The following is a 226,399-nucleotide window of genomic DNA, read 5'->3' as shown; positions in this document are numbered from 1 at the left end:
CGAGGATCGGCGGGGTAGGCCAACGCGTCGCGGCACTCGACGATCGTGCCGGTGGTCACCCAGCGGCTGCGCCAGATCAGCGTGCCGGGTTCGTACGCGCCGCCCCAGACACAGGGGACCGCCGGACGGACCGAATAGACACCGCGGCCGCCGATCAGTGCGGACAGCACAGCATCGTCCGCCCAGGTCGGTGCGCACAGCCAGGCGATGTCGCCGAGCGGTCCGCACAAGGCGCCGCGCTCGCCGTCGGCCAGAAGAGCGTATTCGCGCAGGACGTGCGGGGGGAACTGCCGCCATTCCTGGTCTTCGTCGTTCACGGTGGCCGGGTACCCCGCGACGAACCGGATCACCGCGCATTTTGCGCTTATCGGCAATCGTAAGGTGATCGTGAGGTGCACCTGCTCCACGATGGACAACGACTGAGCAGTCACCGTTTGCCGAAATGCGTATTCTCGCGTCACGTTCGCCGTCACGGAGCTCGTGACCGCGCGGACGGCCGACGACCTCGTCGTGAACCCCGGCCGGGACGGCGAACTGTCGGTCGGTTCGGTGCTGTACTACGTCGGCAACGGGCGAAATCGCAGGTAGCAGGCCCCGGCGAGTGATCACGTGCTGAGCGTTGCATAATGCAATAGTGTCTTCAGGTAACAGCGTGGCGGTCAGGCGGGTCCCGGTCCCGGTTCGGCAGCCGATCGGCCGGTGGTTGCGGGAGAGCCGGTCCGGTCTGGTCGGGTTGGCCGTGCTCATCGGTGCGGGCGCCGGGCTCGGGGCGATCGTCTTCCGCTGGCTGATCACGACGTTCACGCACCTGTTCTCCGGGCAGGCGGATTACGCCGATGCCGGGCGAGCGGCGCACCCCTGGTTCCCGGAGCTGGGGCCGTGGTTCCTGCTGCTCGCGCCGGTGGTGGCCGGGCTGGTCTACGGGCCGTTGGTGTACAAGTTCGCTCCGGAGGCTCGCGGCCACGGCGTGCCCGAGGTGATGTACGCAGTCGCTGAGCGCGGTGGCCGGATTCCGGTGCAGGTGAGCGCGGTGAAAGCGCTGGCCTCGGCGCTGACGATCGGCTCCGGCGGATCGGTCGGGCGGGAGGGCCCGATCGTGCAGATCGGGTCCGCGCTGGGCTCGACGCTGGGCCGGATCGCCCGGCTACCGGAGTCGCGGCTTCGGGTGCTGGTCGCCTGTGGTGCGGCGGGCGGGATCGCGGCGACGTTCAACGCTCCACTGGCCGGCCCGTTCTTCGCGATGGAGCTGATCCTGCGCGACTTCGCCGCGGAGTCGTTCGGCGCGGTCGTCCTGGCCAGCGTGACCGCGAGCGTGGTGGGCCGGGCGGCGTTCGGCAACACCGCTTTCCTCGAGCTGCCGCCGTTCACCCTGCGCAACCCGCTCGAGTACTTGCTGTTCGTCGTGCTCGGAGTCGTCGTGGGCGCGTGCGGGGTGCTGTTCACCCGGGTGCTGTACTGGATCGAGGACTTCTGCGACTGGGTGTGGCGCGGTCCCGAATGGCTGCGCCCGGCCGTCGGCGGGGTGTTCCTCGGCGGGCTGCTGCTGGTGCTGCCGCAGATGTACGGGGTCGGCTATCCGGTGCTGCAGAACGCCGTCGAAGGCAAGTACGTCATCGGGTTCCTGGTGCTGTTGCTGGTCGGCAAGATCGTCGCGACGAGCTTGACGATCGGGATCGGCGGTTCGGGTGGGGTGTTCGCGCCGTCGCTGTTCATCGGCGCGATGGGCGGGACGGCGTTCGGGATCGTGGTGCACGCGTGGCTGCCGTCGCTGACCGCGTCGCCCGGGGTGTACGGGCTGATCGGGATGGGTGCGGCGTTCGCGGGGGCGGCGCGGGCGCCGATCACGGCGGTGATCGTGCTGTTCGAGCTGACCGGCCAGTACACGATCATCCTGCCGATGCTCACGGCGATCGTGATCGCCACGGCCACGAGCCGGGCGTTGTCGAGGGACACGATCTACACGCTCAAGCTGCGCCGCCGTGGCGTCGACCTCGACCGGCACCCGCAGGAACGCCGGCTGGCCGCGACCACGGTCGAAGCGGTCACCGAGCCGCTACCGGAACCCCTTGCCGGGGAGACGGCGCTGGACCGCGCGGCGCACGCGCTGGCGGTGTCCGGGCACGGCATCCTGCCGGTCGTCGACGGCGAAGGCCGCTACCAGGGCTGCGTGACAGCTCGGGCGGTCGCCGAGGCACTGGGCAGCGACCACGACGGCACGGTGGGGGAACTGGCGGAGCTGCCGTCCCTGATCACCTGCGAGACGTCGCTCGCCGACGCACTGACGGCCCTGGCGAACGCACCGGGCACGGGCCTGCCCGTGCTCGACGACGACCACCGGCTGGCCGGGTGGCTCACACACCAGTCGGTGCTCTCCGCGCTTGCCTCAGTCGGGAGGAGCGGACCGGCGTGATCCGGACCGGTCGCGCGCCGCGGTCGACGGAGGCGAGGCGCTGCTGGCCGGCTCCGGCTCCGGCTACGCCGTCTGCCGGTTGCTGTGATGACAGCCCGGCGTCAGGTCCACACGGCTTCGGGCGCGACAGCGGACGCAGGTGGCTCGCCGCCGGCCTCGGCGAAGGCGGTGAGGACGTCGACCAGGCCGCTGCGGGCGTCGTCGGGCATCCGGGCGACGATCTTGGCGATCTCCTTGCGCCGCCGGGCGGTGACCTGGCGAACCACCTTCGCGCCCTCCTTCGTCAGGGCGAGCACGATCTCGCGGCGGGAGACCGCACTGTGCTGCCGGTCGACCACGCCGACCGCGACCAGCCGGTCGACCATCCGGCTCGCGGTCGATGGCGTGACCTGCAGGTACTCCGCCAGATCGGCGTGCTTGAGCGGTCCTCGGGTCTGCAGCACCACCAGCAGCCGGAACTGCGGCAGCGTGATCATGTCTCCGGCGGCCGCGATCGACCGGGCCGAGACGGCGACCAGCAGGCGGGAAGCGGTCAGCACGGCGTCGGTCACGGCGTCGACGTCCGTCGTGTCGAGGGCGGAAGTGCTCCGAGGCATTCTCCCAGTGTGCCGCACCGGCAGCCCGGCGTGCCGGTCAGGCGCGCCGGAGAAGGCCTCGATGCCAACGATGTTGGCAAGCAATGAGAGAAAGTGTCCGGCTGGGGTCGGTGCGGCAGCAGCACTGTCGCCGCTGATCTTGTTACCGGGCGTCACAGGTTCGGTACAGGCAGCTGGGCGTAGTCGACGTCACCGGTTTTCTCCAGCAGGTTGATGTGGGTCTTGATGTAGTCGCCCGCCAAATCCGCGAACGGGCGGACCAGCGAGTTGCGCGTATCGGCGCGGACCGTCGAGACGAGGATCAGCGCCTCGGCGTGTGCCTTGCGAAGGGTGTTGACGTAGTCGCGGTCGAAGGTCTCGCCGAATTCGGTGCGCATGCGGTCGATGCCGACCTGCATGTCCGGGGCGGGTTCAGCGGGAACGGGCAGGTCCATCCGGGTGCTGATGTCGGTGTCGCGGTTTTCGAGGTCCTTGTGCTGAGTGATGATCACCCGTGCCACCTCCTGGACCGCCGGGTTGCTCGAGCGTTGCTGCGCCCACGTCGAGGTCGTGATCTCGCGGAGGCTCGTCTGTTCCACGATCGTGAGCAGCTTCCGTCCCGCGGAGCTGATCGGTCCGAACGCCGTCGCGGTGAGGTCGCTTTCGGTCTGTGTCGCCGGGGTGGAGGTCGCCGGCCGGACGGAGGGGACCGGGACTTGGGGGGCGGTCACCACTTGGGGGGAGGGCGGGGCACATGCGGCGAGGGCGAGGGCGAGCGCGCCGCACAGCGTGATCCACAGGTTCCGGGATTTCATCGTCGGCCTCCAGGTGGGGAGTTCGGTGTCCACTCCGAACACGGACCCCGGTGCCGCCTGGTTCAGTCAAACTGTTGCTTCATCATTCAATTCGTCTAGGAAAGAGTTAGGCTGATCGGCGAACCGGTTGCGGCCGAGCCACCCGATCGTGTTCCGGACGGCCTCGCGAGTGCCGTCGAACCTGATGGCGCGCTCGGCCAGCGCTTCCCGCCACATCCGGTGCCCGAGCCACACACCGGCGAGGGCGGAGACCGTGCAGTCGATGCGGGCCGCGGTCGGCAGCCGGGGGTCGCTCTCGGTCGAAGACGCTCCTTCGGGAGAGAGGACCAGCCACCACCAGCGCGGCGGCGGGACCTCACTGAACCGCAGGTGCAGCGCGACGCGTTCGCGGGGGAGCCGGGCCGGGTCGATGCCCCGGCAGATGTCGAGGAGCAGCAGGCGCGGCTTCAGGTCCCCGCTGCGCGGCGGTGGCAACCAGCGGCGGCCCCAGTACCCGAGGTGCTCGACCACCGGGGCCAGGTCGCGGCCGGCCGGGGTCAGTGCGTAGCGAACTTCACCAGTGGACGGGAGCCGGGTCACCACGCCGGCGTCGGCGAGTTGCTTGAGCCGCCGGGCGAGCAGTGCGGTGGACATGCCGGGTACGCCTTCGGCGAGTTCGCCGGTGCGGCTGCTGCCGTGCAGGAGTTCCCGGACGATGAGGAGAGTCCACGACTGGCCGAGCACCTCGGCCGCGGTGGCCACCGGGCAGTGCTGCCGGTAGGCGGTCACGAGCGCTCGAGGGTGCGCAGGACGCGGAACCGGGCCAGCCGGTGCAGCATCTCGCCCATGGCCTCGGGCACGATCTGGCCTTCGAGATCGCTGCGGGCCGACCGGACGATCGCGGTGATGTCGGCCGCGGGCAGCAGGGAAGCGAACTCACTGGTCAGCCAGCTGTCGACCTCGGCGGTGATGTCGTCGGCCTGGTGGGTTTCGACGGTCATGTCCTCATTGTGTGGGCGTGGGCGTGGGCTGCACCTGACGACTGGCTGACGATTCGGGCGGGCACGGCGTCGGTGACGCGGGCCTGCTCGTCACCGTCGGGGTCGCCGTGGGTACCGGGGTGGTGATCGGTTCCGGCTCGTCCTCCGCGGTGACCCCGCAGCCGGTGGCGCACAGCAGGATCAGCAGCGCGATGGCGGTCTTCATCCCGTGGCCTCCGGCAGTTCGACGACGAAGCGGGCGCCCCCGCCGGGGCGATCCTCGACCCAGACGTGGCCGTCGTGGCGGTGAACGTGGTCGGCGACGATGGCCAGGCCGAGTCCGCTGCCGGTGTACTGGTCGCGGCGGGCGGCGTGCAGGCCGCGGGCGAACCGTTCGAAGATGCGTTCGCGCAGAGCCGGCGGGACGCCGCTGCCGGTGTCGTCGACGACGATCCGGGCCCGGTCACCGCGGCGCTCGACGGTGACCGCGACCGCGCCGCCGCCGTAGTGGTCGGCGTTGTCGAGCAAGTTGGCGACGACGCGGTCGATCCGGCGGCGATCGGCGGAGACGAGAAGCGGGTCCGTGTCGATCTCGAGCCGGACGTCGGACGGTGGACGGCTGTCGATGACGTTGCGGACGAGCTCACCGAGGTCGACCAGCTCGACCGAGCCGGTGCCCTCGTCCTGGTCGGCTCTCGAGATCTCCAGCAGGTCGACGACCATCCGCTGGAACCGCCGCAGTTCCGACCGCAGCAGCCGCAGGGCCCGTTGTGCGGTTTCCGGCATGGCGTCCTGGCGGCGTTCCAGTACCTCGCTGACGTTGACCATGGTCGTCAAGGGAGAGCGCAGCTCGTGACTGACGTCGGAGGCGAACCGGGCGTCCCGGCGGACCCGCTGCTCGAGCTGCCCGGCGGTCGTGTTGAAGCTGGTGGCCAGCGGGGCGAGGTCCGGGTCGGCCTGATCGGGCAGGCGGGCCGAGAGGTCGCCCCGCGCGACGCGGGACGCGGCCGCCGTGAGCGCGGTCAGCGGGCGGAGCGCCCGGCGGGCGGTCCAGGCGCCGAGGCCGACGCCGAAGAGTGCTGCCATGACAGTGCCGGTGATGAGGAGGGTGCTGAGATAGCGGAACGCGCGGTCCAGCTCGACGAGGGGGTAGAGCTCGACATAGACGCTGCCGTCACCGCCGACCGGAGTGGCCACCCCGAGCACCGGGATCCCGCTCGCGAAGAACCGCTGGCGGGCCGCTACCCCGGTCCTGGCCTGGCCGAGCAGCCCGGTGGGCACGATCGCGGGATCGATCTGCCGGCCGCTGGTGAGCCAGCCGGCGGGCCGGGACAGCAGGATGGACGAGTCGGGCCCGGTGGCCAGGCCGGTGAGCAGCTCTTCGAGTCCTTCCGAGTCGTCGGCCAGTGCGGCGTCGACGAGCCGGACGTTGACCTCGGACTGACGGGTGACGCTCTGCTCGCGCTGGTCGAGCATGTAGCCGGTCGTGAGGTTCCAGGTCGCCACCGCCAGCACGGTCATCACCAGCGCCAGGCCGACACCGAACGCGGCCGCGACCCGCCAGCGCAGCGAAAGCCGCCGGATCATGGCTCGGGAGCGATGCGGTAGCCGCTGCCGCGCACGGTCAACACGAGGCTGGGTGCGTCGGGATCGGGTTCGACCTTGCGGCGCAGCCGTCTGATGTGGACGTCGAGCAGCCGCGTGTCCCCGAAGTAGTCGTGTCCCCACACGCGCTGCAGCAACTGCTCGCGGGTGACGACCTTGCCTTCGGCCGCGGCGAGTTCGGTCAGCAGGCGGAATTCGGTGCGCGTGAGGTGCACGGGGACGCCGTCGCGGTGGACGGCTTCCTCGTCGGGCCGGATCTCGAGCCTGCCGACGCTGAACCGGGCCGGACGTGCCGACGCCGTCCGGCGGAGCAGGGCGCGGATCCGGGCCGCGAGCTCGCCCGCCACCAGTGGTTTGGTGACGTAGTCGTCGGCGCCGGCTTCGAGGCCGGCGATGACGTCGTGGGTGTCGGTGCGGGCGGTGATGACGATGATGGGCAGGTCGCCGTGCTCGCGCACTCTCCGGCAGACGGTGAGCCCGTCGATGCCCGGCAGCATGAGGTCGAGCAGCACCACGTCGACGGAGGTGGATTCCAGCAGGTCCAGGCCGTCCTCGCCGGTGGCGGCGGCGAGGACGTCGAAGTCCTCGTCGGTCAGCGCGAGGCTCAACGCCTCGCTGATCATGGCGTCGTCCTCGACGAGCAGAACACGCGTCGGCACCTTCAAAACTCTAGCAGGAGACGATTGTTGCACTGGCGAACAGTTGTGCTAGCCTGAGTTGCCGACAGGGCGACTGTCCAGGGCAATCGCCCTGATTGGAGGAGCGATGACGTCTCCGGCTGCTGCTCGCGGTGAAGCCGTTCGGCGCCGCCTGGTCGCGGCGGCGGTCGAGCTGATCCCGGAGCGGGGATGGACCGCCGTGAGCACCCGCGTGCTGGCCGAGCGGGCCGGTGTCACGCCCAGCGTCGTCCACTACCACTTCCCGTCAGTGCAGGCCGTTCTGGTGGAAGCCGTGCTGAGCGCGATGCGGGCGGTGGCGGGGGAGTTCGAGCCGCTGGTCGCCGCGGTCGGCAGCGCCGGGGAACTGGTCGACGCGATGGTCGCGGCGGTGGAGCAGTACACCGGCGCCGACCCGACGTCACTGCTGTTCGTCGAGGCTTACCTGGCGGCGACGCGGGACGCCGGGCTGCAGGCCGGGATGGCCCAGGTGCTCGCCGACCTTCGCGCGGTGATCAGCGACCGCTTGCGGCAACTGGGCGTTGCCCGACCCGAAGACACGGCGGCGGTGCTCGCCGCCGCAGTCGACGGACTGCTTCTGCATCGCGCGATCGGCCCCCAGGTGGCACCGAACGTGGCCGGGGTGCTGCGGCGGCTCGTCTGAACGCGAAGGAGACGAAACGGTGAAGGTCGTGGTGTGCGGAGCCGGGATCACCGGCTTGGCGCTGGCGAACAAGCTGGCCCGCGAAGACATCGAGGTCGTCGTGCTGGAACGGGCGCCGGCTCCCCGGGAACAGGGCTACATGATCGACTTCTTCGGGCCGGGGTTCGACGCCGCCGAGGCGATGGGCTTGTTGCCGCGGATCCGGGAACTGGGCTACCAGGTCGAGGAGGCGAGCTTGCTCGACGAGCGCGGCCGCCGCCGCGCGGCGATCCGGTACGCGACCTTCGCCCGCACGATGCGGGACCGGCTCTGCGGCATCATGCGGCCGGACCTCGAACGGGCACTGCGGGAGCAGCTTCCGTCCGACGTGGACCTGCGGTTCGGCGCAGGCGTCACGGCGGTCGACGACCTCGGCGACCGGGTCCGGGTGACCGCGGGCGAGCACGTGGTCGAGGCGGACGTCGCCGTGGGCGCCGACGGAGTCCATTCGGCCGTCCGGCGGCTGGTGTTCGGCGAAGACGAGAACTACCTGCGATACATGGGCTTCCACACCGCCGCCTTCGTGCTGACCGATCCGGAGATCGCGGCGGCGGTGGGGGACCGGTTCTGCCTGACCGACAGCATCGCCCGACAGATGGGCTTCTACGGGCTCCGCGACGGTCGGGTGGCCGCGTTCGCCGTGCACCGGACCGGCGACCGGCGGCTGCCCGAGGATCCCCGGTCCGCGCTCCGGGAAGAGTACGGCTCGCTGGGGTGGCTGGTGCCCCGTGCGCTGCGGCACTGCCCGCCCGCGGAGGCCGTGTACTACGACCAGGTGGCCCAGGTCGACATGGCGAGGTGGAGCAGCGGGCGGGTCGTGCTCGTGGGCGACGCGTGCTACGCGGTTTCCCTGCTGGCCGGTCAAGGTGCTTCGCTCGGTGTCGCCGGCGCCTACGTGCTCGGTGAGCGGCTGGCCCGAGCAGTCTCGATCAGTGACGCTTTCAGCGACTACGAACTCCTCCTGCGACCAGTCGTCACGGAAAAGCAGGACGTCGCCCGCCGGAGCGCCCGGTGGTTCCTCCCGGCGACCCCCTTTCAGCTCGTGGTCCGCAGGACTGTGCTCCGGCTGGCACGCCTTCCCCTGCTGGACCGGTACGTGGCGACCGTGCTCGCCGGGAAGCCCACTGCGCTGGTCGCCGACCTTCGCCGCGCGGCCGCCGGAGCAGCACGGTGAACCGGGTCCTGCGTGGGGTTTTTCGCGCGCCGGTGCGGCTTTACGACCGCGGGCTCGGCTGGGTACTCGGCCGCCGGTTCCTCTGCCTGACCCATCTCGGACGACGCTCCGGGCGGATGTACCGGACTGTCCTCGAAGTCGTCGGCACGAACGACGACGAGTACGTCGTGGTCGCCGGCCTCGGTGCGGGAGCGGACTGGTTCCGGAACATCCAGGCCCGGCCCCCGGTCGAGGTGATCGTCGGACGGTGCCGGTTCCCGGCCGAACACCGCGTCCTGGGCGAAGACGAGGCCGTCGCGGTCATCGCCGGTTACGAACACCGCAACCGCCTGGCCGGGCCGCTGGTGCGGTTCGCGCTGGGAAAGCTGCTGGGGTGGCGCTACGACGGCAGCGATCTCGCCCGCCGCCGGATGGCGATCCAGCTGCCGCTGGTCGGGCTGCGGCCGCGATCGTAAGGCAGTCGTCAGTTGAAAACTCCTTTTCCCGTGTCAGGGTGGAACCCGAGCGAGAAAGAAGGAAGGTGACCACGACATGACGACCGACGTAGCGGTGAAGGTGACCTCCGGAACCTGGGAGCTTCCCGAGGTCCACCGGCTGCGGCTGGAGGCGGAACGGGTCTGGGAAGCGGCGGGAGCGCACCGCAGGCTGGCGGTCGAGCTGGAAACCGGCACCGAACCCGACGGCCTGTACCGGGGCAAGACGCAACGTGTGCTCGCGGAAGTCGCTTCGTGCCACGCGATGGCGTATCAGGAACTCGCCGCGGCCGCCGAAGCTCGTGGCGAAGCTCGGCGGTATCCGCGTCACACTCCACAGTGGGCACGGTTGGTGGAGGAATCGTTCGTGGCGATCCGCCGGGCGGAGGCCCACCACGAACGTGCCGCGGCCCAGTCGGCGAGTGCGGCCGGTGATGAGCCGGCGGCTCGCCGCCACTGGGCGGCTGCGGAAGAGGCGGACCGGCGGGCTTCGGCGAAGATGAGGCTCAGCGCCTGATCCGCAGGATGCGGGGTTCCCGTCCCGCGCGATGCGTGCTGGGCCGGGTTTCGCACCCCCACCCGCGCGTGTGGCGGAAACCGTTGCAGAGACGGACGTTTGGCGCTCCCGGTGAGCGGTGATCCGGAAGACATGGTACCGACCTGGCTGCTTTTCCTGTCCTGGATCGCGATCGCCGCGGCTGTCCTTTGTGCCGCGTGGCTGGTCTTCGACATCTACGGGCGTGACTACCGGCCGCCCATGGCGATCATGGGCGTCGTCTGGCCGGTCACCGCGCTGTACTTCGGGCCGATCGCGATCTGGGCCTACCTTCGCTGGGGACGGCCGAAATCCGATCGATGGCAGCGTGAACACGGGCGCGAACCGGCCGATCCGCCTTGCTGGGTCCCGGCCGCCCTGGGTACCTCACACTGTGGTGCCGGGTGCACGCTGGGCGACATCATCGCCGAGTTCGGCGTGTTCCTGCTGGGAGTGAAGCTGGCCGGGAGTACCCTCCTGGCCGAATACGTCGGCGACTTCGTGCTCGCTTTGCTTCTCGGCGTCGTCTTCCAGTACCTGGCCATCGCGCCGATGCGCGGTCTCGGCTTTCGAGAAGGTATCGTCCAGGCGGCCAAGGCGGACGTGCTCTCCTTGACCAGCTTCGAGATCGGGCTCTTCGGCTGGATGGCGTTGATGTCGTTCGTCTTCTTTCCCGAGCCGCACCTCCACCCCGATCACGTCACGTACTGGTTCCTCATGCAGATCGGCATGGTGATCGGGTTCCTGACCTCCTACCCGGTCAACGTGTGGCTGATCCGCAAGGGCATCAAGGAACGGATGTGACCCCCTGGTCATCGGGTGAGGTTGGTCCCCGGCCACGTCTTGCGCCGGCGTCGGCGGCGAACCAGGACGGCGACCACGCTGAACGCCAGCACGAACGCTCCGGCGAAGACCGCCACCGGCCCGCTCCCGTGACTGCGCAGCAGAGCCGTCGTGCCCATACCGGCCAGGGCGACGACGCTGACCATCGCGCCCGCGACCAAGAAGCGGAACAGCCGGTTTTCGGGGGAATCACCGGTGCGCATCGGAACTCCTTCAGCTCTCCGAACCCGCCGACCGGGCGCGGTCGAGCGCTTCAGTCTCTTCGAGCGGGTCCGGCGTGATCAGGCCGCCGGGCAGCGCACTGCCCGCCAGCCCGAGGTCGTTCATGCGTTTGGGCACCGGAGCGCCCGCGTAGCCGGGCTTGTCGCGCTCGCCGTCCTCGCGAACCGAGCCCAGCGGCTGGTGGATCTCGACGAACTGGCCGTCGGGGCGCCGGACGACGATTCCCGTCTCGATGCCTTCCCGCAGGATCTTGCGGTCTCGCGTCTGCAGGCCGCGGCACGCGCGGTAGGTGATGGCGTAGGCCAGCGGCGGCAGGAGCAGGATGGCGAACCGGCCGACCCAGACGACGACGTCGAGGTTGAAGTCGAATTCGAGCGCGATGATGTCGTTGAACCCCGACGCCAGCAGGACGGTCACGAAGGTCAGGGCCATCGCGCCCAGCCCGCTGCGCACCGGGGCGTCCCGGGGACGGTCGAGCAGGTTGTGGTGCGCGCGGTCCCCGGTGAGCCGCTTTTCGATCCACGGGTAGGCCATCGCGAGGAGGATGACGGTGACGGGCATGGCGACGGTGGGCCAGAACGGTGCGGGGATGCGGTAGCCACCGAGGGTGATCTCCCAGGCGGGCCAGATGCGGGCGGCGCCGTCGACCCAGGCGATGTACCAGTCCGGCTGTGACCCGGCGGAGCCCTGCAGCGGGTTGTACGGGCCGTAGTTCCAGATCGGGTTGATCTGGAACAGGCCCCCATGAGCGTCATGACACCCGCGACGGCGACGAACAGAGCGGAGCTCTTCGCGGCGAACGAGGGGACGATGCGAGTGCCGACGACGTTGCGTTCGGTGTGCTGCGGCCCGGGTCGTTGGGTGTGTTTCTGCCGCCAGACCAGGCCCAGGTGCGCCGACACCAGGGCGACGAGCAAGCCGGGGAGGAGGAAGACGTGGGCGGTGAACAGGCGGGGGATGATCTGGTCACCCGGGAACTCGCCGCCGAAGACCAGCCAGTGGATCCAGCTGCCCAGCACCGGGATGGCCAGCATGATCCCGGACGCGATGCGCAGGCCGGTGCCCGACAGCAGGTCGTCGGGCATGGAGTAGCCGGCGAAGCCCTCGACGATGGCGATGACCAGCATCAGCAGCCCCACGACCCAGTTCGCCTCCCGGGGCCGCCGGAAGGCGCCGCTGAAGAAGATCCGCATCATGTGGACGAGGATCGCGGCGACGAAGACGAGCGCGGCCCAGTGGTGGATCTGGCGCATGAGCAGGCCGCCGCGGACGTCGAAAGACAGATCCAGGGTGCTGGCGAACGCGCGGGACATCTGCAGGCCGTCGGCCGGCGTGTAGTCGCCGTGGTAGGTGACCTCGGTCGTCGAGGGGTCGAAGAACAGGGCGAGGTAGGTGCCCGAGATCAGCAGCACGACGAAGCTGTACAGCGCGATTTCGCCCAGCATGAACGACCACCGGCCGGGGAAGACCTTGTTCAGCTGGGTGTGCAGCCCGCCGGAGAAGTGGATGCGGTCCTCGGCCCAGCGCAGCGGCGCGGCGAGGACCGGGGCCGGTGACTTGCGTGGTTGTTCGGCCATCAGCCCAGCTCCCAGAACGAGGGCCCGATCGGTTCGGTGAAGTCGCCGCGTGCCCGGAAATTGCCGGTTTCGTCGACGGTGATCGGCAGTTGCGGCAGCGGCCGGACGGCGGGCCCGAATATCGGGCGGGCGCCGGCGTGCAGGTCGAACTGCGAGCTGTGGCAGGGGCACATCAGGCGGTCCTCTTCGGCCAGGTCCATGCCGACCGGGCAGCCGAGGTGGGTGCAGATTCGTGAGTAGGCGTAGAAGTCCTGCCAGTTGAAGCTCTCCTGACCGGACCGTGGGGTCACCGGGGTGCCGGGGACGAGCCGGACGAGGTTGACGGGGCTGTCGGCACGCCGCAGTGCGTCGTGCAGTTTGTCGGGGTCGTCGCGTTCGGACTCGCGGAAGGGCACGCAGACCATGACGGCTCCGGGCGCGAGCTCTTCCGGGCGGACGAGCTGGACTTCGTCGGGCTTGCCGGTGACCCGCCGCAGGTACACAGCCTCGCCGGTCGGGGACGCCCACGCGGTGTGCCACAGCGACTGCGGGCTCGACGGCTGGTCCCAGGGGTCCTTGACGAAGGAACCGACCGCCCCGATGCCCGCGCCGAGGCCGACCGCTCCGGCACCGGCGCCGAGGGCCCGGGCCATCCAGGAGCGCCGGGTCAGCCCGGCGCTGTCGCGGGCGTCGTGCAGGATGGCCGCGGTCGCGTCCTGGTCGGCTTGTGACGACGGCTCGTCGTGCCGTTCCTGGATCGCGTGCTCCTTCGGCAGGAACTTGTGGGCGTAGGTGCCGATGCCGAAGCTGAGTCCGAGCAGCGCCAGGCCGAAGGTGGCACCCAGCAGCGGCGTGTAGAGGTGGTAACCCGTCGCGTCGTGCCCGAGCGGCGGTACGTAGCGCCACGGCCAGAAAAGGTAGACCGCGACGAAGCACAGCGCGCCGAGGACGGCCAACCCGAACCAGGCAAGGGTCCGGTTCCGGGCCCGCCGCTCCGCGCGGGTGCCCGGGACCGGCCAGCGATCGGCGTAAGTATCCAGCCGGACGCCGTCCATCTCGGCCGCGTCGCGGAGGATCGCCCGGCGGCGGCCCCAGCCCTCTTCGTCACTCACTTGCCCGATCCCTTCGAGAACCAGTGGACGTACCTGTCGGTCTTCATCCGCTCGACTTCGTCCGGGTAGTGCAGCTCGAAGGCCGGACGCTCGTTGCGGATGCGCGGCAGCTCGTGGAAGTTGTGCCGCGGCGGGGGACACGTGGTCGCCCATTCGAGTGAGTTGCCGTAGCCCCATGGGTCATCGACGCGGACGGGGTCGCCGTAGCGATAGCTGCGCACCACGTTCCACAGGAACGGCAGCATCGACACTCCGAGGGTGAACGCTCCGACCGACGAAACGACGTTCAACGTCGTGAATCCGTCGGTCGGGTGGTAATCCGCGATGCGGCGCGGCATGCCCATCGCACCGAGCCAGTGCTGGACGAGGAAGGTCAGGTTGAACCCGATGAACGTCAGCCAGAAGTGCCAGCGGCCGAGGCGCTCGTCCAGCATCCGGCCGAAGGCCTTGGGGAACCAGAAGTAGATGCCGGCGAAGGTGCTGAACACGATCGTGCCGAACAGGACGTAGTGCAGGTGGGCGACGACGAAGTAGCTGTCGTGGGTTTGGAAGTCCAGTGGCGGTGACGCGAGGATCACCCCGGTCAGCCCGCCGAGCAGGAAGGTCACCAGGAACCCGAACGAGAAGATCATGGGGGTCCGCATGGTGATCTTCCCGTGCCACATGGTGCCGATCCAGTTGAAGAACTTGATGCCGGTCGGGACCGCGATGAGGAAGGAGGTGAGGGAGAAGAACGGCAGCAGCACGGCGCCGGTGGCGAACATGTGGTGGGCCCAGACGGAGAACGAGAGACCCATGATCGAGATTGTCGCCCAGACGAGTGCTTTGTACCCGAAGAGCGGTTTGCGGCTGAACACCGGGAAGATCTCGCTCACGATGCCGAAGTAGGGCAGGGCGACGATGTAGACCTCGGGGTGGCCGAAGAACCAGAACAGGTGCTGCCACAGGACTGCGCCGCCGTTGGCCGGGTCGAACACGTGTGCACCGAGGTGGCGGTCGGCCAGCATGCCGAACAGTGCCGCGGTGAGGATCGGGAACGCCCCCAGGATCAGGAAGCTGGTGAACAGGATGTTCCAGGTGAACAGCGGCATCCGCCACATGACCATGCCGGGTGCCCGCAGGCAGACGATCGTCGTGACGATGTTGACCGTGGCGAGGATGGTCCCGATTCCGGAGAGGATGAGCCCCGTCGCCCAAAGGTCGGCGCCGACACCCGGGCTGTTCACGGCGTTGTGCAGGGGTGCGTAGGCGGTCCAGCCGAAGTCCGCGGCGCCGCCCGGGGTCAGGAATCCGCCGATCACCATGAGGCCGCCGAAGAGGAACAGCCAGTACGAGAGAGCGTTGAGCCGGGGAAACGCCACGTCAGGCGCGCCGATCTGCAGCGGGACGAGGTAGTTGGCGAACCCGAGCGCGTTCGGCGTCGCGTACAGCAGCAGCATGATCGTCCCGTGGACGGTGACGAGCTGGTTGTACTGCTCGGCCGACACCACCTGCATGCCCGGCTGAGCGAGCTCAGCCCGCATCAGCATGGCCAGGACGCCGCCGATCAGGAAGAAGGCGAACGTGGTGGACACGTACATGATGCCGATGTCTTTGTGGTCGGTCGTGCTGATCAGGCGCAGCAGCGACGACCCGAGTGACGCACGTGGCCGGCGGACCGGTTCCGGCGCGAGCCTGGTCTCGAGGGGGCGGGTACGGGTCATCGGGTACCTCGCAGTGCTGACTCGTCTGGGACGGTCGCGTTCACCCGTTCCGCCGGGACTTCAACCGTCGATTTCAGCGGCTGACAACAAATATATTTGTTTCTCAGGCTAACTGTTGCTCTGGTATCCGGCGGCAACCTGACGAAACTGTCAGATTGCCGGTGTTTGTCACGAGGCGCGACCGGCACCCCGAAAGAGGAGGCCATCCGACAACGACGGAAGAGGTGAACACCTTGACTACCTCCACTCCCATCCAAGGGCACCCGGATCTCCTGGCCATGCGCGCCGGTTACGAACAGGCCGCGGAGACACCGCAGGCGAGGCTGGTCGACGGACTGGTGCTGATCAGCGGTCTCTACATCGCGATGTCACCGTGGGTGGTGGGCTTCAGCCACTACGGCGACATGGCCGTCGTCACCCTCATTTCGGGCTTGGCGCTGGTCCTGCTCGGAGCCGGTTTTTCGGCTGCCTACAGTCGTTCTTCGGGCGACGGAAGCTCAGGCTTGCTGATCAGCGGCATGACAGTCACCATGGGCCCGTCAGCCGGCGAGCTGCTGCTGGATCTCTTCGAGGCTGCGTCCCTTGGTTTCGGGGAGATGAATCCCGTCATCGGTGCCTCCTGTGACAGCGCCTACCCCGTCGCGCGCGCAACAATCGTTGCTCCGGGAAACTGTTGTCCGTTCATGTCATGGCCGACCGGCGTCGTGCCGGAGGGCGGCTTGCCCGTGTCTAGGCCGCGCACCGAAGTCGGCCGGCAGCCGGCGGCGTCGTGGTTGTGCACGTTCACGAACTGGATGTCGGCGGCGGCGGTCTGTCCCGGCGCGAGCTTCACGGGAGCGCCCTCGGTCCCTTGGCGGTACGCTGCCTCGCCGACCTGGTGCCGGCGTTGGTGATCAAGGAGCGGCCGGTACACCGAGCCCGCGGCCGCGCCGCTCTTGCCGAGGGCGAGGGTGACGTCACCGGCCTTGCACGGGCCGTCGTTCGTTGGCGCGGTGGAAACCGATGCCGATGAGGCTGCCGGACCGGTCGAGCCCGAGGTGGCGGTGGTGGCCGTCGAGGACAGTGCCGCAGGCGCGGGTGACGGCAAGCTCGAAGTGCTCGCCGCGGGCGCGGCGTCATCCCCGCAAGCCGCCAGCAGGACCGCGCCCGCCGAGGCAGGGAACAACGCCGAAAGGCGAAAAATCTTCGCGTGTGGCACTGGTAGCTTCTCTCTCGACCGCGGCGGATCCGGCGCGGGTGGGTATTTTCGTGACGGCTGTACACCGTGCCGACTACCCGCTCAGGTGGCGCCAAGCGCGCTCACGACGAAATGCAAGACGATCGTCAGGTGGCGGCCGACGAGGGGACCGGCGATCAAGGCCACCCGGTGTCGAACGCCGGGGTGTGGCGCCCGGGGTTGCGGGAACACCGAAGGCGTGAAGACCTGTGTGGGGAAGGAGGCGATGTGGACCGCATCGAGTCGTTCGGATTGACGCTCGTGGTCGTGGCCGTGGTCGTCACGCTGGCGTTGCTGTCCAACCGGGTCAGCGCCCGGCTGCGGGTTCCGGCGCCGGCGTTCTTCCTGGTCGCCGCTGCGGTGGCGTCGGATCTGGTGCCCTCGCTGCGGCAGGTGTCGCTCGGCGCGGTGGAGGACGTCGTCACCGTCGCGCTGGTGGTGATCCTGTTCGACGGCGGGATGGCGATCGGGGCCCGCCGGTTGCGCGACGTGCTCGGGACCGTGCTGTCGGTCGGTGTGCTCGGAACCTTCCTCACCGCGGGGCTGCTGGCGTGTGCGGCGCACCTGCTGTTCGGTCTGCCGTGGCTGGTGGCGCTGCTGCTGGGTGCCGCGCTGGCGCCCACCGATCCGGCGGTGGTGTTCTCCGTGCTCGGCAACCGGGAGGTCACCGGCCGGGCGGGCACGATCATCCAGGGTGAATCCGGCGCGAACGACCCGGTCGGGATCGCGTTGCTCCTGAGCCTGCTGACCATCGCGCCGGGTGACGGGTTCGGCGGGGCGTCGGCTGACGTGCTGGGGCAGTTCGCCGGGGAAATGGGCATCGGCGCGGCGGTCGGGCTGGCCGGCGGATGGGGGTTGCGATGGCTGCTTCGCCGGGTCGGGATGCCGTCCGAAGGGCTTTACCCGCTGCGGACGCTGGCGCTTTCGTTCCTGCTCTACGGCGCCGCGACGGTCGCACATGGGTCGGGTTTCCTGGCGGTCTTCGTGGCGGGGGTGCTCGTCGGTGATGTGGCGGCGCCGTTCAAGCGGGAGATCGAGCGGTTTCACTCCTCGCTGGCCAGCCTGGCCGAGATCGTGGCGTTCGTGGTGCTGGGTCTGACCGTGTCGGTGTCGGCGCTGGTGACCACCGACGCCTGGTGGATCGGGCTGGTACTGGCCGTGGTCCTCACCTTCGTCGTGCGGCCGCTCGTCGTCGGGCCGTTGCTGCTGCGCACCCGGATGCCGCGGGGCGAGAAGGTGTTCGTGCTCTGGTCCGGGCTCAAGGGAGCCGTGCCGATCCTGCTCGGCACGTACATCCTGGCCGCCGACCAGGCGCAGGATGTGCTCGTCTACGAGGTCATTTTCGTGGTCGTGCTGTTCTCGGTCCTGGTGCAGGGCGGCCTGATGCCGCTGGTGGCGTCCCGCTGCGCGGTGCGGATGCGGGAGGTCGAGCCGCAGCCGTGGGCCGTGGGAGTGCGGGTGCGCGAAGAGCCCGGGGGAGCACGGCGGCTGCGGGTCGGACCTGAGGCGCCGGCGGTGGGCAAGTCCGTGAAAGACCTGCACCTCGGCGACGAAATGTGGATCAGTCTGGTAGTCCGTGACGGCCGGCCCCTGCGGGTGCGCGCGGATCTGGAACTCGAATCCGGGGACGAGGTCCTGGTGCTCACCGACCCGGACTGCGAGCGGGATCCGACGACCATCTTCACGAACGGGGCCTGAGGCCGGTTCGCTCCGTCGCTCGGCGCTGCCTGCCGTAGTCGCGGCGTCGGCACGCTCACAGGGCTGTGCGCTGAGGGGTGCCGGAGTGCTCGTCCTGCGCCGGATAGTTGCCGAGCCAGCTGATCAGGGCAAGCCCGGCGAACCGGATCAGGACTCACCAGCCGTGCCGGAAGTCCAGCCGCGGGGTATGAGCCTCAGCCGGTGCCGGGCCCGCATCAGGCCCTGGTGCTGGTCGGACTTGGCAACCTGGTCGGCGGCGGCGTGCTCGTCGGTGCGGGATGCCGGGCGCGGTCCTGAGAACCGCTTGTGGAAGGCGAGGCCTCGTGCGGCGGTCAGCTGCCTGTGACACGTTTGTTGTTGCCAATTGTTGCTTAGAGTAAGGATCTGCGCAGTTCGCGGCAACGCCGGGGCAGAGCTGGCCCGCCGCCGGCATGACGACCGGATTGCTCTCCGCGCCGGGCCGCTGCCAGCGGCCCGGCGCGCGTTGCACCGCGCTCTACGGCGAGGTTGCCGTGGGGCGGCGGGTGAGTGTCATGGCCTGGTCTCGCCTGGTGAGGGGGCGTAGCCGGTAGGTGTAGCTGTAGTCGCGGTTGGCGAACAGTTTATATTCGTCGTGGGTGTGCGCGCCCCAGCTGTTGTCGCCGCCGACGCCCATCTGCTTGTGGTTGAGGCGCAGTACCACGTCCCGGCGGGGGGTGAGCTGGTAGTCGTGCCGCGCGCCGACCGACAGGTCCTCCGGCGTGAAGTGTGACGCGTTGGCCTCCAGCAGCGGCTCGCCGCTCGCGAGGAGCCCGATACCACGCTTGTTGGTCAGCGCGACCCAGCGTACGTCGGTCTTGTTGCCGTTTTCCTGGGGACGGATGTAATCGGTCCACTGCGCGGCCACCGTCGAGGAGTACCAGCCCACGTCGGAGCCCGTGTTGCGGTCCCAGTGGTTCTCGTCGGGTCCCCGGCCGTAGTAGTCGATGGTGTCGAACTCCCCGGGAAGGAGCAGGATCGTTCCGATCTCGGGAATGTAGGGCAGGGTCGATGCACCGGGGTGGAGCGTGTTGTCCACTTTGATCTCGGCGTTGCCGAAGACCGTGTACGTGGTGGTGTATGCCGAGGGGACCGACGTCGGCAGGGTGCCGCTGACGGTCACGACGGCGGCCTTGCCGGCGAGGGTTTTCACGGTGACGCCGGTGACTCGGCGGTTGGTGCCCGCGTGGCGCCAGGTCGCGTTGCGGCTCGGCTGTCCGTTCCCGATGTCGTTGTCGGTGGGTGCACGCCAGAAGTTCGGGGTCGGCCCCGCCGTCACGAGCCGCACGCCGTGGGCCTCGTAGGAGGTGATCAGACCGGTGTCCTTGGCGATGGTCACCGTGAACCCGTCGCCGGTGACCGTGATGGCCTTGTCGGCGTCTGTGACGACCACGGCCGGCACCTGCGCGAGTGGCACCGGCTGCACCGCGGGGCTGCCGAAGTCGACCGGCACCTGCTGTTTGGCCACTTCGAAGCCGCGGTCGGCCCAGGCCGTGCGCGTCCGGGTGGTGAAGGACAGGCGAAGGAAGTACTCGGCTCCCGGCTCGAGGCGGACCGGCCGGCGGAGCGGCACCGTGATCGTCCTGCTCGACCGGGGTGGCACGTCGAGCTGGGCGCGGGTGAGCTGCCCGCGCTGGACGACTTTGCCGTCGGCCATGAGTTCCCAGCTGCCGTCGTAGGAGTTGACGTTGGTGAAGAGGTTCTCGTTCGTGATCGTCACCCGGCCCGAGACGACGTCGGCGCCTGCGGAGACGTTGATCGACTGGTAGACGTGCTTGACCTCGGTGGCCTTCCCGCCCGGCCGGCGTTCGGCGGTGACGATGCCGTTGGCGCAGAAGTTCCCGTCGTTGGGGTTGTCGCCCCAGTCGCCGCCGTAGGCGAGAAAGGTCCGGTCGGCGGGTTGCTGTTCGGTGTAGGTCGCGGTGGCCGCGTCGAACCAGAACCGGACGGCAGGATCACTCGGGTCGCGGGTCGTCTCCGCGAGTTCGGTGGCGCTGAGCCCTCGCGCGTACACGTGGGCGACGCGGATGTGCCCGCCGAACACGCGCGCGGGATTCTCGGCATCGGTGCCGAGCGCGAGCTGCGCCGCGGTGCTGTCCGGCGTGCGGTCGGTGCTGGTGGTGGTCAGGGCCTTGCCGTCGAGGTAGAGCGTGAGCGTGTTCGCCGCGTCGTCGAAGACACCGGCCACGTGGTGCTCCTTCCCCGTCCAGTCCGCGGGCACCGGTGCGGTGGCCGCGATCCAGCCGCCGGCGTAGATGAAGAACTCGAGGTTGCCGTCGGACAGTTTGAGCGAGTACTGGTGGTCGCCTCTGGTGACGATCGGCTGGTGCCCGCCGACCGCGGCCGGGGTGACCCAGGCCTCCAGCGTCAGCGAACCGGTCAGGTTCAGGCTTTCCGCGGAGGCGAAGACCGCACCGCCCGAGACGCCGTGCGCCCGGTCGAACTTCGCGGCGGGCGCGAGCTCGGCGGCCAGGGCTTCGGGCCCGGTCTCGGCGAGCTGCTTGCGCGGTGGGGTGGGCCAGTGCAGCCCCTGGTCGACGAAGTCCCAGATGAACCCGCCCTGCAGGATCGGGTACGTGCGGATGAGGTCCCAGTACTCCTTGAGGTTGCCGTTGGAGTTTCCCATCGCGTGGGCGTACTCGATCATGATGTACGGCCGGGTGTCGGACGTATCGAGCGCGCGTTTCTTGATTCCCGAGGGGCTTTCGTACATCTGCGAGCGGATGTCGCTGACCTCGGGCCGGTTGTCGCCCTCGTACTGGATCACCCGTGTCGTGTCGTAGGAGCGGATCCAGTCGCGCATGGCGACGAAGTTGCTGCCCGCGCCGGCTTCGTTGCCCAGCGACCAGATGACCACGGACGGGTGGTTCTTGTCGCGGTGCACCATCCGCTGGGCACGGGCGACGACCGCGGCGGTCCAGTCCGGGTTCGAACCGGGGTAGCGGTCCCGGACACCGTGCGTCTCCAGGTTGGTTTCGTCCAGGACGTACAGGCCGTACTCGTCGGCCAGCTCGTACCAGTTGGGGTTGTTGGGGTAGTGGGAGGTGCGGACGGCGTTGATGTTGAGGCGCTTCATCAGCCCGATGTCCTCGACGAGGTCGGCGCGGGTGAGGGCGGCGCCGTGCTCGGGGTGCATCTCGTGGCGGTTGGTGCCGCGCAGCGTCACCGGCTGCCCGTTGATGCGCATCAGCCCGTCGACAAGCCCGAATTCGCGGAAGCCGACGCGTGCCGAGAGGGTCTCGGCGACCTTCCCGGCCGGGTCGCGCAGCACGAGCACCGCCGTGTAGAGGTCGGGCCGCTCCGCCGACCAGAGTTTCGGCGCGCGTACGCCTTGGGCCGCGCTCACCGTGACGTCCTGCCCGGCGGCGGCCGAGCCGAGGTTCACCTGCTGGCTCAGAGGCCGCGGCCAGACCGGGCGCCGGTCCGCGTCGTAGAGCTGGGTCTCCACGGTGTAGGTGCGCTTGTCCGTCCCGCCGTAGTCGCGGACGTGGGCGGTGACGGCGAGGTCGGCGTTCGTGTAGCCGTCGCGCAGCCGCGTGTCGAGGCGGAAGTCGCGCAGGTGCACCGTCGGTGTCGAGAACAGGTAGACGGACCGGAAGATGCCGGCGAGGCGGATCATGTCCTGGTCTTCCATCCAGTCGCCGTCGGGGAAGCGGTAGACCTCGACGGCGATCTGGTTGGTTCCGGGCCGGAGATGTTCGGTGATGTCGAACTCGCTCGGGGTGTAGGAGTCTTCGCGGTAGCCGATCAGCTTGCCGTTGATCCACACGTAGAACGCCGACTTGACGCCCTCGAAGTGCAGGAACGTGCGCCTGCCCTGCCAGCCTTGCGGGACGCGGAAGGTCCGCCGGTACTGGCCGACCGGGTTGAACCGCGTCGGGGCGAAGGGCGGCTGGGCGTTCTCGTTCTGTCCGTTGGCGCCCCACCAGGGGTAGGTGATGTTGACGTAGATCGGGAAGTCGTAGCCGTGCAGCTGCCAGTTCGACGGCACGGGCATCCTGGCCCAGGAGCGGTCGTCGACGTCGTCGCGGTAGAAGCCGGGATCACGCGCGTCGGGCCGGTCGGCGTGCCGGAACTTCCATTCGCCGTCGAGGTCGAAGCGGTAGGGCGAACGGGTGCGGTCGCCGGCCAGCGCTTCGCCCAGGTCGGCGTAGGGCATGAGTGTGGCGTGCGGTGGTTCGGTGCCGAGCTCGAAGATCCCGATGTTGTTGTTCCACTCGGGGAAGCCGTTGGGCGGCGCGGCGAGGCCGTCGAGCGTGGCCGCCGTGGCCGGGCATGGGAGCGTGGCGGGCAGGGCGAGCGTTCCCAGGAGTGCGGCACTTCCCTCCAGGAATCTGCGACGGCTGACCCCCGCCCGGCGTGCGGCCGGGTCCGGCGAGACCTGAGACATCGTGAACCACCCCGTTCCTCGACGACCTACAGCGTTGCGGTCTCACCCCCGTGAAGTCAACACTGTTGCTCAGAAACCAACGGACGTATGTTGAGTTCTGTTCGAAGCTCGAACGCGGGACGATGTCGTCGTGGTTGTGGTGGGAAGGACGACGATGGCCTACGACGAGGAACTCGCGGACCGGGTCCGTGCACTGTTGGAGGACGAGCCGGGATGGGCCGAGAAGAAGATGTTCGGCAGGCTGGTGTTCCTGCTCGACGGCAACATGGCCGTCGGGGTGTCCGGCGAGGCTCTGATGGTCCGGCTGCCCGCCGACGAAGGCGAGGACGCGTTGGCCGAGCCCGGCGCGCGGCCGGCCGACATGGCGGGGCGCCCGATGAAGGGCTGGCTGCTGGTCGACCCGCCCGGTCTCGAGAAGGCGGAGGATCTCCGCCGCTGGGTCGGCCGGGGCGCCGCGTTCGCCCGCACCTTCCCGCCCAAGTAGCCGGTCAGCCGCTCGGGCCGAGTCGGGCGTGGCGGGAGCAGCAGTCGGGCGTGGTGGTCATGGTCTGGCTGATTTGTCGATTCGGGCAACACTCGTTCGTATGAGGGGCGAGCGGCGGCACCCGTCCGTCGGGAGGAGTGGAGTCATGGCTCAGTTTTTGTTGTCCGTGCACAGCGTCGAGGGTGAAGTTCGTGTAGAGCCCACCGAGGAGCAGATGCATCGATCGCATCAACTGCTCGGCGAAGTCGAGAAGGATCTGAAAGCGACCGGGGCGTGGCTTTTCAGCGCCCGGCTGAGCGAACCGGGTGCCGCGCGAGTGGTGCGGGAGTCCGGCGGCGACGTGCTGAACACCGACGGACCGTTCGCGGAAGGCAAGGAGCACCTCGGCGGCTTCTACCTGATCGAGGCTGAGGACCTCGACGCCGCGGTGGCGTGGGCCGCCCGGGTGACCGCCGCGATCGGGGTGCCGATCGAGGTTCGCCCACTTGCCGGGTTCGAGGCGTAGCGGCGTCCTGCGTGAGAGAAGACTCGTGAATACCGCCGGATGATCGGCACAATCGGGCTCGCCGGGTGCCGGTCGCCGCGCAGCCGACTACCGGGTACCGCCATCGCGACGGCCGGCCGAAATCGCAAGGAATTCGTCAGGTTCGGTTCCTCGGCGATCGGGCATGCTGAGCCGAGCCGCTGAACCCGGAGTGGCGGACGCGTGACGACCGGGTGCGGGCGGGAGGCTGCGGTCCCGGAGACATGAGGCCGGGCGGCGATGGTGCCCAGTGCTGTGCACGCCGTCGTCCGTCCGTTTCGGCCGCGACCCGAAGGAGAGGGAGCAGGTGCTGCAACGCGGACCTCGGTCTTGGGAGGTCGGCTTGGCCGGTTACCTCCGGGCGGTCTCCGCGGCGGTCGGCGTGCTCCCTGGCGGTCTCGGCCGGGAATTCGACCCGCCTGCCGCGTACCTGGCGTTGAGCCGGCGGTGCGCCCGGCACCCCGAGCGCGATCTCCTGCTCATCTGGTCGGCCGAGTCCGGCTGGGAACTGGTTCTCGAACACACCGAACTGCACCCCGCGGAGACACTGGCCCGGTTCGGCGAACCGCTCGTGCCCGAGCCCGCCGAGGTGGCGCACTTCGTCGACGAAGTCGTGGCGGGACGGCGTGGAGGCGGCCGATCGGCACACGGTGCAGCGTCCGACCTCTACGAGAATCTGAGGGATTACGCGGTGCTCGTCCTGCCACCGGGAAGGATCCGGGTCTCAGGTCCCGATCAATTCGAGTGAGGTGCCGGACGGAGGTCGTCTCTTCCGCGGCCATGTGCCACCGAAGTCTGTCCTGTGTGGACGTCAGTGGTGTGGTGGGTTTGCGGTGTCGGTTTGGCGCGTGGCCAGGTTGTCGGCGGCGCGGCCGAGCATGCGGCCGTTCATCTTGATGGACAGCCGGCGTGGGGTGAGTCGGGTGAGCGTGCGTAGACGCCGGTCGGGCACGATCGTGGTGTGCCCGGCGAGCAGGGCGCGGACGGTCTGGCGGATGGCGGTGGTCACCGGCAGTGGACGGATCGGGAGCCGGGTCCGGTCCAGGCCGAACCTGTCGATGATCGGGGTGTCGACGTTGCCGGGGAGCATGACGGTGACTTGCACGCCGGCGGGGCCGAGTTCGTGGTGCAGGGCTTCACCGAGGTTGAGGACATAGGATTTCGCGGCGCTGTCGTGGGCCATGTTCGGCAGTCCGTGGACCGCGCCGAGGGCCGAGACCAGCACCATGGCGCCGCGGCCGCGCTCGACGAACCGGCCGCCGAAGGCGTGGGCCAGTTCGAGGTGGGTGGTGGTGTTGAGGGTGAGTCGTCGGTGGAGGTCGGGCAGGTCCTGGTCGAGGAACCGGCCGGGACGTCCGCTGCCGGCGTTGGAGATCAGGAGGCCCACATCCACGTCTGCGGCTGCGGCGACGAGATCCGCTGCGCCGTCCGCGCGGCTGAGGTCGACGGTGACGACGCGGTGTTCGATCCGGTGGGCGAGGGTGAGCGCCCGGCCCAGGTCTTCGAGCCGGTCGGTGGAACGCGCGGCCAGGACGAGGTTCAATCCGCCGGCGGCGCAGCGTTCGGCGAAGGCCCGGCCGATGCCGGACGATGCTCCGGTGATGACGGCCCAGGGCCCGTAGGCGGAGAGGCCGGTCACCGGTCTCACGCCTCGGGCCCGGATTGGGGACCGGTCATGCCCTCGCCGGTCTCCAGGACGGTTTTCAGGCCGCTGAGGACTCGCATCCAGCCGATCCCGCTGACGTGGGCGGCGGTCTTCGGGGCGGCGTCGAGCCGGTCGTGGCGAACGGTGAGCAGGGTGACACCGTCCTCGCCGGGCTCGATCAGCCAGGTGACCCGGCTGGGTGGCTCGGCGGCCAGGTCGGGGTGGTAGAGGCCGCGGTAGGTGATAACGAGGCGGTGAGGCGGATCGGCGTCCAGGACAGTGTCGTCGCCCCACAGCTGCGAACGGTCCGGCGAGTGATAGCGGAAGGGGGATCCGGGCCGGCCGGTGGTCTCGACCAGAGCTCCGAACAGGTATCGGGCGCTGTGCTCGGGGCGGGTGATGGCCTCCCAGACGGCCTGCGCGTCGGCGTGGATGAACAGGTGGTAGGTCTGCGCCACACCGGTCTCGCCGGTTGAGCTGGAGCGGGTAGTCGGACTTGCTGTGTCGGTGGTGGTCACGATGCTCCTTGGGCCTGCGAATTAGTTAGTTGACTGACTAAGGCAGACGCTAGCAGCTCGGGACGCCGGAGGGCTAGGGTCTGAGTGAGATGACTGACTCAACGGCGCCGCGCGGCGGCAAACGCGAACGGCTCGTCACCAGCGCGGGCGAACGGCTGCACCGCAAAGGCGTCGCGGCCACTACTCTCGCCGACATCGCGCAGGCCGCGGACGTCCCGGTCGGGAACGTCTACTACTACTTCAAGACGAAGGATGACCTGGTCAGGGCCGTGCTCGAGGCGCAGGTCGACCAGGTCGAGGCGATGCTCGCCTCGTTCGAGACCCTTCCCCAACCGGTGGACCGGCTCAAGGCCTTGGTGCGGCGGTGGGACGAGATGCGCGACGTCATCGCCCGATACGGCTGCCCGTTCGGCACCCTCGCGTCCGAACTGGACCGGCGCGATGACGGCCTCGACCTCGAGGCGGCCGGACCGATCCGCCGCATCCTGGAGTGGGCGGAGATCCAGATCCGGCAACTGGGGCAGCCCGACGCGCGGGAACTCGCGATCACTCTGTTCGCCGGCGTTCAGGGCGGCGCGCTGCTGGCCGGCGCCCTGCGCGACCCGAATCTCATGTCCGGCCAGGTGCGGCACCTCGAACGGTGGATCGACACCGTCGCCGCGTCATCGACACAGTCGTGATCCGTTCTCGTCGACGCTGCGCCATCTTCCGCATGGAACTCGATGACGCACGGACAAACTTCAGTAGCAACGGCCGGCACAGGACCACGAGGATGGTTCGGCAGCAGATGACCAATGCCTCAGGCCCGGAATACGTTGAGTACGACTGCGTCGCGGACGTGGCGGCTGGACACGCAGTGTCGTGCGGGCCGACGGAACACCGATGGCCGCCCGCTGGGCATCGAACCGCGCCTCGACCTCACCGGTCACCGGCGACGGCACCGGCGGATGCTCGCGCCGTTTGCGCTCGATCGTGGCCCAGATGTCACCGCCGGTCTCGGCGAAGCGCTTGGCGACCAGCCGCAGCGTCTCACCCGAGACCTCGACCCGGGCCGGGATTACCTCTTTCGTGTCCACCTCGCCCACCGAGGTGTCCGGCGCGAGCAGCACCCGCGCCCGCAGATCGCTGTGGCCGGCTCGCGGCCGGTCGGCGAGGCACCCGACCCCGTCTCCGCGTAGGTGGTCGTCTTTAGACCTGGTCTCAAAACTCGGCGGGTCGCTAGGTGAACCAACGGGCCGCCCGTGGCTCCGCACCGCCCGCCTGTGGACCCGGCCCGACGGACCGGAGGTCTGTCAGAGAGACTGGGGGCCATTGCCCGCCCTCTCGACCTGGAGCCGTTGATGCCGCAAGGGACCGTCCGTTGGTTCGACGCCGAACGGGGTTTCGGCTTCCTCGCGCCCGAGGACGACTCGCCGGACGTGTTCGTGCACGCCTCCGAGATCGTCGGGGACGGCGGCGCGAAAGTGCTCCGCGAGGGTCAGGCCGTCGTGTTCGAGGTCGGCGAGAACGACCGCGGGCCCCAGGCGCTGCGCGTTCGCGTCACCGCCGATGCGGCCACCGGCAGCGCCGTGGGCCTGCTCGGCACCATCAACTGGTACGAGCCGGGCAAGGGGTACGGCTTCGCGTCGCCAGACGGCGGCGGCGCCGACATCTTCGTGCACAGCTCCGCCATCGTGACCGGCGGCGTGGTCACCGAGGGGCAGCGGGTGGCCTTCCTGATCGTCGAAGGCGAGCGCGGCCCGCAGGCCGGGCACGTGATCCCGCTGGGAGCAGGGGCCGGCTCACCCGCTGCGGCCGGTATCGCGGACGGTGCCGACGGCACGGTGGCCTGGTACGACGAGGACAAGGGCTTCGGCTTCATCAACCCCGACTCCGGCGCCGGGGACGTCTTCGTTCACGCCCGGGCCCTGGCCGAGGGGCTGACGTGGCTCGCGGAGGGCGACCGCGTCGCCTACGAGGTGGCTAGTGGAGACAAGGGCCCGCAGGCCCGCGACGTGCACCTGGTCCGGGGCGCCGAGCCCCAGACGGCGCCGCAGCGGCCGGCACCTGCCGCGGCCGCAGGGCCGGCGGCGCGGGACGTGCCCGTACGAGGCGGCGAGGGCGTCGTCGCGCGCTACGACGGCGACCGCGGCTTCGGCTTCATCACCCCGGACGCAGGCGGCGACGATCTCTTCGCCCACGCGTCCGTGATCATGGGGTCGGAGCCGCTGCAGAAGGGTGACCGGGTCCGGTACGCGGTGCGTCAGAGCGACCGGGGCCCGCAGGCCGACCGCATCGAACGCCTCTGACGAGGCGGCCCCACCGATGGCTGATCACTTCCCGACGAGAGTGCTCGTTCATCCCCGTCGATGGTGCCGTCAGCAACGCGGCTGCAGGCTCCTCCAGGAGATCGATCTCGCTCGTGGTGACGGGGGCCCCGTGCCGACCCGAGGTCTCGCCAGCGGCAGCCGGTGTCGAGCACGAACAAGATCCCCTCTAGCGCGGCACGGTCGTCGATCCGGGGCCGCCCACCCGGACCGCGCGGCGCTGGTCGGGACGGGATCAGGAGTTCGATCAGCTCCCAGAGCCGGTCTTCGACCCACCGCTGCTGCGTCGTCTTCGCCACGACTGCCCACGATCGACGACCAGGACCGGCAGGTTACGCAGTGACACACCCTCAAGTTTTCAGACCAGGTCTTACTGCGTCGAGCTCGGTCGGGCCGGCACAGTTCTGGGACTCCCCCCGTCCGGGCACTTCGAACGGCAGAAAGCCCTGCGGTAAGACGTCTCGACGAGACTGGGGCGGTGAGTACGCGCTCGCTGGGAATATTCGTGCGGCAAAGCTGCCCTGAATACTCTCGTCCGCGCCGCCGCCCAAGACCGCGGCCCGTCAGCTGTGGAAGGTGGTGGGCGGCGACCGCGGGTAGGCAGTCGACGGGGGACGGGGCATGGTGGAGCGGACGACGTGTTGCGTCGTGGGAGGTGGCCCGGCGGGCATGGTGCTGGGGCTGTTGCTCGCGAGGGCCGGAGTGGAGGTCACGGTGCCGGAGAAGCGCGTCACCGGGTACTCAGCCCACGGGGAACGTGGTGCCGATGCCCATGCCGGTGATCCACTCGGGAACCGGTTCGTAGCTGGTCCACGCGAGCGGCACTCCGGCGGCGACCTGGCCGATCAGCCAGCAACGAACCTCGTGGCCGCCGCGGCCGGCGAGGGCTTCGAGCTTGTCGTGCCCGAGGTCGGCCACCGCTTCGGCGTCGTCCGCGGACAGGCGGTCGAGGAACCAGTTGTCCCACTCGGTGTTCACGCGGGCGGCGGGGTCGCCGCCCATCGCGCGGACCCGGGGTTCGCGGGCCGCCGCGAAGGCGCGGACGTCCGCGCGGCCGTGGATCAGGGCCTCCCGGCGCTTGCCCGCGACCTCGCGGGGGTCGTTGGAGGGCAGCCAGTGCGACAGGCCGCCGCTCGCCGCCACCAGGACGCGGCCGGGTGAGTCGGCCGTGCGCAGGGCCGTGCCCAGCGCGTGTCCCAGTGCGACACACCGACGTAGCGAGGGCAACGGCGGCGCCGCGGTGTTCACGACCAGGGGCACCATCGGTAGCGTGGTGCCGCCGGTGAGCATCTCGTAGGTCTGCACGATGCCGTGGTCGACGGTGAGCGAGTACGACAGCGAAACGTCGAAACCGGCACTGGTCAGTCCGTTGTGGACGGACCAGGCGAGCGGGCCCGCGACCGGCAACGAGCCTTCGGTGCTGCCGAAGTCGCCGAACCCCACCGCGTGTTCGATCCCGAGGACGAACGGGGGCATCACGTCGTAGAAGTTGCCGTGGAAGTGGTCGGGCCCGATTACGACGATCGCGTCCGGGGCGAGGGTCTCCACCGTTCGGCGGGCCCGCGAAGCGTCGGTGAGGAACTTCGCGCCCGGGCCGCCCTGGGCGGGTGGCGGCAGCAGGGTCGCGAAGGGGCTGTGGGACATCCCGGCGAACCCGGCGATCTCGGCCATCAGGACGGATCCTTCCCGGTCAGCAACCAGGTCCGGTGGACCTCGAGGAACTCGCCGACCTTCTCCCACTGCGGCCAGTGGCCGGCGTCGTCGATGACGTGCAGGCGCACGTCGGGCAGCCAGTCGAGCAGCAGCTCGGCTTCGTCGAGACCGCCGGTGGGATCGTGACTGGTCCACAGAAGCAACGTCGGCGCAGTCACGCGCGACACCCACGACGGATCCCACGCGAAGTCTTTGCGCACCTTGGGGTCCTGCAGCACCAGCGTATTGGTGATCGCCTTGACGAACTCGGGCCGGGAGTAGACCCGGCGGCGCAGGTTCACCAGCTCGTCAGTGACCATTTCCTTGTGGTGAAAGAGGAACTCGACACGGCGGCGGACGGTCTCGTCGCTGGGGTCGAGCACCGCGGCCATGGTGCTTTCGCGCATCCGGGCCATCACCTCGGGCTTGTCGGCGATGTTACCGGGCGTGTTGAGCACGAGCCGCTGGACGCGGTCAGGTTGGTGCGCGGCGGTCCAGGCGACCACCCAGCCGCCGAGCGACTCGCCGGACAGGTGCGCGCGCTCGATGCCGAGAGTGTCCAAAAGGGACACCAGGTGGGCCGAAAGGACGTCGACCGTGTACGGCCGGTCCGGCAGGTCCGACCAGCCGTGCCCGACCATGTCGTAGGCCGTGACGCGGAAGTCGCGGGCGAGGCCGGCCAGGTCGCGGGCGTAGGCCTCGAGGTGCCCACCGGTGCCGTGCAGCAGGACCAGGTCCGGTCCGGTGCCCGCCTGCAGGATGCGGGTTCGCACCGGTTGGCCGTCCAGAGACACGTCGACGTAGCGCAGGGTGTGTTCGAGCTCGCCCAGCTCGCCCCAGATGCCGATGTGGTCGGTACGTCCGGTGGTCGTCACTGGTCCTCCCGGTGGCCGGCGCGGGCTTCGGCGATGCTCGTCAGGCCCGCGCTCTGGCGGCGGCCGAGCCCGAACAGGCCCAGCAGCCGCGAGTTCTCGATGGTCAGGAACTCGACCGGGTGCTCGGCCGAGTCGTTGTAGTGGCGATGCCACGTCCAAGGCGGGGTGTAGACGAACGAACCGGTCGTCCACTCGACGGTTTCGTCTTCGATCTCGCTGTGGCCGTCGCCGGTCAGGACGAAGTGGACGGTTTCGTGGTGGTGTCGCTGCATGTCCGAGCTCTGCCCGGCCGGGATGACCTGGCGGAAGAGCTCGAACGTCGTGGTCGGCAGCTTCCCGGCGATCCGCAGCGACGTCGGGTTGGGGACGGCGCCGGGCGGGATCTCCTCGAGTTCGCCGTCGTGGACGACGAGCGGCCGCTGTCCGCCCGGGCGGACGGCGTGGCCGATGCTCGCGAGGAAGCCGGTCATGGTGAAGCCGGGTCCGGACGTGGTCATCGAACACCTCTCGCTCATGCCGGGCATTCCGTGCGGCCGCCGTCGACCGTCAGCACGGTCCCGTTGACGTACCCCGCTTCCGGGGACGCGAGGAACGCCACCGCGGCCGCCACCTCGCGGGGCGCCGCGGCCCGCCCGGCGGGGATGGCGGCGAGGTCCTCGGCCAGCGCCGTCGCGACGTCGACGCCGGCCGCGCCGGCCCGGCTGCGCACCACTTCGAGGCGCCGCTCGGTGAGCGTGGCACCGACAGCGACGCAGTTGACGGTGACACCCCGGTCGGCGTAGGTCAGGGCGGCCAGCTTCGCCGCCGACGTCGTCGCCGAGCGCAGCACGGTCGATGCGGCGAGGTCCGGCTGCGGCTGGCGCACCGCGGTCGAGCTGATCACGACGACGCGGCCGAAGCCGTGCTCGGCCATCGCCGGAAGTGCGGCGCGCATCAGCGCGAGCGGGCCGAGGACCAGCAGGTCGAGGTCGTGGTGCCACTGCTCGGCCGGAACGTCGAAAACGGTGCCCGGCGCGGGACCGCCGGCGTTGGCCACGACGACGTCCAGGGAACCGTGCCGCTCGCGCACGCGGCCCACGGCATCGGCCGCCGCGGCCGGGTCGGCGAGGTCGCAGGCGACGTAGTCGGCACCGGGGCCGAGCGCGAGCGCCGTGTCGGAGAGGGTGGTCTCTGTTCGGCCGGCGAGGACCACCCGGTGGCCGCTGCCGTGCAGCGCGGCCGCGCAGGCCGAGCCGATGCCGCCGGCACCGCCGCCGACGAGGGCGACGCGGCGGCGGTTCGCGAAGGACTGGTTGGTCTCCATGATGTGTCCTACATTCGGCCCATGACCTCCGGCGACCAAGGATGAGTCCCACTGCCCGGGACCGGAACGACGCATCCGGCGCGCTCGAACGGGCCGCCGCGCTGCTGGACGCGTTCGACGTGACGCACCGCGAGCTCACCCTCGCCCGGCTCGTCGAACGCTCGGGCCTGCCGCGCTCGACCGTGCACCGCACCGCGGCCCGGATGATCGAGCTGGGCTGGCTGGACAAGCCGGGGGAGAAGTACCGGATCGGCACGCGCCTGTTCGAGCTGTCCGGCCTGGTACCGGTCCGCCACGAGCTGCGCGAAGCCGTGCTGCCGTACCTGCAGGACCTGTACGCCGCGGCCAAGACCACCGTGCAGCTCGGCGTGCTCGAAGGCACGCGCGTGCTGGTCGTCGAGAAGATCAGCGGGCACCGCCAGCTGCCGATGCTGGACCAGGTGGGCGGCTTCATCCCGGCGCACTGCTCCGGGCTGGGGCGCGCGATCCTCGCCTGGTCGAACGCGGAAACGGTCGGCGCCGTGGTGGCGGCCGGGCTCGCTCGGCGGACCCCCCGCACGATCACCACCGCCGACGCGCTGGACCGCGAGCTCGCCGTCGTCCACGAGCGCGGCTGGGCCTACGACCGCGAAGAGGGCAACCCCGGCATCAGCTGCGTCGCGGCACCGATCTTCGACTTCACTGGCAACGTCACGGCCGCCCTGTCGGTCACCGGGCCCACCGCCGCCGTGCAGCCCGACCGGATCGGGCCGGCGGTGCGGATGGCGGCCGCGGCGGCGAGCCGCGCCTACTCCGCCCGGCGCTGGGCGATGCCTCGCCCGGAGCTGCCGTCCCACTGACCAGGACTCGCGGTTGGCCGCCGCCTGCCACTGTTCCACGCTGTGGCGCACGCCGCCCGGGCACCCGGCACGGCTGCCTCGACGAGGAGGACCAGGCATGCGCGTCGCGATCATCGGGGCCGGGCTCGCCGGGCTGACCACGGCCAAGGTGCTGTTGCAGGCCGGCCACGACGTCGAGGTCTTCGACAGGGCGCCAGAGGTCGGCGGGGTGTGGAGCCGGACCCGGCGCTACCCCGGGCTGACCACCCAGAGCCCGAAGGCGCAGTACTCCTTTTCGGACTTCCCGATGCCGCGTGAGTTCCCGGAGTGGCCGACGGGTGCGCAGATCCAGGAGTACCTGGCGGCTTACGCCGACGAGTTCGGCGTCACGCCGCACCTGCGCCTCGGCACCGAAGTGACGTCGGTGGTGCCGGACGGCGGCCGGTGGGTGGTGACCACCACGGCGCAGGGGGCCGCGGGGTTCGACCGGGTCGTCCTCGCGAACGGTGTGTTCTGCGAACCGGCACTCCCGGACTACCCCGGTCGCGCGGAGTTCGAGGCGGCCGGCGGGCGGCTGCTGGCCGGCTCGGACTTCCACGACGTCGAAGACGCGCGCGGCGAGCACGTGCTCGTGGTCGGCTACGGCAAGTCCGCCTGTGACGTGACCGTGGCGATCAGCGGTGTCGCGGCGAGCACCGACGTCATCGCCCGGCAGCTGCTGTGGAAGGTGCCGCGCAAGATCGCCGGCTTCCTCAACTTCAAGATGCTGCTGCTGACCCGGCTGGGCGAGGCGCTGTTCCGCTACCGATGGCTCCGCGGCTTCGAGAAGTTCCTGCACGGCCCGGGAAACCGGCTGCGGCGGGCGATGCTCAACTCCGTCGGGTCGGTGTCGGTCCGGCAGTTCGGCCTCGCCCGGCATGACCTGGTGCCGCGCGGGCGGATGGAGGACATCGTCAAGAACGCGATCGGCCTGGCCACCGAGGGGTTCTTCGAAGGCGTGGCCGACGGCTCGATCCGCGTTCACCGCGACCAGGTGATCACCCGGCTGTTCGCCGACGGCGACCGCCCGCACGCCGAACTGGCCGACGGCAGTGTGCTGCCCGCGGGCCTCGTCGTCTGCGCGACCGGCTTCACCCAAGGCGTGCCGTTCCTGCCCGTGCCGATCCAGGAGCGGCTGTTCGACGAACGCGGGAACTTCCTGCTGTACCGGCAGATCCAGCCGATCGGCGTGCCGGGGCTGTACTTCAACGGTTACAACTCGTCGTTCTTCAGCCCGCTGAACGCGGAGATGGCGGCGCTGTGGATCGCGGCTGACCTCGGCGGCGCGCTGACCCTGCCGGACGAGACGGCCCGCCGCGAGGACGTCGTCGCCCAGCTCGCCTTCCTGGACGTCGCGACGGGCGCGCACCACTGTCGTGGCACGAAGATCATCCCGTTCTCCATCCACAACGTCGACGAAGTGCTCGGCGACCTCGGCGTCCAGCTCGGGCGGTTCACCCGCTTCACGCACTGGCTGAACCCGGTCGCGCCGGCGGCGTACCGCTCGTTGACGCCGCAGGTGCTTGCCCGCCTGGAGAACATCCCCGAGTCCGCGAAAGCCCCGCTGTAGAAAGGAGTCCACCATGGACAACGCGACCGGCGTGCTCCACCCCGGCGACGGAACGGACCTCGGCGCGATCGGGCTGGGCATCCACGCCCGGCTCACCGGCGCCGACACCCACGGCGCGTATTCCCTGTTCGAATACGTTGTCCCGCCTGGCCTCGGCGGCCCGCCGACCCACATCCACAGCCGCGAGGACGAGCTGTTCACCTGCGTCCAGGGCCGCGTCGAGGTCGAGCTCGCCGGCGTACGCCACATCCTCGGCCAGGGCGACTCGCTGCTGATGCCGCGCGGGGTGCCGCACGTGTTCCGCAACCCGTTCGGCGAGGAAACCCGCATCATCGCGGTGGTTTCCCCGCCGGGACTGGAGAACTACTACCAGGAGCTGTCACAGCTGCCGCCCGGGCGCGACCTGAAGCTGGTGACGGCCGTGATGACCCGGTACGGCTTGGCGCTGCAGAAGTGAACCACGAGCGGATGGTGCGCGAGATGTGCGCGGCGGTCGACGCGGGTGAGGCCGAAGCGTTCGCCGCGTGGTTCGCCGACGACGCCACTTACGTGTTCGCCAACAACGAGCCGCTGATCGGCCGCGCCGCGATCACCGCGGCGACCGCCGGCGCGACCGCGGCCCTGCCGTGGGTCCGCCACACCGTCGACCAGATCGCGCCGGTGGGGGAGGACCAGCTGTTCTGCCGCTTCACGATCGAAACGGAGTCCCCGGCGGGCAAGCCGCTGGTCCTGCCGTGCGTGACCGTCATCCGGCTCGCGGACGAGAAGGTCGTCGACTACCGCGTCCACACGGACCTCACGCCGGCGCTGGATCGGTCAGGTAGTGCCGGATGACCGGCGTGATCCAGGCTTCCAGTTCCGCGCGTGACATGTCCGCCAAGGGCGGCACCTTCAGCACGTAGCGCGAGAGGGCCAGGCCGAGGATCTGTGAGCCGAGAAGCGCGGCGCGCTCGGCGGCGTGGTCGGCCACGACGGCGGCCACGGCCGGGGCGACCTGGCCGGTGAACAGCTCCAGCATCTTCTCCGCCGCCGCCTCGCTCGTCGTCGCCGCCCGCAGCAGTGAGAGGAACCCGGCGTCGCCCTCCCAGACGCCGAAGAACCGCGGCATCAGGACGTGCCCGAGTTCCCCGGCGCTCACCCCGACGAGGTCGGGCAGGTCCAGGTCGAACTCCGCGGCCGCCGCGAAGAGGCCTTCCTTGGTGCCGAAATAACGGATGACCATCGCCGGATCGACGCCGACGTCCGCCGCGACGTCGCGCAGCCGCACCCGGTCGAAACCGTGGGTACCGAAGCGGTTTCGGGCCGCCTCGAGGATCGCGGCGCGGGTGGCGGGGGCGGAGCGGCGGCGAGTCCCGGGCATGGCCCCAGCATAAGTCACCGGCGATTGACTTGTAGTCCCGACCCGCTTATCGTCTAAGTCATCAGCCGTTGACTTAGGAGGTTCGGCGTGGACACCGTGGATGTCGTCGTGGTCGGGGGCGGCCCCACCGGCTGCATGCTCGCCGGGGAAGTGGCCCGGGCCGGTCGCTCCGTCTTGGTCGTCGAGAAGCACGCCGAGGCGTCACCGCTCAGCCGGGCGTTCGGCACGCATGCCCGGACCCTCGAGGTCCTGGATTCGCGTGGGCTCGCCGACGAGCTGGTCGCCACCGGCACCCGGGCGGGCAGCCTGAGCCTGTGGAAGAGCGCGGGGCTCGACCTCACCCGGCTGCCGTCGAAGTTCCCGTTCCTCCTGGTCACGCCGCAGCGCAAGGTCGACGCGCTGCTGGAGAAGTACGCCCGGAACCAGGGCGCGCAGATCGTCCGCGGGACCGCGGTCACGGACCTGGAGCCGCAGGACGAGGGTGTCGTCGTCCGCGCCGGTGCGCTGGCGTGGAAAGCGTCCTATGTGGTCGCCGCCGACGGCGCGCACAGCACCGTGCGGCGGCTGACCGGCACGGAGTTCCCGGGGCGGGTGCTGCTGAAGTCGATCGTGCTCGCCGACGCGTACCTCGCCGAACCGCCGGACACCGTGATCACCGTGGACGCCATCAAGGACAGCTTCGCGTTCCTCGCGCCCTTCGGCGACGGCTGGTTCCGCGTCATCGCCTGGGACCGGCGGCACGAGAACGATCCAGCGTTCCGCGCCGAGCCGGAGCTGGTCCGTGACGTCCTGAAGCGGACCATGGGCACCGACTACGGCATGGGCGAGACCCGGTGGATTTCCCGGTTCCGCAGTGACGAACGCCAGATCGGGACGTACCGCTCGGGGCGCGTGTTCTTCGCCGGCGACGCCGCGCACGTCCATTCGCCCGCGGGCGGGCAGGGCATGAACACGGGCATCCAGGACGCGGCCAACCTGGGCTGGAAGCTGGCCGCCGTCCTCGATGGCGCGGACCCCGCGATCCTCGACACCTACCAGGCGGAACGGCACCCGGTCGGCAAGCTGGTGCTCCGCTCGAGCGGAGCCACGATCCGCATGATGACGCTGCGGTCGTGGCCGATGCGGCTGCTTCGCAACCACGCGATCGGTGCGCTGCTGCGCAGTGGCCGGTTTTCCCGCAAAGCCGCCGGCATGTTCACCGGCACCGGGATCCGCTACCGTCGCACGTCGTCCGAGCACCCGCTGGTCGGCACCCGCGCGGGCGAGATCCCGCTGCGGGAGGGACGGTTGCCCGAAGCGCTGCTCCGCGGCGGGTTCGTGCTCGTCGCGGACCAGGACACCGTGACCGCGCCGGTGCCGGTGGTGCGCCGCACCGACGACGGGCCGGGGCTGCTGGTGCGTCCTGACGGCTACGTCGCTTGGGCCGGTGCTGTCGAGTCCGGTGACTGGGCCGCGGTCCTCGGCCGCTGGACCGCGCCCGCCCGCGAACGGAGGGCTCGCTGATGCAGGTCGTCGTCATCCGCTTCACCGTGCGCGAGGAGTGGGCCGGCCGGTGGCTCGACCTGGTCGGCGAGTTCACCCGCGCGACGCGGGCCGAGGACGGCAATCTCTGGTTCTGGTGGGCGCGCAGCGTCGACGAACCGAACGTCTTCTTCCTCTTGGAGGGCCACCACGAGGACAGCGTCGAGGAACACCTGAAGTCGCCGCTGATCCCGAAGATCCAACGCGAGTGGCCGGTCGCCCTCGTCGAGACACCGCAGGTGCTCATGACGAGAATGCCCGGGAACCACTGGCAGGAACTCGCTTTCCTGCCGGTGCCCGTCCGATGAGCGCGCGAAGCGGAGTGCGGAAGAGGCAGCGGGAAATGGGACAGGCCTGGGGTTTCGGTGGGTACGGCCGACCGGGGTGCAGGAGTTCTTCGGGCGTCTCGACCCGCGGCAGGTGGCCGGACCGGGGGAGCACGGTGAACTTCGCCGTCGGGATGGCCGCGGCAGAGGCCTGCCCGTACTCGGTGCTGACGATCCCGTCGCTCTCGCCCAGATGACGTGGACGGGCAGGTGGCCGAGCGTGCGGAGCCGGTCCGGCAGGGTCGGGTCGGACATGGCCGGGCCGGTGTAGGACAGCAGCGCCCGGATGTCCGGGCCCGGCCCGGTCGCCGGCGCCTTGCTGGGGTTGTGGAAGGAAAAGCTTGCGCAAGCCGACGGGCGCGAGACCGGCGACGCTGGTCACCGGGCGGCCCTCGACCTCGATCCCGATGCCGTCGACGATCACCACGCCGCTGACGCGCGGGCTGCCCGGCAGTGCGATCTCGGCCGGCCGGCCGCCGAGCGAGTTGCCGATCACGGTGACGTCGCCGAGGCCGAGTTCGTCGAGCAGGCCGACGTAGGCCGCCGCGAGCGCGCGTGTCGAGTCCACGCCCGGCAGCCGCGGGGTGCCTGCGAAGACTGTCGCCGGGACACCGCCGCCGTGCCGGAGGAGGAAAGCACGGGCGCGGTCGCGGCCTTCGACGGTGGACCTACTCCGAAATGATTCGGAGCCCGCCCCTGCTGCGACCCGATCGTTGCGCGGATGGCCTCCCCGCGGGTGTCCACCTTCCGATTCCGCCAGCGCTCCTCCGGACCTCTCTACCGTTCTTGCGGGGCTGGCCGGGAATTGACCCGTTCGGCGCCGAGGAACGGCCGCCTGGGAGGTCGCCGAACCGGCAAAAGTGCCTGTGACAAAGCCCTACTTTGGTGTCTCGCGACCTCGAAACTACCTGGTCAACGCCTCTGGTTCACGGGTTTCTGGTCCCGGCCGCGTGGCAGTCTCGTGGTGCCGCCCCCCGTTACTGTCGGTTTCGCGGGGCCCCATTCAGGGGGCGAGCCCCGTTCACAGTGGGAGGGACCACCGATGCGAAACCGATGGAAGACTCTTGTGCCAGGCGCACTCGTGCTCGCCGGAGCGGCGAGCGGGATCTGCTGGACCGTGGCCCCGGCGAGCGCCGGTGCAGCGACGAACTCGGTCCCGGCCGGCTGCACCACGAGCCGCACCAGCGACGGCAAATGGATCGGCGTTTCGTGCGACGTCGGCCGCTACTACGTCTACGGATCTGCCTGCAACGAGCGCGCCTGCACCTCGGTCGGCGGCCCGGTCGTCAGCGCGCCGGCCACGTCGTGGGCCTACGCGGGCAGCGGCTACTTCAACGGGCCGATCAGGGCCATATTCGTTTGAGCCAGGGGGTAGCTGTGAAGATCGTCCGGAAAATCGCCGCTCCGTTCGTCGCCGCCGCGTTCGCCACTGGGAGGTGCTCGACACGTCCCGGGCACCCGAGTTCATCCCGGTGGTGAACTTCCCGATTCGGACCACTGACGGCATCCACGTCTGCTGACGGGCCTGTGGTGGGTGCGGTTCCCGCACCCACCACAGGCACCGGCTGTGACCCCGCACGGGACGCGTCGGGCTGGCCGCCAATCCGGCGGTTGGCGGAGACCGTCGCGGTCTGTGCTGACCTGCCGGCAGCTGCCCGGGACCAAAGGCTGCCGGTCATCTGCTCCCGATCGACCGGCATCGGCGGGATGGTTCGTCGGTGTGGATGGCGAGGATGTCGCCGTTGCCGGAGGCGGCGACGCCCAGGTGATGCTCGGCCAGGCAGAGCCCGAATCGGTCTTCGACGAAGACGCGGGCAGGCTCGGCCTTGGTCTTCGGTGCGGTAGTGCCAGGCGTGGCCGCGTTCGACGGTGAATCCGATGCGGACGTTGGTGTTGAGCCACGTGCAGGTTTTCCTTCGACACGCCGATCGCCCTTTCGCTGTAGCGCGAGCCGCTGCCGGGGGCGACGGGCTCGCGGATGGACGGCCAGGGCGCACCAGGCCAAGCGCCGGCGGTGCACACGCCCGGAGCTGCAGAACGAGCCCACGGCGCGGAGTGGCGGCCGCACACCGCCGGCGTTGGCCTGGTTCCCTCGGCCCGGTCACACCGGCCGCCGGCCGGGCGAGGTTGTCCATCCAGCTGGCTACCCAAGACTTGGGCAGCCAGCTGGGTCGGTCCCGGCCGCCGCCGTTTCTAGGGTTTCGGTATGAGATCACATACCCCTTCTCCTTCGCGCCGCGTCATGGCAGTGGCTGCGGTCGCCGTCGGGCTGGCGGTCACCTCGTTCGGTTCGGCGCAGGCCTCGGCCTCCGGCGCGGCCGGCTCCGGCCTCCAGTGGGGCCCCTGCCCGACCGGTGCGCCGGCTCCTCAGGAATGCACAACACTGCGGGTGCCGCTCGACTACCGCTCGCCGCACGGGCGCACCATCTCGGTCGAGGTGTCGCGGATTCGCGCGACCGACCCGGCGAAGCGCAAAGGCGTCCTGATGGTCAACGGTGGCGGGCCCAGCGCCAGCCTGGACGTCCCGACCGCGTTCGGCAGCCTGCTGCCCGCCGATGTGCGCGCCGCCTACGACCTGGTCTCTTTCGACCCGCGCGGCGCCGGCTACAGCACCCCGGTGAACTGTGGCCGCGGCGCCGTCGAGCTGGTCCGCGACCTGCAGTACACGATCCTTTCCTTCCCGGCCGGGAACGGCTCGATCGCCCCCGACGTGGCGTTCGGCAAGCGGATGGCCCGGCAGTGTGCGGCGAACTCGGGTGATCTGCTGCCGTACATCTCCACCGCGAACGTCGCCCGCGACATGGACGGCATCCGACGGGCGCTCGGTGAGCGCACGGTCTCCTACTACGGCATCTCCTGGGGTACGCACCTGGGCTCGACCTACCGGGCGCTGTTCCCGCAGACCGTCGACCGGATGGTGATCGACAGCTCGGTGGACCCGGACAAGCAGGGCTACGACGACTTCCGGGCGTTCAGCTTCGCGATGGAGGACCGCTGGCCCGACCTGGCCGAGTTCGGCGTCGACAACGCCGGCACCGTGCATCTCGGCACGACCGCGCGGCAGGTCCGGGAGAACTACCTGGCGCTGGCCGGCGAGCTCGACCGTCATCCGGTCCGGCTGGCCGAGACGAAGGCCCCGATCAACGGCAACTTCCTGCGGTTGTTCACCTGGCAGCTGTCCTACAACGACGCCGCCCTGCTCCCGGCCGCCGGCGCGCCGGTGCCGCCGATGGCGCAGCTGTGGCAGTCGGCCGGTGACGCCGCCGCGGGTCGCGCCACCTCGGCCGACCGGGCGTTCCTGGCCGGGATGGCCAACGACCTGGTCGCACACGGCACGCTCGCGAACGTCCCGCAGGACAACCTGTTCTCGATCGGCTGGGCGTTCAGCTGCGGCGACCAGGCGTGGCCGCGGGACGTCGAGACGTACGCCCGCAATGTCGCGGCCGACCGGGTCGCGTACCCGTTGACCGCCGGCGCTCCGGCCAACTTCGCGCCGTGCTCGGCATGGGCGGTGCAGCCGGTCGAGCGGGCACCGCAAGTGAAGCCGATCGGCCGGCGCAACGTGCTGATCCTGCAGAACGACCGCGACCCGTCCACTCCGCTGCGCGGCGCCCAGGGCATGCGCCGAGCGATGGGCTCGGACGCGGTGCTGGTCACCGTCGACGCGGGCGGCCACGGTGTGCTGATCCACCCGAAGCCGAACGCGTGCGCGATCGGCGCCCTGGACGCGTACTTCGGTGCCGGCAAGCTGCCGGCCGCCGATGTGGCCTGCTCCTGACAACATCAGCCGGCCCGGCCTGGGTTTCCGGGCCGAGCCGGATCTTTCCACCCGATTGGATGGCCCGTACCTCGTCGAGGTCGGCTTGGTAGGCGGATGTCTCGGCGAACCACCGGAACATTGCTCGCGCGTCCTCGCTGCCGCCGAGCACGGCCAGTGGCAGAGCTTCGTACCGCGCCGGCAGGCCGGCGTGCTCGCCGAACGCGGCCGCCATCTGGCTGCCGGTCCGTGCGTCGCCTGCGACCTCGATCGCGCCGTGGGGCGTCTTGGCGTGCTCCAGCAGCAGCGCGGCGGCGATCTCGCCGATGTCGCGGACGGCGATGAGCTGCAGTGGGACGTGGTCAGGGAGCGGAAGCCGTCGCCGCGTCGACGAGAGCAACGCCCTGACTCGTCTCGCCCTCGATGTCGGCCGGAGCGCGGCCAGCCGGCGTGGTCATGAAGAACAATGCGTCGACCTCGCGCAGCGCGGCAACCAGCGACGCGGCATCGTCGATGTCGATTCGTGCGAGCTCGACACCTCGGCCGGCCAGCGCACGCGCCCGATCGGACCCGGGGTTCCGAACCAGAGCCCGTACCGATGCCCCTCGTGACAGCAGCGCGTCGACGACCGCCCCGCCTTGTTGCCCGGTCGAGCCGAAGACGGCGATCGTGCCGGTTGGCTGTGCGCTCACAGCGCCTTCTTTCTCAAGCAAAGATTCCCGGTGAAACTCGTGGTTGGGCTGCACCTCTGATCAGTGGGGCAGCAGTTCGCCGAGGATTGGAAGGAGTTTCTGCCCGGCGTCCGACGCCCGGTTGCGGGCGAGCTCAGTCAGGGTCATGGTCGTGGATGTGATGAGGGCGCCGGCCTTTTCCATGCGGCGCAAGGCGGCATCGTCGGCGAGTTCGGTGATGGAGCCCCCGGCGTCGGCAACGGCCTGGACCTGGTAGCCCTCGTCGAGAGCGGAGAGGGTCGGGTAGACCGTGCAGACGTCGTTGGTGACACCTGCGATGATGAGATTGCGGCGGCCAGTGTCCTTGACCGCAGCAGCGAATGCCGGGTCCTCCCAGGCGTTGACCACGCCCATACGCCGGATCCGGTTTTGGTGCTGCTTGGCGGCGATCGTCTCGAATTCAGGCTGCAGCAGGCCTTGGAAGTGATCTTCCCGGGATGACGTGAGGATCAGTGGCAGGTCCAGGGCGACCGCCGCCTTGGCCGGGGCGAAGGCGGCGGCCTTGACATTGTCGATCGCGTCCGAGCGGATCCACGACATGGTACCGACCTGGTGGTCGATCAGCAGGATCGCGGAGTCCTGCGGAGAGAACAGCTGTAGGGGCATGACGGCTCCAAGGTGATCACCGACGCCGTCCGCGATGAGCAGGTCGCGATCAACCTGACCGGTGTCGGCGCGAGGGCGGCCGGATCGTCAACCTGTCGTCCGGCCTTGCCAGCAAGACCTTCGCAGCCGGCATGTCCGGCTACGCGGCGACCAAGGCTGCGGTCACGGCATACCTACCCCCGCCGCGGCAGCCCCTTGACATGAAGGGGAGCCATGAGAGCTCGTATCAGTCCCACCAACCGCAGGTCAGGCGTATCCGCGCTTGAGCATCATGCCGGCGGCTTTGTCGAATTCGGCGTCGGTCGGGATGGCGAAGCCCAGCGCGTTGGCGTAGCGGGTCACGATGTTGAACACGGCGGCGACCGCGGCCGCGTCATCGAGCTGTCGCCGGGTGACCCCCGCCCCCAGTGCCGCTCGGACTTGCTCGCCATCCAGTTCATCGGGGCGCAAAGTCATGGTCTCCAGAACAGCCAGTGTGGCGCGCAGGGTCTCCGGAATCGGCGCGGTGCGGTAGTCGGCGAGGGCCGCGTCGGCCACGACCTTGTCCATGCCGTGTACGGCGATGGCCCGGTGCGCCCCGACGCAGAAGGGGCACGAGTTCCACTTCGCGACCATCGCGGCCATCAGTTCCCGCTCCGCGACGGACCATTCGCTCGGCCCTCGCATCGCACCTTGCGTCCACGCGCCGAGCGCTGTGCCGACGAAGCCCTTGTGGTAGAAGGCAACCCGGGCCGCGTCCGGGAGGCGCGCGCCCAGCGCCAAGGAGATGACGCGGATCAGCATTTTGGTGCGTAGTCCGTCACCGCGTTCGACTTCAGGCAGGCGCATCGGTCGCCTCCGCGATCACTCGGGCGGCGGCGTCCCACCGGGCCAGGCCCGCGCCGATGCAGGCGGACATGACGATCTCGAAGGCGGCCTTGTCGCTGCCTGCCGTCTGTCGGACGGCGTCGACCTCGGCATCGGTCACCTGGTAGGAGGCGTCACCGATCTGCCGGGCCAGATCGTCGTACGGCTCGGCAAGAGGCGACCCGCCCGCCGCACGGGCCGCCACCGCGGTCCGCAACGCCGCCTCGGTGATTCCGGTGGCGCCGGCCATCGCCGCGCGCAACGTTTCCGCGCGACGGCGGTGCGCGTCGTCGGTTCCTGTGCTCATGCGTCCTCTCCGCTGCGGTCGGGATCGGGTCCGGTGTGGACGGTATCCGCTTCAGGCGCGTGCGGCATCCCGTTGCGTCGCGTCGCGGAACCGGTCGAGGTAGAGCGGCCATCCTGAGCCCTCGCCGAGGCTGGTGAAGCTCTCCCAGCCTGCGCCGTGCCGGTCGAGATACCGGTGTTCCAGCGCAACCCGGGCGCGCTCGGGCACGGTCCGCTCGATCGGAACCGCGAGGAGGTTGTGCTCGCGGGGCTTGACCTCGTCGAACCGCTCGGTGAACATGCGGAAGGCGTTCTCCTGGGGAACATCGACGACGATGTCGGCCTGAACTGAGGTCGCGGCTTGTGAAGTGCTGCTCATGGGTGTGGTGTCCTTTCGGTGAGTCGTCGGTTGACTCACCAGAGGACGAACGGCCGCCCGGCTTCTCGACAACTCATCACCTCAGGTTTTCGGTTTTTCGAGGGCGCGGAGGCGAGCGGCGAGGTAGCGCTGGTCGGCGGGGTTGGTGGCGAGGTCGTGAGCGCGCCGGTACGCCGCGACCGCGTCGTCAGTGCGGCCGAGGCGGCGCAGGAGGTCGGCGCGGGCGGCGTGCAGCAGGTGGTAGCCGTCGAGGCCCTCGATCCGGTCGATCAAGGCCAGCCCCTCGGCCGGGGTGGTCGCCATGGCGACCGCCACGGCGTGGTTGAGCGCGACCACCGGCGACGGCGTCACCGCGAGCAGCTGCTCGTACAGCGCGGCGATCCCGGGCCAGTTCGTCTCGTCGGCCGTCGGTGCCTGGGCGTGCAGGACCGCGATGGTCGCCTGCAGCACGTAGGGCCCGGGCGTCCCGAATCGCAGGGCCCGGTCCAGTAGCCCGACGGCTTCGGTGATCTCGGCGTGGTCCCAGCGTGACCGGTCTTGGTCTTCGAGCAGGACCAGGTCTCCGGCCGTGGTGTGGCGGGCGGCTGAGCGCGAGTGGTGGACCAGCAGCAGCGCGACCAGGGCGAGGGCTTCCGGTTCGTCGGGCATGAGGGTGGCGACGAGCTGGGCGAGGCGGATCGCCTCCTGCTGCAGCTCGCGGTACTCGGGCTGGCCGCCGCCGGCGGTGTAGCCGCGGGTGAAGATCAGGTAGATCACGGCGAGGACGGCGGAGAGTCGCTCGGGCAGGAGGTGGTCGGCGGGGACGTCGAGGCTGATTCCCGCGTCGCGGATCTTGCGTTTGGCGCGCACGAGCCGCTGGGCCAGGGCCGGCTCGGCGATCAGGAACGTTCGGGCGATCTGTCCGGCGGTCAGCCCGGCCACGGCCTGCAGGGTGAGGGCGATACGAGCTTCCTCGGCCAAGGCGGGATGGCAGCAGGTGAAGATCAGGCTGAGCCGCTCGTCACCGACGCTGAGCAGGCGCTCTTCGTCGAACGTCATGGTCGCCGCCTCCGGCTGTTGGGCGAGCTGGGCGAGCTTGTCCCGGCCGGTGCGGGCGCGTCGGAGCCGGTCGATCGCGGTGTTGCGGGCCGCGGTCAGCAGCCAGGCCACCGGGTCGTCCGGTGGCCGGTCGTCCCATTTGCGCAGGGCGAGCGCGCACGCGTCCTGCAGCGCGTCCTCGGCGAGTTCGAAGTCGCCCAGCAGGCGGACCAGGGCGGCGAGCATCTTCGTGCGGTGCTCGCGGTAGACCTCCGACAGGACGGGCGCGGCCGTCATGTGCCCGTCGACGGGCGGTGGTCGAGGTTCGGGACTCCGGCGATCGGACGGACTTCGATCGTGCCGTCGGCGGCCATCGGGCAGAGCGCGGCCAGCTCGAGGGCTTCGTCGAGGTTGCGGCAGTCGAGGACGTAGGTGCCGCCGAGGTGCTCGTGGGTCTCGGGGAACGGGCCGTCGGTGATCAGCGTCATGCCGTCGCGGACGCTGACGGTCGTGGCGGTGTGCTCGCCTTGGAGTGGGTGGCCGGAGACGAAGGCGCCGCGTCGGCGGCATTCCTCGGCGAACGCGTTGACCCGGGCCAACGCATCGGGAAAGGCCGGGTCGCCCGGTTCGGGACGATCGCAGTTGTAGATCAGCAGCATGTACTGCACGTGTCCTCCAGCTCAGTGGCTCGGGGTGCGTCGAAGAGGATGACGAACGGATCGGCCGCAACTCGACAGTACTTTCGGGAGACTTTTGCCCAGCGGTGGCGACCAGGGGGGCGGCTCTCCGCCAGCGGCGGCGATGATGCGCGTCGGTGGACCGCGGACGGCAGACGGGCCGGCATGTGTCGGGCCAGCTTGGGTTTGGTCGCGACCTCGACCTCCTCGCCGATTCCAGCCTCCGCGCAGCGCTCGCGATCGCCGGTCCAGGGCGTGGGGAAGGTAGAGCTCGCGGTCGATCAACGCCCGCCCCCGGGCTGAGACGTAGGCCAGGAACACGCCGAGTTGGCAGTTCTCGATCCGACCGGCGGTGCAGGAGTACTGCCGTTAAACGCCGGCGGATTTGGTGCCCTTCTTGAGGAATCCGGTCTCGTCGGTGACCATGACCCCGGCGGGATGGGTGATGTGGTCCAGGACGTAGCCGCGCAGGTCGTCCCGGACCCCCGTCGGCGTCACAGCGGTAAAAGTTCAGCAGGCGCTGCATGCCGTCCGAGGTCAGGTCACCGGCCCGTTCGGCGATCGTCCGCGATGGCCTCTGGTAGGGCCGTGAGGTCCTGCTCCATGTCGGGCACACCCAAGTCGATCACGCGTCGGTTGTCTCCGTGAACACGACTCGCCGATGACCATCACACTGTGCGGCTGCAATATTAAGCGGTTCGAGGGCGTCTCTTGGCAGTACGTAGTGACAGGCGCCGGTAGGGTCCGACACCCTCTTGACCGGCGGAGATTCACAAACCGCAACGACAGCTTCGGTGGCAACTGGCAACATTGGTGCGGCATTCAGCTTAAAATGCGGCTGACATCCCGATCGGCACACGTTTGCGAGTACCGTGCGCTCATGGATCCGAGACACGCGTTACAACCGCTGTTGATGGAAGCGAAACCACTGGCAAATCTTCCCATAGACCAGAGTAAATGGGTAGACATCGCGACGAGACTCAAGGTCGTGTTGCCGGCGGCGGAGTACAATCCCGGCTATCTGTGCATCGCCTATTACGGCTACCAACAGAAGCCACATATCTTCAGCTATGCCGGAGACTACCGGCTACCCGCGGAGAAGCGGCCGGAATTCGACCGACTAGGCGTCGACACTGTCGCCTTCCTCAAGAAGTTCATGGACGCGCGGGGGCAGTGGAGTTACATCGAGAGCCAGGACTGGTACAAGAACCATGAATACGTGATCGCGATCGAGGTGAACTACTACGGCAATCGATCTGGCAAGGCGTACACAATGTCCCCGATGTTCCACAAGGACACCGGCGGCAACAATCTCTTCGTCAACCTGATCTTCGACAACAAAAAGGCCATCGAGGCGACCGAGTGGTTCGTCGACGTCCAGGAGCCGAGCGGCAAGAGGGCGGAATGGCAGAAGACGCTCCTGCCCGAGGCGCACCTGAAAGACCTCGCCGCCCTGCGCCGGCAACTGCTAGAGAGTGGTGAATACGCGATACCCAAGGTGAACGGTGGCGTACTCGAAGGCGAAAACATCTACGTGTCCTGGGTGGACGACCTCGTGTGGCACGCGACGCCATCGTTGAACGAGCGCATCGCCTACACCGCGGACGCCGCTATCGAGGCATACCCATTGATCTCCATTGGCCTCAAGGAGGGCAAGACTTTCCCTCAAGGCCCGGTCCACATCCATCCGGTCGAACTCTTGGCAACAATAGCCGACGAGCCGAATAGCCAACTGGCCAAGTGGTTGACAACGAAGCACAAACGCATCCAAGACCTCGACTTCGAGTTGGCCAGAACCGCCTGGTTTGCGTTGTACGAGACAAATGAGCCCAATTTCTCCGGGGACGTGAAGCTGCGCGGCGAAAAGCCATGGCACATGGTCGGCGACGTCGCCCAGTCGATCTCCTACGACGCACGCCTGGACAAGCCCGACGCCAAAGCCCCGACCATCGAGGAAACTCCCGCCGGCCTGTCGATGGTCAGAAGAGCCAACAGCCTGGACAAGGCCAGGCTGAAGGAGGTGGTCGAGGCCAACAAGGAGATTCCCCGCTCGTTCATCCGCACCTGGGTCCGAGTGATCCCGAGGACCGCCGAGGAGCTGAAGACCAACAACGTCGTCCTCAAGTAGCCCTGCCTACCGGCGGACCCGGGCGTCGACGATGACCGGGTTCTCGACCTCGAACTCGCCGCCGAGCTGACTGGACAGGCGACCGCCGCGTTCGACAGGTGCCAGGCCGAGCAGGCGATCCGCATCTGCGGGCTAAGAGCGTGTCCCACTTGGGGAGTTTCTTGTGGCAGGTGGTGGTGGCGGGGGTGAGGAAGGCGGGGTAGTGGCTGGGTTTGCGTTCGTAGCGGATGGTCAGTCGCCGGTAGCCGGTCAGCCAGGCCATGGTTCGTTCGATCACTCACCGGTGTTCGCCGAGCTTCTCGGCGGATTCGATGCCTTTGCGCGTGATGCGGGGAATGATCCCGCGCCGGCGGAGCCAGTGGCGCAACGCGGGGATGTCGTAGGCCTTGTCCGCGTGCAGCTTGACCGGTTTCCGGCGCCGGGGCCCGCGGCGGGACCGGATCGCCGGCAGCGCGTTGACCAAGGGCTTGAGCGCGTGGCTGGCGTGGGTGTTGGCCGCGGAGATACCGACGGTCAGGGGCAGGCCGGTGCGGTCGGACAGGACGTGGATCTTCGAGCCGGGTTTGCCGCGATCGACCGGGCTCGGACCGGTCAGTCCGCCCCCCTTTTGGCCCGGACGGATGCTCCGTCCAGGACCGCCCGCGACCGGTGGCATGCCGCGAGTGGATGATCGGGTGGTGTTCACCGCGATCGTGTTCGTGCTGACCAGCGGCTGTGCCTGGCGGCATCTGCCGCCTGGCTTCGGGGTCGCCGTGCCGACAGCACATCGCCGGTTCACCGAATGGACCGAGGCGGGGCTGTGGCGACAGTTGCACGATGAGGTCCTCGACGAACTGGGTGGCCAAGGCATGATCGACGGCCCGCCGCTCGGCGCGGGGCAGCGCGGCGACCGCGTCCAGAACCGCACGTAACCTGCGGTCCGCGTCGACCTGGCCGGCCACGTCCTCGGCGTGGTCACGCACGACGCCACCCCGTGGCAGGCACGACAAGGCACTCGCGAACCGGCCCAGCCTGCGCTGTTCACGGCGGGCCAGGTTGCTGGTCACGGTGTACAGCCACGGCCGCGCACTGTCATTCACCAACGTCACGTCACCGAGACGCCGCCACGCCGTCAGGAACACCGAGGAGGTCAGGTCTTCGGCCACCGACCACGACCCGGTCAGCCGGTAGGCGTAGTTCCACACTGCACCGGCATGTCGGCCGAACAACTCCCCGAACGCTGCGGTGCTGCCCTGGGCAGCCTGTTCCCACAACGCCCGGTCACTGCCGGCGGGAGAGGGCTCTGCGTCCGTGCTGCAGCCGGGCCGCGTCCATCGCCCCCGCTCCTGATCTGCAATTGTCGTCACACCACCATGTCCCCGCCGGCCTCCACAGCGTTGCGTCATGGGTTCCGTGTCCGGCGTGATGGCCCTGCCGCCCACTCCACCAGTGTCGCGCTTCCGCAGGTCAAGCCGGCAATCTCGGCTGGGAAGCGCTGCAAGATGCGACTGGCGGTGACTGATCCTCAGCCGTAAGGTCTGAGGTCGCCGCTGGTGAGGAGTGGGTGAAGCAGCCCGATGAGCCGTCATCAGCGAACCGACGGGATGTCGGCTCGTAGATAATCAGCGCGCGGTGGTTTGTGGGTCGAAGGGCCCGCGGTCAGCGGCGCAGACTGTGCGCTCCGGAGGCAGGGTCAGGCTGACCAGGTAGCCGTCGAGCCAAGTGTCCACGCAGTGGCTTCGGCCGTCGTAGGCGACACCGTGCCCGGCGGTGTCCACAGTGAGCAGACGAGCCCGGCCGAGCAGATGGCTGGTGGAGACGGCGTCCTCGTACGGTGTCGCGGGGTCGCCGAGCCGGTTTCCCACGAGCAGCACCGGGTTGGCGGTCGGCCGGTTCCACGGGCCGGTGTACCGGTCGGGGTCGGTCACCGGCCAGCTCGCGCACGGCAACGAGCGGTAGACCCAAGCCGAGGCGAAGCCTGGCGCGGCCGGCTCGGCCAGTCGGGCGTAGCGGCCGACCGCCTGCGGATCGCGAGGGTTGTCGGAGTCCGTGCAGGCGACGGCGTTGAACCAGGTATTGAACGCATTTTGCGGCTCGTCCTGCTGCGCGGTCGTGGCGCTGGTCTCGTCGGCGTGGGAGAACCGTGGCGGAGCCGGCACCGGGACGTGCGCGGGTGTGGGCGTGGCCGGGTGCTGGGCGGCGAGGTACACCATCTGCAGGTAAGGGGTCAGATCTGCGGCGGCGTCCGGGTTGTAGAGCCCGGACAGCATCCGGTTGACCAGGTCTTGGTAGGTGATCTGGTCTGTCTCGCCGCCGGGATCAGTGAGGGTGACCGGTCCTCGATGCACGGTGGCCAGCAGATCGTCGTACTTGCGGTGCAAGCTCTGCTCTGTGGCGCCGGGCTCGCCGAACTTGCATTGCGGGTGGGCCGCGCATTCGCGTAGCACGGTGTTCAGCGCAGTCTGGGCACCGAGGTACGAGCCGATCCGGTAGGTGTAGGGCTCGCTGCGCTGCCCCGGCAGCCGGCCGGTGGTCCACTCCTCGGGTTGCAGCACGCCGTCGAGCACCACGGCCCGCACCCGCTGGGGGAACAGGTTGGCGTACACCTCACCCAGGTGTGTTCCATAGGACGTGCCGACGTAGTTCAGCTGCTGGTCGCCGACGGCGCGGCGCAGCAGGTCCAGGTCCCTGGCCACGTTCGCGGTGGACATGTGCCCCAGCAGCGGCCCGGCGTGCTGCGCGCAGCGCGCGGTGACGTCGCCGACCCGCCGGATCGCCGTGGCCTCGTCGGCTTCGGTGACCGGGAAGACCGGGCTCAGCGTCGCGTCGTCGGCCGGGTCATCGGAACAGGTGACCGGGGTGGAGTCATGGGTGCCGCGCGGGTCGAACCCGATGATGTCGAAGCGGGCGCTCACCACCGGCTGCAGCCGCGGCGGGATCCGGCCGCCGCTGCCGGGACCGCCGGGGTTGGTGAACACGGTGCCGATCTTGTGCTGCGGGTCCGTAGCGGGCCGTTTGGCCAGCGCCAGGGAGATCTGCGGACCGGCCGGGTCCTGGTAGGACAGTGGCACCCGGGCGGTGGCGCAGTCGTAGTTCAGTGGCCCGTTTTCGCCCTGGCAAGGAGCCCAGTCGAGTACGGGTGTGGCGGCGCTGTCGGAGTCCGGGCCGGCCGGTGGCGTCACAGCGCCCGCCCCTGTGGCCAGGGCCGCCGAGATTGCCAAGGTCACGGTGCCCAGCGTGAGGCCACGCCGGAGGGTGCGGTGTCGTGCTCTCATCCGGGTTTTCTCCTGGTGGCGCGGTGTCGTGGCGGTTTGACCGGCACCCGGACGAAGCCGGGAGCCACGCGAGCACACTAGAGCGGGAATTCAGAAATCCGGAACGGCCGGAAAGCCGATAAGGAGTGACTGTTCGGCCGATGTCCGCCGGCCGGCTCTGCCTTGTCAGGCACCGTCCGCGATCGGCGCGAGACGCCGTTCGAACCAGAGGTGGGCGAGCACCACCGAGGCCATGCAGATCACCAACGTCCGGCCGCCGGCACCGGTGGCGAACAAGCCGAGCAGAAGCGGGACCACGATGCCGGTGACGATCCGCGAAATCGTCCTCTGCAGATCAGAGCTGTGGCTGACGACACCGGTGACCACACCGAGGGCGAAGTACGTCGCGACGGCGCCGCACAGCAGCCAACGGCCCTGCTCGGGCAGCGGATCGGACCCGTGCTTCATCACCGCCGAGAGCGACACCGCCACCGTGGCCACGACGCCGCTGACCATGCAGTGCAAGCCGAGGGCGGCACGAGCGGGGATCCGCCCGGCCCGCAGGTGTGGCAAGCCGGCGTATCCGAAGACGACGGACAAGCCGAACATGCCGGCCAGCAACACGAACGATGCGAGTCCGGTGGCCAGTACGCCGACGTCGTAGTGCGCGTCGGCCGCGGCGCCGATGACCTGCACCACCGATTCGCCGAGCACGATGATCACGAAGAGCCCGAGTCGCTCGGAGAAGTGCGCCGGATGGACCGACACCCCGTGGATCGCAGGTAGGGTTCCCTCGCGGCGCACGCCGTGCACTGGCTGGTGCCGGATACCGGCTCGCGCGGTGAATGCCGCCTGGGCCTGCTTGAGGAGCTTGTTCCCGGACACGGCCAGGATCAGCAGCAGATCGAGGCCGATCCCGACCGCCCAGAGCGCCAGCATCCAGCGGCCGGGAACCCAGATCGACGCGATCCAGGGCAGAAGTCCCGTCGAGTACTGCACGACCGGGAAGTCCAGTAGTACTTCGCCTTTGCGCCACGACCGGGAGCCGTAGATGCGTGTGGCGATGTAGGCGATCGCGAAGACGGTCGGTGGGTGGGTGTCGCCGTCGTGGCCGAGCACCGAATGCGCCACGCCCGGCACGGACGCGACCATCACCCCGAGACCGAACATCCCGATCATCAGCCGGATCACGCGGGTCTTCCCGGCCGTGACGTTGCTGTACAGCATGAAGGTCGTCCACGACAGCCAGAAGGCCAGGAACAGCAGCGTGTAGAGACCGAGCGCCGCGGCGTCCGGTTCGGACCCGAGTACGTGTGCCAGGGCTGCCACGCCGGCCACGGCCACCAGGTCGAAGAACAGTTCCGTCCAGCTTGCGTGCCGCTCGGTCCTTGCGTCCTCGGGTTCGCCGGCGATGTTCGGGGCGTTCACGGATTTGGCAACTCCTCATGAAGGATCGTGGAATCCGCGGGGGAGCGGGGTGAGTCGTCCAGGGACTGCAGGCCGTGGTCGATGAAGTCGATCATCCAGGTGAAGCTGTCCTCGACACCCACGTCGATCTGGAATCCGCTGGCCACTTCCAGTGTCGCGAACCCGTGCAGCATGGTGCGCACCATCCGCAGAACGTGGATCTTCTGACCGGGATCGATCCCGTAGCCGTGCACCATCGCCGCCCAGGAGGCGAGCACCCGGTCGAGCGCCGCGATGAGCGGGTCGTCGGGTCCGGTCGGGCGGGCGGCGTTGCCCGCGGCGTACCGGCCGGGGTGGTGCTTCACATACGCCCGCATCGCTCGCGCGCCGGCGGCGAAGGCGTCACTGCCCGCCCGCCCCTGGGTCGCGTCGCGGATGGTGTCGGCGAGCTCGTTCGCGGCCTGGACCGCGATGCGGTGGACGAGGTCGGCCTGGCTGGCGACGTGCTTGTAGAGCGAGGGAGTCTTGACGCCGAGCCGCTCGGCGAGCAGGCCCATGCTGAGCTGGGCGAACCCGATTTCGTCGGCCAGTGCGGCAGCGGCCTCGGTGACCGTGGCCGGGGTGAGCCCGGCCCTAGGCACGAGTCAACGTCCTGTCCAGGAAAGGCCGGGCCAGTGCGACGACCTGATCGGGTGTCTGGACGTGCGGGTAGTGCCCGGCCCCTTCGATGACCGCCAGTTCACCGAGGCCTTGCGGCAGGTCGGCGATGATCTTCTCGCCCTCGGCGCGGGGGTCGGCCCAGTCGGGGTCGGCGCTGCCCTCGATGATCAGGACGGGGCAGCTGACGTGGGGCAGCTGCGCCCCGGCGTCGGCGGGGCTGGTTTTGCACATCGCCTGCAGGACCTTCATCCGGCCCGGCTCGCGCAGCTTCGTCTCGATGCGGGCCAGCTCGCCGTCCCAGTCGGCGGGCTTGACCGGCAACGCCACATCGAGGTACTTCAGCCAGTTCTCGACTCTGCCTCGCATGATGACCTGGGCCATCTGGGTGTAGCCGGCCCGGAAGCGCTTGACCCGCAGCAGCCCGCCGAGGTCGAAGGGCTGCGCGCGGGTGAACGGCGCCAGTTCGATGATGCCGGCGATCACCTCGGGCGCGGTGGCGGCCGCGATGGTCGCGGCGCCCCCACTGATCGACTGGCCGATGATCACGGCCGGGCCCCCGAGGTGGCGGATGAGGGCGACCAGGTCGCCGGCGATGTCGGTGCGGCTGTACCCGTCCCAGCCGAGGCTGGAGTCACCACAACCGCGGATGTCGACGTTGGCGACCCGGTAACCCTGCGCGGCCAGGGCCGGGGCGAGGAAGCGGTAGGAGTGGCGGCTGTCGCCGAGGCCGTGCGCCAGCACGACGAGGGGCCCCTCTCCCGTCACCTCGTAGGCGAGGGTGTTGCCGGCGATGTCCAGGTTCTCGGTCATGATGTTCTCCGTGACGTTGGCTAATTCAGTTCGCCGTAAAGCTAGCGTCATTAGCCAAGGGGGTCAACACCTTCCCCTCTTCGTCCCGGGCCTCCGTGCCGGCCCGGTGCAACGACCGGCTATCGGTCTGAACGGTGGACGTCCCGGCCGGGTCCCATGCCCGGGCGTGGGCCGGACCGTAGAGCCGGGTCTTGGTTCGGCCGGCGACCTCCGGTTCAGCCCAGGTGCTCGGGTCACCGAAGGCGAACTCGCCGCCGTGGCGGCGAGGCCGGCCCATGGTGCCGGGCGGATGTGGTGGCGCGGGACGGCGCAGCACCCGGTCCGAGCGCATCCGCACCAGCACAACGATCGGCAGATCGGCCAGGACATGGGACGCGCGAGGTCCGACGTAGCCGGCGCCGGCGACCAGCAGGATGTCCGGATCCCCGGACTGCCGATGTCCCCCGACGATCAGGCGATTCACCACACCACGCACCTGGGCCGCGGTCACGGTTGCGACATCGTCACCGGGCGCGAGCCTCACCACGTCCAGCGGCGCGGTGCAGGAACTGCGCTCGGCCGCCCGACTCCGGTGCCTTACCCGATCCCGCACGATGGTCCGGTCGGCGCCCTCCTCGACGCGGCCGGCCGGTCCCCCATGCGTGCCGCGCACCTGCACTTCAAGGTCAGCGCGCCCGGAAACGCACCCTTGTCACCTATATCTTCGTGCTTGGTGGCGAGTACTTGACGGGCGACGCGGTGTTTGGCGTCCAGTACCCGCTTCGACATCGTGCTTCCTCGCAGGCCGCTGCCGGCACCTGACCGCCACTGGGGTGGCCGCATTCGTCGATCGGCGTCCGGATCAGCGCGGAGCGGCCTGGGTGGCTGAAACACCAGTCCAGCCACAATGCCGATTACGGGACGTCCCTTAGCATGGTGGCTGGCTCCGTTCCGGCAGAGGCGAGGAAGCACCCATGACAGCACTGGCCGAACACGACTCCGGTACCGCGGCCCGGATTCTGGCCGCGGCGCGGGAGCTGGTGCTCAAACGCGGTGTCAAAGGCCTGACCGTGGCCGAGATCGCGCAGCGAGCACACGTCGGCAAGGGCACCGCCTACCTGTACTGGGACACCAAGGAGGACCTGGTGTTCGGCCTGATCGCCCGGGAATTCGTGGCCCTCGCCGACGAGGAGATCGACCTCCTGACCCAGGACCCGGACAGCAGCCGTCCCCACCGGCTGTGCCCGCGGTTGGTCCGGGCTGCCCTCGATCACCCGTTCGTGCGCGCGCTGCAGACCGGCGACGCCGACCTGCTCGGCGTCCTCGCCGGGCATCCACGCAGCGTGGAGCTGCTCGACGTGCTGGGCCCGGCCGCGTTCATGTACACGGTCCTGCCGGTGTGGCGCGAACACCGGCTGGCCCGCACCGACTGGCCCCTCGACGAGCAGGCCTTCGCGTTGCAGGCGCTCATGACCGGTTTCCTCGACACGGCCACCCGCCCACCGGGTTCTCCCGGCGTCGCCGTCGACGATCCTGACCAGGTCATCGCCGCGGCGGTGACAGCGTTGCTGGGGCCCGGGAAAGCCAGGTCTGCCGACGTGCGCGCGGTGGCCGGCGAAGGTCTGCGGCTGCTGCGTGAGGGACGCGAGACCGTGCTCGCCATGATCACGGCCAAACAGGAGAAGAAAGCGGACTGAACCCGCTGATGACGCCGCGAACGAGACGCGGCGGGTTGAGGCTCAACCGTACTTGAGGTCCTCACCGGTGACCGGCCGTCCGGGCAGCCGGCTACCGGGCTGTGCTCGCAGGCCGTCCACCATGAGCGTCGCGGTACGTTCGAACGCGAGCGCGGCGAGCTCGGGTACGGCCGCGGGGTGGCGCAGGATCAGCGAATAGCAATACACGATGTCGCCGGCGGTGACGTCGGTGCGGAGGGTGCCCTCGAACTGCGCCGCCTGGACGAGAGCGTCGAGCTGGGTGATCAGTTCCTGCTGGATTCCGGCAGTTTCGGGGTCGTCTTGCAGGATCTCCCGCGCTCGAGGCGAGAACAGCAGCAGCTGGGCCCCTGCTTGCCGGGGGAGTGACCGGCTGAGCAGGCGCACTATCGCGTCCCATGCCGCGGGCTCTTCGGCGGCGGCCGCGCGGAGGTCGGTGAGGACGGCGGCGAGAGTCTCTCTCGCCACGGCGCGGACCAGGGTTTCCCGGTCCGGAAATCGACGGTAGAGGGTGCCGATCCCGACGCCGGCGGTGCGCGCGATCGTCTCCAGCGGCGCGTCCGGACCGTCGAGGGCAAACACCTTACGGGCAGCAGCGAGGATCTGATCCCGATTGCGTTCGGCGTCCGCTCGCAACTTGGGCCGCCCAGCCGAGGTCATCGCTTCTCCCGACGGTGAGTCGGACCTCGTGCTGACCATATGGTCGACTTGGTCAGAAAGTCCAGTCGGCGGTCAGGGCCGGCGAGTGGATGGCGCGGCCGTCGACTGCCGGACGACGAGCTGGGCCGAGAGCGAGGTGGCGAACCGGCGTGGCCGGGGTTCGCCGCGGAGTTGCCGGTGCAGTTGCCGGAACGCCTCAGTGCCCATCGCCTGCAGCGGTGCGGTGGTGGTGGTGAGCGGTGGGACGCAGAAATCCGCGTAGTAGACGTCGCCGAAGCCGATTACGCTGAGCGCGTCCGGCACGGGCACGCCGGCTTCGGCCAGCCCGCTTCCAGGCCCGTCACCGGCCGGCCCGTTCGTCAAGCTGCACACTCGCTCCCGGTGCATACACCGACCGGAACTCCTCCACCGCTCCGGCATCGTGCACCGCGCGGTCGAAGATCTTGATGTAGCGGTCGAGCACCGTTTCGGTGGTAGTCGCTGTCCCAGCCATCATTGTTCCTCCATTTGGTTCACTCGAACCGGTTCTATTTCTTGGTTTCTTGCGTGGTTTCCTGGCTGGTGGTGATCAGGGTGAGCGCGGCTTCGCCTCGGCCTCGCAGCAAGCGCAGGCCCAGCATGGCTGCTGCGCGGACCTCGGCGGTGCCGGCTTTTTCGGGGCCGAGCAGTTCCATCAGTGCGGCCGGGCCGAACATGTCGGCGTCGCCGGTCTGCAGGGCGCGCATGAACGGGTGGTCGAGGCGAGCCGGACCAGGGCAGAGCCGGTGTGGGCGGCTGAGGTCCGGGTCGGCGGTCAGGGCGGCGATCTCGTTGTCCGTGGCGGCCAGGAAGTCGCGGGCGAAGAGCTCGAGCACGAGGTCTCCCTTGGTGTCCCAGTACAGGTAGGCCGGGCCCTTGCCGACGTGTGCTCGGTGCGCGATCTCGGCGACGGTGAGGCCCTTGACGCCGCGCTTGAGCACCAGCGCTGAGGATCCGGGCGGCCGTTCCGGAGTCGTGTTCGGTCGATGCCGTCATGAGGTTTTCCTTGCTGTACCGACCTGGGCCGTCCGAGAGGCCCTCAGGCTAGGGCGATGTCGGTGTCCTTCAGTTGTCCCGACTTGTCGCGGGTCCGCAGCTGCCGGAGCAGGGACGAGGCCACCGGAAGCCGCATCGCCGTGGTCATGGCCTTGCGGAGCGCGAGCTCGAGCGTCGAGCCCGGGACGAAGAACTGCCGTTGCTGGATCCCGTTGCGCTGGAAGGCTTCGATGTGGGGCTGCAGGGTACGGTCCCATTCGGCCAGGGCGCGTGGCACGTCGCCGGGGTGGCGTTCGAGGATGGTGCCGAGCAGGTCGGCCCCCGACATCCCCATCGAGACGCCCATTCCGGCGTAGAGGGTCACGCACCACGCCGAGTCGCCGACGAGGACGACCCGGCCCCGGTGCCGGCTGTCCATGTGGACCTGCTCGACCGAGTCGAACAGCACGTCCTCGGCGGTTTCCAAGGCGTCGAGGACTTCGCCGAGCGTGCGGCCGGTCGGTTCGGGGCCGAACGCGGCTCGCACTCGCTGGACAGGCGGTTGCCGGAACTCGGCGTCCACGTCGTCGGTGTGGTAGTTCAGCAGCACCGTCTGCGGGCTGCCGTCGAAGGGGAAGAGCCACATCGACCGGTTGTTCTCGATCAGCGTGGCGCCGTCGGCGGGGTGAAGGTCACTGAGCGGCACGGGTAGTTGGAAGGCGACCGCCATGTAGTTCAGCCGGCGCAGGTACTTTTGGTGCGGCCCGAACACCAGCGACCGCACGGTGGAGCGTAGCCCGTCCGCGCCCACCACGAGATCGAACCGCTCGGTGACCTCGGTGTCGTCCGTGGTGTCGACCAGTGTGACGTCCACGCCGTCGGCGTCCTGTTCGATGCGGGCCGGGACGGTCGAGTAGCGGATTTCGACGTCGCCGGGCAGCGCGGCGAACGCGGCCTGTTCGATGTCGCCGCGCCGCATCATCCAGGGGCTTCCCGGCAGGTCGCCGTAGGCGGCGCCGGGCCGCCGGTTGCCTGCGCGGTCGATCTCGTAGTTGCTGCCGTTGGGGACGCGGTCGTGCAGGTTCTCGAGGATGCCCAGGCGTTGTGCGGCGGGACGGCCCCCGCCGAACAGTGCGATGAAGTACCCGCCGGTGCGCCGGGCCGGAGCCCGCTCGACGACGATCGGGGTCCAGCCGATCTGCCGTAGCCGAAGAGCAGTCGCGATCCCGCTGATGCCCAGCCCGACCACCAATGCTCGATGCTTCTCGCTGTGGGGGATTTCCATACCCCCACCCTAGTAAAACTGACTAAATTCGTCATGTGGTCATTCTGTGGCCTGCGTCACTGCAGAAGGCTCGTTGGTGTCGGAGAGCTTCTTCTCCGGCAGGAAGAAGGCCAGGATGATGCCGATGGCGAACACCGGTGCCAGGTAAGCGAACACCGGAACGAGCGCGTGCTGGTAGGCCGCCACGACCGTGTGCTGCAGGTCCGGCGGCAGGGAGCGGACCAGTGCGGGGGTCAACGACTGGACGTTCCCGGCCGCACCGGATCCCCGGGGCGGCAGCGTTTCCGTGAGCCGGGTGGTGAGGCGGTTGCTGAAGATCGCGCCGACCGCTGCGGTGCCGAGAGTGGCGCCGATTTCGCGGAAGAAGTTGTTGGCCGAGGTCGCGGTGCCGACGTCGGAGACCGGGAAGTCGTTCTGCACGGCCAGCACCAGTGTCTGCATGAGCAACCCGACTCCGGCGCCCAGCAGGAAGATGTATCCGCACAGCACCACGACGGGCGTACTTGTATCCAATGTGGACAGAAGTAGTGCGGTGCCGGTGACGATGGCGGTGCCCACGATCGGAAAGATCTTGTACCGGCCGGTCTTGCTGATCACCTGCCCTGACGAGACGGCGGTGGCCATCAGGCCCACCACCATCGGGATGAGCAGCAGGCCCGACTCGGTCGCGGTGTAGCCGTAGACCATCTGCAGGTAGGTCGGCAGGTAGCCGATGACCGCGAACATCCCGATGCCGACCACGATCAGGGCGATGAGCGTGGCGAAGTTGAAGATGCGGCTGCGGAACAGGCGCAGCGGGATGATCGGCTCGGTGGCCCGGCGCTGGGACAGGAAGAACACCACCCAGGCGAGCAGTCCTGCCGCGGCCAAGACCAGGATGACCGGGTCCGACCACTCGTAGGTGGTACCGCCCCACGTCGCGACCAGGACGGTGCACGAAACGGCCGCCGCCATCAGCGTGATTCCGACGTAGTCCAGCGGGATCTTGATCGCCTTGCGCGGCAGTTGCAGCGCGAAGCTGCACACGGCGAGCGCGATCAGGCCCAGCGGCAGGTTGATCCAGAACGCCCAGCGCCAGCCGACCGAGTCGGTGAACCAGCCGCCCAGCAGCGGTCCGGCCACGGACGACAGGCCGAAGATCGCGCCCATCGGCGCCATGTACTTCGCCCGCTGCCGCGGCGGGACGAGGTCGGCGATGATGGTCTGGGAAAGGATCATCAGGCCACCGCCGCCGAGCCCTTGGACCCCGCGGCCGATGATCAGCATCGTCATGTTCTGGGCCGCGCCCGCCACCGCCGAGCCCAGGACGAACAGGCTGATCGCGGTCAGGAACAGGGTTTTCCGGCCGATCAGGTCGCCCACCCGGCCGTAGACGGGCATGGTGATGGTCGCAGCGAGGATGTAGGCAGTGGTCACCCACGCCAGGTGGGACACGCCGTTCAGCTCGCCGACGATCGTGGGCAACGCCGTGGCCACGATGGTCTGGTCAAGGGAGGCCAGCAGCATCACGGTCATCAGGCCGAGGAAGATCAGCCCGAACCGGCGGGGCAGGGTACTGCCCGGAGCCTCGCCGGTCGAAATGGTGTCAGTCATGGGAAAACTCCCGGGTTCAGGGGGCCAGCAGGGTCCGGAGCAAGTCCATCGAGCGCTCGACGTAGGGGACCGGTGAGCCGTCGTCGGACGCCCGTGCCCACCGATCGAGGCCCTGTCGTACCGCCGCCAGTGCGATCGCGGCCATGAGCGCAGGCACCTCGTCACCGGCCTCCTCGCCCAGGCGCCGGCCCACGAGGTCCGCGATGTGCACCGCGAATGCGTCGAACCGAGCCAGCAGCACCGCCAGCACCTGCGGATGCTCGCGGGCCAGTTCGAACGCGGCGTGTACTTCCTCTCGCTGCGGCGGGTGCTCGGAAAAGTCACGCGTCAGTAGCCGGGTCAGCTCGGTGAGAACCTGCTTGGCCGGCGCCGGCCCGGCCGACACGAACTCCGCGGCGAGTTCTTCGGACAGCTCTGCGGGCCCTTGCACGATCGCCGCGTCCTTGTTCGGGAAGTAGTTGAAGAAGGTGCGCGGCGACACCCCGGCCTCGGCGCTGATCATTTCCACGGTGACCTTGTCGAAGCCGTGCGCGCGCGCCAAGTGCAGCGCGGCGAGGTGAATCTCGCGCTCGGTCTCGCGGCGGCGCCTGCTGCGCAGGCTCTCCCGGTTCGGTGCGTTCACGGAGACCATCATTGCACACTCTGCAAGACTTGCGGAACACGCATGTAGTGCAGTTCATGCACGATGTCGGGCGCGGAGCGTCTCCGCGCCCGACACGGGTGCTTCAGGCGTGGCACTGGTAGAGGGTCTGGCCACCGCCCACCATCGACAGGGGGAACGGAAGGGGCGTGGCCGGCCGGGGCGAGCCACCGTAGGCGGCCGGATCGACCGGCGTGCAGTGCTGTTCGACCCACTGCTGCCGCTGCCCCATCAGAGCACCCATGTCGCCGGACATCCCGCCGCCGAATCCGCGACCCGGGGGCGCCGCGGAGGCCCCGCTCGCGCTGCTCAGGACGAACTTCAGCCGGCCGTCGGCAACCCAGCCGGTGAGCTGGTCGAGGGAGGGCGAGGGGTCGGTGCCCATGAAGCCGCCCATGCCGATCACCGTCTCATCGGTGCCGATGATGTAGTTCGCCGACATCATCGCCGGGCTGTTGACGGCCAGTGTGATCGCCGCACCGTCGCTGTGCCGCTTCGCGTAGTCCACGATTCGCCGCTGCTCGTCGGTGAGCCCGCCGCCGGAGAACGGATTACCCATGCCCGCCAGTCCGTTCGCCGCGGCGGGGCTCGTCCCGGGCATACCCGGAGGCATCCCGGGCATCCCGGGCATTCCGGCGGGCATGCCGCCACCGAACCCGGCGGCCGCCGGACCGGCGGCGGCCAGCCCCATTCCCCCGCTCGACGTCGCCTGGAACGCGGTCCCGGCCGACCAGACTCCCGGTACGAGCAGAAGCGCGACCAGGCCCGCCACCAAGGCCGGTCGGCCAAGGGAACTGGTCCACGACGGGGAAAGCCGGCCGATCACCAGCCCGGCAACGGCCACCGCCGCCACGACCAGCAGCGCCCAGCGTGCCCATCCGTGCCAGGACGGAGCCCGGGAAGCCAGCACGAAGGCCCAGGCCGCGGTCAGCGCGATCGCGAGCGGCAGCAGCAGCCAGCCCATTCCTTCGGAGTCGCGGTAGGCGCGCCCGAACCGGACGAGCCCGGCCGCCGAGATCGCGGCGATCGCGGGCGCGAGCATGGTCGTGTAGTAGGGGTGCCAGATGCCCTGCGCGTAGCTGAACACCACCGCGGTGACGAGCAGCCAGCTGCCCCACAGGAGCCAGCCCCCACGCTGCGCCGGCTCTGCCGGGAGCTTGGCCCGCATCCGGCGGACACCGGCGACGGCGACGACCACCAGCACGAGCAGGGACAGCGGGAGGAGCCACGAGATCTGATCGCCGACACCGTCACCGAACATCCGGCCCAACCCGGTCCCGCCGCCGCCGAAGGCGGCCATGAGGCCCGAGGGCAGGCTCAAGCCCGGGGGGAGATCACCGGGCAGACCACCGGGGAAGCCGCCGCCGAAGGACATGTTGTTGTCGCCGCCGAAAACCCGGCCGAAGCCGTTGTAGCCGAAGATCAGGTTCCATGCGGTCCCGTCGGTGCTGCCGCCCATGTACGGCTTGTCGCCCGGCCACCAGTCGTGCAGCGCCACCCACCAGAACGACGAGACGATCAACGCCGCGCCGGCGGCGAGCAGGTCCATGATCTTCCGCTTGACCGGGGCGTCGGTGCCCGCGAAGCAGGCCAGCGCGATCCCCGGCACCACGATCCACGCCTGCAGCATCTTGGTGAGGAACCCGCAGCCGACGAAGAACGCGCACCAGACCAGCCAGGTGGTCCGGCCCCGGCCGGACTGGGCCTGGAGCGAGCGCGTGACCGCATAGGCCGCGGCGACGAGCAGCAGAACGAGCAGGGTGTCCGGGTTGGTGTCGCGGTTGATCGCCACCGTGATCGGGGTGAGCGCGAGAATGAGCGCGGCGAGCAGCGCCGCGTCCTCCCCGGCCCAGCGCCGGACGGTCCGGTGCAGCAGGAAGACCGCGGCGACGCCTTCGAGCACCTGGGGCAGCAGCAGCGCCCAGCCGTGATAGCCGAACACCAGCACCGAAATCGCCTGTGGCCACAGCGCCATCGGCGGCTTGTCCACAGTGAACACGCCATAGGAGTCGAAGGAGCCGAACAGGAAGTTCGTGACGCTGTGCGTCATCGACTTCACCGCGGCCGAGTAATAGGTGTTGCCGAGCCGGCCATCGCCGATCTTCCACGCGTACAGCAGCGCGGCGACGGCGCAGATCGCCCCGAGTGCCCACAGGCGCCAGCGGGTGCCGGCACGGGAACCCGGCACGGCAGGTGGTGCGGTGGCTGGTGCCCCGACGACGCTCACTTGCTCTTGTCCTTTCCGTTGTCGGTGTGGAAAACCCAGGCGCGCAGCAGCAGGAAGCGCCCGGCCGTGCCCAGGACCGAGGCCACGAGCAGCACCACCAGTTCCAGCCACCGGGCGGGGTTCGGCTCGATCCGGTCCAGGGCGAGCAAAGCCGCGGAAGTGAACGCGTAGTAGAGCCCGAAGACGGCGAGCCCCTGCAGGTGGATCCGGCCCCTCGACTTCGCGGCCGAGGTGAAGGTGAACCTGCGGTTGGCCTCGGTGTTGAACAGGGTGGTGAGGACCAGCGCGGCGAGGTTGGCCAGCAGGGCCGGCCACCACGTGCGGAACACCCCGTAGAGGGCGAGGTTCGCCGCGGTCGAGAGCACCCCGATCACGGCGAATGACAGCACTTGCCACGACAGGGCTCCGCCGGACCGGCCCAGCACCGCGTCCGGGTGTGCGGCCCTCGGCTCGGGCCTGCGCGGCAGGTCCGGCACTCGCGCGGCGCCGGAGGCCTTCGCGCGAGCCACCCTGATCAGGCCGCGGATGTCGTCGAGCGCGGTGCCCGCCACGTCGACCCTGGTGTCGGTGTCCTCCACCCAGTCGACCGGGACCTCGTGCACCCGGAGCCCGTTGTGCTCGGCGACCAGCAGCAGTTCGGTGTCGAAGAACCAGGAGTCGTCGGCCACCCGGTCCAGCAGAGGGCGGATCACGTCGGTGCGGGCCGCCTTGAACCCGCACTGCGCGTCGGAGAAGCGGGCGCCGTGCGTGAGCCGGATGATCCCGTTGTAGGAACGCGAGATGAACTCCCGTTTCGCGCCGCGCACGGTCCGGGCTCCCGGCGCGAGCCGTGAGCCGACGGCGAGGTCGGAATGCCCGTTGACCAGCGGTGCCACCAGGGGGAGCAGGGCGTTCAGGCCGGTGGAGAGGTCGACATCCATGTATCCGACGATGTCGGCGGTGCTGGTCCGCCAGCTTTCCCGGAGCGCCCGTCCGCGGCCCTTCCGGTCGAGGTGGCGGACCTCGACCCGGTCGAACTCCTCCGCCAGGGCCCGGGCCACACCGAGGGTGCCGTCGGTGCTGGCGTTGTCGACGACGACGATCTTCCAGGAAAACGGGAACTGTGCGATCAGGAACTCGTGCAGTACGCGGACACATCCGGGCAACGCCCGCTGCTCGTTGTACACCGGGATCACGATGTCCACGGTCGCGGTCCGCAGCGGTTCGGTGGGGTGTTCGGTGGCGGGTCCTCGAGTCGTGCTCCCCGGCAAGTCTTTCTCCGTTCGTGATGGCTCGGTGCCGGGAGCACGACGTTGTGTCCGGTCACCCATAAGGTGGACTCCGGCTCGTGAGAACCGCCTGGAATTCACCTGAGAAGATCGTGAGAGGGAGGTTTTTCACCGCCGGGCACCAGGGGCACGGCGTAACCTGCCGCCGGCGTGCCGAACAAGATCCCGGAGGTGATGGTCCATGCGCCTGCTCGTCGTGGACGACGACCCGGATGTCCGGGACAGCCTGCAGCGCAGCCTCGAGTTCGAAGGGTACGAAGTGGACACTGCGGGGGACGGGGCCCAGGCGCTGCGTCTGGTGCTGGCCGCCTCCGGCGGGGCACGGCCCGACCTCACGATCCTCGACCTGATGATGCCCGACGTGGACGGGATGGAGACCTGCCGCAGGCTGCGCGAGGCGGGCGACCGGATGCCGGTGCTGATGCTGACCGCCCGCGACGGCCTCGGCGACAAGGTGATGGGCCTGGACGCGGGCGCCGACGACTACCTGGTCAAGCCGTTCGCGCTGGAGGAGCTGCTGGCCAGGGTGCGGGCCCTGCTCAAGCTGAACCGCCGTCCTCCGGACGACCGGCCGGGTATGGCGCCGCGCGAGTTCGAGGACCTCCGGCTCGATCCCTCGAGCCGCGAGGTGACGAGGGCCGGGCGCCCGATCACGCTGACCCCCACCGAGTTCGACCTGCTGGCCGTCTTCCTCGACGCTCCGGGCCAGGTGCTGTCCCGAGCGCGCCTGCAGCAGGCGGTGTGGGGCCACGACCCCGGCACGAACAACCTGGACGTCTACATCGGGTACCTCCGGCGCAAGACCGAAGCGGGCGGGCGGCCCCGGTTGCTGCACACGGTTCGCGGCGTCGGATTCACCCTCCGCGTGACACCATGAGCAGGCCGCGCCGGCTGTCGCTGCGGGCCAGGGTCGCCCTGAGCACGGCGTGCATCGCGGCGGTGGCGATCGCCGGGATCAGCACCATCGCGTGGGTGACGACCCGGGACAGGTTGCACACCCAGCTCGACCAGGCCCTCCTCGAACTCGTACCGCCCGCCAACGTCTCGCCGCCCCCGGATGTGCCGGTGCCCAACGCCGAGTGGCTGTGCCGGGCGGCGCCGCCGGACCCAGGGATACAGCGATTCCTCGAAGGCATCCAGCTGCTGCGGGCCGGCGGCGGCTCGTGCGCGCCGTCCGGTGTCGACCCCGTCGAAACCTCCGCGCAGGACCGGACCGTGCGCGCCACGACGTTGCGCGACGGGCGGACCCGGTCGGGAAAGTCCGTGCGTGTCCTGCTCCAGCCGGTCGGCGAGGGGAACGTGCTGGTGGCGAGCCGGAACCTGGCCGAGATCGAGAACACCCTTGCCGGGTTGCGCGAGGTTCTGGTCGTGGTGTCGCTGCTCGGTGGCGCGCTGGCCGCCGCGGCGAGCCTGCTCGCGACCCGTCGCGCGGTCGCGCCGATGACGCGGTTGACCGCGACCGCCGAGGAGATCGCCCGCACCGAGGATCTCCAGCTCCCGGACGCCGTTTCCGGCCGTGACGAGGTCGGCCGGCTGGGCCGCGCGTTCGCCTCGATGATCGCCGCGCTCCAGGAATCCCGGCGCCGGCAGCACGAACTGGTCACCGACGCCGCTCACGAGCTGCGGACCCCGCTGACCAGCCTGCGCACCAACATCGATCTGCTGGCCCGCAGCGAGCAGACCGGGCGTCCGATTCCGGCCGAGCAGCGCGCGAAGATCATCGACCGGCTCCAGGCGCAAGCCGGCGAGTTCACCGACCTCGTCACCGAACTGGTCGTGCTCGCCCGTGACGAACGCGAACTGGCGCGAGAACAGGTCGCCGTGGACACGGTGATCGACCGGGCCGCCCGACGGGCGAGGAGCCGTGCCCCGGACCACCACTTCGACATCCACTGCCCGCCCTGGACGGTCGTCGGCGACGCGGCGGCCCTGGAGCGAACCGTGCTCAACCTGCTCGACAACGCCATCAAGTTCTCGCCCGCCGGTTCGACGGTGCGGGTGCGCTCGGAACCGGGCTGGATCACCGTCGTCGACGAGGGGCCGGGCCTGCCCGACGAGCATCGGACGCCGGCGTTCCAACGGTTCTGGCGTGCCCCCGGCGCCCGCGCCCTGCCCGGCTCGGGGCTCGGCCTCGCCATGGTGGCCGACACCGTCACCGCGCACGGGGGAGCCGTGCGTTTCGAGGACCCGCCGGGCGGCGGAGGAGCCTGCGTGCGGATCGAACTGCCGCACACGTGAAGCGTGTCCACCCTCGGCGGACCGCTCAGGCGGATGCCGACATCACCGAGCGGTCAGACCGTCTACGCGTCGCGGCGGGTGATGGCCAGAATGGCAGCGCCGAGGGCGGCCGCGACCCAGGCGGCGAGGACGGCGACTCCGGCGGCCGCGCCGAGTTTGCTCGGCGGTGACCGAGGTCGACGAGGTGGTCGACGGCCTGCCGGATGCCCTTCGTGTCGGCGGTGTGGATGCTGTCGACCCGCACGCCCGGCAGCCGGCGGCCCACCACGGCCACGACCGCGCGGCGGCCGAACTCGTCGAGTGCTGAGCGCTCGGCGTTCGGGCCGAGCAGGATGAGCGCTTCGCACCGCTGGCTCAGCATGGCCTCGACGGCCTTGGCCTCGTCCCGCGTCGGTGCCGTGGCCGACAGCAGGACGTCGTAGCCGAGCCGTTCGGCCTCCGGGTAGCTGCCTTCGACCAGGTCGGCCTGGAAGGACTGGTGCACTGTCACCATCACGCCCAGCGTCCGGCTGCGCCCGCGCGCCAGCAGCCGGGCGGCGTTGTCCGGGTGGTAGCCCAGTTCTTCGGCAGAACCGCTGACCTCGATGCCGACAGTTTCCGTTCGAACGTGCGGTTGGTCCGGTACTTGCGGACCTGTGCGCTTCATCCCTTGTGAACGGCGGCACCATCGGTGCGCCGTCCGTCGTTTCGCTGCTGTATACCGGGATGACTGAGCCTGAGCGCGCATCGCTGGGGGATCGCGCGTAAGGACGACGATGGCCGAGCCTCGGTTCGAACTGGTCCACATTTCCCCGGAGCAACTGCGGGGACGAGGGTACACCGGCTTGGCGGGCAAAGTCGTGTGGCGGTTTCTTTCCGCCAACAACCGCAGCCTGGCGCAGTCGGCAACGTCCTTTCCGGACGCTGTCTCCTGTGCCGACGCCGTGGGAGTGCTTCGCGACCGGCTCGCGCTGGCCGAGGTGATCACTGTGCGGGACACCCACGGGAAGTGGTTGTGGCAGCTGAGGATCGCGGGGGTCGCGGCCGGTGTGTCGGCGCGCAGTTACCAGCGGCGGCTGCACGCGGTCAATTCCGGTAATTCTTTTCGGGAACTCGCGGAACACAGTCCCGCGGTTTCCGGTGCACGTGTTCGTCCGTAGTTCACGCTCCGGCCCGGAGCAGTCCAGATCGCCGGGAAAGGCTCGCGTCCGGATGAGACAGGGGAGTGCGATGACCAGTGTGCTGACCGAGCCGCCGCGGACGGAGGTGCGGCGAAGAACCGGGGCCCCGGGCGGGGCCGACCGGGCGTTCCTCGCCGTGCTCCTGGGAGCCGGCGTGGTCGTGCTCGCGATCATGGTCACCGTCGGCGGGTTCCTGGTGAAGAACGGCGCCCAAGCACTCGACCTCGCCGGATTTTCCTTTCTCACCACCCAGACCTGGCAGCCGGACTCCGGGAACTTCGGCATCGCCGCCGTGCTGGTCGGCACCCTGCTGATCGCCGGCACTGCCCTCTGCGTCGCCTTCCCGCTGGCCTTCGGCGTGGCGTTGTACATCGCCGAATACGCCCCGGCCCGGCTGAAACGGGTGCTGGTCAGCCTGGTCGACCTGATGGCCGCCGTCCCGAGTGTCGTGTACGGCCTGTTCGGCGCCGTCTTCCTGCAGTGGAACGCCCTCGACGTGCCTCGCTGGCTCGCCGTCCACCTCGGCTGGTTCCCGCTGTTCACAGTGGACGGTTACGACGCCAACGACCCGCTGAGCAGTCAGACAGTGTTCGCCAGCTCGACCTTCTTCGCCGGGGTGATCGTCGGGATGATGGTCATGCCGATCACCTGCTCGGTGATGCGCGAGTCGTTTTCCCAGGCGCCGCCCGGAGAACGCGAAGGCGCCTACGCGCTCGGCGCGACGCGGTGGGGGATGATCCGCAGCGTCGTGCTGCCCTACGGCCGGGGCGGGATGATCGGCGGCACCATGCTCGGCCTCGGCCGGGCTCTCGGCGAGACGATCGCCGTCTACATGATCATCGCGCCGGTCTTCACCATCCAGCCACACGTCCTGCAGAGCGGCGCCAACTCGGTGTCCGCGCTGATCGCGCAGCAGTGGGCCGCGGCCAGCCCGTTCGGCCTCTCCGCGCTGATGGCCGCCGGGCTCGCGCTCTTCGCGCTGACCCTGCTGGTCAACTTCGGCGCGTCCGCGATCATCGCGCGCAGCCGGTCCGGCCAGGGCAGCGAAGCATGACCGACGCTCAGGAACGCCGGCGGGTCACGAGGCCCGGCCGGCTCCTCGACCGGGTCACCGTGCTGGGCGCGCTCGTCGCGGCCGTCGCGTTCACCGCGCTGGTCTTCGATCAGCTGGCGCCGTTCGGCGGGGTGATCGGGTTCGCCGTCCTCGCCTGGATCGTGTTCCTCGGCCTGTACGCACTGCTCGTGTCGCTGACCGAGAACGCACTCACCGTGCGAGATCGGCTCGTCTCCGCCGTGGTGTACAGCCTCGCGGCCTTCGCCTTGCTGGCCCTGGTGACGATCGTCGCCTACCCGGTGATCCGCGGCGTCGACGCGTTGAGCCACCTCAACTTCTTCACCCAGGACATGGCCACCGCGGGGCCGCTCGACCCGCTGTCCCAGGGCGGCGTCCTCCACGCCGTCGTGGGAACGCTGGAGCAGATCGCCATCGCGCTGGCGGTCACCGTCCCCTTGGGACTGACCTGCGCGGTGTACCTCAACGAGGTCCGGGGCACGTTTGCGCGGCTGGTCCGGACGATCGTCGACGCGATGACGGCGTTGCCGTCCATCGTGGCCGGGCTGTTCGTCTACGCCGCGCTGATCGTCGCGCTGGGGCTGGAGAAGTCCGGCCTTGCGGCGGGCTGCGCGATCAGCGTGATGATGCTGCCGATCGTCATCCGCGCGGCCGACGTCGTGATCCGGCTGGTGCCGGGCAACCTGCGGGAGGCGTCGCTGGCGCTGGGGGCGGGCCGGCTGCGGACGGCCTGGCATGTTGTCCTGCCAACCGCGCGGTCTGGTCTCACCACGGCGATCCTGCTCGGCACCGCGCGCGGCATCGGCGAGACGTCGCCGGTGCTGATCACCGCCGGGTTCACCGCCTACCTCAACGCGGACCCGCTGACCGGGCCGCAGATCTCGCTGCCGCTGGCGACCTTTTCGCTCGTCACCTCGCCGGAGGAGGCGATGAAGGCCCGCGGGTTCGGGGCCGCAGCGGTGCTCATGCTGCTCGTGCTGGTGGTGTTCGTGATCGCCCGGATCGCGGGCGGCCGTCCGGCCGGCGAGCTCTCGCGAGGCGCGCTCCGCCGCCGCGCGCGGGCTTCGGCCGCCGACCGCGAGCGGTTCGACGGCCGGATGGGGAGTGGGTCATGAGGAAACTCCGGGCGGTCGCCGCGGTGCTGGTGCTGGTCCTGCTCGGCCAGTCGACGGCCTTCGCGCAGAGCTACGTGCCGATCAGCGGCGCCGGCTCGACGTGGAGCTCCAACGCGCTGGACCAGTGGCGCAAGAACGTCGGCCAGTACGGGATGCGGATCAGTTTCGCCGCGACGGGGTCCACCGATGGCCGCAACCAGTTCAAGGCCGGCCAGGTCGACTTCGCCGTATCGGAGATCCCGTACGGGCTGACCGACGCCGGCGTCACCGACAACCCGCCGGCCGACCGCGGCTACGCGTACATGCCGATCGTCGCCGGCGGGACGTCGTTCATGTACAACCTGCACATCGGCGCCACGCGCGTGACGAACCTGCGGCTGTCCGGGCAGACGCTCACCGGCATCTTCACCGGGACCATCACGAACTGGGCCGATCCGGCCATCAAGACCGACAACCCGGGCCTGACCCTGCCCGCCCGCAAGATCATCCCGGTCGTGCGGTCGGACGGCTCGGGCACCAGCGCGCAGTTCACCACCTACATGGCGAGCCAGTTCGGCGGGGCGTGGGACGCGTTCTGCCGCAAGGCCGGCCGGGCGACGCCGTGCGGGTTCACCTCCAACTATCCGCTGGTGCCGCCGGTGGTCGGGCAGTCCGGTTCCCTCGGCGTGACCAACTACGTGCGCCAGGACCAGAGCGAAGGCGCGATCACCTACGTCGAGTACTCCTACGCGCGCAACGCGGGCTTCCCGATCGCCAAGGTGCTCAACAAGGCCGGGTACTACATCGAGCCGAAGGCCACCAGCGTGGCCGTGGCGCTGCTCGCCGCGGCGATCAAACCGGACCTCACCCAGGACCTCGGCGGCGTCTACGCCAACCTGGACGCGCGCACCTATCCGCTCTCGAGCTACAGCTACATGATCCTGCCGACGACCCCGACGTCGCCGTTCAACACCGACAAGGGCAAGACGCTGTCGGACTTCGCCTACTACTTCCTGTGCGAAGGCCAGCAGCAGGCCGACCAGCTCGGCTATTCGCCGCTGCCGAAGAACCTCGTGCAGGCCGGGCTCGACCAGGTCGCGCGAATCCCGGGCTCGACGAAAAAACCCACCGACATCTCGAAGTGCAACAACCCGACGTTCTCCCCGGACGGCACCAACCTGCTCGCCAAGAACGCGCCGCAGCCGTCGCCGTGCGACAAGATCGGCGTGTCGCAGTGCGGGGAGGGCACCGGGGGCGCCCGCGCGCCGACCCCGGTCACCGGCGGCGCCGGCCCGGGACCCGGCGCGCAGTCCGCGGCCGGCCCGAACGGCACCGTGGGCCCCGGCGGCACGAGCGTGACCCCGGGGGCGGACGGCACCACCGGCCCGGCGACCGGCGCGATCGACCCGGACACCGGGCTGGCGGTCAACGGCCAGAACGTCGCCGCGGGCGGCTCGTCGGTGCCGGTGTCGCTCGACCAACGCGACAACGCGACCGCCGCACTGCTCACCGCCCTCGCCGTCGCCCTCCTGCTCGGGCTGGTCATCGGCCCGCCGATCCTGGCCCGGCGCCTGGGCAAGGAGGAAGAGCGATGAAACTCGCCCGCCTGCTGCTCGCCGCGCTGCTGGCGACGGCCGCGCTCGCCGGCACCGGCCACGCCGAAGACGCCACCGGTTCGGCCGTCACGGTGTCCGGGACCGGCTCGTTCTCCGGGCTGAAGGTCACGGTCGGCCAGACCACCGACCTGATCAACCAGACCGTCCACCTCAGCTGGACCGGCGGCGCGCCGACGGGCCCCTCGGGCAACTTCGCCACCAACTACCTGCAGCTGATGCAGTGCTGGGGCGACGACCCGGCCGGCCCGGCGCGGGAGCAGTGCCAGTACGGCGGCCTCGCGGCGCAGGGTTCGCCGGTCGCGGGCGCCTGGGCGCGGCGGCGGCAGGTCAGCTACGGGTCCACCCTGGTCGATCCGCTGGAGACGCTGAAGCCCGAAGCGGGCCAGCAGGCGGTGGTGCCGTTCCGCTCGGTCACCGGCGTGACGACCACGTCGACCGGCGACTTCTTCACCGCCGGCACCACCAACGAGCTCCCGCTGGCGAAGACCCGGCTCGACGGCGGCGGCGAAGTCGACTTCGAGGTGCAGACCGCGCTCGAGTCCTACGGGCTCGGGTGCGGCACGGTGGTGAACGGCAGCCCGCGCTCGTGCTGGCTGGTCGTCGTCCCGCGCGGGACCACGGAGGTCGACGGCTCGACCGTCGGGGGCGACAACCGCCCGCAGCTGGACTCCTCCCCGCTGAGCGCGTCCAACTGGGCCAGCCACATCTCGATCCCGCTGAAGTTCCAGCCGGTCGGCGCGGCCTGCCCGATCGGTGCGGCGGAGCGGCCGACGTCGGGTGACGAGTTCCTGTCCGACGCCGTCCTGCGCTGGCAGCCGAAGCTCTGCTCCGGCGGCGGGACCGTCTTCGGCTTCACCCAGGTGCCCGACGGCGTCGCCCGCCAGACGGTCGTCTCGGACAACCCCGGGCTCGCGTTCCTGCGGGATCCGGTGCCGGCGGACCAGGTCACCCGGCCGCTGGTGTACGCGCCGGTCGCGCTGTCGGGACTGAGCGTCGCGTTCATCACCGAGCGGCAGTCGGCCGGCGAGGGGGTGGTGCCGCCGGCGATCTGGCAGCGCGACGGCGAGCAGATCGCCGACCTGAACCTCACCCCCCGGCTGCTCGCGAAGCTGCTCACCCAGTCCTACGTGCTGTCGCTGCCGGTGCGGCAGGACTACCTCAAGGGCAACCCGGACTCGCTGACCGCGGACCCCGAGTTCGTGGCGCTCAACCCGGAATTCACGGACTCCGGCCGCCTGATGTCCATTGTGGACGCACTAGTGCCCACGGTGGACATGGACGCGACCACGGCGCTGTGGCGCTGGATCGCCGCGGACAAGGACGCCACGGACTTCCTCAACGGTGTCCCGGACGCGAACGGCATGAAGGTCAACCCGAACTTCAAAGGCTTGAAGCTGCCGGTGTCGAACTTTCCGAAGGCCGACCTGACCTGCACCGGCACCGGCCTGCTCACCAGCTGCGCGCTCGACCTGCGGCCGCTGGCCGGGGACATGCACGAGGCCGGCCGCGCGATCAGCCGCGGCGACACGCTGGGCAAGGCGCCGACCGGCTTCGCGACGCCGGACGGAAAGCCGCAGCTCAAGGCGGTCGACCGGGAGCCGCAGGGCCAGCGGAGCCTGCTGGCGATCGTCGACACCCCGACCGCGGCGCGCTACGGCCTGCCGACCGCGAAGCTGCGCAACGCCTCGGGCGCGTTCGTCGCCCCGACGGACGCTTCGATGCTCGCCGCCGTCGCGGCCGCCAAGCCCGGCGCCGTCGGCGACGTCCTGCAGCTCGACCCGCTGACGACGGCGAAGGACGCCTACCCGCTGACGAATCTGGCCTACGCGGCCACCGCACCGTCCGCTTTGGACACCAGGGCGGGCGCCGACTACGCCACGTTCCTCAAGTACGCGGTGGGCGACGGCCAGCAGCCCGGAATCGCCTTCGGGCAGCTGCCCGCGGGGTACGTCCCGCTCCCGCCGGCGCTGCGGGCCCAGGCCGGCACGGCCGCGGACAGGATCGCCGCGGACGCCGGCAAGGCGCTCACCCCGCCGTCGGCGCCGGCTCCGGACGAGCCCGGCGGGGTGCCCGCCGGCGCCCTGGCGGCCGACCGGCCGCTTTCGGGCGGGCAACAGCCGCCCGCGACGTCGGCGCCGGCCTCCGCGCCCTTGCCGGCGAAGGCGGTGGCCACGCCGCCGCCCGCGTCGGCCGTCCAGCAGCCCGTGGCGCAGACGCGCCGGACGCCGGCCACGCCGGTGGGGTTCGTGCGGTACGTGCTGCTCATCCTGCTCGTGGCGGGCGCCGTGGCCGCCGCGTCCGGTCCGGCGCTGACGCGCTGGGGCAGCCGGGTGAGGAGGTGAGGGCCACGGCCCGCCGCGCGGGGAGCTGTCACTCCACCGCCCGACGAGCCGGGTGAACCCAGCAAGCCCGGTGTCGTAGCCGCGAAGACGGCGACACCGGCACGTCCGGGCACGAGCCCGGGCATTCCTGCTGCGAAAAGGATACCTGAAGTGCGTAAGAGACACGCTCTCGTCACGGTCGCTTCGGCGGCCATGCTGCTCGTGCTGGGTGGCGCCGCCCAGGCCGACCCGGCCGGCGCCCCCACCTTCCGCGACCTCGCCGGCGTCGGCTCGGACACCACCCAGGGCGTGGTGAACGGCCTCGCCGACGCGATCACCGTCGGTGGCGTCAAGGTCCTCGGTTCCTACGACGCGACCGGGTCCGCGACCATCACCACCAAGGACCCCGCCGTCAACGCCAACTGCACCATCCCGCGGCCGGCCGGCTCGGGCAACGGCGTGAACGCCCTCGTCGCCTCGCTCGACGGCAACACCGGCTGCGTGCAGTTCGCGCGGTCGTCGTCGAACAACTCGGCGAGCTACGCGGGCAAGAACCTCACCTACATCCCGTTCGCGGTGGACGCGGTCACCTACGCGGTCCGCGCCGACAGCTCGATCTCCAAGAAGCTCACGACCGCGCAGCTGAAGAGCATCTTCAACTGCACCGCGCCCGGCGTCGGCACGACGTACAAGCCGCTGCTGCCGCACTTCGGCTCGGGCACCCGGTCGTTCTTCCTGTCCCAGCTGGGCCTGACCGACGCGTTGAACTTCACGACGACCTTCTCGTGCGTGAAGGACGCCGACGCGGCGAACACCCCGATCGAAGAGAACACCGGCACGTTCCTCATCGAGCCGGCCAACGTCGCGCCGTACTCCATCGCCTCCTACCAGGCGCAGGTCAACGGCGTGATCCCGGCAGTGCAGGGCAAGGCCGTGCTGGCCACGCTCAACGGCATCTCGCCGACCGCGCTGAACACCAGCTCCTCCTTCAAGCGGGACGTCTACAACGTCATCCCGAGCGCCCAGAAGGGGAACGCGCCGTACAGCACCGTGTTCGTCGGCAGCAGCTCGGCGATCTGCCAGAACGCCGACCTGATCAAGAAGTACGGCTTCGGCCAGGCCGCCAACTGCGGCGACACCGCCATCGTCACGCCGTGAACGCCCGGAAAGGCAACGCACCCATGAGTTCCAGATCCGTCATGCGCCGGTTCGCCGTCGGCGCGGCCGTGCTCGGCACCGCCCTCGCGGCGATGTTCGGCTCGATCGCTCCGGCCTCGGCCGCCGTACCGCCGGGCACCCTCGGCACCCTCACCCTGAGCCCGGCCACGGGCCTCGACACGACGGCGGGCGTCGCCACGACGTCGGCAGGCTGCCCGGACACCTCGGACGCGTACTACATGTACGTCTACGGCCCCGGTGGCTTCACGAACGGTCTCATCGCGACGACCACCAGCAGCGTCAACTTCTCCACCACGGCGGGCTTCCCGATCCAGCAGGGCCTGTCGTTCAAGGACATCGCGCTGGACAACAGCACCACCGTCCAGCCGGGGCAGTACACCCTGGTGGCCAGCTGCGTCGACTCGTTCTCGCAGCAGGTCATGGGCACGTTCACCAAGGACATCTGGTTCACCGACGCCACGCACTTCCAGAGCACCGACCCGAACGCGCCGGTCACCACGACGACGTCGCTCGCGGTCTCCCCGGCGTCCCCGGCCACCCAGGGCAGCCCGGTCACGCTCACCGCGACGGTCACGCCGGCCTCGGCGGGCGGCACCGTGCAGTTCAAGGACGGCGCGGCGAACCTCGGCAGCCCGGTCGCCGTCTCCGGCGGCACCGCGGCGCTCACCACCTCGGCGCTGGGCACCGGCAGCCACTCGCTGACCGCGGTCTTCACCGGCGGTGCGGCGAATGTCGCCGGTTCGACGTCGCAGGCGGTGACGTTCCAGGTCAACGCGCCGGTCGCGACGCCGACCACGACCGCGCTCTCGGTCACCCCGAGCGGCACGGCCGCGCAGTACAGCTCGGTGATGCTGAACGCGTCGGTCACGCCCGCGGGTGCGGCCGGGTCGATCCAGTTCACCGACGGCGGTGCGAACCTGGGCAGCCCGGTCGCGCTGGCCGGCGGGACGGCTTCGCTGTCGTCGTCGACGCTGGCGGTGGGGGCGCACACGTTCACCGCGAAGTTCGTGCCCGCCAACGCGGCGGCGTACGTGGCGTCGGAGTCCGCTGGTGTGCCGCTGTCCGTGACGGCGTTCGCCGGAGTGGCCACTTCGGAGAACATCACCACCACCGTCACCGCCGGTGAGCTGCTGATCAGCGTGGCCAACCAGAACGTCACGCTGCCGTCGCCGGTCATGCTGCCCGACGCCTCGATGCTGCAGACTTCGGGCAACCTGAACCCGGTCACCGTCACCGACACCCGGGCGGGCAACCCGGGCTGGAACGTCTCCGGCCAGGCGACCGACTTCGGTGACGGCGCTTCGCACGCGATCAACGCCGGCAACCTCGGCTGGACTCCGTCGATCGTGGACAAGGTCGCGGCGCAGAACGTCACCGCGGGTCCGGCCGTCAACCCGGCCGCGGCGATCGCCCCCGGCACGGCCGCTCCGGCGGGCGCGGGCCTCGCCGGGTCCCGCACCCTGGCCACCGCCGCCGCGAACGGCGGCAACGGCACGGCGCACCTGACCGCCGGGCTTTCGCTCAACGTGCCGACGTCGACCGTCGCCGGCACCTACACCTCGGTCCTGACCCTCACCGCCATCTGATCACCCGGGTCTCCGGCGGGGTTCCCTTCCGCCGGAGACCCGGTTCCACCTTCCCGAAAGGATCCCGATGCGCCTAGCCGTCCTGGCCGCCGCGTTCCTGTTCGCGTTCGCGCCGTCGGCCGCCGCCCAGACCCCCGCTCCGCCGCCGGCGGCGGGCGACCAGCGGGTGACCTTCGGGGTCCGCCCGGCCACCGCGACCGCCCCGGACAACCGCGCGAGCCTCGGGTACAGCGCTACTCCGGGCGCCGTGGTGAAGGATTTCGTCGCGGTGTCCAACGTCGGAACCAACCCGGTGACGTTGAAGATCTACGCCAGCGACGCCTTCAACACCCCCGAGGGCGGCTTCGACCTGCTCGCCGCGGGCAAGCCGTCGGTCGACGCCGGCGCCTGGACCAAGCCGGACAAGGCGAGTGTTTCCCTGGCTCCGCGGTCGGTTTCGATCGTGCCGTTCACGCTGACCATCCCCGCGAACGCGACCCCGGGTGACCACGCGGCGGGCATCGTCGCCGCGCTGACGACCGAACAGACGGGCGCGAACGGGCAGAAGGTCGCGGTCGAACAGCGCGTCGGCGCCCGCGTCTACCTGCGCGTCACCGGCGACCTGGCGCCACGGCTGGCGATCACCGGGCTCACCGGATCGTATGCCGCGACGCCGTTCGGCCGCGGTGACGCCACGGTCAGCTACACCGTCCGCAACACCGGCAACACCCGGCTTTCCGGCAACCAACGCGTGCGCGTGAGTACGCCGTGGGGGTCCACCGTGGACGGCGAGGCGCTGCCGCCGATCCCCGAACTGCTGCCGGGCGGGCTGATCAAGGTGACCACGACCGTGCGCGGCCTGCTGCCCGCGGGCTGGCTGGACGCCGCGGTGCACGTCGATCCCGTGCCCGCGCCCGGGTTCACCGACATCGTCCAGCCCGCCGAAGAGTCCGTGACGCTGAGCGCGGTCCCGTGGGCGGCCCTCGGCGTGCTCGCCGTGCTGCTGCTGGGGGTCTTCGCGCTGCTGTTCGCGCGGAGCCGTCGCCGCCGCGCCGCCGAGCCGCTGGAGGAGGTGGCCGAGCATGCGACGGTGGGTTGAGGTCCTGCTCGCGGTCTGCGCGCTCGGCCTGGTCGCGACGCCCGCGGAAGCCGCGCCGCTCGGCGGCCTGGTCGTCACCCCGGGCGAGGGGCCGGACGCCGCGACGATCCGGATGCACACCAGCGGCGGCTGCCCCGCCGACGCCGACGCGTACTTCGCCACCCTGCGCGGCAAGGGCATGCCGGCCGACGGCCAGATCGTTGTCGCCACCACCGACGTCGGGCTGTCGCACACGAGCGGATTCGACGTGTTCCTCGCCCAGACGCTGCGGGACTTCGCCGCGGACAACAAGACCGCGCTGTCCGGGCAGTACGACATCGCCGTGCGGTGCATCGACTCGTTCAGCCAGGAGAGCAAGGGCGAGTTCACCGCGGCGCTGAGGTTCGACACGCCGGTGCGGTACGCGGCCCTCGGCGCCGCGAAGGGCCCGTCACGAGTGCCCGAAACGTCCGCCACCCCGCAGCCGCCGGGTGCGGGCGCCGCGCCGGTGCCAGGGGTGGCCGCGCCGGAGCCGCCGGCCGCGACCACCCCGGCACCGGAACCCGGCCGGACCGACGTGGCGGCAGGCGACCCGGCACCGGCCGGGGCCGGGTCGCCTGCCGCGGTGTTCGGCCTGGTCGCCGCCGTGGGCCTGGTCATCGCCGTGGTGGCGCTCGCGGCCTGGGTGGTGCGCAGGCGTCGTGTCCAGTAACGGAAGGAAGGCTTTCCATGCGTAAGCGCCAACTGGCCGCGGCCGTGGGCTCGGTGGCCGCGGCGGCGAGTGTCGTGGTCGCCCTGGTGACCTCGTCGTCGGCCTCGGCCGCGCTGCCGCCACCGGGCAGCCTCGGCACGCTGACGATCGAACCGGCGACCGGCACCGCGGCGACCGCGCCGGTCGTGCGGACCTCACAGGGCTGCACGCCGGACTCCGACTCCTACATCGCGCATGTCTTCGGCCCCGGCGGGTTCGCGGACGGCCTCGTCGCGACGTTCGGGCTGCAGGACGTCAACTTCTCGACCACACAGGCCTTTCCGGTGCAGTTCACCAAGAGCATGACCGACATCGCGACCGACAACAACACGACCGTCGCCGCCGGCACGTACGTGGTTCGGGTGTCTTGTGTGGACTCCTTCTCGCAGACGACCACCGGCACGTTCACGACGAACATGTACTTCACCGACCCGGGCCACTACCAGGCGAACGACCCCTCGGGCGTACCGCCGACCACGACGTCCACCACCAAGACGTCGGTCAGCACATCCCAGCCGCCGACGACGACCGGCACCAGCTTTCCGGCCACGACCACCAGCACGAGCGACACGGCCACCAGCGCCAGCTCGCTGACAAGCACCACGATGTCCACCAGCGACAGCACGGCGGAGACCGTCCCGGCCGGCGACGGCTCCGGGGGAACCGGCGCGGGCGCGGCGCAGTCGGTCGGGACCAGCGTCCCGCAGCGCACGCTGGCCAACACCGGCGTCAACGCGGGCTACCTGCTGCTCCTCGCCGTCGTCCTGCTCGGCACGGGCGGCGTGGCGCTGATCATCACCCGGCGACGCAGGGCGGCCCGGTGGCCGTCGAAGTGACCCCGGCGGCCGCACCGCCCGCGACCGCACCGCCCGCGGCGGCGCGGCTCGCCGGACAGTCGCTGTCGATCGCAGCGGCGTTGATGCTGTGCCTGGTGGCCCAGTTCGGGCTGATCGGCGCTCTGGCCCACAACCGCGACCAGGACCGCGCCTACGACACCTTTCGCGACCAGCTCGCCAACGCCACGGCGCCGGCGGGTGGCCTTGACCGCGACGGGCATCCGCTCGAGCCCGGAACGCCGGTGGCCGTGGTGGCGATCCCGCGGATCGGCCTGCGCGAGGTCGTCGGCGAAGGCACGTCGGCCACGGTGCTGAAGTCCGGGCCGGGTCACCGGCGCGACACCGTCCTGCCCGGGCAGCCGGGGGTGAGCGTGGTCATGGGCCGCCGGGCCGCCTACGGAGGCCCGTTCTCCGGCATCGGCTCGCTCGCCCACGGCGACCTGATCACCGTGACCACCGGGCAGGGCAAGCACCAGTTCGAGGTGATGGGCGTCCGCCGCGCGAACGACCCGCAACCCGTCCCGCCCGCGAAGGGCCAGGGCAGGCTGACGCTGATCACCGCGGACGGCCCGCCCTACCTGCCCAGCGACGTCCTGCGCGTGGACGCCCGGCTGCTCACCCCGGCCGTGCCGGCCGCGGGCACGGTCCCCGGGTTCGCCCTGCCCGGCCGGGAGCAGGCGCTGGAAGGTGACGCGTCGGCGCTCGTTCCGCTCGTGGTCTGGGGGCTGCTGCTCGCGTTCGCCGCGGCCGCCATCGTGTTCGTGCACCAGCGGGTGGGCCGGTGGCACGCGTGGGTGATCGGGGTGCCCGTGCTCGGCGCCCTCGGGGTGACCGTGGCCGACCAGACGGCGTCCCTGCTGCCGAACCTGCTGTGAGGAGACTGCCGTGACGATGCTGCTGCCTTCGGTCGACGAGGCCACCGCGATCGAGGCGCGGGAGGTGTCCGCGTGGTTCGGCGAGCGGAAGGTCCTCGACCGCGTCTCCCTGCACATGCCGCCGTCGTCGGTCACCGCGCTGATCGGCCCGTCCGGCTGCGGCAAGTCGACGTTCCTGCGCATCCTGAACCGGATGCACGAGCTCGTGCCCGGCGCGACCCTGGCCGGCGAGGTACTGCTCGCCGGCGACGACATCTACGCCCCGTCGTGGAAGCTGACCGACGCCCGCCGCCGCATCGGCATGGTGTTCCAGAAGCCGAACCCGTTCCCCGCCATGTCCATTTACGACAACGTGACGGCCGGGCTGAAGCTCACCGGCACCAAGGTGAAAGCGGCCGACCGCGACGACCTCGTCGCCGGCTGCCTGACCAAAGCGGGCTTGTGGAAGGAGGTCCGCGACCGGCTCCGGCAGCCCGGCGGCGCCCTGTCCGGTGGGCAGCAGCAACGGCTGTGCATTGCGCGCGCGCTCGCCGTCCGTCCCCAGGTGCTGCTGATGGACGAGCCGTGTTCCGCCCTCGACCCGACGTCCACCCGCCGGATCGAGGAGACGATCGAGGAGCTGAGTGGCGAGGTCACGATCGTCATCGTCACGCACAACATGCAACAGGCGGCGCGGGTTTCGGCCCGATGCGCATTCTTCCTCGCCGAGGAAGGGGCCCCGGGTGTGATCGTCGAAGCAGGGCCGACCCGGGTGGTGTTCGACCAGCCGGAGGATTCAAGGACGGCGGACTACGTCCACGGCCGGTTCGGCTGAGCCCGTCGCCCCGAGATTCAGTGGGGCGAGATCAGGTCCGCCGCGCGCAGGGTCAGCGCGTAGGGCTCGGTGAGGGTGACGGGCTCGTCGTCGCGGCCTTCGGCGGCCAGCACGTAGGTGTCGCCCTCGAGGCGGAAGCAGCTCAAGCTCGGCACGCGGGGGTCGACCACCCAGTAGAACGGGCAGCCGGCCGCGGCGAGCCGGGCGGGCTTGAGATAGAGGTCGATGTGCCGGCTGGACGGCGAGACGACCTCGACGGCCAGCACCGGCACCCCGACGAGCGCCCGCTCGGTGAAGGTGTCGCGGCGTCCGACCACGACGTCCGGGATGAGCACCGTGTGGTCGTCGAGCACGACGTCCAAGGGAGCGGGCAGGACTTCGCAGTCCGCGGGGCAGAGCGGGGTGAGCGCGGTGAGCAGGCGCGCGACCACCCTCTGGTGCAGTGGACGCGGGGACGGGCTCACTAGGAGGGTCCCGTCCACCAGTTCGTAACGGCGGCGTTCATCGGTGATCAGCTCCAGGTCCCGACGGGTGAGACGGTCTCCGTGTGCGAACATCGGGACTGTCTCCATGCTGCCCCCAGCGTCGGGCCGGACGGGAATCGACCAACTCAGGGTAGTGGGGTACCCCGCGCAGCGCGAACCGCCGCCCGGTGACCGATCCGGCCCGACCGGACCAGTCCTCGCCGGGGCGCCGCGGTGATGATCGTCACGATGTGTGCGGCTATTGTTCCGGCGCTGCTCGAACAGAGCAGAATGACTCCTTGGTGCAGCCGTTCGAGTGTATTCAAACAATTCTTGCCGACGCAATTCTGTGGCCTTCTCTGGGACACTCGTCGATCACCTCCTGGACTTCTGACCAGCGTCGATGTCACGATAAAAGCACAAGCCAGTGTACCCGGTCGGCTCCGTGATTGCTGTTCAGGCTGATTTAACCGGCGCGGCACCGGTGCACATTATCCTGAACGGAGACTGTTTCACCGAAGGGCCGGTGACCGCATGGTTCCGACGTCCACCCCGAGCCAACCGGTGTCGCTGTTCCGGCTCGACGGCACCGCGCCCGAGCGCGAGCTGCTCGTGCCGCTGAAAGACGACCAGATCGTCACCGACACCGACGTCGACCTGTCCGGCACGCGCGCGCGGCTGATCGCGGGCCGGTTCCGCACCGAGGCGCCGCAATGGTTGCCCCACGCGGCGTCGCTCACCGGCGCCGAGCTGGCGCTGTCGTCGGAGCTGCCGTTCGCGGTCCTGCTCGTCCCCCGTCCACCGTGGACCTACGCGGTCACCTGGGGTGCCGGGCATCTCACCTTGAACGACGAACACGTCGAACAGGGCTTCGGCCTGCTGTTCGGGATCCGGCGACTCGACCCGTTCGACCTCGGCCTGGTCGCCAGCGCCGCACTGGACACCTCGGCCCGCGCCACGCAGACGTCCATCCCCGGCGGCGGGGACCTGTCGGCGTTCCGGCTGGAGCCCTACGGTGAGCTGGTCAACCGGCTGGCCGGCACGGCGGACCTGGCGGACCTCACCTACGGGCGGGTCACCGGCCGCCGCCACCGCATCCGTGCCGGCAACGCCGTGTGGCTGCCGCTGGCCAAAGACCCCGCCGCGTTCCTGGCCGACCTCGACGCCGTCGGCGCGGTGGTCGACGAGCCCGACGCGCACTCGGCACTGCGGTTCGTCGCCCAGACCCGGCCGATGGACCGCCACGACCGGCTCGTGCCGGTGCTGGAAGGACGGCTGGCGGGAAGCCTCGGAGGTGCCGAGGACGGTGCGCTGGGACTCGCCTGGCCGGCGACCGCGATGCGCGACGCCGAGCAGGCAGCCTCGTTCCGGATCACCGGCTTGGGCCCCGGCGGCCCGTTCACCGTCCCCGGACGGCTGGAACTGGGGCACCTGACCGACCGGCTGGCCCGGATCGACGTCGGTGACCGGCTGAAGGCCGTGCGTGCTGGGCGGATCGTGCCCTGCGCGGACGACGCGGGCGAGGAGGACGCGGGCGCCTCGATCCCGGTGGCGCGCTGGCTGGTGTTCGAGGCGACGATCGACCACGTCCGCTACGTCTTCCACCAGGGACGCTGGTACCGGATCGGGGAAACCTACGTCCGGCAGCTGCGCGAGCAGGTCGCGGCGATGCTCGCCCGCCGGTTCGCCTGGCCGCCGATTCCGTGGGTCCCGACGGGCACCCCCGACGACGAGCACGCGTACTGCCGGCAGGTCGCCGAGGAGTCCGGTTTTCTGTGCCTGGACCGGGATTTCGCGAGCACGCCGCTGCATCCCCGGTTCGAGCTGTGCGACCTGCTCGGCCCCGGCGACGAGCTGGTCCACGTCAAGTGGCTGGGCCGCGCCACGGCCGCCAGCCACCTGTGCACGCAGGCGCTCGTCTCGGCCGAGGCGCTCGCGCACGAGCCGGAGGCGCTGGCGCAGCTCGCCGCGAAAGCCGCGCCCGGCCGGGTCATCGACCGGATCCCGCGCACGGTCGTGCTCGCGGCGGCCGGCCGCTCCTGGAACATCGACGAGCTGTTCACCCTGACCCAGGTTTCGCTGCTGCGCCTGGACCGGGCGGTGCGCGCGCTGCAGGCCACGCTGCGGTTCGCGGACATCCCGTACGTCCCGAAGCCCCGCCGGCCGACCAAGCCCGCTCGCCGACGACGAAGCTGATGGGGCTTCACCTGCTGCTTCGTGCGAGTGGGGCGACACGAACGACCGGACGCAATGCAGCACAGGGCGGCCGGCTCGCGCGCGAAGGACTGTCCAACCCCGAGCTCGGCACGCGGCTCTTCCTCAGCCCGGGCACCGTGGAATGGCACCTGCGCAAGGCGTTCGGCAAGCTCGCGATCAGTTCGCGGCGTCACCTGCGCGACGCTGTTTTCGACGGGCAGCGGCGCCGCTCGACCCGGCCGAGCGATGAGCCATTCGCGTCGGAAAGACCCGGCGACCGGGTGACATCGCTCGCCACGTGAAGCCCTACGGTGACCTGGCGCGGCCTCGGCGTGGTCAGGTCCCGGACCGGGCGGGATGCGGCGGCCGCATCGCCGAGGACGAAGTTGTGGAAGACCGTGCGGACCACCTCGGCTTGCACCGCACGGCCGAACGGTGCGGCGCCATCTGATCTCCTCGACGGAGTAGGACACCCAGACCGGTGGGCTCGACCAAGTTGTACCTGCGGCAGGTGACGGGCTCCGGCGGTGCCCTCGTGGCGCCCGCTCGGCGTTCCACGACCGGCTGACACGGACCGAAGGTCGCGTCAAGGGCGATCCGGAGCGGGTCCCGGCCGAACGGGAAGTGCCGCGTCGACCAGTTCGGTGGCCAGCGCCAGAGCCACTTCGTGGGGGTGGTCGCTGTTGAGGACCGTGGAGCGAGCCGAGGCTCCGTCGTAGAGCAGCGCTAGCCGCTGCCCCAGGGATTCCGGATCGGCCGCGCCTGCCTCACGGGCGATCTCCGTCAGCCGTTCGGCGAAGCGTGCCTTCCGTTCTGCGGCGTAGCGGTGCGCGGGATGGTCCGGGTCGGCGAGCTCCACGCCGGCGTTGATCAGCGGGCAGCCGCGAACGGGATCTCCGGCCTTCGGGGCGGGTGGGGTGAAGATGCCGAGCAATCGCTCGCGAGGCGGGAGGTCCGCGCGGCCGAGCGAGGAGCCTGCTGCGTCCGCCATCTGCTCCAGATAGGCGACGACCACGTCGTCCTTGCCGGCGAAGTGGTTGTAGAGGGTGCGGACCGAGACGTCGGCTTCCCGGCGGAGCTCCTCGACGCCGGTGGCGTTGATACCGCGCACGTAGAACAGGTGCGCCGCGGCGCGCAGGATGCGCTCGCGGGCTCCACGGCCTGTGTTAACCATGTCACCAAGTATAGCGACCACTGTACTTCGACGCGCATCGTACTAAGTACAGCGATCGCTCTACCTGGTGGAGGAAATCATGGATCTCAGACGCGTCCTGATCGGCTTGATGTCAGCGATGTTCACCGTGCTGATCAGTGCGAACATCGTCGCCAACGCGCTGCCGGCGATCTCGACGAGCTTGCGGGGAACACCGACCGAGTACACCTGGGTGGTGGTCGCGGCCCTGCTCACCAACGCGGTCTCCACACCCATCTGGGGCAAACTGTCCGACCTCTACAGCAAGAAGCTCCTCGTCCAGGTCACCATCCTGCTGTTCGTCATCGGGACCGTCGCCGGGGCGCTGGCCCCCGCGATGGGCGTGCTGATCGCGGGCCGCGCGGTGCAGGGCCTGGCGATCGGCGGGGTGTTCGCGCTGGTCCAGAGCATCCTCGCGTCGATCATTCCCGCCCGCCAGCGCGGGCGCTACGCCGGCTACGTGGGCGGGGTCATGGCGCTGGCCACGTCGATCGGGCCCCTCGCCGGCGGATTCATCGTGGACAGCCCGCTCGGCTGGCGCTGGTGTTTCTGGGCGTGCCTGCCGCTGGCGGCGCTGGCCCTCGTGCTGCTGCGCTCCGCGCCGCCGCTGCGGACGGAGCAGCGCCACGTGACCATCGACTGGGTGGGCATCGGGCTGCTCACGTCCGGGATGAGCGTGCTGCTGATCTGGGTGTCCTTCGCGGGCAAGGCCGGGTTCTACGGGTGGGTCTCGCCGGTCACCGCGCTGCTGGTGGGTATCGGGCTGCTGTGCCTGACCGCGTTCGTGGTGGTGGAGAACCGTGCGGAACAGCCGATCATCCCGTTGGCGATCCTGCGGCAACGGACGACCGTGCTGGCCGTGCTCGGGTCCGTGGCGGTCGGCTTCTCGCTGTTCGGCGCGATCCCGCTGCTGTCCCAGTACCTCCAGGTCGCCAGGAACATCCCGGCGACGGCCGCCGGACTGCTCCTGCTGCCCCTGGTCGTCGGATCGTTCGTCTCGTCGTTGGTCTCCGGACGGCTGATCAGCCGGGACGGCCGGTGGAAGCGCTATCTCGTCGCCGGCGCCATAGCGCTCACAGCGGGTCTCGCGGCGGCCGGGTTCGTCGACCACACCAGCAGCCTGTGGTTCTTCGGGGCGATGGCCGCGATGGTCGGCATCGGCACCGGCATGCTCACCCAGAACATCCCCCTCGTCGTCGCGAACACCGTGGACGTGCGGGACGTCGGCGCCGCCACCTCGACCGTCCAGTTCTTCCGCGCACTGGCCGGGGCCGTGACACTCGCGGTGTTCGGCTCGATCCTGAATTCACTGACCGCACAGCGGATCCACGACGGCGCCGCGGTGAGCGTGGCCTACGGCGACAGCGTCGGGCCGATCTTCCTCATCGCCGCCGCACTCGGGGTGCTTGCCCTCTCGTTCCTCAGACACCAGGAGCTCCGGCAGACCATCCACGCGGACGGCACGCGACCGGCCGAGGCGTTGGCACGACGGTAATCGGCCGTGCCCGGTGCTATCGCGGTGACCAGCCGGGCCACGCAGTGGGGCTGGGCCATCCGGGCCTGGCCGCACCGTCGCGCCGACCGAGGCCGCAGCCGCCTTGCGGCTGCGGCCATGGCGGCCGGACGACCTGCCGGCGCCGGTCGCAGCACACCGTGATCCGGTGCTGGGTCGTGGGAAGGTGGTGACCGCCGGTGTGGCCGAGGTGTGAAGACCCGGCGATCGGGCGACGCCACCGGCCACCGCCGAGCGCTACGGTGGTCTCGCGGCGGACAGGGTGGCCGTGATGGGCGATCCGGGTGGGGCCGAAGACACCCGGCGTCAAGCTCGAGGTGGCCCGGCACGGCCCGCCGTGCTCGGTTCGCCGGGCGCGCGGGAACGGAGAGGCCGAAATGAAGGATCTGGACGGGCAGACGGTGGTGCTGATCGGTGGCAGCGCCGGCATCGGGTTCGAGACCGCGCGGCTGGCGCGGGCCGAGGGGGCCGAGGTCGTCCTCACCGGCCGCGACCCCGCCAAGCTCGACCGCGCCGCGGAAACGCTCGGCGCCCGCAGCACGGCCGCGTTCGACGCCTCGGACGCGGCCGCGGTGGCGGGCTTCTTCGGCACCCTGCCCGGCGCGATCGACCACGTGTTGATCACCGCGGGCGGCCCGCACTACGGGCCGCTGCTGGAGATGAGCGCCGAGGACGTGCGGACGGCGGTCAGCGACCACATCGTGGTCTCGCTCGAGGTCGCCCGCCACGCCGCCCCGAAGATGCGGCCGGGCGGGACGATCCTGCTCATGGGCGGCACGGGCGGCCGGCGCGTCGGGCACGGCTTGGGCATCGTCTCGGCCGCGACCGCCGCGCTGCCGCCGTTCACCGCGGCCCTGGCCCTCGAGCTCGCGCCGGTGCGGGTCAACCTGATCGCCGCCGGGTTCGTCGACACGCCGCTGTCGGCGACGTTGCTGGGCGACAAGCTCGAGGACCGCCGGGCCGAACTGCGGGCCAAGCTGCCGATCGGCCGGGTGGTCGGTCCGGCCGATGTCGCCGCGCTGGCCGTCCACTTGATGACCAACACGGCGCTGACCGGCGGGACGTACGACATCGACGGCGGGCAGCAGTTCGTTTTCTGAGAGCAGGCAAGCGTGGCCGGTCGTTCGGTGCTGTGGTTCGGACCCTCTTCAGGGGCGTGATGAGGGCCCGGACAGCACCTCGTCCACGCTGGTCGGTTCGCGCTGCGGCTGGTGGTTGAGCGCCCGGCGGACGTTCGCCGATGCGGTGTAGACCCGCCGGACGTCCATGATCTCGCCCAGCGGCCGGTGGGCGGCCGTGACGCGCCACTGGTTGAACGCCAGCGCGTCGCCCTGCTCCGCGTTTCCCGCGATGTCCTGGCGGGGAAGACGCACCCGGCCGACCGTGACGAACGGGGACAGCTTCTCCGGCCACTCCACCGTCACGTCGTTCACCGGCATCGCCGCGAGGTCCGTGCACAGCTGGACCTGGAGGTCGAAGGCGAACGCGTGTTCCCGCAGTTCTTCCGCCAGCACCGGGCCGAACACGTCCGGACCGCTGGTCAGGTCCAGTTCGCGGTGGCGCGCGTGACCCGCGTTCTCGGCGGCCGCCGCGACGCGGACCTTCGCGACGTAGTCGCCGTGGCGGACCGCCGCCATCGTCCAATAGGTGCTGAGCAGGGGGTTGCGCACCGGGGTCTGCGTCGCCGCCTTGACGAACGCGAACAGCTCCTCCCACGCCCAGTCCTTCTGTTCGAGCGTGCCGTTGCCGGTGAGGAAGTCCGTCAGCAGTTCGCGGAAGCCCTCCTTGCCGTGCGCCAGGTAGTCGCCGACCCGGTCGCCGATGTCCTGGATGAACAGGTAGTGCGCCGCCGTGTTCGCGATGAACGCCGGATTGTTCTTCAGCACCAGGTCGAACGTCGTCGAGTCCGGTTCCTCGTCGACGAGCTTGGTGCCGGGGACGTCGAACAGCTTGATCGCGAAACCCAGCACCGGGCCGAGGAGCGCGTCCGGCCCCAGGTGGTTGGAGGCGCTGGAGAACCGGATCAGCGCGTCGTGGCGGCCGGCCTGCGTGTAGATGCCTTGGGCGTAGGGCTGCGGCGCGTTGCCGGAGATCTCGACCTCCGCCCGCACGATGCCGATCGTCTTCGCGTGGGCGCCGCGTACCGCCCGGCCGGTGCCTTCCTGCTGCGGCGACTCACGGACCTTGTTCTCCCAGAACGCGATGATCCGCTTCAGGTGGTCGGGGAGCTCCGGGTCGAACGTCTCGGTCTCCGGCGAGTAGCGGACGAAGCCGGACATCAGTGCTCCTCTCCGAGCCACCTCAGCGCCGAAAGGGACGGCAGGAAGAAGTACTCGCCACCGCGCAGGACGTTGAAGGTCTCGATTTCGTGGATCCGGCGCCGCACCGGCGCCCGCGGGATGGTGAAGGTCGCCGCGGCCTTCTGCAGCCCGACGTTCGGGTCGCGTTCCTCGCCGAGGCTCATGAAGTTGCCGTTGTTGATCCACTCCTGCTGCAGGAACTCCATCGTCGCCATCGCCTTCGCGCTCAAGAAGATGAAGTAAAGGCCGCGGGGCGTCTCGTCGTCGGCCGGCGAGAGCGCGTCCGGGTCGTACGGCGCGCCGAAGGCGGTGCTGCGGCGGATGATGCGGTGGATGTTCACGTCGGCCAGCACGGCCATCTCGGTGTCACGCGGATTCATCCGCCGCATGTGCGAACCGAGCGGCACTTGCCGGCCTTCCGGGTCGGTGGCGTAGGTGAAGTCGTTGTTCCGCACCGGGTCCGCGCCGAGCTCCGGGTCGTCCTTGTCCGGCGCCAGCGTCAACGGCGCACCGCTGCGCCACCGACCGACCAGCTTCGCCGCGAGCAGCTCCCGCTCGTCCTCGGTCTCGGCATGCGCGCGCAGGAAGCGGTTGAACGCCCCGACGCGGGACTGGTACTTGCGCAGGCCGACGTAGGTACCGTTGCGGCCGAGGACGTCGGGGACGGGAGCGGGCAGCGGCACGCCCGCTTCCCCGGGGTAGCCCAGGATGAACTCGCCGGACTTGATCGCCGGCGCCTGGCCGGGCAGTGGCTCGACACCGCTGCCCTCGATGGCGGGCTGACCGATGGAGTCCCGGTAGCCGAGCGGGTTCAGGTCGCCCGGCTGGGCGCCGAAGTCCTGGGTCACCACCACCTTCAGGCCCGGGCGCCCCTCGTAGTGCCGCCGCGCCGTGTCCATCGTCCGGCGCCACTTCTCCTCCGCATCGCTGAAGACGCTGACGGCGAGGTGGATGGCCCCGCTCCCGAACTCCGGTTCCCAGTGATCGGGGTCGTTGACGCCGGAGTCGCGGAGCTCGGGGGCGCGCGCGGCCATCCCCGCCCGGAACGCGTCCGGGAAGCTCCGCAACGACTCCTCCGGCACGCCGAGTGCGGCGAGCCCGGTGTAGGTGAGGGCGACCGCCATCCAGGGTTCGCGGGCCTGCCACCAGTCGGCGGCGGAGTCGACGTGCGGAGCCAGATCGCGCAGGAACTCCCGGCCGGTCCGCGCGTTCTCGACGTGGAGCATGACGTGCGTTCCGTAGTAGGGCTCCGGCCGATAGCGCAGCACCGTCGCCTGGATGTCGTCGAGTTCGACGGTGACACGTCCGCGGGGAACGCGATCGGTTGCGGTCATCGCGGTACCTAGCCGCCGACCTGGTCGAGGAACTCGTCGACGGCCGCGCCGACTCGCTTCAGCCGGGTCGTGTCCGCCACCGTCAGGTCCGGGTGGGCGACGTACCAGCCTTCCGCGGCGATCTGGTAGCGCAGGAAGTAGTCCTTCGCGTCCGGGCTGTGGATTCCCGGCCACCCCTCGAAGGACGAGGAGAGGATGTCCAGGTAGTCGGGGATCTTCGCGATGAAGTCGTCGATGTAGGCGTCCCAGTCGCCGTCGAACGCGGTGGCGAAGATCAGCTTCGTGTCGTTCTCCACGAACACGAACCGCATGTCGTGCACCGTGCCGACCTTGGTCGCGCCGTCGAGGTTGCCGTTCAGCAGCTTCAGGAACGCCCGCAGCCGTTCGGCTCCGCCCGGGGCGAGCGGGACGAGCATCGTCAACTCGGAGACCGTGCCCAGCCGGATCCCGACGCGGCCGGCGCTCACCACCGGCTGCGGCCGCTCGTGCGTCGCCTGGTCGGCGATCTCCTTGACGACGTTCTCGAAGGCCTTTTTGCCCACCTCCGGCGCCTCGGCGAACAGGTCGCGCAGATGCCGGAGTTGCTCCTCGACGCTCGGCTCCTGGCCGGCGCGTGCCTTCACGTGGGTTGCCATTTCTCGTGCCCCTTCCGGTTACTCGCCGATCTTGTCGAGGAATTCGTCGACGGCCGCGCCGAGCCGCCTCAGCCGCCGCGTCTCCGCCACGGTCAGGTCGTTGGCGACGTACCAGCCCTCCGCCGTGACCTGGTGCCGGGCGAGGTAGTCCTTCGCCTGCGGACTGCGGATCCCGGGCCAGCCCTCCCACGCGGAGTCGATGATGTCGAGGAAGTCGGGGATCTTCGTGGCGAAGTCGTCGATGTAGGCGTCCCAGTCGCCGTCGTAGGCGGTGGCGAACAGCATCCTGGTGTCGTCGTCCAGGAACACGAAACGCATGTCGTGGACCGTGCCGACGCCGTCCGCGCCGGCCAGGTTCCCGCCGAACAGCCGCAGGAACGCGCGCAGCCGCTCCGCTCCGCCGGGCGCGAAGGGGACGATGATCGTCAGCTCGGACACCTTGCCGAGCCGGCTCCCGGCCCGGCCCGCGCTCCGCACCGGTGGCGGCGGCTCACGAGACGCATCCGAGGTCAGCCTGGCGAGAACGTTCTCCAGTGCCGTCCGGCCCACCTCGGGCGCGTCGGCGAACAGCTTGCGCAGCAGTTCGATCTTCTCCTCGACACCGCTCATGGCCGTCCTTTCACTCGTGCTTGCCGGCGGCGAACTCCGCGGCGCGGCCGGCGCGCATCGACGCGGGCACCTTCCTTCGCGAACCGGGTGCACAGCGCGAGCCCGATGCCGCTCGCGCCGCCGGTCACCACGGCGACCTTGTCGTTGACGTTCATCGCTGTCCTGCCCGTGGATGCGCAACGGGGCAAGGCTCGCGCACCCCACTGCCGCGTTGCGCCCGTGAGCACACCGGGGTGGTCCCTGGCGACCGGGGAAATCCACTCGTGTCGCACTGGGGTCGGCGCGGGCGCAGTCCACGGCCGGTGTGCGCGACGGTGGAGCGGCGAGCAGCGGAAGCAGAAAGGCACCGCCATGGGTTTCTCCCCGCACGCCGACCGGGTCGTGGCCATCGTCACCGGCGGCTCCTTGCCGGCCGGCCGGGACGTCGCCCGCGGGCTGGCCCGCCGGGCGTGGCCGGTCGTCCTCGTCTACCTCGACCACCAGACGCGGGTGGAGGCGACGCTCGCGGAGATCATCGCCGAGGGCGGGACCGCGATCGGCGTGCGTGCCGACCTGGCCGACGACCTCGACGTGCAGCGGTTGTTCACCGAGTCGGTGGCGGAGTTCGGCGGGGTCGACGTCGTTGTCCACACCACACCGGACAGCGGCGCCCTGCTCCTCCGGCACGCGGTGCGGCACCTTCGCCCTCGCAGCACGATCCTCGTCACCGCGGCGTCCGGGCCGATCACGCCGGCCGTCGCGGCGCAGTTGCGAGAGCGCGGCATCACGGTGGAACGGACTGCGCCGCGCGGCGCGCTGGATCGTCTCGATGGATGGGCACAGCCGAACGGCGGTTGAAGCCCCGGGGGGTGTTCCTAGAGTGAAAGGATGCCTCCTACCCCCGGAGTGGGGTTTCTCGGCCGGACGAGCGAGTGCCGGCGTCTCGACGAGATGCTCGCTCAGGCTCGTGACGGCCGGAGCGCGGTCCTGGTGATCCGCGGGGAAGCGGGCATCGGGAAGACCTCGCTGCTGCGGTACGCCGCCCGGCAGGCCGCGGGCCTGCGGGTGGTCGACGTCGCGGGCGTCCAAGCGGAGATGGAGCTCCCGGATTCGGGGATCCAGCGCCTGGTCGCGCCGTTGCTCGGCGCGCTCGGCGAGATCCCGGCGCCGCAGCGGAACGCGCTGCGGGTCGCCTCCGGGCTCGCCGCGGGTGACGCACCCGACCGGTTCCTGGTCGCCGTCGCGGTCCTCACCCTGCTCGCCGTGACGGCCGCGAGCCGTCCGGTGCTGTGCCTGGTGGACGACGTCCAGTGGCTCGACCCGCCGTCCCTGGGGGCGCTGGGCTTCGTCGCGCGCCGCCTCGGGGCGGACGCCGCGGCGATGATCTTCGCCTTGCGCGAGCCGTCGGCAACCCACGTGCTCGACGACCTCCCGCAGCTGCCGCTCGAAGGTCTGGAGGAGCCCGATGCGCGCGCCTTGCTCGCGCGGGTGGTGCCCGGTCGGCTCGACGACCGGGTCCGGGACCGGATCGTCGGCGAGACCCGCGGGAATCCGCTGGGCCTGCTGGAGCTTTCCCGGGGGATGAGCCGGTCGGAACGGGCCGGTGGGTTCCCGCCGCCCGGTACGGGCCACCTCACCGGTCGGGTGGAAGCGCGGTACCTGAAACGGGTGAACCGGTTGCCCAAGCCGACCCGGCACCTGGTCCTGGTGGCCGCGGCGGAGCCCCTCGGGGACGCCGCGTTGCTGTGGCGGGCGGCCGACCGGCTGTCGATCGAGCCGGGTGCGCTGGCACCCGCGACCGAAGCCGGGCTGCTGGAGATCGACGACCACGTCCGTTTCCGCCACCCGCTCGTGCGCTCGGCGGTGTACGGGGCCGCGTCCCCGGCCGAACGCCGGCACGTCCACGACGCGCTGGCGGAGGCCAGCGACCCCGAGCTGGCCGCCGACAGCCGCGCGTGGCACCGCGCGCTCGCGGCCGCCGAACCGGCCGAGTCCGTGGCGGCCGACCTGACCCGCTGCGCCGGACGCGCGCGGGACCGTGGCGGGCTCGCGGCCGCCGCGGCCTTCCTCGAGCGAGCGGCGGCCCTGACCCCCGACCCCGCCCGGCAGGCCGGACGGGCGCTGGCCGCCGCCGAAGCGAGCTTCCAGGCCGGGGAGTTCGAGGCGATGCAGCGGCTCCTGGCCACGGCACAAAGCGGAGTGCTGGACGGCTTCCAGCAGGCCCGGGCCGTGCTCCTGCGCGGCCACGCGGCCGCGGTGTCCCGCTACGGCAGAGAAGGGGCGACATTGCTGCTGGAGGCCGCACGCCGGTTGGAGCCGTTCGATCTCGGCCTCGCGCGCCGGGCGTACCTGACCGCGTGGAGCGCCGCCGTCACCGCGCACCACCTCGGCGGGGCGGGCGTTCTGGTCGAGCTTTCCCAGGCGATCCGGGCCCTCCCGCCGCTGCCGCCGGACCCGCATCCCCTCGATCTCGTGCTCGACGCCTACGCCGTGCTGATCACCGACGGACACGCGGACGCGATGCCCGTCCTGCGGCGTGCGGCCGAGGAAGTCATGCACCTGGCGACCGAAGACGTCGTGCGGTGGGGCTGGCAGGTCGGCGGAGTGCGGACCGCCATGTGGCATGACGACGCGATCGCGGTCTACGAACGGCAGGCCCGGCTCGTGCGCGAAGCGGGCGCACTCGCGGAGCTGCCGATTCACCTCCAGGCGCTGGCGCTGGAACGCGCGTGGCGGGGAGATCTGCCGGGTGCCGAGCGGCTCGTCGCCGAGGCGGAGAGCATCTCGAGGTCGACCGGCAACGAGGTGCCGCCGTTCGCCCTGCTCCGCATCCGGGCGCTCCAGGGCCGGGAAGCCGAGGCCGGCCCGTTGATCGACACAGTCGTCCGGGACGGGACCCGGCAGGGGCAGGGCATCGCCGTGATGACGGCCCAGTGGGCGGCCGCGGTGCTGAACAACGGTCTCGGGCGCTACGCGCAGGCCGCGGCGGCCGCCGGCGAGATCGTCCGCCACGGCATCCTGCCCTGGCTGTCGATGTGGGCGCGGTGCGAGCTGGTCGAGGCGGCCGCCGGCATGGGCGACTTCGACCTCGCGCGGGACGCGCTGGACGGCCTCGTCGCGACCACGAGCCCGGCCGGGACGCACTTGGCGCTCGGCATCGAGGCACGGTGCCGGGCACTTCTCGAAGGCGATGACGCCGAAGCGTCCTACACCATGGCGATCGACCAGCTCGCGCACAGCGGCAACCACACCGAGCTGGCCCGGGCACACCTGCTCTACGGAGCATGGTTGCGTGGCCGGGACCGGCTCCCGGCGGCACGCGAACGGTTGCGGGCGGCCGAAGAGATGTTCGCCGGGATCGGCATGGAGGCGTTCGCCGAACGCACTCGTGCCGAGCTGGCCGCCGCGGGGGCCCGGCCACGACTGCACCGGGCCGAGCCCCGCGCGGAGCTGACGTCGCAGGAGGAGCAGATCGCGCGGCTGGCCCGCGACGGGCTCACCAACGCCCAGATCGGCGCCGATTTCTTCCTGAGCCCCCGCACGGTCGAGTGGCACCTGAACCGGGTCTACGGGAAGCTCGGGATCGTCTCGCGCGACGGCCTCGATGTCGCCTTGCTGACGGAAGAACGGAAGATCCGCGTGCGGCCGGTCGGAGACTTTTCGCGAGGAGCCACGCCCGGTTAGGGTTTCCCCATGGTGGCCACGCGCGGGCCGGGGCTCGTGGGCCGCAGTGGCGAGCGCGAGTCGCTCGACGGGCTGCTGGCGAGGGTTCGCGCGGGGGAGAGCGCGGCGCTGGTCGTCCGCGGCGAGGCGGGCATCGGCAAGACCGCGCTCCTGCGCCACACCGCGCGTCAGGCGGCCGGGTTCCGGGTGGTGCAGCTCACCGGCTTCGAGGCCGAAATGGAACTGCCCTACGCGGGTGTGCACCAGCTCTGCACGGCGCTCCCGGACCGGATCGACACGCTCCCCGAACCGCAGCGGGAGGCCCTGACCACCGCGCTCGGGCTCGCCGACGGGCATCCGCCGGAACGCTTCCTGGTCGGGCTGGCCGTGCTCAGCCTGTTGTCCGCGGTCGCGGAAGAACGTCCGCTGCTGTGCCTCGTCGAGGACGCGCAATGGCTCGATGCCGCCTCGGCCCAGGTCCTCGGCCTCGTCGCGCGCCGCGTGCACGCCGAGTCGGTGGCGATCGTGGTGGCCCTGCGCGAGCCGGCTCGCGGGCTGGACTTCGGAGGACTGCCGGAACTGTTCTTGGACGGCCTGCCCGAACAAGACGCCGGCCGGCTGCTGGCGTCCGCCGTGACCGGCCGGCTCGACGACCGCGTCGCCGACCGGATCGTGGCCGAGACCCGCGGCAACCCGCTTGCGCTGCTCGAGCTCCCGGCGCGGATGAGCGCCGCCGAACTGGCCGGTTTCGAGCTGCCCGGTGCCGTCGAGCTCCCGGCACACCTCGAAGACCACTACGTCCGTCGGATCCGCGAGCTGCCCGCGGCGACGCAGCAGCTGATGCTGGTGGCAGCGGCCGAACCGCTCGGCGACCCACAGGTGGTGCTCCAGGCCGCCCGGAGCCTCGCGATCGACGCCGCCGCCGTCGAACCCGCCGAGTCCGCGGAGCTGCTCGCGATCGGCAAGCGTGTCCGGTTCCGCCATCCACTCGTCCGCTCGGCGGTGTACCGGGCCGCGCCGGAGGCCAGCCGGCAGCGGGTGCACGAAGTGCTCGCCGAAGTGAGCCGATCGGCCGCCGACGCCGACCGGCGCGCCTGGCACCGCGCGCTGGCGGCCGCCGGGCAGGACGAAGACGTCGCCGCCGAGCTCGAGCAGTCGGCCGGGCGCGCGCAGGCCCGTGGCGGGATCGCCGCCGCCGCTGCGTTCCTCCAGCGCGCTGTCACCCTGACCCCGGACCCCGCACGACGAGGTGAGCGCGCACTCGCGGCGGCGCACGCGAACATCGAAGCCGGCGCGTTCGGCGCGGCCCGCGGGCTGCTCGCCACCGCCGAGGCCGGACCGCTCGACGAGCTGCAGCTGGCGCGGGCCGACCTGCTCCGTGCGCAGCTGGCCTTCCTCTCCAGCCGCGGGACCGACGCGATCCCGCTCTTGCTGAAGGCGGCAGGCCGCCTCGAACGGCTGGACCTCCGGCTCGCGCTCGAGACCTACATCGACGCGTTTTCCGCGGCGCTGTTCGGCGCCCGGCTCGCCGGCTCGGACAGGCTGCGCGAGGTAGCCCGGGCCGCGCGGGCGGCACAGCAGTCAGGAGACGCTCCCACGACGGCGGACGTGCTGCTCGACGCGCTGACGGCACTCGCCGGCGACTACGCCGCGGCCGTCCCGCTCTGCCGGAAAGCGGTGGGGCGGCTGGCGAGCGACGAAGCATCGGCGAAGGAACGCATGCGCTGGCTGTGGCAGGGCAGCGTCATCGCCTTCGAGATCTGGGACGACGAACACGCGTCCTCCCTGTCCCGCTCCAGCGTCGAGACCGCCCGCGCGACGGGAACGCTCGGCGAGCTCGCGCTGGCGCTGAGCGCGCGCACGCCGGTGCTCGTGTTCTGCGGCGACCTCGGTGGCGCCGCGGCGACCGTCTCGGAAACGGCGTCGGTCGAGCAGGCGACCGGGATCCGCGCCGCGCCCTACGGAGCATTGATCCTCGCGGCGTGGCGGGGCCGGCACCAGGAAACCACGGATCTCGTCGAGCGGACGGACCGCGAAGCGGGCGCCCGTGGAGAAGGCATCGGACTGGCGATCAGCGCATACGCGCGGGCGGTGCTGTGCAACGGTCTCGCCCGGTACGAAGACGCGCTGGCCGCCGCCGTGGCCACCGTCGAACACCAAGAGGTGGTGGCCGAGAACTGGGGGCTGAGCGAGCTGGTCGAGGCCGCGGTGCGCTGCGGGGAGGCCGGACTGGCCACGAATGCGCTGAACCGGCTGGCCGGCAAGGCGGCGGCGACCGGAACCGACTGGGCACGCGGCATCGAGGCGCGCTCCCGAGCGCTGCTCACCGTGGGCGACGACGCCGAGAGCTGGTTCCGCACAGCGATCGAGCACCTGCGCCGGACGCGGGTCCGGGCCGAGCTGGCCCGGACCCGGCTGCTGTACGGCGAATGGCTGAGACGCGACGGCCGCCGCCTCGAAGCGCGCGTCGAGCTGGACCTCGCGCACGAGATGTTCGTGGGAATGGGCATGGAGGCGTTCGCGCGGCGCGCCACCGGCGAGCTCGCGGCGACCGGCCGGAACCGCCGGAGTGAGTCCGACCGGCCCGACGACCTGACCGCGCAGGAACGCCAGATCGCCGAACTCGCCCGCGACGGCCTTTCCAATCCCCAGATCGGTGCCCGGCTGTTCCTCAGCCCACGGACGATCGAATGGCACCTGCGTCACGTGTATTCGAAGCTGGGCATCCGGACCCGGCGAGAACTCCGAGATGCCCTCTAGCCGCGCGCTGCCTCGGTTGTACCGTCTCGAGCTCGCGCGTTGGGGGAGACCGCGTTGATGCTGTGGCGCGGCGTCGGTGATCAAGCGCTCCGTCAGCAGGCCGGCTGCACCGCCGAACGGGCTGGGCCCGGATTTTCCGGGCCCAGTAACCGAATCAGCGCATTTCCTTCGCCGCCTGTTCGATCAGTCGGGTGGTGATGACGGGCTGGGACAGGAGCACCGCGTGGGAGGCGCCCCGGGCGATCACCACGGTCCCGTGCGCGCGCCCGGCCATGAATTCCTGCGCCGCGGGCGGGATGTTGACGTCCGCGGTCGGGATCAGGAAGTACGACCGGATCGAGCGCCAGGCCGGTGCACCGGACGGTTCACCGAACACCACCGCGTTGACCGGGCGCTGGGCGACGGCGGCGAGCTGCGCGTCACGCAGCGGTGCGTCGGCCGCGAACTGCCGGGGGAACAGGTCCTGGCGCACGCTCAGGTCCACGGTGCCGTCGGCGAGGGGAATCTGTTCCAGCGCCGCGCCCAGGGTGCTGCCGGGGAACTTCGCCTGGATGTCGTTGGCGGATTCGCCCTGGTCGGGAGCAAAGGCGGCGACGTAGACCAGCGCCTTGACGTTCGGGTTGCCCTGCACGGCGTTGGTGATGACCGAGCCGCCGTAGGAGTGGCCGACCAGCACGATCGGCCCGGGGACGGACTTCAGCACTGCGCTGACATAGGCGGCGTCGGTGTTCAAGTCCCGCAACGGGTTGGCTGCGGAAGTCACCGGGTAGCCGTCGTGCTGGAGCTTGGCGACCACGCCGTTCCAGCTGGACGAGTCGGCGAAAGCGCCGTGCACCAGCACGACAGTCGGTCTTGCTTTGTCATCGCCGTTCGCGGTGGTATTCGACGCGGTGGCGGCAGGGACGCCACCGAGCGCCAAGGCCAGGCTGGCGGCGGCGACGAGCGCGCGACGTGAAATGGACATTTCAGGCATCTCCTTGGGGTTCAAGCGGTCAAGGCGTGTTGGGTCGCGGTGCGGACGAGAGACCAGCGCGGGTCGTCGTCGCTCCAGTGGTTGACCAGGGCGTCGACGGCAAGCTGGTGCACGACGGGGTCGAGCACGCCGTGTTCGGTCGCCGTCTCGAGCAGCTGTAGGTAGGTGGTGATCGACGCGATCGGGAGCGCCGCGGCCGTGGGCGTCACCGAGGCGGCGACGTCCCGCATGTCGACCAGGACGAAGACACCGGCGACGATCGCCCCCTCGCCGCGCAACTCGGTGGCGAAAGCCTCGATCGCGGTGCCCTGCGACACGGCGTCGTCGACGAGCAGCACCCTCCGGCCTTTCACCGCCGCGCCGCGGACGCGCGGTTCGTGGTCTTCATGTCCCACGTAACCGGGCTTGCGCACGAACGCGAACGGCAGTCCACCGGCCAGTGAGACCGCACTGGCCAGCGGGATGCCGCCGGTCTCGGCGCCGACGATGACATCCGCGCCCAGCCGGTGGGCGAACCTCGCGCCCGGTTTGGCGAGGGAGTGGAGCAGCCGGGGATCCGCGTAGGCGTTCTCCACCGACAGCGGGTGCAGGGGCAGCCGGGTGGTCATGTCCCAGGACGAGATCCCGGGGCGGACCAGGCCCGGCACAGTGGCGAGCCGGGTGGCGAGGTCGTGGGTGCGCATCGGACGTCTCCCACATAGGTCAGTGCACGTGCTTCGGGTGACTGCGGGCTTCGACGGCCTTCACGGTCTTGCTCAGCGCACCGCCCAGGACGCGCCTGCCGGCGACCGCGAGCAGTGCGCCGAGCACGTACCCCTTGAAATTCTTGCCGTCGCGGACGACGACGGCGTCGATCTCGGTGGTGCCGTCGGGGCGCTGCGTGATGGTGTAGGTGTGGCCGGAGGCGCCGCCCCAGAGGTTCGAGTCGGTGGTCTTCATCTCGACCCGACGGGGATCGGACCAGTCGTAGTGGAGGCGTTCCCAGACCCCGCCCGAGCCCTCGGTGACGTCGGCGTAGGTGTCGCCGCGGTGGTGGACCTGCAGGTACTCGTCGGCGCTGTTGCCGAAGAGCTCCGCCCGGCCCGGGCCGAAGTCGGTCAGCGCGGCGAGGAACTGCTCGGGGGTCGCGGTGGTGGTGACGGTGAAGTGGATGGTGGACACGGTGTCCTCCTTCGAGGGGGTTTCTGTAGTGCCCCTTCACCGTCGCTCCGAAGGACACCTGTTCGCCCCAGGGGAAGTCCCTGGGTGCTCCCTGGCGTGCTCCCCGGGCCTGCTCTTGAGTGCCGCGCGGGGCCGGCGGCTCGAGCTCGTTGACGAAGTCCGACCTGCCGTGACGCCGTAGCGTCAGCAGGCTGCGCCGGATTCGCCCTGTTCCTCGACGGCATGAGTGCCGGCTTGACGTCGCCGCCCGCTCGTTCGAGCCTGTGAACACCCTGGCCGGTCCCTGGTGATGTATCGACCAGGGGGTCTCACGGGCGCGATCCGCGTGTGGACATCGCCACGCTGACGGGCGTACCGGATTCCCTCGTGAAAGGCAGGGTGCGACATGACCGCGCTCGAGCAGCAAGCCGACCATGCGATCCGACCGTTCGCCGTACGCTTCCGCCGGGAGGCGCTCGACCAGCTGCGCCGTCGCCTGGAAGCGACGCGCTGGCCGACCCGGGAACTGGTCGGCGACCGCTCGCAAGGGGTGCAGCTGGCCACGATGCGAGCTCTGCACCGTTACTGGGAGGACGAGTACGACCTGCGGCGAGTCGAATCCCGGCTCAACGCGCTGCCACAGTTCACGACCGAGATCGACGGCGTGAAGATCCACTTCGTGCACGTCAAGTCCCAGCACCGGGACGCGCTGCCGCTGATCATGACCCATGGCTGGCCGGGGTCGGTCATCGAGATGCTCGACTCCGTCGGCCCGCTGACCGACCCGACCGCGCACGGCGGCGCCGCAACGGATGCGTTCCACCTCGTGCTGCCGTCCCTGCCCGGGTACGGCTTCTCGGCGGAGCCGGCCGAGGTCGGCTGGGACCTCGTACGCACCGCTCGAGCGTGGGCCGAGCTGATGCGCCGGCTCGGCTACGACCGCTACGTCGCCCAGGGCGGCGACGTCGGGGCCGGCATCACCGATGCGATCGGACGACTGGGCCCGCAGGGGCTGGCCGGCATCCACACCAACCTGCTCGTGCCCGCGCTCAACGACCCTTCGTCGCTGCCGAACGGCACCGAGGAGGAACGCGCAGCGCTCGCCGCGATCAAGGAATTCCAGACCACCGGCAACGGCTACTTCGTGGAGATGGCCACCCGGCCGCAGACCATCGGGTACGCGCTGCTTGACTCACCGTCCGCGCTCGCCGCCTGGATGATCGACCACGACACCGACGCCTACTACAAGATCGCCGGCGCGTTCGTCGACGGCAAGCCGTCCGGCAACCTCACCCGCGACCACGTCCTCGACAACGTCACCGCCTACTGGCTGACCGGCACCGGCGCATCCACCGCCCGAAGCTATTGGGAGGCATACGGAGCCGATGCTCCCACCGCGGGCCGCCCACCACTTCCGGCGCCGCGGGTTCCGGTCGGCTTCAGCACGTTCCCCGGCGAGATCTGGCGGACTCCGCGCAGCTGGGCCGAAGCGTCGTACCCCACGCTCAGCTATTTCGGGGTCGCCGCACGGGGCGGTCACTTCGCCGCCTGGGAAGAGCCGGAGCTGTTCGCAGCCGAGGTTCGAGCCGCGTTCCGAGCACTGCGCTAGGAGGGGAAATCCATGTTCGAACCCACAAGACGGCAACTGCTGCAGGGCGGAATCGCCGCCGGCCTCACCGTCGCGGTGACGAGTGCGCTCGGCGACCCCCCGGCGTACGCGTCGGGAACCGGGATCCATCCGTTCCGGGTCGCGGTCCCGCGCCGGCAGTTGGCCGATCTGCGCGACCGGGTCGCCGCGACGCGCTGGCCGTCACGAGAACTCGTCGCCGACCGCACGCAGGGCGTGCAACTGGCGGCCGCGCAAGCACTCGCCCACTTCTGGACCACCCGATACGACTGGCGGCGCTTCGAGGCGAAGATCAACGCGCTCCCGCAGTTCATGACCGAGATCGACGGCGTCGACATCCACTTCGTCCATGTGCGCTCACGGCACACCGGTGCGTTGCCGCTCATCATGACCCACGGCTGGCCAGGCTCCGTCGTGGAGCTGCTCGAGACCGTCGGGCCGCTCACGAATCCGACCGCGTACGGCGGCACCGCTGCCGACGCGTTCGACCTCGTGCTGCCGTCGATTCCCGGCTACGGCTTCTCCGGCCAGCCGACCGGGCTCGGCTGGGACACGAGCCGGACCGCGCGCGCCTGGGCCGAGCTGATGCGCCGCCTCGGCTACCCCCGTTACGTCGCCCAGGGCGGCGACGTCGGTGCCGCCGTCACCGACGCTCTGGGGCGGCTGGCACCCGCCGGGCTCCTCGGCATCCACCTGAACTTGCTGGTCACAGCGTTGCGCAGCACCGCTGGCCTGCCAAAGAACACCGAGGAGGAGAAGGCCGCGGACGCCGCGCTCGAAGTGTTCGGCGCCACCGGTGGCGGCTACCTGGTCGAGCAGTCCACCCGGCCCGAAACGATCGGCTACGCGCTGCTGGATTCTCCCGTCGCCCTGGCGGCGTGGATGCTCGACCACGACACCGACAGCTATCGCAAGATCGCCCGCGTCTTCCTGGGCGAGGCGTCGTCGGGCAACCTCACCCGGGAGCACATCCTCGACAACATCACGTTGTACTGGCTCACCGGCACCGGTGTCTCGGCCGCCCGCGGGTATTGGGAAGGCATGCACGCCGGAGGCGGAGGCCGGATCCCGCCGCCGGTGACCGTGCCGGTCGCGTTCAGCGCCTTCCCGGGCGAGATCTTCCAGGCTCCGCGCAGCTGGGCGCAGTCCTCGTACCCGACGCTCTCCTATTACCACCCGCCGGACCGGGGCGGGCACTTCGCCGCTTGGGAGGAGCCCGGGCTGTTCAGCGCCGAGCTCCGCGCCGCCTTCCGCTCTCTGCGCTGAGGAGAACCAGCCCGGCGCGGCCGCGTGCGCGTCAGTCCTTGATCGTGTCGCGGCCGCGCCGGACCGGCACGGGGGTCAGCCCGGTAAGCCACCCTCGCGCCCCGATACCCGGACATCGCCACGCTGACCGCGATGATCGCCACCCCGTGCTGGAAGACCGCAGCCGGCCACCGTCGCAGGTGGCCGACTGACACCCGCCCCGACATCACCGACTTCCTCATCGAACTCGCCGGCCGCATCCACCACTCCGCCCCGGAGAACTTCGCGGCCACCCCGGCGCGATCGGTTTATGGAGTCTCACGCTTCGCAACTTCCATCCCGACCGCGACCGCCTCGATCTGGAGGGGCCCATCGACATCAACCTGCACCTCCGCCGACGAGCTCTGAAACGCCTCGATGTGTCCAACGGGCTGGTAGCTGACAACAGCGCGGACTACGTGTGCCACCGCACCGACAAGGAGGCGGCGGGCACTTGCCGTGAGCCGGTGTACGGCGTCGCCGAGCAGCACCTCAAGAAGCCGACAAAGAGTGACCGTTCGGCCGATGTCCGCCGGCCCGGAAAGGGGAATGGGCCCGGCTGATCACATGGTCGCACTTCCGGTGAGAACAGTGGATCCGCCGGGAAGAATTGGCCGTCTGCTGGTGACTTCCCGCACGCGGCGACCGAAAGGGCGTGGCCGTCGGCGGGCGAGCGGCGCCACGGGTACGACCGAGGAACAGGCGTGCTGGACGCCTCCGGGTCCGCGGGAAGGGCTGCGCCCCCCTGATCGCACATCCATGATTGGATCGGCCACTTCCCTTTCGGGCCTGAGCGGCGGACCGCAGGCCCGACCAGCCCAGCCTGGAGTACCTTCGCAAGCAGGCCATAGACTTGCTTCGCGACGTGCGTGCCGCGGAAGCCCGGGCCGCGGCGCTGGTGACCGAACACCCGGACAAAGCAGCCGCCATCAGCACGTTCACCCTGGACGCCGCCCGGCTGTCGCGGGCCTGGCCTCAACCGCCAGCCGCGTCGCCTGCTCCCGCAACTCCTCCGGTACTTCCGTGGTGCCGCCATGACTACGAATCCTCCGGGTGTTCGATGTCTCCATCAAACCCGGGGCGGGACACCCTGCCGCCGATCTCGGCTTCCACTGCCCGCACGACCGCGCCTTCCCGCCCGCGTACCGCTGCTCGGAAGGTCTCGATCCCGGCCCGCTTGCGGGCCGAATGCCATGCATTCGCCTCGGCCCACCGTGTGCTCACCACCTGCCGCAGCACGGATAGCCGACAAGACCCTCGAAGTCCGGTGGGCTGAATCTGCTCAGCTCAGTCATGCCCGGCGGTTCGGAGGGCGCGGTGAGCGAAGGCCGGGCCGGCAATGTCCGCCACCACCACAGCCATCCTGCGGCCAACACGCCGCCCGAGGCCAGGGACCGCTCGGGCAACGGGACCACGTCCGCCGGGCCGGTCACGAGCTCGTCCGCAGGCACCTCGATCCGCTCCGCAGCGCGGATCCATAGTGCCCCACTCCAACTGTTGATCCCACTGGTCGATGCCGATCGACCACGATGCCCCTCCGGCAGAACGCATGGCAACCCCCGGTCGAACCGCAGCTACAACGAACGTGCGCTTCTGCCGCGGGTAGCGGTCCCGGCTGGGCGTGGCGGGCACACTGGAGACGTGCTGGGCCGTGGTGGGATTACCGACGTGGGCATTGCGGATCACACTTGATCCGGCGCGTCGGGAATGGCATCACGCGCGTCCTGGCTGATGGCCTGAGAGGCCCACATCAGGGGGTACATGACCATGTCGTACGACTCCACGCCAGACACTCTTCGGCATAGCCTGCGAGTCGCCGAGCTGATGGGCGAGCTGATCAAGGAGCTGCTTGACCGGTCGGTCCGGCACGACCTGAGCAAGACCCGCGAGCCGGAGCGGGCCGTCTACGACGAGGTCGTGCCGCGACTGCGGGCGGCGACCTACGGCAGCGCGGAGTACCGGGCCGTGGTCGAGGCGATGGGGGAGGGGCTGCGACACCATTACGCGCACAACCGTCATCACCCGGAGCACTTTGCCGACGGGATCAACGGCATGACCCTGGTCGACCTGCTCGAGATGCTGGCGGACTGGAAGGCGGCCACCGAACGCACCACTTTGCGTGGTGACCTCGCGGACAGCCTGACGATCAACCGCGAACGGTTCGGCATCGCACCACAGCTGATGGACATCCTGGCGAACACCGCTCGCCACTTCGGGTGGCTGGCCGCGGAGCCGGACCGAAACGCAGCGCCCTGACACGGGCGTGGCCACCGAGATCGACAGTAGCCACATCATCGACGAGGCGTCCGACGAAGCGTTCCTTGCTGACTGTGACGTCGATCGTGAGCGTGTGGCCGGCCCGTCGAACCGGCTGAACGAACGGCGACCGAGCGCTTCGGGCAGGCACCGTAGCCCGATGAGCAACTCCCCGGACACGGTCGCTGTCGCCCTGGCGAAGTCGCCGCTCACCTGCCGGAGTTCGTCCGCCAGTTCCCGGACCGCGTCGCTGGGCCCGGTGTCGGTGACAACCTCGAAGTCACCGTCCGCACTCCCTCGGTACTGACCGCAGGCGGCTGGCCTGCGCGGCAGCCTTGCCCGGCTGCTCGACAAGGTGGTCCAGCTGGTGACGACCCTCCTGCTCCTACCCGGTAGGTGGGCTTGCACGAAAGCGGCGGGCTGGTGGATCTGTTCGGCGCGGGAAATGATCAGTCACCGGAACGCGGAGCGACCGCTTCGTCGGTGATCGCGCCTTTCGCCCGGTCGAGATTGTTGCCGAGCCGAGTCAGCAGGTCCTTCAGGGTTGCGACCTCGGCGGGGGTGAATCCCGCGACGGCCCGCTTGTCGAGGGCGGCGAGCCGGTCGTGCGCGTTGGCCACCCGCGCGTCGGTTCCGGGCGCCAGGGTGATCGTCTGGCTGCGCGCATCGCGGGGGTGGGGTGCACGGTGGATGAGCCCGTCGCGGTCCATCCGGCTGAGCAACTGGGCCATGGAGGGCTGCTCGATGCCGGTGGCTTCGGCCAGGTCCTTCTGGGTCGGCTCCGCACCCTCTCGCAGCAGCGCGAGCACGGGCACCTGGGCGTAGCGCAGGCCGAGAGGTTTGAGTGCGATGTCTCCGACGCGTGCGAGTGCGCGGGACGCGCGGTTGATCAACTGGGCCAGACTGGGTGCGGTGATCGCGTCCATATCATCCTTTACATAGGATCCTATGAAGTGTTACATAGGAGCCTATGAACTCTAACTCCGCGGTAGCGGAAGCCCAAGTCGTCATTTCCGGCGCCGGTCCGACCGGCCTCATGCTGGCCGCCGAGTTGCGGCTCGGAGGCGTCGACGTCGTCGTGGTGGAGCGGCGCGCGGCCGGCACCGTCGGCGAGTCACGCGCACCCGGCATCAACGCCCGCAGCATGGAGGTGTTCACCCAGCGCGGTCTGGGCGAGGAGTTCCTCAATCGCGGCAAGGTCCTGCCGGGAGTGCTGTTCTCCGGAATCCCGATGGCCCCCCACGCTCTCGATCCCGGCTGGCCGTCCGCGCTGATCCTGCCGCAGCACGAGACCGAGCGGATCCTGGCGGCCCGGGCTGTCGAACTCGGTGTCCGGTTCCTGTGGTCCACCGCCGTGGTGGACCTGAACCAGGACGACGACGGGGTGGAGGTGTTTGTCGAGGGGCCCTCGGGCCCGGCCGGGATCCGTGCCGGCTATCTCGTCGGCTGCGACGGCGGCCACAGCACGGTGCGGCGGATCTGCGAAGTTCCGTTCCCGGGGGACGAGCCCGAGTCATTCTGGGTGGTCGGCGATGTGCGGCTGGATTCCCCGCCCGACGGCAACGGAGTCTTCGGCCGCAACGAGCGGATCGGCACCTACCAGATATCGCGGGCCGAGCCGGGGTGGTTCCGCCTGAGCCTGATGCGGACCACCCCGCCGGCCGATCGCACCGCGCCGGTCACCCTGGACGAACTGCGCGAGGTCATGCGCGACGGCCTGGGCACCGATTACGGCCTGGGCGAGGCACGGTGGATGTCCCGATTCTCCGACGGATTCCGCCAGATCACCGACTACCGTCAGGGCCGGGTCTTCCTGGCCGGCGATGCCGGGCACATCCATTCGCCGATCGGCGGGCAGGGCTTGAACCTCGGGATCCAGGACGCGGTGAACCTGGGCTGGAAGCTGGCCGCCGTGCTGAACGGCGCGGCACCCGACTCACTGCTCGACACCTATCACCAGGAGCGTCACCCGATCGCGGCCACCGTGCTGCAACTGACCAAGGCGCAGACGGCGTTGATCAAACCGGGAGCTCAGACGGACGCGCTGCGCGGTGTCGTGGCGGACATGCTCGCGGTGCCCGAGACTTGCCTGCGGCTCAGCGGGATTCTCAGCGGACTGAATCTGCGCTACCCGCTCGGCGACACGCACCCCCTGCTCGGCCGTCGCATGCCCGATCTGGCTCTGTCCACCGGTCAAGGCAGGACCGGGGTATTCGGCCTGCTGCGCCAGGCACGTCCGGTACTGATCAACCTCGGCGCCGACGGGTTGACCGGCATCCCAGCCCCGTGGGCGGACCGCGTGGACTACGTCGAGGCCCGACTCGAACCCTTCTCGAGCAGTTGGGATCTGCCCGTCTTCGGCGAGGTCCCCGCCTGCAACGCGGTGTTCGTCAGGCCTGACGGCTATGTCGCATGGGTCAACCCCGCCGGCGCACCCGTGGCCCACGACACCTTGACCACCACCCTCGGCCGATGGCTGGGCGCGGCCGGCACCGCCGTGCTCGGCCGTACCTGAGCAGCACCGGACCGACACGAGGCCCGGGGCACCCGACCCCGAGCCGCACCGGACCCGGAGGGTTGGTCAAGACGTTGCCGGAAGCGTTGGCGCCATGGCGCAAACCCCTCGCGACACACAATCCGGGCCAGATCGTGCTGGACCTGGCGATCGGATCGCGGCCGGGGGACTTTGCCGTGGATGTGTCGGTGCTGCGTGTCCAGCTGGTGGGCCAGGCCATGGCCGGTGGGCTGCAGCGGGGGCCTCCGCCGGTCAGCGGTGTTCTCGTCGCGATTGTCTGTGTACACACGAGGGGTGAGCGGTATGACGCCCCTTGAGCCCGTCACCTATCCGTTCGGCTCGGCAGTGGGACTTGAGCTCGATCCGGCTTACGCGAAGGCGCGTGAAGCGCCGGGTATGGTTCGGATTCAGCTGCCTTACGGTGAACCGGCGTGGCTTGCTCTCCGCTACGACGATGTGCGGATGGTGCTGGGGGACAGGCGGTTCAGCCGGGCCATGGCCGTGGCGGCCGATGTGCCGAGGATGACGCCGGGCAAGCTGGACAGCGGGATCATCGTGCGGGATCCGCCGGAGCACACCCGGCTGCGCAAACTGGTGGCCAAGGCGTTCACCCACCGCCGGGTGGAGCAGTTGCGAGTGCGGATCCGGTTGCAGGCCGAGCAGCTCGTGGACGCGATGGTGGCCCGCGGCATGCCGGTGGACCTGGTGGAGCATTTCGCGTTGTCACTGCCGGTCGCGGTGATCTGCGAGCTGATCGGCGTGCCGCCGGCCGACCGGCCGCAGTTCCGGTCGTGGAGTGACGCCTTTCTGTCCACGAACTCCACTACCGCCCGGCAGTTCGAGACCAACCGGGCCGGGTTCCGGGAGTACATGAGCGGGCTCATCGCCGCGCGGCGGGCGGTGCCCGCCGAGGATCTGATGACCGCGTTGATCGAGGCTCGTGACGAGCACGACCGGCTTTCCGAGCTGGAGCTGATCGACATGTGCAACGGGCTGCTGGTCGCCGGGCACGAGACCACCGCGTCGCAGATCCCCAACTTCGTCCACGTCCTGCTGGCGCATCCCGAACGGTTGGCCGAGTTGCGCGCCGACCTCGAGCTGGTGCCCGTGGCTGTCGAGGAGCTGATGCGGCTCGTGCCGTTGAGCTACGGGCCTGGTTTCCCCCGCTACGCCACGCAGGACGTCGAGGTGGGTGGGGTGCTGGTGCGTGCGGGGGAGCCCGTTGTGGTCGATTTCGCTTCGGCCAACCGGGATCCTCGGCGGTTCGCGGATCCCGACGTGCTGCGTTTCGACCGGCGAGACAACCCGCATCTGGGCTTCGGGCACGGCGTGCACCACTGCCTGGGTGCGCAGCTGGCCCGGGTCGAGTTGCAGGAGGGCCTGCGTGCGCTGATCGGCAAGCTGCCCGGTCTGCGCGTCGCGGGGAAGGTCGTGTGGAAGGTCGAGATGCCGGTCCGGGGTGCGCGCGTGCTGCCGATCGGGTGGTGACCGGTCACGCTGGGCATGCGGTCGCCGGGGATCTCGCTGGTTGTCAGGCGTGCCGGGTGGCTGTCATAATCGTGTCGTCCGCCGTCATGAAACCGTGAAGGGAATGATGACGGGTGGGCCTGGTGCGTCGCTTTCTCGTTGGGCTGTTGGCTGTTGTGCTGGTGATGCTGTTTCCGGCGTCCGCTCAGGCCGCGACGATCTGGAACGGTGACGCGGGGAGCGGGCTGGGTGTGTTCGGCAGCTTGAACTGTGATTCGCCGGGCAGCGTCACCGCGGTCGACGACGCCACTCATGGCAAGGTCTGGCGGTACAGCAAACCCAGTGGCAGCAAGCGGTGTGAGAACCACGGCATCGCCGTCGGCGGCAAACGGTACCAGTTCCAGAACGGCTCGACCTATTATTTCGGCTGGCAGAGCAAGCTGTCCAGCACGGTGGACAACAACGCCAACTTCCAGTGGAAGTCCTACGGCAACCACATCCAGAACTTCCCGGTGGTGTTGAAGATGATCGGCGGGAAGATGTCCATCCTGCAGCGCCAGCCAGGCGGTGTGGAGCACATCATCTGGTCCCGGGCGATCACGGCGAACTCCTGGCACAGCTATGTGCTCGGCCTGCACCTGTCCAGCGCCACCACCGGCGGCTGGGTCGAGTTCTGGTTCGATGGTCAGCAACAGGCTTTCACCGACGGCACTCAGCGGTGGGCGTGCCGGACCTGGGACAGCAGCAACGAACCCAAGTGGGGTGTGTACGGCGCGAGCGGCAGTTCGGTGACCAACTACGTCGGCGCGCTCAAGGTCGGCTCCAGCTACGCCGACGTAGCACCCTGACCGACAGCTCACCCGGGGGGCCTGGAAGGGCTACGGCCCGCGTGCGGTGAGGGGTGAATCGTTATCGATCCCGGTCGTTTCGGCCGATACGTTGAGGTTTGGGCCGAACGGCAGTCGAGGAGGGCTCATGGTGTCGGTGGATTATCCGTTCGACACCCGTGCCGGTGCCGACGTCGACCTGGAGGGACTGCGTCTGCTGGAGAAGGCTCCGCTGGCTCGTGCGCGGCTGGACGGCGGGCAGGATGTGTGGCTTGCGCTGGGGTATCAGGTGGTGCGCCAGGTGCTGTCGGATCCGGGGTTCGGCCGGGAGGCCGCGACCCGGCCGGGTGGCCCGGTGACCAATCCGGCGGGGGCCAATCCCGAACTGCTGGTGAGCATGGATCCGCCGCGGCACACCAGGGTCCGGGCGCTGGTTGCGAAGGCGTTCAGCCCGCGCACGGTGGAGCGGCTCGGGCCGCGGGTCGGGGAGATGGTGGACGGGTTGCTCGATGAGCTGGCCGTACAGCCCAGGCCGGCGGACCTGGTGCGGCTTTTGGCCGAGCCGCTGCCGATCTTGGTGATCTGCGAGTTGCTCGGTGTCCCGGACGCCGACCGCGCCCGGATCCGGGAGTGGGCGGGCGTGCTGATCGCCGAGACCGCGCATACGGGCGAGGAGATCGCCGCGGCGATCGGGCAGGTTGACGGTTACCTCGGCGAGTTGATCGCGCAACGGCGGGAGAACCCGGACGCTGCGCTGATCTCGGCGTTGATCGCGGTCAACGACGAGGCCGGGCACCTGTCGCCGTCGGAGCTGGTGTCCAACGTGCAGCTGTTGCTGATCGCGGGGCACGAGACCACGGTCAGCCAGATCGGCAACTCGCTCGTCACCTTGTTCGGCCACCCCGATCAGCTGAAGCTGCTGCGCGAGCGGCCCGAGCTCCTTCCCGGTGCGGTGGAGGAGCTGTTGCGGCATTCGAAGCTGACCACCTCGACCTTGCCCCGGGTCGCCGTGCGGGACGTCATGGTGGGTGACACGCTCGTCCGCGCCGGTGAGGCGGTGATCCCGGTGATCGCGGTGGCCAACCGGGATCCCGCGGCGTTTCCCGAGCCGCACCGCTTTGACATCAGCAGAACCGGCCCGGCACCCCACGTCGGTCTCGGGCACGGACCGCACTATTGCCTCGGCGCCCAGCTGGCGAAGCTCGAGCTCCACGTCGCGATCGGCGGGTTGCTGTCCCGGTTCCCGGCGGTGTGGCCCGCGGTCGACCTCGACGAGCTGGATTGGAAGCCGGGCTTGTCGACGCGATCAGTGCGGGCCTTGCCGGTCACCTGGTGAGGGGCGGCGATGAGCGAGCGGCTGCATGGCGTGGGCAGGACCGCGGTGTGGGTGGCGAGCCTGCGGGCCGCCGCGGCGTTCGTCAGCGCGGCCGGCCTGCCGGACATCGGCTCAGGGCCGGCTGGGTCGCACGAGTTCCTGGCGATCCGCACTCGGTTCTACGACGACCAGGTGCGCGCGGCGGTGCGGCGGGTGTGCGGCAGATAGTGCTGCTGGGGGCGGGTTTGGATACCCGGGCATTCCGGCTGGGCCGGCCGGCGGCGGCGCGGGTGTTCGAAGTGGACCTGCCGGAGGTGTTCGAGTTCAAGGAGGCGGTGCTGGCCGAGCAGGGTGCCACGGCGGCCGCCGAACGGATCGTGGTCGGGTTCGATCTGCGCGACGCCTGGGCGGGCCCGCTGACCGCCGTGGGATTCGACGCGGCGCAACCGACGGCGTGGCTGGGCCGAAGGCCTGTTGCCGTACCTGACCATGCCGGAGACCGATCGGCTGCTGGTGACCATCGGCCGGTTGTCGGCGCCCGGCAGCCGGTTCGCGTTCGACCACATGGATCGCTCGGCGATCGACCGGGCGGTCATGCGCGAGACCGCGGACACGATCAAGGGGTTGGGCGCGGCGTTCAAGTCGACCCTCGACAATCCGGTGGAATGGCCGGCCGGCCACGGGTGGCGGGCCGGTATCGCCAGGATGCCCGAACTCGGCATCCGGTACGGCCGGCCGCTTCCCGACGTCGTGGACCCGACCTCCGCCAACGCCACGCTGCTCTGCGCCGCCACCGTGGCCACCGGCTGACGGCGGGTCCCGTAACTGTTGGTGTGGTTGGGGTTGCGTCACCTTCGCGAAGGATGTTGTGCTGCCGGGATTCCTGACGACCTCGCGGACGTCTGGCGGCAGTACGTCGCCGCCGACGAGGCCCAAGCTGCACGGGCCTACCTGCTCCGCGCGGGCACCCACCACTGCCTCTTGCTCCAGGACGGCCGGATCGTCGCCGAAGGCTCGCCGCCCGCGGTGCTGACCCGGGAACGCGGCTTGGGGCGTGCCGCCGATGCGGTGACGAACGAGGACAATGGCCCCGGTCGTGGGTGCGGTCACCGTGGAGGGGATCGGCGAACTACGCGTCGCGGCACGTCGCATTCTCGATTGGACGAACAAACGGCGGTGCTGCCCTCGTACTGACCGGGACTGCGAAACGATCACGAGTGTCGATCGGCGGCTTCCGGTACGTGCCGCCGGCACGACATAATCGCAGTGTGGCCGTAATCGTGGAGTTCGAGACGCAACGACAGCAGCTTTTCGGACTGGCCTACAGGCTGCTGGGAGCCGCGGGTGAGGCAGAGGAAATCGTTCAGGAAGCGTTCTTGCGGTGGAAGCAGGCAGATCGTGCGGAGATCGCGCACCCGGATGTCTGGCAGATGAAGATCGTCGCGGGCCTTTGCGTCTCCCGGCTCGGTGCCGCGCGCTCCATCCGTGACCGTCATCGCGGCCCTTGGCTGCCGGAGCCTGTTCCGACCGATGCTCTGGGCCGGCTGGACACAGCCGAACAGCGGATCTCGGCGTCTCTGGCCCTGCTGGCCTTGCTCGAGCGTCGAACGCCGCGGGAGCGCGCGGTGGTCGTACTGCGCGAAGCCTTCGGATACCGGTACCGCGAGATCGCGGAGGTCATGGAGCTTTCCTCGGGGAATTGCCGTCAGTTGTACCATCGCGCGGCGCGGCAGCTCACCGGCCGGAGACCTGTTGTCCAGCCGTGCCGTGACCAGCGAGTCTGGCTCGCTGAGCAGTTCCTTGCCGCCACCTGTCGCGGAGACTCGCGCGGTCTCGAGGAGATCTTGGCCGAGGAGGTGACGGTGTGTGCGGACGGCGCCAGCGGTGCCACCATCTCGCGCGACCCGGTCGTCGGCAGAGGACAGGTCGTCCGCGATCTCATCGGCGGATTCCGGAAGATCGCGTCGCCCGTCAAATTCGGCGTAGCCGAGATCAACGCGAGCACTGCGATAGTTGCGAGAGCCGAAGAGGTGTTGCTGGCCGTGGTGGCGATGGAGATCGACAACGGCCGGATCGCCAGTCTGCTGATCGTCGCGAACCCGGAAAAACTGTCGTTCTTTGCCGCACAGCGTGGGTGAACCGCGCGGGCACGCCAGCCGTGTGTGGTGTGGCTGCGCTGGCCATGGTGACGAGTGCCGGAGGATTCATGGCGGACGACGGAGACCTGGTCGCCGGACGCTACCGGCTTCAGATGAAGGCCGCGCTGTACGGACTCGGTGAGGTGTGGCGCGCGCGAGACGAACAGCTCGATCGTGACGTCGCGGTGAAACAGCTGGTTTCCCATCGAACCGGCGGCAAAGCGATGCTGCGTGCGATGCGCGAAGCGCGGGTGGCCGCGAAGCTGTCGCATCCGCACGCGGTCACCGTGTACGACGTCGTCGAACATCAGGGCGGGTTCTGCCTGGTGATGGAGTTCCTGCCGAGCTCACTCGCCGATGTGCTGGCCGAGCGCCGGCAGCTGCCGCAGGGCATGATCGCCAAGATCGGAACCGAGATCGCGGCGGCGCTGGCCGTCGCCCACGCGGACGGGATCGTGCATCGCGACGTCAGTCCGGGCAACGTCCTGCTGACCCGGGGTGGTACGGCCAAGATCGCCGATTTCGGCATCGCCAGGGTACTGAGCGAGCCGACCATCACCGATCGGCCCTTCGTTCCCGGGACACCGGCCTACCTGGCACCGGAGGTCGCCGGGGGAGCCGATGTGACCACCCGGTCGGATGTCTACTCGCTCGGTGCGACGCTGTACACGGCGCTCGAGGGGCACCCGCCGGTCGGCACCGTCGACGACGACACGGAAACATTGCTCAACCGGATCATCGACGAGGAGATCACAACGCCGGTCCGAACCGGCCCGCTCGCGGATGTCCTGCTGCTCCTGCTCCGCCGAGACCCCGTGGAACGGCCGGCGATGGGCAAAGCGGCCGAGTTGCTCGCCAAGGTGTCCGCGGGGCCCGCAAAGGCGATCGAGCCGTCACCGGTCACGCGGCGACCGAGACGAGTCCGCCGGAAAATTCTGCTGGCCGCAACAGCCGGAGTGATCGCAGGAGGTGCCGTGACGGGGTTGGCGACGGCATACGCACGGGAAGGGACGATGCCGGTGATATCCGGAGCCGTCGCCCCGCCGATGATGCCAGGCACGCCCGGCCCGGCGGGCTGTGCCGCGACGGCACAGGTGACGCAGTCCTGGCCAGGTGGACACAAGACACTCGTCACGGTCCGGAATATCGGACCTGCGAAGATCGACAGCTGGGCCGTGATGTGGACGCCTGCTGCCGGTCACGAAGTCGACGACGTCTGGGATGGGGAGATCGAGCGTTCGGGGGGCTCGGTGACGGTCGTGAACGCCTCTTGGAACGCGACGCTGAACGTCGATGGTTCGACCAGCTTCGGGATGGTCACCCTCGACGGGGGAACCGGGCTCACCGTCGAGCCTCTCAGCTGCCGGCCGCGCTGAACCAGGCGTACGGAGCGAGTACTGCCGGACGGCTCGGCGGCGGCCAGGTCGAACTCCCTCCGATATCGCCGCGGCGAGGGACCGTAGCCGGCTGGATTCTGACTATTGCCGTGGTCCTTGACGGTGCGACGGACGTGGTAGTCAGGCGGCGGGCCCTGCGCCACCCGACCCAGGTCTGGTTCCCGTATCACGTCACGACCTGCCCCCACCTGGAATCACGGCGCCGGCTCGTCGGACAGCTGTTTGGGAGCCACGGCCGACAGCCTGTGTTCTCCGTCGGCGTCGACTCCGGCACTGAGTTCTGTTACCGGATGTCGTAGGGGTGCTCGGCGCCCTCGCGCTTGGTGTAGACGTCCCAGTAGAGCTCGGCGATGGTGTCGGCCTGGGTTTCCGGGCCACCGGAGCCGATCCAGGCGAAGATCGGCACGTGCGCCACGTACACGCCCGTGCCGGTGAGCACCTGGTTGAGCTTGAGCGCGTAGGCCCGCAGGGCGGACGTGGCGACGGCAATGTTGCCGAACTCCGGCGGCCCGGCGAACACGTCCAGAGAGGACCCGCCGGTGGTGAACAGGAGGGTTCCGGCGTCGCGTTCGATCATCTCGGGGAGCACCTGCTGGGCCGCGGTGAGACCGCCGTACAGGTAGTACTCCAGCTCCGGCTGGAGGTTTTCCACCGTCGCGTCCAGCGGAGCGATCATGGCCCCGGTGGACGTCTTCGGCGCGGGCGAGTACTCCAGGACGTCGACTTGGCCGAATCGTTCCTTGATGCGCGTGAACGCGGCGACCAGGGACGGCCGGTCGGTGACGTCGGCGGTGAACCCGGCCGCCTCGGTTCCCGCTTCACGCAGTTCCGCGGCGAGCCCGTCCAGTTTCTCTTGGGTCCGCGCGACGAGTGCGACGGAGAAACCGTTGCGGCCGAACACCTTGGCGATCGACAGGCCCAGGCCGGAGCCGGCTCCGACAATGGCGATGGTAGGCATGAAAATGTCCTTTCCGGGAAAGCGTCAGATGGTGAAACCGGGGAGGGCTGAGGTCGGCAGCCCTGGTCAGGCCGAGGTGAGGGCGAAGTTGGGGGAGCACGCCCCGGTCGACGTTTTGGAAGAGCAGGTTTCCGGCGAGTACGCCGGTCACTTTGAGCAGACCGGTCGGGCCGGTGGAGGTCAGGTTCGTGGCCGTGAACCCGGGGTGGGCGAGCAGGCTGCGCAGACCGCTGTTGGCCCCGATGACGACAAAGGTCCTTCCGGCCAGGTCCGGGATCCGGCGGCCGTCCACTTACGCCGAGGCCTGTGGCCCACTATGACGTAGATGGCTCACTGTGTCAATTTGCGCTCAATGCGACGAATCGAACGCGAGGCGACACCTGGTCGTGGTGGATCCGAGCGGACGCCGAGCAGGGGTGATCGCGACGACCCGCGATCCGAAACGGATGCCGGCACTGCGGCCTTTCGGGGCACGGCGAGTCGACGAGGAGAGGCGGGATCGACGGCTGCAGGGCCGCAGGCAGGTTCAGCTCTGGTCGGTACTGAGGTCGAGAGCCGGGGTGATCATCACGAAAGCCTGGTCGACCAGCTCGTCGATGGCTGTTGTGCCGTCGTTGTCCACCCAGTGGCGCAGCCCGGTCTGGAATGCGGTGAGGGCGACGCCGGCGGCGAGAGCGGGGCGCAGGTCGGTGTCGGGAACCAGCCCGGTGCGCCGGGCGAGGATTCCGGCCATCTCGGCCTGCCACTGCGACTGCCGCTCCAAGAACCGGGCCAGCAGGGCCGGCGTGTCCAGGATCAGCCTGCTCACCCGCAGCGTCCGCTCCCGATCGACGCGGCAGATGGAGGTGAACACGGACACTGCGTGACGCAGCGCGAGTGCGGGTGGCTCATCCCCGGGGCGGGCGCGCAGTTCGGCGCACATCTGCGCACCGGCTCCCGCGAGCAGGTGCACGACCACGTCTTCCTTGGACTCGAAGTAGCGGGAGAACGTGCGCCGTGACATCCCCACGGCGGCCACGATCTGGTCGACCGTCGTCTCCTCGAACCCCTGATCTGCCAGCAACGCCACCGCAGCCTCGGCCAGCTCGTTGCGTACCAGCTGACGCTTGCGCTCCGCGATGCCGGCCGTCGAGGCCACGCTCATCTCCACCACGACTCCGATGCTACCTTGCGTAGGTTTAGTCGCATTGAGACCCTGTTGACGCAATGTGTCAATGATGACAGCCTGAGAAATATAGCCGGGGGAAGCAAGTGGACCGCGGCCAACATTCCCGGCCTGACCGTCGTCACCGGGACCAACGGTGGCCTTCGGTCTGGCTACACGGCCTTCGCTGCCGGGTGCATGACCGCCGGCTCGGGGTGACGTGCTGGTCGAGATCATCGCCTTTCCGGTCCTGCTGAACCGCTTCCCCCCGCTCGCACTGGCCGAACCGGACGACCGCAACGAGTTCCGCGCCTTCAGCGTCGTGTTCGGCCTGAAGGCGCTGCACCTCACCTGGTGACAGGAAACTCCTATGTCGTGGGACGTCCATCGGCTGCCGAGGACCGAAGGCGCACCTTTCTGGCTACCGGCGGCGCCGCTCGCCTCGGTGCAGGCGGCCGCGACACCCTCGGACTAGCGACAGCCGGTGAGCTGATCGCTTGGCTCGTCGACGACGTTGTCCTTGGTCTGGATGTGGCCCGGCGGCGTGGGCTGTGCGGCCAGGGCGGCTGCGGCATCGGCCCAGGCCGGGTCGCCGGGGTTCAGGGTGCTGCGGAGATAGGCCCAGATGAGGGCGCGGACGGCGGCGACGCGTTCGGGGTTCTCGTCGGTGGTTTCGCCGGCGTCGTACCCGGAGATCCCGCCGAGCATGTGCCCGGCGCCCTGCAGGGTGAGCAGCGTCTTGTTGCGTCCCGGGCTGCGGTGGTAGGCGTCCGCACGCCAGTCCTGCCGGTCGCTGAACATCGGGTTGTGGTCCTCGTCGCCGACGACGACGAGGGCCTGGGTGGTCATCGTGGTGAAGCTGGTGGTCGTGAGGTCGGGGAACCGTTCGGCGGCCGTCCTCGCGAGACCGTCGCCGGCGCCGGGGCCGGCCATGATGACGCCGGCGGCGATACGGTCGTCGCGCAGATCGAGGACGGTCCCGTCGAGGGGGTCGGTGACCGCCATGCCGCACAGCATGCCGACGGTGTGACCGCCCAGCGAATGGCCCACCGCTGCGATCCGGGTCCGGTCCACCCGTCCGGCCAGTCCGGGCACGATCGTCTCGATGTCGTCGAGGTGGTCGAGGACGAAGCGCATGTCTTCCACCCGGGAACGCCAGAACAGCGGCCCACCTGCGGTGACGTCGTCGCGCAGGCCCAGGCCGGGGAAGTCCAGGTGGGTGGGTTGCAGGACGACGAACCCGTGCGCAGCCCAGAAGTTCGCGAGGGGTCCGTACCCGTGGAACGAGGCGAGGAAGTTGGACGCGCCGTGGCCGTGGGACAGCAGGATGACGGGCAGGCCTTTCCCGCTGACCGGTGCGGAGACCTTGATCTCCAACGGCGCGGGCCGGTCGGGGACGGTCAATGTCACGGGGGCGAAGGTGACGACCGGCTGGGCGGCGTTGACGGGCAGGCCGGCGGCTTCGGTGAAGAGGGTGTTCACGGTAGTTCTCCTGGATGTGGCGTGTTGAGGAGGCGCTCGCCCGGCTCCCGCAGCCGCTGAGCCGGCTGCGGGTCGATCATCGGGAGAGGGAGATGTTGAACTTGGGGCTCCCCAGGACCCTGACGGTCGCGAAGAACAGCGGGGCGACGTGCTCGGTGGCCAGCGCGGTGTCGACGCCGCCCAGGTCGAAGATGTCGCCGGCGGACCAGCCAAGATCGTTGAGCAGGCCCGTGACCTCGGTCTTGGCCGCGCGGTCGTCACCACTGACGAAGACAGTCGCGTGCGGTAGCGAGGCGAGCGGGTCGACCATGATGGTGACGTTCATGGTGTTGAGCGCCTTCACGACCCGTGCTCGCGGGAATCGCGCCTGGAGCTGCCGGGCGACGCTGTCGCCCGGGTAGGCCATCGTCATCTGCGGTGTGAAGGCGGCCGAGGGGTCGAGCACGATCTTGTCGCCCAGGACCTCTTCGCCGATCTCTTCCAGAGTGCTGAGCACGGCGGTGCCGGGAATGGCGGTGATGACCACGTCGGCGGAGGCGACGGCCTCGCGCTGACCGGCTATTCCTGGCTCACCCGCGCGGGTGCGCGACCCGTAGGTCACGTGGTGACCGGTAGCCGCCAGCCGTGACCCGAGAGCCGAGCCGACCTTGCCGGTGCCGAGGATCGCGATTTTCATGATTTTCTTTCTTTCCGGGGTGCGGGGATCAGGGGGCGCGTGGCCTACCAGGAGACGACGCCTGCGTCCTCGAAGAACCCGCCCGTGGGGCCGCCGTCGGGCAGGGTGGCCAGGCGGATCGCGGTCGCCGCGCCCTGCTGCGGGGTGCGGATGCCGCGGAATCCGTTGAGGTCGGTGGCGACGAAGCCCGGGCACGCGCAGTTGATCAGGATGTTCGTGCCGGCCAGTTCCTTCACGTACTGCAGGGTGACCGCGTTCAGGAACGTCTTCGACGGTGCGTAGGCGACCGCGACCGGGCCGGTGGTGGTCTCGCTGCCGGGGCCGGACTGGCGGGTCAGGGACCCGACGCTGCTGGACATGTTCACGATCCGCGGCGACGGCGAGCGGCGCAGCAGCGGCAGCATCGCGTTGGTGACCCGGACGACGCCGATGACGTTGGTCTCCACGACCGTGCGGATCACGGCCGGATCGACGTTGCTCGGCTGCTGTGGGTGGCCGCCGGTGATGCCCGCGTTGTTGACCAGCGCGTCCAGCCGTCCGCCGTGGTGGGTGATCAGCTCCGCGGCCGCGGAGACGCTGTCGTCGTCGGTGACGTCCAGTGGGACGCCGAAGGCGTCGACGCCGCCGGCACGCAGCCGAGCCACCGCATCGTCCCGCCGCTTCTCGTCGCGGGCACCGACACCCACGCGGTAGCCCAGCGCTCCCAGACCGGCCGCGATCTCGTACCCGATGCCCTTGTTCGCCCCGGTGACCAGGGCGATCTTCGCTTCACTCATGCCATCGATCATGCGACCGGCGAGTCGGCAGGTCCAAGACCGTCCGGGTCAGCGGCGATACCTCAGCGGTATGAATCGTCGGTGAGTACCCTTGGCTACGTGGAAACCCGAGAGCTGCGGTACTTCGTCGCCGTCGCCGAGGAATTGCATTTCGGGCGGGCAGCACAGCGCCTGGGCATGGCGCAGCCACCGCTGTCACGCGCGATCAGTCAACTCGAACGCCGCCTGGGCGCAGCGCTGTTGCAGCGCACCAGCCGCTCGGTGACGTTGACCGAGGCCGGCAAGGTCATGCTCCGCGAAGCACGGGTGGCCTTGGACGCAGTCGAGGCCACCGAGCATCGCACTCGGCGCGCGGCCCACGCCGCCGCCGACCATCCCGGCATCGTCCTGGCCACCAAAGCCGGCGCCTCCAGTGAGCTGCTGGCGAAACTGCTCGACGCCTATGCCGCCGAACCCGGGTCGATCCGCGTCGACGTGACGCTCTGCGGCCCGGGAGAGCAGACCCGGCTGCTGCGCACCGGCCGCGCGGATGTGGCGATACTGCACCAGCCGCACGACGACACGGCACACTTCGACATCGAGGAGCTCCGCACCGAAGGACAGGTCGCGATCCTCCCGGCCGGGCACATCCTGACCACCCGCGAGCACCTGGCGCTCAACGACCTGGCCGACGTACCGGACCTGCCCCTGCCTCGCTGGCCACGGCCCGACGGCAGCTACCCGGCCGGTCCCGGCCCCGAGGTCCAGAACCACACCCAGCTCCTGCAGCTGATCTCTCTCGGCCGGAGCTTGATGGTGGCGCCCGACTCCTGCCGCTCCCAGCTGAGCGACGACGTGGTCGCCGTACCGGTGGCCGACGCACCAACGATCACCACGGTGATCGCCTGGCCACCGCACAGCCGTTCCCGCCCGGTCGCGGACCTCGTCCGAACAGCTCTGCGACTCTGACCTGGCCCGTGCCGCAGGCGGGCGCGGTCGGCGCGCCTGCTGGTGACGTCCCGGCCGGGGGTACACGCTCCGGGGGCACCGGACGCCGTTGACGCGGGGCGTTTCGAGGTGGCGGCGACCACGCCCGGCGCGACGTCGTCGCAAGTGGACGAGGCACTCGCGCGGTGGCGCGGCCGCCGTTCGCCGACGAGGCTCAGGCTCGCGGTGAGATCGACCGGCTCGACGATCTCCGGCTGCCGGCCGTGGAGCGGCCGGCCGAGGCGATGCCGGCGGCCGGTCGCGCGGGCGAAGTGGTGCCCGACCTGGAAGCCCAGGTGAAGGCCCACCCGTTGCGGGAGGACGGCTGGCGGCTGCTGGCCTTGGCGTTGTACCGGGCTGGACGACAGGGCGACGCGCTCGGCGCACTCCGCCGGGCGCGGCGGGGCGATGCCGTTGACCAAGGCGAGCAGATCGTCCGGCGTGATCCCCGACCGCAGCCGGCCGGCCGCGGTCGCGGCATGGTTGCAGGACGATGGGAGCGGAGACAAGGTGCTCGGCGGTGGTCGCTTGCCGACGTTCGGAGCCGGCAGCAGGCGAGAACCGGGTCGTCCGGTCAGGCCCGGTTCAGCTGCCACTGCTGGTTGGCCCCGCCGTTGGCAGCCCACTGCACGACCTGCGCCCCGTCGCTCGTCGCCGCACCGGAGACGTCCGCCGCCAGTCCGCTGTCGTGGCTGACGATGGTGTAGTAGCCGTTGCCGGTGGACCGCAGGTACCACATCTGGTTGGTGCCGCCGTTGGCCGTCCACTGCTGCAGTTGCAGCCCGGCCGTGCTGCTGCCGGCGTTGACGTCGAGCACCTTTCCGCTCGGGACGTACTGGAGGGTGTAGGAGCCGTCGGAGGTCGTGGCGATGGTCCAGGTGGCGGTGCCGCTCTGCTGGACCACCTTGGCACCGTCCGCGGTGGAGTTGCCCGTGACGGCGAGCGGCTTGCCGCTGTTGCGGTTGACGATGTGGTAGGTGCCCGGTGCGGGTCCGTCTCCGCCGCCTCCGGCGAGGTTGAAGTACTCCACCGCGTCGGTGAAGACGGGGCTACCGGACTTCGTGGTCGACAGCTGCAGGTACACGCGGTTGCCGGTGGCCGGGGTGGTGAAGGACACCGGCTGGGTGACCCGCGAGCCGAGCGGGACGGTCAGGGTCGTGCTTCCGGACGCGACGACCGCGCCGTCCGGCGCGTCGAGCCGCGCCGTCCAGGTGAAGCCCACCGAAGTGTCGGCGAGGTCGTCGTTGAAGACGGTGATGTTGCGGGTGACCGTGGCGTTCCGGGCGTAGCCGGGCACGGCCTGCGGCAGCGGGAAGGTGCCGCCTGCGTCCGAGGCGCCGGAGGCGGACCAGAACGGGAGGTCGACCGCGGCCACCGGGTTGTACGCCGCCTGCACGCGCTGGATCTGCGGGTTGTTCCAGGGGTCCGGGAGGTTGTCCGCGCCGTAGATGGGGTGACCGCCCTCCTCCGGGGTGAAGTCGGTGGTCCGCACTCCGGGCACGACGCCGGCCCAGGCGGACAGCAGCGTGTACGGACGCAGGTCGGTGGCGTTCTTGCCGCGCTTGGCCAGGGTTGCCGTGGCGAACCACTCGAAGCCCTGCTTGGTGTTGCACGCCGGCCAGATGTACTCGCCCTCGCCGTCGGGCCGACCGTTCGCGGTGACCACGCCCTCCCCGTACCTGCCGAAGCCGTCGATGTAGTGCGAGATCACCGCGAAGTTGGGGTACGTCATCCCGGGGTAACTGTTGATATTCGCGCCGACGCCCAGCTCGGCAATGACCGGCCGGGTGCCGTCGGCGCCGTTGATCGCCGCGTACAGGTCCTTCTCGAACTGTTCGGAATCCTGGCCGCTCTGGTTCGGCTCGTTGGCCTGGCTCCAGCGGATGACCGCGGGGTGGTTGCGGTCGCGCAGGACCAGCGCACGGGCGTGGTTGACCATGTTGTCGTGCCCGGCGATCCAGTCCTGCCCGGATTGGGAGCCGCGGATCGCGGTCTCGTCGATGAGCATCAGGCCCATCTCGTCGGCCACGTCGAGCATGTACGGGCTGGCCGGCTCCTGGTGGACGCGCAGCACGTTGAAGTTGAGCCGCTGGTAGTTGTCCACCGTCTGCGGCCAGCCGCCGTTGTTCGGCGAAGCGGGCAGGAAGCCGGGCAGGGTGTCGTAGGCGTCGCCCTTGCCGCCGTTGTTGATCCGGTCGTAGTCGGCACCCTGCAGGTTGTCGCCGCGGAAGTTCACGCGCACGCCGTTGAGGTAGTAGTAGTCACCGTTCTGGGTGGCCTCCCGGAACCCGAACCGGTACGTGGTGTCGCTGGTGTGCCCGTCATCGGTGACGGCACGCACCGCCAACCGGTGCAGCTGCGCCCGGTACCCCGGCCGGTACGGCACGTTGGGCCACCAGTACGAGGTGCTGTCGAGGTTCCACGCGACCGGCCCGACGGTCACGGTCGCGGTCGAGTGGGCGGCCACGGTGACCGTACGGCCGGGCAGTTCCGGGTAGCTGAAAGCCGTTCCGTTGTCGGACGACAGCGACCCGGTCAACGTCACCGACCGGGAACTGCCCGACGTGTTGCGCACCGACACGTCGTAGCTCAGCGTCTTGTTCGCCACCGACGGACGCACGAATGTGTCGCTGACGGACACCGCCGGGTACGTCCGCAGGAACGCCGAACGGTAGATCCCCTGGGGGACCGCCTCGGACCACTCGGCGGCGTCGGGCACCAGGTACCGGCCGTTGGACGCCTTCAACGCGCCGCGGCCCTTCACGTCGACGCTGATCGTGTGGGTGCTGCCGGGGGCCGCGTAGGCGGTGATGTCGAAGTTCGACGGCGTGAACGCCGTGGTCTGCGTCGCCACCACCCGGCCGTCGACCGACAGCGTCGCCTGGTGGTTGACCGCCCCGAACTCGATCCACGTCGACTGCGGCTGACCCGAGTCGGGCACGGTGATGGTGCGCGAGTACACCGCCTCGTTCACGTCGGTGAAGCCCTGCTTGTACCAGCCGCCGCCGGGCACGGTGATCGAGGTCGCCCCCCGGCCCGCCGGCGTGAAACTCCACGTCCCGGCCAGGTCGACCGAGGCGATCGCGGCGGCGCCGGCAGCTGCGGCCGCGGCGGCCGGCTGTGTTGCGAGGGCCGGCTGTGTTGCGACGGCCGGCTGTGCTGCGGCGGGTTGTCCCGCGTCGATGATCGCGAGGAGTGTGGCGCCGGCCAGCGCTGCGCGGGCGAAACGCCGGTATAGCGTGCGAGGGCTGTTCTGACGCATCAAGAAATCCCTTTCGCGGGTGTCGCGTCTACGGGGATACACCGATCATCGGACCCATCGTCACTACCCGCCGGGGCCGCCGGAATGGAGAGGTCCACTATGGACTCGTCTACCGCCTCCAGGCCCGCGGAGCAGGACATCGGTCGGTAGGCAATCGTGTTCGAACCGGTTCGACCAGAACGATAAGCGGGGTCGACTCGTGGTGTCAAACAAGTCTGTGGCTTGCGACGAAGAAGAGCGCGATCCCGCGAAACTTTCAAAGACCAACGCAATTCCGGGAAACTTTCAGGCCGCGACTGGGTGCCCGCCGTCGGCGGTCCACTGGATGACTTGGGCCCCGTCGTTGGTTGCGCGCCGGAGCGGCAGCTCGATCAGGTACTGGGCGGGATCACGGCCGAACCGGATGCGGCCGTGGCCGCACGTGTGCTCGGCGAGCTGCACGGTCTGGCCGCGATCGTCGAATCGCATTTCAGCTTCGAGGAACGCGCCATCGTCGCGGCGTTGCACTTTCCGCCGCACTCAGCCTCGGCCGTGAATCGCACCAAGCCGAGCGGAACCCGTTCGGCGCGCAGCGTTTCGCGAACCGCCGCGTACTGCGCGGCCCGTTCGACATCCTTCGGCCGTGGTCGCTCCGGCAACCGGCGCAGGAGCTCCTCCGGGTGACGCACCCAGACCGCGGTCGCGGCCAACTTCAGTAGTGTCGCGCCGGGACGGAGCTGTGCGACGGTACCGGTCGGTTCCGGTGGTACGTCGAGCATGCCAAGGCGAGTCACGGACAGGTGGTCCAGGTGCTCGGCGGTGAGTGGTTCGGGCGTCCGGTCCCGGCACTGTTGCGGCGGCCTGGCGAGCAGCGTGCAGTGCCTTTGTCCGCGTCCGGATTCATCGGCCGGCGTGCCGGGCGATGAGTTGGGTGGCGACGTCGTCGACGTCGGTCGCGGTGAAGGTGGGCGTGCCGGAGGCGGGGAGTGGCCGGTGCCGGCCTCGGCTCACGAACGCCGTGGCGAGGCCGGCCGCCGCCGCGCCGGTGATGTCCCAGCCGTGGGCGGCGATCAGGACCGCGTCGGAGGGGGCGACCTGCTCGGTTGCCAGCACGAGTTGGTAGGGCTCCGGGGCCGGCTTGAGGTGACCGACCTGGTCGGCGGAGTAGACGGCGTCGACCAGCGGGCGGAGACCGGCGTTGCGCAACTGGTCCTCGGCGACGGTGGCGACGGAGTTGGTCAGGGTGACCACGCCGAACCCGGCGGCGCGGAGGCGGGTGATCGCTTCGTGCACGTCGGGATGGGCCGGAAGCCGGCGCAGGCGCTCCCCGAGTTCGCGTTGGTGCTCGGGGGTTGCGGTGCGGCCGCGGGTGGCCGCGATGGCCGGCAGGCACGCTGCGGCGATCTTGCCGAACGGCTGGTAGCTTCGGGCCGCCGTCAGTGCCAGAGCATTGTGGATCATCAGGTCGAACCAGTCCCGGCGGGCGCTGGGGTCGCCGGTGAGGCCGGCGAAGAAGTCGTCGAGCGCGGCCAGGTCGAGCAGGGTCTCGTTGACGTCGAACACGCAGAGCATGCACACCTCCATAGGTACGATGAATGTCGTACCTATGGAGGGTACGATAACCGTCGTACCTACGTCGAGGGGGTTCGTGTGGACATGGTGGTGCCGCCGATCGGCGAAGTCGACCTCGGGCAAGTTTTCCGCGCACTGGCGGACCCGTTGCGTCGCGCGGTCGTCGTCGAACTCGCCGCTGACGCGTCCGATGGTGAGCGCGCGTGCTCCTCGTTCCCCATGCCGGTGGCGAAGTCGACGAAGACTCACCATTGGCGGGCGCTGCGCGAGGCCGGGCTGATCGTGCAGCGTGACGCCGGCAACGGCACCTTCGTCCGCCTGCGCCGGGCGGAATTCGAGCAGCAGTTCCCCGGACTGCTCGCCACCCTGACTGCGCTGACCCGCTAGCGCGGAATTTCCCGGCGTTGCGGTGTCGATCCGGGTACGGCCCGTTCGTAGTGGGGTGATGATGCGGGACAGGCCCGCCGATCCGGAGGAGTTTCAATGATCGTGTCAAGCAACGGCTGTGGCCGTGACCGGTGGTGAGGGGTGGAACTCACGACTGTCGCGCAGTGACGCCCGGATGAGGGCGAGCCGAGGCGATTGACCGAGGAGCAGATGCGGCAATCGCATGCGCGGCTCGGCGAGATCGAGCGGGAGATGGCGACCGCGGGTGCCTGGGTGTTCTCCGGCCGCTTGCACGAGCCGGACACGGCCACCGTCGTGCGCGAGTCGGACGGAGAGCTGCTGACGACCGACGGCCCGTTCGCGGAGTCGAAGGATCATCTCGGTGGCTTCTACGTCATCGAGGCCGCCGATCTCGACGCCGCACTCGGCTGGGCGGCCAAGGTCACCGGGTGCATCAAGGTGCCGATCGAGGTTCGCCCGTTCGCCCGTTCGCCGGCTTCGCCGACGAGCCGATGGCTTGACCGAGGTGGTCGACGAGGCCGTGGTCGGCCGCATCTTCTGCACGGAGTCAGGCCGATCGCTGGCCGCCCTCGTCGGTTTCTGCGGTGACATCGACCTCGCCGAGGACGCGCTGCAGGAGGCGTTCGCCGTCGCCATGGTCAAGTGGCGCCAGGACGGGCTGCCGCCCAATCCCGGTGGCTGGATCACCACCACCGCACGCAAGCGCCTCATCGACCGGCTGCGCCGCGACGCGCGGGGCCGCGAGCTGCTCGGCAAGGTTGCCGTGCTCGCCGCCTAGGACGATCCGGGAGAGGGGGACGTCGTGCCGGACGACCGGCTGCGCCTGATCTTCACCTGCTGCCACCCGGCTTTGGCCGCCGAGGTCCGGGTGGCGCTCACCCTGCGGCTGCTGGGCGGGCTGTCCACCGCGGAGGTGGCCCGGGCGTTCCTGGTGACCGAACCGGCCATGGCGCAACGTCTCGTCCGCGCCAAACGCAAGATCAAGGCCGCCCGCATCCCGTACCGGATCCCGGCGGCGGAGGAACTGCCGGGACGGCTGCGGTCGGTGCTGGCCGTCGTCTACGCCACGGGACTCACCAGACCCGGCCTCTGCGCGGAGGCGATCCGGCTGACGCGGATCCTGGCCGAACTCATGCCCGGCGAACCCGAGGTGTCCGGGCTGCTCGCCCTGATCGAGGAAGGTCAGGCGATCGTCCGACGGTGCCTCCGTCGCAACCAGCCCGGCCCCTACCAGATCCAGGCGGGCCATCAACGCCGTGCACGCCGGCGCCGCGACCGCCGCACAGACCGACTGGCGGCAGATCCTGGCTCTCTACGGCCAACTTCTTGCCTTCGCGCCCACGCCGGTCGTGGAGCTCAACCGCGCTGTCGCCGTCGCCGAAGTCCACGGCCCGGACGCTGCCCTCACGCTGGTCGACGAGCTGGACCTCGCAAACTACTACGCCTTCCACGCCACCCGAGCCGATCTGCTGCGCCGGCTGGGCCGCGGCGACGAAGCGCAGGCCGCTTACCGGCCAGCAGCCGGCTTGGCGCCCACTGACGCCGAACGGGACTTCCTCGGCCGCGGCGGCCGGGGGTGCGCGCTGAGCGATCACGTCCGGTGGGTCCGTTCCAGGAGCGCCTCGAGCGCAGCCACTTGACCCGACCCGCACATCGGAACGAACTCCCGCGAAGACCCCATCTCGGTCCAGGACGCTACTTCGGGTTCAGCAGTTCACGGGCCAGCGCGAGCGCCGCGGTAGCCCGTTCCGCCGCGGTTCCGCCGAGCTGCGCGCCGCGTGACTCGGCCATCACCAGGGTGCTCAGGGCGAGCCGGGCGCGCATGCGGCCCTCGATGTCGGTGGCCGGGCCGAGTGAGCGCGTGAGAGCGTCGAGGTGGTGGAGCAGCTCGGCCGCCGCCGGGAGGCCGGCGAGCGCGTGCTCGTTCACCCGGGCGCACACGAGCAACGCGCCGTGCTCGCTCCGGATGAGCTCGGCGAACCGGTCCAACGCGTCGCTGCGCCGCTGCCAGGGCGCCGGCGTCGGCTGCAGGGACTCCGTGAGCTCGGCGAGCTCGGGCAGGACCCGGCCGTACGAGCTCGTCAGCACGTCCTCCTTGCTGCGGAAGTGGTGGTAGACCGCCGGGCGGGTGATGGCGAGCCGGTCCGCGACCTCGGCCAGCGTGGTCCGCTCGTACCCCTGCGTCGTGAACATCTCCAGGGCGGTGGCGCGGATGCGCTCGCGGGTGTCGGTACGCCGGCCGTCGGCGCGTTCGCTCATACCCCCAGCATCCCACCCGGCAAACTGACTTACGCGTAAGTCAGGTATCTTCGGCGGCATGGAATCCGATCAAGACGTCGTCCACGAAGGACTGTCCGGCCGCCGGGTGCTCGTGACCGGCGGCAGCAGGGGACTGGGAGCGGCGATCGTCCGGCGCTTCGCGGCCGCCGGGGCCACCGTCCTGGCCTCCGCCCGCACACCGCCGGAGCCAGGTGAACTGCCCGCGACGTTCTTCGCGGCCGACCTCGCCACCGCCGACGGGGCCGCGGACCTGGCCCGCCGGGTGCTCGACACCGCGGGCGGCGTCGACGTCCTGGTCGACAACGCCGGCAGCGCCTCGCCGCCGGCGGACACCCTGGTCCGCAGTGACGAGAGCTGGGAGAGCGACTTGGCGCTCAACCTGCTGGGCGCGGTCCGGCTCGATCGGCACCTCGTGCCCGGGATGGTCGAACGCGGGCGCGGCGTGGTCGTCCACGTTTCGTCGATCGCCAGCCGGTTGCCGCAGCCGGGCCAGGTCGCCTACGCGGCGGCGAAAGCCGCGCTCAACACCTACAGCCGGGCCTTGGCCGCCGAGCTGGGCCCGAGCGGCGTGCGGGTGGTGAACGTGCTGCCCGGCTTCATCCCCACGCCGGGGGCGATCGCCCACCACCGCAAGATCGCCGAGAGCCGCGGCGTCAGCCTCGAGCAGGCCCAGCGGGACCTGGCCACCAGCCTCAACGTCCCGATGGCCCGGCCCGGCTCACCCGAAGACGCGGCCGAACTCGTCGTGTTCCTCGCCTCCGACCGCGCCCGTTGGCTGACCGGGGCGCAGTACCGGGTGGACGGCGGGATCCTGCCCGTCGTCTGAGAGCCGCGGCGGCCAGGACGGACCGCACGTACCAGCACTGTCGACGGATTGTCGACGGCGGCTGACAGCATCGCCGGGCAATTATCGGCAATCCGGAGGAACATCGTGAAATCACGCGGGCCGGCCGGCAAAGCTCACGGGCGCCGGCTGTCAGATGAGGTCGCTGAAGAGCGGTCGGTTCATGCGTCCGTACGGCAGGTCACGGGCGCGGTTCATCCAGCGTGTGCCCTCATCCTTGTCGCCGGCTTCGAAGAGCTTCAGTCCGTAGCCCATCCACGCGCTGAACGCACTTTCGCCCCGTAGGCCGTCGATCGGCCAGTCGTCGCGGTCCTGCAGGGCGGCCAGTTCCGCGTACTCGGCGCGGACGGTGTCGTCGCTGAAGTCGCTCTTCCACAGCCGCACGCCCCACAGGCGCAACGCCGACCACAGCAGCCACAGGCTTCCGGTGTTGAACTCGGTCACCCGCCGCAGCCGGTGCACCGCTTCGACGATCACCGCCCTGGCCTCTTCGGGCCGATCGCGGTCGAGAAGGCATTGCGCGTAGTTGTAGAGAATCTGCGGAGGGGTCGGGTTCAGCGGGTCGGGGTACGCGTGGTCCAGCCGGCGCATCAGCCGTACGGATTCCTCGATGGTGGCCAGCGCTTCCTCGTGCCAGCCGAGGTCGCTTTGCCGGTTGGCCAGGTTCATGATCATGATCGGCAGCTGGGCGGCGGCGTACTTGTCTCCGCCATTGGCGGCCTCCCGGCACGTGCCCACCGCCCTGGCCATCATCTTCTCGGCCTTCAACGGCCGCTCCAGGTGCTTGAAGATCGCCGAGCGGCCCCACAGGACCTGGGCGATCAGGTAGCCGTCGTCGGCCAGGCCGTAGCGCTCCGCATCCTTCGTTACCTGCTCGTTCACCTCGCGCGCCTCGTCGTGACGATCGCAATTGTCCAGCTGGGCGGCGTAGTTCGCCTTCGCCCTGAGATACCTGGACGCGTACTGCTCGGGCCGGCTGCGGACCAACTCGCCGTACAGGTCGATCGCCGTCTGCAGCGCGTCCAACGACTCCTCGAAACGGCCGGCGGAGACAAGGCCGTCGGCCAGATCGGAGCACAGGCTCGCCTCCACCGCGACATCGCGTTCGGGGAGTTCGCCGAACCGGTGCAGGGCGCGCTCGGCGGCCGCGATCTTGAGCGCCGAATTGCGATGGGCGTGCGGCAGGTGGTCCACCCCGCCCACCAGGATCCGCGGATCTGTGACGTCGTCGATGGCGTCGATCAACGCGGGGAGCAGCAGGTCGGGGCGGGGCAGGTAGGACACCAGCAGGGTGCCGGCCAGCCACAGGGTGTCCGGGCCGGCGGCGAGGATGGCGGGCAGCGCGGACCGTGCCGCCGCATGCCGGTCCACCGCGCGGCCCAGGACGGTCCACAGCGTCCCCTGCTGGTCCGGTCCGGTGGCCCCACGGCCGAGCGCGCCGGCCAGCTCCGACTGTTCGGCCAGCGCGTCGGCCAGCAACCGCTCGCCGAGCAGGTCGGGTTGCAGCGGGTTCAGCCAGCACGGGCCCGGGTGCAGCTCGTGGACCCAGTCGGCGTACCGGCCGAGGACGCGCTCGTGCTCACCGGCCAGATCCGGCAGGTGGCCCAGCAGCTCGACGGCCTGCTCCCGGCGGTCCGCGCCGCATCCGGTCGCCGCCGTCATCACCGCGCGCAGCAGCCGGGGCCGGTGGTACGGCAGTTCGGCGGCCCGCGCGGCGTCCGCCCAGTAGCGCTGTTCGTGGTCCAGTACGCGGCCGGCCGGGTCGCGGAAGGCGGCTGATGGCGGCGTTTCCGAACCCTGGTGGTCCAGCAGCGCGGCCAGCGCGGTCATGTGCAGGGCCAGGGCCGGGCCGAAGCGGTCCTGGGCGAGGTCGGTGGGTTCGGCCACCCCGTCGGCGGGCAGGCCGAGTTTCGCGGCGAACGTCGCGACCGCCTCGGCGAACCGGCGGGGCCGGTCGGCGGCGCGGTCGAACAGCACGGGCAGGGCGCGTTCGGTGTCGTCGTCGTCCCACAGTGCGGCGAGGTGATCCGGGGCGTTGATCCGCAGCTGCGGCCACCAGGCCTCCGAGCTGCGGGCGAGCAGCAGCAGCCGTAGTGGGCCGCTGCCCTCCTGGCGTTCGGCCGCGGCCCGGAACAACGTGGTCAGCAGCGCCGGCTGGGTTTCCGCGTAGTCGATCACCACCAGGGTGCCGTCGCCGGCGCCGCACAGGTCCCACAGGGTCTGCTCGTCGCAGCCGGGGCGCAGCCGCCCGGCCAACCAGCCCTGTTCGGCAGCCCCGGTGATCAGCTCCAACGCGAGCCGGGTCTTGCCCTGGCCACCCGGTCCGGTGATCAGCCGGACGCCGGTCTCCTCGTCGGCGGCGCACCACGCGGTCAGGGCGGCGAGTTCGCCGTGCCGGCCGTGGAACGGGATGACCTGGTATTCGCTGCGCAGCAGGAAACTGGGGCCGAACCTCGGCGGCAGGCCGTACTCGGGCAGGAACGCGCGCCGCGCCGGCGGCCGGGCCGGCGGCCCGTAGAAGTTGACCTGATCGATGTTCCCGGCCTGCACCGAGTACCCGGCGTTGGTCCCCACCAGTGTGTTGGTGACGGCGGGGCGGGGCGGTCTCTCCTGCGACGGCGCCATGCGCCCAGCGTAGAAGCCGCGGCGCGAGGCGTCACCGTTGTCGAGAAGTTTCCGCTTGCGCTCGGGGCGAAGACGTGTCCCTGCTGCGCGCGGCGATATCCACTACGTGCTCGCCGGCAACGGCACCCTCGCCCAACGCACCCTCGCCGACCCCCTTCGCCGCACGCCGGGGCGCGTCACCAGCTCGTCGACCCCGCTCCAGCACACCGGCCTGGTGCATCGACGCCTCACCGTCCTAGGCGCGCCCGGGAGGGCGGCCATCCGATCTACGGCGCGGACAACCTGACCGACCCGTGGAGCAACCCGCAGTTCCAGCGGATCCAGGCCGCGTTCGACCCGGTCGCCGCGCTCGACCTGCCGTACTGGTCGGCGTCCGGCGTGTCGGACGCCAATGGCACCTTCCCCCTGCCGCAGGCCGTGCCGAGCTACCCCGCCGACGCCACGGTGACCCGCTCGGTCACCGTCTCCAACGACGACCTCACCGGTACCGCCGTGGACTTCGCCTGGAGCGCCCGGCTCGACAACCCGACCGGCGCGGTGATCGCGTCCGGCGGCGCGACCCTTTCGGTTCCGCTGGGTTCGCGGGTGGTGCAGCCCGTGTCGTTCACCGCCCCGCCCGCAGGCTCGCGGGTGTACCTCGTCCTGTCGACCACCGAGGCCGGCACGGCCGTGTTCGGCGACGCAGGGGAGTACTTCACGCTGGGTGGCTCGAGCACCGGTCCTGGTCGCGGACGTGTACGGCCGAGCGGCCACCGGCGGCGCGCAGGTCGTCCAATGGACGGCCAACAACGGACCCAACCAGCAATGGCAGCTGACACCGGCGTGAGCGCGCGCGGATCGTCGCTGCACCGAGCGGATGGTGCCGGTGTGGATCGCGCGGCTCACCTGGTGCACCGGGCGAGGTGTTACGGCACGTTTCACCGTCCTGACTGGATGCGCGGCGCCCCGGACCGAGCGTGGAATCGGGATTGGCCGGCCACCGGCACCGGAGGTTGTCGTCGACGAAGATCTTCCGGAGGAACCCGAGCACGAGCGGGGCGTTGTCGGAGCGCAGCGGCTCCCGGGGTCGCGGGGGCTCGTCGGCGATGCCGGCCGCGGTCGCTACCCTGTCGCCTCGTGGTACGCGATATCCGGAAACCCCCGGCCCCGCTGCTCGGCCGGTGGCGCATCGTCGGCATGAGCGGCTGGGATCGTGACGCGATCGACCTGGTCGAGCCGGGTTTCATCGAATTCGCCCGTGACGGGACAGGTCGGCTCGGCTTCATCGCCGTCACCGGTTGGCTGGACTGCCGCGCGATCGAACGCGACGGCCTGCCCGGCGTCGAGTTTTCCTGGGAAGGCGTCGACGAAGGCGATCAAGTCAGCGGACGCGGCTGGGCGGTGCTGGCCGACGACGACACGATCAAGGGACAGCTGTACTTCCACTTGGGTGACGAATCGAGTTTCCGGGCAAAAAGGTTCACCGCCGCTGACGACCTGGACGAGCCGTGAGCGAATACCAGTATTACGAGTTCCTGGCGATCGACCGGCCACTGGACGACGGCGAGCAAGCCGAGATCAGATCCCTGTCCACCCGGGCGAGGATCAGCGCCACCAGCTTCGTGAACGAATACCACTGGGGCGACTTCAAGGGCGACCCGCACCGTCTGATGGAGCGTTACTACGACGCGCATCTGTACGTCGCCAACTGGGGCAGCCACCGAGTGATGGTCCGCCTGCCGTGTGATTTGCTCGATCCGGATGTCGTCGAGGACTACTGCGCCGGCGCCGGGGCGAGCGCCTGGGTCACGGGCGATTTCCTCGTGCTTGACTTCACGAGTGAAGACAACGCCGGCGAGTTCGACTTCGACTACGACCCCCAGAGCTTGCTGTCGGCGATCATCGGAGTTCGCGCCGAACTCGCCGCCGGTGATTTCCGGCCGCTTTACCTCGCCTGGCTGGCGGCTTACGGCGCCTGGGAACGCGACGAGGACGTTTTCGACCGCGAAGCCGACGCCGAGGTCGAACCACCGGTCCCACCCGGGTTGGGTGCGCTCACGGCGGCGCAGCGAGCGCTGGCCGACTTCCTCCGCCTCGACGACGACCTCCTCACCACCGCGGCCGAGGCTTCCCCGCCGCTCGAGGACACTGCTGACGATGCCGGTGACCTCGCCAGTTGGGTGACCCGCCTGCCGGCCGCCGAAAAAGACCGGCTCCTCGTACGTGTCCTGGTGGGGGAGGGTGCGCGGGTGCGGATGGAGCTGCTGCACCGCTACCGCGGTGACACCGCTCCGGCCAACCCCCGCCCAGCCCGTCGCACCGTGGCCGACCTGCTCGACGCCGCGGCGCGCCGGCGGGCCGAACGCGAGCGTCGCCTGGCCCGCGCGCGTGCTGAAGACGAGGCACACCGGGAACAAGCTCGCGCCCTGGCTCGCGAGCGGCGGCTCGACAGACTTGCCGAGGAGGGGGACACCGCGTGGTCACGCGTCGACGCACTGATCGCGACCCGCAAACCGGCTGACTACGATGCCGCCGTCACTCTGCTCACCGATCTCCAAGCGCTCGCTGAGCGCGAGGATCGTGACGATGTGTTCGTCTCCCGGGTCGACGGTCTGCGGAAAGCACATGCCCGCAAACCCAGCCTCGTCGAACGCCTCGGCCGAGCCGGCCTCTGATCACCGTGGCGGACGACCATCGGGCAGGCGTCGCGCTGATATTCAGGGCAGGCCGGGATCGGGGTGCTCGGCAGCGAATCGATCGGAGGTGACTCGCTCGACGAGCGCGTTGTCGGCGAGCCATTCCACGGCGCGACGCCGCGCCCGGAGGTCACTGAACTCGTGCCAAGCCGCGAGGAGTTCCGGGTACTCCTGGTGCAATTCGTCCTTGAAGTGGCGGAAGGCACCTCTGCCCCGGATGGCTCTCGCCAGCCGGCGGCCGGCCTGTTCATCGCTGATGCCGTCCGCGAAGTCCGCCATGTCCTGGTACCAGACGGAGGACGGCAGGGGGTGGATCACGATCAGGTCCAGGTCGTCGAGGTCGACGGGGTGGTTGCCGTCGATGCCGCCGTCCCGGGACCAGAACGCGATCTCGCCGGTCAGCGGGTTGATCAAGTGGAAGTACTCGTAGCCGGTCTGGTCCTGCAACGCCACCGCGATCGCGTCGAGGTCGAACTTGTCCAAGCCGAGCATGCGGGCAGGTTACCCGCCACCCCGCCGGTCACGCATTGCCCAGGTCAGTGAGCTGGAGGCCCAGGGGCGCACGCGTGCACCCGCGCGTTGGGCTCCGGCTGGTCACACCGGATCGCCGGCCGCAGGTTCGGCCCGCTGCTGCGCAGCACGGCCTTGCCGATGGGGGCGGCGCTCGTCGTGGTAGCTGTCGAGCAGCGCCTCCGGTCCCCGCCGCTGAACGGCGGCGGCCGGTTTCCAGCTCAGGTTCGCGGCGTCCCGGAGGCCGGTGTTCGTGCCCTGACCGCCGGCGGGGGAGTGCTGGTGCGCGGCGTCGCCGACGAGCAGCACGCGCCCGGCACGGCAAGCGCCCGCCGGCCGACGTCGACCGGGCGCCTACGCGTCTCTGGCGGCCTACGCGGTCTGGGTGATCATGGCCGGCGCGGGCAGGCCGAGCAGGATCCGGTACTGCGCCTCGAACGTGGCCAGCGCTTCGTCGATGTCGTGGCGGGCGACGATGGCCTTGGACGCCGCGCCCATCTTGGCGCGTGCTTCGGGATCCGCGGCCAGGTCGGCGATCCACCGGGAAATGGTGGTGATCGCACCCGGTTCGAACAGGTAGCCGTTGGTGGCGTGGTGCACCAGGTGCGGGAGCGCGAGCGCGTCGGCGGCGATCACCGGCAGCCCGGCGGCCATGGCCTCCATCGTGGCGAGGCTCTGCAGCTCGGCGGTGCCGGGCATGCAGAACACGTCGGCCTCGGCGTACCGGTGGACGAGCTCGGCGTCGGGAACGAAGCCGTGGAAGGTCACGCGATCGGTGATGTCCAGTTCGGTGGCGAGCGTTTCGAGCTCGTGGCGCCGGGTGCCGTCGCCGACGAGGTCCGCGCGCACGTGCGGCAGCGGAACGAGGGCGCGCAGCAGCTGGTCGATGTTCTTCTCCGCGTCCAGGCGGCCGACGAACAGCACCGACATCGGCCGGTCGTCGGGGCGGATGGCGGGTGCGGCGTAGTGCGCGAGGTCGATGCCGCAGGAGACGACCTGGACGGGCCGGTCGAGCCCGATTCCGGCGAGCACTTCGGCGGCCCGCGGAGTCGGCGTGGTCACGATGCGCGCGTCGCGGTAGACGCGCAGCAGGTCACGCCAGGCCCAGCGGGCGATCGCGTTCTTGACCCGCTTCGGGAAGGGTGTGTAGCCGAGGAGGTTGTCCGGCATGAAGTGGTTCGTGGCCATGCCGGGCAGCCCGCGCTCGGCCGCCGCTTCGAGCAGGGCGCGGCCGACGCCGAAGTGGGCTTGGACGTGGACGACGTCGGGGCGCAGCCGGTCCAGGAGCGGCCCGGCCTCCGTGCGGGCGCCGCCCGGGGTGCAGAACCGGTAGTTGCCGTGGAAGGGGATGGCCCGGGACCGGATCCGGTGGACGGTGTAGCCGTCGCGCTCCTCGGTGCGCGATGGACCGTCGGCGGACGGGCAGGCGACGTGGACGTCGTGCCCGCGCCGCGCGAGGCCCCGGGCCAGCCGTTCGGCGAAGAACGACGCGCCGTTGACGTTGGGCGGGAAGGTGTCGGCGCCGATCAGGATGCGAAGGCCGGAAGCGGGCACGGGTTTCTCCTTGGCTCGGGACGGGTGGTGCGAGAGGGCACCGGCGAGCACGCGCACACCGGCGAGAGCGACGAAAGCGGCCGCGGCCGCGAGGACCGCGGTGGTCGCGGTGAGGTGCGGCGCTTCGCCGTAGGCCAGGGCGGCCACGGCGACGGCGGTCAGTGGGTCGAGCACGGTAGTGGTGCCGACGACGACCGCGGTGGGCCCGGCGGCGTAGGCGCGGTGCAGGACCACCCCGCCGGCACCCAGCAGGAGCAGGGCTTGCGCCCCCAGCAGGACGGCGGCCGCGAGCGGCTGGGTGACCGCGGCGTGCACGACCGCCGAGCCGAGTCCGAAGAGGACGGCCGCGGCCCCGGCCAGCACGGCACAGCTCGCCCGGGCGAACCAGACGAGGCCGGCCAGCGCGAACCCGGCCACCGCGACCGACTCGGCCGTTCCCCAGCCGATCGGCGTGTCCGTGGTGGCGGACGCCGCCAGCGCCACGAAACCCGCGACGCCGAGCAGGACCAGGACCACGGCGCCGACGACCCGGCGGTTGCGGGCGCGGCGGGCGAAGACGACCGTGAGGACCAAGCTGAAGACGCCCAGCGGCTGGACGACGGGAAGCGGCGCGAGCGACAGGGCGACGACGTGCAGCAGGCTGCCGCCGGTCGCCAGCGATGTCCCCGCCCACCACCCGCGTGACCGCAGCAGCCGGGTGAAGGTGCGCAGCCGAGGCCTGCCTTCGATGGCCAGGCCGGCGACCTCGTCGTGCTGGCGGGTGGCCGCCACGGCGAAGAGGACGGCGGCGAGCAGGGCGCAGGCGATGGCGAGGGCGGTCATCGGACGGCCCGCCGCAGCGCGGTCGCCGTGCTGGCGATGATCAGGAACTCGGCCAGCAGCGCGAGGCGTTCGAGCAGGCCGGCCGGGAGCCCGTCGACGATCTGCGCGCTGCCGAACGCCGCCGCGGTCACGACTCCCGCGACCGCGCTGCGCCGGAGGGCGGCCGCCGCGGCGAGCCAGCGGGTGTCGGTCCGCAGCCGTGTGCTCAGCGCCCACGCGGCCAGCGGGAGACTCGCGAACAGCACGGCTCCACCGGCGCGGTGGATCTCCCCGGAGGCCGTCGGGTCCGCCGCGCTGACATTGCTGCGGAACAGCAGGACCACGACAAGCCCGGCCGTCCACAGCAGGAACAGGGTGCTCACGGCCGGAGTGCGGGGCAGTGCGGCGAGGTGGGCGGCGATCGCCAGCGCCGCGGCGGCCGCGAGCAGGAGCACGACGGCCGTCGCGAACAGGAACCGGCCGCCGCGATGCCAGGCGTAGTCGCTGACCGGGTCACGCCACGGGCTGACGTCGGCGGCGAAGCCGAGGGTCAGCCCGGCGATGATGGCCTGGGCGACGGCGGCCATGACCAGCGTCAGGGTTGCCGGCGGAGTGGGAGAGAGCGTGGACCGTGGAGTCACCCTTCAGACGGTGGTGCCCGTCCATGAGAGTTCGATGAAGATCACGCGCGGTTTCGTTAAGAAGCGGCCGGCGGGACGACGAGGTCGAACCGCGCGCCCCCGGTCTCGGTCCGGCCGGCTTCGGCGCGGCCGCCGTGCTGGGTGAGCACCTGGTCGACGATGGCCAGCCCGAGCCCCGAACCGGGCAGCGCGCGGGCGGCGTCGGCCCGGTAGAACCGCTCGAACACGTGCGGCAGATCGGCGTCGGCGATTCCGGGGCCTTCGTCGTCGACGCGGAGCCGCACCGCGTCCGGCGTCACCGACATCGTGACTTGGACGGTTCCGCCGGGTGGGGACCACTTCGCCGCGTTGTCCAGGACGTTCAGCACGGCGCGCTCGAGGGCGGACGGCCGGGCGAGCACTTCGGCGTCGGTCAGCTCGGCGGTGAAGGACACCTTCGGCCACCGCGTCCGGGTGCGTTCGAGCGCCGAGCCGACGACGTCGGCCAGTGCCACCCGCTCGGCCACTTCGGTGGGCCGTTCCCCGGTCGAGAGGTCGACCAGTTCGCCGATCAGCGCGGTGAGCTCGACGGCCTGGGTGTCGAGGTCGGCCAGCAGCCGCGTCCGGTCTTCGGCCGACAGCTGCCGCTGCGGGGTGGCCTCGGCGTGGATGAGCAGCTCGATGTTGTTGCGCAGGCTCGTGAGCGGGGTGCGCAGTTCGTGGCCGGCATCCTCGACCAGCCGCCGCTGCTCGTCACGGGACCGGCCGAGCGCGCCGAGCATCGCGTTGAACGCCGTGGCCAGGCGGCCGATCTCGCCGGCCGCGGTGACGTCGATGGCCGCCGACAGCTCCTGCGTGCGAGCCACGTTCTCGGCCGCGAAGGTGAGGTCGTCGACCGGCTGGAGCGCCGACCGGGCGATCGCCCGGCCGACCACCGTGGCGCCGAGCACTCCGGCGGCGGACACCAGGAGCAGCCAGAAGCCCAGCCGGCCCAAGGCGTCCTCGACGTCTTCGGAGTCTTGGGCGACCTGGACCGTGCCCCCGTCGGACCGCGGGGCCGTCCACACGCGGAACTGGTCCTCGTCGCGGTGGACGTTGGTCGCCCGGTTGCGGGAGAACGGCGCTTCCGGCGGCGGGGGCGGGAGTTCCGGGATCGCGCCCGCGACTCCGGTGACCGTGCCGGCGGCCGAGCTGAACTGGACGGTCAGGCCGTTGTTCCGGTCCGCCCCGGGTTTGGTGGTGGTGGAGCGCAGGGTCGAAAGCGCTTCCGCCGGCGAGGAGGCTTTCGCGGCGAGCTGGGCGTAGGACTGCAGCCGGGCGTCGAACTGGTCGTAGAGGTCGGCCCGCGTGAGGCCCCAGGAGATCGCCGACACCGTCACGACGGCGAGCGCGACCGCGGCGGCGACCAGGACGCCGAGCCGCGCGCGCAGCGAGAGCTGCTTCCACCGGGGGCGTTTCACAGTGGTTCCTCGCGCAGCACGTAGCCGACCCCGCGCACGGTGTGCAGCAGCCGGGGCTCGCCGTCGGCCTCCAGTTTGCGTCGCAGGTAGCTGACGTAGACGTCGAGGCCGTTGGAAGCGGTGCCGAAGTCGTAGCCCCACACGTTCTCGAACATCACGGTCCGCGTGAGCACGATCCGCGGGTGGCGCAGGAACGTCTCGAGCATGGCGAATTCGGTCCGGGTCAGGTGCAGGGGACGGTGGCCGCGGAACACTTCCCGCGTCGCGGGGTCCAGGGCCACGTCCGCGAACCGCAGCGCCGCGGGCGCCGCCGGTGCGGGCGGGGTGTGGTACCCGGTGCGGCGCAGCAGAGCGCGCACCCGCGCCAGCAGCTCCTGCAGCGCGAAGGGCTTGACGAGGTAGTCGTCGGCACCTGCGTCGAGCCCGGCCACGCGGTCGGTCACGCCGGTCCGGGCGGTCAGCATGAGGACCGGCACGGTGTTGCCTTCGGCCCGCAGCACCCGGCACACCTCCAGGCCGCCGAGCACCGGCATGGTGACGTCGAGCAGCACGCCGTCGGGCGCTTCGGCGCGGACCAGGTTGAGCCCGGCCGCTCCATCGCCGGCGACGGAGACGGTGTAGCCCTCGAAGCGCAGGGTCCGCGACAGCGAGTCCTGCACGGCTGTCTCGTCGTCGACGATCACCAAGTGCACGCGGTGTCCCTTCGTCCGGCCGGTGATGACACAGGGTAACTGTAGTTGAGAGCGGCGTGGGGGCGCGCAACTCTCATCGAACATTAACGTTCGACGGGGCCGGGCGCGGTTTTCCGGCGTTAACCTCGCAACAAGGGTTGTCCGCCACGGAGGAGGAAAAGATGAGTGAGAACCCGCCCGGCTCGACACTGCCCACGGACACCGCCGGCGGGATCCGCTGCTCGGATGCGGAACGTGAGCAGGTCCGGGCCGTGCTCTACGCGGCGGCCGGCGAAGGCCGGTTGACGATGGACGAGGTCGAAGACCGCCTGGTCCGGATCGGGGAAAGCCGCTTCCGGCACGAACTCGCCACGCTGACCGCGGATTTGCCCGCCCCCTCGCCGGAGCCGGCGCAAGGATGGCGGCCGATCATCACCGCTGTCCGCCGGAACCTCGCCGCCGACCTCGCGGTGCTGCTCGGGCGTGCTCCCGAACCGGCCACCGGCCGCCGTCGGCTGCTGATCATCGCGACTGTCCTCATCGGACTCGTGATCGCCGCGGCGATCGTTCTCGCCGCTGTGCACGGCTTCGGTGGAGACGGGTTCGAGCACCACGCGATCGACGCCGGCGAGCACGGTCACGGCTGACGCCCCCGTTCTCGATCGGTGTTCGGAAATCCCGTTGCGGCACAGCAGGGCGGAGAGCATCACGGCGAGCAAGAGCCAGTCGCGGACGTTCCCCTGGGTGAGGACGGCCACGGCGGTCCGGTCTCCTGGCGGCGGTCGGGGTCAGGCGTCGACGATCTGCCACTGCTGGTTGGTGCCTGTGTTGGCGGCCCACGCGATCACCCGGGCGCCGTCGTTCGCCGAGCCGCCTTCCACGTCCGCGCAGAGGCCGGTGCGGACGTTGACGAGCCGGTAGTAGCCGTCACCGGTGTCGGCGAGCTTCCACCACTGGTTGTCGGTGCCGGTGTCCTGCGCCTGGTCCAGCTGGGTGCCCTGGCCGGCTCCGCTCGGGCTGTCGAGCAACCGGCCGCTGTTGCGGTTGACCAGGCGAACCGAGCCGTCCGGATTGGACAGACGCTGCCACTGCTGGTTGGCGCCACCGGACCAGGCCCACTGGACGACCTTGACGCCGTCGGCCGTTCCGTTGCCGGTGACGTCGAGAACCTTGCCGCTGCGCCGGTTGACCACCCTGACGTACCCGCTTTGCGGGGGCTGGGACAGGGAGACGGTGATGTCGGTGCGCCGGTCCGCCGTCAGGGACACGACTCTTGCGTAGCCGCCGAGGGGCGAGGTGGTGACGGGCGCGGAGGTGGTCACCGACGTCATGCCGCGGCGGCTGATCAGCGTGACGTCCTGGTCGATCGCCGACGTCACGGACAGCGCGGCCGTGCGGGCGGACAGGTCCCAGCCGAGACTGTGGACGCGGATCCGGCCACGCGCCCGGATGCCGGTGATCGAGCCCTTGGCCAGCTGCCCGGGCAGGGCCGGCAGGATCTCCAGCACGCCCGGCCGGGAGTAGAGCAACGCCTCGGCCAGCACGCCGGGTATCGCGTGGGCGGCATCGGCGTTGTAGGTCTGCAGGTTCGGGTTGTGCGACGTCATCAGCGACCGGAAGATCATGGTGTTGCCGAGGATCTTGCGGAGGTTGGCGTAGACCTTCCCGCCGTCCTTCAGCCGGGCGGCGGCCAGCGCCCGGTGCAGGCTCCCGTGGGCGGACAGGTTCTCGTCGCCGCGCAGTTCCAGTGCCCGCAGCGCGGGGGCGATCAGCTCGGGCCGGGTCTCGGGGTTGATCTCGTGCAGCGGCCAGGCGCCGTACAGGTGCTGGACGTGCCGGTGGTTGTAGTTGTCGTTGAGGCTCGGCCAGGACCACTCCGCCAGGGCGTTGTCGCCGTTGATCCGGTACGCGGGCAGTTTCCCGAGCAACGCCGTCCAGCGCTGGACGCCCTGGCCGCTGCCCTGTTCCACGCCGAGCGCGTTGGCCGCGGAGATGGCGGCTTGGAGGGCGTGCTTGCCGGCCGTGATGTCACCGGTGGCGTTGACGGAGTGCAGCACACCGGTGTTACCGGGCGCGTTCTCCATCGAGAAGGACGGGACGAACACCACCTTGCCGCTGGAGTCGGTCCGGGTCAGGAAGTCCTCGTAGAACAGCGCCAGTTCCATGAGCGCGGGGCCCAGCTTGTCCCGCAGGAACGCCTGGTCGCCGCTGACCTCCCAGTACTCGAGGAGCGGGTAGAGCAGCCAGTCGGCGCCGCCGGTCCAGGTCTGGCCGGGGAAGCCGGCGTCGAAGTGGAGCATGTGCCCGTACTCGCCGTCGGTCCGGGACGGGGCCAGGAAACCCCTTGCGCCGTAAAGGTTCCGCGCGTTGGTGCGCCACTGGGCGAGCTGGCTGAGGATGAGGGTGAAGTACCCCTGCATGGCCTCGGGGGTGTCGAGGATGTTGCCGCCGGCGACCTGGAGGTTGATGTTGGCGTCGGTGGTGAAGTCGTCGGCCCAGGCGCCGGTCCACGTGCCGGTCCAGATTCCCGTCAGCCGCGGCGGCAGGATCCCGCTGGAGCTGATGAAGAGGTATCGCCCCGAGTCGTAGAGCCGCTCGAGCAGTGCGAGGTCGATGACGCTCTGGTTGGTGTTCTGCCGGGCGATCAGCTGGCTGACCGGCAGTGCGCGGTCGGCGGCGGAGACGTCGAGGTCGAGCCGGGAGCGGTCGTACCAGGCGGTGTGGATCGCGGTGTGCCGGGCAAGCAGTGCGGTGTAGTCGGTGTCGACCGCGGCCAGCGCCGCGTGCAGTGGCTGGGAGTCCCACGCGTTCGGCGTCTCGTACCGGTCGAGCTTGGTGAGCAGCAGCAGCCGCGACGCTCCGGACACGACGATGGTGGCTCCGCCGGCGGAGATGGTGCCGCCGGTCGGGACGACGCGCGTGACGCCTTCGTAGCCGAACGCGCCTTGCCCAGCGGGATAGGTGCCGCGCAGGTTCAGGTAGCCGGAACCGTTGCCGAGGGTGGCCCGGGTCGCGAAGCCCACGCTGCCTGGCACGCCGTCCAACGCGGTGTTCACGCTCAGGGTCGCGTCGATCGTCCGGCCGGGTGCCGGGATCAGTTCGTGGACGATCACGCGGTCGGCGCGGGAGACGAACGCCCGGCGGGTCCACGTGCCGTTGCCGTCGGTCCAGCCGGTGGTGACCTCGCCCGTGCGGAAGTCGGTCACGCGGCCGTAGTCGTTGGCCGTGGTCATGGCCGGCGTCGCGATCCGGAGTTCGTACGCCGGGTGGTAGGTCTGGGTCCAGCGCAGCGCCCAGCCGGCCGCGAAGTCCCGGTTCGCACCGGCGTAGTCACCGGCGAGCGCCTTGTCCCGGACGCCCTGCAGGCGTCCCGAAATCACCGGCGGGGTCAGCGATCGAGAGCCGTTGGGCAGGACGAGGCGGTGATGGTTGAAGATCACCTTCTCCAGCGTCGGCGCGCCGTACAACGTGGCACCGTACTCACCGTTGCCGGTCAGGAAGCCGTCCGTCCAGGACGTCGCCGGGCCGGTGTCGTGGATACCCCGCTCGGGCAGCGTGATCTGCGATGACAGGGCCGCCGCCCGGCCGGACAGCAACCCACCGGGCAGGGCCGCGGCCCCGGCGGTCAACGCGGCGGCGGTGAGGAAGCGCCTGCGGTCGATGGGCAGGTCCATAACGCAAACTCCTTTGTCCGGCAGCCGTCCCTCGTCGCGCTTCGTCCTGTCCTGGCCCGCAGAAGGCCAGGACATGTGATGGATTTTCGGCTGTCGATCTCGCCGGTGTCCATACCCGGAAGCGTCGGCGCGACCAAATGCCGCCGAACAGCCCATATTTCGACCGGCATCCGGTGACGAAGACGGAGGCGGAGACGTGTCCCCAGTCAGGAGACATATGACGTCTCGCTCCTGCGCGTCCGCGCTCGGCGGCACAGTGCGGTCGAGATGTCACCAGGTCACCGGTTAGCGAAGTGACGCCGTGGATCGGCGCGACGAGTCGACCGGGACGATCGAAGAGCGGATCCACGCGGCGGTCCGGTCGGCCGTCGCGGGGCAGGAGCCCCGGCTCGACGACACCGGTGCTGCGCAGAGGTGTCTACCTGTACGGCTCTCCGCTGACCAGTCCGGCGTTCACCCTCGAAAGCTTGCCACTCCGATGGCGAACGATGAGGCGTCTGCTGATCGGTCTCACGAGTCGCGGGACAGGTATTCGGTCCAGCCGCGCGCTGCCTGCAGCAGTGATTCGGGGGAAGCATCGTCGAAGGCGCGCAGCTTCAGGAAGTGCTGTGTGATCGTCAAGCCGAGGATGCCGCTCACGGTGATCAGGGCGCGCAGGTGTGCGTCGTCGCCCTCCAGTGACCTGGCGAGGTTGTCGACGCGTTCGTCGAGGTAGGACCGCATCGTGTCGGCGGCTTCGGGCACCGTGAGCATGGACCGGACGAGTGCGGTCGTTTCCGGGGGCAGTTCGCGCAGCCGGTTGGCGAGGACCTCCAGCAGGTGCTCGGCGGCGATCTTGGCGTCATCGCTGGGCAGTTGAACGGCTGTGGTGAACAGGGCTGCCTTCGAGCCGTAGTGCTGCATCACGAGCGAGGCGTCCACTCCCGCCGCGGCGGCGATGCCCCGGATCGTCGCGCCCTCGAAGCCCCGGGTCGCGAATTCCTGCCGGGCGGCGTCGAGGATCCGCTGGGCGGTCCGGGCGCGTTTGGCGGCGCGGGAAGTCTCGGTCATGACTTCACTCTACAGGCGTTGAGTGATTCGTGTACCGTCTCGCTCAACGGTGGTTGAGCGGACTGCCCGGACCCGGGAGGCCTGGCGTGGCACTGATCGCGATCGAAGAACACTGGAACCTGCCCGAGCTCACGTCGGCGGTGCAGGCGCTCCCGGAGGACCGCGGTGACGCGAGCGTTCTGTTCGACGAGCTGGGCGACAACCTCGAGCGTCTCGACGACCTCGGCGACGCCAGGATCGCGGCGATGGACGCCCAGGGCGTCGACGTGCAGATCCTCTCGCTGGCGCCACCCGGGACACACCCGCTGGAGCCCGCGGACGCTGAGCAGGCGGGCCAACGACATCGCCGCCGAGGCCGTCAGCCGGCACCCCACGCGGCTGCGGGCCCTCGCCACCCTGCCGATGGCGGATCCGGCGGCCGCCGCCGCGGAGCTCGAACGCGCTGCCGGTCTCGGGTTTGTCGGAGCGATGGTCTACGGGCGGACTGGCGAGACGCCGCTGGACGACCCGCGCTACGGCGACCTGTTCGCCACCGCCGCGGCCCTGCGGCAGCCGATCTTCATCCACCCGCAGATCCCCTCGCGCACGGTCTGTGAAGCCGTCTACAGTGGCTTCGATCCGATGACCGGCCTGGCCTTGGCGACGTTCGGCTGGGGTTGGCACCTGGAGGCGGCGCTTGCCGCCTTGCGCCTGATCGTCCGCGGCACCTTCGATCGCCACCCCGGCCTGCAGCTCGTGCTCGGCCACTGGGGCGAACTGCTGTTGTTCTCGACCGACTACCCCTTCCAGAAGCCGGCCAAGACGGACATCGAGAAGTTCCTCACCGAGTTCCCGACCGACGAAGACCGCGACAAGTTCACCGCAGGCAACGCCTGCTCCCTGTTCGGCATCGACATCACATCACGGACGGAACAGCAGTGATTCTGCAAGGAAATGGCTCACCCACCCGCGCGGTCGTTCTCGGCGGCGGCGGTACCGTCGGTGTCGCTTGGCAGACGGGCCTGCTCGCCGGGCTGCGCGAAGCCGGTGTCGACTTGTCGGAAGCCTCGTCGATCGTCGGAACCTCCGCGGGATCCCTGGTCGGTGCGCTGCTGTCGAGTGGCCGCGACGTCACCGACGCGCTCGCCGTCCTGGCAGCAGTGGGGCACAAGCTGGACTTCGCCGTCCTGGCGGCGGGCGAGGAAAGCTTCCTGAGTGCGTCGCGCCAAGCCGCCCTCGCCGCCGACCCGCGGCAAGCGCTGCGAGCGATCGGCTCCGCTGTGCGGGAAGCAACGACCACGCTCACCGAAGACGACTACCTCGGCCTGCTCGACATCCTCGACGGTGTCGCCTGGCCTCCCGGGTTTCGCTGCACGGCGGTCGACTCCGGCACCGGCGAACTTGTCGTGTGGGGGCCGGAATCCGGGGTGCCGCTGCGGCACGCCGTCGCCGCCAGTTGCGTCGTACCGATGCTGTTCCCCGCCGTCACCATCAACGGAAACCGCTACATGGACGGCGGTCTCGTGAGCCACCTGAACGCCACGGCGGCGCCACCGAGCGACGTTCTGGTGGTCGTGTCCTGCCATCCTCTCGGAGGGCACGGTGGCGCGGCCGACAGCGATCGATCCGCTTCGACGATCAGGGCGGACGCCGAAATGGCCCAGCTGCGCGAAAACACCCGGCTGGTGGCCGTCGAGCCTGATTTCGGCGACCTTGAGGCACCGGTGAAGATGCTGGACCCGGAGACCGCCGGCCGGGCTCTCCACATCGGCAGGCGCCAGGCCGAACGCGAGGGGGCAGCGATCCGGGCCGCCTGGGATGTATGAAACGATTCAACCCGTCTTCGGACTCCGCGGTCGACGCGCGGCCGTCGAGCTGCGGCTGCGGGTGAAATCGCCGGGTGCGGTGAAGGGCTGCTTCGACGACGCCTGGTGGCCACGCTCGCGGGAACCGGTCGCGGAATTCAGCGCCCTGGTCACCGCGCTCGCCGCGACTCAGGCCCGGACCGGGAGGACGTCGGACGCTTCCGGCAGCTGGAGCGGTGGCTGCGGTCCTACGCCCCGGAAACCCTGTTCGACGCCACCGGCCGGCTCGTCCCGGAGCTGGCAGCGCTCGCTCCGCTGCATCGGCTCGACATCCCGCCCTGGCACCGTACGCCGTCGCCGTGCCGGCGCCCGGTGTCGTGCACCACGGAGACACCGGCTACCCCGGGCTGTGCACCAGCTGCTGCACGGCCGCCCCGAGCCGGGCCGCTTCCACGTCCGCGGTTACACCGACCAGGGCACCACCACGCCGTTCGCCATGGTCGTGCTCACCGGATGAGCCGCTACCACCTCGTCCTCGAAGCACTGCGCAGGTCCGCGCGGGTGCCCGAGGGCGGGGCGGCGCCGGCCGAGCACGGTCACGCGATGCCGGCCCGCCACCGCGGCTACATCCGGGAACACTTCGAGGACACGCCGGAAACCCGGGGCTGGACGTGGGCCGGCTGAGCGGAAGCCGGGTCAGCTCGGGACGGAGGGCTCGCTTTCGGGGGTCCGGGTGGCGAAGCCCCCGGCCCGGGGCGAAGCCCCGGTTGTCACAGCCTGCCCTCTGGCGCGGTGAGGCCGTCGGCGGGGTTCAGCCCGAGGATGGCGAGCAGCCTGGCGCAGTCGCCGGCGTCGTCCGCCGCCGACGCGACCACGCGGGCACCACGCCGGCGTTGCTCGCGGCTGAGGGCGAACGGGTCCGGCTGCCTCGGCGGTGCCACCTTCGGCTGCCTCATCCGCGTGGGGACACGAGAGGTGCGGTTCGCCGGGGACCCGGCGCGCACGGTGTCGCAGTGATCATCACAGCCCTCCGTCCGGTCCGGCCACTTCGGGGTGGCACCGCCGAGGTCCGGGGCGGACATCACCGAGGATAGCCCCGGCGGGCCCGGTCGGGGCGTCGGCGAACGGGTGGGGCCCGGTGGCCCCGGGCCATCGCGTGCACGGTCTCGTGCAACGGTGCCGGCCGTGTTCCGGGCGGAAGGCCGAACCGCACCCGCGGGTCTCGCCCGCGCCGTCGTCGATCGCCGCAGTGCGCGATCCTCACGCGCACTGTTCAGGGCGTCCGCGGACCGGTCGTTCGCCGGCCGGCTGCGCGGCCACGGCGATGATGTCCCGCTCGTCGACCCAGTGCACCAAGGCCGCCGGGCCGTCGTCGGCGATGACGGGGACGCGAGCGCCTCCTGGCCCGAACTCGGGCCGGCCGGCGATGGCGCCGGTCCGCGGCGAGCGTGGATCCGGACCGGCGTAGGTGACGCGCCACTTCCCGACGCTGAACGCGATCTGGCGCCGAGGTGGGCGGAGAGCGGCATCGTCCACTGGCGCGATACCGTCCGGGTTCCGGGCAGTCATCCGTCGTCTCCTCGGCCGTGGGTGCATTCCGCGCAGCGCGGGGAACGGGGAGCACGCCGAGGTCTGGGGCGGTCCGGACAGCCTAGGCGTCCTACGCCATCCACCAGAACCGAATCCCCCGGATGAGGGACCTCGAATGGAGGCGACGGTTCCGCCTCCGGTCGGCGCGCCAGATCGTTTGCCGTGCGACGCCTCTGGCCGCGGACGTCGCCGAAGCCGGCTCAGCCGTCGTGGACAGCCACCGGTCGTCGCCCCGGCACCGGGTCGGAGCCACCTCTCTCGGCAAGAGTCGTCGAGGCCAGCTCCGCCACGAGCGCGGCCGGTGAGCCGGCACCGGCGAACAGCGCCCGTTGGCGTGCCGCGCCGGTTTCCCCGGCCCGCACCGCGGCGAGCTGCTGCTCGATCGTCGCGAAGTCCCCGTTGGCCTCCAAGGCCGGCCGGACGTACTCCAAGAGCCGGCCGACGAGCACGTGCTGCGGGAGGACCTGCCCGGTGCCGGGGTCGACGCCGTCGCCGGGGTAGCCGCCGCGCGCCGCGGCGGTGAGCGATGCGACGACCAGCGCGGTCCGGACCGGCCGGGACGCGACGCCGGCCCGGGCCTCCGCGAGGATCGTGACCACGAGGGCGCGGGTCAGCCCGGCGAGCAGCACCGCGTCTTCGGCCGTCAAGCCGACGTCCGCGATGCGGATTTCGACCGTCGGGTACTTCGGCGAGAGCCGGGCGTAGAAGTAGACCCCGGTTGCGTCCAAGGCCTCACCACGGCGCACCGCGCCGTCGACGCTCGCGGCGTAGGCGGTCGCGTCCGGCCAGTCCAGCGGCGGGTTCGCGGTCGGCCAGCGCGACCACAGCGGGTACCGGCCGCTGGCCCACCCGGAGTCCTCGTCGTGGGAGAGCGGCGAATTGGCGCTGATGGCCAGCAGCGGGGCGAGCCAGGGGCGCAGGCCGGCCAGGACCCGGACGCCGAGTGCCGGGGACGGGATGCCGACGTGCACGTGGCAGGCGCACGTGCCGGCTTCGGGGAGGAGTGCGGGGTACCGGGCGGCCAGGGCGCGGTACCGGGGTTCGGCGGTGACGCCGGGCAGACCCGGCAGATCGCCGCACGGGGGTGTCCCGGACGCCAGCACCAGGCACCCGGCCTGGCCGGCCGCGTCCGCCACGAGCCGGCGCAACCCGAGCAGCTGCGCCCGGATTCCGTCGAGCCCGGTGTGGATCCCGGTGGCGGTTTCGATCTGGAACCGCAGGAACTCGGGCATCACGGCGGGTTCGCCGTCGAGCAGCTCCAGCACCCGGGGGGCGGCGAGCGCCACCCCGCCGGTCGCCGGGTCCGCGAGGACGAACTCCTCCTCTACGCCGAGGGTGAGATCGTTCCTTTCCGGCAGGGAAAGTCGCACGTGCACGGCCGGGCTCCGTCCCTCGTTGGATCGCCAGTCTCACCGGCTCGCCCGGCCCTGCGTAGGGCCTCAGGTCATCCATCGGGGAACTTTCGGCCCTTCGGCGGGGACCGGCGGAGCACAGACCCGGAGCGCACAAGGCGATCGGGGTCGTCCTCCGCATTTCCCGTTTGTGTTCCAGTGGATGCACGTGAATGTTCCCGCGCGTTCCGCGCCCTGGACTACCGGTACGGCGGCGGGTACTGCCACGCCCCGCTTGCGGCGCTCGCCTCGTGGACGGTTCTGCCGCGCGAGGGATCCGTTCCGCCGCGCGTGCGGCGACAGCTGTGCCGCGGCCAACGTCAGCTACCGGCGCGGTCGTCTGCACCGGCACCGCGGCTCGGTCGACGACGCGCTGGCGGAGTTCGGTCGGGGACAGGACGCGGCAGCGCGGGGGCGTCGGCCCGGGCGCGGGTCATCCTTTCGATCAACCAGGCGTGGGCCTGGGCGATGCGGGCGAACGAAGCCGCCGCCTTCCAGCACCTGGGCCAGGCGATCGACGCGTTCCCCGCCGCCGTGGCGGCGGCGCCCTGGACGCGGTTCTTCGACGCGACCGACCTCTCCGCCATGACCGGGACGGTCCGGGTCGAACTCGCGTGCACCGTGGATCGCCGTCACGCGGCCCTCGCCATCCCGTTCCTCGACGACGCAGTGGCCGCCTACGGGCCGGAGGTGAGCAGAAGCCGTTCGCTGACCCAGATCATGCTCGCCCTCGCCCACGCCGTCCGGCATGACACCGAGGCGGCCGCACGGGTGGGGACCGAGGCCATCCGCGTCGCACGCGAGATCCGGTCGGTGCGCGCGACGGGGCGCCTGCAGCCGCTGGAGGCCGCGCTCCGGGCCGGGCCGGCCGGGCGCTGCTGACCCGGATCGCCGAGTTCCGGGCGGGAGGCGGGGCACGTCCCGGCCGGCTGAGCCCGGGGGCCGTCACGGCGGTGCGGTGGATGCGAGAAAGGTTCCTTCGGCCCTCGGGCCGGGGGCGGGTGGCCCTGGGCAGGCCGTCGCCGAAGTGGACACGATGGCCGGAGGCAGGACGCCCGCGTCGCAGACCCGGGCCGGCCGGGGAGAGGACAACGCATGCAGATCCAGATCAGCACGGATCGAACGGTGCCCGGCGGCGAAGAGCTGATCCGGCACTTCGAAGGGGAGCTGGCCGCCCAGTTGTCGCGGTTCAGCGACCACATCACGCGGCTGGAAGTCCACTTCAGCGAAGAGTCCGCGGCCGCCGACGGAATGGACCGCCGCTGCGTGCTCGAGGCCCGGCCGACCGGACGGCGGACGGTGGCCGTGAGCCACCACGCGGGTTCGGTCGCCGAGGCGTGCCGGGGTGCCGTGCACAAACTGGAGAGCGTGCTCGAAGGCGTGTACGGGCGGAGGGACCACCACAAGGGCGGGGACTCCATCCGGCACCAGGGCGGGAGTGCGGGATCATGACCGTCCACAATGGACAGCGTTTGTCCGGCGAGCCGATCGTGCCGTCCGTCGTCATCGACTTCCCGCGCCCGCGCCCGTTGCCGTCCCACCGGTACCAGGATCTCACGATCACCGTGGAGAGGTTCAGCGGCACGTTGGTCGCGACCGTGGACGGCGAGGCCGACCTCTGCACGGCACCGATGCTCCACGACGTCCTGGAAGCGAGCTTGGGCCTGACGCCGCAGCGGATCGTCGTGGACCTGTCACTCGTCCGGTTCCTGAACACCGCCGGGGTGCAGGTGCTGCTCGACGCCCACCGCCGGGCCACCCCGGGCACCGACTTGCGGCTGGTGGCCACGACGCGCGCGACCCTGCGGCCGCTGCGGCTCACTCGCGCGGACGAACGCCTGGTCGTGCACACCTCGCGGGCAGCGGCCATCGCGGCGCCGCGTTGGGCGGCGGCGGACACCGGCTGACCGCGGGACCCCGGTTTTCGCCTGCCTGGCCACACTTGCGTGAAAAGCGGCGGCTCGGCTCCCGGTTCGCTCGTCGTCCACCGGTGCCCGCCTTCGCTCGCGGCGCACGGGGTGCACCGTCATGGAGCGCCGGGGTCCGGGGTGCGGTCTTCCGGGCTGGAACGGGAAACCCCGGTCACGGTTCGCCCGGGCGAGTGGTTCTCCGGCCGGGTGGCCAGGCTTCGCACACCCGAGCTGAAGACGGCGAGCAGGGGCACGGCCAGCAAGGCGCCCACGATGCCGGCGGTGACGAGCCCGATGGTGAGGGCGAGGACCACGGCCAGGGGGTGCAGCCGGACGGCGCGCCCGAGCAGCAGTGGCTGCAGGACGTGGCTTTCGAGCTGCATGACACCGACGACGACGGCGAGCACGATGACGGCCGCCCACACGCCGTTGGCCACCAAGGCCACGAGGACGGCGATCGCGCCGGCGATCACCGAGCCGATGACCGGGACGAACGCGCCGAGGAAAACCAGCGCGCTCAGCGGAGCCGCCAACGGGACCCCGATGATCACCAGGCCGAGGCTGATCCCCGCGGCGTCGACGAGCGCGACGGCCGCCGTGCCGCGGATGTAGTGCGCCAGGGTGGTGAACCCGCTGCGCCCGGCGACGTCGACGCGGTTGCGCAGGCCGGCCGGCACCGCTCGGAGCACGAACACCCAGATCACGCGGCCCTGGGCGAGGAAGAAGATCAAGCAGAACACGGCGAGCAGGGCCTCGGCGAGCAGTTCTCCCACGGTCACCGCCGTGGTGAGCGCACCCGACGCGATCGCCGACTTGTTGCGGCCGAGCGTGGCGGTCAGGTTGCCGAGCATTTCGTCGAGCTGGACCTGGCTCAGGTGCAGCGGCCCGGTGCGCAGCCAGGTGTGCAGGTCGGTCAGGCTCGCGGTGACCTGGTCGATCAGCGCGGGCATGCCCACGGTGACGCTGATGACCACGAACGTCACCACGCCGCCGGCCACCCCGATTCCCCCGACCAGCACGATCGCGGCCGCCAATCCGCGGGGGACCTTCTTGCCCGCCAGCCAGGAAACGGCCGGGGAGAACAGGCCCGCCAGCAGCAGCGCCACGGCGACCGGGACCAGCACCGAGGCCAGCTTGACGGCCACGAAGCCCACGACCGTCAGGGCACCCGCCACGATCAGCGAGCGCCAGGCGACGGCGGCCGCGACCCGGAGCCCGTAGGGAACCGCGGACAGCACCTCTTCGGAGGATTCGCGCTTCGGGCTCACCGGCCGATCGGCTGTCATGAGCCGCCGCCTTTCCGTGGTTCGTCACCCGTCCCGGCGAGGACGTGACCGGGCCCAGCGTGCCCCTGATGTCTCCGCGCCGCCGAGCGGCGAACGGCCGGACGCCACCGTGTGCGAGCCGACGTGAACCACCCCGGCGACCAGGACACCGCCGAGCCGTTGACCTTCCTCATCGAGGACGACCTCGCCGCGTTCGCGCCCGGCGGCCTCATCGTCGACGTCTCCTGCGACGAAGGCATGGGCTTCGGCTGGGCCCGTCCCACCACGTTCGCCGACCCGTCGCGGTGACGAAACCGTCCGCCGCGCCATCGAGATCCGCGACGGCGTCGTCCGGAATCCCGCCGTCCTGGCCTTCCAGCACCGCGCGGCGGAGTACCCGCACGTCGTGGAGCAGGGACGCACGGCCGGTTCGCCCCCGACCGTGTCGCCCCCGTCCCACACTCTGCGCAGTCGTCGTGTACGTTGAGTGTTGACCGAGAGCATTTCGTGCGCAAGTGATCGAACCTGCGCCGTCCTCGGCCCCAGTTCGGCCGGTAGTAAACAGCCGGAGACGGGAGCACCGACATGTCGTCGGGCCCGAACACCCTCGCCGCCCAACCGGTCACCGAGCCCCGGCTACGGCTGAAACCAGCGGGACCCGCCACCGGGCACGTCGACGGTGCGTGGTGGCCCCGGACCCGCGAGCTGACCGCCGAACTGCCCGCCCTGCTCGCGGTACTGGCCGCTCGGCTGGGCCGCGTCGACCGGGTCACCTACCACCTCGGCGACTGGCCGGATCCGCCCCGCCGCGTCACCTGCGACGGCAGCGGCGTCCGGCTCGAGGGATTCCGATCGCAGCCGTCCGGCAGCTTGACGGTGATCGGCTGGGGCCGGCACCGGACAACCCTGCTGGTCGTCCCCCCGGAAACCAGCCCCGACGCCGCACAGCAGGCCCTCACGGCCGCCGCGGACCCGGAAAACACCGGCCACAGCACGGATCTGCCGGCCGCCAACGGGCAAACGCCGACCGGCAGCGGCGCGCCACTGCCCTCCTGAACCGCGCTGCCACCCCCGAAAGGACCCGCGATCAGCACTCCCACGCTCGACAGTTCGCTGTTCAGCCACCCCATCGCCGAGCGAACAAGGCCCGGGGCGCTCACCGCCGCCCAGGACGACCGGTACGGGAGCCTGTTCCGCCAGCCGGTGTACACCCCGGCACCGCCCACCGGAGCCGAAACAGCACCCAGCCCGCAACGGCGCCCCGGCGCGGGGGAGTACGACCCGTCCGGACGCCGCGCCGGCCGATGACACCCGACCGGGCGTCGGCTTCCGCCGTCATGACAGCCGGGCCCGGCGCGAAACCGGGCGGCGCCGTCACCGAGACCGGCGGCACGGCGATGGTTGCGTGCGTGGCCTGTCAGCATGCCCGGCACACGCATGACCTCGTCGCACGCCGGTTCTGCACGGCGACTGTGGCGGGTGGCTTCAACCGCGGATGCGTCTGCGTCGGTGGGCACGACGAACCCGAGAAGGAAACATGACCACGGAAGCCGCCTTCGCGTCCCGGTACGACCTGCGCGTCAAGCTGGTGCGAGATGTCCTGAAAGAGAACACGAAGTTGTCGGACACCGCCTGCCGGGCCCTCGCTGTGCAACTGCTGCACACCATGGACACGATTCCCGAACAGCTGCGGTGAACGACCGGCGTGCGCCGGTGGGGCGGAGAATCCCTCAGCCTCCGTTCCACCGGGTTAGGCCGCCGTCGGCGGGCTACCCCCACATGATCGCCCCGGACCCTGGCGGACAGGTACGTCAGCAGGAAGATGACACGTACGTTGCCACGGCCGCCGAAGGCGGCGGAGCCGATGCTCGCGGGGGAGAAGTCCCGCACCGAAACCTTTCTGGTCAAGTTGTTCGCGGTGGTGCCGTTGCTGGCGCCGGCCGGGGCGGTGCCGTTCGCGTGGGGCTGGGGCCTCGGGTGGACCGATGTCGCCCTGTCGGTCGGGTTCTCCTTCCTGACGGGGCTCGGGGTGACGATCGGGTTCCACCGGCACTTCACCCACGGCGCGTTCAAGGCCGGCCGCGGCCTGCGGATCGCGCTCGCGGTCACCGGCAGCATGGCCATGCGGGGCCCGGTGATCGGCTGGGTCGCCGACCACCGCCGCCACCACGCCTACGCCGACCGCGACGGTGATCCGCACTCCCCGTGGCGCTACGGCACGTCCGCCGCCGCGCTCGCCAAAGGCTTCTGGCACGCCCACATGGGCTGGTTGTTCGACCGCGAGAAGACCAACGCGCAGCGGTTCGCCCCCGACCTGCTCGCCGACCGCGACATCGTCCGGATCGACCGCTGGTTCCCCGCGCTCACCGTGGTCACCCTGCTCAGCCCGGCACTGATCGGCGGCCTGGTGACGATGTCCTGGTGGGTGCGCTGACCGCGTTCTTCTGGGCCGGCCTGGTGCGGGTGGCGGTGCTGCACCACGTCACCTGGTCGGTGAACTCCCTGTGCCACCTGATCGGCGAACGGCCCTACGCCGCCCGCGACAAGTCCGCGAACCTCTGGCCGCTGGCCATCGCCTCGATGGGCGAGTCCTGGCACAACTGCCACCACGCCGACCCCACCGGCGCCCGCCACGGCGTCCGCCGCGGCCGGCTCGACGTGTCCGCGCGGCTGATCTGGCTGTTCGAGAAGCTCGGCTGGGCCACCGACGTCCGCTGGCCGAGGGCCGAACACCTGGCCCGCAAGCTCAACCCCGGTTACACCGCGGCCCCCCGCGGGTTCGGCAGGCCGGCGCGCGGATTGTTCACCGAGACGCCGGCACGCCGGCCCGGCGACGGGAGCCGGTCATGACTGCCGCGCAGCAGACGAGCGCTGGGCGGCCACCACTCTGAAGACCGCCGCGCCGAGCGGGCCGCCGACGCGGGCGAACAGGGAGCAACGGGCGCCGGGGCTACACTGGGCGCAACGCCCCGGACCTCGGCGATCCTGGTTTCCCGGCACGGCTTTCGGCCGGCGCCCGACCCGGACGGTGAGGCGCACGATGGTGGGACGTTCGGTGGTGGCCGTTCTGATCGGGCCCGTCAGCGCCCTGGCCGCGATCGGTGCCCTGACCTTGCCGGGTGACGTCCTGTTCGGCTGGATCCTGCTGGGAGCCGGCGCGGGGATCCTCGTCGCTTTCGGCGCTTCGCGGCTCCGGCGTGGGCGGGAGACGGCGAGCGGGCCCGATCTCCCGGTGGGCGCGGCCACGGCGGCGGCGTTCGTCACGGCGTGCCTGGTCCTCGCCGGCTTGCTCGCGACAGTGGGTGGAGTCCTGACCGCGACCGTCCCGGTCCTCCTCGTCGCCGGCGGACTGGGGGCCGGCTACCGCCACCGCGTTGCCCCGCCCACCGCACCCGAGCCCCACGACCGCCCGGCCCCGCGCCCCGTGCCGCCCGTCCCGGTGGCCGACCTGGCCACCGAGGACCTGTGCGTGGCGTGGCGGCGCAGTTACTTCCTCCTGATCCTCGCCACCGACGAGCCGGCGCGCCGGCTCGTCGTCCAGCGCCGGCAGGACTTCCTCGACGAGATCGAACGACGGGACCGCCGGGGGTTCCTCCGCTGGCTCGACAGCGGCGCCAAGGCCGGCAGCGATCCCAGCCCGTACCTGACCACGCGAAGCTGACCGACGGGGGAGGACGCACCATGTGGGTCGACGGCGCACTTCTGGCGTCGGCGGTGGCGGGCGACCGCACCGCGACGGGCGCGTTGCCGGGTCTGCTGCACCCGGGCGTGCTGCAGTGCTGCCGGGTCCGGCTGGGGGACCGGTGGCACCGCGACAGTGATACCGGTTCACCACGTCGAAGACCTCGAGCGGCGGCAGCGGCTGCACCACCTGCTCGGCCTGCTGGCGTCGCAGCAGCGCGACGTCGTGGTCCTGCGGGGCATGTTCGGCCTGTCCGCCCACGACAGGCCGCGGTGCTCGGGGTCGCCGGCCCGGGCGCGGTGCGGGTGAGCCAGCACCGGGCGCTGATCGCGCTGCGCCGGCACATCGCCGCCGCGCCGGTGCCGTGATGGCCCGGCGCGGCCCACGATTACGAGTACGGTGGGTGCCCGCAGCCGCGACAGCGGTGCTGATCCGGGCCTGGCTGTGTCCGAGCTGGTGTGGCGACGACGGACACCGACATGGGCGGAACCGGATGTGGAAACGCGGTGGCTGAGGTCGAAGTCTTGCGCGCGGGCGTGCTGGCCGCCCTGGGCGAGGTGGGTGCCGGCAGCGGTGTTGACGTCGTCGGCCGGGTGTGCCGGGCGTGTGTGCGCCTGTTGCCGGTGGATGGCGCGGCGGTCTCGATGATGGTCGATGCGGGGCACCGCGAGATCGTCTACGCCAGTGATGCGGTGAGCACGGCGTTGGCCGAGTTGCAGTTTTCCCTCGGTGAGGGGCCGTGTTTCGAGGCGTACGTCTTCGGCGGCCCCGTGCTGGTGCCGGATCTGGCGGCGGGATCGCCGCCGGCGTGGCCGGTGTTCGCGGCCGAGGCCGCGGCGCAGCCGGTGGCCGCGTTGTTCACGTTCCCGGTGCAGATCGGCGCGGTCCGGGTGGCGACCCTCGACACCTATCGGTCGACGCCGGGCTCGCTGAGCCCCGGCGAGCTGTCGACGGCCCTGCAGGTGGCCGACATCGCGGCGCTCGCCCTGTCGGGACTGCGCGCCGGAGGTGGTCGCTGGCTCGACGGGGACGGGCGGTGGATGGAGGGTGCGGGAATGCGGTACCGGGAGGTGCACCAGGCCACCGGGATGCTCATCGCGCACCTGGACCTGCCCGCGTCCGCCGCGTTGGCCCGGTTGCGGGCGTACGCGTTCGGGCACGGACGTTCCCTGCTCGAGGTCGCGGCCGACATCGTGGCGGGACGGCTGCGGTTGGACGAGGCGTTCGGTGGGGATTCACCATGAAGGCAGCTGACGAACCAGGAGATGGTGGGCATGGCCGACCGTGAACGACAGGTGACCCGGGCGTTCGTCGCGTTGGCGGACACGCTGGTCGACGACTACGACGTCGCCGACCTGCTGCACACGCTGGTGCGACAGTGTGTGGAGCTGCTCGACGTCGCCGCGGCCGGACTGACGCTGGCCGACGAGCGGGGCGGCTTGCAGGTGCTCGCGTCCTCCACCGAGCAGGCGCGGCTGCTGGAGCTGTTCCAGCTCGACATCGACGAAGGCCCGTGCATCGAGTGCTTCACCACCAGCACCCCGGTGCTGGTGGCCGACATCGCCGCGGCGGCGGGGCGGTGGCCGCGGTTCGCCGCCGAGGCGGCCAAGGACGGGTTCGCGTCGGTGCACGCGCTGCCCCTGCGGCTGCGCAAGCAGACGATCGGGGCGCTGAACCTCTTCGGGCAGAACCCGGGGGACCTGTCGGCGGACGACGTGGCACTGGCGCAGGGGCTGGCCGACACCGCGACCATCGGCATCCTCCACGAACGGGCCTTCCGCCAGGAGGAGATCCTCTCGGAGCAGTTGCAGACCGCGTTGAACAGCCGGGTGATCATCGAACAGGCCAAGGGCGTCCTCGCGGTCAGCGGGCAGCTGAGCATGGACGCGGCCTTCCGGGCGTTGCGCGGCTTCGCCCGGCGGAACAACCTCCGGCTCAGCGACGTGGCCCGCGCTCTGGCCGACCGCGAGCTCGCTCCCGCCGTCGTGCTGGCCCCCGCGGCGACGAGCCACTCTCCCTGACCCGGTCCGTTGCGGCGCCGGTGAAAGGGTGCCGAACGATCCGTCCCGCGGTGACCAACGGCCCTCGCGCCCCGGACGAGGTGCCGTGATGCTGGAGGCGGCCGACCGGCCTTCGACTCCAGGGAGTTCCCATGCGGTTCCGTGATCGCCGGGAAGCCGGCGAACGGCTGGCCCTGCGGTTGCGACCGCTGCGCGGCGACCGGGCGGTGGTGCTCGGCCTGTCCGAGGGCGGGCTGGTGGTGGCCGGCGAGATCGCCGACGTCCTGGGTGCCCCGCTGGACATCTTGCTCACCGGCCGGATCGAGGCCGCGGGGCCGCCGCCGACGACGCTCGGCGCCGTCGGCGAGGGCGGCTTGGTCGTCTGGGACCACGACGCCATCCGCCGGTTCGACATCGAGCCGGGTGAGCTGACCCGGCTCGCCGAGGACGCGCGAGCGGGCTTGGCCCGCCAGGTCGCCGTCTACCGGAGCACGGTCGCGCCGGTGTCCATCGCCGGCCGCACGGTCGTCCTCGCCGACGACGGCGCCGCCACCGGCACGACCGCGCACACGGCGATCCGCGTCCTGCGGGCCCGCCAGGTCCGCCGGATCGTGCTGGCGGTCCCGGTCGCCCAGACCGACGTCGCCGACCGGCTCGCCCGCGAGGTGGACCAGTTCGTCTGCCTGCGCCCGGTACCCTGGCTGCACGCGGTCGGCAACAGTTACCGGAAGTTCTCCGCGGTGGCCGACACCGAGGCGCTCGAACTGCTGCACCGGGAACCCCGCCTGCCGGCCGAGGTCCGCCGGTGACGTCCACAGTGGACTGACGAGTCAGTTCGGGAGGCGCACGGCGATTTCGTCGCCCAGCGCCGCGCCGCCCGCCAGCTCGAGGTCGTCGCCGCGCCAGAACCGGCCGGGGTCGTACCAGTTCGGCCGGCGGCCGCGGGCAGCAGGCCCATCGCTTCGTAGGTCAGGGCGACGATCTCGGCGCAGTAACCGCTCTCGAGGCCGGCTTCCTGGTGGAAGACAGTGGGACTGGCCGGGCTCGTCGGGGTCGCCGCGACCGGGGTGGTGATCGCGCGCGAGGAGCGCCGGCGGCGCGCCTACACCCCGGACGAGATCCGCGAACGGCTGCACGCCCGCCTGGATGCCTCGCCACCGGCGTCCCCCGACGATGCCGGCGGCTGACCGAACCTCACTCCGGGGAGCGGTTCCCTGGCAGGCCGGGCCGGAACGGGATGCCCAGTGCCGCGAAAACGCCGAGCATCTTCGCGTTTCCCTCGTCCACGTCGGCGACGAACATCCGCACCCCTTCGTGTTCCGCCGAGACCACGAGCTGTTCGAGCAGCAGGGCCGCCACGCCGAGCGTCGGGCCGTGGCCGTCGACCACCAGCGCGACCGCCGCTTCGGCCGGGTCGGCGAGGATGTCGTAGCGGGCGACGCCGGCCAGCCGGGAATGCAGGAAGCACCCCACCGCCGTGTGCCCGACGCCGGAGCTGTGGGACAGCTGCGTCGAAAGCTCGGCCAGCCCGGCCACGCCGAGACCGAAGAACCGCAGGTGCCGGTCGTGCCGCCCGGAGAGCCGGGCCCGCAGCGCGAGGACCGCGGCGGCGTCGCGAGCTTCCAGCTCGCGCACCCAGGCGACTTCGCCGTCCGGGAGCAGGGCTCGTGCCGGTGGGGTGGTGGTGGACATGGCGTGCTCCTCACGGTGTCGACGACCACCGGGTCCACAGTGCTCTGTCCTTTTCGCACAGAACACTGCGGAGTCCGGGGCCGCGGGTCAGTGCTCTTCGGCCCGGGTCCCGTTCACGGCCGCTTTCGGCGGCACGATCGGGGCCGTGGCGGCCGGCTCCGGCCGGGTCGCGGCGGCGCTCTCGCGGGCCAGGAAGGAGCCCAGCTCGCCGATGGTGCTCATCAGCGGGGCGGGGAACACGACGGTGGTGTTCTTGTCCACGCCGATTTCCACCAGGCTCTGCAGGTTGCGCAGCTGCAGCGCGAGCGGGTGCGCCATCATCGTGTCCGACGCGTCGCCGAGTGCGGCGGCGGCGAGGGATTCGCCTTCGGCGCTGATGATCTTGGCGCGCTTCTCGCGTTCCGCTTCCGCCTGGCGGGCCATCGCCCGTTTCATCGTGTCGGGCAGCTGGATGTCCTTCAGCTCCACCAAAGTCACTTCCACGCCCCAGTCGAGCGTGGTGACGTCCAGGATCCGGCGGATGTCGACGTTGATGCTGTCGGTCTCGGACAGCGTCTCGTCCAGCGTGTGCTGCCCGACGACCTTCCGCAGCGTCGTCTGGGCGATCTGGTCGATCGCGGCGTAGACGTTCTCGATCGCGACGACCGACTTCACCGCGTCCCGCACCCGGAAGTAGGCCACCGCGGACACGTCGACGCTCACGTTGTCGCGGGTGATGATGCCCTGGGACTGGATCGGCATCGTGATGATCCGCAACGGCACTCGGCGCAGGACGTCGACGACCGGGATGATCAGCCGCAACCCCGGTTCGCGCACGCCGATCACCCGGCCGAGGCGGAACAGGACGCCCTGTTCGTACTGCTTGACGATCCGCACCGCGGAAGCCAGGAGAAGCAGCAGCGCGGCGGCGATGACGATGATCACGAGAACGTTCATGGTGCTCCAGACTTCACGACTTGCGCCGGGGAGGAGGCTCAGCCCGAGAGCTTCACCTGGTTGTCGACCGCGGTCACGTCCGGGGCGAACCAAGCGGTCTGCTCGGCCGAACGGCGTTCGGCCGGGGTGAGGACCTGACCGGTCAAGGTGACCTGGCCGTCGTCGATGCCGACCTCGACGTGCTGTGCGAAGCCCGGCGCGTGGCGGGCGAGCGCCGCGATGATCCGGGCCTTGGTTTCGGCCGGGGTGACTCCCGGCGAAGGCCGCAGCGTGATCAGGTTCCGCACCCCGTTGATGCCGGGGAGCACGGCCACCGCCCGGCGGGCGGCTTCGCGCTGGTGGTGCCAGTCCACCGAGCCGCGCAGGGTGATCACCCGGTCGCGCACGTCGACCTGCACCGAGTCCTTCGGCACGAGGACGGTGTGACGGTCGAACACGGTCATGGCGTCCCGGGCGAGATCCGCGTCCGCCGGAACGTCGTGGCCGTGCCGGACGATGATCTTGTCCACGGTCGTGGTCACGCCCTGGACCCGGGTCGCGGCGCGCAGCGCCTCTTCCTTCTCGGGGTAGGTGCCGACGTGCCCGGACAGCGTCGCGACCCCGCCTGAGACGGTCACGCCGATCCCTTCGGCGTTGACGCTGGGGGTCCAGGCGAGTTCATCGGTGACAGCGGTCTTGAGGTGATGATCGGGCCTGTGCTGGAGCTCTGTCATCCCTTCAGCGTGGTCCGCCCGCGCCGCGCGGCCCAGTGCCGCCGGACCTTTTTCGCGGGGTCGTTCGGCGCGGGCGGGCGTAGCCTGAGGCCGTGGACGAAAACGCGCCCGTCATCACGGTCTTCCTGGTCGACGACCACGAACTCGTGCGGCGCGGAGTCGCCGAACTGGTCGACGACGAACCCGACCTGACCGTCGTCGGGCAGGCGTCCTCGGTCGCCGAGGCCATGGCCAGGATCCCCGCGCTGCGCCCGGACGTGGCGGTGCTCGACGTGCGGCTGCCCGACGGGAACGGCGTGGAGCTGTGCCGCGACCTGCGCACAGCGCTGCCCGGCCTGCGGTGCCTGATGCTGACCTCCTTCACCGACGAGGATTCGATGGTCGAAGCGGTCCTCGCCGGTGCCGAGGGGTACGTCATCAAGGACGTGAAGGGGTTGCAACTGGTCGACGCCATCCGCCGGGTGGGCTCCGGCGAAACGCTGCTGGACGCCCGGGCGGTCGCCGCGCTGGTGAGCGAGCTGCGGGCGAAGACCGGGAAACCCGGTCCGCTGGCCGGCCTGAGCGAGCAGGAACTCGTCCTGCTGGACCTGCTCGGGGAAAGCCTGACGAACCGGCAGATCGCCGAGCGGATGTTCCTCGCGGAGAAGACCGTCAAGAACTACGTGTCCCGCCTGCTGGCGAAGCTCGGCCTGGAACGGCGGTCCCAGGCGGCGGTGCTGGTCACCGGGATCCACGACGCCGAGCGCCGCCCGGGCGGCTAGCGGCGAACGGGTGCTCGTCGCTGATCACGACGTCCTCGAGCGGGGTCCGCGCCGACGACGGCACCGCGGTGCCGTGGCCGAGGCGCAGCATGATCTGGGGCCAGAGTCCGCCGCCGAGCAGCTGCCGCAGTTCACGCCGGGCCACCGGCAGCGCCATCGCCTGCGAGGACAGCGCCGCCGAGATCCCGGCGGCGGCGGCCGTCAGCAGCACCCGCTGCATGGCCTGGCCGGCCTGGAGCCGGCCCAGGGCACTGTCGTGCAGTGAGCCGATCACCACGACCAGCCGGCCGGGTTCGACGTCGAGGTCGGTCCCGCCGCCGGGTCCCGGTGTCACCGGCGGGACTTCCGTGCGGCGCATGATGTCGCGCAGCTGCGGCACCTGGTCGGCGGTGATGGTGGCCAGCCAGGCGCGTTCCACTTCGGCCGCCCGCCGGAGCTGCCGCTGCACCGCGTCGGGCACGACGGCGGCGGTGAACGGACGCCGGTTGCTCTGCCGGCCGGCGATGGCCGCCACGAGTTCTCCGTCGTGCGGGGCGATCGTCTCGTAGCCGTGCGGCTGCACGACGGCGAGCAGCTCGGGCCGCCCCGCCGTGGGGAAGAGCCGGACGTCGGCGTGGCTGCCCTGCGCCTTGATCGCCAGCCGGAGGTTGAGCAGCGCCGCGCCGCAGTCCAGCATTCGTTCCCGCTGCTCGCTGTCCGTGCCGGTGGTGAGCGGATCCGCGTACAGCTCGACGGAATCCGGGGTGCACTGGAACCGCCACGGCCGGGCGGACCGCAGTGGCGGGGGAGCGGTGGCCGCGAGGAGGACGGCGTGCACTTGGCTCGCGCTGAGGTGGCCGACGGGCATGACACCGGTCTTCATGGACGGCTCCGAACTCGTGGAATCGCTGGATGCGCTTTCACCGTCCGCCCGGGTCGCGGGCTTCGCCCAGTGCCGAACGGCCCCCGCCTCCGGGCGAAGGTCGTCGGTTGCGGACCCGGATCGGGACCGCTGTGTCACAGTGGTGACATGCCCGAGGAAACGACGTCGGGCCGGGACCGGATGGACGCGCTGCCGGCGGCGGTCCTCGCCTTTTCCGCCGGTCTGGAGCTCGAGACGACGCTGGACCGGATCGTCACCGCCGCGGCCGGCCTGGTCGGTGCCCGGTACGGCGCGCTGGCCCTGCTCGACGAGGACGGCCGGACGACCGCGTTCGCCGTGACCGGCGTCGACGACGCCACCCGGGAGCGGCTGGGCCCGCCACCGGACGGCCACGGGGTGCTCGGCACACTGGTGACCGGCCGGGCTCCGGTGCGCCTGGCCCACCTGGGGAACGGCGGGTTGCCGCCGGAGCATCCCTCGATGGGGGCGTTCCTCGGTGTCCCGTTGCTGGTGCGGGGCGAGATCCTCGGACGGCTGTACCTCAGCCGCGAGCAGCCGTTCACCACCGACGACGAGCGGGCGACCGTGGCGCTGGCGGCGGCGGCCGGGATCGCGGTCGACAACGCGCGGCTCTACGAGGAGAGCCGGAGCAGGCAGCGGTGGCTGGAAGCCACCGGGGAGATCTCCGCCGAGCTCTTGGGCGGCACGGACGTCCGTGAGGTGCTGCACCTGATCGCGACCCGGGCCGCCGAGCTGACCGGCGCCGATGACGCGCTCATCGCGTGGCCCGAGTCGCCCGGTGGGCCACTGGTCGTCAAGGTGTGCGCCGGCCCCGACGCCGACGTGCTGGCCGGCCGCCGGATCCCGCTCGACGGCTCGACCGCCGGTGCGGTACTGCGCGACCACGTGCCGCGCAGCGTGCCGAGCCTGGCGTTCGACCTGGCCGCCGGTCTGGGCGTGGACCTCGGGCCGGCGCTGGTGGTGCGGTTGCGGTCCGGTTCGCGGTCCGGCGGGGCGGTGCTCCTGGCGATCCGCGGCCGCGGGGCGGCGCGGTTCGGCGAGCACGAGCTGCAGCTCGTGTCGGCCTTCGCCGACCAGGCCGCGCTGGCGCTGCGGGACGCCGAAAGCCAGGCCGCCCGCCGCGAGCTGGACGTCGTGGTGGACCGCGACCGGATCGCCCGCGACCTGCACGACCACGTCATCCAGCGGCTGTTCGCGGTGGGCCTGGGGATCGAGGGCACCCGCCGCCGGTCCGATTCGCCCGCGGTCACCAGCCGGCTCATCCAGCACATCGACCAGCTCCAGGACGTCATCGAGGAGATCCGCAGCGCGATCTTTGCCCTGCACGCGCAGCCGGGAGCCGGCCGGGGCCTGCGGGCGCGCCTGCAGAACGCGATCACCGACGGATGCGCCGACTCCGCGATCCGCACGACGGTGCGGCTGTCGGGTGCGTTCGACCGGGTGCCCGCCGGACTGGCCGAGCACGCCGAGGCGGTCGTCCGCGAGGCGGTCACCAACGTCCTGCGGCACGCGAGGGCGGCCGACCTGGCGGTCACCGTGTCCCTGGACGACGACCTGGTCGTCGAGGTGTCGGACACGGGGATCGGGATGCCGGAAGCCGTGGCCCGCAGCGGCCTCCGCAACCTCGAGCAGCGCGCCGCGGAGGCGGGCGGATCGTTGCGGCTCGACCGCCCGGCCGGCGGCGGGACCTGTCTGGTGTGGACGGTCCCGGTGCCCTGACGCCGGTGGGCCAGGGCGGTCTGCGGGCGTCACCGACCGGGTCGCCCGCTCAGGGGCACTCGAGCTGCAGGTCGGTCGTGAAATTCAGCGTGGGGTTGTGGATCAGCTCGGTCCTCGGACACAAATACGTGGGAGATCTCCCAAACCGCAGAGTAGTCGATTCGCCACGGCGGGTCTTTCTCGCGTTTAGCTCCCGTCGATCTCGGCTAGGCTGATCTTGAACGCGTCCTCCCTTTGCGCAGCACGTCGGGGAGGTGTCGCATGACCCGCATCCCCTCCTCGGCCCTACTCGGCCGGATCGCTGCGCCGGACCCGGAACGCATAGCTTCCTCACCTGTCTCGATGGACCTTGCCGCCGTTGCGGCCCTCGGCTGGAACCCGGGTGACCGGCTGCTGCTCACCCTCGTCCGGACCTCGGTGGTGATCCGCCGGCGTCCGGACGGGGTGTTCGTCATGCCCCGCAAGCCCTACGTCGCGCTCCCGGCTCCAGTGCGCCGCGGTGGTCGTAGGTGACGACCCGGAAGCCGGCCGAGACGAATTCGTCGACCTGGTGGCGCCGGCTGTCCGTGGAGCCCGAGGCGGGGTGCAGGAACACGACCGGGCCGAATCGGTGGAACGCACGGGACATGCGGACTTGGCGGAAGCGGCATACGATATTCCTTTCCCCATCGTGGTCAGCGCCGGATCCCGGCGATGAGCTCTTCCCAGTTCCGGTAGGCGATGCGCTCGCGGCCGGCCTCGTCGACCGGTGCCGTGTCCAGGAAACGCCGCGCGGATCCGGCGCGCTCGGTGTTGAACGGGTAGTCGGAGGCGTACATGATCCGCTCGACCCCGACCGTCTCCAGGCTCCACCGCAGGTACTTGTGGCTGGAGATGCCGCCGGGGGTGATGAAGATGTTCGAGCGGAAGTACTCGGCGATCGGGCGCCGCAGGGCGGTGAGCTTGTCCATGGCCGCGACACGGTCGAGGTAGAACAACACGACCTCGCCCCAGTGCCCCAGAATGACCTGAAGGCCGGGGAACCGGTCGAAGACCCCGGCGACGATCATCCGGAGGATGGTCAGGCCGGCGTCGTAGTGCCAGCCGAACGCACCGGTGGCCAGCATGCTGTTCACCGGCTCGCCGAAGCCCCGGTAGTAGGCCTCCGTGACGGCCGGGACCGGAACGCCGGGGTGCAGGTAGACGGGTGCGCGCAGGTCCTCGGCGGCCTCGTAGATGTCCCAGAACCCGGGCGCGTCCAGAGCGCGGCCCCGCGAGTTGGCGTTGACCAGCGCGCCGTTGAGCCCCAGTTCGGTGACCGCCCGCCGCAGTTCGTCGGCCGCGGCGGCCGGCGCGGAGGTGGCGAGCGTCGCGAATCCCTGGAAACGCCCGGGGTGCCGGCGCACGGCGGCGGCGATCAGGTCGTTCGTGGGCGCCTGCAGGGCGACCGCCTCCGCCGCGTCGAGGTTCTGCAGACCCGGCGTCGTGAGGGACAGCACCGTCGTGTCGATCCCGGCGTCGTCCATGGCCGCGATGCGTCCGCCGTCGACGTCCAGCAGTGCCGGAGTGATGTCACTGGCGACGGCCCACTTCATCATCGGCTCGGCGAGACCGGGGTCGCGCCGCCGCCACGCCTCGATCACGTCCGCGGTGACGAAGTGTTCCTCGAGCCCGTACAGCTTCATCGACACTCAGCTTCGGACGGTCTTGAGTGCGCCGGCCCACGACTCGAGCTGGTCGAACAGGACGGAAGCAGCGCCGTCGTGCAGCGCGGAGGGCTCGAAGGCCGAGAAGTTCTCGAAGTCGGTGAACAACGAGAACGACAACTGCTGGCGCACGTGGGCCAGTTGCAGTTCGCTCGAGATCGCCCGCAGGTGCTCGATCGCTCGCGTTCCGCCGAGCGCGCCGTACGACACGAAGGCGGCGGCCTTGTTGTTCCACTCTGTGTAGAGGTAGTCGATGGCGTTCTTCAGCACTCCGGAGGTGGAGTGGTTGTACTCCGGGGTGACGAAGATGTACCCGTCGAACTCGCCGATCTTGGCGGACCAGGCCTTCGTGTGCTCGCCCGCGTACACGCCCCTGCTCGCCGGCACGGCCTCGTCCAGGTGCGGCAGTGGGTAGTCGACCAGGTCGATCAGCTCGTAGTCGGCGTTCGGCCGCTCCTTGGCCTTGCCCAGCACCCAGTTCGCCACCGCTTCGCCCTTGCGGCCGGGACGAGTGCTGCCGAGGACGATGGCGAGCTTCAGGTTGTTCATGGGTGGTCCTTCCAGTCTTGGTGAGCCGGTTGACGCTTGAATTTTCAAGTGTCAAGTTAGGCCTCCTGGCATGAAAATTCAAGTCAGTTGAGGTCAGTACACTGCGCACATGTCTGCCTCAGGGGAGTCCGGGTCGCGCTGGCTCAGCGGTGACCAGCTGGCGGCGTGGCGCGGGTTCATGAAGCTCGCCCAGAGGCTGCCCGCTGCCCTGGAGGCGCAGCTCCAGCAGGACTCGAAGCTCAGCTTCATCGAGTACTACGTGCTGGCCCACCTGTCCGATCAGCCCGGGCGTCGGATGAGGATGAGCGAGCTCGCTGTCCTGGCCAACACGGAACTGTCGCGGCTGTCACACATGATCGGCCGGCTCGAGAAGCGCGGGCTCGTGTGCCGCGAGCCCGACCCGCACAACGGCAGATACACGCAGGCGATCCTGGCCGACGCCGGCCAGGCCTACCTGGCGGACGCGGCACCCGGACACGTCGGCCAAGTGCTGGACCTGTTCATCGACGTCCTGACCCCGAACGAACTGCGGACGCTGCACCGGATCTCCGACAAGGTGCTCGCCCGTGTCGAGCGCGCACAAGGGGAAACGACGCGCGGACAACGGGGGGATCGTCCCGCGAAGGACGTGCGTGACTGAACCGCGCAGTGCGACAGCGGCCGGCGCCCATCGGCCCGGGATCCCGCCAATCCCCGCTCTCAAGCGGCCGGTACCGGACCGGCCGTTCCGGTACCGGCGGTGATGATCGCTGCCGCCTCCGGGTAACTCAGCGCCGTCTCGCCGCATCCCCCGGCCCGGCGGTTGCGCACAGGAAGTTCCGCATGAACCCGGACGTGCGCAGCACGACCCTGCGCATGCCGAGGCGCTGCGCCTCGGCCAAGAACGGCTCGACCGACGGCACCGGGTCAAACTTTGCGCCGACGGCACCAGGAAGACCCGGTCCGTTCCGCCGGAAAGCCGACCATGCTCGCTGGACTCCGGGGCTGGATTCGGGTCACGGCGTCATCGTGAGCTTGATTCGGCTCCTGTTGCGACGGTCAGCCCGACCACGGTGGCGGTGAGCGTGGCTGCGGCGTCCAAGTCGGCGATAGTCGGCCTCGGCCGGCCTCGACGGCTGAGGTGGCTAGTTCGTATACAGGGCGTCCTTGCCGTACAGGGCCTTGGTGAAGCTGGAGATGTAGGTGTGTGAGTCGGCGGCGCCGAGGTTGTAGGTCAGGTACACGCCGTAGCCTTCGTTCACGGTTCGCTGGGCGAGGTCGGCGGCGGTGCTGGTGGATGTCGCTGCGATCTGGACTGCCGCGGGGGAGAGCCCGGATTTGGGGAGGGCGATGTTCGGTACGCCCCAGGTGCCGTAGTAGGGGTTCCAGGCGTAGTTGAACTTCGAGGTGATGTCGGTGCCGCCGTAGGACAACCGCGATGCTGCCGGGCCGATGTTGTACAGCGAGATCAGCTTGGTGGGCATCGCCGCGCGCAGGGCCGTGACGAGGTAGACGAAGGAGCCGGCGTTGGGCTGGCCGGTGCCGTTGTTGCCGTACTCGGCGTATTCGTCGTCGAAGTCGATGCCGTCGAGCCCGTACTTGGTCACGGTGTCGGACAGCTGTTTGGCAAAGGCCGCGGCCGCTTGCCGGGACGGGAAGTTGGCGAACCCGGCGCCCTGGTGGTTGCCGAGGATCGACAACACGACCTTGATGCCTTTGTCCTGCAGCGGGCGGACTTGGGTGCTCACGTTGTCGAGGACGTTCTGCACGTTCGGGTTGAAGTACAGGTACGCCGACTTCGTCGTGGTGTCGTAGTTGATGTTGGCGGCGAAGATGACGCCGATGTCGAACACGTTCCCGCCGCCTCGGGCGAGCGCGTACTTGCCCACGTTCAGCATGCTGTTGTTGTTCACCTCGACGTAGGCCACGGTGATCGGCCCGGTCTTGCGCGGCGCGGCGGACGTACTCGCCGCACTCGTGCCCGTCATCGTGCCCGCCAAGAGGGCGGCGCCTGCCAGCAACGCGGTGATCCGACCGAGCTTGACCACGGTAGCTCAACTCCCGTCGAGTGGTTTGAACCATTGTCCATGTATGTGCTTTTCCGGCGCCGTGTCAAGAGAGGTGATCGAGCAACGCGCTCGGTACCTCGATCGGCCTACGCGGTTCGTCGGGCTCGGCGCCTCGACGTCGGAGGCCGCCTGCTGGACGCGTCGACCTGCGCAAGGCGTCGGCCTCGGCCGCGCAGGTCGCACATCGTCGCGCCGCCTTCGCCGGCGTTCGAGTTGCGTGCGGGCAGCCGCGGGTCTTCAGATATCGACCACCACCGCACCGTCCTCCTCACGGACGGCGTGGACGGTGATCGTGTCGCCCTCGGCGCACCGGCCGTCGGTGGCGGTGCGGTTCACGCCGCGGCTGGACGACCACAACCGCGCGCCGGGAGGTGTGCCGTTCCTCGTTCCGGTGCGGGTGGAGCACACCGACGCGCAAGCCCGCATCACCTCGCTGACGGTCCGGGTGTCCTATGACGACGGCGGCACCTGGCAGACCGTGCCCGTGCAGCACGGAGGCGGACAGTGGCTCGCGGGCCTGCGCCACCCCGCCGGGGCCGCCTTCGTGTCTCTGCGGGCCACCGCGACCGACAGCGCGGGCAACACCGTCGACCAGACGATCATCCGCGGGTATCGGCTGAGGTAGCCGGTGGAACCCTCCCGATGCGCGGGCGGGCCGGACCAGGCGCCGAGTTCGCGGAGGCAGGCGTTGGTGAAGGGCGGCCGTTCCCAGCGGCCCGGCCGTAGCTTTTCTGTCCCGACCTGGCGGATGAGCCACGCTGGCCGAGCTGGGCGCCGGCCGCCGTGGACCTGGTGTCCGGTCCGTTCTCGCCACCGCACTGATCCCCGGACTGCCGTCGGGCCGTTTCCGTCGGGGCGCTCAACGTCACTCCAAGCCGCGCATCTGCGCCAGGCGATCGAGAGCCGGGATGTGATCGGCCGGGCCAAGGGCATCATCATGGCCCGCCGCGACGTCTCGGCCGAGGAAGCGTTCGACGTGCTGCGGCGCTCGTCCCAGAACCTGAACGTCAAGCTCGCCGAGGTCGCTTCGGCGCTGGCGACCCGGCACACCGACGTCGACCTGCCGGCGCACTGAGGCGGATGCCGGCGGCCGTTCCCGGCCCGCTCTCCACGTACGGTGCCGATCAACGTCGTTCTGGGCGGCAACTCCGGGCCGACGGCGTGGGACCGTTGCCGGTTGTGTAGTCGGCGAATGCCCGAAGGTGCGCGTTGATTCGGGAGAGCGCCTCGGCACCGTCGGCCGGACCGAGGGCGAGCACCGCTTCGGCTGGTGCGGCGAGGTAATAAGCGCCGTAGTCGGTGAAGTTGAAGTGCCTCGTTCCCGCGATCCGATCGCACCAGGCCGGTCCGGTGCCGGCCGTCAGCAGTGACAAGGCCGTGCGCTGGTCAGCTTCGTCACCCGGCGTGGCTGGTTGGCAGGTTCCGGTGACGCAGGAGTCCTGGTTGCCGATGATCAGCATGGGCTTGCCGAGTCCGGAGTGGACGACCGGGCCGAATTGGGTCCCGTCGAGGTCGGCGGCGCCTGCGCAGTGTGGGTCGCTTCGGCACGCTTCCAGAGCGGCGGCGCCGCCGAAAGAGTGTCCGATGTAGACGACTCGGTCGAGGTCGGCGTGGTCGGTGAGCTTCGGCTGGGCCGCGACCTGCGTGGCGGCGAAACGTGCGTCGCCGGCCCAGACTTCGACAAGCCGGTCGCCCGCGGCTTGAGCCGCTCCCGCGTGGAAATCGTCGGTGTCGACCGCGGACGGGTTTCCCGCGTCGTTCGCCGCCATGGTCGCGCCGCCGAGGACGGTCAGGTTCGCGCTGTAGGTGGGGGTCACCCCGGCGACGACGTAGCCGTTCGAGGCGAGGTTTTCCGCGATCGTGGTGTACTGCGGCGCGGCGAAGCCCAGGCCGGGTTCGAGGACGACGACGGGGAACCGGCCGGAGGCCGGGGGAGCGTCGGCTACGGCGTGGACGTGGACTTCGTCGAAGTCCGTCTCGGTCCACGCCATCGCGCCGCCCAGGTGCAGCCCCGCCCACGCGCCGGGCGTGTACGGCGCGGGTGTCGCCCCAGGAGCGGGGGCAGCGGGGTACCACAGCCAGATCGACAGCCGGCGCGGCGTGCCTGGCTGCGGGGCGAGCGGGTCGGCGCGGGCGTGGTCGGTCCCTTCGGTGATCGTGCGGCCGACGGGGTACGGACCGGTCGGAGCGGGGAGGGTGACCGGCTGCGCGGCCCGGATCGCGGCGTAGCCGACGTAGGCGCCGGTTCCCACGACGACCACGAGGGCCGCGGTAAGCAGCATTCGTGCGATCCGGCGGCGAGGGAAGGCTGCGGGCATGGCCGAATGGTACACATCGCGTACTACGTGCTGCGTACTACGCGACGTGTACATTGGCAGGGGCGACGGGAAGGTGTGCATGCACAGCAAGGACGCGCAGATGCTGGTCCTCACCGCGCTCGCGGAAGGCCCGATGCACGGCTACGCGATCAATGCCGCGATCGAGTCGTTGACCGGCGCCCGGCTCGGCGCAGGCAGCCTGTACGGCGCGCTCGCGCGGTTGGAAGCCCGGAAGCTGATCGAGCCGGCCGGTGACCGGGGTGACGAGCCGGGGCGCCAGCGCACGGTCCGGATCACCGGTGCGGGCCGGGAAATCCTGCGGGCGGAACTGGAACAGATGAGCCGGGTCGCCGAGGCCGGGCTGCGCTCGCTCGGGATCGCGCCGACGTGAACGTCCTGGCCAGGCTCTACCCGCCGGCGATCCGCCGGCGCTGGGGCGCCGAGATTGCCGAAGAGGTGCGTTCGGCCGGCCCGCGCACGTGGTTCGACACGGCTTGGAGTGCAGTGAAACTGTGGCTGCACCCCAGCGACTGGCCGGAGACCGCGCCGGGGCAGACCAGCCGGGTGCTGCTCACCGCGCTGGCCGCGATGTTCACGAGGTCGGTTGCTGGTTGCTTACTACTGGGCGACCCTCGGCTTCGTGGGCTTTCAGCTGTGCCTGCTCGTCAACCGGCTGGGGCTGATCGTCGTCGCCCCGGGCTCTATGCGCGGTCCTTGATTTTCCGGTGCCGAAGGCGGTCGCGAAGCACCTCGGCTTGGAGGTCTCCGAGGTCGTCATAGATGTCGATGGCCGCCTGCCAGTGTTGCCGTGTGGCATCTGGCTGCCCAGTGCGCTGGTAGGCGAATCCGAGAGTGCTCAGCGCAAGAGCTTCGCTGTGCCGGGCGCGGATCTCGCGGGCGAGGTCGAGACCTGCGGCGAGGCAGTCGAGCGCGTTGTCGTACGCACCCCGCCCGAGGTGGGCCTCGCCGAGGTGGATCAAGGTAACGGCCTCGCCGTGCCGGTGGTGGATGTCGCGGCAGAGTTCCAGTACTTGACGGAACAGGCCCAGGGCGTCGTCGTAGAGGCCCAGACCCAGGTACGCCTCGCCGAGGTTGCCCATGGCGACCCCTTCGATGTACTGGTTCCCGATCTTTCGGAAGATCTCCACAGCCTCGCGGGCATAGCCGGCGGCGTCGACATAGCGTTGCAGGCCGAGGTAGGTGTCGGCCAGGTTGGCCAGGCAGCTCCCCTCGCCCCACCGGTCGCCGACAGCGCGGAAGAGCTCGTGGGCGGCCCGGAAGTGGTCGAGGCTCTCGACGAACCGGCGCATACCCACGTAGGCGGTTGCCAGCCCGTTGAGCATGCGGGCCTGCCCCTGCGCGTCGTGCAGGTCGCGGGCGGCCGCCAAGCCGATCTCGTGCACCGCGATCCAATCGGTCCAGTGCTTACCCAGATAGAAGAAGCTCCACAGATTGTTGGCGAGTTGCCAGGCCGCAGCGCCCAGCCCGGTTTCCGCCGCGGCCCGGGTGACCGCCACCAGGTTGACCTGTTCGATCTCGCACCACTCGAGCGCCGCATCGTAATCGACGAAGACCGCGGGACGGTCAGGGACGGGCGTTGCGTCCACCACGACACGTTGCCGGCCGGGATGCAGCAGCCGATCCGCGGCCGCAGCGGCGTGGAGGTACCAGCCGACCAGTCGGTGAACCGCCTCGCGCCGGTCGGCGGCGGTGTCCGTGTCCTCGGCGCGCGCTCGGGCGTAAGCCCGGAGCAGGTCGTGCAGCCGGATCCGGTCCACACCGGCGGAATCGACCAGATGCGCTTCGGCCAGGCCCTGGAGGAGTCGCCGTCCCGCGGCGGGGGTCACCCCGGCCATGGCAGCGGCGGCAGGGACGCTGATGTCGAGGCCCGGGGCCACGCCGAGCAGCCGAAACATTCGAGCCTGGGCTTCCGGCAAGCTCCGGTAGGACCACGAAAACACCGGCCGGATGGCGGTGTATTCGTCCACGCCGACGCTGAACACCTCCAGCCGCTGGGCGTCATCGGCCAGTTCCGTGGTCAGCTCCGCGAGCGCCACATGGGGGTGGGCAACCGCTCGCTGCGCGGCGATCTGGATCGCCAGCGGCAGCCGATCACACCATCGAGCGAGGTCCGCCACGGCCTCCGGTTCCGAGTCGGCCCGGTGCGAGCCGACGATGGTGCGCAGCAGGGTCACGGCGTCCTCGGCCGGCAGCCGATCAATGGTTATCCGGTGCATCCCCACGCTGACCGCGAGACCGGTGAGGCTGTCCCTGCTGGTGACAACGACCATGCAGGACGACGATCCGGGCAGCAACGGCCGTATCTGTTCAGCGCTGTTGGCGTTGTCCAGGATGATCAGCAGGCGGCGACCGGCCACCACGGACCGGAACTGGCCTGCCCGGTCATCGAGCGCCGGCGGGATCTTGGCGGCCGGCACGTCCAGCGCTCGAAGGAAACCGTCCAGCACTTCACCGGGCGTTGCCGGTGGGCCGGGGTCGTAGCCACGGAGGTTGACGTACAACTGTCCGTCGGGGAACGATGATCGCACGCGATGTGCCCACATCACCGCCAAGGCGGTTTTGCCCACGCCGGCGGTGCCGCTGATCGCGGAGATGACCACCGCCCGGCCTGACTGCGCGGAGCCTCCTGCAGGAACCGGCTTGTCCATCCAGCCGAGCACCGCGTCGAGTGCGGCCAGTTCTGCAGCACGCCCGGTGAAGTCGCGCACCGGTGACGGCAGTTGTCTCGGCACGACCACCCCGGCCGGCACCGAGGGTGTGGGCACCGCGCGCATAGTGCGCCCGCGGTCGGTTGATCCGGTGTTTCGTCGGCCGCGGCGCGGCACGTGTGCTTCCAGATCCTTTCGTTCGTCGTCACTCAATCCGAGGGCTTCGGCAAGTGCGCAAACGGTGTGCGGGTAGGGGTGCCGACGCTCCCCGCGTTCCAGGGCGCTGATCGCTTTGGCGCTCACGCCGGATTGCTGCGCCAGTTGCTCTTGGGTCAGGGATGCGTGCTCCCGCAACCTCCGCAGCAGTGCGCCGAAGGACTCGAGTTGGACTCCCACACTTCATGTTAACGCACCACATCACCGAGTGTGTGACTCTCTGTGGGTGGCCGACACCGTCGATCGGCTGAACACTTTAACGCGCCGGATGCCGAACCGAACAGAAACGAGGAGCACGAAATTCGCAGCGGCCGAACGCCGGCACCGACGAACGAGACCGCTTGTCACCATCCCCGCATGGAGGAGATATGCCCAATCTCAGAAAGCACCTTGTTGCTGTCGTACTCGCCACGGGCCTCGCGCTCGTCGGCGCGTCGGGTGCCACCGCATCCGCAGCCGTCGCCGAACCGGCTCACACCAGTGCGCCATCGGCCGGTCAGGCTCCGGCGACCGCGGCCGGCGTGACTTACATGGGCAGCACCAGAGATCTGCTTGCCTGCCATAACACCGGCCTGTGGTACGTGAATTACGGCGGTGCCACCTATTACTACTGCCAGGAGTACTACGACTCGGCCACCGGCCGGTGGTACGCACTTTACGTCGGCGTGTAGGACCCCGCTCGCCCTTCGAACCGGTCGTGGATCCGTTCTCGGGGACGGAGCCAAGCCGCCTGAACAACCGCAGACAGGAAAGAGGCACATGCTTACCAGAATTCGTCGATTCCGCGTGGCACTGGCGGCCGGGGGCCTGGGTCTGGCGATGGCCGCCGCGGCGGCGTCGCCTGCCGCCGCGTCGCCCGCATCCGCTGCCAGCTTCGTCACGCCCGTCTACCAAATGACCTGCGAAACCGGGGTGACCGGCAGTCTCGGGGGCTACAACGGATACGCCACCTGCTACACCCCGGTCGTGGCGAAGTGGAAGGTGCGGGTGGACTGCTCCTACGGCTTCTCTTACGACAGCATCATCGTCTACACCAGTTCCACCGACGGGTGGTACACACTCGGCCCGTCGCCCACCTGCTACTGGGGCGTCAACGGGGTCAGCGTGATCGAGCTGGCCTGAACGTCCCCCCGCTCGGCCGGCGGCCTCGGTCGCGCCCGGCGAACGTCTGTCGTGCCCGAGCTCGGGTGCGTTCGGATCGCCGCCGCGCCGGGCGTGGTAGTGGCAGCCGTGGCCGCCGGAGGACCCTGACGGTGGACGCCGAGGGGCAGCGCGCGGCCGTCGTCGCGGGCCCAACTGTCGCCAAGTACGGCGAACACAGGGGGATGTGGCTCGCCGCCGTCGGGGCGGTGCTGTGGCCGATCGGGCTTCGGCAGCCGGTCAGTCAGGCGATCGTTCTCTCGATGACCTATCGGTGCCGGCCAGGTTTGTCGTTGGATTCGATGCCTTTGCGGGGCCCACGGCGACGATGGCCGACTCGTCAGCCTCCAGCGGTCCGGCACGCGGCTTCCCCGGCCGAGCGGCGGGTGGAGGCGAGGAAGGCGGCCGCGTCGACCAGTTCCCCTAGGATGACACCGAACTCTTCATAGGCACGCCGATTCCGGCCGCCGAGGTGGGCGGAGTCTTCGGTCACGAATACGAGAGGTGGCCTTGGGGCCGCCTCGTCGTCGATGCCGCAGGCTGCCGATCGACGAGGGCGGTGGACGCTATCGTGGCACTGGCGCGGCTTCGTCGTTGACGCTTTCCAGGCGTCGGCCGGTGGTGCGCGGGCCGAGCAGCGCGATGTCCGCCGCGACCACCGCCAACGCACCTGCCACCACCAGGAACAGCGCGGTCGGGCCGTGCGAGTTCAGCAGCGGCACCAGCACGAACGGCATTGCACCGCTGGCCAGCCGTGACAGGGAGTAGGTGCCGCTCGAGGCGGTCGAACGCAGCGCCGTCGGGAAGATCTCGGCCTGGTAGATGTGGAAGGCGTTCGAGAACAGGTTGCTGGTCGCCGTGTAGAGGAAACCGAAGACGAGGATCAACGTCATCGAGCCCGCGTAGCCGAACGCGATGCCGAACACCGCCATCGCCAGCGCCGAGCCGACCACCAGGTACTTGCGCTCGACGCGTTCCACGACCGGCAGCGACAGCGCGGAGCCGACCGGGTAGCCGAGGTAGGTCAGGGCAGCGAACAGCAGCGACTGCGAAACGGCGTAGCCCTTGGCCGCCAGCACCAATGGCACCAGCGTGCCGAAGCCGTAGTAGCCGAGGGTCTGCAGGATGTGGAAGACGACCATCATCCAGGTGCGGCGGCGCATTCCCTGGCCGAACAGTTCGCGAACGGGCGCGGCGGCGCGTTTGCGGGTGGTGCCGCGCGGCGGGGCGAGGTTCTCGTTGACGCCGCCGCGAGCCTCGGCTTCGAGGCCGGCCACCAGGTGCTCGGCCTCTTCCGTGCGGCCGACGGACTCCAGCCACCGCGGCGACTCGGGCAGGCCGCGCCGGAGCAGGAACACCGCGCCGGCGCCCAGCCCACCGATCACTAACAGCCAGCGCCAGCCCGCGATGCCGAAGATCTCGTGCTTGGTGAGCCCGCGGGCGAGGAAGCCGACGACCGGGAAGCCGCAGAAGGCGAGCGTGTACGCCCAGGCGATGAACCGCCCGCGCTTGCGGGCCGGGAGCAGGTCGGTGAGGTAGGTGTCCGCCAGCGGCGGCTCCGCGCCCAGGCCGATGCCCGCGAAGAACCGCGTCACCAGCAGCATCGGTGCGCTGCCGGTGAACGCACCGAGCAGCGAGAAGAGCGAGTACAGCCCGAGGTTGAGCAGGAAGGCGCCGCGGCGGCCGAACCGGTCGGCGAGGCGGCCGAGCAGCAGGGCGCCGAAGAACATGCCGACGAACGTCGACGCCAGCAGCGGCGGCAGCTGAGCCTTGGTCAGCTTGAACTCCTCGATGAGCACGGAGCTGAGCACGCCGGTGAGGAAGACCTCGTAGAAGTCGAAGAACAGCCCGAGCCCGACGGCGACGGTGGCCCGGCGGTGTGTGCGGGTGATGGGCAGCCGGTCGAGCCGGCCCGCGATCGTGCTCGTGTCGGGCATGGCGGCGTCGGGGATGTTCGCCATCCGTCGTCTCCTTTGACTCGCCACTATGTGGTCCGCCAACCCATAGTGTGACGGCGCTGGGACGGAGTCAAGGGCACGCACGCCCTGAAGAACAGGATGGATCAGAGAGCGGCGGCCCGCTCCACGCCCGGCCGGTACCCCAGCCGCTCCGAGGCCCGCCGCCCCGCTTCCACGACGATCGGCGCCAGCCTCGGCACGTCCGCGGGCGTCATGCGCTGGGTGGGCGCGCCGATCCCGATGGCCGCGCTGACTTCGCCGTTCAGCCCGAACACCGGCGCGCTGAGCGACGCCGCGCCGAGGTCGCGTTCCTCGAAGCTCACCGCGTACCCGGCCTCGCGGATCTGCCCGAGCTGCTCGGAAAGCAGGTCGATGTCGACCACCGTGCGCGCGGTGAAGCGGGCCAAGCCGTGCCCGATGGCGTCCTTGACCGCGAGCTTGTCCCAGGCCAGGAACACCTTGCCGGCCGAGCCTGCGTGCAGTGGCATCACCATGCCGACGACGAACAGCCGCACCACCGGGTGCCGGGACTCGGCCAGGGAAATCACGGTGCGGTAGGCGCCGTCGCGGACGTACAGGCACGCCGTCTCGCCTGTTTCGTCGCGCAGCTGCTGCAGCACCGGCCGGGTCAGCCGGACCAGGTCGAGGCCGAACGTGCCGGGTGCTGCCCAGCGGACCAAGCCGAGCCCGACGCGGTAGGTGTCGCCGTAGCGGTCGAGGAAGCCCTCGCGCACCAGATTGTGCACCAGCCGCTGGCACGTGCTGGCCGGCAGCCCGGTGGACCGGGTGATCTGCTGCAGCGTCAGCTCGGGGTTGTCGATCGTGAACGACTCGAGGATCTGCTTGAACTTGCGCAGCACCAGCACCGGCGTCGTGCCGCTGCGTTCTTCCTCTGCCATCGCCCCGCCCGTGCCCCGTGGTGTGTCGCACAGTCTATCCGCGCTCTGTCCGGTTGACTCCGCGACACTCATCCGTATGTTGAGTTGTCAAGTCACACCGTGGTCTGGAGCCCGGCATGAGGGACCCGTGACGGGCATACAGGTGGTCGGACTGGGGAACTTCATCGCCGAGCCCACCGCCGGCCGGCTCCTCGGCATCGAGCAGCAGGCTCGCGATGGCCGGCGCAGCGTTGAACGGCTACCCCGATCGCCGATGCCCACGCCAGCGGCCGGTGGCTGATCACGATCCCGCTGGTCTGGCCGGCTGGGTTACGCCGGACCACCACGACGTTGCCGATCGGCCGGTCGTCGGCGAACCGCGCCACGTAGTCCTCGGCGAACCCGTTCTCGCCGTACTCGCCCTTGAAGATGAACTCCTGGTAGTCGTACAGCGTGCGGGCGAACCCCAGGATGTCGCGCACCGCCTGCGGGCCGCGCGCGATCCCGTTCACCACCGACGCCTCCATCGTCACGTCGTCGGCCAGGTTGCCCAGCCACTCCGGGAAGTACTCCCGGTCGTGCGTCCGCTCGTCTCCGCTACCTGGGTACGTCGTCATCACAACTTCCTCCTCGAATCACACGCCGGTGCTCCGCGCCCGGTTCTGGTGCACCCGCAGGTGCACCGTGGCCAGTCCGAGCAGCGGGACGGCGATCCCGAGCGCGTCTGCGCGCGCCACCAGGTCGCCGAACACGTGCTCGACCTCGGTGGGCTGGCCGGCGGACAGGTCCCGGTACATCGACGGGAGGAACGAGCAGAGGTCCTGCAACCTGCTGGTCAAGAGTCCCCATCCGCCTGTGTCGGATGGTGTCGAGTGACGCCGGACAAGCTCGTTCACCCCGGTCGTCGACGGGTTGTCGACCGATTGTCGACGGCGGGCGGGAGGGTAGAGACCGACCTTGCTGATGGCCGGTGGAGGCGCGGTGAGCTGGAAGAAGCGCCACTTGGTCGTTGCCGCCGCCTCGGACCACCGAGCAGTCGTGCGTGTGGCAACCCGGAGGGGGACGAGATGAAGATTCAGAGCAAGCTGATCGCGGCGATGTCGACGGGCCCTGCTGGACGTCGGAATGACCGTCCTGGGCGCGGGTGTCGCACAGGTCCGCGGCTCCTGCCATTCGGCCGAGAATAACCGCAACTGAATGCCGGAATGTGCTTCGGAGGCCGTTCGGCAGCACCGCGACGGAGTATTGACAGCCTCTTCGCGGCGGCGGTTAGCTGACTGTCTCCGCGCTGGATTTCTTCGAGGAGAGTGCGCATGACAGCGCTCGGTCCGGATGCTGATCCGCTTGCCGCAATCGGGAAACTCCGTCGCGATAGCGGCGCGGTATTCATCAGGCGTCGGGGTGAGATCTATGTTTCCGATCCGGTTCTCGCGAAAGCGATACTGGCGAACAACGAAGGGCTTTTCCGGGAACATTCCGATTTCTTCCGGATCAGGACGGGGACGTTCGCACCGCGGTCCGCGCAGGTCGAAATCGGGCGGGCGGCACGGGTGCTGCTGCGGCGGTACACCCGCGACCACGCGGACGAACTCCCCGCGCTCGTCGCCGGTCTGGCATCGGGGAGTGTCTGGCCGGACGCGGGAAACCGTCTGGTGTACGAACACTTCCGCCCGGCACTGATCGGTGCCACCCCCTCGGCCGCGTTGCGCGAGACGGTGGACCAAGTCGTCGAACGCGCGGTGCTGGCCGGGGCGCGCGACCGTTACTCCCGGTTCGCCCGCCACCGGTTCCGCACCCGCGTCGCCCGGATCCTGGGCGCGGAACTCGTTGCCCGGCGGGCCCGCCGCCTGGGTGAGCCCGCCGACCTGCTGGACGTCGTCGCCCACGCGGCCACCGAGCGCACCCTGGCTGCCGACCTCGCCGAGGTGTTCCTCTCCTGCCTGTTCGCCGTCGCCGGTTCGGTCGGTTTCCTGCTCGGCTGGTCGCTCTACCTCGTGGGCACGGCGGGCACCGGGCCGGCGCACCCCGCGTGGGTGGTGCGCGAAGCTCTGCGGCTCTGGCCGGTGGCGTGGCAGTTCGGCCGAATCCCCAGCCGGGAACACCGGCTCGCCGCGGTCGCCGCGAAGCCTGCCGACGAGGTCGTCGTCTGCAGCTACCTCGTGCACCGGGAGCCCGCGTACTGGAGCGAACCGGACGAGTTCCGGCCGGAGCGGTGGGCTTCGGGCACGGGGCAGGAGGCGTTCATCCCGTTCGGCTGGGGACCGCACGCCTGCACCGGCGCCGGTGTCGCGACACAGGTGACCGAGACGCTGGTCGGGCTGATCACCTCGGCCTACCGGATCGGCGTCGCCGCCCCATCGCCTCGGCCCCAGGTCTCGGCGGCGCTCGCGCCACCGCGGTTCCACCTGCGGCTGGATCCGGTTAACCGGCCCGAGGGGAGGTGAACCCCGTGTCGAAGATCTTCCGCGCCGCCCTGTCCGCGCTGAACATCCGCAGGTCCGACCGCCAGTATCGCTGGTACCTGTACCACCACATCTGACCGGCCGGCGAGGAGCGGGCCGCGTCCGGCCCGCTCCCCGCCCACAGCGACCCGGAGTACTGATGGACACGGATGTGCTGCGCGACCTGCGCGAGCCGAGCGCGGCCGCGGGCGGGGTGTTCTGGCAGACCGAGCGGCAGCTCATGGTGTTCGACGCCGATGCCGCCGCACAGGCCAACGCCGACAACTACGCCGACCTCACCCTGCCCGACCGCCTGCGTGACCTGGTGCTGCGCCGGCCGAGCACCCCGGTCTCCTGGAAGCGCGTGCGGTCGGCCTGGCTGGCGCAGCTGCGCACGCTCTCCGGCGAAGACGGCCTGGCGGCACTGGACGCCCGGATGGACTCGCTGCTGCGCGCGCGGATCGGAGTGTCGCTGAACCTGCCATGGCTCGCGCACGAGGTCAGTTTCCGTTCCCTGCTTCCGATCGTGCTCGACGGTCTCTCTCCGGCAGACCGCGCGAAGATCAGCGCGGACGCGATCGCGAAACTCGCCAGGCTGATGGGAGAGGCCGAGGAGGACCCGCCGTGGTGGCGGTCCTGGCGGCCGGTGTCGATCCAGGTCAAGGCCGGGCTGGTGGTCCGCCGCGAACTGCGCCGACGGGCCCGCGACGCCGGCGCGGCGCGGGCGGACCTCACGCAGCCGATCGCCACCCGCCTGCTCGGCGAGCTCGGCATGGACCGGGCTGTCGACGCCGTCACCGCCGTGCTGACCGCCATCGCCGGTCCGCCCGGCGCGGCCGCGGGCTGCGTGATGTACGAACTGGTCACCCGGCCGGACTGGGCGGACCGCCTCGCCGCCGAGTTCGCCTCGGTGAGCACCGCCGAGCTGTACCGCTCCGGTACCCGGTGCGCGCCGGTGGCCCACCGCTTCGTGAAGGAAGTGCTGCGCCGCTGGACCTCCCCGACGATGCTGACCCGCAGTGTCCGCACCCCGATCCGGGTCGCGGGGCACGACCTCGCGGTCGGCCGGCAATTCGTGCTCAGTCCCGCTATGGTGCACCAGGACCCGAGACACTGGCGGGACCCGGACGTGTTCGATCCCGACCGGTGGCTGTCCGGCGCACCCCACGGCCGGCACTACGTGCCGTTCGGTTGGGCGCCGACCGCCTGCGTAGGCGCCGGGCTCGGCTTGTGCCAGCTGGTGCTGCTGTGCCGCCTGTTGTGTACCACCTTCCGGATCGAACTGCCGGAGGCGGCCACGCCGACGATGGCGATCGGCCCGGTCCCGCTGCCACGCGGCTTCGACGGCCGGCTGTCCGTCCGGGACCGGCGGTCAACTGCGCGCAACGGCTGAGGGGTGTCCGCAGCGCGCGATCCACGCACGATCCTGCGAACCGGTGTGGAGAGGTAGGGAGCGAGGAGCCAGGTGCTGCGGGTCATGACGTTGGTGACGGGGGCGAGGGCCTGGGACGAAGTACGGGTCTTTCGGCGGCAGGGATGAGAAGTGCGACCAACTCGCCCCGCCGAACAGAAAGACCCGTCCATGCGTCACCGTAATGCCCCGCTGTCCCTCGAGGGTCGCCGCCGGCTCGTCGCGTCGAAGGATTCCGATGCGGGACGGCGGACATTTCCGCAATCGGGAACGAACCGGTTCGGCTGTTCGGCCCAATTCCGAATTTTCTCCCAACCCGGCCGCGCGGCGGTGGTTTGCTGTGGGGCGATTGCGAAGGAGGGGTGGGCGATGGGTGGTCCCGTGCCGGGCAGCGGTGCCGACGCGATCGTGGGCATCGACCGGCTCGTCGCGAAGGCGAAAGCGCAGCGCTACCGCGCGATGCAGGCCGCGGTCGCCCGGGTCTCGGTGACCGAGACCGCCGGGGACGGCCTGGTGACCGCCACGGTGGATGCCGCGGGCAACCTCACCGGTCTGCGGCTCACCGACCGGGTACGGGAGCTCTCCGGCGCGCAGGTCGCCGCGGCCGTGCTGCGCACCGTGCGGCCGGCCCGGTCCCGCCTGCCGGACCGGTTCGGCGAGGTCATGGCCGAGACGATCGGCGACGACGAGCGGACGCGGGAAACCATCGCGGGCAATTACCGCGCGAAGTTCCCGGAACCGGAGCCCGAGCCGGGAACGTCCCAGGCGCAGCAGGAAAGTGTGCGGCGGCCGCCCGCCGGCGGCCCGGACGACGACGACTTGGGCGGGTCGTTCATGGTGCGTGACTGAACTCCTGGGGGATGAGATGGGCAAAGATGGTTCCGGCGGGTACGAGGTCCGGACCGACGAACTGGGGACGCACGCGGAGGCGGTGCGGGCCGTCGCGGAGACGCTCGGCGAGGCGCTGTCCGCCGCCGAGCAGGTGACGATGGGCGTCCAGGCGTACGGCATGATCTGCGGGCCGCTGTTCGTGCCCATGGTCCTCGCTGTCAGCGCGCCGGGCCTGGTGACGCTGGGCCTGGCGCAGCGCGCGGTCGGTTCGGTGGCAGACGCGGTCACCAGGGCCGCCGGTGCCTACGAAGCCACCGATCAGGCGCACGCGAAGCTCCTCACCGAACTGGGCGGGCAGCTGGGATGAGCAACCCGCTGCTGGCGCAGAAGCAGGACTCGACCACCTGGCACAGCGGCGTCAACGTGCTCGACGACGCCGCGGGCGTGTACGACGGGGTTTCGTCGGGCAGCTGGATCGAAGGCGGAATAGCCGCGCTGGGCACCGGGCTCGACCTGCTCACGATGGCGATGAACCCGGTCGGCACTCTCATCTCCTACGGCCTGAACTGGCTCATCGAGCACGTCAAGCCGTTGCAGGACGCGCTGAACCTGCTCGCGGGCGACGCCGACCAGATCGCGGCGTATTCCGGGACGTGGCGCAACATCGCCACCGCGGTCCGCAAGGCCGCCGGGGATCTGGCGGCCACGGCGGCGAAGGACACGGCGAACTGGGCCGGCCAGGCCGCCGACACCTACCGCGCCGCGCTGCGGAACAAGATCGACCACCTCGGCGCGGCCGCCACCTGCGCCGAGACGATCGGCACCGTCGTGCAGATCGTCGGCGTGCTCACCGGTGCCGTCCGCGCGATGGTACGCGACATGGTCACCCAGGCGGTTGGCGACTTCATCCAGGACGCCCTCGAAGAGGTCTGCTCGCTCGGGCTCGGCACGCCGGTCGTCGTGGCGCAGGTCGTCGAGCAGGTTTCGGCGTGGCTGGAGAAGATCGGCGCGCTCATCAAGAAGCTCGTCAACTCCGTCGAAAAGCTCCGGCCGATGATGAGCAAGCTCGAGGAGATCTTCGGCTCGATCAAGAAGGTCATGGCCGAGCTGCACGGCCGCCCGGGCGAGTCCGGCCCGCACGCGCCCGAGGAAGGCGCTACCCACGCCTCGTCCGCCGGACACGTTCCCGGCGACGGGGAAACGCACGCCTCGTCCACCGGTGACGGCCACGGCGGCGATCCCGGCGCGAACGACGGCCAGGGCCTCTACAGCCGCGTGCCGGAAGGGGAGAAGCCGAAACCCTGGCCGCCGGAACGCCGCGACCCGCGCCTGGACTACTGGGACGGGCCGGGGGAGAGCGGCGCGCTGAAGGTCAGCCCGGAGAACCTCAAGGTGATCCAGGAGAAGTACGGCATCGAGATCCAGCCCGGTGCCCGGGTGGGTATCAACAAGGGGCTGCGCGGGGCCTACGGGGAGACCGTGCCGACGCCGCGCGGCGCGCGCATCGACATCGCGCCGCAGGCGTTCGTGAACGAGGAGCAGCTGGCGCGCACGCTGTACCACGAGAATGTCCACGCGGGGCAGCTCGCAGGGAACGGCGGCCGTTATCCTGCTGCTGCGGGCCACGCCGCCTGGGAGGACGCGGCGCACGAGGCCGACCAGCAGTGGTGGGACGACCACCCGCTCAACCGGGAGCAGGCGAACTGATGGCGACGATCCAGCACGCGTCCTACGACGACTGGCAGCGCATCTACGGCGACGTCTACGAAGCGCTTCCCGAACCGCCCGCGCGAAGCTGCCCCAACTGCGGGCACCACGCGCTGCGGCTGGAGTTCGTCGCGTCCGAACGCGACCGGATGGGCTACGCGATGTTCTGGTGCGACTTCTGCCTGTTCGGCATCTGGGTCTCCCGCACGTGGGTGCCGACGGGGGTGCCGTTCCACCCGTACGGCCTGTCGGAGGAGGAGCTGCGCGCGATCGTTCCCGAATACACCGTGGTCTACCCGCCCGCGGACGAAGACCCGGAGGACTTCGAAGAGGTCGAGTTCTGACGGCTCCGCCGCGCAGCCCGGGCCGCCGCGAGGTGGTCGCGACGCGGTCGAAAACGATCGTCGTGTCCGTCGGCTGCCGGCTCGCGCCCGAGCACCGGTTCCCTGGAGCCGTCGAAGACACCTACGCGGCGCTGCGGTGGGTCGCGCAGAACGCGGTCACCTTCGGCGCCGATCCGGAACGCCTCGCCCTGTTCGGAGAGCGCGCGGGAGGCAGCCTCGCCGCCATCACCGCGCAGGAGCTGGGGCCGCCGCTGCACGCGCTGGTCGAAAGGCCCTTGCCGCAACGGTTCTCGGCTCCGCGCCGCCGTCGCGGCCCGGCCGTGGCGCCGGCCCCGCCCTGAGCCGTCCCACCGGACGCCTGCCCGGCACGCGTGGCGTACCGGGCCGGCCTCTTCGGTGCGCATGGGCCCGCCGCCGCGGTCAGTCCTCGGCCAGCTCCGCGAAGAACTCGCTGATGTCCCGGCCCAGGCTTTCCGGTGCCTCGACGGCCGGGAAGTGCCCGCCGCGGGGCATCACCGTGTACCGCCGCAGGGCGAAGTAGCTCTCCACCCACTTGCGCGGAACGGCCGCGGGCTCCTTCGGGTAGGCGGCGACCGCGGTCGGCACCTCGATCACCGGCAGCCGGTCGTGGCACGGCACCCACGGCGCGCGGAAGCTTTCGGCGTACAGCCGGGCCGCGCTGCCCATCGAGTTGGTGAACCAGTACAGCGAAAGCGTGGTGAGCACCCGGTCGCGGGGGTAGACGGTCTCGAAGTCACCCTCGTGGTCGGTCCAGTCGTGCAGCTTCTCCACGAGCCACGCGGCGGTCGCCGCCGGTGAGTCACCCAGGTAGGCCACCGTCTGGGGGCGGGTCAGGTGCATCAGGAAGTAGGCGTTGCCGGTCTGCGCCCAAGCCGCGTTGGCCGTCTGCCGCACCTGCTCGTCCGGCGCCCAGAGCTCCTGCGGCACCGGTGCGCCGTCCAGCGGGTAGGGCATCGTGCTGTGGAAACCGGCGACGGCCTCGGGCCGGGTGTGCACCAGGTGCTGGCCGACGATGGCGCCCCAGTCCGAGCCGTAGACGCCGTAGCGCTCGAAACCCAGCACCTCGGTCATCAGGTGGTGGCACATCTCGGCGATCTCGGCGAAGCCGATGCCCGGCCGTGCCAGCGGCGTCGAGAACCCGTAGCCGGGCAGGTCCGGCAGGATCACCTCGTGCCCGGCGAGGTGCGGCAGGACCTCCGCGAAGTCCCAGAACGTCCACGGCCAGCCGCCGATCAGCAGTAGCGGGACACCGTCCCCGCCCGGGGCGCGCAGGTAGTGCACCGGCTGCCCGTCGATTTCCACGCGGTAGTGCTCGTGGACGTTCATCGCCGCTTCGTGCGCGCGCCAGTCGTAGTCGTCGCGCCAGGCCGTGAGCAGCTCGGCGAGGTACTCCTGGTTGGTGCCGTAGGCCCAGGTGTCGTTGCCGAGGTCGCCCGGCAGGCGGGTTTGCGACAGCCGGCGGTGGAGGTCTTCGATCGCCTCGTCCGGTACGGCTATGCGGAACGGTTCCGGTGTGGCCACGTCTTCACCTTTCGCTTTCTTCTCGGGACGGCCGGCTCGCCGGAGTGGCGGGCGAGGGAGCGGAGGCCGCTTTGCGTGCGCCGCGCAGCACGCGCAGCGCGAACGACGGCCGCATCAGCGCCGTGGGCGGGTCGACCAGCCCGGCGACGCGCACGAACGCGGCGGTGACCGCGGGATCGGCCGAGGCGGCGGCGTGCAGCTTCGCGGTGAAGGCGTTGCTGATCCGCGACTTCACCGTCCGGCGCCCTTCGGCGCCGGGGAAGCCGAGGTCCCCGCCGGCGGCGATCTCCCACGGTGCGTCCAGCACGCGCGAGATGTCGCGGAAGTAGCCGCGGGCCGAGATCGGCTCGCCGGTGCGCAGGTGCCGGCGCAGCGTCAGCGCCTGCAACGCCGCCACGGTGATCCCCTGGCCGTACACGGGGTTGAAGCTGCAGACGGCGTCGCCGAGCACGATGAAGGACTCCGGGAACCGCTCCAGGCGTTCGTACCGCCGCCGGATGCTGGCCGGGTAGCGGAACGCGGTCGGCTCCTCGAGGAACTGCGCGTCGCGGATGGCCTCGTAGATGTCCGGCACCGGCAGCGACCGCGCGTATGCCACGAAGCCTTCGGGGTCGGTCGGCGGGTGATCGCCCAGCACCCCGGTCAGCGAGACGATGCACCGGTGGTCCGACAGCTTCGTGAGGAAGCCGCCCCGCGGGTGCGCGGGAGTGGCCACGGGGTTGACCGAGACGTCTTCGCCGAACGGGTCGTGCGTCAGCGCGAACCGGCAGGAGGTGTAGGTCAGCCCGATCTTGACCCGCTCTTCGGCGACCTGCGGGTACCCGAGGGCGGTGAGCCAGGACGGCGTCCGGCTGCCCTTCCCGGTGGCGTCGACCACGAGGCCGGCGTGCAGGGGCTCGGCCACCGTGGCCGCGCCGCGCCGCTGCACCCGTGCGCCGGTGACGCGCGTCCCGCCTTCGTCGGTGACGAGACCGACGATGTCGTGCTCTTCCAGGAACCGCACGTTCGGCAGCTTCGCCACCCGGCGCCGGACGTGGTATTCGATTACCGGCCGGTAGCCGCCCACGACGAGCAGCCCGCTTTCCGCGGGACTCAGCCGCCGCCCGTTGAAGTACCAGCGCAACTGACTGCCCAGGTCCCCGGCTTCGACGCCCGCGGCCGTCATCTCCGCGGTGAGCCCTGGGAACAGCTCTTCGAGCACCTGCTGGCCGCGGGCGAGCAGGCCGTGCGTGTGCCTGCCCTGGGGCACACCGCGCCGGGCGCTGTCCGTATCGGACAGACGGTCCCGGTCGACCACGGTCACGTCGGTGCCGGATTCGGCCAGCACCTTCGCGGCCAGCAGGCCGGCCATGCTCCCGCCCAGCACGACCGCGGTGTGGCCGGCTCCTTCGCTCATGTCCTCATCTCCTCGAATTCGCGGGCCCGACGGGAGCCGGCCGGTCAGTTCCGACGGCCGAGCGCGCCGTACATCCGGCGGTTGGTGTCGCCGGAGCGGTGCCACAGACCGGTGGGGACCAGGCCGGGTGACTCCAGTTCGAAGCCCGTGAACAGCTTCTCGATCTCGCCGAAGGAGCGGAACACCATCGGGGACGTCGCGTTCCGGTAGATGGCCTCCATCTTGGCGCGTTCTTCGTCCGGCGCCTCGTCGGCGTTGAGGTGCGACAGCGCCAGGTAGGAGCCGGGCACCATCCGGTCGCGGAACGCGCGCAGGATGCCGTCCGGGTCGTCGTCGTCGGTGATGAAGTGGAAGACCGCGACGCACAGCAGCGCGACCGGCTCGTCGAAGTCGATCAGCCCGGTGAGGCCCGGGTGCTCCAGGATGGACGCGGGGTCGCGCAGATCGGCGGTGAGGAGGCTCGTGATCCGCTTCTCCTCGTCGCTCAGCAGGGTGGCGCCCTGCGTGGCGACCACCGGGTCGTTGTCGACGTAGACCACCCGCGCGTCCGGCACCGACCGGCGCGCGACCTGGTGGGTGTTCTCCTGGCTGGGCAGGCCCGCGCCGATGTCGATGTACTGCCGGATCCCGTGCTCGGCCGCGAGGTGCTGCACGACCCGCCCGAGGAAGTTCCGGTTCTCCCAGACCACGTCCTTGGTCAGCAGCTCGCCGACCTGGCCGATGACCGCGTCGCCGGCGGCGCGGTCGACGGCGAAGTTGTTGTCGCCGTGCAGGAAGTAGTCGTACATCCGGGCCGGCGAGGGCTTCTCCGCCGGGTTCGCTTCGTCGATCGCCATGACGTGTCCTTGGTCTCGGTGGGCTCAGCCCGCGATGGGACTCCGGCGCGGCTGGTGAGCAGGCTTGTTCCGCGGAGCACCCGGCCGCGGGGCAGGGAGATCCGCCGGCGGTTCCGGTCCGGCTCGTCGTGGGTGCCGAACGGCGTGGGAGCGTGAACACACCCCGGCGAGCCGGTGCCGACGATGACGTGGTCGTACGTGTCAGACATGGGGAAGGGGTCCGCCGGCCGCGGTGGTCAGCCGGGTGGGCTTCTCCGGGCGCGGCAGGACATAGCCCTTTTTCGCGGTGCGTTCCAGCCACCACTGGGCGATCGCCAGGTTGATGAACGTGCCGATCCAGCTGGCCGTCTCGAGCACCAGCCCGAAGCTGTGCTGGATCACCTCGGGGAAGAAGATCAGCAGGCCGATGATCAGGATCCGGCCCCAGATGATCTGGGCGCACAACGCGTAGCTGTAGATCATGAAGCGGCGGTGCTTGGCGAACTGGCGCCTGCGCACCGCGCGCAGGGCCACGAACGTGAAGATCAGCCAGAGCCCGCCTTCCATCGCGTCGCCGACCGGGCCGCCGGCGAACGGGGTGATGAGCAGGGCCAGCACCCCGCCGGGCACCACGCCGGCGTAGATGTAGACCCGGCCCGAGACGCGGTGCAGCTTGGGGTGCTTGCGGATGATCCACGGCGACAGCTGCAGCACGACGGAGGTGAAGGCGATCGTCCCGCAGGCGATGTGCAGCACCAGCGCCGGGTAGTGCCACCAGATGTCCTGGCGCAGGTTCGCGATCCGGGCCTTGCTCGGGTCGAGGCCGAGGTAGGGCGGCAACGCGTAGCTGAAGAACACCAGTGACAGAAGGGCAGGCGGGAAAATGCCCAGCCGACGCCACCAGGGCTTCCGGATTTCGGTGGTCGCAGCCGGGTTCGGCTCGCCACCCGGCGGTGCGTCGAGACGGTCCAGTTGATCGGTCACGGTGAGCCTCTTCTCTTCTGGCAGCGTGCGAGCCGGTGCCGGCCCGTTCCCGGGGCGCGCGCCGGTATGAGGCCGGGTGAGCGATTCCGTGGCCCGGCCGGGTGAACGACGGCTGCGCCCGGTGGACGTCCGCACTCCGGGCACGACTTCTCCATGATGGATCCGCCGCCGCGGGGGACCTTCTCCCAGGATGCGAAGTCCAAGGAGAAGAAATTCACCAAACTGCGAGACCAGCTGAACGCCGAGCGGCGGGAACTGCCGATGGTGCGGCCGGCGAAGAACTACACCTTCACCGGCGCGGACGGGGAGAAGTCGCTGCTCGAGCTCTTCGACGGCCGGAGGCAGCTGATCGGGTACCACTTCATGCTGACGCCGGGGGATCCCCACCGGTGCACCGGGCGCTGCCTGGCGGCGGACGGCTTCGGGAGGCTCGAGTCGAGCGCCGGTTCGGGCACGCTTTCCGCGTCCGGAACCCGCCGGGCCGGTCCCGCCTTCTTGGCCGGGCGGAAGAGGGCGAGCGCACCAGGCCGGACTGCTCGTCCGGTTGCTCAGCAGGCCCGTGGACGCCAGTGCCCTTCCGCCGGCCGGGGATCGGGTACACCTCCCCGGCCGGGCGGATCAGCTGTAGGCGCGTGCCTGGAGGGAGTAGAGATCCGCGTACAGACCGCCCGACTTCGTCAGCGTCGCGTGGTCGCCGATCTCCGCGACCCGGCCGTTCTGGATCACGACGATCACGTCCGCGTGGCGGACCGTCGAGAAGCGGTGTGAGACGAACACGCTGATCGCCCCGGTTTCCGCGCCGAGCCGGCGCCCTTCCGCCGCGTACCGCTCGAACAGCGCGTGCTCTGCCTCCGGATCCAGGGCCGACGTCGGCTCGTCGAGCACGAACAGGAGCGGATCCTGCCGCATCATCGACCGGCCGAGCGCCAGCTTCTGCCACTGTCCGCCGGACAGTTCCGTGCCGTCGGCGAAACTCGTGCCGAGCTGGGTGTCCAGTCCGTCCGGCAGCTCGCGGAGCACCCCGGTCGCGTCGGCCCGGTCGATGGCCGCCCGGACGGCGAGGTCCGAGGACACCCGCGGCAGGTCGCCGACGCCGACCGCGGTCCGGGCGGAGAACTCGTACCGCACGAAGTCCTGGAAAGCGGCGGTGATCCGGCTGCGCCACTCCGTGATGGACAGCCGGCGCAGGTCTGTGCCGTCGACCAGGACCCGGCCGGCGGACGGGCGGTAGAACCCGCAGAGCAGCTTGACGAGCGTGCTCTTGCCCGCGCCGTTCTCGCCGACCACGGCGACCGTCGCGCCGGCGGGCAGGGTGAGCTGCAGGTTTTCGAGCACCGGCGTGTCGGTGCCCGGGTAGGTGAACGCGACGTCCTCGAAACTGATCCCGGCGTTCAGCCGGCCGGGCGGGGGGAGTTCCGCGGAATCGGTGCCGGTGTGCGCCTCGGTCACGGCGTCGCGCAGCTCGTCCAGGCGCCGGTAGGCCCCTGCCGACCGCTGCAGGGTCTGCAGCAGGGTGACGGCGAGCGTCACCTGCTGGCTGACCTGGACGGCGAGCGTGAGCACGAGCACCACGTCGCCGACACTGCGGCGGCCGGCGATGGCGTCGCGGAGCACGAGCAGCACCGCGCCGACGTAAGCGACCGCGAAGACGACCTGGCCCGCCGCCCGGATCCCGGTGGCCACGAGGTGGGCCCGGCGCAGCCCCCGGGTCGCGGTGTCCCACAGCTGCTCGTGCCTACCGAGGACCTCCCGTCCCAGGCGGAAGACGCGCAGTTCGCCGGCCGCGCGGGCCGACGTGCTGAGCCGGAAGAGGTTCAGCGCCACCCGGGTCGGCTCGGCGGTCTCCGTCTTCGACCGGTCGAGCACCTGCTCGGCTCGCTTGCCTGCCACCAGCGGCGGGATCGCGGCCAGCGGGAGCAGGAGCAGGAGGGGGTTCGTCGTGGCCAGGAGGACCCCGGTGACGACGACGGCGAGGACGAGCCCGACGCTCAGCAGCAGTGCCTCGAGGCTCGCCCGCAGCTGACGGCTTTCCTGCTGCAGAACGGTGATCGTGTCGGCGCGGGCGGCCTGTTCGTGGTGCTCGATCCCGGGTGAGCCGTTGGACAGGACGATGAGCTGCTCGTCGAAGTCCAGCTCGGCCAGCTCCGACAGTTCGAAGTACGCGATGTGGGCGAAGTGGGCGAAGGTGAACGCCGCCAGGGCGAGGACCGCGACGACGACGCCGGCGAAGGCGGCCGCCTCGTACCGGCCGCCGACGACGGCGTCGGCCATCCGGCCCAGCGCCAACGCGACCAGCGGCGCCGCCACGGCACCGGCCACCATCAGAGCCACCGAAACGATGGTCTTCCGCCGGTCGATCCGCCACGCCGTGGCGATCAGCTTCCACGAACCGGCCAGCACTTCCCTCATGCCGGCACCTCCTCGATGTCGGCGGTGTCCACGAACTGGTCGGCCTGGAGCCGGAACAGGTGCGCGTACCGGCCGTTCGCAGCCAGCAGCTCTTCGTGGCTGCCCTGCTCGGTCACCTTGCCGTGCTCCAGCACCACGATCCGGTCGGCGTGCCGGACGGTCGAGAACCGGTGGGAGATCAGCAGGGTCGTCGCGCCGTGGGTGAGATCGGCGAACTCGTCGAAGAACCCGGCCTCCGCCCGTACGTCCAAGCTCGCGGTCGGCTCGTCGAGCACGATGACCGGAGAGCCGTGACGCAGCGCGAAGAGCGCCCGGGCCAGTGCGACGCGCTGCCACTGTCCACCGGAGAGTTCCGCGCCGCCGGTGAGCTGGCGGGCCAGCGGGGTGTCCAGGCCACGGGGGAGGGCCTCGAGGAACTCGCCGAGCCCGACGGCGTCGGCGGCGGCGCGGATCCCGGCCCGGTCGTCGAGGAAGTCCCGGGACCCGAAGCCGATGTTGTCCGCGACCGAGGACTCGTACCGCAGGAAGTCCTGGAAGATGACGGCGAGCTTGGCCCGCCACTCGTCGACCTGGTAGGACCGGATGTCGACGCCGTCGACGCGCACGGCACCGCTTTCCGGTTCGTAGAGCCGCGCCAGCAGTTTCACCAGCGTGGTCTTGCCGGCCCCGTTGACCCCGACGAGGGCGGTGCAGCGCCCCACCGGGATCGTCAGGTCGAGACCGTCGAACACCGGGCGTTCCCGCCCGGGGTAGCGGAACACCACGTTGTCGAAGTGGATGACCGATGCCGGCGTCGGGACGGGGCCCGGCTTCGCGCCCGGGCGGCCGGGGAGCAGCGCGGCGGGGTTCTCCTCGAGGTAGCTGTCCATCCGCGAGCGGTACCGGCGCACCGCGTCGTACCCGATCATCCCGATCGCGGTCTGCGGATCGGCTTCGGGGTAGAACTCGCCCAGCCGCAGCCCGCTCAGCACCACCTGCATGACGACCACGAACCCGGTCAGCGTCAGTGCCTCCGGCGCGGTCGCGCCGATCACCGCGAACGTCGTGCCGATGACCGCGAGGGCGCACCCGGTGAAGAACACGAAGGGCCACAGGTAGACCTTCCGCCTCTTCGTCCACAGTGGACGAATCACGGTGAGGAACGCCTCGCGAACCGCGTCGCGGAGCCAGTCCACCAGCCCGAAGACGCGGATCTCCTTGCCCGCGGCCGGTTCGATGGCCAGCCGGCGCAGGTAGTCGCTCTTGCGCTCGTCGCGGGCGAGCGCGATCCGCACTTCGGCGTACTTGCGCAGCCCGCCGCGCTGCCCGTACCGGAACAGCATGACGACCACGACGAGCCCGGCCGCCGCGAGCCAGGAGAACACCACACCGACGACGACGGCGTAACCCGCGAGCTGGGTGTACCGGGCGACCAGCGCGAGGAGTCCGGCGCCGGCCTGCCCCGGGCTCAGCGGCCCGAACTCGAGGTCGCGTGCCGCCGTGGCGAGGTCGTCGAGGACGTCCTGGTCCTCGAGCGGGGCCACTCCGGGACTGCGCAGTGACGTGGCCATCAGGTCGCGGAAGACCCGGCCGTCGATCCGCCGGGCGACGAACTCGCCCAGGGAGTTCTGGATCGGCGCGATGATCTGCTGGGCCACGAAGGCGGCCGCGGCCGCGGCGAACACGGTCGCCAGCTCGGTCCAGGCCGCCGAACCGGGGCCGCCCGCGACGGCGGCGGGGACCCGCCCCAGTACGACGCTGGTCATCAGGACGAAGACGACCGGCAGCGCGCCGAGGACGAGGTTCACCACCAGTAGCAGGGGAACGAGCGGGCCGCCCGAGCGCACCAGCAGCCGCACGATGTGCCACCGGGCCAGCACCAGCTCGACCAGGCGGTTGCGGGATGACGATTCCTTCACGACACTCCCTCCGGAGGTGTCACGGCCGGTCCCCGAGAACCGACTCGTCGAACAACGGCGCCCGCCTGCCGATGCGGCGGGCTTCGGCGAGCAGGTCGGCACCCCAGCGGGTCCACAACCCGGCGAGCCGGGAGGTGAGCAGCACGCGGTCCACCGACCCGTCGTCGAGCGGGGTCCGCAGGCCGATGGCGTGGTGACCGCGGTGCGTGCCGTCCGCCAGGGCCCGGTCGAGCACGGCCCGGTCGAACTCGAAGAGCACGGCCGTGGCCAGCTCGTCCGGGATGTCGTCGCCGGCACCGAAGACGGCCACCTGCTCGTCGGGCCCGAGCCGGCCGGCGAGGTCGCGCAGCTCGGCCCCGGCACCGGGTTCGGCGATGCCGTCGCGGAGATCGCACAGGTGCCGGTAGTCGTCGTCCCAGGTCCACAGCTCCAGCTTGTGCACCAGCGTCCGGCCGATCTCGACGACGGGTTCCCGGTACCGGTCGAGGAACAGGTCCATGTTGTGCTGGAAGCTCTGCCAGTTGCCCTCGATGTCACGCTCGTGAGGCCACTCGATGTGCCACGCGTCGCGCAGGAACCGGAAGGGCAGGCCACGCTTGAAGATCCGGAAGGCGAACTCGAGGTCCTCGACGCCCCAGCCGTGGTACAGCTCGTCGAAGCCGCCGATCCCCCAGAAGTCGGCCACGCGCATGGAGCAGTTGCTGGTCCAGAAGAACGACCACGGCACCGCCCGGCGGTTCAGGTCGAAGCCGCACTGCGCGAGCGCGTCGTGCCGAACGTCCCGGAACGCGGGTTCGTCGCGGAGGGCCAGAATCACCTGCTCGGGCGTTGCGGACTCGAGCATGTCGGCGAGCCCGGGCATCGGGTCTTCGGGGTTGTAGCCGTAGGCGTAGCCGACGACCGCGCACGGCTCGTCGTCGTGCGCGGCCAGGTGGTGTTCGAGGAAACCGGGCCCGATCATCGCCCCGGTGTCGATGAAGACCAGGATCGGCGCGGCCGCCAGCTTGGCGCCGGCGTTGCGCGCGACCCCCGCGCGGAAGCCCAGGTCTTCCTGGAAGTGGTATTTGAGGTGGAGCTGTCCCGCGAAGGATTCGACGGTTTCCGCCGTGGCGTCGGACGAGCCGTCGTCGCAGACGATGACCTCGAACTCGTCGCGGGGCAGCCGCTGCGCGGCGAGCTGGCCGAGCAGCTTCGCCAGCAGCCCGCAGCGGTTGTAGGTCGGGATGACCACGGAGAGCCGGGGCGGCGCCGCGGGTCTCCCGCCGTGCGCGGCGCTCATCCGGCCAGCTCCTGCCCGGCGCGGTACTCGGCACAGGTCGGCAGGCCCCGGGCGATCGCGACCTCGTTGAAGTCGAAGAACATCACCGGCGGGTCCTCGGCGAGCATCCGGATCAGCGGCGTGTCGTACTTGGCTGCCATGTACCGCTGGTTGACCATGGCGTCGCGCATGTTCTCTTCGAAGCTCTTGTGGTGCGGCGCGTGGATCGCGGCCGCGTCACGGGCGAGGACGATCCGGGCGCCGTCGCGGTGCAGCCGGTAGGCGAGGTCGACGTCCTCCGAGCCCCAGCTGCGGAACGCCTCGTCGAACATGCCGACCGCGCGCAGCTGGGCGGTGCGCGCCGAAGCGTTGCACGTCCAGTAGGCCAGCCAGGGCGCGGGCAGGTCGCCGAAGTCGTCGGTGTGCCGGCGGTAGAACTCCTCCCGCACGTCGAGCCAGCGCCGCTCGCGCCGGAGCTTGTCGATCGTCGCGGACGGGTTGTCGAAGTCGACTTCGGCGTTGATCAGCTCGGCGTCTTCGTTGTCGATGTTGAAGCAGTAGACGTACCCGCACACCGCGACGGGGTTCTCACCGGCGTGGGCTTCGACGTGCGCCCGGAGAGCACCGGAGTGCAGCAGCACCCCGGAATCGACGAACACGCAGACGTCGCCGTTGGCGTGGGTGATGCCGACATTGCGGGCCTTGGCCACGCGCCAGCCCAGGTCCTCCTGGAAGAAGTACCGGATGTTGATGCGGTCTTCGTACTGCGGAACGAGTTCCGCGGTCGAGTCACTGGACCCGTCGTCGACGACGAGCACTTCGAACTCGTCTTCCCGGAGGTCCTGCCGGGTCAGCGAATCGAGGGTGTGCCGGAGCAGTTCCACCCGGTTGTACGTGGGAACGACGACGCTGCACTTCACTTTGCCACCCATCTCGTCTCCTCGCCCACCGCTTCGATGGCTGGTTGACACGCCGGGGCGGCACCCTGGCAGGGAAGTCGCACGCACCGACGTTACGAGCAGCTTGGAGGCCCCCGCCGGACCGCCGCATCTTTCGCCGTGCTTTTCTCGCGCGCCCGGCGCCGGCTCCGCGGTGTCCGTTGTAGACTCCGGGGCCGGTGCGCCGGGCGCCGGTGCCCGAGCACCCGGCCGCAGGGAAACGACCACGAGGAGGTCGGATGACCGCCCGGCTGCCCACTGCCGAACGGATGACCGGCGAAGGCACGGTGCTGGACTGGGCCGCCGTCCGTGACGGCTTGACCCAGGCGAAGTCGTTCTGGCTGGCGACGGTGCGGCCGGACGGCCTGCCCCACCTCCGGCCGCTGCTCTGCGCCTGGCTCGACGACGCGCTGCACGTCTGCTCGAACCCGTCGGCCCGCAAGGCGAAGAACGTGGACGGCGGCTCGGCCGCTGCCATCGGCACCTCCTGTCCCCGATTCGACGTCGTCGTCGAGGGGCCGGCCGAGCGGGTGACGGACGTTGCCGCGCTCCGGCGGATCGCCGATGCCTTCCGGGACAAGTACGGCTGGCCGGTGGTGGAACGCGACGGAGCGCTCGACGCCGAGTACGCCGCACCGACAGCCGGGGCACCGCCGTTCGCCGCCTACACCGTCACGCCGGTCACCGCGTTCGTCTTTCCGACGACCGAAGGCCCCGCGCCGACCCGGTGGCGTTTCGGCTGACTCCGGCACGGACCCGGCATCCTCGAAGGTGTCTGCGCGGCGAGCCGGGCAGACAGTGGACTGATCACCCGTCTGCTGAGCGCTGGAGGAGAACATGGCGAGACCGAAGACTTCCTGGGGTGACGCGGCTGCGATGCTCGCGGAGGCCGGCGTCGAAGCCGTTACGGCCTTCTACGGCAGGTTCACGGGTGACGACGAGCGCGCCGCGCTCACCGTGCCCATGCGCCTGCAGGACGCGGTGACCCGAAAGGACGCGGACGCGTTCGCCGACGTCTTCGCCGAAAACGGCAGTCTCGTCCAATACGACGACGAGCTCAAGAACCGGGAAGAAATCCGGGCCTACATGAAGGCCGCCTTCGCCGGTCCGTTCAAGGACAACGACGTCGCCGGACGATCGCTGCGGCTCAGCTTCCTCACCGACGACGTCGCTCTGCTGACCGAAGAGGCGGGCGTTCTCCTGCCGGGCGAGCAGAAAGCCGCACCGGAGCGCCTGTTCTACGCCACCTGGGTGATCCATCGCGTCGCACCGGGCCGGCTGGAACTCCTTTCGTTCCACCAGAGCCCGATCCACAGCTGACGCGGGCCGGCCGGCTTCCGGGAGCACGACCGAAGTTGCCGGTATCCGGCCGCTCCGAAGTCCTCTTCGTGCCTACGCTCCCGAAGGCGGCGAAACTTCTTTCGCTGCCGGCCCGGCTCGCGCCGGTGACGGATGCCCTTTCCCCGCGGAAGAACACCCCCGCAGTACCCGCATCGGCGCTGCGTCGTCCGCTCCGGGGAGCCGGGTCACGGGGCAGCGCTTTCGCCGGTGACCGGGCGGGACATGTAGACGGCACCCGGTCCGTAGCCGGCGGGCAGCGCCACCTCGGGATGCGCGTGGAACCCCTGTGCCGACCAGAATCCGGTGGCGCCGTCGACGGCGACCAGGGAGATCCGCGTGTAGCGGAGGGACTGGGCGGCCTCGGTCACGTGCCGCAGCATCCGCGCTCCCCAGCCACGCCCCCGCAGTTCGGCGCTGACAACGATGTCGTGCAGGTGCAGGTTCGCCGAGTGGAAGGCGGTGGTCTCGGGCAGGCCGGGATCGGGGACGCGGTACGGCGGGTAGGGCAGGGCGAGCACGTAGCCGCCCAGCCGTTCGCCCCGGTCCAGCACGAAGGAGGTTTCCTTGGCCCAGCGGGATTCCAGGACGGCACGGCTCTCCGACAACCCCCGCGGTGCGTACTCCGCCGCTTCCAGTTCGGCGATGGTGGTCCAGTCGCCCGCGTCGATCGGCCGGATCTTCTCCGTGCGCACGGCCAAGACCGGCAGGGGCCGGAACCCGTTGAACCCCACAGTGGTGTAGCCGATGGCGTAGGCACCGGTGGAGTGGATCCACACCGGATCGCCGGAGGCCAGGTCCGCGGGCACCACGACGGGGCCGCCGCCGAAGCTGTCGTCGCTGTCGCAGGTCGGGCCCGCGACCATGGCGGGCACCTCGGCCCCGCCGGCCTGCCCGGGGAACGTCAGGCGGTAGCGCACCTGATCGGTCTCGTAGAGGCCGTTGAACTTGCCGCAGCTGAGGTAGAGCCACCGCCGGCCGCGGGAGGTGAGCCGGGCGACGTGCGCGCGGATCGTCCCGTGGTCGGCGACGAGGTGCCGCCCCGGTTCGACCAGGAAGCGCAGCCGGCCGCCCGCTTCGCGCAGCCGGCCCATGCCTTCCCTGATGGCGGTGAAGATCTCTCCGGTCGGCGGCACCAGCGGGACACCGTCCTTGCTGAGGTAGCCGTGCGCGGGGAGCCCGCCGCCGAGGTTCACGTGGCCCAGCTGGATGCCCTGTGCCGCCAGCGAGGTCACGAGGGCGACCAGGGTGTCCAGCGCCTGCCGCCACGCCGAGGCCGTCATCTGCTGCGAGCCGACGTGGATCGACAGCCCGGCCGGGACCAGCCCGAGGCGCCGTGCTTCGGTCAGCACGCCGACGGCGTCGTCGCTGCCGCACTTGCCGGTCAGGGGCCACAGCGCGCCGTCGCCGGTCGTGGTGACCCGGCAGAACACGTGAGCGCCGGGGGCGTGCCGGGCGATCGCCCGCACGTCCTGGACGCAGTCGGTCGCGAAGGTGGTGATGCCGAGCGAGTGCGCGGCGGCGATGTCGGCGTCGGACTTCACGGTGTTGCCGTAGTGGACGTCGTCCGGAAGCGCCCCGTTGCGCAGCGTCAGCTCGATCTCGCCGGGACTCGCCGCGTCGAAGCCCGCGCCCACCCTGGCGAGGCAGGCGAGCACCGCAGGGTGCGGGCACGCCTTCACGGCGAAGCGAACCGAAACGTCCGGCAGTTCGTCGAGCAGCGCGTGGTATTGCCGCTCGATGCCGGTCAGGTCGTAGACGAGCTGGTCGTGCGTGGCTCTGGTCAGTGCGGCCCGCACGTGGGCGGGTTCAGACATCGGTGGCACGGGCGGCCTCGATCAGTGCTGCCCACGCGTCGATCAGCACCGCATAGTCGTCGATGTCACGGCGGCTCTCCTCGAGCAGCCTGTCGCGGTGGTCCCGGATGTGGCCGGCGACGCCGGTGAACCTGCCGCCCAGCCCCCGGTACGCCCGCTCCAGCTGGTCGATCCGCGTCTCGTCGCGTCCCTGCCAGGTGCTCTCCCGCACGATCGCGGCGATCTCGGCCGGGTCGTCGGAGTCCATCCGCTGGTAGATGAAGTGGAAGTAGTACATCGACAGCACGAACTTGGCGAACCGCACCTGGTAGGCGAGGAAACCCGCGTCGGTCTTCCGTTCCGCCGTGTGGAAGTTGACGATGTGGCGGTTGTGTACGACGGCGGGCAGCCGGGCCTTGTTCGCGACGTGGATGAGGAAGTAGTCGCTGCCGATGGTGTCCGTGGCGGGCGGCAGCGGCAGCCGTTCGTGCAGTCCGTGGAAGCTGATGTTGTGCATGTCCACCCGCATCGGGTCGACGACGTCGAGCACGGACCGGTCGCCGTCGAAGGCCGCCCACCCGGTGAACGACTCCTCGACCAGTTCCCGTTTTTCCTCCTCGGTGGCACCCGGAGCGGCCCAGAGGCTCACCAGGTCGTGGTAGGCCGGGTGAGCACGCACCTCGTGGAGGTCGACGGACATCTCGCCGACGAACGAAGCCCCCACCAGCGCCACCGTCCGGTCCCGCAGCGCGGGGTCCAGCCGGTCCTCCACCGTCACGGCTCGGTGCGCGGGCTTGCCGATCGACAGCAGCTCGGCGTGGATCGGGAACACCGTCCGGCCCTCGAATGTCTGGTAGTGGAGGTCCGAGTCACGGCGGTGCACGGAATCGCACCCCAGCGCGGCCGCGATCAGGAACGCCCGGTTCGTGCACGCGCCGTACGAAAGCGCGGCCGGGAGGAGGAGATCCAGGACGAAATCCGGTTTGGTGACGCCGGACCGGCTGATCACGCGGCGCAGGAAATCCCGCTGCGCTTCCTCGTCGAGGTGCCGGACGTTCCGCGCCGTGCCGAGCACGCGGGCGTGTGCCTCGAAGTGGGCCGAGGAGTCCAGCACCAGCAGGTGAACCTCGACGGAGGGAAAGGTCGCCTCGGCGTAGGCCGCCTCCGCGACGACCTCCGCGAGGGTGGCGGTGCACTCGCGGTTCGTCGGCACGGTCAGGCAGATGCGTTGCATGGCCATCTCTTTCCTGAGGGTAACTCCGCGTGACCCGGTCCGGGCCGGGCCGGTCCGGCAGCGACTGTCCGCGGTGGGTGAACCGGTGACGAACACTTCTCCGCGCTACGTTGCTGGTTCACCATCGATCGTAGGCAGTGATCAAGGTGCCCGGCTCTTCATTGGTGCGGCGGACGGTCTCGCGCGTGTGGTCTCGGTCACCATCGCGACGGTCCACTGAGGACGATCGGAAAGGCCGCCGGAGCCTCGTCGTTCGCTCCGGCTGCGCCCGGGAACGGCGTTCGCGGCGCTCACCGGCTCGGCGTCGCCTGTGCGGGCAAAACCTACTTCTGCCGTGCTTGCGCCGCACCGGTTCGCCGAAGCATCGAGCGAGCGCGCCCACCTGGATCGGGACCGCCGGCGTGCCGGCGTCGTGCGCGTCCGCCGTGCGGCGTGACCCCGCCGGCGATCGAGGAGGCGACACCCCCGTCGGCCTGGGCCTGATCGCACTGGCGATCGCCCGCGCGACGGATGCGCCTGCTCGGCTGGGTGGTGCCGGTGCTCGGCGCTCTCGCCGTGGCTGCTGCGCCACGCGGGGGAGACGCCGCCCTCGGCGGCCGCCCTGGCCGGGAACGTGGTGGCCGGTGCGGTGGTCGTGGTCGCGCTGGTGCGGGGCGACTGACGAACTTCTCGCGGCGGGAGGAGCCACGGCCGTCGGACCGGGCACCAGATCCGCGATCATTTGCGCATCCGGGGAGAAGAGCCGACCGCCTACTGATTCGTACGGTCAGGGCGCACGCGAGTCGGATCGGCACAAGGAGCGCGGATGACTCTCGCAGAATCGATGCGGCCGGACTTGGACGCTCGGCCCGCGGATCCCCGCCGGTGGGCCGCGCTCGTCCTGCTCTGCACCGCCAACTTCATGGTGATCCTCGACGCCCAGAGCGTGGTCATGGGTGTTCCGCTCATGGCCGCGGATCTGGGGCTGTCGCCGGTCGAGGCGCAGTGGATCCTGTCCGGCAACCTGCTCACCTTCGGGGGGCTGCTCCTGCTGGGCGGCCGGATCGCCGACCTGATCGGGCGTCGCAGGGTGTTCATGCTCGGCACCGCGCTGTTCCTCGTCGTGTCCGTGCTCTCCGCGCTCGCCACGGCAGGTCCGGTGCTGCTGGTCGCGCGGGCGCTGCACGGCGTTTCGGCCGCGCTGATGGCTCCGACGGCACTGGCGATCCTCACCGACATGTTCCCGGAAGGCCGCGAACGGAACCGGGCCTTGGCCGGGTGGGCGGCCATCGCCGCGATCGGGGCCACGATCGGCCTGCTGCTCGGCGGGGCGCTGCTCGGCTGGTTCGGCTGGCCGTCGCTGTTCTTCGTCAACGTGCCGGTGGCGCTGCTCATGCTGGTGCTGAGCCCGGTGCTGCTGCGCGAAAGCCGGAGCGCCTCGGCGCACCGCACGCTCGGCGTCGCGGGCGCGGTTCTCAGCACCGCCGCGCTCGGGCTGCTCGTGTACGTGCTGGTCGAGGCGCCCGGACGCGGGTGGACCAGTTTCCCCGTCCTCGGCGTCGCGGCGGTCTTCGTGGTCCTGACCGCGGTCACGATCGCGGTCGACCGGCGGTCGGCGGCCCCGATGCTGCCCGCGCGGCTGTTCCGGTCGCCCACCGTGCTCGGTGGCAACGTGCTGACGATCCTGATCGCGATGCTCGTTTACGGCATGTCCGTCGTGCTCACGCAGTATTCCCTGGGCGTGCTGGGCTACACGCCGATCCGGTTCGGCCTCAGCCAGTCGGTGATGCCGATCGCCTGTGTCGTCGGCGCGTACGCCACGCAAAAGGCACTGGCGCGGCCCCTGCTGCGCCGCGTGTCCATCGCCGCCTTCGTGCTGCTCGCGACCGGCAGTGCCCTGCTGGTCCGCATCTCGCCCGACGCCGGGTACCTGACGACGGTGTTCCCGGGGCTGCTCCTGTTCGGCCTCGGACTCGGCAGCGCCTCGGTCACGCTGGCGGCGGCGGCCTTGACCGGCGTCACCCCGGCCGACGCGGGCATCGCGTCCGGGGTCAACGTGGCCGCGTTCCAGGTGGGCGGGGCGCTCGGGGTCGCCGTGGTCTCGACGATCATCGCGGCGATGCCGGCCTCGGCCGGCGCGCTCGCCGGGTTCCACGCGGGCTTGGCCGCCTGCGCCGGGTTCGGAGTGGCCGGTGCGGTGCTCGCCTTCGTGCTGTTGAGGCGGGCCGGCCGCGGGAACCTGACGGCGGTGGCGCGGCCGCACTGACGGATCAGTTCTTGATCAGCAGCCACTCACCGGCGCCGCCGCCCGGCCGGTACGGTCTGTCGGCCCGCTTCGCCTCAGCGCCCGATGATCGCGGTCGGCGAGATCGACCGGGCCTCCTGTTTCGGGTAGCCACAGCTGGATGCCGTGGCGGGTGCACCAGGCGTAGAGGGTGGCGAACTGGCTGCCGGTGAAGGCACGTTCGTACTCGCCGACCACGATCGCATCGATTGTCTTGTCTGATCCGGCAATCTCGGCCATGAGCCGCGCGGCGTGCGGTCGTTGTGTCCATGGGACGCGGCGTGAGGTGCCGGCGTCGAAGTACACGGCGACGATGCCGTTGGCCATGTCGCGCTGCCAGCCTTGTGACGACACGCGGTCTTGATCGGCGGGTGGTCGAGGTTCGGCCGTAGAAGGCGAACCGGAATCCGTCGCTGTGGTCGGGTGGGGGAGAAGTGTGGTTTGGCTTGCCCAGACGCAGGACATCTTCGACATCAACGTCTACGGCGTCATGCGGATGACCAAGGCGGTCTTGCCGCATATGCGGGGGCAGCGGCAGGGACGCATCATCAACGTCTCGTCCCTCAGCGGGTTCGTCCCCAGCCCGTTCATGACCCTCTATGTCTCGGTCAAGCACGCGGTCGAGGGCTACTCCCAGTCGCTGGACCACGAGGTCCGCGAGCACGGCGTCCGGATCCTGCTCGTCGAGCCCGGCTTGATCAACACCCCGTTCGCAGGCCACAGCGTCGAGGCCGACACCCCCATGCCGCTCTACGCGGCGGGACGGCGCAACTACGACAAGCTGCTGGCGAAGAACCTCAGCAGCGGCGACGACCCCGCCGTCGTCGCCAAGGTGATCGTCGCGGCGGCGACCGACCGAAATCCGAAACTACGGCGCACCGCCGGCACGACCGCCCGGACGCTTCCCACGCTCCGGCTCCTCGCTGGGCTCGCGGGTGGCCCAGCCCGTGTCGTTCACCGCCCCGGCCGCAGGTTCGCGGGTGTACCTCGTTCTGTCGACCACCGAGGCCGGTACGGCCGTGTTCGGCGACGCGGTGGAGTACTTCACGCTGGGTGGCTCGAGCACCGGTCCGGTGCCGGGCACGTACCGCATCGTCAACCGCAACAGCGGCAAGCCGCTGGCGATCGCCGGCAACTCCACGGCCGACGGCGCCGAGGCGGTCCAGCAGACCGGGACCGCGGCCTGGACCGTCGGCACCGTCCAAGGTGACGCCTACACCTTGCGGTATACCGCCAGCGGTAAAGCCCTCGACGTCAACGGTTCCGCCGCCACCGTCGGCCTGCAGTTGTGGCAGTGGTCCGCCGACGGCGGCACCAACCAGCAGTGGTACCTGTGCCCCACCGGCGACGGCTATTACACCATCGCCGGCCACGACAGTGGCTTGGTCGCGGACGTGTACGGCCGAGCGGCCACCGGCGGCGCGCAGGTCGTCCAGTGGTCGGCCAACAACGGACCCAACCAGCAATGGCAGCTGACACCGGCGTGAGCGAACGCCACACCCCGTCCAAACGGCCGCGTCGGGCCTGTCCCGGACGCTGCGCGCGAACCCGCCGAGCAGAACGTCCGCGGCGGCCGGCGGACCAGGGTGCGGTGGCCCGGGGTGGAGCGAGATCAGTCGCATGAGGACGCCTCCTGACGGCGCCCGGTTTGCCGCCCGGCGTACCGCGGGGGGACTCGCAGCCGGTCCGTGTCACCGCCGAGTAGAGGCCGCCGCCCTTCAGTCGTTCCCAGGGGACTATCCGTGGCAGGGCGTCCCAATCAAGCGTTCCAGTAGATCGGCAACGCAATCCTGCGGGCATCGCTCGCACGATCCGTGCTGGCTGCCGCGGGGGCGGGGATACGGGGTTAGGTGGATTTGACTCCACGGAAAGGATGCCGTGGTACCTGCAGCGAGACGGTCGGACGTGCCATAACAGTCACGCGCTCCGGCGGCCGTCATTTCTTCGAACTACGCGGCGAAGGCGCGGGTCGGGAAGTGGATGGCCAAGACGATGAACGGGACCAAGCACCGCGTGGAGATCGCGCACTCTCGCGGGTGGACGAAATACGATCTGGCGGGTAAGGCACACTACGAGAAGTCGGTGAAGAAGTGGATTCCCACGCCGCACAAGTTCACGCAGGCGAGCAATCACCGCGCGCCGAGCGGGCGAGGGAAGAACGGCCGGTTTCGAGCATGTGGTGGCGCGACCTCGCCCGGGTCTACCGGCACCTCCGGTGACGACCGCCACGACATCGGGAGGGAAGCGCGAATGACGGTGAGGTTCACCGGGGTCCAGCCGTTCGGCCACGTCTCCGGGCAGATCGACTTCACCGTGGCCGGTGTCGGTGACATCGACCTGCGCAATGAAGCGCATGTCGTGTGCATCAGGTTCATCCCCGGCGAGCGGCACATGGCGATCGCGTTCGACTTCGTGTCGGAGGGACCGGGCAGCCGCCGGATGATCTCGCTGGAGTTCGGCGAGGTCGAGGTGCTCCGCATCGAGCCGTACCTGCCCACCGGTGTCGACCCGGGCTACGGACACGCCCTCCTCTTCGGCATCGGCCATTGGACCGCCGCCGGAACGGGACGATCAGGTTTCACCGTGTCCACGACGACCTTCGAAGTCGAGTTCTACGCAGAGGAACTGAAAGCCACGGTGGTTTGACCGGAGAACCATCCGGGTGGCCCGCCGGCCGGTGCAACCGCAGGCCGGTGGGCCACCTTCGCCGTGGGTAGTTCCATGCCTCGCGTTGGTGGTCCTCCTGATCTCGTACGGCAGCGGCAGCAACATCCCGCGGTGGTGGTTGTGGCCGGCGTCCCAGTGATGGTCCTTGAGCCGGGCCACCAGGGCACGGCGGGTCGGCCAACGTCGCGAACACCCCGTTGAGCTGCTCGGTGCTTTCGCCCACCTTTCTTCCTCAGCCATGCGGTTGAGGAAGAAGACAAGCCGGGCGTGGTCACCAACCCGCTGGTGGCGAATACTGCTGGCCGCGGTCAGCGGGCCTGGGCGGTGACGGTCTGGTCGCGGCCGCGGTCTTTGGCGCGGTAGACCGCGTCGTCGACGGCCAGCAGCAGAGCGGTGAGGTCGCGGCCGTGGCCGGGGAACGCGGCGGCGCCGACGGAGGCGGTCAAGGTGATCATGGCGTTCGCGCCGGTGTGGCGGTCGATGGCGGGCACGGTGATCGCGGCGATGGCGGCGCGGACCCGTTCGGCGACCGCGGTGAGCGCCGCCGGGTCGAGGCCGGGGAGCAGGATCACGAACTCCTCGCCGCCCCAGCGGCCGGCCAGGTCCTGGCCGTGGCCGCGCAGGCAGCCTTGGACGGCGTCGGCCACGGCGCGCAGTACGGCGTCGCCGGCCAGGTGCCCGAACCGGTCGTTGACCTCCTTGAAGTGGTCGAGGTCCAGCAGCAGGATGCCGACGTGGTCGCCGAAGCGGCGGGCGCGGTCGAGTTCGCGCTCGGCAACTTCGCGCCACCAGGTCGCGTCGGCGAGCTGGGTGCGCCCGTCGGTGCGGGCGGCGTGCTGGAACTGGGGCAGCAGCAGTCCCATGTGCAGGCCGATGACGAGGACCAGCACGATCACCAGCGTCCACGGCCGGGTGACCGCGACCAGGGCGTAGACGTAGCCGAGGGCGATCGCGGCGGCGATGATCAGGTGGTCGCTGGCCGGGCCGAGCACGTGGTGGGCGGGCAGGTCGCGGTGGTCCATCATGATCGCGATGACGACCAGGCCGTAGTTGACAAGCCGGTAGATGGCGCCGGCCAGCACGATCGCGGCCACGCCGCGCGGCCCGTCGAGCACGGTGATGTAGGGCGCCGCGGCGGCCGGGTAGAACGCCGACAGCGCGAGCGTCGCCCCGGCCACGCCGAGCACCACTGTCGAGGCGGAGAACACTTTCCGGTGCACCGGGGGGCGGCGGGCGAAGACTCGGACCCATTCGTAGGCGAAGGTGACGGCGATGAGGATGACCTGCAGCGGCAGGGGCAGCAGGAGCAGCCCGGCGATGTACCAGGCGGACTGCAGGTGGGTGTAGGGCGTGCCCTCGGGCAGCTCGCGGATCCTCGCGGTTCCCCGGGCGAGCTCCAGGTGGGCGATCGCGCAGGCCAGCAGCAGTCCCAGCCACGCCCAGTCCGTGTCGCGCACCGGGGTGGTGGCCGCGGTGGCAGCAACCACGGTCACAGTCAGGCCGACGACGACGCAGACGTAGACCACCAGGTCGCGGGGGAGCGACAACAGCGCACGTAACGGGGATCCCCGAACGCGTGACGACGTCCGCTCCACGACGCGCCGCCCTCCCTCCCCGGAACGGAATATTCAACTGTAACCGGATGTCCTCGCCCGGTCGTGCGTCATCCGGGTGACCACCGGGGGCCCCGAACGGAGCTGACCAAGGGATTTCGCGGAGAACTCCCAGTGGCGGCTCCCGCGTCGGCCGGCGCCGCACTCGGCTCGGTGCGCCCGTTCGCGAAACCCGGTCAGAACGCGGCGGCGTGGGCCTGTTGTCCCCGTGGGCTGGCCGCCGCTTGTACGAGGCCGTCTTCGGCGAACGCGGTCGCACATACCTTGCCGAGCGAGTAGGGAGCCACCAGGTCGATTTCATGGCCGCGTCGCCGGAGCTCTCCCAGCACGCCGGGTCCAGACCTGGTTCGGTCACCAAAGCCAGCGGCCTGGCGCGACGCGGGGTGAACGAGGATGGTGGGTGGTCGGTGTGGAACGTGATCGCTTCGACGGCCGCTTGTGGCGACATTCCGAAGTCGACGTGGTTCAGGAAGAAGTTCAGCGTCCACTGGTCCTGCTGGTCACCGCCGGGTGTGCCGAACGCCAAGTGCGGCCGCCCGTCGCGGAGGACGAGTGTGGGGCTCAACGTGGTACGGGGACGTTTTCCCGGAGCCAGTGAGTTGGGGTGGCCGTCGAGGAGCCACGCTATCTGGCCACGGGTACCCAGCGGAAAGCCGAGTCCCGGGATGACGGGTGAGCTCTTCAGCCAGCCGCCGCTCGGAGTGGCCACGACCATGTTGCCGGTGGCGTCGGCGGCGCTGACGCAGCAGGTGTCGCCGCTGGCCTGGGTGAGCCGGACGACCGCGGGTATCCCGTCGTCGAGCTGGGTCAGCCAGGACGGATCGCGGGCGGTGAGCGGCTCACCGGTGGCTTCGGGAATCCGAGGAACGCGTCCCTCCGGCGCGCCGGCTCGCAGAACGCCGGATGCTTCGGTGCCGAGCAGGGCCCGGCGGTCGTCGCTGTAAGCCGGGGACAGCAATGTGTCCAGCGGCACGTCCGCGTGGGCGGGGTCGCCGTACCAGGCTTCACGATCCGCGAAGGCGAGTTTGGCCACCTCGACGACCGAGTGCAGGTGGTCAGCACTGCCCCAGCCGGCGGACGCCAGGTCGAGGGGCCCGAGCAAGGCCAGTTGCTGGAGGAACACCGGCCCTTGGGACCACGGCCCCGGCTTGTGCACCTCGAGGCCGCGGTAGTCCAGGCTCACCGGGTCTTCCACCCCGGCTCGCCAGTTCGCCAGGTCGTCGCCCGTGAGCAAACCGCCGTTGCGGCGGCCCGTGGCGTCGGCCACCTCGGCGGTGGCCAAGTACTTGTCGATCGCCTCAGCCACGAATCCGGCGTAGAACGCGGTGATCGCCCGCTCGATCTGAGCTTCCCGAGTGCCGTTGTCGCCCGCTTCGTCGACCAGCCTGCGATAAGTGGTGGCCAGTGCCGGGTTGCGCAGACGGGAGTGGGGAGCCGGGGGCTCACCGCCTCGCAGGTAGGTCCGGCCCGACTCGGCCCACTCGGTGCGGAACAGCGGGGCCAGCGCGGCGATCATCTCGCGGCCTTGGGCAGCAGCGGGTGACCGTACTCGGCGTAGTGCAGAGCGGGGGCCAGCACTTCCCCCAACCGCAGGGTCCCGTATTCCGACAACAACCGCAGCCAGGCACCCACCGCACCCGGTACGCACGCGGCGAGCAGACCGGATCCGGGCACGGAATCCAGGCCCAGGTCCCGGAAACGGTCGCGAGTGGTGGCCGCGGGCATCGGCCCCTGACCACAGATCACCCGGACGCCCTCACCCGGGCGGTGCACCATGATCGGCACGTCACCGCCCGGTCCGTTGAGGTGGGGTTCGACGACCTGCTGGACGAACGCGGCCGCAGCGGCGGCGTCGAACGCGTTGCCGCCCCGATCCAGCACGGCCATGCCGGCCTGGGTGGCCGGCCAGTGGGTGGTGGCGACGGCGCCACGCGGACCTGCTGTCTCCGGGCGCATCAGCACGGCGAGTTCCTTTCGGCGATCGACTCGAGCACCGCGACATCGCCCTCGAACGGGAATTCGGGGCGCGGCCAGTGCACGACGACATCAGTGAAACCCAGTTCGGCGAACCTGCCTTCGGCGTCGGAAAAGGCCTCGGCCGAGTCGAGCACCCCGCCGACGGACGCCCCGGTGAGCAGGAGCCGGTCCAGTGTCGAGGGCTCCCGGCCGACCTCGGCACACGCCGCCTCCAACGCGCGGACCTGCGCACGCAGCGCGGGGACGGCCGCTTGGTAGGGCACTGCGTCGAACCCGTTGGGCGTTCCGGAGGTCACCCAGACATCGGCGTACCGAGCGGCCAGCCGCATCGCGCGCGGTCCCCCGGCGGCAATGGCGAGCGGCATGCCGGAAGCGGGGACCAAGGCCAGGTCGCGACCGGTGTAGTAGGTGCCGCGGTGGTCCAGCGAGCCGCCCGGCAACAAGGTGGCCGTGACCGCGACGAACTCGGCGAACCGGGCGGCACGCTCGGCGGAGCTCATGGGCTCGGCGCGCAGCAAGTCCGCGTCGTAGCCCCCCGCGCCGACTCCGCACATCGCGCGGCCACCCGAGATGTCGTCGATCGTCGTCATCTCCTTGGCGAACGCGGCCGGGTTGCGCAGACCGGGGCTCGCCACCAGCACACCCAGGCGAATGGCCGAGGTGACGGTGGCCGCGGCGGTCAGCGTCGGAACCGCGCCGAACCACGGCTTGTCGCGAAGCCACCGCCAGACCACGTGATCGTAGGTCCAGGCGTGGTCGAAGCCCATGTCCTCGGCCCGCTGCCAGGTCTTCCGGGCGATCTCCCACCGGTCTTCGGGGAGGATGACCACGCCCCGGCGCAGCCGGCTCACCGCGGCACGTCCAGCCGCCGGTCCGACACGCCCAGGACGGCGTTGCGTGCCAGCTCGGAGACGGCACCGGCGAGTTCGGCGCCTCCCACCGGTGGACGGCAGGCGAGGTCCTGCTCGACAGCCAGCAACCTGCGCAGCAGCTGTGCCACGACCTGCGCGCCGCCGACCGGTGCGCGCAGCGTGACGAAGTAGTTGTCGTACAGCACACCCGCCAGGGGCTGCGCCGGCTTGGGGTGCCGAGCTGCCACCGAGTCGCGGAGCAACGACCGCCCGCCGGGCACCAGCCGAGCGGCGACATCGGCGTGGAGTGCCTGGTAGTCGGCGACCGCCGCCGCCAGTTCCGCGCTGCCCGCTCCGGTCGACCCGGGCGGGGGTTGCCCGCGGAAGACGCGCCGCACCAGCCGGTAATCCGGGGCCCAGCCACCGCTGAACCCGGGGTGCTGGCGATACATGCTGGGACGGATCAGGTCGTGGTAGACCCGCCGCGGGCAGGAACTGGTGTAGCGCAGCATCGCGCTGTAGGCACGGACGTAGCAGGCCAGCAGGGGCCATCCGGTTCCCGGCCCGGCCCGGCCCGCCACCAGGTCCTGCATCAGCCACGCCATCAGCCGCCACACGGCGAAGCTGACCTGGTGACCGGTGATCCACCGGAACCACGTCACGCTTTCCTCATCACCAGCTTCGCCGCCCATCGACGCTGCCCCGTTCCGCACCTGGTCGACCAGCAGGCAGGTTCTCTCGAAACCTCGCCGGTCGGCCTCGCTCAGCGCACCGGGCGACCCGGCCTCGCTCGCCGCGGGGAGGATCAACGGCTCGAGCCCGTAGGGAAAGCCGCCGTACTCCCAGTGCGAAGACGTGGGCAGGTCCGCGACCACGGTCACGGCTGTCGTCATCGGGTTCTCCCTCGTGGCGTCCACCTTTTCACCGGCCACGATCCCGGCGGCCCGGCAGAGGTCACCGGGAGGCTCCGGGCAGGTAGGTGAACTCGAACTCGAGACCGTTGACGTCGTAGGCGTAGAAGCTCTGCGAACCGTCGGGATCGGTGACCACGTCGGTCGGCTGGTTCGGCACGGCGAAGCGGTACCGGCCGCCGGCATACAGCGTCGTCCAGCGTTCTCGCCACTCGCGCAATTCTTCCGATGACGACGTCGCCAGACAGACGTGTTGGAACTGCGTTGCGCTTTCGCCGGGCGCGTTTGCTTTCCTGCCCCGGCGCTGGAACAGGTGGATGCGCAGATCACCGATGACGATCTCGACCAGTCTTTCGATGCCGGGCAAGCGGCTCCGGGTGAGGTCGGAAAAGGTGTCCAGTGTCCAGCTCGCCGCACCACCGAAGAAGTCCCGGTACCAGGCCAAGCTGTTGGCCAGGTCATCGGTCTGCACCCCGACGTGGTGGAAGACCGGCACTGCTGCCGGCGCGGGCGTTCGCGGTCCGGGCATACTCGACCCCCCTGTCAGCTCGGCGAGGAGGGGGCATACTTTCCGAGCGGCTCGAGAAATCGCCACATCAGCAGTCACCGTAAGGTTCGGTGCCGATGTTCAACAGAGGACGCAAAAAGGCGCCGAACACCATTCTTGGTGTTCGGCGCCCTTTGCGCAAAGGGCTCAGTCAGCGAGCCGGGCGGTGAGTTCGCGGATCTCTTCGTAGGTCTTGGCGAGTTCTTCGTCCCAGCCGAACCGGTGGAATTCGAGCAGCAGCGCGGTGGCGTGCTTGGCCTCGTAAACCATGGCGCGCCAGCGGGCGTGCTCGGTTCGCCGGACCGGGCCGTAGCTCGACCAGAACGCGTCTCGCTCGCTGCCCGGCTTTTTCAGGGCCAGGTAAATCGGCCAGTCCGCTTCCGGGTCTCCCCACCAGGTGCGGTCGCAGTCGAACACACCCGTGATGACCGGCTCCGGGGCCCCGTCCGCCAGCATCGTGTTGCCCACCCAGAGGTCGCCGTGCAGCAACCTCGGCTCCGCAACCTCGTCGAGCACGGCGCGGTTGCGGTCGGCGACCCGGACCAGTTCGGCGATGTCCGTTGCGTCGAGCCCGCTGTCGGTGAGGTCCGCCGCAGCGCGGTCGAACCAGCTGAACAGCGCGTCGCTCCACCGTTCGAGCAGCGGACCGGCCACCCGGCCGAACCCGGGCCCCGCACTCCGTGGATCGTCCGGGTGATCCGGCCGAGGTCGCGGTAGAAGGCGCCGCGGGACGGCTGCGGGTAGGAACCCAAGGCCGAGGACGCGGATGTTCCGTCGAGCAGCGTTTGGAACAAGTAGTCCCGGCCGATCACCTCGTGCGTGAAATCGGCGGCGAGGGTGCGCGGCAGCAGATCGGCCACCGGTGCCAGGTACGGCACGCTGGCGTATTCGTTGCGCATCAGCTCCGGGTCCGCGCGGGCCTGCCGCCCGGGTTCAGGAGCGACGCGCAGAATGACCGGGCGGTCTTGTCCGAGGTCGACTTTGAAGGTGTTGTTGTAGAAGCCGTCGCCGAGCTCCACCGCCGACACCACGTCGGTGCCTCTGCCGAAAGCGGCGCGGCAGACGGCGCGGACCTCCTCGGCGCTCACCGGCCGCTGGAAGTCGCCTGCATTCCGCTCAATGGGCCGGTATTCCATGGTCTTCCTGAGCACCTCGGCTGTCGATCGGTCCGGCGACCGGCGATGAACGGGACAACGCATCGTACCCGCCGGCGACTTTTTCGACGAACGAGACCGGCATTTCGGCGATGCAGCGAACCGTTGCCGTGGACCTGCGCACCGGCCTGCCGGTGCGCCGGAGTGGTGGCGCGTCCAGCAGTCCCGCGACCAGTTCCTGGAGGGCCAGCTGACCGAATGCCGAGCCGACGCACGCGTGAACACCCCAGCCGAATCCCAGGTGCCGGTTGGGAGTGCGGTCGAGCACCAATTCGTCCGGATCGCGGAATTGTTCCGGATCCCGGTTCGCCGCGGCGAGTGCCGTCATCACCACCTGGCCCGGCTCGACCGCCACACCGTGGATTTCGGTCGGACGCACCGCCACCCGGCTGGTGCCCTGCGCGGGACCGTCGAACCGGACCAGTTCGTTGACTCCGGTGGCCAGGAGCCGCCGGTCCCGCAATGCGGCCAGCGCGTCCGGACGGCGGAGAAGGGTGTCGAGCACGTTGCCCGCGGCCGCGAAGACCGTGCCGAAGCTGGCGTTGAACATCAGGCCGACACTGTTGCGGATGTAGTGCTCCGGCACGTGGACCCGGTCCGCCCCGCCTTGGACCTTGCGCAGGAATCCGCTGGGCTCGGGAGTGGCGTACCAGTCGTCGGCCAAGTCGTTGAGCCGCCGGCGCGCAAGGTCTCCGGGTACGGCGTTCTCCGGACGCAGCCCGGCGTCCATCCGCAGCGCCAGACCCTCGGAGTTGCCACGTATTCGTCGAGATCCGGCTCGGCGACACCGATCAGGTCGGCGGTGACGGACAGCGCTACCGGAGCGGCCACTTCGCGCATCCAGTCGAATGACGTGCGCTCGGCAAGACCGGCGAACAGCCGATCGACGTGTGCGCGGGCCCGCTGCCGGATCGCCGGCATGTCCTGTGCGTGCATCGCCCGCATGATCAAACTCCGCAACGGTGCTTGATCGGGCGGATCCAGGGACTGGAGGTTCTGCCGGGCCGGGGGGACCTCCTCGCCGGTGTGCGTCCAGTCGATGGCGAACCGCCGGTGGTCGCGCAGCACATCGAGGCAGGTCTGATAGCGCGTGACCACCCACGACTGCATCACCTCGTGCCAGAACACGGGATGATCGCGTTGCAGTTCGGCGTACCGCGGATACGGCGTCACCGAAATCCCGCAGACCGGGCCGTGGCTCGACTCGGTCCCCGGCGAGCGCGACCGGGTCGCCGGGTGGAACGCGCTCAAGCGGCTGGCCCGCCCGGAGGAAGTGGCCGAGGCGGCGGCGTGGCTGCTGTCGGACCGCGCCTCGTTCGTGACCGGCGCGGAGCTGGCCGTGGACGGCGGCTACACGGCGATCGCGCCGTATGTCGGATGATGTCTGCGGCCGGCTCTCACCACACCGGACGGCCGAAGACGGTTGCCGTGCTTGCGGGCGGTCACTGAACGCGGACACGCCCTGCCCTGGCTGCGGAGTGGATCCTGTCGGTCCGTCCGTGCACCGTCCCGGGATTTCGACACGCACCGCACACCGATGGCGCGAGGTGTGGCCCGTACCGCGCACCAGCGGCGGAGTGAGTCCCGGTGACCCGTCACCGGGACTCACTCCCATCGGCAGTAGCGGACGTTCGATTGTCGTGCCAGGTGCGGTCCGTACCGTGGGCCCGGCGCATGTCCTTCGGTGGATCATCTGCTGTTGGTGTCCGCGGCTGCCAGCTCGGTGCACTCTCGCACGTTGTCCGATTTGTCGGCAAGGTGCGCATCTGGGGGCTCGGCGGGAGGTTTTGGTGGGATTTATACGCCTGATGGCCTATTCCGGATCTTGGGCGGGTTTGGCAGGGTGATCATGGGTTCGTCGGGGGCCCGGCTGTGTGCTGGTGCTCTTGGGCGAGGGGGATCTCGTGCGTTTTCGTGGTGCGCGTTGGCGCGCTCTTTTGGTGTGCGTTGCCGTCGGCGTCGGGACTGTTGTGGCGGTCGCGCCGGCTCATGCGGATACACCCAGGGTGGTTCCGGGTTCGGCTCCTGACGAGGTCACGGCGACCGCGTATGCCCGTGAGGGTGGCAAGCCGGTCGAGGTGACGTCGGAGACGACCGAGACGTCGCAGGTCATGGCGAATCCGGATGGTTCGTGGACGATGACGCAGTACGTCCACCCGGTGCGGGTGAAGCAGGCCGGGGCGTGGGCGCCGGTCGACACCACGTTGGTGCGCCGGGCGGATGGGTCGGTGGGGCCGAAGGCGGTCACGATCGACGTCAAGCTCAACCGCGGTGGTACCGGCTCCGCGGGCGCGCCGATCGTGCAGGCGGGGCAGGACGGCAAAGAGATCGGGTTGAAGTGGGCGAGCGATCTGCCGACGCCGACGCTCACCGGCGACACGGCCACTTACGCGGAAGTGCTGCCCGGCGTTGATCTGACGGTGAAGGCGATTCCCGAGGGATTCACCCAGAACCTGGTCATCAAGACGCCCGAGGCGGCGAAGAACCCGAAGCTGCGCGAGATCCCGTTCGGTCTGCACACCCGCAACACCACTGTCAGTGTTGCGGAAGGGGAGGGACGGGGCACGCCGGCCCAAGCCGCGACCGATGGGCTGGATGTCAAGGACGCGGCCGGGAAGGTCGTGTTCTCCGGCGATGCCTCGCGGATGTGGGATTCCTCCGGTGACGGCTCGCCGGCCGAGCGGGAGCTCGGTGAGGGTGGTGGCCGGCGCGAGGCGGTGATGGACGTCGCGCTGGGCGGGGACAAGGTGACCATCACGCCGGACCAGGCGTTCCTGGCCGATCCGGCCACCCGGTACCCGGTGTCGCTGGACCCGGACAGCTGGTGCGATTCGTGCGGGATCCAGGCGCATGTGGTGGTCCAGTCCGGCTACCGGGATGCGCACAACTGGAACGCCACGGACGGGGACTTGTCGAACCTGAAGGCGGGTTTCGAGAACCTCGACCGTGCGGGCACGTCGCGGTCCTACATCCAGATGAACAGTGCGCGGCTCGGTGGCACGCTGGTGCACCGCGCGACGCTGAACACCAAGATCCAGCACAGCGCCAAGTGTGATGGGGACGCGAAGCCGACCGGGTTGTGGTTGTCGAATCCCGCATCACCGGACACGACGTGGGCCGCGCAGCCGGGCTGGAGCTACCAGGTGTCCACCATGAACACCGCGAACTGCCACGACGCGCCGGACGTGTCGGGTGTGTTCGAGGCGACGTCGGCGGCGAAGGACGCTGCGGCGAATTGGTGGCAGAGCACGTGGTTCGTGCTCGCGGCCGCCAACGAGGGCGACGGGATGGCGGCGTGGCGCCGGTTTGATCTGAACCCGTACTTCGCGGTGAACTACGACTCCGCTCCGAACTCGCCGGCGGCTCTGTCGATGCAGAACGGGACGCTGCCGTGCACGTCGGGGCCGGACCGGCCGTGGGTGTACACGAAGACGCCGCAGATCGCGGGCCGGTTGTCCGATCCGGACGGTGGCACCGTCTACGGGAAGTTCGCCCTCGCTTACGGCGAGCTCGGCCACAACGTCTACATCCACGACAACGCCGACAATCTCGTGCCGGTGGGCACGGGCGGGTCGAACCAGGAGTCGACCGCTCAGCTGGCCGCTGTCCCGCCGGGGTGGATCAACGAAGACGGCATCTACAACTGGTCGATGCAGGCCACCGACGGTGAGCTGTGGTCGAACTGGGTCGGCAACTGCGAGTTCGTCGTGGACACCAAGGTCCCGGCGCCCCCCGTGGTGGCGATGACGGCGTGGACCGACCCGAAGGTTCAAGGTGATGCGGTGGAGTTCTCCGTGTGGACCGGGATGGCCACCGAGAACCTTTACGACATCGACCACTTCGTCTACACGACCGACGGTTCCGAACCGCAGACCCAGGGCTCACCGACCGCGCCGGCCACCCAAGGCGTCGACGCGAACGGCAAGATGGTCGCCACGACATCGATCAAGGTGGTGGCGGCCAACGGCAACCAGAACCTGATCAAGGTCAAGTCGGTGAACAAGGCCGGTATGCCCAGCCCGGACGCCACCTGCGTGGTGCTAGCCGAATCCAACCCGGCGCTGGACGGGCCGTCCTGCTCTTACCACGTTCAGCCGCTGACGCCCGGCAAGAACCTGGTCGCGGCCTGGGGTGCCGACGAACCGTCCGGGACGACTTTGATCGACAGTGCCTCGTCGACGCCGGACAACGCGACCCTGCCCACCCACCCGGCAACCGTGTCCGGCGGCGTCACCCGAGGTGTGGGCTACAACCACGGCACCAGCTGGACTCACCCGGACACCAGCGGCTACAGCGACGGTGTGAAGGGCGCGATCAGCCTCGACGGCACGAGCGGCTACGCCGAGGCCGGCGATCAGGTGCTCGACGCGTCGAAGTCGTTCACGGTGGCGGCCTGGGCGAAGCTCACCGACACCACGCATTCGCAAACCATCCTCGCCCAAGACGGCACCCAGGCGATGGCGCTGGCCCTGCAGTACAACAAGGAAACCGGCTCCTGGGCGCTGCGCGTCACGGCAGGGGATTCGGCTACACCGGCGGCCGCCTGGGCTTTCTCGAGCGGACCAGCCCAAATCGGGGTGTGGACGCATGTGGCGGGCACGTATGACGCGTCGACCCATGCTGCGACGCTTTACGTCGACGGCGCGAAGCAGAGCACGGTGATCGCCCAGCCGTGGGCGGCGACCGGACCGGCGGTGCTGGGTGCGGCGAAGTGGGCCGGGGTCCGCGCCGACTTCTTCCACGGGTCGCTCGACGACTTGCAGGTGTGGCAGCGGGCCCTGTCCGGGCAGGACGTTCATGACCTGGCCGGGGTGTCCGTGCCGCTCGCGAACTACGGGCTCGCCGAAGGCTGCGGACCGGAGCTGACCTCCGCGACCTCGCGCGTCCCGTCCCTGCAGGCGAGCTGGGCGCTCGGGCAGACCAGCGGGAACACCGCCACCGACAGCACCGGCCACGGCAACACCCTCGCCCTCACCGGCGGGTATTCCTGGGTGCCAGGCCACGACGGCGGCGGCCTCCAGGTCGACGGCGCGACCGGTTACGGATCCACTCCCGGGCCCGTGGTGAACACCGTGGGGTCGTTCACCGTGTCGGCGTGGGTGAACCCCACGGATCTCAACTCCGATCACACCGTCTTGTCGCAGGCAGGAAGCCGTACTGCGAACTTCGTCCTGCGCTACGACAAGGCGGCGAACCGCTGGGCGTTCGGGATGTCCCCGGCCGACAACACCGCGGCGGCGATGACGTGGGCGACCGGGACCTCGGCTCCGCAGGCGGGAACGTGGACCTTGCTCACAGCGACCTTCAACAAGACCGCGTCGCGCCTCCGGCTCTCGGTGAACGGGAAGCGCGAAGCCGACGCCACGGTGGCCGCGGCGTGGACAGCGAACGGGGCGCTGCTGCTCGGCGCCGAACCCGGGGCGAAGAACCCGTTCAAGGGTGTGCTCGACCAGGGCCGGGTGTGGTCGCACGCCCTCACCGACGACCAGATCGCGGCGATGAACAGCCTGCGGTACTTCGACACCGTCACCCAAAGTGCGGGCACGCCCTCGGACGGGGTTTCCCTGGGCATGGACACCGGCGCCGCGGGGAATCCCGCGGCGTGTGCGGCGCAGTTCACCATCAACGGCGGCGAAGTTGCGACCACCAGGCCCGCCACCTTGCGGACCGACAAGTCGTTCACGTTCGAAGCATGGGTCAGGCACACCTGGACCGCGTCGGACGCATCCGTGAACGGCCCGGTCGACCCCTCGCCCCGGGCTGTCGTCAGCACGACCGACACCCAGTTTTCGCCACTGCTGCTCGGTTACCGGCCGTGGGCCGACGCATCGGGTGTCCAGCACGGCAGGTGGAGCTTCCTGATTTCACCGTCCGCGACCGGCAATGACAGCCGGATCGTGTTGAGCGACGCCTACGCGGCCGACAACACGTGGACGCATCTGGCCGCTACCTACGATGCCGCCACCGGCTACATCGCGCTCTACGTGAACGGTGTGAAGCAGAACTTCTACGTCAACACGCCCGACGGCGGTGGAGTCGTGGCCCGGGATTCCAGCGGCGGTCTCGTTCTCGGCCACGGGGTGTGGACGGGACGGCGCAGCGATGTCTGGTACGGCGGTCTTGCCGGCGTGCGCGTGTTCGCCGGCCTCCGCGGCACCGATCGGATCAACCTCGACAAGCGCGAGGACGACCCCGGCGACCTCTTCGGCGTGACCCACTAGCACCGGCTTCGGCGCGTCGAGCGCCCACCACACCTAGGTAGGCAGACATGACTCACTCGCGTGGCTTCGTGCGCTTCGCCAGAAGCAGACGAGCACTGGCGCTCGGTATGGCCGTCGTGCTGCTGGGCTCGGCCCAGACCGCGGCGGCGGAAGCCGCGGCCGGCGGCTGGCACGGACTGGGCTGGGACCTTCCCCCGCTGCAGCAGACCCACTCCGTCGATGGCGTCGATGGAGGCTTCCGCGCGAAACCAGCTACGCCGGGGGGCTCGTCCGCGCCGGCGAAGGTGAGCTGGCCGGCGGCGGCCACCGCCGACGTCGACCTCGCCGCGGACACTGCCACGGCCAAGGCGCCCGCCGGGCAGACGGTCGCGGTGGCCCGCTCGCACGCCAAGGCGACCGAGGCCCAGCACACCCCCGGCAAAGTCCGCATCAGCACCCTGGATCAAGCTGCGGCCGCCAAGGCCGGGATCAAGGGGGTGCTGGTCAAGGTGGAGCCGGTGTTCGGTGACACGAGCGGGCCGGTGAACGTCGACGTCGACTACCGGTCGTTCGGCGACGCCTACGGAGGTGATTTCGGTGGTCGCCTGCACCTGGTGCAGTACCCCTCGTGCCTGCTGACGACGCCGGACAAGCCTGAATGCCACGTCGGCACCCCGCTCTCGTCCGAGAACAACGCCAAGACCAGGCACGTCGCGGCCGATGTCACCCTGGGGCAGCAGCAGGCTGCAACGTCGATGCTGGTGGCCGCGGAAGCCGACACCAAAAGCGGTGGCGGCGACTTCGGCGCGACCGACCTCAAACCGGCCGGCTCCTGGTCTGCGGGCGGGTCGTCGGCGGACTTCGACTACTCCTACCCGATCGGTATGCCCGCTGCGCTCGGCGGAACCGCTCCGTCGGTCAGCCTGAACTACTCCTCGAGCTCGGTGGACGGGCTGACGTCGGCGACGAACAACCAGGCCTCGGGCGTGGGCGACGGGTGGAGCCTGTCGGGTGGTGGGTTCATCGAACGCCGGTACAAGGGCTGCAGCCAGGACTTGGGCGGCAACAACGGGCAGACCAAGACCGGTGACCTGTGCTGGTTCAACGACAATGCCACGATCTCCTTCGCCGGCGCCAACGGCGATCTGATCCTGGACAAGAACACCCAGACGTGGCACCCGAAGGACGACGACGGCACGCGCGTCGAACGTCTCACCGGTGGCGCCAACGGTGACAAGTTCGGCGAGTACTGGAAGGTCACCACGCCCGACGGTGTCCAGTACTTCTTCGGTCTCAACCACTTGCCCGGCTGGTCGTCCGGCAAGACGGAGACCCAGTCGACCTGGACCGCGCCCGTCTTCGGCAACAACACCAACGAACCCTGCAACGCCGCGACCTACGCCGCATCCTGGTGCAACCGCGCGTGGCGCTGGAACCTGGACTACGTCGTCGACCCGCACGGCAACGCGATCGCGTACTACTACCAGCCCGAGACGAACTTCTACGGGCTCAACCGCAACGCCTCCACCGCGAACAACCCCGGCACGCAGTACACCCGCAGCGGCTACCTGCAGAGGATCGAGTACGGCTTCAACACCAAGGTCGCCGACACCTTCAGCCACGCTCCGGCGCAGGTGCTGTTCGACACGGCCGAACGGTGCTTCCCCAGCGGCACGATCACCTGTGATCCCGGTCAGCTGAATTCGGGAACGGCGACGTCGTGGCCGGATGTGCCGTCGGAGACGATCTGCGCCCAGGGCGCGGTGTGCGTGTACAACTCGCCGTCCTTCTTTTCCCGCAAGCGCTACACCAAGATCACCACCCAGGTCTCCGACGGGGGCGCCGGGTGGAAGCCGGTCCGCGAATGGGCACTCGCGCAGTCCTTCCCACCCACCACGGACGGGAACAAGACGGCGCTGTGGCTGGACTCCGTCACGGAAACAGGCAGGATCTCGAGCCCGAACACCGTCGGCTCGGCGATCACGCTGCCCGCGACGACGTTCCACGCGAAGTCGATGGCCAACCGGGTCGACACCAGTGCCCAGTACACCGCGCTGACCCGCAACCGGATCGACGCCGTCACCACCCCTCAGGGCGGCCTGACCACCGTCAAGTACGCCGACCCCGAATGCAAACCCGGCGGCCCGATGCCCGATCCGGCGAACCTGAAGAACAACACGCTGTCGTGCTACCCGGTGTACTGGAATCCGCCGGGCGCGACCGATCCGGTGCTGGACTATTTCACCAAGTTCCGGGTCACGGACGTCATCGAAGACGCCAACACCACGCAGCAGCCGCAGCCGAAGGTCACTCATTACGACTACCTCGGCGGTGCGGCCTGGCACTACGACGACGACCCGTTCTCGGACCCGAAGTACCGCACGTGGTCGCAGTGGCGCGGCTACGGCGACGTCAAGACGACCACCGGGCTCGGCCCCGCGGGCGGTGACCCGTCCGGCCCGCCGGTGACCACCGAGACGTTCTATCTGCGTGGCATGGAAGGCGCGACGGTCACCAGCCCCAATTGGCACGAATCGGTCACCGACCGCCAGGAGGTCGCCGGCTTCACCCGCGAGACTGTCACCTACCGCGACGGCCAGGTCGTCGGTGGCAGCCTGACCGAGCCGTGGGTATCGAACGCGACGGCGACCGACGCAGATGGTCGCACGGCGGCCTACACCGATACCGACACGACCCGGACCCGGACCTGGCTGGACACGAAGAGCACGTGGCGGGTGTCGCGCACGCACACCACCCACGGCAAGTACGGGCTCGCGACCGCGGTGCAGACCCAAGGCGACACCAGCGACCCCAAACAGACCAGCTGCACCCTCACCACCTATCTGGAAAACGCCACCGCCTGGCTGCTGAACTCTTCCAGTCAGGTGCAGAAGATCTCCGGGGTCTGCGACGGCACCGCCAACCCGCCCGGGCCCGGCAACATCATCAGTGACACCCGGACCTACTACGACAAGCAGGCCTTCGGCGCGGCGCCTTCGGAAGGCAACATCACCCAGATCGACAGTCTCGACGACTGGCCGGTGGGCGGTGCGGAGAAGATCACGTCGCCGGCCGCGACGACCGTGTACGACAAGTACGGCCGGGCGGTCAGCGCCACCGACGCACTCGGGCTGACCAGCACGACGGCCTACACCCCGGCCGAGGGCGGCCCGGTCACCCAGGTCGACACCACCACACCGCCGGTCACCGCCGCCGCAGACGCACCCAAGTTCACCTCGACCAAGTACCTCGACCCGGTCTCCGGCATCACCGTCGCGAGCAAGGACGCGAGCGGGCTGCGCACCGACGCCACGCAGGACGCCCTCGGCCGGGTGGTGTCGGTGTGGAAGCCTGGTCACAGCAAGGCGGCGAACGCGCCGGCGGACGTCCTCTACAGCTACAGCGTCCGCAACGCCGGTGGCGTCAGCAACGTGACCACCCAGACCCTGCTGGCGAACGGGCAGTACGCGACGTCGTACACGCTCGTCGACGGTCTCGGCCGCACTGTCCAGACCCAGGCGCCGCGGGCCGACGACGGCCCGGGCCGGATCATCACCGACACCTTCTACGACTCGCAGGGGCGGACGTACAAGACCCACAACGCCTACTGGAACAGCGCGGCCCCGTCGTCGACGCTGTACGTCACCGATGACGCGTCGGTCCCGAACACGACGTTGGCGACCTTCGACAGCGCGGGCAGCCCGCGGGCCAGTGCCTACCTGCTGCACGCCGTCGAGCAGTGGCGCACCACGACCATCCCCGACGGCGACCGAACGACCACGATCCCGCCGGCCGGTGGCACCGCGTCGACCACCATCACCAACGGGCTCGGCCAGACCGTCCAGCTCCTGCAGTACAAAGACCCCACGAAGTACACCCCGGGGTCACCGGCCGACACGACGACCTACGCCTACACCCGCAGCGGCAAGCAGGCCACGGTCACCGACACCACCGGCAAGAACGTCTGGACCTTCGAGTACGACCTGAAGGACCGCAAGATCGCCTCGACCGACCCCGACACCGGCCGGACGACGTTCACCTACGACGCCGCCGGCCGGCTGCTGACCACCACGGACGCACGCAACCGGTTGATCAGCTACACCTACGACAACCTGGGCCGCAAGACCGCCGAGTACGACGGCCCGGCGCTCACCGGCACGAAGATCGCCGGCTGGACCTACGACACCTTGCTTCCCGGGCAGCCCACCAGCTCCACCCGCTACGTCGGCACCAAGGCCTACACCAAGGAAACCACCGGCTACGACACCGCAGGCCGGCCCACCGGCAGCAAGGTCACCATCCCGCCCGGCGACAAGGGTCTTTCCGGCAGCTACCAGTTCGGGATCACCTACGACCCGAACTCGGGCGCCGTGCACACCATGAACACCCCCGAGGAGGGCGGTCTCCCGGCCGAGGAAGTGTCGTTCGCCTACTACGACAACGGCGCTCCGAAGACGATGCTGGCGGTCAACACTTCCGGCGACTTCACCAAGCTGGTCTCGTCGACGGCGTACAACCCGCTGGGCCAGGTCCTGCGGACCAACTACAACGACGACCAGAGTCCCTACCAGGTCTCGGTCACCAGCACCTACGCCGACGGCACCAACCGGCTCGAGACGGTGCAGGCGCAGCGTTCGACGTCGTCGGACTACTGGATCGCCAACCGCGTCTACAGCTACAACCAGGTCGGCAACCTCACGAAGATCGCCGACACCCCACCGGGCACGAAGAGCGACGTCCAGTGCTTCCGCCAGGACTACCTGCAGCGGCTCACCGAAGCCTGGACCCCCGGCTCCGGTGACTGCGCGGCCCAGCCCACGACAGCGGGCACCGACGGTGCAGCACCGTACTGGACGTCCTGGACCTTCGACGACACCGGCGACCGCAAGACCCAGGTCCAGCACACGCCGTCCGGCGACATCACGACGGCCTCGACGTACCCGGCTCCGGGTGCTTCGCGCCCGCATGCTGTCGAGGCTGTCACGACCACGGGCTCGTCAGGAACGACTCAGACGAGCTACGGCTATACGAAGACGGGTAGCACGGAGTCGCGTGGTCCGGCTGGTGCGGCGCAGACGTTCACCTACGACGCCGAGGGCCGGGTCGCGACGGCGAAGGAGGCCAACGGCGCGGACAGCAGCTACCTCTACGACGCCGACGGCAACCTCCTCATCACCAAGGACCCGAGCGGCACGACGCTGTCGGTCGGCGACATGGAGCTCTTCGTGCCTACCGGTGCCACCTTCGCCTCGGGCACGCGTTTCTACAGCTACAACGGCCAGGTCATCGCGACCCGTGCGTCGTCGGGCGGCTTGAGCTGGAAGCTTTCCGATCACCAAGGCACGACCTATGCCACGGTGGATGCCGGCAATCTCGCGGTGACCAAGCGCTGGCAGGACCCCTACGGCACCAGCCGTGGGACACCGCCGTCGACCTGGCCGGACAAGCACGGTTTCGTGGGCGGCTACCAGAACACCACTGGGCTCACTCACCTGGGCGCGCGCGACTACGACCCGTTGTCGGGACGGTTTCTGACGGCGGATCCGATGTTGGACACGGGCAATCCGCAGGCGTTGAACGCTTACAGCTATGGCAACAACAGCCCGATCTCGTTCAGCGACCCGAGCGGCATGATGTGGGGCGCAGAGTGCGGCCCCGACGGAGTCCTGTGCGGGACCGGCGAGGCGATGTCGGACCCCAACTACGTCGACAACCGCGCCTTCTTCATGAAGCAGCGGGGGTATAGCCAGCAGTCGATCGACAGCTTCCGCCACATCGCCGCCAACAGCGGCTGCAAACGCGGCTCCGCCTGCAGCAAGCAACGAGAGGTCGTCCGCGGACACGTCAAAAAGTACTCGCCGATCACCAACGATCCCCAGCGTTTGATCAGCCTCTGGTCCTCGTTGGCTATGCAGATCGACGGACCACGGCCGTTCTGGAACACGGCCACCGGTACCGGCGACGAGATGGCGTGTTACGGCCAGCGTGGTTGCCACGAGGCCTGGATCTACCTCCAGGGACACGGCGATGATGTGGCCGGTGCCAAGGTGATTGCGGCTTTGTACTGCGTGGAGCACTTCGAGGAGTGCGAGGGCGAGAAGCAATTCAATGACATGGTCATGGACGACCTGTCATCGTTGCTCCTGCTCGGGGCGATGGGCCTGGGGTCTGCCGCCGGAGCGGCAGCGGGTGAGACAGCCGCAGGCGAGGGAGCTGCGGGCGCCGCGGCCGGTGATGGAGCAGCTGAGCGAGCAGCCTTCGGGTGTAACAGCTTCCCCGGATCGACGCCCGTTCTCATGGCTGACGGGAGCACCAAGTCGATCGCAGACATCCACGTCGGCGAGCAGATCGCGAACATGGATCCTGGTAAGGGTGACGAGGAACATCACCCGGTCGTGGCAGTGCACACCACGGATACGGACCGAGAATTCGTAGACGTATACCTGAGCACGGGTCACGGCTTCGAGAGCGTCTCGACGACGGCACATCACCTCTTCTGGGATGCGGCGAGGCGCGAGTGGGTGCCTGCTGTCGACCTCCGATCGGGCGACCAGGTGACGACTATGGGTGACGCGCCCGTACTCGTCGCCGGAACGTATCGCCACACCGGTGGCGACCGGACTTACAACCTAAGTGTCGATGCTGTTCATACCTACTACGTCGAAGCCGGCAGCACACCCGTGCTGGTCCACAACTGTGGAAATGGACCGATCTGGACCTCGACGAAGAAATTCAACGGACCGGGGAATGCCTTTCAGCATTGGAAGAAGCACGGGTCGGACTTCCCCGGACTGCAGAATGCGAAGCAGTACGTGGAGAGAGCGACGGAGTTCTTGAGGAGACCGGGGCCTGGGGTGCTGACCAAGATCAGGTCGAGCGGTGATGTGGTCAGGTACGACCCCAACACGCAGGAGTTCGGCGTCATGACCCAGGACGGTATCCCCAGGACTTACTATGTCCCCGACCCGGCAACGCATGGTTTACCGACGAACCTGGACTACTTCAATGCCCAATGAGAATCTTCGCTGTCGTGTGTGTGGTCTCCTGCAGGATGACCCGCCGTGGGGAGCAGACGGTCGCACGCCGAATTTCGAGATCTGCGTGTGCTGTGGAACGGAGTTCGGCTATGAGGACATAAGTCGATCTAGTGTCCTGAGGAAGCGCGCTCAGTGGTTGTCGACTGGCGCACGGTGGTTCGACGTCAAGTGGAAGCCCGCCGACTGGAATCTCGATCAGCAGGTGTCCGCAGTGCCTGAGGTGTTCAAGGATTGACGTCCTTCCCGGCCGGCCTTTACGATGCCTGAGGTTCACCCCGAACGGTGGACAGGGGCTTACACAGTTCAAGCAACCACTGGCAGCGACTTCTCGTAGTCGTTGG

The 226,399-nt window shown here is 70.2% G+C and carries 216 protein-coding genes and 17 pseudogenes (1 of these 233 cut by a window edge); 116 read left to right on the top strand and 117 right to left on the bottom strand.

Annotated elements, in window-relative coordinates; all coding sequences use genetic code 11:
• Positions 1–317 carry the beginning of a glycoside hydrolase family 15 protein gene (locus ISP_RS29300; RefSeq protein ID WP_235190539.1) on the bottom strand. 1,459 nt of this gene lie to the left of the window's left edge, so the window shows 317 of its 1,776 coding nt (coding positions 1–317); it begins with the start codon at positions 315–317; its stop codon lies off the left edge, out of view.
• A 335-nt stretch (positions 318–652) separates the two neighbouring features.
• On the opposite strand from ISP_RS29300, the gene ISP_RS29295 reads away from it, so the two are divergent.
• Positions 653–2,410, top strand: a complete 1,758-nt coding sequence (locus tag ISP_RS29295; RefSeq protein WP_013227541.1) for a chloride channel protein — start codon at positions 653–655, stop codon at positions 2,408–2,410.
• A 101-nt stretch (positions 2,411–2,511) separates the two neighbouring features.
• On the opposite strand, the gene ISP_RS29290 is transcribed toward ISP_RS29295, so the two are convergent.
• From ISP_RS29290 to ISP_RS29260, 7 genes are all read right to left on the bottom strand, one after another.
• Complete coding sequence (locus ISP_RS29290; protein ID WP_013227540.1) at positions 2,512–3,006, bottom strand: MarR family winged helix-turn-helix transcriptional regulator; 495 nt, start codon at positions 3,004–3,006, stop codon at positions 2,512–2,514.
• Positions 3,007–3,158: 152 nt separating this feature from the next.
• A complete protein-coding gene (locus tag ISP_RS29285; protein WP_014467325.1) occupies positions 3,159–3,800 on the bottom strand; it encodes a DUF4142 domain-containing protein in 642 nt (213 codons plus the stop codon).
• 66 nt (positions 3,801–3,866) lie between these two features.
• On the bottom strand, positions 3,867–4,568 hold the full coding sequence (locus ISP_RS29280) for a winged helix-turn-helix transcriptional regulator (protein ID WP_013227538.1): 702 nt from the start codon (positions 4,566–4,568) through the stop codon (positions 3,867–3,869).
• Complete coding sequence (locus ISP_RS29275) at positions 4,565–4,780, bottom strand: hypothetical protein (RefSeq protein ID WP_013227537.1); 216 nt, start codon at positions 4,778–4,780, stop codon at positions 4,565–4,567. Before ISP_RS29275 ends, ISP_RS29280 begins: the two co-directional genes overlap by 4 nt.
• A gap of 4 nt (positions 4,781–4,784) precedes the next feature.
• Positions 4,785–4,985, bottom strand: a complete 201-nt coding sequence (locus ISP_RS29270) for a hypothetical protein (protein ID WP_014467324.1) — start codon at positions 4,983–4,985, stop codon at positions 4,785–4,787.
• The gene (locus ISP_RS29265) at positions 4,982–6,346 is read right to left on the bottom strand and encodes a sensor histidine kinase (RefSeq protein WP_013227536.1); all 1,365 of its coding nucleotides are present in this window, start codon (positions 6,344–6,346) and stop codon (positions 4,982–4,984) included. The genes ISP_RS29270 and ISP_RS29265 overlap by 4 nt, the downstream gene beginning before the upstream one ends.
• Entirely contained in the window at positions 6,343–7,029 is a 687-nt protein-coding gene (locus tag ISP_RS29260; RefSeq protein WP_013227535.1) for a response regulator transcription factor, read from the bottom strand. Before ISP_RS29260 ends, ISP_RS29265 begins: the two co-directional genes overlap by 4 nt.
• Before the next feature lie 100 nt (positions 7,030–7,129).
• Here ISP_RS29260 and ISP_RS29255 point away from each other — a divergent pair, with 100 nt between their 5' ends.
• The 5 genes from ISP_RS29255 to ISP_RS29235 all read left to right on the top strand — a co-directional run bounded on the left by ISP_RS29255 (position 7,130) and on the right by ISP_RS29235 (position 10,709).
• Entirely contained in the window at positions 7,130–7,684 is a 555-nt protein-coding gene (locus tag ISP_RS29255; RefSeq protein WP_013227534.1) for a TetR/AcrR family transcriptional regulator, read from the top strand.
• 19 nt (positions 7,685–7,703) lie between these two features.
• Positions 7,704–8,897 (top strand): FAD-dependent monooxygenase, encoded by a 1,194-nt coding sequence (locus tag ISP_RS29250; RefSeq protein ID WP_013227533.1) that lies wholly within the window; start codon positions 7,704–7,706, stop codon positions 8,895–8,897.
• A complete protein-coding gene (locus ISP_RS29245) occupies positions 8,894–9,352 on the top strand; it encodes a nitroreductase family deazaflavin-dependent oxidoreductase (protein WP_071831558.1) in 459 nt (152 codons plus the stop codon). The genes ISP_RS29250 and ISP_RS29245 overlap by 4 nt, the downstream gene beginning before the upstream one ends.
• A gap of 76 nt (positions 9,353–9,428) precedes the next feature.
• Positions 9,429–9,887, top strand: a complete 459-nt coding sequence (locus tag ISP_RS29240) for a hypothetical protein (protein WP_013227531.1) — start codon at positions 9,429–9,431, stop codon at positions 9,885–9,887.
• A 132-nt stretch (positions 9,888–10,019) separates the two neighbouring features.
• On the top strand, positions 10,020–10,709 hold the full coding sequence (locus ISP_RS29235) for a DUF4396 domain-containing protein (protein ID WP_013227530.1): 690 nt from the start codon (positions 10,020–10,022) through the stop codon (positions 10,707–10,709).
• An 8-nt stretch (positions 10,710–10,717) separates the two neighbouring features.
• Here the strand turns inward: ISP_RS29235 and ISP_RS29230 are convergent, their stop codons facing one another.
• From ISP_RS29230 to ISP_RS48350, 5 genes and pseudogenes are all read right to left on the bottom strand, one after another.
• On the bottom strand, positions 10,718–10,951 hold the full coding sequence (locus ISP_RS29230; RefSeq protein WP_013227529.1) for a hypothetical protein: 234 nt from the start codon (positions 10,949–10,951) through the stop codon (positions 10,718–10,720).
• A gap of 10 nt (positions 10,952–10,961) precedes the next feature.
• Positions 10,962–12,547: pseudogene (gene qcrB / locus ISP_RS29225) on the bottom strand (cytochrome bc1 complex cytochrome b subunit).
• Positions 12,547–13,638, bottom strand: a complete 1,092-nt coding sequence (qcrA, locus tag ISP_RS29220) for a cytochrome bc1 complex Rieske iron-sulfur subunit (RefSeq protein WP_013227526.1) — start codon at positions 13,636–13,638, stop codon at positions 12,547–12,549. The pseudogene qcrB and the gene qcrA overlap by 1 nt, the downstream one beginning before the upstream one ends.
• Complete coding sequence (ctaD, locus tag ISP_RS29215) at positions 13,635–15,341, bottom strand: aa3-type cytochrome oxidase subunit I (RefSeq protein ID WP_013227525.1); 1,707 nt, start codon at positions 15,339–15,341, stop codon at positions 13,635–13,637. Before ctaD ends, qcrA begins: the two co-directional genes overlap by 4 nt.
• A 631-nt stretch (positions 15,342–15,972) precedes the next feature.
• Positions 15,973–16,173 (bottom strand): DUF4232 domain-containing protein, encoded by a 201-nt coding sequence (locus ISP_RS48350; protein WP_378250902.1) that lies wholly within the window; start codon positions 16,171–16,173, stop codon positions 15,973–15,975.
• A 612-nt stretch (positions 16,174–16,785) separates the two neighbouring features.
• On the opposite strand from ISP_RS48350, the gene ISP_RS29205 reads away from it, so the two are divergent.
• On the top strand, positions 16,786–18,255 hold the full coding sequence (locus tag ISP_RS29205) for a cation:proton antiporter domain-containing protein (protein WP_013227524.1): 1,470 nt from the start codon (positions 16,786–16,788) through the stop codon (positions 18,253–18,255).
• 496 nt (positions 18,256–18,751) lie between these two features.
• Here the strand turns inward: ISP_RS29205 and ISP_RS29200 are convergent, their stop codons facing one another.
• On the bottom strand, positions 18,752–22,663 hold the full coding sequence (locus ISP_RS29200; RefSeq protein ID WP_013227523.1) for a glycoside hydrolase family 2 TIM barrel-domain containing protein: 3,912 nt from the start codon (positions 22,661–22,663) through the stop codon (positions 18,752–18,754).
• Between the two features lie 130 nt (positions 22,664–22,793).
• On the opposite strand from ISP_RS29200, the gene ISP_RS29195 reads away from it, so the two are divergent.
• The 3 genes from ISP_RS29195 (at position 22,794) to ISP_RS29185 (ending at position 24,418) form a co-directional block, all read left to right on the top strand.
• Entirely contained in the window at positions 22,794–23,147 is a 354-nt protein-coding gene (locus ISP_RS29195; protein ID WP_230468424.1) for a TfoX/Sxy family protein, read from the top strand.
• A gap of 145 nt (positions 23,148–23,292) precedes the next feature.
• A complete protein-coding gene (locus ISP_RS29190) occupies positions 23,293–23,652 on the top strand; it encodes a YciI family protein (protein WP_230468423.1) in 360 nt (119 codons plus the stop codon).
• Between the two features lie 361 nt (positions 23,653–24,013).
• Entirely contained in the window at positions 24,014–24,418 is a 405-nt protein-coding gene (locus ISP_RS29185) for a DUF6292 family protein (protein ID WP_014467321.1), read from the top strand.
• A gap of 63 nt (positions 24,419–24,481) precedes the next feature.
• Here ISP_RS29185 and ISP_RS29180 read toward each other — a convergent pair whose 3' ends face one another.
• Both ISP_RS29180 and ISP_RS29175 read right to left on the bottom strand, forming a co-directional pair.
• Complete coding sequence (locus ISP_RS29180) at positions 24,482–25,309, bottom strand: SDR family NAD(P)-dependent oxidoreductase (protein WP_013227519.1); 828 nt, start codon at positions 25,307–25,309, stop codon at positions 24,482–24,484.
• A gap of 5 nt (positions 25,310–25,314) precedes the next feature.
• Positions 25,315–25,833 (bottom strand): SRPBCC domain-containing protein, encoded by a 519-nt coding sequence (locus tag ISP_RS29175; protein ID WP_230468422.1) that lies wholly within the window; start codon positions 25,831–25,833, stop codon positions 25,315–25,317.
• An 89-nt stretch (positions 25,834–25,922) separates the two neighbouring features.
• Here ISP_RS29175 and ISP_RS29170 point away from each other — a divergent pair, with 89 nt between their 5' ends.
• Positions 25,923–26,513, top strand: a complete 591-nt coding sequence (locus ISP_RS29170; RefSeq protein ID WP_013227517.1) for a TetR/AcrR family transcriptional regulator — start codon at positions 25,923–25,925, stop codon at positions 26,511–26,513.
• A 60-nt stretch (positions 26,514–26,573) separates the two neighbouring features.
• Here ISP_RS29170 and ISP_RS29165 read toward each other — a convergent pair whose 3' ends face one another.
• Positions 26,574–26,942 (bottom strand): hypothetical protein, encoded by a 369-nt coding sequence (locus tag ISP_RS29165; RefSeq protein ID WP_014467320.1) that lies wholly within the window; start codon positions 26,940–26,942, stop codon positions 26,574–26,576.
• 231 nt (positions 26,943–27,173) lie between these two features.
• Between ISP_RS29165 and ISP_RS48345 the strand changes: the two genes are divergently transcribed.
• A complete protein-coding gene (locus ISP_RS48345) occupies positions 27,174–28,121 on the top strand; it encodes a cold-shock protein (RefSeq protein ID WP_013227516.1) in 948 nt (315 codons plus the stop codon).
• Here the strand turns inward: ISP_RS48345 and ISP_RS29145 are convergent.
• Positions 28,076–28,438: a transposase gene (locus tag ISP_RS29145; protein ID WP_080582931.1), complete on the bottom strand. Its 363-nt coding sequence runs from the start codon at positions 28,436–28,438 to the stop codon at positions 28,076–28,078. The two genes, ISP_RS48345 and ISP_RS29145, sit on opposite strands and share 46 nt — an antisense overlap.
• Positions 28,439–28,760: 322 nt before the next feature.
• Here ISP_RS29145 and ISP_RS29140 point away from each other — a divergent pair.
• Positions 28,761–28,865, top strand: a pseudogene (locus ISP_RS29140) (FAD-dependent monooxygenase); the annotation flags it as partial.
• 15 nt (positions 28,866–28,880) lie between these two features.
• On the opposite strand, the gene ISP_RS29135 reads toward ISP_RS29140, so the two are convergent.
• Genes ISP_RS29135 through ISP_RS29120 form a run of 4 tightly spaced genes read right to left on the bottom strand, consistent with a single transcriptional unit; the run spans position 28,881 to position 32,009 of the window.
• Positions 28,881–29,810: a DODA-type extradiol aromatic ring-opening family dioxygenase gene (locus ISP_RS29135; protein ID WP_013227515.1), complete on the bottom strand. Its 930-nt coding sequence runs from the start codon at positions 29,808–29,810 to the stop codon at positions 28,881–28,883.
• Positions 29,810–30,706 carry an alpha/beta fold hydrolase gene (locus tag ISP_RS29130; RefSeq protein ID WP_013227514.1) on the bottom strand — a complete coding sequence of 299 codons (897 nt, stop codon included), beginning with the start codon at positions 30,704–30,706 and terminating at the stop codon, positions 29,810–29,812. Before ISP_RS29130 ends, ISP_RS29135 begins: the two co-directional genes overlap by 1 nt.
• Positions 30,703–31,203, bottom strand: coding sequence for a cupin domain-containing protein (locus ISP_RS29125; protein ID WP_013227513.1), 501 nt, complete (start codon positions 31,201–31,203; stop codon positions 30,703–30,705). Before ISP_RS29125 ends, ISP_RS29130 begins: the two co-directional genes overlap by 4 nt.
• A gap of 14 nt (positions 31,204–31,217) precedes the next feature.
• On the bottom strand, positions 31,218–32,009 hold the full coding sequence (locus ISP_RS29120) for an SDR family oxidoreductase (protein ID WP_013227512.1): 792 nt from the start codon (positions 32,007–32,009) through the stop codon (positions 31,218–31,220).
• Positions 32,010–32,050: 41 nt separating this feature from the next.
• Here ISP_RS29120 and ISP_RS29115 point away from each other — a divergent pair, with 41 nt between their 5' ends.
• The 4 genes from ISP_RS29115 to ISP_RS29100 all read left to right on the top strand — a co-directional run bounded on the left by ISP_RS29115 (position 32,051) and on the right by ISP_RS29100 (position 35,270).
• Positions 32,051–32,848: an IclR family transcriptional regulator gene (locus ISP_RS29115; RefSeq protein ID WP_013227511.1), complete on the top strand. Its 798-nt coding sequence runs from the start codon at positions 32,051–32,053 to the stop codon at positions 32,846–32,848.
• A gap of 97 nt (positions 32,849–32,945) precedes the next feature.
• A complete protein-coding gene (locus tag ISP_RS29110; RefSeq protein WP_013227510.1) occupies positions 32,946–34,436 on the top strand; it encodes a flavin-containing monooxygenase in 1,491 nt (496 codons plus the stop codon).
• A 13-nt stretch (positions 34,437–34,449) separates the two neighbouring features.
• Positions 34,450–34,893: a cupin domain-containing protein gene (locus tag ISP_RS29105; protein WP_013227509.1), complete on the top strand. Its 444-nt coding sequence runs from the start codon at positions 34,450–34,452 to the stop codon at positions 34,891–34,893.
• On the top strand, positions 34,890–35,270 hold the full coding sequence (locus ISP_RS29100) for an SgcJ/EcaC family oxidoreductase (protein ID WP_013227508.1): 381 nt from the start codon (positions 34,890–34,892) through the stop codon (positions 35,268–35,270). Before ISP_RS29105 ends, ISP_RS29100 begins: the two co-directional genes overlap by 4 nt.
• On the opposite strand, the gene ISP_RS29095 is transcribed toward ISP_RS29100, so the two are convergent.
• Positions 35,233–35,796: a TetR/AcrR family transcriptional regulator gene (locus ISP_RS29095; RefSeq protein WP_013227507.1), complete on the bottom strand. Its 564-nt coding sequence runs from the start codon at positions 35,794–35,796 to the stop codon at positions 35,233–35,235. The two genes, ISP_RS29100 and ISP_RS29095, sit on opposite strands and share 38 nt — an antisense overlap.
• Positions 35,797–35,883: 87 nt before the next feature.
• Between ISP_RS29095 and ISP_RS29090 the strand changes: the two genes are divergently transcribed.
• On the top strand, positions 35,884–37,299 hold the full coding sequence (locus ISP_RS29090; protein ID WP_013227506.1) for an FAD-dependent monooxygenase: 1,416 nt from the start codon (positions 35,884–35,886) through the stop codon (positions 37,297–37,299).
• The gene (locus ISP_RS29085; protein ID WP_013227505.1) at positions 37,299–37,625 is read left to right on the top strand and encodes a putative quinol monooxygenase; all 327 of its coding nucleotides are present in this window, start codon (positions 37,299–37,301) and stop codon (positions 37,623–37,625) included. Before ISP_RS29090 ends, ISP_RS29085 begins: the two co-directional genes overlap by 1 nt.
• On the opposite strand, the gene ISP_RS48340 is transcribed toward ISP_RS29085, so the two are convergent.
• Entirely contained in the window at positions 37,561–38,211 is a 651-nt protein-coding gene (locus ISP_RS48340) for an alpha/beta fold hydrolase (protein ID WP_378250863.1), read from the bottom strand. The two genes, ISP_RS29085 and ISP_RS48340, sit on opposite strands and share 65 nt — an antisense overlap.
• Positions 38,212–38,709: 498 nt before the next feature.
• On the opposite strand from ISP_RS48340, the gene ISP_RS29075 reads away from it, so the two are divergent.
• Both ISP_RS29075 and ISP_RS29070 read left to right on the top strand, forming a co-directional pair.
• Positions 38,710–39,006 (top strand): hypothetical protein, encoded by a 297-nt coding sequence (locus ISP_RS29075; RefSeq protein WP_013227504.1) that lies wholly within the window; start codon positions 38,710–38,712, stop codon positions 39,004–39,006.
• A gap of 879 nt (positions 39,007–39,885) precedes the next feature.
• The gene (locus ISP_RS29070; protein ID WP_230468421.1) at positions 39,886–41,421 is read left to right on the top strand and encodes an alpha/beta hydrolase; all 1,536 of its coding nucleotides are present in this window, start codon (positions 39,886–39,888) and stop codon (positions 41,419–41,421) included.
• Between the two features lie 121 nt (positions 41,422–41,542).
• Here ISP_RS29070 and ISP_RS48500 read toward each other — a convergent pair.
• From ISP_RS48500 to ISP_RS29030, 9 genes and pseudogenes are all read right to left on the bottom strand, one after another.
• A pseudogene (locus tag ISP_RS48500) lies at positions 41,543–41,800 on the bottom strand (NmrA family NAD(P)-binding protein); the annotation flags it as partial.
• Complete coding sequence (locus ISP_RS29065) at positions 41,763–42,092, bottom strand: NmrA family NAD(P)-binding protein (protein WP_013227502.1); 330 nt, start codon at positions 42,090–42,092, stop codon at positions 41,763–41,765. The gene ISP_RS29065 and the pseudogene ISP_RS48500, both read right to left, overlap by 38 nt.
• 60 nt (positions 42,093–42,152) lie before the next feature.
• Positions 42,153–42,737 carry an isochorismatase family protein gene (locus ISP_RS29060; protein WP_013227501.1) on the bottom strand — a complete coding sequence of 195 codons (585 nt, stop codon included), beginning with the start codon at positions 42,735–42,737 and terminating at the stop codon, positions 42,153–42,155.
• A 246-nt stretch (positions 42,738–42,983) separates the two neighbouring features.
• Positions 42,984–43,565: a carboxymuconolactone decarboxylase family protein gene (locus ISP_RS29055; protein ID WP_014467317.1), complete on the bottom strand. Its 582-nt coding sequence runs from the start codon at positions 43,563–43,565 to the stop codon at positions 42,984–42,986.
• Positions 43,552–43,890: a hypothetical protein gene (locus ISP_RS29050; protein ID WP_013227499.1), complete on the bottom strand. Its 339-nt coding sequence runs from the start codon at positions 43,888–43,890 to the stop codon at positions 43,552–43,554. Before ISP_RS29050 ends, ISP_RS29055 begins: the two co-directional genes overlap by 14 nt.
• Before the next feature lie 51 nt (positions 43,891–43,941).
• A complete protein-coding gene (locus tag ISP_RS29045; RefSeq protein ID WP_176742139.1) occupies positions 43,942–44,247 on the bottom strand; it encodes an SRPBCC family protein in 306 nt (101 codons plus the stop codon).
• Between the two features lie 81 nt (positions 44,248–44,328).
• The gene (locus ISP_RS29040; RefSeq protein WP_013227497.1) at positions 44,329–45,561 is read right to left on the bottom strand and encodes an RNA polymerase sigma factor; all 1,233 of its coding nucleotides are present in this window, start codon (positions 45,559–45,561) and stop codon (positions 44,329–44,331) included.
• A complete protein-coding gene (locus ISP_RS29035) occupies positions 45,558–45,923 on the bottom strand; it encodes a YciI family protein (protein ID WP_431306504.1) in 366 nt (121 codons plus the stop codon). The genes ISP_RS29040 and ISP_RS29035 overlap by 4 nt, the downstream gene beginning before the upstream one ends.
• A 173-nt stretch (positions 45,924–46,096) precedes the next feature.
• Positions 46,097–46,506 (bottom strand): annotated as a pseudogene (locus ISP_RS29030) (IS701 family transposase); the annotation flags it as partial.
• Between the two features lie 315 nt (positions 46,507–46,821).
• Here ISP_RS29030 and ISP_RS29025 point away from each other — a divergent pair.
• Positions 46,822–48,069, top strand: a complete 1,248-nt coding sequence (locus ISP_RS29025) for a hypothetical protein (RefSeq protein WP_230468420.1) — start codon at positions 46,822–46,824, stop codon at positions 48,067–48,069.
• A gap of 154 nt (positions 48,070–48,223) precedes the next feature.
• Here ISP_RS29025 and ISP_RS29020 read toward each other — a convergent pair.
• Positions 48,224–48,714: pseudogene (locus ISP_RS29020) on the bottom strand (IS5 family transposase); the annotation flags it as partial.
• Here ISP_RS29020 and ISP_RS29015 point away from each other — a divergent pair.
• Positions 48,708–48,926: pseudogene (locus tag ISP_RS29015) on the top strand (transposase); the annotation flags it as partial. The pseudogenes ISP_RS29020 and ISP_RS29015 overlap by 7 nt on opposite strands.
• A 156-nt stretch (positions 48,927–49,082) precedes the next feature.
• On the opposite strand, the pseudogene ISP_RS29010 reads toward ISP_RS29015, so the two are convergent.
• From ISP_RS29010 to ISP_RS28985, 6 genes and pseudogenes are all read right to left on the bottom strand, one after another.
• Positions 49,083–49,454, bottom strand: a pseudogene (locus ISP_RS29010) (RNA polymerase sigma factor); the annotation flags it as partial.
• Between the two features lie 216 nt (positions 49,455–49,670).
• Positions 49,671–51,275 carry an alpha/beta hydrolase gene (locus tag ISP_RS29005; RefSeq protein WP_230468419.1) on the bottom strand — a complete coding sequence of 535 codons (1,605 nt, stop codon included), beginning with the start codon at positions 51,273–51,275 and terminating at the stop codon, positions 49,671–49,673.
• Positions 51,276–51,488: 213 nt separating this feature from the next.
• Positions 51,489–52,730: a low temperature requirement protein A gene (locus tag ISP_RS29000; RefSeq protein WP_013227490.1), complete on the bottom strand. Its 1,242-nt coding sequence runs from the start codon at positions 52,728–52,730 to the stop codon at positions 51,489–51,491.
• On the bottom strand, positions 52,727–53,350 hold the full coding sequence (locus tag ISP_RS28995) for a TetR/AcrR family transcriptional regulator (RefSeq protein WP_013227489.1): 624 nt from the start codon (positions 53,348–53,350) through the stop codon (positions 52,727–52,729). The genes ISP_RS29000 and ISP_RS28995 overlap by 4 nt, the downstream gene beginning before the upstream one ends.
• A complete protein-coding gene (locus tag ISP_RS28990) occupies positions 53,343–54,179 on the bottom strand; it encodes an alpha/beta fold hydrolase (RefSeq protein WP_013227488.1) in 837 nt (278 codons plus the stop codon). Before ISP_RS28990 ends, ISP_RS28995 begins: the two co-directional genes overlap by 8 nt.
• Before the next feature lie 25 nt (positions 54,180–54,204).
• Complete coding sequence (locus ISP_RS28985) at positions 54,205–54,831, bottom strand: transposase (RefSeq protein ID WP_013227487.1); 627 nt, start codon at positions 54,829–54,831, stop codon at positions 54,205–54,207.
• Here ISP_RS28985 and ISP_RS48335 point away from each other — a divergent pair.
• Both ISP_RS48335 and ISP_RS28980 read left to right on the top strand, forming a co-directional pair.
• Entirely contained in the window at positions 54,763–54,906 is a 144-nt protein-coding gene (locus ISP_RS48335; protein WP_235190542.1) for a dioxygenase family protein, read from the top strand. The genes ISP_RS28985 and ISP_RS48335 overlap by 69 nt on opposite strands.
• Positions 54,907–55,132: 226 nt before the next feature.
• Positions 55,133–55,855 (top strand): TetR/AcrR family transcriptional regulator, encoded by a 723-nt coding sequence (locus ISP_RS28980; RefSeq protein WP_013227486.1) that lies wholly within the window; start codon positions 55,133–55,135, stop codon positions 55,853–55,855.
• A 42-nt stretch (positions 55,856–55,897) separates the two neighbouring features.
• On the opposite strand, the gene ISP_RS28975 is transcribed toward ISP_RS28980, so the two are convergent.
• From ISP_RS28975 to ISP_RS28935, 9 genes are all read right to left on the bottom strand, one after another.
• Positions 55,898–56,533 carry a TetR/AcrR family transcriptional regulator gene (locus ISP_RS28975; protein ID WP_013227485.1) on the bottom strand — a complete coding sequence of 212 codons (636 nt, stop codon included), beginning with the start codon at positions 56,531–56,533 and terminating at the stop codon, positions 55,898–55,900.
• A 72-nt stretch (positions 56,534–56,605) separates the two neighbouring features.
• A complete protein-coding gene (locus tag ISP_RS28970; RefSeq protein WP_230468958.1) occupies positions 56,606–56,905 on the bottom strand; it encodes a substrate-binding domain-containing protein in 300 nt (99 codons plus the stop codon).
• Entirely contained in the window at positions 56,874–56,996 is a 123-nt protein-coding gene (locus ISP_RS28965; RefSeq protein WP_265049934.1) for a hypothetical protein, read from the bottom strand. Before ISP_RS28965 ends, ISP_RS28970 begins: the two co-directional genes overlap by 32 nt.
• A 64-nt stretch (positions 56,997–57,060) precedes the next feature.
• Positions 57,061–57,492 (bottom strand): TetR family transcriptional regulator, encoded by a 432-nt coding sequence (locus tag ISP_RS28960; RefSeq protein ID WP_013227483.1) that lies wholly within the window; start codon positions 57,490–57,492, stop codon positions 57,061–57,063.
• A gap of 98 nt (positions 57,493–57,590) precedes the next feature.
• Complete coding sequence (locus ISP_RS28955; protein WP_230468418.1) at positions 57,591–58,811, bottom strand: FAD-dependent monooxygenase; 1,221 nt, start codon at positions 58,809–58,811, stop codon at positions 57,591–57,593.
• Between the two features lie 39 nt (positions 58,812–58,850).
• Positions 58,851–60,404, bottom strand: coding sequence for an MDR family MFS transporter (locus tag ISP_RS28950; protein WP_013227481.1), 1,554 nt, complete (start codon positions 60,402–60,404; stop codon positions 58,851–58,853).
• 16 nt (positions 60,405–60,420) lie between these two features.
• On the bottom strand, positions 60,421–61,035 hold the full coding sequence (locus tag ISP_RS28945) for a TetR/AcrR family transcriptional regulator (RefSeq protein WP_230468417.1): 615 nt from the start codon (positions 61,033–61,035) through the stop codon (positions 60,421–60,423).
• A gap of 94 nt (positions 61,036–61,129) precedes the next feature.
• A complete protein-coding gene (locus tag ISP_RS28940) occupies positions 61,130–63,271 on the bottom strand; it encodes an ArnT family glycosyltransferase (protein WP_013227479.1) in 2,142 nt (713 codons plus the stop codon).
• Entirely contained in the window at positions 63,268–64,521 is a 1,254-nt protein-coding gene (locus ISP_RS28935) for a bifunctional glycosyltransferase family 2/GtrA family protein (RefSeq protein WP_013227478.1), read from the bottom strand. Before ISP_RS28935 ends, ISP_RS28940 begins: the two co-directional genes overlap by 4 nt.
• 199 nt (positions 64,522–64,720) lie before the next feature.
• Here ISP_RS28935 and ISP_RS28930 point away from each other — a divergent pair, with 199 nt between their 5' ends.
• Together ISP_RS28930 and ISP_RS28925 are read left to right on the top strand one after the other, a co-directional pair.
• Positions 64,721–65,416 (top strand): response regulator transcription factor, encoded by a 696-nt coding sequence (locus ISP_RS28930; RefSeq protein WP_013227477.1) that lies wholly within the window; start codon positions 64,721–64,723, stop codon positions 65,414–65,416.
• Positions 65,413–66,777 carry a HAMP domain-containing sensor histidine kinase gene (locus ISP_RS28925; protein ID WP_013227476.1) on the top strand — a complete coding sequence of 455 codons (1,365 nt, stop codon included), beginning with the start codon at positions 65,413–65,415 and terminating at the stop codon, positions 66,775–66,777. The genes ISP_RS28930 and ISP_RS28925 overlap by 4 nt, the downstream gene beginning before the upstream one ends.
• 25 nt (positions 66,778–66,802) lie before the next feature.
• Here the strand turns inward: ISP_RS28925 and ISP_RS28920 are convergent, their stop codons facing one another.
• Positions 66,803–67,423, bottom strand: coding sequence for a LacI family DNA-binding transcriptional regulator (locus ISP_RS28920; RefSeq protein WP_013227475.1), 621 nt, complete (start codon positions 67,421–67,423; stop codon positions 66,803–66,805).
• A gap of 109 nt (positions 67,424–67,532) precedes the next feature.
• Here ISP_RS28920 and ISP_RS28915 point away from each other — a divergent pair, with 109 nt between their 5' ends.
• The 12 genes from ISP_RS28915 (at position 67,533) to ISP_RS28860 (ending at position 81,138) form a co-directional block, all read left to right on the top strand.
• On the top strand, positions 67,533–67,916 hold the full coding sequence (locus ISP_RS28915; RefSeq protein ID WP_141748475.1) for a hypothetical protein: 384 nt from the start codon (positions 67,533–67,535) through the stop codon (positions 67,914–67,916).
• 70 nt (positions 67,917–67,986) lie between these two features.
• On the top strand, positions 67,987–68,991 hold the full coding sequence (gene pstC / locus ISP_RS28910; RefSeq protein ID WP_013227474.1) for a phosphate ABC transporter permease subunit PstC: 1,005 nt from the start codon (positions 67,987–67,989) through the stop codon (positions 68,989–68,991).
• Positions 68,988–70,124, top strand: coding sequence for a phosphate ABC transporter permease PstA (gene pstA / locus ISP_RS28905; RefSeq protein WP_013227473.1), 1,137 nt, complete (start codon positions 68,988–68,990; stop codon positions 70,122–70,124). Before pstC ends, pstA begins: the two co-directional genes overlap by 4 nt.
• Complete coding sequence (pstS, locus tag ISP_RS28900) at positions 70,121–71,698, top strand: phosphate ABC transporter substrate-binding protein PstS (RefSeq protein WP_013227472.1); 1,578 nt, start codon at positions 70,121–70,123, stop codon at positions 71,696–71,698. The genes pstA and pstS overlap by 4 nt, the downstream gene beginning before the upstream one ends.
• Positions 71,695–74,061, top strand: coding sequence for a type 2 periplasmic-binding domain-containing protein (locus ISP_RS28895; protein ID WP_013227471.1), 2,367 nt, complete (start codon positions 71,695–71,697; stop codon positions 74,059–74,061). Before pstS ends, ISP_RS28895 begins: the two co-directional genes overlap by 4 nt.
• 150 nt (positions 74,062–74,211) lie before the next feature.
• The gene (locus tag ISP_RS28890; RefSeq protein WP_230468416.1) at positions 74,212–75,198 is read left to right on the top strand and encodes a hypothetical protein; all 987 of its coding nucleotides are present in this window, start codon (positions 74,212–74,214) and stop codon (positions 75,196–75,198) included.
• A gap of 23 nt (positions 75,199–75,221) precedes the next feature.
• Positions 75,222–76,805 carry an Ig-like domain-containing protein gene (locus tag ISP_RS28885; protein WP_230468415.1) on the top strand — a complete coding sequence of 528 codons (1,584 nt, stop codon included), beginning with the start codon at positions 75,222–75,224 and terminating at the stop codon, positions 76,803–76,805.
• Between the two features lie 67 nt (positions 76,806–76,872).
• Complete coding sequence (locus ISP_RS28880; RefSeq protein ID WP_013227468.1) at positions 76,873–77,883, top strand: hypothetical protein; 1,011 nt, start codon at positions 76,873–76,875, stop codon at positions 77,881–77,883.
• Positions 77,867–78,574, top strand: coding sequence for a hypothetical protein (locus ISP_RS28875; protein WP_013227467.1), 708 nt, complete (start codon positions 77,867–77,869; stop codon positions 78,572–78,574). Before ISP_RS28880 ends, ISP_RS28875 begins: the two co-directional genes overlap by 17 nt.
• A 17-nt stretch (positions 78,575–78,591) precedes the next feature.
• Complete coding sequence (locus tag ISP_RS28870; protein WP_013227466.1) at positions 78,592–79,449, top strand: hypothetical protein; 858 nt, start codon at positions 78,592–78,594, stop codon at positions 79,447–79,449.
• Positions 79,434–80,324 carry a sortase gene (locus tag ISP_RS28865; RefSeq protein ID WP_013227465.1) on the top strand — a complete coding sequence of 297 codons (891 nt, stop codon included), beginning with the start codon at positions 79,434–79,436 and terminating at the stop codon, positions 80,322–80,324. The genes ISP_RS28870 and ISP_RS28865 overlap by 16 nt, the downstream gene beginning before the upstream one ends.
• 16 nt (positions 80,325–80,340) lie before the next feature.
• Positions 80,341–81,138: a phosphate ABC transporter ATP-binding protein gene (locus ISP_RS28860; protein WP_200876233.1), complete on the top strand. Its 798-nt coding sequence runs from the start codon at positions 80,341–80,343 to the stop codon at positions 81,136–81,138.
• Positions 81,139–81,155: 17 nt separating this feature from the next.
• On the opposite strand, the gene ISP_RS28855 is transcribed toward ISP_RS28860, so the two are convergent.
• Positions 81,156–81,695 (bottom strand): Uma2 family endonuclease, encoded by a 540-nt coding sequence (locus ISP_RS28855; protein ID WP_013227463.1) that lies wholly within the window; start codon positions 81,693–81,695, stop codon positions 81,156–81,158.
• 441 nt (positions 81,696–82,136) lie between these two features.
• Here ISP_RS28855 and ISP_RS28850 point away from each other — a divergent pair, with 441 nt between their 5' ends.
• Positions 82,137–83,798, top strand: coding sequence for a TIGR04141 family sporadically distributed protein (locus tag ISP_RS28850; protein WP_014467312.1), 1,662 nt, complete (start codon positions 82,137–82,139; stop codon positions 83,796–83,798).
• On the top strand, positions 83,798–84,100 hold the full coding sequence (locus ISP_RS28845; protein ID WP_013227461.1) for a helix-turn-helix domain-containing protein: 303 nt from the start codon (positions 83,798–83,800) through the stop codon (positions 84,098–84,100). The genes ISP_RS28850 and ISP_RS28845 overlap by 1 nt, the downstream gene beginning before the upstream one ends.
• Positions 84,101–84,384: 284 nt before the next feature.
• Here ISP_RS28845 and ISP_RS28840 read toward each other — a convergent pair whose 3' ends face one another.
• Positions 84,385–84,972 carry a TetR/AcrR family transcriptional regulator gene (locus ISP_RS28840; protein ID WP_013227460.1) on the bottom strand — a complete coding sequence of 196 codons (588 nt, stop codon included), beginning with the start codon at positions 84,970–84,972 and terminating at the stop codon, positions 84,385–84,387.
• 79 nt (positions 84,973–85,051) lie between these two features.
• On the opposite strand from ISP_RS28840, the gene ISP_RS28835 reads away from it, so the two are divergent.
• Complete coding sequence (locus ISP_RS28835) at positions 85,052–86,485, top strand: MFS transporter (protein WP_013227459.1); 1,434 nt, start codon at positions 85,052–85,054, stop codon at positions 86,483–86,485.
• 395 nt (positions 86,486–86,880) lie between these two features.
• The gene (locus ISP_RS28830) at positions 86,881–87,603 is read left to right on the top strand and encodes an SDR family NAD(P)-dependent oxidoreductase (RefSeq protein WP_013227458.1); all 723 of its coding nucleotides are present in this window, start codon (positions 86,881–86,883) and stop codon (positions 87,601–87,603) included.
• Between the two features lie 48 nt (positions 87,604–87,651).
• Here the strand turns inward: ISP_RS28830 and ISP_RS28825 are convergent, their stop codons facing one another.
• The 5 genes from ISP_RS28825 to ISP_RS28805 are packed head-to-tail and all read right to left on the bottom strand — an operon-like array spanning position 87,652 to position 91,536.
• Positions 87,652–88,782, bottom strand: a complete 1,131-nt coding sequence (locus tag ISP_RS28825; RefSeq protein ID WP_013227457.1) for a catalase family protein — start codon at positions 88,780–88,782, stop codon at positions 87,652–87,654.
• Positions 88,782–90,137 carry a Dyp-type peroxidase gene (locus ISP_RS28820; protein ID WP_013227456.1) on the bottom strand — a complete coding sequence of 452 codons (1,356 nt, stop codon included), beginning with the start codon at positions 90,135–90,137 and terminating at the stop codon, positions 88,782–88,784. Before ISP_RS28820 ends, ISP_RS28825 begins: the two co-directional genes overlap by 1 nt.
• An 8-nt stretch (positions 90,138–90,145) precedes the next feature.
• Positions 90,146–90,772 (bottom strand): hypothetical protein, encoded by a 627-nt coding sequence (locus ISP_RS28815; RefSeq protein WP_013227455.1) that lies wholly within the window; start codon positions 90,770–90,772, stop codon positions 90,146–90,148.
• A gap of 18 nt (positions 90,773–90,790) precedes the next feature.
• Positions 90,791–91,381 carry a hypothetical protein gene (locus tag ISP_RS28810; protein WP_013227454.1) on the bottom strand — a complete coding sequence of 197 codons (591 nt, stop codon included), beginning with the start codon at positions 91,379–91,381 and terminating at the stop codon, positions 90,791–90,793.
• Positions 91,378–91,536 (bottom strand): SDR family NAD(P)-dependent oxidoreductase, encoded by a 159-nt coding sequence (locus ISP_RS28805; protein WP_200876232.1) that lies wholly within the window; start codon positions 91,534–91,536, stop codon positions 91,378–91,380. The genes ISP_RS28810 and ISP_RS28805 overlap by 4 nt, the downstream gene beginning before the upstream one ends.
• 196 nt (positions 91,537–91,732) lie before the next feature.
• On the opposite strand from ISP_RS28805, the gene ISP_RS28800 reads away from it, so the two are divergent.
• The 3 genes from ISP_RS28800 to ISP_RS28790 are packed head-to-tail and all read left to right on the top strand — an operon-like array spanning position 91,733 to position 97,783.
• Positions 91,733–92,218: an SDR family NAD(P)-dependent oxidoreductase gene (locus tag ISP_RS28800; protein WP_013227453.1), complete on the top strand. Its 486-nt coding sequence runs from the start codon at positions 91,733–91,735 to the stop codon at positions 92,216–92,218.
• A 30-nt stretch (positions 92,219–92,248) separates the two neighbouring features.
• Positions 92,249–95,044 carry a helix-turn-helix transcriptional regulator gene (locus ISP_RS28795; protein WP_230468414.1) on the top strand — a complete coding sequence of 932 codons (2,796 nt, stop codon included), beginning with the start codon at positions 92,249–92,251 and terminating at the stop codon, positions 95,042–95,044.
• A gap of 9 nt (positions 95,045–95,053) precedes the next feature.
• Positions 95,054–97,783 (top strand): ATP-binding protein, encoded by a 2,730-nt coding sequence (locus ISP_RS28790; RefSeq protein ID WP_013227451.1) that lies wholly within the window; start codon positions 95,054–95,056, stop codon positions 97,781–97,783.
• Positions 97,784–97,937: 154 nt separating this feature from the next.
• Here the strand turns inward: ISP_RS28790 and ISP_RS28785 are convergent, their stop codons facing one another.
• The 3 genes from ISP_RS28785 to ISP_RS28775 form a co-directional block, all read right to left on the bottom strand.
• Positions 97,938–98,624 (bottom strand): alpha/beta fold hydrolase, encoded by a 687-nt coding sequence (locus ISP_RS28785; protein ID WP_013227450.1) that lies wholly within the window; start codon positions 98,622–98,624, stop codon positions 97,938–97,940.
• 143 nt (positions 98,625–98,767) lie between these two features.
• Positions 98,768–99,439, bottom strand: a complete 672-nt coding sequence (locus tag ISP_RS28780) for an orotate phosphoribosyltransferase (protein ID WP_014467311.1) — start codon at positions 99,437–99,439, stop codon at positions 98,768–98,770.
• 19 nt (positions 99,440–99,458) lie between these two features.
• Positions 99,459–99,917: a hypothetical protein gene (locus tag ISP_RS28775; protein WP_013227448.1), complete on the bottom strand. Its 459-nt coding sequence runs from the start codon at positions 99,915–99,917 to the stop codon at positions 99,459–99,461.
• Positions 99,918–100,302: 385 nt separating this feature from the next.
• Between ISP_RS28775 and ISP_RS28770 the strand changes: the two genes are divergently transcribed.
• The 3 genes from ISP_RS28770 (at position 100,303) to ISP_RS28760 (ending at position 105,063) form a co-directional block, all read left to right on the top strand.
• Entirely contained in the window at positions 100,303–101,505 is a 1,203-nt protein-coding gene (locus ISP_RS28770) for an epoxide hydrolase family protein (protein ID WP_013227447.1), read from the top strand.
• Positions 101,506–101,517: 12 nt separating this feature from the next.
• A complete protein-coding gene (locus ISP_RS28765) occupies positions 101,518–102,789 on the top strand; it encodes an epoxide hydrolase family protein (protein WP_013227446.1) in 1,272 nt (423 codons plus the stop codon).
• A gap of 1,779 nt (positions 102,790–104,568) precedes the next feature.
• The gene (locus tag ISP_RS28760; RefSeq protein WP_230468413.1) at positions 104,569–105,063 is read left to right on the top strand and encodes a DUF5662 family protein; all 495 of its coding nucleotides are present in this window, start codon (positions 104,569–104,571) and stop codon (positions 105,061–105,063) included.
• Between the two features lie 449 nt (positions 105,064–105,512).
• On the opposite strand, the gene ISP_RS28755 is transcribed toward ISP_RS28760, so the two are convergent.
• Positions 105,513–105,989, bottom strand: coding sequence for a MarR family winged helix-turn-helix transcriptional regulator (locus tag ISP_RS28755; RefSeq protein ID WP_013227444.1), 477 nt, complete (start codon positions 105,987–105,989; stop codon positions 105,513–105,515).
• Positions 105,990–106,033: 44 nt separating this feature from the next.
• On the opposite strand from ISP_RS28755, the gene ISP_RS28750 reads away from it, so the two are divergent.
• The 9 genes and pseudogenes from ISP_RS28750 (at position 106,034) to ISP_RS28710 (ending at position 114,701) form a co-directional block, all read left to right on the top strand.
• Positions 106,034–107,578 carry an FAD-dependent monooxygenase gene (locus ISP_RS28750; protein WP_013227443.1) on the top strand — a complete coding sequence of 515 codons (1,545 nt, stop codon included), beginning with the start codon at positions 106,034–106,036 and terminating at the stop codon, positions 107,576–107,578.
• Positions 107,579–107,881: 303 nt separating this feature from the next.
• Positions 107,882–109,066 carry a cytochrome P450 gene (locus ISP_RS28745; protein WP_034285235.1) on the top strand — a complete coding sequence of 395 codons (1,185 nt, stop codon included), beginning with the start codon at positions 107,882–107,884 and terminating at the stop codon, positions 109,064–109,066.
• Between the two features lie 113 nt (positions 109,067–109,179).
• Positions 109,180–109,893: a heparin lyase I family protein gene (locus ISP_RS28740; RefSeq protein ID WP_230468412.1), complete on the top strand. Its 714-nt coding sequence runs from the start codon at positions 109,180–109,182 to the stop codon at positions 109,891–109,893.
• A gap of 127 nt (positions 109,894–110,020) precedes the next feature.
• The gene (locus tag ISP_RS28735; RefSeq protein ID WP_013227439.1) at positions 110,021–111,208 is read left to right on the top strand and encodes a cytochrome P450; all 1,188 of its coding nucleotides are present in this window, start codon (positions 110,021–110,023) and stop codon (positions 111,206–111,208) included.
• A gap of 9 nt (positions 111,209–111,217) precedes the next feature.
• Positions 111,218–111,415: a hypothetical protein gene (locus ISP_RS28730; protein ID WP_013227438.1), complete on the top strand. Its 198-nt coding sequence runs from the start codon at positions 111,218–111,220 to the stop codon at positions 111,413–111,415.
• Positions 111,403–111,588: pseudogene (locus ISP_RS28725) on the top strand (class I SAM-dependent methyltransferase); the annotation flags it as partial. The gene ISP_RS28730 and the pseudogene ISP_RS28725, both read left to right, overlap by 13 nt.
• Positions 111,589–111,676: 88 nt before the next feature.
• A complete protein-coding gene (locus ISP_RS28720) occupies positions 111,677–111,997 on the top strand; it encodes a class I SAM-dependent methyltransferase (RefSeq protein WP_162472558.1) in 321 nt (106 codons plus the stop codon).
• 458 nt (positions 111,998–112,455) lie between these two features.
• Positions 112,456–113,325, top strand: a complete 870-nt coding sequence (locus tag ISP_RS28715) for a sigma-70 family RNA polymerase sigma factor (RefSeq protein ID WP_013227436.1) — start codon at positions 112,456–112,458, stop codon at positions 113,323–113,325.
• A 68-nt stretch (positions 113,326–113,393) separates the two neighbouring features.
• Entirely contained in the window at positions 113,394–114,701 is a 1,308-nt protein-coding gene (locus ISP_RS28710; protein ID WP_013227435.1) for a protein kinase domain-containing protein, read from the top strand.
• 304 nt (positions 114,702–115,005) lie between these two features.
• Here ISP_RS28710 and ISP_RS28705 read toward each other — a convergent pair whose 3' ends face one another.
• On the bottom strand, positions 115,006–115,680 hold the full coding sequence (locus tag ISP_RS28705) for an SDR family NAD(P)-dependent oxidoreductase (protein WP_013227434.1): 675 nt from the start codon (positions 115,678–115,680) through the stop codon (positions 115,006–115,008).
• A 526-nt stretch (positions 115,681–116,206) separates the two neighbouring features.
• Positions 116,207–116,824: an acyl-CoA-like ligand-binding transcription factor gene (locus ISP_RS28700; RefSeq protein WP_230468957.1), complete on the bottom strand. Its 618-nt coding sequence runs from the start codon at positions 116,822–116,824 to the stop codon at positions 116,207–116,209.
• A gap of 220 nt (positions 116,825–117,044) precedes the next feature.
• Here ISP_RS28700 and ISP_RS28695 point away from each other — a divergent pair, with 220 nt between their 5' ends.
• Positions 117,045–117,182, top strand: a complete 138-nt coding sequence (locus ISP_RS28695; protein ID WP_013227432.1) for a hypothetical protein — start codon at positions 117,045–117,047, stop codon at positions 117,180–117,182.
• A gap of 113 nt (positions 117,183–117,295) precedes the next feature.
• Here the strand turns inward: ISP_RS28695 and ISP_RS28690 are convergent, their stop codons facing one another.
• The 3 genes from ISP_RS28690 to ISP_RS28680 all read right to left on the bottom strand — a co-directional run bounded on the left by ISP_RS28690 (position 117,296) and on the right by ISP_RS28680 (position 119,758).
• A complete protein-coding gene (locus ISP_RS28690) occupies positions 117,296–118,306 on the bottom strand; it encodes an alpha/beta hydrolase family protein (protein ID WP_013227431.1) in 1,011 nt (336 codons plus the stop codon).
• A gap of 76 nt (positions 118,307–118,382) precedes the next feature.
• The gene (locus tag ISP_RS28685; RefSeq protein WP_013227430.1) at positions 118,383–118,982 is read right to left on the bottom strand and encodes an NADPH-dependent F420 reductase; all 600 of its coding nucleotides are present in this window, start codon (positions 118,980–118,982) and stop codon (positions 118,383–118,385) included.
• Between the two features lie 44 nt (positions 118,983–119,026).
• Entirely contained in the window at positions 119,027–119,758 is a 732-nt protein-coding gene (locus ISP_RS28680; protein ID WP_013227429.1) for an SDR family oxidoreductase, read from the bottom strand.
• 99 nt (positions 119,759–119,857) lie between these two features.
• On the opposite strand from ISP_RS28680, the gene ISP_RS28675 reads away from it, so the two are divergent.
• Together ISP_RS28675 and ISP_RS48140 are read left to right on the top strand one after the other, a co-directional pair.
• Positions 119,858–120,706 carry a LysR family transcriptional regulator gene (locus ISP_RS28675; RefSeq protein ID WP_013227428.1) on the top strand — a complete coding sequence of 283 codons (849 nt, stop codon included), beginning with the start codon at positions 119,858–119,860 and terminating at the stop codon, positions 120,704–120,706.
• Between the two features lie 164 nt (positions 120,707–120,870).
• A pseudogene (locus tag ISP_RS48140) lies at positions 120,871–121,068 on the top strand (BTAD domain-containing putative transcriptional regulator); the annotation flags it as partial.
• 230 nt (positions 121,069–121,298) lie between these two features.
• Here the strand turns inward: ISP_RS48140 and ISP_RS28665 are convergent.
• The 3 genes from ISP_RS28665 to ISP_RS28655 form a co-directional block, all read right to left on the bottom strand.
• Positions 121,299–123,986, bottom strand: a complete 2,688-nt coding sequence (locus tag ISP_RS28665) for an RICIN domain-containing protein (protein WP_013227427.1) — start codon at positions 123,984–123,986, stop codon at positions 121,299–121,301.
• Positions 123,987–124,271: 285 nt separating this feature from the next.
• Positions 124,272–124,454 carry a hypothetical protein gene (locus ISP_RS28660; protein ID WP_013227426.1) on the bottom strand — a complete coding sequence of 61 codons (183 nt, stop codon included), beginning with the start codon at positions 124,452–124,454 and terminating at the stop codon, positions 124,272–124,274.
• Between the two features lie 411 nt (positions 124,455–124,865).
• Positions 124,866–125,537 carry a haloacid dehalogenase type II gene (locus ISP_RS28655; RefSeq protein WP_013227425.1) on the bottom strand — a complete coding sequence of 224 codons (672 nt, stop codon included), beginning with the start codon at positions 125,535–125,537 and terminating at the stop codon, positions 124,866–124,868.
• Positions 125,538–125,621: 84 nt separating this feature from the next.
• Between ISP_RS28655 and ISP_RS28650 the strand changes: the two genes are divergently transcribed.
• The 3 genes and pseudogenes from ISP_RS28650 to ISP_RS28640 all read left to right on the top strand — a co-directional run bounded on the left by ISP_RS28650 (position 125,622) and on the right by ISP_RS28640 (position 127,585).
• A complete protein-coding gene (locus tag ISP_RS28650; protein ID WP_034285256.1) occupies positions 125,622–125,924 on the top strand; it encodes an ArsR/SmtB family transcription factor in 303 nt (100 codons plus the stop codon).
• 195 nt (positions 125,925–126,119) lie between these two features.
• Positions 126,120–126,533 carry a YciI family protein gene (locus ISP_RS28645; RefSeq protein ID WP_230468411.1) on the top strand — a complete coding sequence of 138 codons (414 nt, stop codon included), beginning with the start codon at positions 126,120–126,122 and terminating at the stop codon, positions 126,531–126,533.
• Positions 126,451–127,585: pseudogene (locus ISP_RS28640) on the top strand (RNA polymerase sigma factor). The gene ISP_RS28645 and the pseudogene ISP_RS28640 overlap by 83 nt, the downstream one beginning before the upstream one ends.
• Positions 127,586–127,640: 55 nt before the next feature.
• Here the strand turns inward: ISP_RS28640 and ISP_RS28635 are convergent.
• Positions 127,641–128,204, bottom strand: a complete 564-nt coding sequence (locus tag ISP_RS28635) for a TetR/AcrR family transcriptional regulator (protein WP_013227421.1) — start codon at positions 128,202–128,204, stop codon at positions 127,641–127,643.
• 58 nt (positions 128,205–128,262) lie between these two features.
• Between ISP_RS28635 and ISP_RS28630 the strand changes: the two genes are divergently transcribed.
• Entirely contained in the window at positions 128,263–129,051 is a 789-nt protein-coding gene (locus ISP_RS28630) for an oxidoreductase (protein WP_013227420.1), read from the top strand.
• Positions 129,052–129,201: 150 nt separating this feature from the next.
• On the opposite strand, the gene ISP_RS28625 is transcribed toward ISP_RS28630, so the two are convergent.
• Together ISP_RS28625 and ISP_RS28620 are read right to left on the bottom strand one after the other, a co-directional pair.
• Positions 129,202–131,694 carry a tetratricopeptide repeat protein gene (locus ISP_RS28625; protein ID WP_013227419.1) on the bottom strand — a complete coding sequence of 831 codons (2,493 nt, stop codon included), beginning with the start codon at positions 131,692–131,694 and terminating at the stop codon, positions 129,202–129,204.
• Between the two features lie 425 nt (positions 131,695–132,119).
• Positions 132,120–132,392 carry a hypothetical protein gene (locus ISP_RS28620; protein ID WP_162472557.1) on the bottom strand — a complete coding sequence of 91 codons (273 nt, stop codon included), beginning with the start codon at positions 132,390–132,392 and terminating at the stop codon, positions 132,120–132,122.
• A 5-nt stretch (positions 132,393–132,397) separates the two neighbouring features.
• Here ISP_RS28620 and ISP_RS28615 point away from each other — a divergent pair, with 5 nt between their 5' ends.
• The 3 genes from ISP_RS28615 (at position 132,398) to ISP_RS28605 (ending at position 134,348) form a co-directional block, all read left to right on the top strand.
• Positions 132,398–132,520 (top strand): RICIN domain-containing protein, encoded by a 123-nt coding sequence (locus ISP_RS28615; RefSeq protein WP_230468410.1) that lies wholly within the window; start codon positions 132,398–132,400, stop codon positions 132,518–132,520.
• 290 nt (positions 132,521–132,810) lie between these two features.
• On the top strand, positions 132,811–133,185 hold the full coding sequence (locus ISP_RS28610; protein ID WP_230468409.1) for a hypothetical protein: 375 nt from the start codon (positions 132,811–132,813) through the stop codon (positions 133,183–133,185).
• A complete protein-coding gene (locus ISP_RS28605; RefSeq protein WP_013227417.1) occupies positions 133,182–134,348 on the top strand; it encodes a hypothetical protein in 1,167 nt (388 codons plus the stop codon). Before ISP_RS28610 ends, ISP_RS28605 begins: the two co-directional genes overlap by 4 nt.
• 42 nt (positions 134,349–134,390) lie before the next feature.
• Here the strand turns inward: ISP_RS28605 and ISP_RS28600 are convergent, their stop codons facing one another.
• From ISP_RS28600 to ISP_RS28575, 6 genes are all read right to left on the bottom strand, one after another.
• The gene (locus ISP_RS28600) at positions 134,391–134,861 is read right to left on the bottom strand and encodes a UPF0158 family protein (protein ID WP_013227416.1); all 471 of its coding nucleotides are present in this window, start codon (positions 134,859–134,861) and stop codon (positions 134,391–134,393) included.
• Positions 134,862–134,963: 102 nt separating this feature from the next.
• The gene (locus ISP_RS28595; RefSeq protein WP_014467299.1) at positions 134,964–135,188 is read right to left on the bottom strand and encodes an FAD-dependent monooxygenase; all 225 of its coding nucleotides are present in this window, start codon (positions 135,186–135,188) and stop codon (positions 134,964–134,966) included.
• Positions 135,189–135,251: 63 nt separating this feature from the next.
• Positions 135,252–137,255 carry a glycosyltransferase family 4 protein gene (locus ISP_RS28590; protein WP_013227415.1) on the bottom strand — a complete coding sequence of 668 codons (2,004 nt, stop codon included), beginning with the start codon at positions 137,253–137,255 and terminating at the stop codon, positions 135,252–135,254.
• Entirely contained in the window at positions 137,252–137,875 is a 624-nt protein-coding gene (locus ISP_RS28585; RefSeq protein ID WP_230468408.1) for a DUF998 domain-containing protein, read from the bottom strand. The genes ISP_RS28590 and ISP_RS28585 overlap by 4 nt, the downstream gene beginning before the upstream one ends.
• A gap of 56 nt (positions 137,876–137,931) precedes the next feature.
• Positions 137,932–139,314 (bottom strand): HAMP domain-containing sensor histidine kinase, encoded by a 1,383-nt coding sequence (locus ISP_RS28580; protein WP_013227413.1) that lies wholly within the window; start codon positions 139,312–139,314, stop codon positions 137,932–137,934.
• Positions 139,311–140,006: a response regulator transcription factor gene (locus tag ISP_RS28575; RefSeq protein WP_013227412.1), complete on the bottom strand. Its 696-nt coding sequence runs from the start codon at positions 140,004–140,006 to the stop codon at positions 139,311–139,313. The genes ISP_RS28580 and ISP_RS28575 overlap by 4 nt, the downstream gene beginning before the upstream one ends.
• Positions 140,007–140,167: 161 nt before the next feature.
• On the opposite strand from ISP_RS28575, the gene ISP_RS28570 reads away from it, so the two are divergent.
• Positions 140,168–140,632 (top strand): DUF1707 SHOCT-like domain-containing protein, encoded by a 465-nt coding sequence (locus tag ISP_RS28570; RefSeq protein WP_013227411.1) that lies wholly within the window; start codon positions 140,168–140,170, stop codon positions 140,630–140,632.
• A 141-nt stretch (positions 140,633–140,773) separates the two neighbouring features.
• On the opposite strand, the gene ISP_RS28565 is transcribed toward ISP_RS28570, so the two are convergent.
• Both ISP_RS28565 and ISP_RS28560 read right to left on the bottom strand, forming a co-directional pair.
• Positions 140,774–143,659, bottom strand: coding sequence for a glycosyl hydrolase family 95 catalytic domain-containing protein (locus tag ISP_RS28565; RefSeq protein ID WP_013227410.1), 2,886 nt, complete (start codon positions 143,657–143,659; stop codon positions 140,774–140,776).
• A gap of 510 nt (positions 143,660–144,169) precedes the next feature.
• Positions 144,170–144,709, bottom strand: a complete 540-nt coding sequence (locus tag ISP_RS28560) for a TetR/AcrR family transcriptional regulator (RefSeq protein ID WP_013227409.1) — start codon at positions 144,707–144,709, stop codon at positions 144,170–144,172.
• Between the two features lie 165 nt (positions 144,710–144,874).
• On the opposite strand from ISP_RS28560, the gene ISP_RS28555 reads away from it, so the two are divergent.
• The 6 genes and pseudogenes from ISP_RS28555 to ISP_RS28540 all read left to right on the top strand — a co-directional run bounded on the left by ISP_RS28555 (position 144,875) and on the right by ISP_RS28540 (position 147,177).
• Positions 144,875–145,630, top strand: a complete 756-nt coding sequence (locus ISP_RS28555; RefSeq protein WP_230468407.1) for an amidohydrolase family protein — start codon at positions 144,875–144,877, stop codon at positions 145,628–145,630.
• On the top strand, positions 145,627–146,514 hold the full coding sequence (locus tag ISP_RS28550) for a patatin-like phospholipase family protein (protein WP_013227407.1): 888 nt from the start codon (positions 145,627–145,629) through the stop codon (positions 146,512–146,514). Before ISP_RS28555 ends, ISP_RS28550 begins: the two co-directional genes overlap by 4 nt.
• A pseudogene (locus tag ISP_RS48330) lies at positions 146,507–146,716 on the top strand (DUF5994 family protein); the annotation flags it as partial. The gene ISP_RS28550 and the pseudogene ISP_RS48330, both read left to right, overlap by 8 nt.
• Positions 146,650–146,802: pseudogene (locus tag ISP_RS48325) on the top strand (phosphoketolase family protein); the annotation flags it as partial. The pseudogenes ISP_RS48330 and ISP_RS48325, both read left to right, overlap by 67 nt.
• 100 nt (positions 146,803–146,902) lie before the next feature.
• Positions 146,903–147,010 carry a phosphoketolase family protein gene (locus ISP_RS48320; protein ID WP_014467297.1) on the top strand — a complete coding sequence of 36 codons (108 nt, stop codon included), beginning with the start codon at positions 146,903–146,905 and terminating at the stop codon, positions 147,008–147,010.
• On the top strand, positions 147,007–147,177 hold the full coding sequence (locus tag ISP_RS28540) for a phosphoketolase family protein (protein ID WP_013227406.1): 171 nt from the start codon (positions 147,007–147,009) through the stop codon (positions 147,175–147,177). The genes ISP_RS48320 and ISP_RS28540 overlap by 4 nt, the downstream gene beginning before the upstream one ends.
• Before the next feature lie 86 nt (positions 147,178–147,263).
• On the opposite strand, the gene ISP_RS28535 is transcribed toward ISP_RS28540, so the two are convergent.
• The 3 genes from ISP_RS28535 to ISP_RS28525 form a co-directional block, all read right to left on the bottom strand.
• Positions 147,264–147,434 (bottom strand): hypothetical protein, encoded by a 171-nt coding sequence (locus ISP_RS28535; protein WP_230468406.1) that lies wholly within the window; start codon positions 147,432–147,434, stop codon positions 147,264–147,266.
• 319 nt (positions 147,435–147,753) lie between these two features.
• Positions 147,754–148,062 (bottom strand): hypothetical protein, encoded by a 309-nt coding sequence (locus ISP_RS28530; protein WP_013227405.1) that lies wholly within the window; start codon positions 148,060–148,062, stop codon positions 147,754–147,756.
• Positions 148,063–148,283: 221 nt separating this feature from the next.
• Positions 148,284–149,459, bottom strand: a complete 1,176-nt coding sequence (locus ISP_RS28525; protein WP_013227404.1) for a carboxylate-amine ligase — start codon at positions 149,457–149,459, stop codon at positions 148,284–148,286.
• A gap of 483 nt (positions 149,460–149,942) precedes the next feature.
• On the opposite strand from ISP_RS28525, the gene ISP_RS28520 reads away from it, so the two are divergent.
• The 3 genes from ISP_RS28520 to ISP_RS28510 all read left to right on the top strand — a co-directional run bounded on the left by ISP_RS28520 (position 149,943) and on the right by ISP_RS28510 (position 151,381).
• Entirely contained in the window at positions 149,943–150,356 is a 414-nt protein-coding gene (locus ISP_RS28520; RefSeq protein WP_014467295.1) for a hypothetical protein, read from the top strand.
• A gap of 213 nt (positions 150,357–150,569) precedes the next feature.
• On the top strand, positions 150,570–150,926 hold the full coding sequence (locus ISP_RS28515) for an HPF/RaiA family ribosome-associated protein (protein WP_013227402.1): 357 nt from the start codon (positions 150,570–150,572) through the stop codon (positions 150,924–150,926).
• Complete coding sequence (locus ISP_RS28510; protein ID WP_013227401.1) at positions 150,923–151,381, top strand: STAS domain-containing protein; 459 nt, start codon at positions 150,923–150,925, stop codon at positions 151,379–151,381. Before ISP_RS28515 ends, ISP_RS28510 begins: the two co-directional genes overlap by 4 nt.
• 119 nt (positions 151,382–151,500) lie before the next feature.
• On the opposite strand, the gene ISP_RS28505 is transcribed toward ISP_RS28510, so the two are convergent.
• Positions 151,501–152,670, bottom strand: coding sequence for an AI-2E family transporter (locus ISP_RS28505; RefSeq protein WP_013227400.1), 1,170 nt, complete (start codon positions 152,668–152,670; stop codon positions 151,501–151,503).
• 111 nt (positions 152,671–152,781) lie between these two features.
• On the opposite strand from ISP_RS28505, the gene ISP_RS28500 reads away from it, so the two are divergent.
• The 11 genes and pseudogenes from ISP_RS28500 to ISP_RS28455 all read left to right on the top strand — a co-directional run bounded on the left by ISP_RS28500 (position 152,782) and on the right by ISP_RS28455 (position 159,518).
• A complete protein-coding gene (locus ISP_RS28500) occupies positions 152,782–152,958 on the top strand; it encodes a hypothetical protein (RefSeq protein ID WP_013227399.1) in 177 nt (58 codons plus the stop codon).
• Between the two features lie 276 nt (positions 152,959–153,234).
• On the top strand, positions 153,235–153,705 hold the full coding sequence (locus ISP_RS28495) for a DUF5994 family protein (protein ID WP_013227398.1): 471 nt from the start codon (positions 153,235–153,237) through the stop codon (positions 153,703–153,705).
• Positions 153,706–153,953: 248 nt separating this feature from the next.
• The gene (locus ISP_RS48315; protein WP_194295263.1) at positions 153,954–154,190 is read left to right on the top strand and encodes an RGCVC family protein; all 237 of its coding nucleotides are present in this window, start codon (positions 153,954–153,956) and stop codon (positions 154,188–154,190) included.
• Complete coding sequence (locus tag ISP_RS28490) at positions 154,187–154,345, top strand: DUF6307 family protein (RefSeq protein ID WP_013227397.1); 159 nt, start codon at positions 154,187–154,189, stop codon at positions 154,343–154,345. The genes ISP_RS48315 and ISP_RS28490 overlap by 4 nt, the downstream gene beginning before the upstream one ends.
• 168 nt (positions 154,346–154,513) lie before the next feature.
• Positions 154,514–155,499 (top strand): annotated as a pseudogene (locus ISP_RS28485) (acyl-CoA desaturase).
• Positions 155,500–155,689: 190 nt separating this feature from the next.
• Positions 155,690–156,310, top strand: coding sequence for a hypothetical protein (locus ISP_RS28480; RefSeq protein WP_014467293.1), 621 nt, complete (start codon positions 155,690–155,692; stop codon positions 156,308–156,310).
• A 156-nt stretch (positions 156,311–156,466) separates the two neighbouring features.
• Positions 156,467–156,640 (top strand): hypothetical protein, encoded by a 174-nt coding sequence (locus ISP_RS28475; protein ID WP_014467292.1) that lies wholly within the window; start codon positions 156,467–156,469, stop codon positions 156,638–156,640.
• A 197-nt stretch (positions 156,641–156,837) separates the two neighbouring features.
• On the top strand, positions 156,838–157,575 hold the full coding sequence (locus tag ISP_RS28470) for a GAF domain-containing protein (protein WP_013227393.1): 738 nt from the start codon (positions 156,838–156,840) through the stop codon (positions 157,573–157,575).
• Positions 157,576–157,605: 30 nt separating this feature from the next.
• Positions 157,606–158,352: a GAF and ANTAR domain-containing protein gene (locus tag ISP_RS28465; RefSeq protein ID WP_013227392.1), complete on the top strand. Its 747-nt coding sequence runs from the start codon at positions 157,606–157,608 to the stop codon at positions 158,350–158,352.
• Between the two features lie 131 nt (positions 158,353–158,483).
• Positions 158,484–159,140, top strand: a complete 657-nt coding sequence (locus tag ISP_RS28460; protein WP_013227391.1) for a phosphoribosyltransferase — start codon at positions 158,484–158,486, stop codon at positions 159,138–159,140.
• 219 nt (positions 159,141–159,359) lie between these two features.
• On the top strand, positions 159,360–159,518 hold the full coding sequence (locus ISP_RS28455) for a hypothetical protein (protein ID WP_014467290.1): 159 nt from the start codon (positions 159,360–159,362) through the stop codon (positions 159,516–159,518).
• Between the two features lie 7 nt (positions 159,519–159,525).
• Here the strand turns inward: ISP_RS28455 and ISP_RS28450 are convergent, their stop codons facing one another.
• From ISP_RS28450 to ISP_RS28440, 3 genes are all read right to left on the bottom strand, one after another.
• Entirely contained in the window at positions 159,526–160,023 is a 498-nt protein-coding gene (locus tag ISP_RS28450; RefSeq protein WP_013227390.1) for a GNAT family N-acetyltransferase, read from the bottom strand.
• A gap of 87 nt (positions 160,024–160,110) precedes the next feature.
• Positions 160,111–160,959, bottom strand: a complete 849-nt coding sequence (locus tag ISP_RS28445) for a slipin family protein (RefSeq protein ID WP_013227389.1) — start codon at positions 160,957–160,959, stop codon at positions 160,111–160,113.
• 38 nt (positions 160,960–160,997) lie between these two features.
• Entirely contained in the window at positions 160,998–161,672 is a 675-nt protein-coding gene (locus ISP_RS28440) for a BON domain-containing protein (protein ID WP_013227388.1), read from the bottom strand.
• Positions 161,673–161,764: 92 nt separating this feature from the next.
• On the opposite strand from ISP_RS28440, the gene ISP_RS28435 reads away from it, so the two are divergent.
• A complete protein-coding gene (locus tag ISP_RS28435; protein WP_013227387.1) occupies positions 161,765–162,433 on the top strand; it encodes a response regulator in 669 nt (222 codons plus the stop codon).
• Here ISP_RS28435 and ISP_RS28430 read toward each other — a convergent pair.
• Entirely contained in the window at positions 162,393–163,295 is a 903-nt protein-coding gene (locus ISP_RS28430; RefSeq protein ID WP_013227386.1) for a hypothetical protein, read from the bottom strand. The genes ISP_RS28435 and ISP_RS28430 overlap by 41 nt on opposite strands.
• Positions 163,296–163,442: 147 nt before the next feature.
• Here ISP_RS28430 and ISP_RS28425 point away from each other — a divergent pair, with 147 nt between their 5' ends.
• Entirely contained in the window at positions 163,443–165,035 is a 1,593-nt protein-coding gene (locus tag ISP_RS28425) for a GAF domain-containing sensor histidine kinase (protein ID WP_013227385.1), read from the top strand.
• Between the two features lie 342 nt (positions 165,036–165,377).
• Positions 165,378–165,548, top strand: coding sequence for a hypothetical protein (locus ISP_RS28420; RefSeq protein ID WP_194295267.1), 171 nt, complete (start codon positions 165,378–165,380; stop codon positions 165,546–165,548).
• A gap of 161 nt (positions 165,549–165,709) precedes the next feature.
• Here ISP_RS28420 and ISP_RS28415 read toward each other — a convergent pair whose 3' ends face one another.
• Both ISP_RS28415 and ISP_RS28410 read right to left on the bottom strand, forming a co-directional pair.
• Positions 165,710–166,699: an amidohydrolase family protein gene (locus ISP_RS28415; RefSeq protein WP_176742140.1), complete on the bottom strand. Its 990-nt coding sequence runs from the start codon at positions 166,697–166,699 to the stop codon at positions 165,710–165,712.
• A gap of 6 nt (positions 166,700–166,705) precedes the next feature.
• Entirely contained in the window at positions 166,706–167,269 is a 564-nt protein-coding gene (locus tag ISP_RS28410; protein WP_013227382.1) for an NADPH-dependent FMN reductase, read from the bottom strand.
• A gap of 109 nt (positions 167,270–167,378) precedes the next feature.
• Here ISP_RS28410 and ISP_RS28405 point away from each other — a divergent pair, with 109 nt between their 5' ends.
• On the top strand, positions 167,379–167,909 hold the full coding sequence (locus ISP_RS28405; protein WP_013227381.1) for a MarR family winged helix-turn-helix transcriptional regulator: 531 nt from the start codon (positions 167,379–167,381) through the stop codon (positions 167,907–167,909).
• Between the two features lie 484 nt (positions 167,910–168,393).
• On the opposite strand, the gene ISP_RS28400 is transcribed toward ISP_RS28405, so the two are convergent.
• On the bottom strand, positions 168,394–169,296 hold the full coding sequence (locus tag ISP_RS28400; RefSeq protein ID WP_013227380.1) for an endo-beta-N-acetylglucosaminidase H: 903 nt from the start codon (positions 169,294–169,296) through the stop codon (positions 168,394–168,396).
• 307 nt (positions 169,297–169,603) lie between these two features.
• Between ISP_RS28400 and ISP_RS28395 the strand changes: the two genes are divergently transcribed.
• Both ISP_RS28395 and ISP_RS28390 read left to right on the top strand, forming a co-directional pair.
• Positions 169,604–169,942 (top strand): hypothetical protein, encoded by a 339-nt coding sequence (locus ISP_RS28395; protein WP_230468405.1) that lies wholly within the window; start codon positions 169,604–169,606, stop codon positions 169,940–169,942.
• Between the two features lie 285 nt (positions 169,943–170,227).
• A complete protein-coding gene (locus ISP_RS28390; RefSeq protein WP_013227378.1) occupies positions 170,228–170,392 on the top strand; it encodes an ANTAR domain-containing protein in 165 nt (54 codons plus the stop codon).
• Positions 170,393–170,441: 49 nt separating this feature from the next.
• Here ISP_RS28390 and ISP_RS28385 read toward each other — a convergent pair whose 3' ends face one another.
• A complete protein-coding gene (locus ISP_RS28385; protein ID WP_230468404.1) occupies positions 170,442–171,635 on the bottom strand; it encodes an alpha/beta hydrolase in 1,194 nt (397 codons plus the stop codon).
• A gap of 79 nt (positions 171,636–171,714) precedes the next feature.
• On the opposite strand from ISP_RS28385, the gene ISP_RS28380 reads away from it, so the two are divergent.
• Positions 171,715–172,026: a PadR family transcriptional regulator gene (locus ISP_RS28380; RefSeq protein ID WP_013227376.1), complete on the top strand. Its 312-nt coding sequence runs from the start codon at positions 171,715–171,717 to the stop codon at positions 172,024–172,026.
• 310 nt (positions 172,027–172,336) lie between these two features.
• On the opposite strand, the gene ISP_RS28375 is transcribed toward ISP_RS28380, so the two are convergent.
• The gene (locus ISP_RS28375) at positions 172,337–174,700 is read right to left on the bottom strand and encodes an ATP-binding protein (protein ID WP_071831565.1); all 2,364 of its coding nucleotides are present in this window, start codon (positions 174,698–174,700) and stop codon (positions 172,337–172,339) included.
• Between the two features lie 188 nt (positions 174,701–174,888).
• Between ISP_RS28375 and ISP_RS28370 the strand changes: the two genes are divergently transcribed.
• Both ISP_RS28370 and ISP_RS28365 read left to right on the top strand, forming a co-directional pair.
• A complete protein-coding gene (locus ISP_RS28370; protein ID WP_014467283.1) occupies positions 174,889–175,191 on the top strand; it encodes a hypothetical protein in 303 nt (100 codons plus the stop codon).
• A gap of 88 nt (positions 175,192–175,279) precedes the next feature.
• Positions 175,280–175,642 (top strand): hypothetical protein, encoded by a 363-nt coding sequence (locus tag ISP_RS28365; RefSeq protein WP_230468403.1) that lies wholly within the window; start codon positions 175,280–175,282, stop codon positions 175,640–175,642.
• 584 nt (positions 175,643–176,226) lie between these two features.
• Here the strand turns inward: ISP_RS28365 and ISP_RS28360 are convergent.
• The 4 genes from ISP_RS28360 to ISP_RS28345 form a co-directional block, all read right to left on the bottom strand.
• Positions 176,227–177,621, bottom strand: a complete 1,395-nt coding sequence (locus ISP_RS28360; protein WP_013227373.1) for an MFS transporter — start codon at positions 177,619–177,621, stop codon at positions 176,227–176,229.
• Positions 177,622–177,722: 101 nt separating this feature from the next.
• Complete coding sequence (locus ISP_RS28355) at positions 177,723–178,517, bottom strand: IclR family transcriptional regulator (RefSeq protein WP_013227372.1); 795 nt, start codon at positions 178,515–178,517, stop codon at positions 177,723–177,725.
• 161 nt (positions 178,518–178,678) lie between these two features.
• On the bottom strand, positions 178,679–179,113 hold the full coding sequence (locus tag ISP_RS28350) for a hypothetical protein (protein ID WP_014467281.1): 435 nt from the start codon (positions 179,111–179,113) through the stop codon (positions 178,679–178,681).
• 18 nt (positions 179,114–179,131) lie between these two features.
• Positions 179,132–179,335 carry a ketopantoate reductase C-terminal domain-containing protein gene (locus ISP_RS28345; RefSeq protein ID WP_014467280.1) on the bottom strand — a complete coding sequence of 68 codons (204 nt, stop codon included), beginning with the start codon at positions 179,333–179,335 and terminating at the stop codon, positions 179,132–179,134.
• A gap of 711 nt (positions 179,336–180,046) precedes the next feature.
• Between ISP_RS28345 and ISP_RS28340 the strand changes: the two genes are divergently transcribed.
• The 8 genes from ISP_RS28340 (at position 180,047) to ISP_RS28310 (ending at position 185,571) form a co-directional block, all read left to right on the top strand.
• Positions 180,047–180,940, top strand: a complete 894-nt coding sequence (locus ISP_RS28340; protein WP_013227369.1) for a cytochrome P450 — start codon at positions 180,047–180,049, stop codon at positions 180,938–180,940.
• A 5-nt stretch (positions 180,941–180,945) separates the two neighbouring features.
• Positions 180,946–181,035, top strand: coding sequence for a hyalucidin A family RiPP precursor (locus tag ISP_RS48495; RefSeq protein WP_461299700.1), 90 nt, complete (start codon positions 180,946–180,948; stop codon positions 181,033–181,035).
• Positions 181,036–181,097: 62 nt separating this feature from the next.
• Positions 181,098–182,330 carry a cytochrome P450 gene (locus ISP_RS28335; protein ID WP_013227368.1) on the top strand — a complete coding sequence of 411 codons (1,233 nt, stop codon included), beginning with the start codon at positions 181,098–181,100 and terminating at the stop codon, positions 182,328–182,330.
• A 387-nt stretch (positions 182,331–182,717) separates the two neighbouring features.
• Positions 182,718–183,197: a YbaB/EbfC family nucleoid-associated protein gene (locus ISP_RS28330; protein WP_013227367.1), complete on the top strand. Its 480-nt coding sequence runs from the start codon at positions 182,718–182,720 to the stop codon at positions 183,195–183,197.
• A gap of 16 nt (positions 183,198–183,213) precedes the next feature.
• Positions 183,214–183,546: a type VII secretion target gene (locus ISP_RS28325; RefSeq protein ID WP_013227366.1), complete on the top strand. Its 333-nt coding sequence runs from the start codon at positions 183,214–183,216 to the stop codon at positions 183,544–183,546.
• Entirely contained in the window at positions 183,543–184,886 is a 1,344-nt protein-coding gene (locus ISP_RS28320) for a hypothetical protein (RefSeq protein WP_013227365.1), read from the top strand. Before ISP_RS28325 ends, ISP_RS28320 begins: the two co-directional genes overlap by 4 nt.
• A complete protein-coding gene (locus tag ISP_RS28315) occupies positions 184,886–185,230 on the top strand; it encodes a hypothetical protein (RefSeq protein WP_013227364.1) in 345 nt (114 codons plus the stop codon). Before ISP_RS28320 ends, ISP_RS28315 begins: the two co-directional genes overlap by 1 nt.
• A gap of 32 nt (positions 185,231–185,262) precedes the next feature.
• Positions 185,263–185,571: an alpha/beta hydrolase fold domain-containing protein gene (locus ISP_RS28310; protein WP_013227363.1), complete on the top strand. Its 309-nt coding sequence runs from the start codon at positions 185,263–185,265 to the stop codon at positions 185,569–185,571.
• A gap of 79 nt (positions 185,572–185,650) precedes the next feature.
• On the opposite strand, the gene ISP_RS28305 is transcribed toward ISP_RS28310, so the two are convergent.
• The 4 genes from ISP_RS28305 to ISP_RS28290 form a co-directional block, all read right to left on the bottom strand.
• Positions 185,651–186,772 (bottom strand): epoxide hydrolase family protein, encoded by a 1,122-nt coding sequence (locus ISP_RS28305; RefSeq protein ID WP_013227362.1) that lies wholly within the window; start codon positions 186,770–186,772, stop codon positions 185,651–185,653.
• Positions 186,773–186,776: 4 nt separating this feature from the next.
• A complete protein-coding gene (locus ISP_RS28300; protein WP_013227361.1) occupies positions 186,777–188,168 on the bottom strand; it encodes an FAD-dependent oxidoreductase in 1,392 nt (463 codons plus the stop codon).
• Positions 188,169–188,212: 44 nt separating this feature from the next.
• Positions 188,213–189,004, bottom strand: a complete 792-nt coding sequence (locus ISP_RS28295; RefSeq protein ID WP_013227360.1) for an SAM-dependent methyltransferase — start codon at positions 189,002–189,004, stop codon at positions 188,213–188,215.
• A 201-nt stretch (positions 189,005–189,205) separates the two neighbouring features.
• Positions 189,206–189,967, bottom strand: a complete 762-nt coding sequence (locus ISP_RS28290; protein ID WP_013227359.1) for a DUF2306 domain-containing protein — start codon at positions 189,965–189,967, stop codon at positions 189,206–189,208.
• 153 nt (positions 189,968–190,120) lie between these two features.
• Between ISP_RS28290 and ISP_RS28285 the strand changes: the two are divergent.
• Positions 190,121–190,381 (top strand): annotated as a pseudogene (locus ISP_RS28285) (DUF899 family protein); the annotation flags it as partial.
• 204 nt (positions 190,382–190,585) lie between these two features.
• Here ISP_RS28285 and ISP_RS28280 read toward each other — a convergent pair.
• Genes ISP_RS28280 through ISP_RS28265 form a run of 4 tightly spaced genes read right to left on the bottom strand, consistent with a single transcriptional unit; the run spans position 190,586 to position 196,464 of the window.
• Positions 190,586–192,376 (bottom strand): ABC transporter ATP-binding protein, encoded by a 1,791-nt coding sequence (locus ISP_RS28280; protein WP_013227358.1) that lies wholly within the window; start codon positions 192,374–192,376, stop codon positions 190,586–190,588.
• A complete protein-coding gene (locus ISP_RS28275) occupies positions 192,373–194,274 on the bottom strand; it encodes an ABC transporter ATP-binding protein (RefSeq protein ID WP_013227357.1) in 1,902 nt (633 codons plus the stop codon). Before ISP_RS28275 ends, ISP_RS28280 begins: the two co-directional genes overlap by 4 nt.
• Before the next feature lie 19 nt (positions 194,275–194,293).
• Positions 194,294–195,553, bottom strand: coding sequence for a glycosyltransferase (locus ISP_RS28270; RefSeq protein ID WP_013227356.1), 1,260 nt, complete (start codon positions 195,551–195,553; stop codon positions 194,294–194,296).
• On the bottom strand, positions 195,550–196,464 hold the full coding sequence (locus ISP_RS28265) for a glycosyltransferase (protein ID WP_013227355.1): 915 nt from the start codon (positions 196,462–196,464) through the stop codon (positions 195,550–195,552). Before ISP_RS28265 ends, ISP_RS28270 begins: the two co-directional genes overlap by 4 nt.
• A gap of 245 nt (positions 196,465–196,709) precedes the next feature.
• Here ISP_RS28265 and ISP_RS28260 point away from each other — a divergent pair, with 245 nt between their 5' ends.
• Positions 196,710–197,213: a pyridoxamine 5'-phosphate oxidase family protein gene (locus ISP_RS28260; RefSeq protein ID WP_013227354.1), complete on the top strand. Its 504-nt coding sequence runs from the start codon at positions 196,710–196,712 to the stop codon at positions 197,211–197,213.
• A gap of 94 nt (positions 197,214–197,307) precedes the next feature.
• On the top strand, positions 197,308–197,790 hold the full coding sequence (locus tag ISP_RS28255) for an SgcJ/EcaC family oxidoreductase (protein WP_013227353.1): 483 nt from the start codon (positions 197,308–197,310) through the stop codon (positions 197,788–197,790).
• 206 nt (positions 197,791–197,996) lie between these two features.
• On the opposite strand, the gene ISP_RS28250 is transcribed toward ISP_RS28255, so the two are convergent.
• Both ISP_RS28250 and ISP_RS28245 read right to left on the bottom strand, forming a co-directional pair.
• On the bottom strand, positions 197,997–199,625 hold the full coding sequence (locus ISP_RS28250; protein WP_034285251.1) for a GNAT family N-acetyltransferase: 1,629 nt from the start codon (positions 199,623–199,625) through the stop codon (positions 197,997–197,999).
• On the bottom strand, positions 199,618–200,838 hold the full coding sequence (locus tag ISP_RS28245) for a DUF6271 family protein (RefSeq protein ID WP_230468401.1): 1,221 nt from the start codon (positions 200,836–200,838) through the stop codon (positions 199,618–199,620). Before ISP_RS28245 ends, ISP_RS28250 begins: the two co-directional genes overlap by 8 nt.
• Positions 200,839–201,643: 805 nt before the next feature.
• On the opposite strand from ISP_RS28245, the gene ISP_RS28240 reads away from it, so the two are divergent.
• Positions 201,644–203,083, top strand: coding sequence for an MFS transporter (locus ISP_RS28240; protein ID WP_013227350.1), 1,440 nt, complete (start codon positions 201,644–201,646; stop codon positions 203,081–203,083).
• Between the two features lie 15 nt (positions 203,084–203,098).
• On the opposite strand, the gene ISP_RS28235 is transcribed toward ISP_RS28240, so the two are convergent.
• Positions 203,099–203,428 (bottom strand): hypothetical protein, encoded by a 330-nt coding sequence (locus ISP_RS28235; protein WP_013227349.1) that lies wholly within the window; start codon positions 203,426–203,428, stop codon positions 203,099–203,101.
• 88 nt (positions 203,429–203,516) lie between these two features.
• Between ISP_RS28235 and ISP_RS48310 the strand changes: the two are divergent.
• The 3 genes and pseudogenes from ISP_RS48310 to ISP_RS28225 form a co-directional block, all read left to right on the top strand.
• A pseudogene (locus ISP_RS48310) lies at positions 203,517–203,813 on the top strand (SDR family NAD(P)-dependent oxidoreductase); the annotation flags it as partial.
• Positions 203,814–204,081: 268 nt separating this feature from the next.
• Positions 204,082–204,588, top strand: coding sequence for an RICIN domain-containing protein (locus ISP_RS28230; RefSeq protein WP_230468400.1), 507 nt, complete (start codon positions 204,082–204,084; stop codon positions 204,586–204,588).
• Between the two features lie 493 nt (positions 204,589–205,081).
• Entirely contained in the window at positions 205,082–205,747 is a 666-nt protein-coding gene (locus ISP_RS28225) for a hypothetical protein (protein WP_230468399.1), read from the top strand.
• 329 nt (positions 205,748–206,076) lie between these two features.
• On the opposite strand, the gene ISP_RS28220 is transcribed toward ISP_RS28225, so the two are convergent.
• The 9 genes and pseudogenes from ISP_RS28220 to ISP_RS28185 all read right to left on the bottom strand — a co-directional run bounded on the left by ISP_RS28220 (position 206,077) and on the right by ISP_RS28185 (position 213,551).
• Positions 206,077–207,315 carry a GGDEF domain-containing protein gene (locus ISP_RS28220; protein WP_013227346.1) on the bottom strand — a complete coding sequence of 413 codons (1,239 nt, stop codon included), beginning with the start codon at positions 207,313–207,315 and terminating at the stop codon, positions 206,077–206,079.
• A 520-nt stretch (positions 207,316–207,835) separates the two neighbouring features.
• Positions 207,836–208,897, bottom strand: a pseudogene (locus ISP_RS48135) (gamma-glutamyltransferase family protein); the annotation flags it as partial.
• Complete coding sequence (locus ISP_RS48130; protein ID WP_320109506.1) at positions 208,894–209,337, bottom strand: gamma-glutamyltransferase; 444 nt, start codon at positions 209,335–209,337, stop codon at positions 208,894–208,896. The pseudogene ISP_RS48135 and the gene ISP_RS48130, both read right to left, overlap by 4 nt.
• Positions 209,337–210,209 (bottom strand): LLM class flavin-dependent oxidoreductase, encoded by an 873-nt coding sequence (locus tag ISP_RS28210; RefSeq protein ID WP_013227344.1) that lies wholly within the window; start codon positions 210,207–210,209, stop codon positions 209,337–209,339. Before ISP_RS28210 ends, ISP_RS48130 begins: the two co-directional genes overlap by 1 nt.
• A complete protein-coding gene (locus tag ISP_RS28205; protein WP_013227343.1) occupies positions 210,206–211,102 on the bottom strand; it encodes a hypothetical protein in 897 nt (298 codons plus the stop codon). The genes ISP_RS28210 and ISP_RS28205 overlap by 4 nt, the downstream gene beginning before the upstream one ends.
• 61 nt (positions 211,103–211,163) lie before the next feature.
• Positions 211,164–211,727, bottom strand: coding sequence for a VOC family protein (locus ISP_RS28200; protein WP_230468398.1), 564 nt, complete (start codon positions 211,725–211,727; stop codon positions 211,164–211,166).
• A gap of 87 nt (positions 211,728–211,814) precedes the next feature.
• Entirely contained in the window at positions 211,815–212,321 is a 507-nt protein-coding gene (locus ISP_RS28195; protein ID WP_013227341.1) for a phosphotransferase, read from the bottom strand.
• 71 nt (positions 212,322–212,392) lie between these two features.
• Positions 212,393–212,803, bottom strand: a pseudogene (locus ISP_RS28190) (phosphotransferase family protein); the annotation flags it as partial.
• Positions 212,784–213,551, bottom strand: coding sequence for a cytochrome P450 (locus tag ISP_RS28185; protein WP_014467276.1), 768 nt, complete (start codon positions 213,549–213,551; stop codon positions 212,784–212,786). The gene ISP_RS28185 and the pseudogene ISP_RS28190, both read right to left, overlap by 20 nt.
• A 543-nt stretch (positions 213,552–214,094) precedes the next feature.
• On the opposite strand from ISP_RS28185, the gene ISP_RS28180 reads away from it, so the two are divergent.
• The 3 genes from ISP_RS28180 (at position 214,095) to ISP_RS28170 (ending at position 226,037) form a co-directional block, all read left to right on the top strand.
• Entirely contained in the window at positions 214,095–214,202 is a 108-nt protein-coding gene (locus tag ISP_RS28180) for an SDR family oxidoreductase (protein ID WP_014467275.1), read from the top strand.
• Between the two features lie 625 nt (positions 214,203–214,827).
• A complete protein-coding gene (locus tag ISP_RS28175) occupies positions 214,828–219,042 on the top strand; it encodes a LamG domain-containing protein (protein WP_013227339.1) in 4,215 nt (1,404 codons plus the stop codon).
• A gap of 68 nt (positions 219,043–219,110) precedes the next feature.
• A complete protein-coding gene (locus tag ISP_RS28170) occupies positions 219,111–226,037 on the top strand; it encodes an RHS repeat-associated core domain-containing protein (protein ID WP_238535560.1) in 6,927 nt (2,308 codons plus the stop codon).
• Positions 226,038–226,399: the final 362 nt, after the last annotated feature.

Origin of the sequence: Amycolatopsis mediterranei, assembly GCF_026017845.1 — a bacterium.
In the GTDB taxonomy this organism is placed as follows: Bacteria; Actinomycetota; Actinomycetes; order Mycobacteriales; family Pseudonocardiaceae; genus Amycolatopsis; species Amycolatopsis mediterranei.
This window is presented reverse-complemented; position numbering and strand designations above follow the sequence as displayed.

Bases quoted from the DNA above. Each gene is read 5' to 3' on its own strand.
- ISP_RS29290 (WP_013227540.1), bottom strand. From the start codon at position 3,006: ATGCCTCGGAGCACTTCCGCCCTCGACACGACGGACGTCGACGCCGTG.
- ISP_RS29285 (WP_014467325.1), bottom strand. From the start codon at position 3,800: ATGAAATCCCGGAACCTGTGGATCACGCTGTGCGGCGCGCTCGCCCTC.
- ISP_RS29275 (WP_013227537.1), bottom strand. From the start codon at position 4,780: ATGACCGTCGAAACCCACCAGGCCGACGACATCACCGCCGAGGTCGAC.
- ISP_RS29270 (WP_014467324.1), bottom strand. From the start codon at position 4,985: ATGAAGACCGCCATCGCGCTGCTGATCCTGCTGTGCGCCACCGGCTGC.
- ISP_RS29265 (WP_013227536.1), bottom strand. From the start codon at position 6,346: ATGATCCGGCGGCTTTCGCTGCGCTGGCGGGTCGCGGCCGCGTTCGGT.
- ISP_RS29255 (WP_013227534.1), top strand. From the start codon at position 7,130: ATGACGTCTCCGGCTGCTGCTCGCGGTGAAGCCGTTCGGCGCCGCCTG.
- ISP_RS29240 (WP_013227531.1), top strand. From the start codon at position 9,429: ATGACGACCGACGTAGCGGTGAAGGTGACCTCCGGAACCTGGGAGCTT.
- ISP_RS29235 (WP_013227530.1), top strand. From the start codon at position 10,020: ATGGTACCGACCTGGCTGCTTTTCCTGTCCTGGATCGCGATCGCCGCG.
- ISP_RS29230 (WP_013227529.1), bottom strand. From the start codon at position 10,951: ATGCGCACCGGTGATTCCCCCGAAAACCGGCTGTTCCGCTTCTTGGTC.
- ctaD (WP_013227525.1), bottom strand. From the start codon at position 15,341: ATGACCCGTACCCGCCCCCTCGAGACCAGGCTCGCGCCGGAACCGGTC.
- ISP_RS29200 (WP_013227523.1), bottom strand. From the start codon at position 22,663: ATGTCTCAGGTCTCGCCGGACCCGGCCGCACGCCGGGCGGGGGTCAGC.
- ISP_RS29190 (WP_230468423.1), top strand. From the start codon at position 23,293: ATGGCTCAGTTTTTGTTGTCCGTGCACAGCGTCGAGGGTGAAGTTCGT.
- ISP_RS29170 (WP_013227517.1), top strand. From the start codon at position 25,923: ATGACTGACTCAACGGCGCCGCGCGGCGGCAAACGCGAACGGCTCGTC.
- ISP_RS48345 (WP_013227516.1), top strand. From the start codon at position 27,174: ATGCCGCAAGGGACCGTCCGTTGGTTCGACGCCGAACGGGGTTTCGGC.
- ISP_RS29135 (WP_013227515.1), bottom strand. From the start codon at position 29,810: ATGGCCGAGATCGCCGGGTTCGCCGGGATGTCCCACAGCCCCTTCGCG.
- ISP_RS29125 (WP_013227513.1), bottom strand. From the start codon at position 31,203: ATGACCACGTCCGGACCCGGCTTCACCATGACCGGCTTCCTCGCGAGC.
- ISP_RS29120 (WP_013227512.1), bottom strand. From the start codon at position 32,009: ATGGAGACCAACCAGTCCTTCGCGAACCGCCGCCGCGTCGCCCTCGTC.
- ISP_RS29115 (WP_013227511.1), top strand. From the start codon at position 32,051: ATGAGTCCCACTGCCCGGGACCGGAACGACGCATCCGGCGCGCTCGAA.
- ISP_RS29110 (WP_013227510.1), top strand. From the start codon at position 32,946: ATGCGCGTCGCGATCATCGGGGCCGGGCTCGCCGGGCTGACCACGGCC.
- ISP_RS29105 (WP_013227509.1), top strand. From the start codon at position 34,450: ATGGACAACGCGACCGGCGTGCTCCACCCCGGCGACGGAACGGACCTC.
- ISP_RS29095 (WP_013227507.1), bottom strand. From the start codon at position 35,796: ATGCCCGGGACTCGCCGCCGCTCCGCCCCCGCCACCCGCGCCGCGATC.
- ISP_RS29085 (WP_013227505.1), top strand. From the start codon at position 37,299: ATGCAGGTCGTCGTCATCCGCTTCACCGTGCGCGAGGAGTGGGCCGGC.
- ISP_RS29070 (WP_230468421.1), top strand. From the start codon at position 39,886: ATGGCAGTGGCTGCGGTCGCCGTCGGGCTGGCGGTCACCTCGTTCGGT.
- ISP_RS29060 (WP_013227501.1), bottom strand. From the start codon at position 42,737: ATGCCCCTACAGCTGTTCTCTCCGCAGGACTCCGCGATCCTGCTGATC.
- ISP_RS29055 (WP_014467317.1), bottom strand. From the start codon at position 43,565: ATGCGCCTGCCTGAAGTCGAACGCGGTGACGGACTACGCACCAAAATG.
- ISP_RS29050 (WP_013227499.1), bottom strand. From the start codon at position 43,890: ATGAGCACAGGAACCGACGACGCGCACCGCCGTCGCGCGGAAACGTTG.
- ISP_RS29045 (WP_176742139.1), bottom strand. From the start codon at position 44,247: ATGAGCAGCACTTCACAAGCCGCGACCTCAGTTCAGGCCGACATCGTC.
- ISP_RS29040 (WP_013227497.1), bottom strand. From the start codon at position 45,561: ATGACGGCCGCGCCCGTCCTGTCGGAGGTCTACCGCGAGCACCGCACG.
- ISP_RS29035 (WP_431306504.1), bottom strand. From the start codon at position 45,923: ATGCTGCTGATCTACAACTGCGATCGTCCCGAACCGGGCGACCCGGCC.
- ISP_RS29025 (WP_230468420.1), top strand. From the start codon at position 46,822: ATGGATCCGAGACACGCGTTACAACCGCTGTTGATGGAAGCGAAACCA.
- ISP_RS28990 (WP_013227488.1), bottom strand. From the start codon at position 54,179: ATGACCGAGAACCTGGACATCGCCGGCAACACCCTCGCCTACGAGGTG.
- ISP_RS28980 (WP_013227486.1), top strand. From the start codon at position 55,133: ATGACAGCACTGGCCGAACACGACTCCGGTACCGCGGCCCGGATTCTG.
- ISP_RS28975 (WP_013227485.1), bottom strand. From the start codon at position 56,533: ATGACCTCGGCTGGGCGGCCCAAGTTGCGAGCGGACGCCGAACGCAAT.
- ISP_RS28955 (WP_230468418.1), bottom strand. From the start codon at position 58,811: ATGGAAATCCCCCACAGCGAGAAGCATCGAGCATTGGTGGTCGGGCTG.
- ISP_RS28950 (WP_013227481.1), bottom strand. From the start codon at position 60,404: ATGACTGACACCATTTCGACCGGCGAGGCTCCGGGCAGTACCCTGCCC.
- ISP_RS28945 (WP_230468417.1), bottom strand. From the start codon at position 61,035: ATGGTCTCCGTGAACGCACCGAACCGGGAGAGCCTGCGCAGCAGGCGC.
- ISP_RS28930 (WP_013227477.1), top strand. From the start codon at position 64,721: ATGCGCCTGCTCGTCGTGGACGACGACCCGGATGTCCGGGACAGCCTG.
- ISP_RS28925 (WP_013227476.1), top strand. From the start codon at position 65,413: ATGAGCAGGCCGCGCCGGCTGTCGCTGCGGGCCAGGGTCGCCCTGAGC.
- ISP_RS28920 (WP_013227475.1), bottom strand. From the start codon at position 67,423: ATGAAGCGCACAGGTCCGCAAGTACCGGACCAACCGCACGTTCGAACG.
- ISP_RS28915 (WP_141748475.1), top strand. From the start codon at position 67,533: ATGGCCGAGCCTCGGTTCGAACTGGTCCACATTTCCCCGGAGCAACTG.
- pstC (WP_013227474.1), top strand. From the start codon at position 67,987: ATGACCAGTGTGCTGACCGAGCCGCCGCGGACGGAGGTGCGGCGAAGA.
- pstA (WP_013227473.1), top strand. From the start codon at position 68,988: ATGACCGACGCTCAGGAACGCCGGCGGGTCACGAGGCCCGGCCGGCTC.
- pstS (WP_013227472.1), top strand. From the start codon at position 70,121: ATGAGGAAACTCCGGGCGGTCGCCGCGGTGCTGGTGCTGGTCCTGCTC.
- ISP_RS28895 (WP_013227471.1), top strand. From the start codon at position 71,695: ATGAAACTCGCCCGCCTGCTGCTCGCCGCGCTGCTGGCGACGGCCGCG.
- ISP_RS28885 (WP_230468415.1), top strand. From the start codon at position 75,222: ATGAGTTCCAGATCCGTCATGCGCCGGTTCGCCGTCGGCGCGGCCGTG.
- ISP_RS28880 (WP_013227468.1), top strand. From the start codon at position 76,873: ATGCGCCTAGCCGTCCTGGCCGCCGCGTTCCTGTTCGCGTTCGCGCCG.
- ISP_RS28875 (WP_013227467.1), top strand. From the start codon at position 77,867: ATGCGACGGTGGGTTGAGGTCCTGCTCGCGGTCTGCGCGCTCGGCCTG.
- ISP_RS28870 (WP_013227466.1), top strand. From the start codon at position 78,592: ATGCGTAAGCGCCAACTGGCCGCGGCCGTGGGCTCGGTGGCCGCGGCG.
- ISP_RS28860 (WP_200876233.1), top strand. From the start codon at position 80,341: ATGCTGCTGCCTTCGGTCGACGAGGCCACCGCGATCGAGGCGCGGGAG.
- ISP_RS28855 (WP_013227463.1), bottom strand. From the start codon at position 81,695: ATGTTCGCACACGGAGACCGTCTCACCCGTCGGGACCTGGAGCTGATC.
- ISP_RS28850 (WP_014467312.1), top strand. From the start codon at position 82,137: ATGGTTCCGACGTCCACCCCGAGCCAACCGGTGTCGCTGTTCCGGCTC.
- ISP_RS28845 (WP_013227461.1), top strand. From the start codon at position 83,798: ATGGGGCTTCACCTGCTGCTTCGTGCGAGTGGGGCGACACGAACGACC.
- ISP_RS28840 (WP_013227460.1), bottom strand. From the start codon at position 84,972: ATGGTTAACACAGGCCGTGGAGCCCGCGAGCGCATCCTGCGCGCCGCG.
- ISP_RS28835 (WP_013227459.1), top strand. From the start codon at position 85,052: ATGGATCTCAGACGCGTCCTGATCGGCTTGATGTCAGCGATGTTCACC.
- ISP_RS28830 (WP_013227458.1), top strand. From the start codon at position 86,881: ATGAAGGATCTGGACGGGCAGACGGTGGTGCTGATCGGTGGCAGCGCC.
- ISP_RS28825 (WP_013227457.1), bottom strand. From the start codon at position 88,782: ATGTCCGGCTTCGTCCGCTACTCGCCGGAGACCGAGACGTTCGACCCG.
- ISP_RS28820 (WP_013227456.1), bottom strand. From the start codon at position 90,137: ATGACCGCAACCGATCGCGTTCCCCGCGGACGTGTCACCGTCGAACTC.
- ISP_RS28815 (WP_013227455.1), bottom strand. From the start codon at position 90,772: ATGGCAACCCACGTGAAGGCACGCGCCGGCCAGGAGCCGAGCGTCGAG.
- ISP_RS28810 (WP_013227454.1), bottom strand. From the start codon at position 91,381: ATGAGCGGTGTCGAGGAGAAGATCGAACTGCTGCGCAAGCTGTTCGCC.
- ISP_RS28805 (WP_200876232.1), bottom strand. From the start codon at position 91,536: ATGAACGTCAACGACAAGGTCGCCGTGGTGACCGGCGGCGCGAGCGGC.
- ISP_RS28800 (WP_013227453.1), top strand. From the start codon at position 91,733: ATGGGTTTCTCCCCGCACGCCGACCGGGTCGTGGCCATCGTCACCGGC.
- ISP_RS28795 (WP_230468414.1), top strand. From the start codon at position 92,249: ATGCCTCCTACCCCCGGAGTGGGGTTTCTCGGCCGGACGAGCGAGTGC.
- ISP_RS28790 (WP_013227451.1), top strand. From the start codon at position 95,054: ATGGTGGCCACGCGCGGGCCGGGGCTCGTGGGCCGCAGTGGCGAGCGC.
- ISP_RS28780 (WP_014467311.1), bottom strand. From the start codon at position 99,439: ATGCGCACCCACGACCTCGCCACCCGGCTCGCCACTGTGCCGGGCCTG.
- ISP_RS28770 (WP_013227447.1), top strand. From the start codon at position 100,303: ATGACCGCGCTCGAGCAGCAAGCCGACCATGCGATCCGACCGTTCGCC.
- ISP_RS28765 (WP_013227446.1), top strand. From the start codon at position 101,518: ATGTTCGAACCCACAAGACGGCAACTGCTGCAGGGCGGAATCGCCGCC.
- ISP_RS28760 (WP_230468413.1), top strand. From the start codon at position 104,569: ATGACCATGTCGTACGACTCCACGCCAGACACTCTTCGGCATAGCCTG.
- ISP_RS28755 (WP_013227444.1), bottom strand. From the start codon at position 105,989: ATGGACGCGATCACCGCACCCAGTCTGGCCCAGTTGATCAACCGCGCG.
- ISP_RS28750 (WP_013227443.1), top strand. From the start codon at position 106,034: ATGAACTCTAACTCCGCGGTAGCGGAAGCCCAAGTCGTCATTTCCGGC.
- ISP_RS28745 (WP_034285235.1), top strand. From the start codon at position 107,882: ATGACGCCCCTTGAGCCCGTCACCTATCCGTTCGGCTCGGCAGTGGGA.
- ISP_RS28735 (WP_013227439.1), top strand. From the start codon at position 110,021: ATGGTGTCGGTGGATTATCCGTTCGACACCCGTGCCGGTGCCGACGTC.
- ISP_RS28730 (WP_013227438.1), top strand. From the start codon at position 111,218: ATGAGCGAGCGGCTGCATGGCGTGGGCAGGACCGCGGTGTGGGTGGCG.
- ISP_RS28720 (WP_162472558.1), top strand. From the start codon at position 111,677: ATGCCGGAGACCGATCGGCTGCTGGTGACCATCGGCCGGTTGTCGGCG.
- ISP_RS28710 (WP_013227435.1), top strand. From the start codon at position 113,394: ATGGCGGACGACGGAGACCTGGTCGCCGGACGCTACCGGCTTCAGATG.
- ISP_RS28705 (WP_013227434.1), bottom strand. From the start codon at position 115,680: ATGCCTACCATCGCCATTGTCGGAGCCGGCTCCGGCCTGGGCCTGTCG.
- ISP_RS28700 (WP_230468957.1), bottom strand. From the start codon at position 116,824: ATGAGCGTGGCCTCGACGGCCGGCATCGCGGAGCGCAAGCGTCAGCTG.
- ISP_RS28685 (WP_013227430.1), bottom strand. From the start codon at position 118,982: ATGAAAATCGCGATCCTCGGCACCGGCAAGGTCGGCTCGGCTCTCGGG.
- ISP_RS28680 (WP_013227429.1), bottom strand. From the start codon at position 119,758: ATGAGTGAAGCGAAGATCGCCCTGGTCACCGGGGCGAACAAGGGCATC.
- ISP_RS28665 (WP_013227427.1), bottom strand. From the start codon at position 123,986: ATGCGTCAGAACAGCCCTCGCACGCTATACCGGCGTTTCGCCCGCGCA.
- ISP_RS28660 (WP_013227426.1), bottom strand. From the start codon at position 124,454: ATGCGATTCGACGATCGCGGCCAGACCGTGCAGCTCGCCGAGCACACG.
- ISP_RS28655 (WP_013227425.1), bottom strand. From the start codon at position 125,537: ATGCTCTGCGTGTTCGACGTCAACGAGACCCTGCTCGACCTGGCCGCG.
- ISP_RS28650 (WP_034285256.1), top strand. From the start codon at position 125,622: ATGGTGGTGCCGCCGATCGGCGAAGTCGACCTCGGGCAAGTTTTCCGC.
- ISP_RS28635 (WP_013227421.1), bottom strand. From the start codon at position 128,204: ATGAGCGAACGCGCCGACGGCCGGCGTACCGACACCCGCGAGCGCATC.
- ISP_RS28630 (WP_013227420.1), top strand. From the start codon at position 128,263: ATGGAATCCGATCAAGACGTCGTCCACGAAGGACTGTCCGGCCGCCGG.
- ISP_RS28625 (WP_013227419.1), bottom strand. From the start codon at position 131,694: ATGGCGCCGTCGCAGGAGAGACCGCCCCGCCCCGCCGTCACCAACACA.
- ISP_RS28600 (WP_013227416.1), bottom strand. From the start codon at position 134,861: ATGCTCGGCTTGGACAAGTTCGACCTCGACGCGATCGCGGTGGCGTTG.
- ISP_RS28590 (WP_013227415.1), bottom strand. From the start codon at position 137,255: ATGACCGCCCTCGCCATCGCCTGCGCCCTGCTCGCCGCCGTCCTCTTC.
- ISP_RS28570 (WP_013227411.1), top strand. From the start codon at position 140,168: ATGAGTGAGAACCCGCCCGGCTCGACACTGCCCACGGACACCGCCGGC.
- ISP_RS28565 (WP_013227410.1), bottom strand. From the start codon at position 143,659: ATGGACCTGCCCATCGACCGCAGGCGCTTCCTCACCGCCGCCGCGTTG.
- ISP_RS28560 (WP_013227409.1), bottom strand. From the start codon at position 144,709: ATGACCGAGACTTCCCGCGCCGCCAAACGCGCCCGGACCGCCCAGCGG.
- ISP_RS28540 (WP_013227406.1), top strand. From the start codon at position 147,007: ATGAGCCGCTACCACCTCGTCCTCGAAGCACTGCGCAGGTCCGCGCGG.
- ISP_RS28530 (WP_013227405.1), bottom strand. From the start codon at position 148,062: ATGACTGCCCGGAACCCGGACGGTATCGCGCCAGTGGACGATGCCGCT.
- ISP_RS28520 (WP_014467295.1), top strand. From the start codon at position 149,943: ATGCGGGCGAACGAAGCCGCCGCCTTCCAGCACCTGGGCCAGGCGATC.
- ISP_RS28515 (WP_013227402.1), top strand. From the start codon at position 150,570: ATGCAGATCCAGATCAGCACGGATCGAACGGTGCCCGGCGGCGAAGAG.
- ISP_RS28510 (WP_013227401.1), top strand. From the start codon at position 150,923: ATGACCGTCCACAATGGACAGCGTTTGTCCGGCGAGCCGATCGTGCCG.
- ISP_RS28505 (WP_013227400.1), bottom strand. From the start codon at position 152,670: ATGACAGCCGATCGGCCGGTGAGCCCGAAGCGCGAATCCTCCGAAGAG.
- ISP_RS28495 (WP_013227398.1), top strand. From the start codon at position 153,235: ATGTCGTCGGGCCCGAACACCCTCGCCGCCCAACCGGTCACCGAGCCC.
- ISP_RS48315 (WP_194295263.1), top strand. From the start codon at position 153,954: ATGACACCCGACCGGGCGTCGGCTTCCGCCGTCATGACAGCCGGGCCC.
- ISP_RS28490 (WP_013227397.1), top strand. From the start codon at position 154,187: ATGACCACGGAAGCCGCCTTCGCGTCCCGGTACGACCTGCGCGTCAAG.
- ISP_RS28480 (WP_014467293.1), top strand. From the start codon at position 155,690: ATGGTGGGACGTTCGGTGGTGGCCGTTCTGATCGGGCCCGTCAGCGCC.
- ISP_RS28465 (WP_013227392.1), top strand. From the start codon at position 157,606: ATGGCCGACCGTGAACGACAGGTGACCCGGGCGTTCGTCGCGTTGGCG.
- ISP_RS28460 (WP_013227391.1), top strand. From the start codon at position 158,484: ATGCGGTTCCGTGATCGCCGGGAAGCCGGCGAACGGCTGGCCCTGCGG.
- ISP_RS28450 (WP_013227390.1), bottom strand. From the start codon at position 160,023: ATGTCCACCACCACCCCACCGGCACGAGCCCTGCTCCCGGACGGCGAA.
- ISP_RS28445 (WP_013227389.1), bottom strand. From the start codon at position 160,959: ATGAACGTTCTCGTGATCATCGTCATCGCCGCCGCGCTGCTGCTTCTC.
- ISP_RS28440 (WP_013227388.1), bottom strand. From the start codon at position 161,672: ATGACAGAGCTCCAGCACAGGCCCGATCATCACCTCAAGACCGCTGTC.
- ISP_RS28430 (WP_013227386.1), bottom strand. From the start codon at position 163,295: ATGAAGACCGGTGTCATGCCCGTCGGCCACCTCAGCGCGAGCCAAGTG.
- ISP_RS28425 (WP_013227385.1), top strand. From the start codon at position 163,443: ATGCCCGAGGAAACGACGTCGGGCCGGGACCGGATGGACGCGCTGCCG.
- ISP_RS28420 (WP_194295267.1), top strand. From the start codon at position 165,378: ATGGACCTTGCCGCCGTTGCGGCCCTCGGCTGGAACCCGGGTGACCGG.
- ISP_RS28415 (WP_176742140.1), bottom strand. From the start codon at position 166,699: ATGAAGCTGTACGGGCTCGAGGAACACTTCGTCACCGCGGACGTGATC.
- ISP_RS28410 (WP_013227382.1), bottom strand. From the start codon at position 167,269: ATGAACAACCTGAAGCTCGCCATCGTCCTCGGCAGCACTCGTCCCGGC.
- ISP_RS28405 (WP_013227381.1), top strand. From the start codon at position 167,379: ATGTCTGCCTCAGGGGAGTCCGGGTCGCGCTGGCTCAGCGGTGACCAG.
- ISP_RS28385 (WP_230468404.1), bottom strand. From the start codon at position 171,635: ATGCCCGCAGCCTTCCCTCGCCGCCGGATCGCACGAATGCTGCTTACC.
- ISP_RS28380 (WP_013227376.1), top strand. From the start codon at position 171,715: ATGCACAGCAAGGACGCGCAGATGCTGGTCCTCACCGCGCTCGCGGAA.
- ISP_RS28370 (WP_014467283.1), top strand. From the start codon at position 174,889: ATGCCCAATCTCAGAAAGCACCTTGTTGCTGTCGTACTCGCCACGGGC.
- ISP_RS28365 (WP_230468403.1), top strand. From the start codon at position 175,280: ATGCTTACCAGAATTCGTCGATTCCGCGTGGCACTGGCGGCCGGGGGC.
- ISP_RS28360 (WP_013227373.1), bottom strand. From the start codon at position 177,621: ATGGCGAACATCCCCGACGCCGCCATGCCCGACACGAGCACGATCGCG.
- ISP_RS28355 (WP_013227372.1), bottom strand. From the start codon at position 178,517: ATGGCAGAGGAAGAACGCAGCGGCACGACGCCGGTGCTGGTGCTGCGC.
- ISP_RS28350 (WP_014467281.1), bottom strand. From the start codon at position 179,113: ATGACGACGTACCCAGGTAGCGGAGACGAGCGGACGCACGACCGGGAG.
- ISP_RS28335 (WP_013227368.1), top strand. From the start codon at position 181,098: ATGGACACGGATGTGCTGCGCGACCTGCGCGAGCCGAGCGCGGCCGCG.
- ISP_RS28330 (WP_013227367.1), top strand. From the start codon at position 182,718: ATGGGTGGTCCCGTGCCGGGCAGCGGTGCCGACGCGATCGTGGGCATC.
- ISP_RS28325 (WP_013227366.1), top strand. From the start codon at position 183,214: ATGGGCAAAGATGGTTCCGGCGGGTACGAGGTCCGGACCGACGAACTG.
- ISP_RS28320 (WP_013227365.1), top strand. From the start codon at position 183,543: ATGAGCAACCCGCTGCTGGCGCAGAAGCAGGACTCGACCACCTGGCAC.
- ISP_RS28315 (WP_013227364.1), top strand. From the start codon at position 184,886: ATGGCGACGATCCAGCACGCGTCCTACGACGACTGGCAGCGCATCTAC.
- ISP_RS28300 (WP_013227361.1), bottom strand. From the start codon at position 188,168: ATGAGCGAAGGAGCCGGCCACACCGCGGTCGTGCTGGGCGGGAGCATG.
- ISP_RS28295 (WP_013227360.1), bottom strand. From the start codon at position 189,004: ATGGCGATCGACGAAGCGAACCCGGCGGAGAAGCCCTCGCCGGCCCGG.
- ISP_RS28280 (WP_013227358.1), bottom strand. From the start codon at position 192,376: ATGAGGGAAGTGCTGGCCGGTTCGTGGAAGCTGATCGCCACGGCGTGG.
- ISP_RS28270 (WP_013227356.1), bottom strand. From the start codon at position 195,553: ATGAGCGCCGCGCACGGCGGGAGACCCGCGGCGCCGCCCCGGCTCTCC.
- ISP_RS28265 (WP_013227355.1), bottom strand. From the start codon at position 196,464: ATGGGTGGCAAAGTGAAGTGCAGCGTCGTCGTTCCCACGTACAACCGG.
- ISP_RS28260 (WP_013227354.1), top strand. From the start codon at position 196,710: ATGACCGCCCGGCTGCCCACTGCCGAACGGATGACCGGCGAAGGCACG.
- ISP_RS28255 (WP_013227353.1), top strand. From the start codon at position 197,308: ATGGCGAGACCGAAGACTTCCTGGGGTGACGCGGCTGCGATGCTCGCG.
- ISP_RS28250 (WP_034285251.1), bottom strand. From the start codon at position 199,625: ATGTCTGAACCCGCCCACGTGCGGGCCGCACTGACCAGAGCCACGCAC.
- ISP_RS28245 (WP_230468401.1), bottom strand. From the start codon at position 200,838: ATGCAACGCATCTGCCTGACCGTGCCGACGAACCGCGAGTGCACCGCC.
- ISP_RS28240 (WP_013227350.1), top strand. From the start codon at position 201,644: ATGACTCTCGCAGAATCGATGCGGCCGGACTTGGACGCTCGGCCCGCG.
- ISP_RS28235 (WP_013227349.1), bottom strand. From the start codon at position 203,428: ATGGCCAACGGCATCGTCGCCGTGTACTTCGACGCCGGCACCTCACGC.
- ISP_RS28225 (WP_230468399.1), top strand. From the start codon at position 205,082: ATGGCCAAGACGATGAACGGGACCAAGCACCGCGTGGAGATCGCGCAC.
- ISP_RS48130 (WP_320109506.1), bottom strand. From the start codon at position 209,337: ATGCGCCCGGAGACAGCAGGTCCGCGTGGCGCCGTCGCCACCACCCAC.
- ISP_RS28205 (WP_013227343.1), bottom strand. From the start codon at position 211,102: ATGACGACAGCCGTGACCGTGGTCGCGGACCTGCCCACGTCTTCGCAC.
- ISP_RS28185 (WP_014467276.1), bottom strand. From the start codon at position 213,551: ATGGACGCCGGGCTGCGTCCGGAGAACGCCGTACCCGGAGACCTTGCG.